This is a genomic window from Rhodovulum iodosum (assembly GCF_041020385.1).
Lineage (GTDB): Bacteria > Pseudomonadota > Alphaproteobacteria > Rhodobacterales > Rhodobacteraceae > Rhodovulum > Rhodovulum iodosum.
Genome location: NZ_JBEHHI010000003.1, coordinates 498,290 through 716,473, shown reverse-complemented (window position 1 = coordinate 716,473; position 218,184 = coordinate 498,290). Strand labels below are relative to the sequence as shown.

General features: G+C 67.6%; 229 protein-coding genes, 3 tRNA genes and 2 pseudogenes (1 of these 234 running past the window's edge). 160 read left to right on the top strand and 74 right to left on the bottom strand.

Annotated elements, in window-relative coordinates:
• The 29 genes from Ga0609869_RS17665 to rplQ form a co-directional block, all read left to right on the top strand.
• Nucleotides 1-127: EF-Tu C-terminal domain-related protein (locus Ga0609869_RS17665; protein ID WP_498073159.1), on the top strand; the 127-nt coding region annotated here is incomplete at its 5' end.
• A 56-nt stretch (nt 128-183) separates the two neighbouring features.
• Nucleotides 184-492: a 30S ribosomal protein S10 gene (rpsJ, locus tag Ga0609869_RS17660; RefSeq protein WP_037209276.1), complete on the top strand. Its 309-nt coding sequence runs from the start codon at nt 184-186 to the stop codon at nt 490-492.
• Nucleotides 493-506: 14 nt separating this feature from the next.
• Complete coding sequence (gene rplC / locus Ga0609869_RS17655; protein ID WP_125403390.1) at nt 507-1,346, top strand: 50S ribosomal protein L3; 840 nt, start codon at nt 507-509, stop codon at nt 1,344-1,346.
• Nucleotides 1,343-1,963 (top strand): 50S ribosomal protein L4, encoded by a 621-nt coding sequence (gene rplD, locus Ga0609869_RS17650; protein WP_125403391.1) that lies wholly within the window; start codon nt 1,343-1,345, stop codon nt 1,961-1,963. Before rplC ends, rplD begins: the two co-directional genes overlap by 4 nt.
• On the top strand, nt 1,960-2,256 hold the full coding sequence (locus tag Ga0609869_RS17645; protein WP_125403392.1) for a 50S ribosomal protein L23: 297 nt from the start codon (nt 1,960-1,962) through the stop codon (nt 2,254-2,256). Before rplD ends, Ga0609869_RS17645 begins: the two co-directional genes overlap by 4 nt.
• A 121-nt stretch (nt 2,257-2,377) precedes the next feature.
• Nucleotides 2,378-3,217, top strand: coding sequence for a 50S ribosomal protein L2 (gene rplB, locus Ga0609869_RS17640; protein WP_125403393.1), 840 nt, complete (start codon nt 2,378-2,380; stop codon nt 3,215-3,217).
• 3 nt (nt 3,218-3,220) lie between these two features.
• On the top strand, nt 3,221-3,499 hold the full coding sequence (gene rpsS / locus Ga0609869_RS17635; protein ID WP_125403394.1) for a 30S ribosomal protein S19: 279 nt from the start codon (nt 3,221-3,223) through the stop codon (nt 3,497-3,499).
• A gap of 5 nt (nt 3,500-3,504) precedes the next feature.
• On the top strand, nt 3,505-3,885 hold the full coding sequence (gene rplV, locus Ga0609869_RS17630) for a 50S ribosomal protein L22 (protein ID WP_125403395.1): 381 nt from the start codon (nt 3,505-3,507) through the stop codon (nt 3,883-3,885).
• The gene (rpsC, locus tag Ga0609869_RS17625; RefSeq protein WP_125403396.1) at nt 3,885-4,595 is read left to right on the top strand and encodes a 30S ribosomal protein S3; all 711 of its coding nucleotides are present in this window, start codon (nt 3,885-3,887) and stop codon (nt 4,593-4,595) included. The genes rplV and rpsC overlap by 1 nt, the downstream gene beginning before the upstream one ends.
• A gap of 12 nt (nt 4,596-4,607) precedes the next feature.
• Nucleotides 4,608-5,021, top strand: coding sequence for a 50S ribosomal protein L16 (gene rplP / locus Ga0609869_RS17620; RefSeq protein WP_125403397.1), 414 nt, complete (start codon nt 4,608-4,610; stop codon nt 5,019-5,021).
• Between the two features lie 290 nt (nt 5,022-5,311).
• On the top strand, nt 5,312-5,512 hold the full coding sequence (gene rpmC / locus Ga0609869_RS17615) for a 50S ribosomal protein L29 (protein ID WP_125403398.1): 201 nt from the start codon (nt 5,312-5,314) through the stop codon (nt 5,510-5,512).
• 15 nt (nt 5,513-5,527) lie between these two features.
• Complete coding sequence (gene rpsQ, locus Ga0609869_RS17610; protein WP_125403399.1) at nt 5,528-5,761, top strand: 30S ribosomal protein S17; 234 nt, start codon at nt 5,528-5,530, stop codon at nt 5,759-5,761.
• A gap of 67 nt (nt 5,762-5,828) precedes the next feature.
• Nucleotides 5,829-6,197: a 50S ribosomal protein L14 gene (gene rplN / locus Ga0609869_RS17605; RefSeq protein ID WP_011567679.1), complete on the top strand. Its 369-nt coding sequence runs from the start codon at nt 5,829-5,831 to the stop codon at nt 6,195-6,197.
• A gap of 1 nt (nt 6,198) precedes the next feature.
• The gene (gene rplX / locus Ga0609869_RS17600) at nt 6,199-6,513 is read left to right on the top strand and encodes a 50S ribosomal protein L24 (protein ID WP_125403400.1); all 315 of its coding nucleotides are present in this window, start codon (nt 6,199-6,201) and stop codon (nt 6,511-6,513) included.
• A complete protein-coding gene (rplE, locus tag Ga0609869_RS17595) occupies nt 6,506-7,069 on the top strand; it encodes a 50S ribosomal protein L5 (RefSeq protein ID WP_125403401.1) in 564 nt (187 codons plus the stop codon). The genes rplX and rplE overlap by 8 nt, the downstream gene beginning before the upstream one ends.
• 20 nt (nt 7,070-7,089) lie before the next feature.
• A complete protein-coding gene (rpsN, locus tag Ga0609869_RS17590; protein WP_125403402.1) occupies nt 7,090-7,395 on the top strand; it encodes a 30S ribosomal protein S14 in 306 nt (101 codons plus the stop codon).
• A 12-nt stretch (nt 7,396-7,407) separates the two neighbouring features.
• Nucleotides 7,408-7,806 (top strand): 30S ribosomal protein S8, encoded by a 399-nt coding sequence (gene rpsH / locus Ga0609869_RS17585; RefSeq protein ID WP_211336772.1) that lies wholly within the window; start codon nt 7,408-7,410, stop codon nt 7,804-7,806.
• A gap of 11 nt (nt 7,807-7,817) precedes the next feature.
• Nucleotides 7,818-8,351 (top strand): 50S ribosomal protein L6, encoded by a 534-nt coding sequence (gene rplF, locus Ga0609869_RS17580; RefSeq protein ID WP_125403403.1) that lies wholly within the window; start codon nt 7,818-7,820, stop codon nt 8,349-8,351.
• Between the two features lie 11 nt (nt 8,352-8,362).
• Nucleotides 8,363-8,722 (top strand): 50S ribosomal protein L18, encoded by a 360-nt coding sequence (rplR, locus tag Ga0609869_RS17575; RefSeq protein ID WP_125403404.1) that lies wholly within the window; start codon nt 8,363-8,365, stop codon nt 8,720-8,722.
• Between the two features lie 11 nt (nt 8,723-8,733).
• Nucleotides 8,734-9,306 (top strand): 30S ribosomal protein S5, encoded by a 573-nt coding sequence (gene rpsE, locus Ga0609869_RS17570; protein ID WP_125403405.1) that lies wholly within the window; start codon nt 8,734-8,736, stop codon nt 9,304-9,306.
• A gap of 12 nt (nt 9,307-9,318) precedes the next feature.
• Nucleotides 9,319-9,507, top strand: a complete 189-nt coding sequence (rpmD, locus tag Ga0609869_RS17565; RefSeq protein WP_125403406.1) for a 50S ribosomal protein L30 — start codon at nt 9,319-9,321, stop codon at nt 9,505-9,507.
• A 123-nt stretch (nt 9,508-9,630) separates the two neighbouring features.
• Complete coding sequence (locus Ga0609869_RS17560) at nt 9,631-10,383, top strand: VPLPA-CTERM sorting domain-containing protein (RefSeq protein ID WP_369022878.1); 753 nt, start codon at nt 9,631-9,633, stop codon at nt 10,381-10,383.
• Nucleotides 10,384-10,598: 215 nt separating this feature from the next.
• Nucleotides 10,599-11,075: a 50S ribosomal protein L15 gene (gene rplO / locus Ga0609869_RS17555; RefSeq protein WP_125403407.1), complete on the top strand. Its 477-nt coding sequence runs from the start codon at nt 10,599-10,601 to the stop codon at nt 11,073-11,075.
• Nucleotides 11,076-11,180: 105 nt separating this feature from the next.
• Complete coding sequence (gene secY, locus Ga0609869_RS17550; protein ID WP_125403408.1) at nt 11,181-12,542, top strand: preprotein translocase subunit SecY; 1,362 nt, start codon at nt 11,181-11,183, stop codon at nt 12,540-12,542.
• A complete protein-coding gene (locus Ga0609869_RS17545) occupies nt 12,539-13,186 on the top strand; it encodes an adenylate kinase (RefSeq protein ID WP_125403409.1) in 648 nt (215 codons plus the stop codon). The genes secY and Ga0609869_RS17545 overlap by 4 nt, the downstream gene beginning before the upstream one ends.
• Nucleotides 13,187-13,370: 184 nt before the next feature.
• Nucleotides 13,371-13,739, top strand: coding sequence for a 30S ribosomal protein S13 (rpsM, locus tag Ga0609869_RS17540; protein WP_125403410.1), 369 nt, complete (start codon nt 13,371-13,373; stop codon nt 13,737-13,739).
• A 15-nt stretch (nt 13,740-13,754) separates the two neighbouring features.
• Entirely contained in the window at nt 13,755-14,144 is a 390-nt protein-coding gene (gene rpsK / locus Ga0609869_RS17535; protein ID WP_028094097.1) for a 30S ribosomal protein S11, read from the top strand.
• Between the two features lie 114 nt (nt 14,145-14,258).
• The gene (locus Ga0609869_RS17530; RefSeq protein WP_125403411.1) at nt 14,259-15,275 is read left to right on the top strand and encodes a DNA-directed RNA polymerase subunit alpha; all 1,017 of its coding nucleotides are present in this window, start codon (nt 14,259-14,261) and stop codon (nt 15,273-15,275) included.
• Nucleotides 15,276-15,401: 126 nt separating this feature from the next.
• A complete protein-coding gene (gene rplQ / locus Ga0609869_RS17525; protein WP_125403412.1) occupies nt 15,402-15,824 on the top strand; it encodes a 50S ribosomal protein L17 in 423 nt (140 codons plus the stop codon).
• Between the two features lie 89 nt (nt 15,825-15,913).
• Here the strand turns inward: rplQ and Ga0609869_RS17520 are convergent, their stop codons facing one another.
• Nucleotides 15,914-16,081, bottom strand: a complete 168-nt coding sequence (locus Ga0609869_RS17520; RefSeq protein WP_170168751.1) for a hypothetical protein — start codon at nt 16,079-16,081, stop codon at nt 15,914-15,916.
• Nucleotides 16,082-16,168: 87 nt separating this feature from the next.
• Between Ga0609869_RS17520 and Ga0609869_RS17515 the strand changes: the two genes are divergently transcribed.
• The 14 genes and pseudogenes from Ga0609869_RS17515 to Ga0609869_RS17450 all read left to right on the top strand — a co-directional run bounded on the left by Ga0609869_RS17515 (nt 16,169) and on the right by Ga0609869_RS17450 (nt 30,013).
• Nucleotides 16,169-16,780 carry an autoinducer binding domain-containing protein gene (locus tag Ga0609869_RS17515; RefSeq protein WP_125403413.1) on the top strand — a complete coding sequence of 204 codons (612 nt, stop codon included), beginning with the start codon at nt 16,169-16,171 and terminating at the stop codon, nt 16,778-16,780.
• 58 nt (nt 16,781-16,838) lie between these two features.
• Nucleotides 16,839-17,429, top strand: coding sequence for an acyl-homoserine-lactone synthase (locus tag Ga0609869_RS17510; RefSeq protein ID WP_125403414.1), 591 nt, complete (start codon nt 16,839-16,841; stop codon nt 17,427-17,429).
• 122 nt (nt 17,430-17,551) lie between these two features.
• The gene (locus tag Ga0609869_RS17505) at nt 17,552-18,934 is read left to right on the top strand and encodes a trypsin-like peptidase domain-containing protein (protein ID WP_125403415.1); all 1,383 of its coding nucleotides are present in this window, start codon (nt 17,552-17,554) and stop codon (nt 18,932-18,934) included.
• A gap of 23 nt (nt 18,935-18,957) precedes the next feature.
• Nucleotides 18,958-20,274 (top strand): replication-associated recombination protein A, encoded by a 1,317-nt coding sequence (locus Ga0609869_RS17500; protein WP_125403416.1) that lies wholly within the window; start codon nt 18,958-18,960, stop codon nt 20,272-20,274.
• Between the two features lie 32 nt (nt 20,275-20,306).
• Nucleotides 20,307-20,687: a fluoride efflux transporter CrcB gene (gene crcB, locus Ga0609869_RS17495; protein WP_125403417.1), complete on the top strand. Its 381-nt coding sequence runs from the start codon at nt 20,307-20,309 to the stop codon at nt 20,685-20,687.
• The gene (locus tag Ga0609869_RS17490; RefSeq protein WP_125403418.1) at nt 20,684-21,727 is read left to right on the top strand and encodes an RluA family pseudouridine synthase; all 1,044 of its coding nucleotides are present in this window, start codon (nt 20,684-20,686) and stop codon (nt 21,725-21,727) included. Before crcB ends, Ga0609869_RS17490 begins: the two co-directional genes overlap by 4 nt.
• Nucleotides 21,724-22,389, top strand: a complete 666-nt coding sequence (locus Ga0609869_RS17485) for an HAD-IA family hydrolase (protein ID WP_125403419.1) — start codon at nt 21,724-21,726, stop codon at nt 22,387-22,389. The genes Ga0609869_RS17490 and Ga0609869_RS17485 overlap by 4 nt, the downstream gene beginning before the upstream one ends.
• A gap of 2 nt (nt 22,390-22,391) precedes the next feature.
• Nucleotides 22,392-23,108 carry an ATP12 family chaperone protein gene (locus Ga0609869_RS17480; RefSeq protein WP_125403420.1) on the top strand — a complete coding sequence of 239 codons (717 nt, stop codon included), beginning with the start codon at nt 22,392-22,394 and terminating at the stop codon, nt 23,106-23,108.
• Nucleotides 23,109-23,336: 228 nt separating this feature from the next.
• The gene (locus tag Ga0609869_RS17475; RefSeq protein ID WP_125403421.1) at nt 23,337-24,356 is read left to right on the top strand and encodes an amino acid ABC transporter substrate-binding protein; all 1,020 of its coding nucleotides are present in this window, start codon (nt 23,337-23,339) and stop codon (nt 24,354-24,356) included.
• A 143-nt stretch (nt 24,357-24,499) separates the two neighbouring features.
• Nucleotides 24,500-25,756, top strand: coding sequence for an amino acid ABC transporter permease (locus tag Ga0609869_RS17470; RefSeq protein WP_125403422.1), 1,257 nt, complete (start codon nt 24,500-24,502; stop codon nt 25,754-25,756).
• 1,207 nt (nt 25,757-26,963) lie between these two features.
• A pseudogene (locus Ga0609869_RS17465) lies at nt 26,964-27,626 on the top strand (amino acid ABC transporter permease); the annotation flags it as partial.
• Nucleotides 27,627-27,639: 13 nt separating this feature from the next.
• Complete coding sequence (locus Ga0609869_RS17460; RefSeq protein ID WP_125403424.1) at nt 27,640-28,431, top strand: amino acid ABC transporter ATP-binding protein; 792 nt, start codon at nt 27,640-27,642, stop codon at nt 28,429-28,431.
• Nucleotides 28,432-28,657: 226 nt separating this feature from the next.
• Nucleotides 28,658-29,341: a dimethylsulfonioproprionate lyase family protein gene (locus Ga0609869_RS17455; protein WP_125403425.1), complete on the top strand. Its 684-nt coding sequence runs from the start codon at nt 28,658-28,660 to the stop codon at nt 29,339-29,341.
• A 300-nt stretch (nt 29,342-29,641) separates the two neighbouring features.
• Nucleotides 29,642-30,013, top strand: a complete 372-nt coding sequence (locus tag Ga0609869_RS17450; protein ID WP_125403426.1) for a 2Fe-2S iron-sulfur cluster-binding protein — start codon at nt 29,642-29,644, stop codon at nt 30,011-30,013.
• 17 nt (nt 30,014-30,030) lie between these two features.
• Here the strand turns inward: Ga0609869_RS17450 and Ga0609869_RS17445 are convergent, their stop codons facing one another.
• Entirely contained in the window at nt 30,031-30,537 is a 507-nt protein-coding gene (locus Ga0609869_RS17445) for a SixA phosphatase family protein (RefSeq protein WP_125403427.1), read from the bottom strand.
• Between the two features lie 87 nt (nt 30,538-30,624).
• Nucleotides 30,625-31,236 (bottom strand): TetR/AcrR family transcriptional regulator, encoded by a 612-nt coding sequence (locus tag Ga0609869_RS17440; protein ID WP_125403428.1) that lies wholly within the window; start codon nt 31,234-31,236, stop codon nt 30,625-30,627.
• A 176-nt stretch (nt 31,237-31,412) separates the two neighbouring features.
• On the opposite strand from Ga0609869_RS17440, the gene mbfA reads away from it, so the two are divergent.
• Nucleotides 31,413-32,390, top strand: coding sequence for an iron exporter MbfA (gene mbfA / locus Ga0609869_RS17435; protein ID WP_125403429.1), 978 nt, complete (start codon nt 31,413-31,415; stop codon nt 32,388-32,390).
• Here the strand turns inward: mbfA and Ga0609869_RS17430 are convergent.
• From Ga0609869_RS17430 to Ga0609869_RS17415, 4 genes are read right to left on the bottom strand one after another with little or no spacing between them, the layout of a single operon-like run.
• Nucleotides 32,387-33,409, bottom strand: coding sequence for a sulfotransferase (locus Ga0609869_RS17430; RefSeq protein ID WP_170168752.1), 1,023 nt, complete (start codon nt 33,407-33,409; stop codon nt 32,387-32,389). The two genes, mbfA and Ga0609869_RS17430, sit on opposite strands and share 4 nt — an antisense overlap.
• Nucleotides 33,402-33,779: a hypothetical protein gene (locus Ga0609869_RS17425; protein ID WP_170168753.1), complete on the bottom strand. Its 378-nt coding sequence runs from the start codon at nt 33,777-33,779 to the stop codon at nt 33,402-33,404. Before Ga0609869_RS17425 ends, Ga0609869_RS17430 begins: the two co-directional genes overlap by 8 nt.
• Nucleotides 33,780-33,782: 3 nt before the next feature.
• Nucleotides 33,783-33,998, bottom strand: a complete 216-nt coding sequence (locus tag Ga0609869_RS17420; RefSeq protein WP_125403431.1) for a hypothetical protein — start codon at nt 33,996-33,998, stop codon at nt 33,783-33,785.
• Complete coding sequence (locus tag Ga0609869_RS17415) at nt 33,983-35,356, bottom strand: arylsulfotransferase family protein (RefSeq protein ID WP_125403432.1); 1,374 nt, start codon at nt 35,354-35,356, stop codon at nt 33,983-33,985. Before Ga0609869_RS17415 ends, Ga0609869_RS17420 begins: the two co-directional genes overlap by 16 nt.
• 172 nt (nt 35,357-35,528) lie before the next feature.
• On the opposite strand from Ga0609869_RS17415, the gene Ga0609869_RS17410 reads away from it, so the two are divergent.
• From Ga0609869_RS17410 to Ga0609869_RS17400, 3 genes are read left to right on the top strand one after another with little or no spacing between them, the layout of a single operon-like run.
• Nucleotides 35,529-36,458 (top strand): AEC family transporter, encoded by a 930-nt coding sequence (locus Ga0609869_RS17410; protein ID WP_125403473.1) that lies wholly within the window; start codon nt 35,529-35,531, stop codon nt 36,456-36,458.
• Nucleotides 36,459-36,516: 58 nt separating this feature from the next.
• Nucleotides 36,517-37,347: an S-formylglutathione hydrolase gene (gene fghA / locus Ga0609869_RS17405; protein WP_125403433.1), complete on the top strand. Its 831-nt coding sequence runs from the start codon at nt 36,517-36,519 to the stop codon at nt 37,345-37,347.
• Nucleotides 37,344-37,793 carry a YaiI/YqxD family protein gene (locus Ga0609869_RS17400; protein WP_125403434.1) on the top strand — a complete coding sequence of 150 codons (450 nt, stop codon included), beginning with the start codon at nt 37,344-37,346 and terminating at the stop codon, nt 37,791-37,793. Before fghA ends, Ga0609869_RS17400 begins: the two co-directional genes overlap by 4 nt.
• On the opposite strand, the gene Ga0609869_RS17395 is transcribed toward Ga0609869_RS17400, so the two are convergent.
• Complete coding sequence (locus tag Ga0609869_RS17395; protein ID WP_125403435.1) at nt 37,774-38,340, bottom strand: hypothetical protein; 567 nt, start codon at nt 38,338-38,340, stop codon at nt 37,774-37,776. The genes Ga0609869_RS17400 and Ga0609869_RS17395 overlap by 20 nt on opposite strands.
• 69 nt (nt 38,341-38,409) lie before the next feature.
• On the opposite strand from Ga0609869_RS17395, the gene Ga0609869_RS17390 reads away from it, so the two are divergent.
• From Ga0609869_RS17390 to zapE, 4 genes are all read left to right on the top strand, one after another.
• Nucleotides 38,410-39,039: an HAD family hydrolase gene (locus Ga0609869_RS17390; protein ID WP_125403436.1), complete on the top strand. Its 630-nt coding sequence runs from the start codon at nt 38,410-38,412 to the stop codon at nt 39,037-39,039.
• Nucleotides 39,029-39,949, top strand: a complete 921-nt coding sequence (locus Ga0609869_RS17385) for an ornithine cyclodeaminase family protein (RefSeq protein ID WP_125403437.1) — start codon at nt 39,029-39,031, stop codon at nt 39,947-39,949. The genes Ga0609869_RS17390 and Ga0609869_RS17385 overlap by 11 nt, the downstream gene beginning before the upstream one ends.
• A complete protein-coding gene (locus Ga0609869_RS17380; RefSeq protein WP_125403438.1) occupies nt 39,946-40,872 on the top strand; it encodes an alpha/beta fold hydrolase in 927 nt (308 codons plus the stop codon). The genes Ga0609869_RS17385 and Ga0609869_RS17380 overlap by 4 nt, the downstream gene beginning before the upstream one ends.
• 75 nt (nt 40,873-40,947) lie before the next feature.
• The gene (gene zapE / locus Ga0609869_RS17375) at nt 40,948-42,030 is read left to right on the top strand and encodes a cell division protein ZapE (RefSeq protein WP_125403439.1); all 1,083 of its coding nucleotides are present in this window, start codon (nt 40,948-40,950) and stop codon (nt 42,028-42,030) included.
• A 73-nt stretch (nt 42,031-42,103) separates the two neighbouring features.
• On the opposite strand, the gene Ga0609869_RS17370 is transcribed toward zapE, so the two are convergent.
• The 4 genes from Ga0609869_RS17370 to Ga0609869_RS17355 form a co-directional block, all read right to left on the bottom strand.
• Complete coding sequence (locus tag Ga0609869_RS17370; RefSeq protein ID WP_125403440.1) at nt 42,104-43,378, bottom strand: bifunctional folylpolyglutamate synthase/dihydrofolate synthase; 1,275 nt, start codon at nt 43,376-43,378, stop codon at nt 42,104-42,106.
• Nucleotides 43,375-44,355, bottom strand: coding sequence for an acetyl-CoA carboxylase, carboxyltransferase subunit beta (gene accD / locus Ga0609869_RS17365; RefSeq protein WP_125403441.1), 981 nt, complete (start codon nt 44,353-44,355; stop codon nt 43,375-43,377). The genes Ga0609869_RS17370 and accD overlap by 4 nt, the downstream gene beginning before the upstream one ends.
• A gap of 74 nt (nt 44,356-44,429) precedes the next feature.
• Nucleotides 44,430-45,308 carry a CPBP family intramembrane glutamic endopeptidase gene (locus Ga0609869_RS17360; protein ID WP_211336774.1) on the bottom strand — a complete coding sequence of 293 codons (879 nt, stop codon included), beginning with the start codon at nt 45,306-45,308 and terminating at the stop codon, nt 44,430-44,432.
• A gap of 67 nt (nt 45,309-45,375) precedes the next feature.
• On the bottom strand, nt 45,376-46,260 hold the full coding sequence (locus Ga0609869_RS17355; RefSeq protein WP_170168754.1) for a CPBP family intramembrane glutamic endopeptidase: 885 nt from the start codon (nt 46,258-46,260) through the stop codon (nt 45,376-45,378).
• A 118-nt stretch (nt 46,261-46,378) separates the two neighbouring features.
• Between Ga0609869_RS17355 and ilvD the strand changes: the two genes are divergently transcribed.
• The 6 genes from ilvD to Ga0609869_RS17325 all read left to right on the top strand — a co-directional run bounded on the left by ilvD (nt 46,379) and on the right by Ga0609869_RS17325 (nt 50,984).
• Nucleotides 46,379-48,112: a dihydroxy-acid dehydratase gene (gene ilvD, locus Ga0609869_RS17350; protein ID WP_125403444.1), complete on the top strand. Its 1,734-nt coding sequence runs from the start codon at nt 46,379-46,381 to the stop codon at nt 48,110-48,112.
• Between the two features lies 1 nt (nt 48,113).
• Nucleotides 48,114-48,767, top strand: coding sequence for a hypothetical protein (locus tag Ga0609869_RS17345; protein ID WP_125403445.1), 654 nt, complete (start codon nt 48,114-48,116; stop codon nt 48,765-48,767).
• Between the two features lie 67 nt (nt 48,768-48,834).
• Entirely contained in the window at nt 48,835-49,608 is a 774-nt protein-coding gene (locus Ga0609869_RS17340) for a DUF6478 family protein (protein WP_125403446.1), read from the top strand.
• Entirely contained in the window at nt 49,605-50,000 is a 396-nt protein-coding gene (locus tag Ga0609869_RS17335; protein WP_245972105.1) for a hypothetical protein, read from the top strand. Before Ga0609869_RS17340 ends, Ga0609869_RS17335 begins: the two co-directional genes overlap by 4 nt.
• A gap of 76 nt (nt 50,001-50,076) precedes the next feature.
• Nucleotides 50,077-50,418 carry a hypothetical protein gene (locus Ga0609869_RS17330; RefSeq protein WP_125403447.1) on the top strand — a complete coding sequence of 114 codons (342 nt, stop codon included), beginning with the start codon at nt 50,077-50,079 and terminating at the stop codon, nt 50,416-50,418.
• A gap of 50 nt (nt 50,419-50,468) precedes the next feature.
• The gene (locus tag Ga0609869_RS17325) at nt 50,469-50,984 is read left to right on the top strand and encodes a copper chaperone PCu(A)C (protein ID WP_125403448.1); all 516 of its coding nucleotides are present in this window, start codon (nt 50,469-50,471) and stop codon (nt 50,982-50,984) included.
• Nucleotides 50,985-51,006: 22 nt separating this feature from the next.
• On the opposite strand, the gene Ga0609869_RS17320 is transcribed toward Ga0609869_RS17325, so the two are convergent.
• Nucleotides 51,007-53,163 (bottom strand): transglycosylase domain-containing protein, encoded by a 2,157-nt coding sequence (locus Ga0609869_RS17320; RefSeq protein ID WP_125403449.1) that lies wholly within the window; start codon nt 53,161-53,163, stop codon nt 51,007-51,009.
• 262 nt (nt 53,164-53,425) lie between these two features.
• Here Ga0609869_RS17320 and Ga0609869_RS17315 point away from each other — a divergent pair, with 262 nt between their 5' ends.
• Both Ga0609869_RS17315 and Ga0609869_RS17310 read left to right on the top strand, forming a co-directional pair.
• Complete coding sequence (locus tag Ga0609869_RS17315; protein WP_125403450.1) at nt 53,426-53,764, top strand: P-II family nitrogen regulator; 339 nt, start codon at nt 53,426-53,428, stop codon at nt 53,762-53,764.
• A gap of 35 nt (nt 53,765-53,799) precedes the next feature.
• Complete coding sequence (locus Ga0609869_RS17310; RefSeq protein WP_125403451.1) at nt 53,800-55,128, top strand: ammonium transporter; 1,329 nt, start codon at nt 53,800-53,802, stop codon at nt 55,126-55,128.
• Nucleotides 55,129-55,209: 81 nt separating this feature from the next.
• Here the strand turns inward: Ga0609869_RS17310 and Ga0609869_RS17305 are convergent, their stop codons facing one another.
• The 3 genes from Ga0609869_RS17305 to smpB form a co-directional block, all read right to left on the bottom strand.
• Entirely contained in the window at nt 55,210-56,394 is a 1,185-nt protein-coding gene (locus Ga0609869_RS17305; protein WP_125403452.1) for an amino acid aminotransferase, read from the bottom strand.
• Nucleotides 56,394-57,251, bottom strand: a complete 858-nt coding sequence (gene sseA, locus Ga0609869_RS17300) for a 3-mercaptopyruvate sulfurtransferase (RefSeq protein ID WP_125403453.1) — start codon at nt 57,249-57,251, stop codon at nt 56,394-56,396. The genes Ga0609869_RS17305 and sseA overlap by 1 nt, the downstream gene beginning before the upstream one ends.
• A gap of 76 nt (nt 57,252-57,327) precedes the next feature.
• A complete protein-coding gene (gene smpB, locus Ga0609869_RS17295; RefSeq protein WP_125403454.1) occupies nt 57,328-57,804 on the bottom strand; it encodes an SsrA-binding protein SmpB in 477 nt (158 codons plus the stop codon).
• A gap of 116 nt (nt 57,805-57,920) precedes the next feature.
• On the opposite strand from smpB, the gene Ga0609869_RS17290 reads away from it, so the two are divergent.
• Nucleotides 57,921-58,352 (top strand): DUF4399 domain-containing protein, encoded by a 432-nt coding sequence (locus tag Ga0609869_RS17290; RefSeq protein WP_125403455.1) that lies wholly within the window; start codon nt 57,921-57,923, stop codon nt 58,350-58,352.
• Nucleotides 58,353-58,358: 6 nt separating this feature from the next.
• Here the strand turns inward: Ga0609869_RS17290 and Ga0609869_RS17285 are convergent, their stop codons facing one another.
• Both Ga0609869_RS17285 and dapA read right to left on the bottom strand, forming a co-directional pair.
• Nucleotides 58,359-58,823: an SAM-dependent methyltransferase gene (locus Ga0609869_RS17285; protein ID WP_245972107.1), complete on the bottom strand. Its 465-nt coding sequence runs from the start codon at nt 58,821-58,823 to the stop codon at nt 58,359-58,361.
• A gap of 14 nt (nt 58,824-58,837) precedes the next feature.
• Complete coding sequence (gene dapA, locus Ga0609869_RS17280) at nt 58,838-59,713, bottom strand: 4-hydroxy-tetrahydrodipicolinate synthase (RefSeq protein ID WP_125403456.1); 876 nt, start codon at nt 59,711-59,713, stop codon at nt 58,838-58,840.
• 162 nt (nt 59,714-59,875) lie between these two features.
• Here dapA and Ga0609869_RS17275 point away from each other — a divergent pair, with 162 nt between their 5' ends.
• Nucleotides 59,876-61,798, top strand: coding sequence for a lytic transglycosylase domain-containing protein (locus tag Ga0609869_RS17275; RefSeq protein WP_125403457.1), 1,923 nt, complete (start codon nt 59,876-59,878; stop codon nt 61,796-61,798).
• Here Ga0609869_RS17275 and Ga0609869_RS17270 read toward each other — a convergent pair whose 3' ends face one another.
• Both Ga0609869_RS17270 and mnmC2 read right to left on the bottom strand, forming a co-directional pair.
• Nucleotides 61,799-62,662 carry a DMT family transporter gene (locus Ga0609869_RS17270; RefSeq protein WP_125403458.1) on the bottom strand — a complete coding sequence of 288 codons (864 nt, stop codon included), beginning with the start codon at nt 62,660-62,662 and terminating at the stop codon, nt 61,799-61,801.
• A complete protein-coding gene (gene mnmC2, locus Ga0609869_RS17265) occupies nt 62,659-63,354 on the bottom strand; it encodes a tRNA (5-methylaminomethyl-2-thiouridine)(34)-methyltransferase MnmC2 (protein WP_125403459.1) in 696 nt (231 codons plus the stop codon). The genes Ga0609869_RS17270 and mnmC2 overlap by 4 nt, the downstream gene beginning before the upstream one ends.
• 30 nt (nt 63,355-63,384) lie before the next feature.
• Between mnmC2 and Ga0609869_RS17260 the strand changes: the two genes are divergently transcribed.
• Nucleotides 63,385-64,434 carry an NAD(P)/FAD-dependent oxidoreductase gene (locus Ga0609869_RS17260; RefSeq protein WP_125403460.1) on the top strand — a complete coding sequence of 350 codons (1,050 nt, stop codon included), beginning with the start codon at nt 63,385-63,387 and terminating at the stop codon, nt 64,432-64,434.
• A gap of 87 nt (nt 64,435-64,521) precedes the next feature.
• Here the strand turns inward: Ga0609869_RS17260 and Ga0609869_RS17255 are convergent, their stop codons facing one another.
• Together Ga0609869_RS17255 and Ga0609869_RS17250 are read right to left on the bottom strand one after the other, a co-directional pair.
• Nucleotides 64,522-65,328 (bottom strand): HTD2 family dehydratase, encoded by an 807-nt coding sequence (locus Ga0609869_RS17255; RefSeq protein ID WP_125403461.1) that lies wholly within the window; start codon nt 65,326-65,328, stop codon nt 64,522-64,524.
• A 38-nt stretch (nt 65,329-65,366) separates the two neighbouring features.
• Complete coding sequence (locus tag Ga0609869_RS17250) at nt 65,367-65,912, bottom strand: NADPH-dependent FMN reductase (RefSeq protein ID WP_125403462.1); 546 nt, start codon at nt 65,910-65,912, stop codon at nt 65,367-65,369.
• A gap of 122 nt (nt 65,913-66,034) precedes the next feature.
• On the opposite strand from Ga0609869_RS17250, the gene Ga0609869_RS17245 reads away from it, so the two are divergent.
• Complete coding sequence (locus Ga0609869_RS17245; protein ID WP_125403463.1) at nt 66,035-67,696, top strand: thiamine pyrophosphate-binding protein; 1,662 nt, start codon at nt 66,035-66,037, stop codon at nt 67,694-67,696.
• A 94-nt stretch (nt 67,697-67,790) separates the two neighbouring features.
• Here the strand turns inward: Ga0609869_RS17245 and Ga0609869_RS17240 are convergent, their stop codons facing one another.
• Nucleotides 67,791-68,228: a lipocalin-like domain-containing protein gene (locus Ga0609869_RS17240; RefSeq protein ID WP_211336776.1), complete on the bottom strand. Its 438-nt coding sequence runs from the start codon at nt 68,226-68,228 to the stop codon at nt 67,791-67,793.
• A 267-nt stretch (nt 68,229-68,495) separates the two neighbouring features.
• Here Ga0609869_RS17240 and Ga0609869_RS17235 point away from each other — a divergent pair, with 267 nt between their 5' ends.
• Entirely contained in the window at nt 68,496-68,807 is a 312-nt protein-coding gene (locus tag Ga0609869_RS17235; protein ID WP_125403464.1) for a hypothetical protein, read from the top strand.
• 265 nt (nt 68,808-69,072) lie between these two features.
• Here Ga0609869_RS17235 and trxB read toward each other — a convergent pair whose 3' ends face one another.
• Nucleotides 69,073-70,044: a thioredoxin-disulfide reductase gene (gene trxB / locus Ga0609869_RS17230; RefSeq protein WP_125403465.1), complete on the bottom strand. Its 972-nt coding sequence runs from the start codon at nt 70,042-70,044 to the stop codon at nt 69,073-69,075.
• Nucleotides 70,045-70,239: 195 nt separating this feature from the next.
• On the opposite strand from trxB, the gene Ga0609869_RS17225 reads away from it, so the two are divergent.
• Nucleotides 70,240-70,740, top strand: coding sequence for an Lrp/AsnC family transcriptional regulator (locus tag Ga0609869_RS17225; protein WP_125403466.1), 501 nt, complete (start codon nt 70,240-70,242; stop codon nt 70,738-70,740).
• Here the strand turns inward: Ga0609869_RS17225 and Ga0609869_RS17220 are convergent.
• The 3 genes from Ga0609869_RS17220 to Ga0609869_RS17210 are packed head-to-tail and all read right to left on the bottom strand — an operon-like array spanning nt 70,737 to nt 72,681.
• Nucleotides 70,737-70,925 (bottom strand): DUF2783 domain-containing protein, encoded by a 189-nt coding sequence (locus Ga0609869_RS17220; protein ID WP_125403467.1) that lies wholly within the window; start codon nt 70,923-70,925, stop codon nt 70,737-70,739. The genes Ga0609869_RS17225 and Ga0609869_RS17220 overlap by 4 nt on opposite strands.
• Nucleotides 70,922-72,472: an FAD-dependent oxidoreductase gene (locus Ga0609869_RS17215; protein ID WP_125403468.1), complete on the bottom strand. Its 1,551-nt coding sequence runs from the start codon at nt 72,470-72,472 to the stop codon at nt 70,922-70,924. Before Ga0609869_RS17215 ends, Ga0609869_RS17220 begins: the two co-directional genes overlap by 4 nt.
• Nucleotides 72,472-72,681 (bottom strand): hypothetical protein, encoded by a 210-nt coding sequence (locus tag Ga0609869_RS17210; RefSeq protein WP_125403469.1) that lies wholly within the window; start codon nt 72,679-72,681, stop codon nt 72,472-72,474. The genes Ga0609869_RS17215 and Ga0609869_RS17210 overlap by 1 nt, the downstream gene beginning before the upstream one ends.
• 199 nt (nt 72,682-72,880) lie before the next feature.
• On the opposite strand from Ga0609869_RS17210, the gene Ga0609869_RS17205 reads away from it, so the two are divergent.
• Together Ga0609869_RS17205 and bktB are read left to right on the top strand one after the other, a co-directional pair.
• Nucleotides 72,881-73,333, top strand: a complete 453-nt coding sequence (locus Ga0609869_RS17205; protein WP_245972109.1) for a MarR family winged helix-turn-helix transcriptional regulator — start codon at nt 72,881-72,883, stop codon at nt 73,331-73,333.
• Between the two features lie 82 nt (nt 73,334-73,415).
• Nucleotides 73,416-74,585 (top strand): beta-ketothiolase BktB, encoded by a 1,170-nt coding sequence (bktB, locus tag Ga0609869_RS17200; protein ID WP_125403470.1) that lies wholly within the window; start codon nt 73,416-73,418, stop codon nt 74,583-74,585.
• Between the two features lie 93 nt (nt 74,586-74,678).
• Here the strand turns inward: bktB and pbpC are convergent, their stop codons facing one another.
• Entirely contained in the window at nt 74,679-76,703 is a 2,025-nt protein-coding gene (pbpC, locus tag Ga0609869_RS17195; protein WP_369022877.1) for a penicillin-binding protein 1C, read from the bottom strand.
• Nucleotides 76,700-82,132: an alpha-2-macroglobulin family protein gene (locus Ga0609869_RS17190; RefSeq protein ID WP_125402987.1), complete on the bottom strand. Its 5,433-nt coding sequence runs from the start codon at nt 82,130-82,132 to the stop codon at nt 76,700-76,702. Before Ga0609869_RS17190 ends, pbpC begins: the two co-directional genes overlap by 4 nt.
• Nucleotides 82,133-82,270: 138 nt before the next feature.
• Here Ga0609869_RS17190 and Ga0609869_RS17185 point away from each other — a divergent pair, with 138 nt between their 5' ends.
• Complete coding sequence (locus tag Ga0609869_RS17185) at nt 82,271-84,799, top strand: hybrid sensor histidine kinase/response regulator (RefSeq protein ID WP_125402988.1); 2,529 nt, start codon at nt 82,271-82,273, stop codon at nt 84,797-84,799.
• 5 nt (nt 84,800-84,804) lie between these two features.
• Here Ga0609869_RS17185 and yaaA read toward each other — a convergent pair whose 3' ends face one another.
• The 3 genes from yaaA to Ga0609869_RS17170 form a co-directional block, all read right to left on the bottom strand.
• Nucleotides 84,805-85,584 carry a peroxide stress protein YaaA gene (gene yaaA / locus Ga0609869_RS17180; protein ID WP_125402989.1) on the bottom strand — a complete coding sequence of 260 codons (780 nt, stop codon included), beginning with the start codon at nt 85,582-85,584 and terminating at the stop codon, nt 84,805-84,807.
• 62 nt (nt 85,585-85,646) lie between these two features.
• Nucleotides 85,647-87,695, bottom strand: coding sequence for a DNA helicase RecQ (recQ, locus tag Ga0609869_RS17175; protein WP_125402990.1), 2,049 nt, complete (start codon nt 87,693-87,695; stop codon nt 85,647-85,649).
• Between the two features lie 78 nt (nt 87,696-87,773).
• Nucleotides 87,774-88,061 carry a YggT family protein gene (locus Ga0609869_RS17170; RefSeq protein ID WP_125402991.1) on the bottom strand — a complete coding sequence of 96 codons (288 nt, stop codon included), beginning with the start codon at nt 88,059-88,061 and terminating at the stop codon, nt 87,774-87,776.
• Nucleotides 88,062-88,195: 134 nt separating this feature from the next.
• Here Ga0609869_RS17170 and Ga0609869_RS17165 point away from each other — a divergent pair, with 134 nt between their 5' ends.
• From Ga0609869_RS17165 to Ga0609869_RS17130, 8 genes are all read left to right on the top strand, one after another.
• The gene (locus Ga0609869_RS17165; RefSeq protein WP_125402992.1) at nt 88,196-88,729 is read left to right on the top strand and encodes an acyl-CoA thioesterase; all 534 of its coding nucleotides are present in this window, start codon (nt 88,196-88,198) and stop codon (nt 88,727-88,729) included.
• A gap of 69 nt (nt 88,730-88,798) precedes the next feature.
• Nucleotides 88,799-90,157 carry an MFS transporter gene (locus Ga0609869_RS17160; RefSeq protein ID WP_125402993.1) on the top strand — a complete coding sequence of 453 codons (1,359 nt, stop codon included), beginning with the start codon at nt 88,799-88,801 and terminating at the stop codon, nt 90,155-90,157.
• Nucleotides 90,139-91,035, top strand: a complete 897-nt coding sequence (mepA, locus tag Ga0609869_RS17155; protein WP_125402994.1) for a penicillin-insensitive murein endopeptidase — start codon at nt 90,139-90,141, stop codon at nt 91,033-91,035. The genes Ga0609869_RS17160 and mepA overlap by 19 nt, the downstream gene beginning before the upstream one ends.
• Nucleotides 91,008-91,913: an esterase-like activity of phytase family protein gene (locus Ga0609869_RS17150; protein ID WP_125402995.1), complete on the top strand. Its 906-nt coding sequence runs from the start codon at nt 91,008-91,010 to the stop codon at nt 91,911-91,913. Before mepA ends, Ga0609869_RS17150 begins: the two co-directional genes overlap by 28 nt.
• A gap of 61 nt (nt 91,914-91,974) precedes the next feature.
• Nucleotides 91,975-92,598, top strand: coding sequence for a queuosine precursor transporter (locus Ga0609869_RS17145; protein ID WP_125402996.1), 624 nt, complete (start codon nt 91,975-91,977; stop codon nt 92,596-92,598).
• Nucleotides 92,599-92,851: 253 nt separating this feature from the next.
• Nucleotides 92,852-93,274: an alternative ribosome rescue aminoacyl-tRNA hydrolase ArfB gene (arfB, locus tag Ga0609869_RS17140; RefSeq protein ID WP_125402997.1), complete on the top strand. Its 423-nt coding sequence runs from the start codon at nt 92,852-92,854 to the stop codon at nt 93,272-93,274.
• Nucleotides 93,271-94,554, top strand: a complete 1,284-nt coding sequence (locus Ga0609869_RS17135; protein WP_125402998.1) for an aspartate aminotransferase family protein — start codon at nt 93,271-93,273, stop codon at nt 94,552-94,554. The genes arfB and Ga0609869_RS17135 overlap by 4 nt, the downstream gene beginning before the upstream one ends.
• Nucleotides 94,551-95,537, top strand: coding sequence for a phosphotransferase enzyme family protein (locus Ga0609869_RS17130; protein ID WP_125402999.1), 987 nt, complete (start codon nt 94,551-94,553; stop codon nt 95,535-95,537). The genes Ga0609869_RS17135 and Ga0609869_RS17130 overlap by 4 nt, the downstream gene beginning before the upstream one ends.
• A gap of 156 nt (nt 95,538-95,693) precedes the next feature.
• Here the strand turns inward: Ga0609869_RS17130 and pncB are convergent, their stop codons facing one another.
• Both pncB and pncA read right to left on the bottom strand, forming a co-directional pair.
• Nucleotides 95,694-96,986 carry a nicotinate phosphoribosyltransferase gene (gene pncB, locus Ga0609869_RS17125; protein WP_125403000.1) on the bottom strand — a complete coding sequence of 431 codons (1,293 nt, stop codon included), beginning with the start codon at nt 96,984-96,986 and terminating at the stop codon, nt 95,694-95,696.
• 1 nt (nt 96,987) lies between these two features.
• The gene (pncA, locus tag Ga0609869_RS17120) at nt 96,988-97,596 is read right to left on the bottom strand and encodes a bifunctional nicotinamidase/pyrazinamidase (protein ID WP_125403001.1); all 609 of its coding nucleotides are present in this window, start codon (nt 97,594-97,596) and stop codon (nt 96,988-96,990) included.
• 104 nt (nt 97,597-97,700) lie between these two features.
• Here pncA and trhO point away from each other — a divergent pair, with 104 nt between their 5' ends.
• From trhO to Ga0609869_RS17100, 4 genes are all read left to right on the top strand, one after another.
• Nucleotides 97,701-98,609: an oxygen-dependent tRNA uridine(34) hydroxylase TrhO gene (gene trhO, locus Ga0609869_RS17115; RefSeq protein ID WP_125403002.1), complete on the top strand. Its 909-nt coding sequence runs from the start codon at nt 97,701-97,703 to the stop codon at nt 98,607-98,609.
• Between the two features lie 118 nt (nt 98,610-98,727).
• Nucleotides 98,728-99,867, top strand: a complete 1,140-nt coding sequence (locus tag Ga0609869_RS17110; protein ID WP_125403003.1) for a capsular polysaccharide export protein, LipB/KpsS family — start codon at nt 98,728-98,730, stop codon at nt 99,865-99,867.
• Nucleotides 99,868-99,939: 72 nt separating this feature from the next.
• Nucleotides 99,940-100,962 carry an aspartate-semialdehyde dehydrogenase gene (locus tag Ga0609869_RS17105; RefSeq protein WP_125403004.1) on the top strand — a complete coding sequence of 341 codons (1,023 nt, stop codon included), beginning with the start codon at nt 99,940-99,942 and terminating at the stop codon, nt 100,960-100,962.
• Between the two features lie 103 nt (nt 100,963-101,065).
• Complete coding sequence (locus Ga0609869_RS17100) at nt 101,066-102,682, top strand: DUF4139 domain-containing protein (protein ID WP_125403005.1); 1,617 nt, start codon at nt 101,066-101,068, stop codon at nt 102,680-102,682.
• Nucleotides 102,683-102,713: 31 nt separating this feature from the next.
• Here the strand turns inward: Ga0609869_RS17100 and Ga0609869_RS17095 are convergent, their stop codons facing one another.
• Both Ga0609869_RS17095 and Ga0609869_RS17090 read right to left on the bottom strand, forming a co-directional pair.
• On the bottom strand, nt 102,714-103,019 hold the full coding sequence (locus Ga0609869_RS17095) for a hypothetical protein (RefSeq protein ID WP_125403006.1): 306 nt from the start codon (nt 103,017-103,019) through the stop codon (nt 102,714-102,716).
• Nucleotides 103,020-103,153: 134 nt separating this feature from the next.
• A complete protein-coding gene (locus Ga0609869_RS17090; RefSeq protein WP_125403007.1) occupies nt 103,154-103,804 on the bottom strand; it encodes a carbonic anhydrase in 651 nt (216 codons plus the stop codon).
• A 146-nt stretch (nt 103,805-103,950) separates the two neighbouring features.
• Between Ga0609869_RS17090 and Ga0609869_RS17085 the strand changes: the two genes are divergently transcribed.
• The 3 genes from Ga0609869_RS17085 (at nt 103,951) to Ga0609869_RS17075 (ending at nt 106,631) form a co-directional block, all read left to right on the top strand.
• On the top strand, nt 103,951-104,331 hold the full coding sequence (locus tag Ga0609869_RS17085; protein WP_125403008.1) for a hypothetical protein: 381 nt from the start codon (nt 103,951-103,953) through the stop codon (nt 104,329-104,331).
• A gap of 69 nt (nt 104,332-104,400) precedes the next feature.
• Nucleotides 104,401-105,786: a leucyl aminopeptidase family protein gene (locus tag Ga0609869_RS17080; RefSeq protein ID WP_125403009.1), complete on the top strand. Its 1,386-nt coding sequence runs from the start codon at nt 104,401-104,403 to the stop codon at nt 105,784-105,786.
• Nucleotides 105,787-105,788: 2 nt separating this feature from the next.
• Entirely contained in the window at nt 105,789-106,631 is an 843-nt protein-coding gene (locus Ga0609869_RS17075) for a C40 family peptidase (protein WP_125403010.1), read from the top strand.
• Here the strand turns inward: Ga0609869_RS17075 and Ga0609869_RS17070 are convergent.
• The gene (locus Ga0609869_RS17070; protein ID WP_125403011.1) at nt 106,621-106,971 is read right to left on the bottom strand and encodes a DUF2794 domain-containing protein; all 351 of its coding nucleotides are present in this window, start codon (nt 106,969-106,971) and stop codon (nt 106,621-106,623) included. The genes Ga0609869_RS17075 and Ga0609869_RS17070 overlap by 11 nt on opposite strands.
• A 245-nt stretch (nt 106,972-107,216) precedes the next feature.
• Nucleotides 107,217-108,851 carry a Y-family DNA polymerase gene (locus Ga0609869_RS17065; protein ID WP_369022880.1) on the bottom strand — a complete coding sequence of 545 codons (1,635 nt, stop codon included), beginning with the start codon at nt 108,849-108,851 and terminating at the stop codon, nt 107,217-107,219.
• 133 nt (nt 108,852-108,984) lie between these two features.
• On the opposite strand from Ga0609869_RS17065, the gene Ga0609869_RS17060 reads away from it, so the two are divergent.
• From Ga0609869_RS17060 to Ga0609869_RS17050, 3 genes are all read left to right on the top strand, one after another.
• Nucleotides 108,985-109,431: a c-type cytochrome gene (locus Ga0609869_RS17060; protein WP_170168764.1), complete on the top strand. Its 447-nt coding sequence runs from the start codon at nt 108,985-108,987 to the stop codon at nt 109,429-109,431.
• A gap of 73 nt (nt 109,432-109,504) precedes the next feature.
• Nucleotides 109,505-110,617 (top strand): S-(hydroxymethyl)glutathione dehydrogenase/class III alcohol dehydrogenase, encoded by a 1,113-nt coding sequence (locus Ga0609869_RS17055; protein WP_125403685.1) that lies wholly within the window; start codon nt 109,505-109,507, stop codon nt 110,615-110,617.
• 75 nt (nt 110,618-110,692) lie between these two features.
• Nucleotides 110,693-111,409, top strand: coding sequence for an NYN domain-containing protein (locus tag Ga0609869_RS17050; protein WP_125403684.1), 717 nt, complete (start codon nt 110,693-110,695; stop codon nt 111,407-111,409).
• Between the two features lie 187 nt (nt 111,410-111,596).
• Here the strand turns inward: Ga0609869_RS17050 and Ga0609869_RS17045 are convergent, their stop codons facing one another.
• A complete protein-coding gene (locus Ga0609869_RS17045; protein ID WP_125403683.1) occupies nt 111,597-111,875 on the bottom strand; it encodes an acylphosphatase in 279 nt (92 codons plus the stop codon).
• Between the two features lie 103 nt (nt 111,876-111,978).
• Here Ga0609869_RS17045 and lepA point away from each other — a divergent pair, with 103 nt between their 5' ends.
• The 4 genes from lepA to Ga0609869_RS17025 all read left to right on the top strand — a co-directional run bounded on the left by lepA (nt 111,979) and on the right by Ga0609869_RS17025 (nt 115,192).
• Nucleotides 111,979-113,781 carry a translation elongation factor 4 gene (gene lepA, locus Ga0609869_RS17040; protein WP_125403682.1) on the top strand — a complete coding sequence of 601 codons (1,803 nt, stop codon included), beginning with the start codon at nt 111,979-111,981 and terminating at the stop codon, nt 113,779-113,781.
• Nucleotides 113,782-114,207: 426 nt separating this feature from the next.
• Nucleotides 114,208-114,462, top strand: a complete 255-nt coding sequence (locus Ga0609869_RS17035; RefSeq protein WP_125403681.1) for a hypothetical protein — start codon at nt 114,208-114,210, stop codon at nt 114,460-114,462.
• A gap of 71 nt (nt 114,463-114,533) precedes the next feature.
• A complete protein-coding gene (locus Ga0609869_RS17030) occupies nt 114,534-114,788 on the top strand; it encodes a hypothetical protein (RefSeq protein WP_125403680.1) in 255 nt (84 codons plus the stop codon).
• Between the two features lie 29 nt (nt 114,789-114,817).
• Complete coding sequence (locus tag Ga0609869_RS17025; protein ID WP_125403679.1) at nt 114,818-115,192, top strand: cupin domain-containing protein; 375 nt, start codon at nt 114,818-114,820, stop codon at nt 115,190-115,192.
• Nucleotides 115,193-115,195: 3 nt separating this feature from the next.
• On the opposite strand, the gene Ga0609869_RS17020 is transcribed toward Ga0609869_RS17025, so the two are convergent.
• Complete coding sequence (locus Ga0609869_RS17020) at nt 115,196-115,471, bottom strand: hypothetical protein (protein WP_125403678.1); 276 nt, start codon at nt 115,469-115,471, stop codon at nt 115,196-115,198.
• Between the two features lie 151 nt (nt 115,472-115,622).
• Here Ga0609869_RS17020 and Ga0609869_RS17015 point away from each other — a divergent pair, with 151 nt between their 5' ends.
• The 3 genes from Ga0609869_RS17015 to Ga0609869_RS17005 all read left to right on the top strand — a co-directional run bounded on the left by Ga0609869_RS17015 (nt 115,623) and on the right by Ga0609869_RS17005 (nt 116,860).
• Nucleotides 115,623-116,054 carry a DsrE family protein gene (locus Ga0609869_RS17015; RefSeq protein ID WP_125403677.1) on the top strand — a complete coding sequence of 144 codons (432 nt, stop codon included), beginning with the start codon at nt 115,623-115,625 and terminating at the stop codon, nt 116,052-116,054.
• 114 nt (nt 116,055-116,168) lie between these two features.
• Entirely contained in the window at nt 116,169-116,315 is a 147-nt protein-coding gene (locus Ga0609869_RS17010) for a CTP synthetase (protein WP_125403676.1), read from the top strand.
• A 56-nt stretch (nt 116,316-116,371) separates the two neighbouring features.
• Nucleotides 116,372-116,860 (top strand): cytochrome b, encoded by a 489-nt coding sequence (locus Ga0609869_RS17005; protein ID WP_125403675.1) that lies wholly within the window; start codon nt 116,372-116,374, stop codon nt 116,858-116,860.
• Nucleotides 116,861-116,926: 66 nt separating this feature from the next.
• On the opposite strand, the gene Ga0609869_RS17000 is transcribed toward Ga0609869_RS17005, so the two are convergent.
• Nucleotides 116,927-117,697: an alpha/beta fold hydrolase gene (locus Ga0609869_RS17000; protein ID WP_125403674.1), complete on the bottom strand. Its 771-nt coding sequence runs from the start codon at nt 117,695-117,697 to the stop codon at nt 116,927-116,929.
• Nucleotides 117,698-117,796: 99 nt separating this feature from the next.
• Here Ga0609869_RS17000 and Ga0609869_RS16995 point away from each other — a divergent pair, with 99 nt between their 5' ends.
• Entirely contained in the window at nt 117,797-118,165 is a 369-nt protein-coding gene (locus Ga0609869_RS16995) for a hypothetical protein (RefSeq protein WP_125403673.1), read from the top strand.
• Between the two features lie 79 nt (nt 118,166-118,244).
• On the opposite strand, the gene glyA is transcribed toward Ga0609869_RS16995, so the two are convergent.
• A complete protein-coding gene (gene glyA / locus Ga0609869_RS16990; protein ID WP_125403672.1) occupies nt 118,245-119,540 on the bottom strand; it encodes a serine hydroxymethyltransferase in 1,296 nt (431 codons plus the stop codon).
• Between the two features lie 173 nt (nt 119,541-119,713).
• Between glyA and Ga0609869_RS16985 the strand changes: the two genes are divergently transcribed.
• Nucleotides 119,714-120,481, top strand: coding sequence for an NAD kinase (locus Ga0609869_RS16985; RefSeq protein WP_125403671.1), 768 nt, complete (start codon nt 119,714-119,716; stop codon nt 120,479-120,481).
• 40 nt (nt 120,482-120,521) lie between these two features.
• On the opposite strand, the gene Ga0609869_RS16980 is transcribed toward Ga0609869_RS16985, so the two are convergent.
• The 3 genes from Ga0609869_RS16980 to prpE all read right to left on the bottom strand — a co-directional run bounded on the left by Ga0609869_RS16980 (nt 120,522) and on the right by prpE (nt 125,510).
• A complete protein-coding gene (locus Ga0609869_RS16980) occupies nt 120,522-121,913 on the bottom strand; it encodes a sigma-54-dependent transcriptional regulator (protein WP_245972128.1) in 1,392 nt (463 codons plus the stop codon).
• Nucleotides 121,910-123,481, bottom strand: coding sequence for a response regulator (locus Ga0609869_RS16975; protein ID WP_170168763.1), 1,572 nt, complete (start codon nt 123,479-123,481; stop codon nt 121,910-121,912). Before Ga0609869_RS16975 ends, Ga0609869_RS16980 begins: the two co-directional genes overlap by 4 nt.
• A 133-nt stretch (nt 123,482-123,614) precedes the next feature.
• Nucleotides 123,615-125,510 carry a propionate-CoA ligase PrpE gene (gene prpE / locus Ga0609869_RS16970; RefSeq protein WP_125403668.1) on the bottom strand — a complete coding sequence of 632 codons (1,896 nt, stop codon included), beginning with the start codon at nt 125,508-125,510 and terminating at the stop codon, nt 123,615-123,617.
• 277 nt (nt 125,511-125,787) lie between these two features.
• On the opposite strand from prpE, the gene Ga0609869_RS16965 reads away from it, so the two are divergent.
• The 6 genes from Ga0609869_RS16965 to Ga0609869_RS16940 all read left to right on the top strand — a co-directional run bounded on the left by Ga0609869_RS16965 (nt 125,788) and on the right by Ga0609869_RS16940 (nt 131,618).
• Nucleotides 125,788-126,177: a cytidine deaminase gene (locus tag Ga0609869_RS16965; protein WP_125403667.1), complete on the top strand. Its 390-nt coding sequence runs from the start codon at nt 125,788-125,790 to the stop codon at nt 126,175-126,177.
• Nucleotides 126,177-127,484, top strand: a complete 1,308-nt coding sequence (locus Ga0609869_RS16960) for a thymidine phosphorylase (protein ID WP_125403666.1) — start codon at nt 126,177-126,179, stop codon at nt 127,482-127,484. The genes Ga0609869_RS16965 and Ga0609869_RS16960 overlap by 1 nt, the downstream gene beginning before the upstream one ends.
• Nucleotides 127,484-128,695, top strand: a complete 1,212-nt coding sequence (locus Ga0609869_RS16955) for a phosphopentomutase (RefSeq protein WP_125403665.1) — start codon at nt 127,484-127,486, stop codon at nt 128,693-128,695. The genes Ga0609869_RS16960 and Ga0609869_RS16955 overlap by 1 nt, the downstream gene beginning before the upstream one ends.
• A complete protein-coding gene (locus Ga0609869_RS16950) occupies nt 128,692-129,684 on the top strand; it encodes an adenosine deaminase (RefSeq protein ID WP_125403664.1) in 993 nt (330 codons plus the stop codon). Before Ga0609869_RS16955 ends, Ga0609869_RS16950 begins: the two co-directional genes overlap by 4 nt.
• Nucleotides 129,677-130,309 carry a uracil phosphoribosyltransferase gene (gene upp, locus Ga0609869_RS16945; RefSeq protein WP_125403663.1) on the top strand — a complete coding sequence of 211 codons (633 nt, stop codon included), beginning with the start codon at nt 129,677-129,679 and terminating at the stop codon, nt 130,307-130,309. The genes Ga0609869_RS16950 and upp overlap by 8 nt, the downstream gene beginning before the upstream one ends.
• Nucleotides 130,310-130,376: 67 nt before the next feature.
• A complete protein-coding gene (locus tag Ga0609869_RS16940; protein WP_170168762.1) occupies nt 130,377-131,618 on the top strand; it encodes an SPOR domain-containing protein in 1,242 nt (413 codons plus the stop codon).
• Between the two features lie 61 nt (nt 131,619-131,679).
• Here the strand turns inward: Ga0609869_RS16940 and Ga0609869_RS16935 are convergent, their stop codons facing one another.
• From Ga0609869_RS16935 to Ga0609869_RS16920, 4 genes are all read right to left on the bottom strand, one after another.
• Entirely contained in the window at nt 131,680-132,696 is a 1,017-nt protein-coding gene (locus tag Ga0609869_RS16935; protein ID WP_125403661.1) for a hypothetical protein, read from the bottom strand.
• A gap of 72 nt (nt 132,697-132,768) precedes the next feature.
• Nucleotides 132,769-134,394, bottom strand: coding sequence for an AMP-binding protein (locus Ga0609869_RS16930; RefSeq protein WP_125403660.1), 1,626 nt, complete (start codon nt 134,392-134,394; stop codon nt 132,769-132,771).
• A gap of 121 nt (nt 134,395-134,515) precedes the next feature.
• Nucleotides 134,516-135,610 carry a methylglyoxal synthase gene (locus tag Ga0609869_RS16925; protein WP_125403659.1) on the bottom strand — a complete coding sequence of 365 codons (1,095 nt, stop codon included), beginning with the start codon at nt 135,608-135,610 and terminating at the stop codon, nt 134,516-134,518.
• Between the two features lie 3 nt (nt 135,611-135,613).
• Entirely contained in the window at nt 135,614-136,432 is an 819-nt protein-coding gene (locus tag Ga0609869_RS16920; protein WP_170168761.1) for a PfkB family carbohydrate kinase, read from the bottom strand.
• A gap of 111 nt (nt 136,433-136,543) precedes the next feature.
• Here Ga0609869_RS16920 and Ga0609869_RS16915 point away from each other — a divergent pair.
• The 5 genes from Ga0609869_RS16915 (at nt 136,544) to Ga0609869_RS16895 (ending at nt 142,263) form a co-directional block, all read left to right on the top strand.
• A tRNA-Gly gene (locus tag Ga0609869_RS16915) sits at nt 136,544-136,617 on the top strand.
• A 135-nt stretch (nt 136,618-136,752) separates the two neighbouring features.
• A complete protein-coding gene (gene selD, locus Ga0609869_RS16910; RefSeq protein ID WP_125403657.1) occupies nt 136,753-137,817 on the top strand; it encodes a selenide, water dikinase SelD in 1,065 nt (354 codons plus the stop codon).
• A gap of 111 nt (nt 137,818-137,928) precedes the next feature.
• The gene (locus tag Ga0609869_RS16905) at nt 137,929-139,722 is read left to right on the top strand and encodes an ABC transporter transmembrane domain-containing protein (protein ID WP_125403656.1); all 1,794 of its coding nucleotides are present in this window, start codon (nt 137,929-137,931) and stop codon (nt 139,720-139,722) included.
• Between the two features lie 73 nt (nt 139,723-139,795).
• Complete coding sequence (gene lysM, locus Ga0609869_RS16900) at nt 139,796-140,224, top strand: peptidoglycan-binding protein LysM (protein WP_125403655.1); 429 nt, start codon at nt 139,796-139,798, stop codon at nt 140,222-140,224.
• 146 nt (nt 140,225-140,370) lie between these two features.
• Complete coding sequence (locus Ga0609869_RS16895) at nt 140,371-142,263, top strand: acyl-CoA synthetase (protein ID WP_125403654.1); 1,893 nt, start codon at nt 140,371-140,373, stop codon at nt 142,261-142,263.
• Nucleotides 142,264-142,526: 263 nt separating this feature from the next.
• Here the strand turns inward: Ga0609869_RS16895 and Ga0609869_RS16890 are convergent, their stop codons facing one another.
• From Ga0609869_RS16890 to Ga0609869_RS16875, 4 genes are all read right to left on the bottom strand, one after another.
• A complete protein-coding gene (locus Ga0609869_RS16890; protein WP_125403653.1) occupies nt 142,527-143,882 on the bottom strand; it encodes a TRAP transporter large permease in 1,356 nt (451 codons plus the stop codon).
• 3 nt (nt 143,883-143,885) lie between these two features.
• Nucleotides 143,886-145,196 (bottom strand): TRAP transporter small permease subunit, encoded by a 1,311-nt coding sequence (locus Ga0609869_RS16885; RefSeq protein WP_125403652.1) that lies wholly within the window; start codon nt 145,194-145,196, stop codon nt 143,886-143,888.
• Nucleotides 145,197-145,295: 99 nt separating this feature from the next.
• On the bottom strand, nt 145,296-146,396 hold the full coding sequence (gene dctP, locus Ga0609869_RS16880; protein ID WP_125403651.1) for a TRAP transporter substrate-binding protein DctP: 1,101 nt from the start codon (nt 146,394-146,396) through the stop codon (nt 145,296-145,298).
• A gap of 209 nt (nt 146,397-146,605) precedes the next feature.
• Nucleotides 146,606-146,680, bottom strand: a tRNA-Thr gene (locus Ga0609869_RS16875).
• Nucleotides 146,681-146,768: 88 nt separating this feature from the next.
• Between Ga0609869_RS16875 and Ga0609869_RS16870 the strand changes: the two genes are divergently transcribed.
• The 3 genes from Ga0609869_RS16870 to Ga0609869_RS16860 are packed head-to-tail and all read left to right on the top strand — an operon-like array spanning nt 146,769 to nt 148,666.
• Complete coding sequence (locus tag Ga0609869_RS16870) at nt 146,769-146,924, top strand: hypothetical protein (protein ID WP_170168760.1); 156 nt, start codon at nt 146,769-146,771, stop codon at nt 146,922-146,924.
• Entirely contained in the window at nt 146,925-148,193 is a 1,269-nt protein-coding gene (gene murA / locus Ga0609869_RS16865) for a UDP-N-acetylglucosamine 1-carboxyvinyltransferase (RefSeq protein WP_125403650.1), read from the top strand.
• Nucleotides 148,190-148,666, top strand: a complete 477-nt coding sequence (locus tag Ga0609869_RS16860) for a DUF2948 family protein (RefSeq protein WP_125403649.1) — start codon at nt 148,190-148,192, stop codon at nt 148,664-148,666. Before murA ends, Ga0609869_RS16860 begins: the two co-directional genes overlap by 4 nt.
• Nucleotides 148,667-148,685: 19 nt before the next feature.
• On the opposite strand, the gene Ga0609869_RS16855 is transcribed toward Ga0609869_RS16860, so the two are convergent.
• The gene (locus Ga0609869_RS16855; RefSeq protein WP_125403648.1) at nt 148,686-149,093 is read right to left on the bottom strand and encodes a c-type cytochrome; all 408 of its coding nucleotides are present in this window, start codon (nt 149,091-149,093) and stop codon (nt 148,686-148,688) included.
• A 205-nt stretch (nt 149,094-149,298) separates the two neighbouring features.
• Between Ga0609869_RS16855 and hisD the strand changes: the two genes are divergently transcribed.
• From hisD to Ga0609869_RS16795, 12 genes are all read left to right on the top strand, one after another.
• Nucleotides 149,299-150,609: a histidinol dehydrogenase gene (hisD, locus tag Ga0609869_RS16850; RefSeq protein ID WP_125403647.1), complete on the top strand. Its 1,311-nt coding sequence runs from the start codon at nt 149,299-149,301 to the stop codon at nt 150,607-150,609.
• Nucleotides 150,606-151,091, top strand: coding sequence for a UPF0262 family protein (locus tag Ga0609869_RS16845; RefSeq protein WP_125403646.1), 486 nt, complete (start codon nt 150,606-150,608; stop codon nt 151,089-151,091). The genes hisD and Ga0609869_RS16845 overlap by 4 nt, the downstream gene beginning before the upstream one ends.
• 1 nt (nt 151,092) lies before the next feature.
• Nucleotides 151,093-151,560: an arsenate-mycothiol transferase ArsC gene (locus tag Ga0609869_RS16840; RefSeq protein WP_125403645.1), complete on the top strand. Its 468-nt coding sequence runs from the start codon at nt 151,093-151,095 to the stop codon at nt 151,558-151,560.
• Entirely contained in the window at nt 151,557-152,144 is a 588-nt protein-coding gene (locus tag Ga0609869_RS16835) for a GNAT family N-acetyltransferase (RefSeq protein WP_125403644.1), read from the top strand. Before Ga0609869_RS16840 ends, Ga0609869_RS16835 begins: the two co-directional genes overlap by 4 nt.
• A complete protein-coding gene (locus Ga0609869_RS16830) occupies nt 152,141-153,034 on the top strand; it encodes a carbon-nitrogen hydrolase family protein (RefSeq protein ID WP_125403643.1) in 894 nt (297 codons plus the stop codon). Before Ga0609869_RS16835 ends, Ga0609869_RS16830 begins: the two co-directional genes overlap by 4 nt.
• Nucleotides 153,035-153,105: 71 nt before the next feature.
• Nucleotides 153,106-153,324, top strand: coding sequence for a translation initiation factor IF-1 (gene infA, locus Ga0609869_RS16825; protein ID WP_037209844.1), 219 nt, complete (start codon nt 153,106-153,108; stop codon nt 153,322-153,324).
• Nucleotides 153,325-153,327: 3 nt separating this feature from the next.
• On the top strand, nt 153,328-153,906 hold the full coding sequence (locus Ga0609869_RS16820) for a Maf family protein (RefSeq protein WP_125403642.1): 579 nt from the start codon (nt 153,328-153,330) through the stop codon (nt 153,904-153,906).
• Complete coding sequence (locus tag Ga0609869_RS16815) at nt 153,903-154,946, top strand: ribonuclease E/G (protein ID WP_125403641.1); 1,044 nt, start codon at nt 153,903-153,905, stop codon at nt 154,944-154,946. The genes Ga0609869_RS16820 and Ga0609869_RS16815 overlap by 4 nt, the downstream gene beginning before the upstream one ends.
• Complete coding sequence (locus tag Ga0609869_RS16810; protein ID WP_125403640.1) at nt 154,943-155,125, top strand: DNA gyrase inhibitor YacG; 183 nt, start codon at nt 154,943-154,945, stop codon at nt 155,123-155,125. Before Ga0609869_RS16815 ends, Ga0609869_RS16810 begins: the two co-directional genes overlap by 4 nt.
• A gap of 118 nt (nt 155,126-155,243) precedes the next feature.
• Nucleotides 155,244-155,318 (top strand) — tRNA-Phe (locus tag Ga0609869_RS16805).
• Nucleotides 155,319-155,379: 61 nt separating this feature from the next.
• Nucleotides 155,380-156,396: a DUF6538 domain-containing protein gene (locus tag Ga0609869_RS16800; protein WP_125403639.1), complete on the top strand. Its 1,017-nt coding sequence runs from the start codon at nt 155,380-155,382 to the stop codon at nt 156,394-156,396.
• Nucleotides 156,397-156,591: 195 nt separating this feature from the next.
• A complete protein-coding gene (locus Ga0609869_RS16795; protein ID WP_170168759.1) occupies nt 156,592-157,854 on the top strand; it encodes a calcium-binding protein in 1,263 nt (420 codons plus the stop codon).
• A gap of 166 nt (nt 157,855-158,020) precedes the next feature.
• On the opposite strand, the gene Ga0609869_RS16790 is transcribed toward Ga0609869_RS16795, so the two are convergent.
• The 3 genes and pseudogenes from Ga0609869_RS16790 to Ga0609869_RS16780 all read right to left on the bottom strand — a co-directional run.
• A complete protein-coding gene (locus Ga0609869_RS16790) occupies nt 158,021-158,692 on the bottom strand; it encodes a response regulator transcription factor (RefSeq protein WP_125403635.1) in 672 nt (223 codons plus the stop codon).
• Nucleotides 158,693-158,789: 97 nt separating this feature from the next.
• Nucleotides 158,790-160,385: a sensor histidine kinase gene (locus Ga0609869_RS16785; protein WP_125403634.1), complete on the bottom strand. Its 1,596-nt coding sequence runs from the start codon at nt 160,383-160,385 to the stop codon at nt 158,790-158,792.
• 571 nt (nt 160,386-160,956) lie between these two features.
• Nucleotides 160,957-161,133, bottom strand: a pseudogene (locus Ga0609869_RS16780) (transposase); the annotation flags it as partial.
• A gap of 363 nt (nt 161,134-161,496) precedes the next feature.
• Between Ga0609869_RS16780 and ppk2 the strand changes: the two are divergent.
• The gene (gene ppk2 / locus Ga0609869_RS16775) at nt 161,497-162,312 is read left to right on the top strand and encodes a polyphosphate kinase 2 (RefSeq protein WP_125403633.1); all 816 of its coding nucleotides are present in this window, start codon (nt 161,497-161,499) and stop codon (nt 162,310-162,312) included.
• A 24-nt stretch (nt 162,313-162,336) separates the two neighbouring features.
• On the opposite strand, the gene Ga0609869_RS16770 is transcribed toward ppk2, so the two are convergent.
• Nucleotides 162,337-162,579 (bottom strand): hypothetical protein, encoded by a 243-nt coding sequence (locus Ga0609869_RS16770; RefSeq protein ID WP_125403632.1) that lies wholly within the window; start codon nt 162,577-162,579, stop codon nt 162,337-162,339.
• Between the two features lie 51 nt (nt 162,580-162,630).
• Nucleotides 162,631-164,481, bottom strand: a complete 1,851-nt coding sequence (locus Ga0609869_RS16765; protein WP_125403631.1) for a Na/Pi cotransporter family protein — start codon at nt 164,479-164,481, stop codon at nt 162,631-162,633.
• A gap of 192 nt (nt 164,482-164,673) precedes the next feature.
• On the opposite strand from Ga0609869_RS16765, the gene Ga0609869_RS16760 reads away from it, so the two are divergent.
• The 6 genes from Ga0609869_RS16760 (at nt 164,674) to Ga0609869_RS16735 (ending at nt 169,895) form a co-directional block, all read left to right on the top strand.
• Nucleotides 164,674-165,477 carry a DeoR/GlpR family DNA-binding transcription regulator gene (locus tag Ga0609869_RS16760; RefSeq protein ID WP_125403630.1) on the top strand — a complete coding sequence of 268 codons (804 nt, stop codon included), beginning with the start codon at nt 164,674-164,676 and terminating at the stop codon, nt 165,475-165,477.
• A gap of 62 nt (nt 165,478-165,539) precedes the next feature.
• Nucleotides 165,540-166,520, top strand: a complete 981-nt coding sequence (phnD, locus tag Ga0609869_RS16755; protein ID WP_125403629.1) for a phosphate/phosphite/phosphonate ABC transporter substrate-binding protein — start codon at nt 165,540-165,542, stop codon at nt 166,518-166,520.
• A 54-nt stretch (nt 166,521-166,574) separates the two neighbouring features.
• The gene (phnC, locus tag Ga0609869_RS16750) at nt 166,575-167,372 is read left to right on the top strand and encodes a phosphonate ABC transporter ATP-binding protein (protein WP_125403628.1); all 798 of its coding nucleotides are present in this window, start codon (nt 166,575-166,577) and stop codon (nt 167,370-167,372) included.
• On the top strand, nt 167,369-168,181 hold the full coding sequence (gene phnE / locus Ga0609869_RS16745; protein WP_125403627.1) for a phosphonate ABC transporter, permease protein PhnE: 813 nt from the start codon (nt 167,369-167,371) through the stop codon (nt 168,179-168,181). The genes phnC and phnE (Ga0609869_RS16745) overlap by 4 nt, the downstream gene beginning before the upstream one ends.
• Nucleotides 168,181-168,996, top strand: coding sequence for a phosphonate ABC transporter, permease protein PhnE (gene phnE / locus Ga0609869_RS16740; RefSeq protein ID WP_125403626.1), 816 nt, complete (start codon nt 168,181-168,183; stop codon nt 168,994-168,996). Before phnE (Ga0609869_RS16745) ends, phnE (Ga0609869_RS16740) begins: the two co-directional genes overlap by 1 nt.
• Nucleotides 168,996-169,895 carry an HAD-IIA family hydrolase gene (locus Ga0609869_RS16735; protein ID WP_125403625.1) on the top strand — a complete coding sequence of 300 codons (900 nt, stop codon included), beginning with the start codon at nt 168,996-168,998 and terminating at the stop codon, nt 169,893-169,895. Before phnE (Ga0609869_RS16740) ends, Ga0609869_RS16735 begins: the two co-directional genes overlap by 1 nt.
• A 10-nt stretch (nt 169,896-169,905) precedes the next feature.
• On the opposite strand, the gene Ga0609869_RS16730 is transcribed toward Ga0609869_RS16735, so the two are convergent.
• The 3 genes from Ga0609869_RS16730 to Ga0609869_RS16720 form a co-directional block, all read right to left on the bottom strand.
• Nucleotides 169,906-171,387 carry an inorganic phosphate transporter gene (locus Ga0609869_RS16730; protein WP_125403624.1) on the bottom strand — a complete coding sequence of 494 codons (1,482 nt, stop codon included), beginning with the start codon at nt 171,385-171,387 and terminating at the stop codon, nt 169,906-169,908.
• Between the two features lie 44 nt (nt 171,388-171,431).
• Nucleotides 171,432-171,899 carry an NUDIX hydrolase gene (locus tag Ga0609869_RS16725; RefSeq protein WP_125403689.1) on the bottom strand — a complete coding sequence of 156 codons (468 nt, stop codon included), beginning with the start codon at nt 171,897-171,899 and terminating at the stop codon, nt 171,432-171,434.
• 587 nt (nt 171,900-172,486) lie between these two features.
• Entirely contained in the window at nt 172,487-172,732 is a 246-nt protein-coding gene (locus tag Ga0609869_RS16720) for a hypothetical protein (protein ID WP_148102853.1), read from the bottom strand.
• A 625-nt stretch (nt 172,733-173,357) separates the two neighbouring features.
• Here Ga0609869_RS16720 and Ga0609869_RS16715 point away from each other — a divergent pair.
• Nucleotides 173,358-174,377 (top strand): threonine aldolase family protein, encoded by a 1,020-nt coding sequence (locus Ga0609869_RS16715; RefSeq protein ID WP_125403622.1) that lies wholly within the window; start codon nt 173,358-173,360, stop codon nt 174,375-174,377.
• 406 nt (nt 174,378-174,783) lie between these two features.
• Here Ga0609869_RS16715 and Ga0609869_RS16710 read toward each other — a convergent pair whose 3' ends face one another.
• Together Ga0609869_RS16710 and Ga0609869_RS16705 are read right to left on the bottom strand one after the other, a co-directional pair.
• The gene (locus Ga0609869_RS16710) at nt 174,784-175,629 is read right to left on the bottom strand and encodes a transglutaminase-like domain-containing protein (RefSeq protein ID WP_125403621.1); all 846 of its coding nucleotides are present in this window, start codon (nt 175,627-175,629) and stop codon (nt 174,784-174,786) included.
• Between the two features lie 274 nt (nt 175,630-175,903).
• Nucleotides 175,904-177,163 (bottom strand): DEAD/DEAH box helicase, encoded by a 1,260-nt coding sequence (locus Ga0609869_RS16705; protein WP_125403620.1) that lies wholly within the window; start codon nt 177,161-177,163, stop codon nt 175,904-175,906.
• A gap of 510 nt (nt 177,164-177,673) precedes the next feature.
• On the opposite strand from Ga0609869_RS16705, the gene Ga0609869_RS16700 reads away from it, so the two are divergent.
• The gene (locus Ga0609869_RS16700; protein ID WP_170168758.1) at nt 177,674-181,684 is read left to right on the top strand and encodes an AMP-binding protein; all 4,011 of its coding nucleotides are present in this window, start codon (nt 177,674-177,676) and stop codon (nt 181,682-181,684) included.
• 87 nt (nt 181,685-181,771) lie between these two features.
• Here the strand turns inward: Ga0609869_RS16700 and Ga0609869_RS16695 are convergent, their stop codons facing one another.
• From Ga0609869_RS16695 to rsxA, 8 genes are read right to left on the bottom strand one after another with little or no spacing between them, the layout of a single operon-like run.
• Nucleotides 181,772-182,791 (bottom strand): FAD-dependent oxidoreductase, encoded by a 1,020-nt coding sequence (locus Ga0609869_RS16695; RefSeq protein WP_245972127.1) that lies wholly within the window; start codon nt 182,789-182,791, stop codon nt 181,772-181,774.
• 40 nt (nt 182,792-182,831) lie between these two features.
• Nucleotides 182,832-183,086, bottom strand: coding sequence for an RnfH family protein (locus tag Ga0609869_RS16690; protein ID WP_125403618.1), 255 nt, complete (start codon nt 183,084-183,086; stop codon nt 182,832-182,834).
• Nucleotides 183,083-183,814: an electron transport complex subunit E gene (locus Ga0609869_RS16685; protein WP_125403617.1), complete on the bottom strand. Its 732-nt coding sequence runs from the start codon at nt 183,812-183,814 to the stop codon at nt 183,083-183,085. The genes Ga0609869_RS16690 and Ga0609869_RS16685 overlap by 4 nt, the downstream gene beginning before the upstream one ends.
• Nucleotides 183,814-184,491, bottom strand: coding sequence for an electron transport complex subunit RsxG (gene rsxG, locus Ga0609869_RS16680; RefSeq protein WP_125403616.1), 678 nt, complete (start codon nt 184,489-184,491; stop codon nt 183,814-183,816). Before rsxG ends, Ga0609869_RS16685 begins: the two co-directional genes overlap by 1 nt.
• Nucleotides 184,488-185,558, bottom strand: coding sequence for an RnfABCDGE type electron transport complex subunit D (locus tag Ga0609869_RS16675; RefSeq protein ID WP_125403615.1), 1,071 nt, complete (start codon nt 185,556-185,558; stop codon nt 184,488-184,490). Before Ga0609869_RS16675 ends, rsxG begins: the two co-directional genes overlap by 4 nt.
• On the bottom strand, nt 185,555-187,093 hold the full coding sequence (rsxC, locus tag Ga0609869_RS16670; protein WP_125403614.1) for an electron transport complex subunit RsxC: 1,539 nt from the start codon (nt 187,091-187,093) through the stop codon (nt 185,555-185,557). The genes Ga0609869_RS16675 and rsxC overlap by 4 nt, the downstream gene beginning before the upstream one ends.
• Complete coding sequence (locus Ga0609869_RS16665; RefSeq protein ID WP_125403613.1) at nt 187,090-187,659, bottom strand: RnfABCDGE type electron transport complex subunit B; 570 nt, start codon at nt 187,657-187,659, stop codon at nt 187,090-187,092. Before Ga0609869_RS16665 ends, rsxC begins: the two co-directional genes overlap by 4 nt.
• A gap of 19 nt (nt 187,660-187,678) precedes the next feature.
• A complete protein-coding gene (gene rsxA / locus Ga0609869_RS16660; RefSeq protein WP_125403612.1) occupies nt 187,679-188,260 on the bottom strand; it encodes an electron transport complex subunit RsxA in 582 nt (193 codons plus the stop codon).
• Between the two features lie 394 nt (nt 188,261-188,654).
• Between rsxA and Ga0609869_RS16655 the strand changes: the two genes are divergently transcribed.
• From Ga0609869_RS16655 to Ga0609869_RS16635, 5 genes are all read left to right on the top strand, one after another.
• Nucleotides 188,655-189,962: an FprA family A-type flavoprotein gene (locus tag Ga0609869_RS16655; RefSeq protein ID WP_438826889.1), complete on the top strand. Its 1,308-nt coding sequence runs from the start codon at nt 188,655-188,657 to the stop codon at nt 189,960-189,962.
• A gap of 18 nt (nt 189,963-189,980) precedes the next feature.
• Nucleotides 189,981-190,268, top strand: a complete 288-nt coding sequence (locus Ga0609869_RS16650) for a 2Fe-2S iron-sulfur cluster-binding protein (RefSeq protein WP_125403611.1) — start codon at nt 189,981-189,983, stop codon at nt 190,266-190,268.
• Between the two features lie 66 nt (nt 190,269-190,334).
• The gene (locus Ga0609869_RS16645) at nt 190,335-190,532 is read left to right on the top strand and encodes a 4Fe-4S binding protein (RefSeq protein ID WP_125403610.1); all 198 of its coding nucleotides are present in this window, start codon (nt 190,335-190,337) and stop codon (nt 190,530-190,532) included.
• 10 nt (nt 190,533-190,542) lie between these two features.
• Complete coding sequence (locus Ga0609869_RS16640) at nt 190,543-191,043, top strand: SoxR reducing system RseC family protein (protein ID WP_125403609.1); 501 nt, start codon at nt 190,543-190,545, stop codon at nt 191,041-191,043.
• Entirely contained in the window at nt 191,040-192,134 is a 1,095-nt protein-coding gene (locus Ga0609869_RS16635; RefSeq protein WP_125403608.1) for an FAD:protein FMN transferase, read from the top strand. Before Ga0609869_RS16640 ends, Ga0609869_RS16635 begins: the two co-directional genes overlap by 4 nt.
• 107 nt (nt 192,135-192,241) lie before the next feature.
• On the opposite strand, the gene Ga0609869_RS16630 is transcribed toward Ga0609869_RS16635, so the two are convergent.
• Together Ga0609869_RS16630 and Ga0609869_RS16625 are read right to left on the bottom strand one after the other, a co-directional pair.
• Complete coding sequence (locus tag Ga0609869_RS16630; RefSeq protein ID WP_125403607.1) at nt 192,242-192,613, bottom strand: 2Fe-2S iron-sulfur cluster-binding protein; 372 nt, start codon at nt 192,611-192,613, stop codon at nt 192,242-192,244.
• Nucleotides 192,614-192,846: 233 nt separating this feature from the next.
• Nucleotides 192,847-193,500: a TetR/AcrR family transcriptional regulator C-terminal domain-containing protein gene (locus Ga0609869_RS16625; RefSeq protein WP_125403606.1), complete on the bottom strand. Its 654-nt coding sequence runs from the start codon at nt 193,498-193,500 to the stop codon at nt 192,847-192,849.
• Nucleotides 193,501-193,644: 144 nt separating this feature from the next.
• On the opposite strand from Ga0609869_RS16625, the gene Ga0609869_RS16620 reads away from it, so the two are divergent.
• From Ga0609869_RS16620 to Ga0609869_RS16500, 25 genes are all read left to right on the top strand, one after another.
• Entirely contained in the window at nt 193,645-194,769 is a 1,125-nt protein-coding gene (locus Ga0609869_RS16620) for an efflux RND transporter periplasmic adaptor subunit (protein WP_125403605.1), read from the top strand.
• A gap of 9 nt (nt 194,770-194,778) precedes the next feature.
• Nucleotides 194,779-197,880: an efflux RND transporter permease subunit gene (locus tag Ga0609869_RS16615; protein WP_125403604.1), complete on the top strand. Its 3,102-nt coding sequence runs from the start codon at nt 194,779-194,781 to the stop codon at nt 197,878-197,880.
• A 205-nt stretch (nt 197,881-198,085) separates the two neighbouring features.
• Complete coding sequence (gene nifA, locus Ga0609869_RS16610; protein WP_438826888.1) at nt 198,086-199,843, top strand: nif-specific transcriptional activator NifA; 1,758 nt, start codon at nt 198,086-198,088, stop codon at nt 199,841-199,843.
• Nucleotides 199,844-200,336: 493 nt separating this feature from the next.
• Complete coding sequence (gene nifB, locus Ga0609869_RS16605) at nt 200,337-201,815, top strand: nitrogenase cofactor biosynthesis protein NifB (RefSeq protein ID WP_125403602.1); 1,479 nt, start codon at nt 200,337-200,339, stop codon at nt 201,813-201,815.
• Nucleotides 201,816-201,847: 32 nt separating this feature from the next.
• Complete coding sequence (locus Ga0609869_RS16600) at nt 201,848-202,042, top strand: 4Fe-4S binding protein (RefSeq protein ID WP_125403601.1); 195 nt, start codon at nt 201,848-201,850, stop codon at nt 202,040-202,042.
• Between the two features lie 6 nt (nt 202,043-202,048).
• Nucleotides 202,049-202,828: a 4Fe4S-binding leucine-rich repeat protein gene (locus Ga0609869_RS16595; protein ID WP_125403600.1), complete on the top strand. Its 780-nt coding sequence runs from the start codon at nt 202,049-202,051 to the stop codon at nt 202,826-202,828.
• Nucleotides 202,815-203,093, top strand: coding sequence for a nitrogen fixation protein NifZ (locus Ga0609869_RS16590; RefSeq protein WP_125403599.1), 279 nt, complete (start codon nt 202,815-202,817; stop codon nt 203,091-203,093). Before Ga0609869_RS16595 ends, Ga0609869_RS16590 begins: the two co-directional genes overlap by 14 nt.
• Nucleotides 203,090-203,299: a putative nitrogen fixation protein NifT gene (nifT, locus tag Ga0609869_RS16585; protein WP_125403598.1), complete on the top strand. Its 210-nt coding sequence runs from the start codon at nt 203,090-203,092 to the stop codon at nt 203,297-203,299. The genes Ga0609869_RS16590 and nifT overlap by 4 nt, the downstream gene beginning before the upstream one ends.
• A 5-nt stretch (nt 203,300-203,304) precedes the next feature.
• On the top strand, nt 203,305-204,138 hold the full coding sequence (locus Ga0609869_RS16580; protein WP_125403597.1) for an SIR2 family NAD-dependent protein deacylase: 834 nt from the start codon (nt 203,305-203,307) through the stop codon (nt 204,136-204,138).
• A gap of 362 nt (nt 204,139-204,500) precedes the next feature.
• Nucleotides 204,501-205,385 carry a nitrogenase iron protein gene (nifH, locus tag Ga0609869_RS16575; protein WP_125403596.1) on the top strand — a complete coding sequence of 295 codons (885 nt, stop codon included), beginning with the start codon at nt 204,501-204,503 and terminating at the stop codon, nt 205,383-205,385.
• A 67-nt stretch (nt 205,386-205,452) separates the two neighbouring features.
• Entirely contained in the window at nt 205,453-206,925 is a 1,473-nt protein-coding gene (gene nifD, locus Ga0609869_RS16570) for a nitrogenase molybdenum-iron protein alpha chain (RefSeq protein WP_125403595.1), read from the top strand.
• A 91-nt stretch (nt 206,926-207,016) separates the two neighbouring features.
• A complete protein-coding gene (gene nifK / locus Ga0609869_RS16565; RefSeq protein WP_125403594.1) occupies nt 207,017-208,555 on the top strand; it encodes a nitrogenase molybdenum-iron protein subunit beta in 1,539 nt (512 codons plus the stop codon).
• A 328-nt stretch (nt 208,556-208,883) separates the two neighbouring features.
• The gene (gene nifE, locus Ga0609869_RS16560; RefSeq protein ID WP_125403593.1) at nt 208,884-210,362 is read left to right on the top strand and encodes a nitrogenase iron-molybdenum cofactor biosynthesis protein NifE; all 1,479 of its coding nucleotides are present in this window, start codon (nt 208,884-208,886) and stop codon (nt 210,360-210,362) included.
• A 1-nt stretch (nt 210,363) separates the two neighbouring features.
• A complete protein-coding gene (gene nifN / locus Ga0609869_RS16555) occupies nt 210,364-211,758 on the top strand; it encodes a nitrogenase iron-molybdenum cofactor biosynthesis protein NifN (protein WP_125403592.1) in 1,395 nt (464 codons plus the stop codon).
• 13 nt (nt 211,759-211,771) lie between these two features.
• Nucleotides 211,772-212,212, top strand: a complete 441-nt coding sequence (gene nifX / locus Ga0609869_RS16550; protein WP_245972124.1) for a nitrogen fixation protein NifX — start codon at nt 211,772-211,774, stop codon at nt 212,210-212,212.
• Nucleotides 212,209-212,682: a NifX-associated nitrogen fixation protein gene (locus Ga0609869_RS16545; RefSeq protein WP_125403590.1), complete on the top strand. Its 474-nt coding sequence runs from the start codon at nt 212,209-212,211 to the stop codon at nt 212,680-212,682. The genes nifX and Ga0609869_RS16545 overlap by 4 nt, the downstream gene beginning before the upstream one ends.
• A gap of 138 nt (nt 212,683-212,820) precedes the next feature.
• Nucleotides 212,821-213,030, top strand: a complete 210-nt coding sequence (locus Ga0609869_RS16540) for a CCE_0567 family metalloprotein (protein WP_125403589.1) — start codon at nt 212,821-212,823, stop codon at nt 213,028-213,030.
• Between the two features lie 3 nt (nt 213,031-213,033).
• The gene (gene fdxB, locus Ga0609869_RS16535) at nt 213,034-213,336 is read left to right on the top strand and encodes a ferredoxin III, nif-specific (RefSeq protein ID WP_125403588.1); all 303 of its coding nucleotides are present in this window, start codon (nt 213,034-213,036) and stop codon (nt 213,334-213,336) included.
• A 351-nt stretch (nt 213,337-213,687) separates the two neighbouring features.
• Nucleotides 213,688-214,011, top strand: a complete 324-nt coding sequence (locus Ga0609869_RS16530; RefSeq protein WP_125403587.1) for a HesB/IscA family protein — start codon at nt 213,688-213,690, stop codon at nt 214,009-214,011.
• Between the two features lie 12 nt (nt 214,012-214,023).
• Nucleotides 214,024-214,725, top strand: a complete 702-nt coding sequence (locus tag Ga0609869_RS16525) for an iron-sulfur cluster assembly scaffold protein (protein WP_125403586.1) — start codon at nt 214,024-214,026, stop codon at nt 214,723-214,725.
• 13 nt (nt 214,726-214,738) lie between these two features.
• Entirely contained in the window at nt 214,739-215,941 is a 1,203-nt protein-coding gene (gene nifV / locus Ga0609869_RS16520) for a homocitrate synthase (protein WP_125403585.1), read from the top strand.
• A complete protein-coding gene (gene nifW, locus Ga0609869_RS16515; RefSeq protein WP_125403584.1) occupies nt 215,938-216,270 on the top strand; it encodes a nitrogenase-stabilizing/protective protein NifW in 333 nt (110 codons plus the stop codon). Before nifV ends, nifW begins: the two co-directional genes overlap by 4 nt.
• Nucleotides 216,267-217,037 (top strand): molybdate ABC transporter substrate-binding protein, encoded by a 771-nt coding sequence (gene modA, locus Ga0609869_RS16510; RefSeq protein ID WP_125403583.1) that lies wholly within the window; start codon nt 216,267-216,269, stop codon nt 217,035-217,037. Before nifW ends, modA begins: the two co-directional genes overlap by 4 nt.
• Nucleotides 217,034-217,747, top strand: a complete 714-nt coding sequence (gene modB, locus Ga0609869_RS16505; RefSeq protein WP_125403582.1) for a molybdate ABC transporter permease subunit — start codon at nt 217,034-217,036, stop codon at nt 217,745-217,747. The genes modA and modB overlap by 4 nt, the downstream gene beginning before the upstream one ends.
• Nucleotides 217,744-218,184, top strand: the 5' portion of a protein-coding gene (locus Ga0609869_RS16500) for an ATP-binding cassette domain-containing protein (RefSeq protein WP_125403581.1). The gene runs 252 nt beyond the window's last position; only the first 441 of its 693 coding nucleotides appear in the window; the start codon lies at nt 217,744-217,746; the stop codon falls past the right edge of the window. The genes modB and Ga0609869_RS16500 overlap by 4 nt, the downstream gene beginning before the upstream one ends.

Here is a 218,184-nt window from a genome sequence, read left to right as displayed (position 1 = left end):
GGGCGACAACGTGTCGTTCACGGTTGAACTGATCGCGCCGATCGCGATGGAAGAGAAGCTGCGCTTCGCCATCCGCGAAGGCGGCCGCACCGTCGGCGCCGGCGTCGTGTCGAAGATCATCGAGTAACGTGAAACGGCCGGGCGGGCCCTGGTGCCCGCCCTTCAGCCTGAAGGGCAAAGAAAATGCAAAGTCAGAATATCCGCATTCGGCTGAAGGCCTTTGACTACCGCGTTCTGGATGCCAGCACGCAGGAGATCGTCAACACGGCCAAGCGGACCGGCGCCCAGGTGCGTGGGCCCATCCCGTTGCCGAACAAGATCGAGAAATTCACGGTTCTTCGCGGCCCCCATGTCGACAAGAAGTCCCGTGACCAATGGGAAATCCGCACGCATAAGCGGCTTCTCGACATCATCGACCCTACGCCGCAGACCGTGGACGCGCTTATGAAGCTCGACCTCGCCGCCGGCGTGGACGTCGAGATCAAGGTTTGAGGAGGGCACCCGAGATGCGCTCTGGAGTGATCGCAAAGAAACTGGGCATGACCCGGTTGTTCATGGAGGACGGCCGGCAGGTGCCGGTGACCGTTCTGCAACTCGACGGCTGCCAGGTCGTGGCCCAGCGGACCAGCGAAAAGGACGGCTACACCGCCGTTCAGCTCGGCTCGGGCAGCGCCCGCGCCAAGCGGGTCAGCGCGCCGATGCGCGGCCATTTCGCCAAGGCGAGCGTGGCCCCGAAAAGCAAGATCGCGGAGTTCCGCGTGGCGCCGGAGAACCTGATCGACGTGGGTGAGGAAATCACCGCCGATCATTACTTCGAAGGCCAGTTCGTGGATGTCAGCGGCACCTCGATCGGCAAGGGCTTTGCCGGCGCGATGAAGCGGCACAACTTCGGCGGCCTGCGGGCCAGCCACGGCGTGTCGATCAGCCACCGCTCGCACGGCTCGACCGGCCAGTGTCAGGACCCTGGACGCGTGTTCAAGGGCAAGAAGATGGCCGGCCACATGGGCGCGGCGCGCGTGACCACGCAAAACCTGCAGGTCATCAAGACCGACGCCGACCGCGGGCTGATCATGGTCAAGGGCGCGGTGCCGGGGTCCAAGGGCGGCTGGGTGACGATCAAGGACGCGGTGAAAAAGCCGACGCCTGAAAACCTGATCTACCCCGCCGCGCTGAAATCGGCCGCCGAAGAGGCCAAGCGCGCCGCCGAGGAGGCCGCCGCCCAGGCCGCCGCCGAGGAGGAAGCCGCCGCGAAGGCCGCCGCCGAGGAACAGGCCGCCGCCGAAGAGGCCGCCCTGAAAGAGGCCGAGGCCGAGATTCAGGCCGAGAAGAAGGACGGTGAGGAATGAAACTCGACGTGATCAAGCTGGACGGCGCCAAGGCCGGCACCGTCGATCTCGGCGACGAGATCTTCGGGCTCGAGCCGCGCGCCGACATCCTGCACCGCGTGGTCCGCTGGCAGCGCAACAAGGCGCAGGCCGGCACCCACAAGGTCAAGACCCGGTCCGAGACCAGCTACTCGACCAAGAAGATCTATCGCCAGAAGGGCACCGGCGGCGCGCGCCACGGTGACCGCAACGCGCCGATCTTCCGCAAGGGCGGCATCTACAAGGGCCCGACCCCGCGCAGCCATGCGCACGAGCTGACCAAGAAGTTCCGCAAGCTGGGCCTGCGCCACGCGCTGAGCGCCAAGGCGAAGGCGGGCGAGCTGGTGGTGCTTGAGGCGGCGGAACTCGCCGAGCCCAAGACCGCGGCGCTGGCCAAGTCGCTGAAGAGCCTTGGCTGGAAGCGGGCGCTGGTGATCGACGGGGCCGAGGTGAACCAAAACTTCGCCATGGCGGCGCGCAACATCGAGGGTATCGATGTGTTGCCGTCGGTGGGGGCCAATGTCTATGACATCCTCAAGCGCGACACGCTCGTGCTGACCAAAGCGGGTGTCGAAGCGCTGGAGGCGCGACTGAAATGAGCGCGAAGCCGGAACATTACGACGTGATCCGCAAGCCGGTGATCACCGAAAAGGCCACGATGGCGTCGGAGGCCAACGCTGTGGTCTTCGAGGTGGCGATGGATGCGAACAAGCCGCAGATCAAGGAGGCGATCGAGGGCCTCTTCGGTGTCAAGGTGAAGGCGGTCAACACCACCATCACCAAGGGCAAGGTCAAGCGGTTCCGCGGCATCCTCGGCCGCCGCGCCGACGTCAAGAAGGCCTACGTCACCCTCGAAGAGGGCAACACTATCGACGTGACCACGGGTCTCTGATAGACGGATCCGACTCTTCGGCCCCGGTTTGTCCCGGGGCCGGACGTTTTTGAGCCGGGGCGTGCAATTGCCCCAGACCGAAACCGGACCTTTGGTCCGAAGCTGACGGAAGACAGAAAGCATGGCACTCAAGTCGTACAAGCCGACGACGCCGGGCCAGCGTGGGCTGGTTCTGATCGACCGTTCGGAGCTTTGGAAAGGTCGTCCGGTCAAGGCCCTCACCGAGGGTCTGACCAAAAAGGGCGGCCGGAACAACACCGGACGGATTACGGCACGCCGCCGTGGCGGGGGGGCGAAGCGCCTCTACCGCATCGTTGATTTCAAGCGGAGCAAGGTCGATATGCCCGCCGTTGTGGCGCGCATCGAATACGACCCGAACCGGACCGCCTTCATCGCGCTGATCCAGTACGAGGACGGCGAGCAGGCCTACATCCTGGCGCCCCAGCGCCTTGGCATTGGCGACAAGGTGGTGGCCTCGGCCAAGGCCGACGTCAAGCCGGGCAACGCGATGCCCTTTACCGGCATGCCGGTCGGCACGATCGTGCACAATATCGAGCTGAAGCCCGGCAAGGGCGGCCAGATCGCACGCGCCGCGGGCACCTATGCCCAGTTTGTCGGCCGTGACGGCGGCTACGCCCAGATCCGCCTCAGCTCGGGCGAGCTCAGGATGGTGCGGCAGGAATGCCTGGCGACGGTTGGCGCGGTGTCGAACCCCGACAACTCGAACCAGAACTTCGGCAAGGCGGGCCGGACGCGCCACATGGGCAAGCGGCCCAGCGTGCGCGGCGTGGTGATGAACCCCATCGACCACCCCCATGGCGGCGGCGAGGGCCGTACCTCGGGCGGCCGTCACCCGGTGACCCCCTGGGGCAAGCCCACCAAGGGCGCCCGTACCCGCAAGAACAAGGGGACGGACAAGTTCATCATCCGCTCCCGCCACGCTCGCAAGAAGGGGCGCTAATATATGGCACGCTCTGTTTGGAAAGGCCCTTTCGTCGACTCCTACGTCCTGAAAAAGGCCGAGAAGGCGCGCGAGTCGGGCCGCAACGAAGTGATCAAGATCTGGTCGCGCCGTTCCACCATCCTGCCCCAGTTCGTGGGGCTGACCTTTGGCGTCTATAACGGTCACAAGCACATCCCTGTGAACGTGTCCGAAGACATGATCGGTCAGAAGTTCGGCGAATACGCGCCCACCCGTAGCTATTACGGGCACGCGGCCGACAAAAAAGCGAAGAAGAGGTAAGCGTCATGGGCAAGGAAAAGAACCCGCGCCGCGTGGCCGAGAACGAGGCCATGGCCAAGATCCGCATGCTGCGCACCTCGCCGCAGAAGCTGAACCTGGTGGCCGCCATGATCCGCGGCAAGAAGGTCGACCGCGCGCTCGCCGATCTGACCTTTTCGAAAAAGCGGATCGCCGACGACGTGAAGAAATGCCTTCAATCGGCCATCGCTAACGCCGAGAACAACCATGATCTCGACGTCGACGAGCTGATCGTCGCCGAGGCCTATGTCGGCAAGAACCTGACGTTGAAGCGCGGTCGCCCGCGGGCGCGCGGCCGGTTCGGCCGGATCGTCAAGCCTTTCTCCGAACTCACCATCAAGGTTCGCCAGGTCGAGGAGCAAGCGTAATGGGTCACAAGGTCAATCCGATCGGCATGCGCCTGCAGGTGAACCGCACCTGGGACAGCCGCTGGTACGCCGATACCAAGGAATACGGCAACCTGCTGCTCGAAGACCTCGCTATCCGCGAGTTCATCCGCGAAGAGTGCAAGCAGGCCGGCGTCAGCCGCATCATCATCGAGCGCCCGCACAAGAAGTGCCGGGTGACGATCCACACCGCGCGTCCGGGCGTGATCATCGGCAAGAAGGGCGCCGATATCGAAACCCTGCGCAAGAAGCTGGCCCAGATGACCGACAGCGAGCTGCACCTCAACATCGTCGAGGTGCGCAAGCCGGAACTCGACGCCCAGCTGGTGGCCGAGAGCATTGCCCAGCAGCTTGAGCGCCGGGTCAGCTTTCGCCGCGCGATGAAGCGGTCGGTGCAGAACGCCATGCGCATGGGCGCGCTCGGCATCCGGGTCAACGTCGCGGGCCGCCTCGGCGGCGCCGAGATCGCACGGACCGAATGGTACCGCGAGGGCCGGGTGCCGCTGCACACGCTGCGCGCCGATATCGACTATGCCCTGGCCGAGGCGCAAACGCCCTACGGCATCATCGGGATCAAGGTCTGGATCTTCAAAGGCGAAATCATGGAGCACGATCCCAGTGCCCGCGACCGTCGCCAGCAGGAGCTCCAGGAAGGCGGCGGCGGGCCCTCGCGTCCGCGCCGCGACCGCTGAGGAGTTTGAGAGATGCTGCAACCCAAGCGCACGAAATTCCGCAAGATGCACAAGGGCCGTATTCACGGCCAGGCAAAAGGCGGGTTCGACCTCAACTTCGGGACGTTCGGCCTGAAGGCCACCCAGCCCGAGCGGATCACCGCACGCCAGATCGAGGCGGCGCGCCGTGCCATGACGCGTCACATGAAACGTCAGGGCCGGGTCTGGATCCGCGTCTTCCCCGACACGCCCGTGTCGTCCAAGCCCACCGAGGTGCGGATGGGTAAGGGCAAGGGGTCGGTCGATTTCTGGGCCGCCAAGATCAAGCCCGGCCGGATCATGTTCGAAATCGACGGCGTGTCCGAACCAGTCGCCCGCGAGGCCCTGCGCCTTGCCGCGATGAAGCTGCCGGTAAAATGCCGGATCGTGCATCGCGAAGACTGGTAAGCGGTCGGTGGGGTGATACCCACCCTGCGAGATCGGCCCCCGTCGAGAGATCGGCGGGGGCCTTTTCGTTTCAGCGCCGGTGCCGGGGGGGGGCTGCGGCGCGACGGCGAAACCCGTGTCCCATATCGGCCGGATGCGCCTTTCCTGCCGGGATCGGCCGCTTGCGGCTTGAAAGGGCTTGCAATACGGGCGGCCGGGGGGTATGCGGGCCGCTCATCCACGGACTCCATCGGAATCAGGGTGACCCTTCAGGGGGGCCTTCCGGTGATGTTGAAAAGGAAGATCGAGCCATGAACGCTCAGGAACTCCGGGACAAGACGCCCGACCAGCTCCGCGAGGAGCTGACGAACCTCAAGAAAGAGGCCTTCAACCTGCGCTTCCAGCAGGCCACCGGCGCGATGGAGAACACGGCGCGGATGCGCCAGGTTCGCCGCAACGCGGCCCGGGTGAAGACCGTGCTGAACGAAAAAGCCCGCGCGGCGGCGGAATAAGGGAGCCAGACCAGAATGCCCAAACGTATCCTGCAAGGCACCGTGACCAGCGACCAGAACAACCAGACCGTCACGGTCTCGGTCGAGCGCCGCTTCAAGCACCCCGTGCTGCAAAAGACGATCCGGAAGTCCAAGAAATACCGGGCCCATGACGAAGCCAACCAGTTCAAGGTCGGCGACATGGTGCGCATTCAGGAATGCGCGCCGAAATCCAAGACGAAACGCTGGGAGGTGATCGCCCAGGTCTGACCTGCGCCGTCACATTCCGGTTTGATCGAAACCCTGGGACGCGTTCCCAAAGGTCGGGAGAAACCACATGATCCAGATGCAGACCAATCTGGATGTCGCTGACAACTCCGGCGCACGCCGGGTGCAGTGCATCAAGGTCCTGGGTGGTTCCAAGCGTAAATACGCCTCCGTCGGCGACATCATCGTCGTCTCGGTGAAGGAAGCCATCCCGCGCGGCCGCGTGAAGAAGGGCGACGTGCGCAAGGCCGTCGTCGTGCGCACCGCCAAAGAGGTCCGGCGCGAAGACGGCACCGCGATCCGTTTCGACCGCAACGCCGCGGTCATCCTCAATAACAACAACGAGCCGATCGGGACCCGTATCTTCGGCCCGGTGGTGCGCGAGTTGCGCGCCAAGAACTTCATGAAGATCATCTCGCTCGCCCCGGAGGTGCTGTAAGATGGCTGCCAAGCTGAAAAAGGGCGACAAGGTCGTCGTGCTGGCCGGCAAGGACAAGGGCCGCGAAGGCACCATCCAGTCGGTCGATCCCAAGGCCGGCAAGGCCGTGGTTGAGGGCGTCAACATGGCCGTCCGTCACCAGAAACCCAGCCAGATGAGCCAGGGCGGACGGACGCCCAAGGCGATGCCGATCCAGCTGTCCAACCTCGCGATCGTCGACCCCAAGGAGGGCGGCCCGACCCGCGTGGGCTTCCGCATGGAAGACGGCAAGAAGGTGCGTTTCGCCAAGAAATCGGGGGAAGTGATCGATGCTTGATTCCGCCAGCTACATCCCGCGCCTGAAGGCGGAGTACCGCAACACCATCCGGCCCGCTCTGAAAGAAGAGTTCGGCTACAAGAACGACATGATGATTCCGCGCCTTGAAAAGGTCGTGCTGAACATCGGCTGCGGCGCCGAGGCCGTGCGCGACTCGAAAAAGGTCAAGTCGGCCGTCGAAGACCTGACCATGCTCGCCGGCCAGAAGGCCGTGGTGACCAAGGCGAAAAAGTCGATCGCCGGTTTCCGCGTCCGCGAGGAAATGCCGCTCGGCGCCAAGGTCACGCTCCGCGGCGACCGGATGTATGAATTCCTCGACCGCCTGATCACCATCGCCATGCCCCGCATCCGCGACTTCCGCGGCGTCGCGGGCAAGTCCTTTGACGGGCGCGGCAACTACGCGATGGGCATCAAGGAGCACATCGTCTTCCCGGAAATCGACTACGACAAGGTCGACGAAGTCTGGGGTATGGATATCGTCATCGGCACCACCGCGAAAACCGACGCGGAAGCGAAGGCGCTGTTGAAGCATTTCAACATGCCGTTCAACAGCTGATCGCGGCAGGGAGAAAGCACATGGCTAAGAAATCGATGATCGAACGCGAGAAGAAGCGCCAGCGCCTGGTCGAGCAATACGCCGCCAAGCGCGCCGCTCTGAAAGAGATCGCGAACAACGAAGACCTGCCGATGGAAGAGCGGTTCAAGGCCCGGCTGAAGCTGGCCAAGCTGCCGCGCAACTCGTCGGCGACCCGGCTGCACAACCGCTGCCAGCTCACCGGGCGTCCGCACGCCTATTACCGCAAGCTCAAAGTCTCGCGGATCATGCTTCGGGAACTCGGCTCCACGGGCCAGATCCCCGGCATGGTCAAGTCGAGCTGGTAAGGAGGGGAAGAGATGTCCGTGAACGATCCTCTCGGCGATATGCTGACCCGTATCCGCAACGCGCAGATGCGCGGCAAGTCGACGGTCCGCACGCCGGCCTCGAAGCTGCGCGCCTGGGTTCTCGACGTGCTGCAGGACGAAGGCTATATCCGCGGCTACGAACCGGCGACCAGCGCGAATGGCATGCCCGAAATCGAGGTCAGCCTGAAGTACTACGAAGGCCAGCCCGTCATCCGCGAGCTGCGCCGTGTCTCCAAGCCCGGCCGGCGCGTCTACATGAGCGTGAAAGAGATCCCGCAGGTCCGCCAGGGCCTCGGTGTTTCGATCGTCTCGACGTCCAAGGGCGTGATGTCCGATGCAGCAGCGCGCTCCGCCAATGTCGGCGGAGAAGTGCTCTGCCAGGTGTTCTAAGGGAGGTCGGAATGTCTCGTATTGGTAAGAAACCGGTCGAGCTGCCGTCGGGTGTGTCCGCATCCGTCTCCGGCCAGACCGTCGAAGTGAAGGGCCCCAAGGGCGCCCGCAGCTTCACCGCCACCGACGACGTGACCCTCACGGTCGAGGATAACGGCGTCACCATCACCCCTCGCGGCAGCTCCAAGCGGGCGCGCCAGCAATGGGGGATGTCGCGCACCATGGTCGCCAACCTCGTGCAGGGCGTGACCGAGGGCTTCAAGAAAGAGCTCGAGATCCAGGGCGTCGGTTACCGTGCCCAGGTGCAGGGCAACACGCTGAAGCTGAACCTCGGCTATTCGCACGAAGTGAATTTCGAGGTGCCCGAGGGCGTCACCGTCACCGCCCCGAAACCGACCGAGGTCGTGATCGAGGGTTCGGATCAGCAGCTCGTCGGCCAGGTCGCGGCCAATATCCGCGAATGGCGCGCGCCGGAGCCCTACAAGGGCAAAGGCATCCGCTACAAGGGCGAGTTCATCTTCCGTAAGGAAGGCAAGAAGAAGTAAGGGCGCGACAGATGGCAAACAGCAAAAGACAACTGTTCCAGAAACGCCGCCTGCGCGTGCGGAACAAGCTTCGCAAGATGAATGCCGGGCGCGTGCGCCTGAGCGTGCATCGCAGCAACAAGAACATCAGCGTGCAGCTGATCGACGATGTGAACGGCGTCACGCTGGCGTCGGCCTCCAGCCTCGAAAAGGATCTGGGTATCGTCGGCAAGAACAACGTCGAGGCCGCCACCAAGGTGGGGACCGCTATCGCCGAACGGGCCAAGAAGGCCGGGGTCGAGGAATGCTACTTCGACCGGGGCGGGTTCCTGTTCCACGGCAAGGTCAAGGCACTCGCCGATGCTGCCCGTGAGGGCGGCCTGAAGTTCTGAGGAGACGAGAGATGGCAAGAGAAGACAATCGCCGGGGCGGCCGCGATCGCGACGAGAACCCGGAATTCGCCGATCGTCTCGTGGCGATCAACCGTGTGTCCAAGACCGTGAAGGGCGGCAAACGCTTCGGCTTTGCCGCGCTCGTCGTCGTGGGCGATCAGAAAGGCCGCGTCGGCTTTGGCAAAGGCAAGGCCAAAGAGGTGCCCGAGGCGATCCGCAAGGCCACCGAGCAGGCCAAGCGCAACCTCATCCGCGTGCCGCTGCGCGAGGGCCGCACCCTGCATCACGATATCGAGGGCCGCCATGGCGCGGGCCGCGTGGTGATGCGCACCGCCCCCCAGGGTACCGGCATCATCGCCGGCGGCCCGATGCGTGCCGTGTTCGAGATGCTGGGCATTCAGGACGTGGTGGCCAAATCCGTCGGCTCGCAGAACCCCTACAACATGATCCGCGCGACGCTGGACGGGCTGACCCGCGAAAGCTCGCCGCGCCACGTGGCGCAGCGCCGGGGCAAGAAGGTGGCCGACATCCTGAAAAAAGATGACGCGCCGGCCGCCGAAACGCCCGCAGCGGCAGAAGCGTAAGGAGACGGGAGAATGGCAAAAACCATCGTCGTCAAGCAGGTGGGCTCGCCCATCCGCCGCCCCGAGGTTCAGCGTCAGACGCTGATCGGGCTGGGCCTGAACAAGATGCACAAGACCCGCGAACTGGAGGACACCCCCAGCATTCGCGGCATGATCGCCAAGATCCCGCATCTGGTCGAGATCGTCGAAGAGCGCGGCTGAGCCGCGCTTTTGGAAGTTTGCGGGGCCCCGGTCGATGCCGGGGCCCTTTTTTTGCGCTTTGGCGAAAGGGGTTTTGCTGTTACTATGCCGCCCTATTTTAATTTCCTTTAAGGGGGTGGAAACATGCGATTTATTACTCCTTTGCTTTGCGCAGGCTTGGCCCTTTCGGCGCTTCCGGCCGCAGCCGTCGAGGTCCAATGGATCGACTGGATAACAGCCTATGACGACGAAGGCGTCTACACCGTCGAAGGCGTGATCACCTCGGGCAGCGAAACCATAGATGTCACTTACACGAATGCGGCGGGCGTCGGCTTCGTTCAGACCGGCACCGGGACGGACTACTTCACCGCAAGCGGCCCTGACTCGCCCTACACCAGTGTCGGGCCGAACGGTGTGGACAACCGGCCGCCAGCCGCGGAAATGATCGCCCTGCGATATGCCGGCGTGCAGACATTGACGTTCTCTCAGACGGTCGAGAACCTTTACTACTCGTTCGTCAGCATGAACGGGAATGGGTACCGGTTCGATCAGGATTTCGAGATCCTCAGCTATACCGGCGGCAATGTGGATGGGCAGGGCACCGACGACGCGGGTTATTGGGGAAGCGGCGGCGTGGTAAAGGTCGATAACGGCGACGGCACATACTCGCTGAACGCCACGGGCGGTGAACCGCACGGGACGATCTTTTTCGACGACACGTTCGACAGCCTGACCTGGGCCAGCCTGACCAACGAGTACTGGAACGGTTTCACCATCGGCGTGCAAGGCACGGACGAACAGGTGGGCGAGGTGCCGCTGCCGGCCGGCGGCGTGCTGTTGCTGAGCGGCCTCGCCGGCGCGGTCTTTGTCGCGCGCCGCAAGCGCGCCAAGACCTAGGGCCGGGACCGCAAACGCCTCGATAAACACATCGGGGCGTTTGGGCTTTTACGCAATGCGCCCGGTGGCTGTTGGTCGGGCGCCAAGTTGCTTGCATGGCCGCGCCTCAGCGCGTATACGCCCCCGGTGGCCCGCCGGGCCACATTCCACAACCAAGAAACGCCGTGGTCGGCCCATATCGCTTCGGGGGCTGCATCCGGCTAAGGAGAAGCGACATGAAACTCAATGAACTGCGCGACAACGACGGCGCGGCGAAAAAGGCCAAGCGGATCGGCCGCGGCCCGGGGTCGGGCAAGGGCAAGACCGCCGGACGCGGCATCAAGGGCCAGAAATCCCGCTCGGGCGTGGCCATCAAGGGCTACGAGGGCGGCCAGATGCCGCTTTACCAGCGCCTGCCCAAGCGCGGCTTCAACCAGCCGGGCCGCAAGCAATTTGCCGTGGTCAACCTCGGGCTCATCCAGAAATTCGTGGATGCCGGCAAGCTGAACGCGAAAAAGCCGATCGACGAAGACGCGCTGGTGGCCTCGGGCCTGGTGCGCCGCAAGCTTGACGGGGTGCGCATCCTCGCCAAGGGCGAGTTCTCGGCGAAAGTTGATCTCGACGTGACCGGGGCCTCCAAGTCCGCGATTGAAGCGGTGGAAAAGGCCGGCGGCTCGCTCAAGACCGCGCCCCAGCCGGCTGCGGCCGAATAAGTGGTTGTTCGCGGCGCCCGCGCCGCTTAAATCACCCATAGTTTTCCCCTGCGCCGCCGAGCCGGAAAACGGTTTCGGCGGCGCTGTCCTGAATAGAGGCTCAGCATGGCATCTGCAGCAGAGCAAATGGCCGCTAACATGAGCTGGGGGGCCTTTGGCAAGGCCACCGAGCTGCGCCAGCGGATCTTCTTCACCCTTGGGCTCCTGATCGTCTACCGCCTGGGCACCTACATCCCCGTGCCCGGCATCGACGGCGTGGCCCTGAAGGAGTTCATGGAGGGCGCGGCGTCCGGTCTCGGCGGCATTCTCTCGATGTTCACCGGCGGCGCACTGGGGCGGATGGGTATCTTCGCCCTGGGCATCATGCCCTACATCTCGGCCTCGATCATCGTACAGCTGCTCACCGCGATGGTGCCGCGGCTCGAACAACTCAAGAAAGAGGGCGAGCAGGGGCGCAAGAAGATCAACCAGTACACCCGCTACGGCACGGTGTTTCTCGCCACGTTCCAGGCCTATGGCCTGGCCGTCAGCCTCGAGGCGGGCGATCTGGCCTCGGACCCGGGATGGTTCTTCCGCGCCTCGACGGTGATCACCATCGTCGGCGGCACCATGTTCCTGATGTGGCTGGGCGAACAGATCACTGCGCGCGGCGTGGGCAACGGGATCTCGCTGATCATCTTCGTGGGCATCATCGCCGAGATTCCGGCGGCGCTGGCGCAGTTCTTCAGCCAGGGCCGGTCGGGGGCGCTGTCGCCGGTGGTCATCATCGGCGTGATGCTGATGGTGGTGCTGGTGATCGCCTTCGTGGTGTTCATGGAACGCGCTCTGCGAAAGATCCACATCCAGTATCCGCGCCGTCAGGTGGGGATGAAGGTCTATGACGGCGGCTCGTCGCACCTGCCGGTCAAGGTCAACCCCGCGGGCGTGATCCCGGCGATCTTCGCGTCGTCGCTCCTGCTGCTGCCAACCACGATCTCGACCTTCTCGGGCAGCCAGACAGGCCCGTTCATGTCGGCGCTCCTGGCCTATTTCGGGCCGGGCCAGCCGCTCTACCTGCTGTTCTTCAGCGCGATGATCATATTCTTCACCTATTTCTACACCTACAACGTCGCCTTCAAGACCGAAGACGTGGCGGAAAACCTGAAAAACCAGAACGGGTTTATCCCCGGCATCCGGCCCGGCAAGCGGACCGAGGAATATCTCGACTACGTCGTGACGCGGTTGCTTGTGCTGGGCTCGGGGTACCTGGCTCTGGTGTGTTTGTTGCCGGAAATCCTGCGCGCGCAGCTGGCAATTCCGTTCTATTTCGGCGGCACCTCGGTGCTGATCGTCGTGTCAGTGACGATGGACACGATCCAACAGGTTCAGTCCCATCTTCTGGCGCACCAGTATGAGGGCCTGATCGAAAAATCGCAGCTGCGGGGCAAACGCCGTGGCGGTACCAAGAAAGGGAAAGCGCGGCGATGAACATCATCCTTCTTGGACCCCCGGGGGCTGGCAAAGGGACCCAGGCCCGCAAGCTGGTCGACGAGCGCGGCATGGTTCAGCTTTCAACCGGCGACATGCTGCGCGAGGCGCGCAGCTCGGGCACCGAGATGGGCAAGCGCGTGGCCGAGGTCATGGATCGCGGCGAACTGGTGACCGACGAGATCGTGATCGGCCTGATCGACGAAAAGCTCGAGGCCGGCGCCGAGGGCGGTTTCATCTTCGACGGCTTTCCCCGGACGCTGGCCCAGGCCGATGCGCTGGCCGAGCTCCTGTCGCGCAAGGGCCAGGGGCTGGATGCGGTGATCGAGATGCGCGTCGACGACGACGCGCTGGTGCAACGCATCACCGCGCGGTCCACCTGCGCGGGCTGCGGCGAGGTCTACAACGACATCACCAAGCCGATCCCGGCCGATGGCAAATGCACCAACTGCGGCGCCACCGAATTCAAGCGCCGGGCCGACGACAACGAGGAAAGCCTGCGCCAGCGGCTGATGGAATATTACAAGAAGACCTCGCCCCTTATCGGCTATTACTACGCCAAGGGACAGCTCTCGGCGATCGACGGTCTGGGCGAAATCGACGAGGTCTCGGCCGCAATCAGCGGTGTTCTTAACAAGGCGTAATGCGCCCCCTTGACGCGGCTGGAAAAACGCCCTAGGCACAGCGTCTCGATCAAGAATCGACTCTTTGTCGCAGGGCCTCGCGCCCAGGCGAAGAGGGCACCGGCCCGAAGGCAGCGCGCTTTCGGGCCTCAGTTGTGAAAAAAGGTTCTGGGGCTACGGAACCGCAACGAAAAGGAAGACCTGCGTGGCACGTATCGCTGGCGTCAACATCCCCACGGGGAAACGCGTCCCCATTGCACTTACCTACATCCATGGCATCGGCCCGTCCTCGGCCGGCTCGATCTGCGAGGCGGTCGGTATCGACACGGCCCGCCGCGTCAACGAGCTTTCCGATGCGGAGGTTCTGGCCATCCGCGAGCATATCGACGCCAACTTCTCCGTCGAGGGCGATCTGCGCCGCGAGGTGCAGATGAACGTCAAGCGCCTGATGGATCTGGGCTGCTACCGCGGCCTGCGCCACCGCCGCAACCTGCCGGTTCGCGGCCAGCGCACCCATACCAACGCCCGCACCCGCAAGGGCCCGGCGAAACCCATCGCCGGCAAGAAGAAGTAAGGGAGGGCAGGTATCATGGCACGCGACAAGACCCGTACCAAGCGCAAGGAACGCAAGAACATCGCCGCCGGTGTGGCGCATGTGAACTCGTCCTTCAACAACACCAAGATCCTGATCTCGGACGTGCAGGGCAACGCGATCTCGTGGTCGTCGGCCGGCACCATGGGCTTCAAGGGGTCGCGCAAATCGACGCCTTACGCCGCCCAGATGGCCGCCGAGGACGCCGGCCGCAAGGCGCAGGAACATGGCGTCAAGACGCTCGAGGTCGAGGTGCAGGGCCCCGGCTCGGGCCGCGAAAGCGCGCTGCGCGCATTGGCCGCTGTCGGTTTCAACATCACCTCGATCCGCGACGTGACCCCGATCGCCCATAACGGCTGCCGCCCGCCGAAACGGCGCCGGGTCTGACCCTGCCAATTTCCAATTCGGGCCGTGCATCGCCGCGGCCCGAATCCGTCATTTTGAACCTCGGGCGTGCGCCGCTTCGGACATGGGCAGCGCGCAGGAATTGAGGAGACACGCATGATCCACAAAAACTGGCAGGAACTGATCAAGCCGACACAGCTTGAGGTCAAGCCCGGCAACGATCCGATGCGTCAGGCCACCGTCATCGCCGAGCCGCTGGAACGCGGCTTTGGCCTGACGTTGGGCAACGCGCTGCGCCGGGTGCTGATGTCCTCGCTGCAGGGCGCGGCGATCACCAGCGTGCAGATCGACAACGTGCTGCACGAGTTTTCCAGCGTGGCCGGCGTCCGCGAGGACGTGACCGACATCGTGCTCAACCTCAAGGGCGTGGCGCTGAAGATGGAGGTCGAGGGGCCCAAGCGGGTGTCGATCTCGGCCAAGGGGCCGGGCGTCGTGACCGCCGGCCAGATCGCCGAAACCGCCGGCATCGAGGTGTTGAACCGCGATCATGTGATCTGCCACCTCGACGAGGGCGCCGATCTGTTCATGGAACTGACGGTCAATATCGGCAAGGGCTACGTGGCCGCCGACAAGAACCGCCCCGAGGATGCGCCCATCGGGCTGATGCCGATCGACGCGATCTACTCGCCGGTCAGGAAGGTTGCCTACGATGTGCAGCCCACCCGCGAGGGCCAGGTGCTGGACTATGACAAACTGACGCTGAAGATCGAGACCGACGGGTCGATCTCCCCCGAGGACGCCGTGGCCTTCGCCGCGCGCATCCTCCAGGATCAACTGTCGATCTTCGTCAACTTCGAAGAGCCCGAAAGCGCCCAGCGCGCCGACGAGGAAGACGGGCTGGAGTTCAACCCGCTTCTGCTCAAGAAGGTGGACGAGCTGGAACTGTCGGTGCGTTCGGCCAACTGCCTCAAGAACGACAACATCGTCTATATCGGCGATTTGATCCAGAAGACCGAGGCCGAGATGCTGCGCACGCCGAACTTCGGCCGCAAGTCGCTGAACGAGATCAAGGAAGTGCTCTCTGGCATGGGGCTGCACCTGGGCATGGATGTCGAGGAATGGCCGCCGGAGAACATCGAGGATCTGGCCAAGAAATTCGAAGACCAGTTCTGAGAATCGGTGGGTGCCAACCCACCACCCCAAGACCCGGGCCATCGCGCCCCAAGGAGAGCGGCTTCACACGCATGAGCCGCCGGACAAAGCAAAACAGCCCGTAGAGGGCAAGAACGGAGAAAGACAATGCGTCACGCTCGCGGCTATCGCCGCCTGAACCGCACCCATGAGCACCGCAAGGCGCTGTTTGCCAACATGGCCGGCGCGCTCATCGAACACGAACAGATCAAGACGACCCTGCCCAAGGCGAAAGAGCTCAAGCGCGTGGTCGACAAGCTGATCACGCTGGGCAAGCGCGGCGATCTGCACGCCCGCCGCCAGGCCGGCGCCCGGCTCAAGCAGGATGCCCATACGGCCAAGCTCTTCGACGTGCTGGGCCCGCGCTATGCCGAGCGGAACGGGGGCTATACCCGGGTTCTCAAGGCGGGGTTCCGCTATGGTGACATGGCGCCCATGGCCATCGTCGAACTGGTCGACCGCGACCCCGAGGCGAAAGGCGCGGCCGACCGTGCCCGCGTCGAGGCCGAAGAGGCTGCCGAGGTCGAATAAGCCGGAGACGGTCACGACACGACCAAGGGCCTGCCGCTGCCGCGGCGGGCCTTTTCGTTTGCTTCGTGGGTTACGGCCGGGGGCGCGGCCTATGGCCGGCGATGACCCTGGTCGAGATCACGCGCGACCTCGGCGATAATCAGTCTGAGCTGCGCGTTGTCCAGCGGAGTCGCGCCAAGAAACTCCAGCATTTCGCTGCGCACGCTTTGCGGAAAGCCCATGACTTGGGTGAAAAGAGAAGGATGGATCTCGCGCACTGCGGGCTCCTGAGGCTACAATCTACAACGACCTTATGCGACGCAATTTAAGGTTGACGGAAATTGGCGCAACTTGTCTAAAAAGTCATGTTCGAAAAGTCTGTGTTCGATCGGGAACTGAGAATGCTGGATGCGATGGCGCCAGAGGGCTACTTCTTGGCGCTGCATTTGCGGTTCACATCGCCTTTGATGTCGTTCACGACGTACGATCAGGCTTGGACGGACCACTATACCGATAACGGGTATGTCCTACGCGATCCGATGACCGCGTGGGGTTTCGCAACCACCGGCTCGACCAGGTGGAGCAACAAACTGATTCCCGACCCCTTTGGAATCTTCAAAGAGGCCGCGGAATTTGGATTGAGGTTCGGCGTAACGATCTCCTGTGGGCCCATCCGCTCCAGGACTATTGCAAGCGTGGCACGAGCAGATCGGGAATTCACGGACGCCGAGATCGCCGAAATCGAGACTTTGGTGAAACGGCTTCATGACATGACCGAGCCGCCGCAAGAGCTTACCCAAGCTCAGATCGAAGCGCTGAAATGCATTGCGGACGGTGACCGGCACGCAGCGGCCGCTGCAAAGCTCGGAATATCGGAAAGTGCTCTAAAGGCCCGTCTGACGTCAGCGCGTCAGCGGCTCATGGCGCGCACCACTGCCGAAGCCATTCAGCGCGCAAAGGATTACAGGCTGCTCTGATCGGCATTCGCCTTCCGCAAGGTTCAACCGTACCAACCCAACCCTGCTGGAGGCACTCATGCTTACCACGACTCTCTCTTTCGAAAACATCCACAACCATGGCGAGCTTTTCGCAAATATGCTTCGCGCCCGCCGTGAGCTTTTCATCGTCCACAACAAATGGGACCTGCCCGAGGCCCTGGGGATGGAGTACGACCAGTACGACACCCCGGCCAGCCGCTGGGTCGTCGTCCATGACGAGCTGGGCAAGGTTCTGGCGGGCAACCGCCTGACTCCCACCACGGCGAAATGCGGCATCTACAGCTACATGATCCGCGACGCCCAGCTTGGGTTGCTGGACACGATCCCCTCGCACCTTCTCTACGAACCGGCGCCGGTGGCGGAAACCGTCTGGGAAAGCTCGCGCCTGTTCGTGTCGCATGACGTGCCGGCGGCGATACGGCGCAGGGTGCATGCGCGGCTGGTCTACGAACTCAGCAAGGCCGCACGGAACCTCGGCGCGACCCAGTGCCTGACGCTTCTGAACGCGAACTGGCCTCGTTGGGCGGCGCGCGTGGGCGTCGACATGACGGCGATGGGCCCGGCGATGGAGATCGACGGGATCATGAACCAGGTCGTGTCGATGAACTTCGCCTCGAACCTGCATTGAGGCTGCCGTGAAACCCGGGCCCTCCGCCTTTGCGGCGGGGGGCCTCACGGCGCGCGACAGGCGTTGAACCGGCGCTTTGCCGGGCGCATATCGGGGGCGAACCGGACGACGGAGGTTTGCCCATGCGCCACGCGCTATCCGTGCTTATCGTTCTCACCCTCGCCGGCGCCGCCTGGTCCGGGCCGCGCGTGCCCGACAGCCGCGCCGAGATATCGCTCAGCTTCGCGCCGGTCGTGCGCGAGGCGGCGCCTGCGGTGGTCAACATCTACGCCCGCCGCGTTGTCGCCGAGCGGGTCAGCCCCTTTGCCAAAGACCCCTTCTTCCGCGACCTGTTCGGCGATCTCGGCCGCGCCGTGCCGAGGGTGCAAAATTCGCTGGGCTCGGGCGTGATCGTGGCGCCCGACGGCGTGGTGGTGTCGAATTACCATGTCGTGGGGCAGGCCACCGACATCCGCGTGGTGCTGAACGACCGGCGCGAGTTCGACGCCGAGGTGCTGTTGGCCGATGAGCAAAGCGATCTGGCGGTTCTGCGCCTTGAGGGTGCCGAGGACCTGCCCGCGCTGCCGTTTCGCGATTCTGACAGCCTTGAGGTGGGCGAGCTGGTGCTGGCCATCGGCAACCCGTTCGGCATCGGCCAGACGGTGAGTTCGGGCATCGTGTCCGGGCTGGCGCGCTCGGGGCTTTCCATCGGCGGTGGGCGGGGTCTGTTCATCCAGACCGACGCGGCGATCAACCCGGGCAACTCGGGGGGCGCGCTGGTCGACATGGCCGGGCGGCTGGTGGGTATCAACACCGCCATTCTTTCGCGGTCGGGCGGGTCCAACGGCATTGGCTTTGCGATACCCGCCGATCTGGTGCGCCGCGTCGTGGCCCAGGCCGAGGCCGGGCGCGACCGTTTTCAGCGGCCCTGGGCGGGCGTTTCGGCCCAGGCGGTGGATGCGGGCCTGGCCGAGGGGTTCGGCATGGGCCGCCCGCAGGGCGTGGTGCTGACCGAGGTGCACCCCGCCAGCCCGTTCCGCGAAGCCGGGCTTGGGGTGGGCGACGTGGTGCTGGAGGCCGGCGGCGCGCCGGTGAACAGCCCGCAGGCGCTGTTCTTCCGGCTCTCGGCCGAGGGCGTCGGCGGCCGCCTCGACATTGCCTTTCTCAGCGATGGCAAGCGGCGCGAGGCCGAGGTGGCGCTGATCGCCCCGCCCGAGACGCCCCCGCGCGCGCCCGTCACGGTGGGGGGCCGCAGCGTGCTGGCCGGGCTGAAGGCAATGAACGTCAACCCGGCGGTCGCCGCCGAATACGGGCTGCCGACCGACGCGGCCGGCGTGCTGGTCGCCGATCCGGGCGGTGTGGGCGCGCGGGTGGGGCTGCGCGCGGGCGACATCGTGCTGGGGATCAACGGCACCGCCATCACGACCACCGACGACCTGGCCCGCGCCGCCGCCGAGGCCACCCGCCGCTGGACCGTCGAGTATATCCGGGGCGGCCGCCGCAGCGTCCTGCGCTTTCGTGTCTGACCGGCTTGGCATAGGCTCGGCGAATGGCTGACCTCTTCGACCAGCTCGACCCCCCGCCCGCCGAGGGACACGCCCCGCGCCCGCTGGCCGACCGGCTGCGGCCCAAGGCGCTGTCGGAGGTGATCGGGCAGGAACACGTGCTGGGCCCCGACGGCCCATTGGGCGTGATGCTGGCCTCGGGCAGCCTGAGCTCGCTGATCTTCTGGGGGCCGCCGGGGGTGGGCAAGACGACCATCGCGCGGCTTCTGGCCGACGAGACCGAGCTTGCCTTCGTTCAGATCAGCGCGATCTTCACCGGGGTGGCCGACCTGAAAAAGGTGTTCGAGGCGGCCCGGATGCGCCGCGCGAACGGGCAGGGCACGCTCTTGTTCGTCGACGAGATCCACCGCTTCAACAAGGCCCAGCAGGACGGGTTCCTGCCGCATATGGAGGACGGCACGATCCTTCTGGTCGGCGCCACCACCGAAAACCCCTCCTTCGAGTTGAACGCGGCCCTTCTCAGCCGGTCGCAGGTGCTGGTGCTCGACCGGCTGGACCTGCCGCACCTGGAACTGCTCGCGCAGCGGGCCGAGCAGGCGCTGGGTCGGGCGCTGCCGCTGACCGGCCCGGCGCGCGAGGCGCTGTTGGAGATGGCCGATGGCGACGGGCGCGCGCTGCTCAATCTGATCGAGCAGGTGGCCGCCTGGACCGGGGCCGATCATATCGGGCCCGAGGACCTGGCCCAGCGGCTGATGAAGCGCGCCGCGCAATACGACAAATCGGGCGATGCTCATTTCAACCTGATCTCGGCCCTGCACAAATCGGTGCGCGGCTCCGACCCCGACGCCGCGCTCTACTGGTTGACCCGGATGCTGGAAGGCGGCGAAGACCCGCGCTATCTGGCCCGCCGCATCACCCGCATGGCGATCGAGGATATCGGGCTGGCCGACCCGCAGGCCCAGACCGTCTGCCTGGATGCCTGGCAGGTGTTCGAACGGCTGGGCAGCCCCGAGGGCGAACTGGCGCTGGCGCAGGCGGTGGTCTACCTCGCCCTCGCGCCGAAATCGAACGCCGGCTACGCGGCCTACAAGAACGCCCGCGCGGCGGCCAAGCGCACCGGGTCGGAGCCGCCGCCCAAGCACATCCTGAACGCGCCCACCGGTCTGATGAAGGATCAGGGCTACGGCGCGGGCTACGAATACGACCACGACGCCGAGGCGGGGTTCTCGGGGCAGGACTATTTCCCCGACGGGATGAAGCGGGGGGTTTACTACGCGCCCGTGGAACGGGGTTTCGAGCGGGAACTGAAACGCCGGCTCGACTATTTCGCCAAGCTGCGCGCCCGGCGCCAGGGCGGTTGACAAGCCCGCCGGCGCGGAGGACAGGAAGGCCCATGACAGGCTGGACAATTGCACAGGTGGCCCTTGGTGGGGCCGTGGGCGCCGTGGGGCGCTATATGACGGGGATCGCGACGATCAATCTGATCGGGCGCGGCTTCCCCTGGGGCACGCTGACGGTCAACATCCTGGGCTCGTTCCTGATGGGTGTGTTGGTGGTGGTGCTGGCGAAAAAGGGCGGCACGCATCTGGCGCCCTTGTTCATGACCGGGGTGCTGGGCGGCTTTACGACCTTCTCGGCCTTTTCGCTGGACGCGATCACGATCTACGAGCGCGGGCAGGCGGGGCTGGCGCTGGCCTATGTGGCGGCCTCGGTGCTGCTGTCGCTCGCGGCCATCTCTGCGGGGCTTTTCGCGGCACGCGCGGTGATGCCATGAGCGGCGTGCAGTCCCTCACGGTGGACGCGGGCGAGGGCGACCAGCGGCTCGACCGGTGGTTTCGCCGGCGCTTTCCCCATATCGGCCAGGGCCGCATCGAAAAGATGTGCCGCAAGGGCGAGATCCGGGTGGACGGCGGCCGGGTGAAACCCGCGACCCGGGTGGAAGAGGGGCAGACGGTGCGCGTGCCGCCCCTGCCCGAGCCCGGCGAGGTGGCCGCCGCGCCGAAACCGGCGGTTTCCCAGGCCGATGCCGAGATGATCCGCGCGGCGGTGATCTACCGCGACGATGACATCCTCGCGCTGAACAAGCCGCCGGGCCTGGCCGCCCAGGGCGGCAGCGGCCAGCGCCGTCATGTGGATGGGCTGTCCGAGGCGCTGCGCTTTGGCGCGGCGGAAAAGCCGCGGCTGGTCCACCGCCTCGACAAGGACACCTCGGGCGTGTTGCTGATGGCGCGCAGCCGGGCCGTGGCCGCGGCGCTGACCGCCGCCTTTCGCGCGCGCGAGACGCGCAAGATCTACTGGGCCGCCGTCGCGGGCTGTCCCAGCCCCGAGATGGGCACGATCCGCTACGGTCTGGTCAAGGCGCCGGGGCACGGTGCGAAAGGCGAGGGGGAAAAGATGCTCTGCCTGCATCCCGACGCGGTCGAGGCCACGCCGGGCGCCAAGCGCGCGACGACCGATTACGCGGTGCTGTCCACGCTGGGCAAGCGGGTGAGCTGGGTCGCGCTGGTGCCGGTGACGGGCCGCACCCACCAGTTGCGCGCGCATATGGCCGAGTTGGGCCACCCGATCATCGGCGACGGAAAATACGGCGGCTCGGGTCAGGAAAACCTGGGCGACGGCTGGGGCGCGGGGCTGGGCGGCGCGATTTCGGGCAAGCTGCACCTTCATGCGCGCTCGATCGCGCTGACCCATCCGGTGAGCGGCGCGCGGCTGACCCTGACCGCGCCGCTGCCCGACCATATGGAAAACACCTGGCAGGTGTTCGACTGGCACGCCGGCGACGTGCCCGCCGACCCGTTCGAGGAGGCCACGTGAGCGACCTGCGGCTGGTCATCTTCGATGTCGATGGCACGCTCGTGGACAGCCAGGGGCATATTGTCGCGGCGATGGAGGCTGGCTTTGCCGCGATCGGCCGCGTCGCGCCGCCGCCGGCAGCGGTGCTGTCGATCGTCGGACTGTCGCTGGAGGTGGGCGTGATGCGCCTTGCCCCCGACCTGACCGGGGCCGAGGCCGCGCGGCTGGTCGGTGCCTATCGGCAGGCGTTTTTCGACCTGCGCGTGGGCAGCGCGGCGTCGCCGCTTTATCCCGGGGCGGCCGAGGCGCTCGAGGTGCTGGCGGCGCGCGACGAGGTGCTGTTGGGCATCGCCACGGGCAAGTCGCGCCGCGGGCTCGACCACGTGCTCGACGCGCACGGGCTGACGGGCCTGTTCGTGACTTTGCAGGTGTCCGACCACCACCCGTCGAAGCCGCACCCGGCGATGGTCGAGGCGGCGCTGAAAGAGACCGGGGCGGCGGCGGGCGACGCGGTGATGATCGGCGACACGGAATTCGACATGGAAATGGGCCGGGCGGCGGGGGTGCGAACGCTGGGGGTAAGCTGGGGCTATCACGGTGCCGAGCGGCTGTCGGCGGCCGAGCGCGTGATCGACCGCTTCGACGCGCTGGTGCCTGCGCTCGACGGGCTGTGGGAGGTGTGACGATGGCGGAATGGGCGCCCAAGCGGTTCTGGAAAGAGGCGGAGGTCAGCCCGGCGGAGGGCGGCCATACCGTGCTTTTGGACGGGCGGCAGGTGAAAACCCCTGCAAAGGCTGCGCTGGTGATGCCGACCGCCGCCATGGCCCGCGCCGTGGCCGGGGAATGGGACACGCAGCAGGACAGGGTGCGCCCCGAGACGATGCCCGTCACCCGAGCCGTGAATTCGGCCATCGACCGGGTGAGACCGCAACAGGACGAGGTCGCCGCGCTGATCGCCGCCTATGGCGATAGCGATCTGATCTGCTATCGGGCCGAGGGGCCCGAGGCGCTGTGCGCGCGCCAGTGCGCGGCCTGGGACCCGCTGGTCGACTGGGCGCGCGATGCGCTGGAGGCGCCGCTGGTCGTCGTGGCGGGCGTGATCTACCGCCCGCAGCCCGCGCCCAGCGTCGCGGCGATGCGTGCGCGCGTCGCCGGGCTGGACGCGTTCGAGCTGACGGCGCTTCACGATCTCGTCAGCCTTTCGGGATCGCTGGTGATCGGGCTGGCGGCCACAGAGGACTGGGCCGACCCCGAGGACCTTTGGGCGCGGTCGAGAATCGACGAGACCTGGCAGCAAGAGCTTTGGGGCGCGGATGAAGAGGCCGTCGAGGCCGCCGAGACCAAAAAAGCGGCTTTTTTGCAGGCCCGACGCTTTTTCGATCTGGCGCGCAATCTGTCTTGACGAAAGGTCAGTTGCACAAAAATTAAGCGCCGCGGCATTTCCGACCGATGCCCTTTCTTGACAACGCCCGGCAGGACAGGTCCCTTGACCTCGGCAGTTTATATCGCCCAAACTTGAGGCGCTGTGGCCATACAGAACCAAGGCCGCGCTAAAAAAGGATCGCTAATCAACCCCTCACAGGGTTGAAAAAAATCGTCCGAAAGGACGGAACATCAGGAAGAGGTAAACATGAAGAATTCCGTAATTCTTGGCGCGCTGACAGCTGCCGGCCTGATCGCCGGTGCGGCCGGTGCCGCAACGCTCGACGACGTCAAGGCCCGCGGCAAGCTGAACTGCGGTATCAACACCGGGCTGGTCGGCTTTGCCGCGCCCGACGCCAACGGCGAATGGTCGGGCTTCGATGTCGCCTATTGCCGTGCGCTTGCTGCGGCCGTTCTCGGCGACCCCAGCGCCATCGAATTCGTGTCGCTGACCGGCAAGACGCGCTTCACGGCGCTTGCCTCCGGCGAAATCGACGTTCTTTCGCGCAACACCACCTGGACGCTGACCCGCGACGTCGACCTCAAGTTCACCTTCCTCGGCGTGAACTACTATGACGGCCAGGGCTTCATGATTCCCAAGGGTCTGGGCGTCGGCTCGGCCAAGGAACTGGACGGCGCGACCGTCTGCATCCAGACCGGCACCACCACCGAACTGAACCTCGCGGACTTCTTCCGCGTCAACAACATCAGCTACGAGCCGGTGCCGATCGAGACCAATGCCGAGGCGCAGCAGCAGTTCCTTGCCGGCGCCTGTGACGTCTACACCACCGACGCGTCCGGTCTTGCCGCAACGCGCGCCACCTTCGAGAACCCGGCAGACTACGTGATCCTGCCCGAGATCATCTCGAAAGAGCCGCTTGGCCCGCTGGTGCGCCATGGCGACGACGAATGGGCCGATATCGGCCGCTGGACGCTGAACACGCTGATCGCCGCCGAGGAATACGGCGTGACCTCGGCCAATGTCGATGAGATGGCCGCCAAGCCGACCAGCAACCCCGAAGTGAACCGTATGCTCGGCACCGAGGGCAACCTCGGCGAGATGCTGGGTCTCGACGGCCAGTGGGCGCTGCGCGCGCTGAAGGCCGGCGGCAACTACGGCGAGATCTTCGAAAAGCATATCGGCGAGAACACTCCGATCGGTCTGGCGCGCGGCCTGAACGCGCAGTGGACCGAAGGCGGGCTGATGTACGCCCCGCCGTTCCGCTGATCAAGACACGCCGAGAAAGGGCGCGGGTATCCCCGCGCCCTTTCGCGCTATTTCAGGCATAAAAACAAGACACCTGGGCCAGCGTGCGCCACTCCGTCACCGCGTCGGCACAAACCGCACCAGGGAAGACAGGGAATGCCCGCATGACCGCACTTACCGACCCGCCGAAGGAGTCGTTTCGGCTGAGCATGCTGATTTACGACACCCGGTACCGGTCGCTGACCATCCAGGTTGTCGCCCTGTTCGTCTTCATGTTGATGGCCGCGTGGCTGATCAACAACACGGCGCAGAACCTTGCCGAGCTGGGCAAACCCATCGATTTCGGGTTCTTCACCGAGCCCGCGGGCTATGACATCAACCAGCGCCTGATCGATTACGATAACCAGGACAGCCATTTGCGGGCCTCTTTCGTGGGGCTTCTCAACACGCTGCTGGTGGCGTTTCTGGGCTGCCTGCTGGCCACCATCGTGGGCGTGCTGGTCGGCGTTTTGCGCCTGTCGAAGAACTGGCTCGTCGCGCGGATCATGACCGTCTATGTCGAGATGTTCCGCAACGTGCCAGTGCTGTTGTGGATCGTGTTCTTCATGGCGATCCTGATCGAGAACCTGCCATCGCCAAGTGACTACCGCGGCGACAACCCCGATGCCAGCATGTACCTGTGGGACTCGGTCGCGCTCACCAACCGGGGCTTTTACATCCCCGAGCCTCTGTTCAGCCGCAGCCTGGGCGATCTGCCGGTCTTCGGCGCGTTCAACATCAGCATAGATCTCCTGGCGCTCGTCGCCGTGCTGGCGGCCGGGATCTGGGGTGCGGGGCGGATCAAGCACCGCGCCGACCGCATCCAGGAGGAAACCGGCGAGCGGCCCACCACCTGGTACCAAAGCCTTGCCGTGGTCGTGCTGCCGGTGGCGGCGGTGCTGGTCTTTCTGGGCTTTCACCTGGGCTACCCGGCGCTCAAGGGCTTCAACTTCCAGGGCGGCGTTCACATGCGGAACTCGCTGATCGCCTTGTGGCTGGCGCTCAGCTTTTACACCGCCGCGTTCATTGCCGAGATCGTGCGCGCCGGCATCCTGGCGATTTCCAAGGGCCAGACCGAGGCCGCCTCGGCGCTGGGCCTCAGGTCGAACCGGATCATGAGCCTGGTGATCCTGCCCCAGGCGCTGCGCGTGATCATCCCGCCGCTGATCTCGCAATACCTGAACCTGACCAAGAACTCGTCGCTGGCCATCGCCGTGGGGTACATGGACATCACCGGCACGCTGGGCGGGATCACGATGAACCAGACCGGGCGCGAGTTGGAATGCGTGCTGCTCTTGATGCTGGTCTACCTGACCATCTCGCTCTGCATTTCGCTGGTGATGAACTGGTACAACACACGCGTCAAACTGGTGGAGCGGTAAGATGAGCGGAACCCATGCCCATTCCGTGGCTTATGTCCGCGACACCATGGTGGACGAGCAGACGCCGCCGGTCACCTCGTTCGGTATCATTGGCTGGCTGCGCGAGAACCTGTTCGCGGGCTGGCTGAACTCGATCCTCACCTTTCTGGCGCTGGCCTTTATCTACATGGTGCTTTCGGCGATCCTGCCGTGGCTCTTCCAATCGAGCTGGACAGCGCAGTCGCTGGACGAATGCCGCCAGCAGATCGACGCGGCCTTCGGGGCCTCTGCCGACGGCGCCTGCTGGGCGGTGATCCGAGAGCGATACCTCCAGCTCATCTTCGGCTTTTACCCGGCCGAGCTATACTGGCGGCCGATCCTGGCTTTCGTGGTGGCCATGGTGGCGCTGGCGCCGATCATGTTCACCGGGTTTCCGCGCAAGATGCTGTGGCTCTCGGCGGCGGCGCCCTTCCTGGTGCCCTGGCTCTTGTGGGGCGGTTCGGTCTGGATGCCGCTGCTGGTGATCGCGGGCTTCGTTCTCGCCTTCGCCGTGCTGCGCTTCGGGACGCCGGTGATCGGCGAGCTTGGCGCTGCGCCGCTGGCCCTGCTGCTCGCCGCGCTCTGGTGGCTTTACGCGGTGGCGCCGATCAACGGGGCGATCGGGTCGATGATCGCCAATATCCGGATGCCCGCGGTTGCCGAGGCATTGAGCGCCGATGCAGATCGCCTGCCCGGCGAGATCGCCGAGCTGGAGGCCCGCGCCGAAGCGCTTCAGCGCGAGTTGGCCGAGGCCGACGCCGCCAAGGAAGAAAAGGTCGAGGCTTACGAGGCGGCCATCGAGGGCGAGGCCGACGCGCCCGAGGGCGCCGCGGCGCTGGGTGCCGAGATCGACCGCGATATCGTGACCATGCGCGCGGCGCGCGACGAGTTGGCCTACCTGCGCAAGATCATCGGGCAGAAATCGGAACGCCTGTCCGAGGCGCGCACCCTGCTGAACGGGATCGAGGCCATGCCCGAGAATCGGGCGCGCCGGCAGGAATTCGGTGCCGAGGTCGAGCGGTTGAGCGATGCCTTGCCGGCGAGCGTCAGCGGCTATGACAGCGTGCAGGCCCTCCCCGGCGGCACGCCAGAGGACGACCGCGCCACGCTGGAGGCCCTGCTGGAGGCAGAGACGAACCTGCGGACGGCCGAAAACGCCATCGCCCTGGTGCATCAAGAGGTCGGCCGTATCGGGCTGGAGCCGGTGGAAAGCCGGCGCTTCGGCGGTTTCATGCTGTCGATCACCATCGGACTGGTGGCGATCACCCTGTCGCTGCCCATCGGGGTGATGCTGGCGCTGGGCCGTCAGTCGGGCCTCTTCATCGTGCGCACGATCTGCGTGGGCTTTATCGAGTTCATCCGCGGCGTGCCGCTGATTACGCTTTTGTTCGTGGCCTCGGTGCTGCTTAATTACTTCCTGCCGCCGGGCACCGATTTCGACATCATCCTGCGCGTCATCATCATGGTCACGCTCTTCGCCTCGGCCTACATGGCCGAGGTGGTGCGCGGCGGTCTGGCGGCGTTGCCCACGGGGCAGTACGAGGCCGCCGACGCGCTGGGCCTCGACTACTGGAAGGCGCAGCGGCTGATCATCATGCCCCAGGCGCTGAAGATCTCGATCCCCGGTATCGTCTCGACCTTTATCGGCGTCTTCAAGGATACCACCCTGGTGTCGATCATCGGGCTGTTCGACCCGATCGGGTTGTCCAACGCGATCCGCGCCGACACCGACTGGAACGGCATCGTGTGGGAGCTTTACGGATTCATCGCGCTGATGTTCTTCATCTTCTGCTTCTCCATGTCCCGTTACTCGATGTTCCTGGAGCAAAAGCTTCAGACCGAGAACCGCTAGAGGAACCCGTCAAATGACCGAGCTTACCGTCGAAAGCGACATCGATCCTTCCAAGATGGAGGTCTCCGACGAGGTCGCCATCGAGATCACCAACATGAACAAGTGGTTCGGGGCCTTTCACGTGCTGCGCGACATCGACCTGACGATCAATCAGGGCGAGCGCATCGTGGTCTGCGGGCCCTCGGGCTCGGGCAAGTCGACGCTGATCCGCTGCATCAACCGGCTGGAAGAGCACCAGGCGGGGCGCATCGTCGTGGATGGGATCGAGCTGACGAGCGACCTCAAGAACATCGACAAGATCCGCTCCGAGGTCGGGATGGTGTTCCAGCACTTCAACCTGTTTCCGCACCTGACCATCCTCGAAAACTGCACGCTGGCGCCGATCTGGGTCCGCAAGGTGCCGCGCAAAGAGGCCGAGGAAACGGCGATGGAGTATCTCACCAAGGTGAAGATCCCCGAGCAGGCCAACAAGTACCCTGGCCAGTTGTCGGGCGGGCAGCAGCAGCGGGTGGCGATCGCGCGGTCGCTGTGCATGAAGCCCAAGATCATGCTCTTCGACGAGCCCACATCGGCGCTCGACCCCGAGATGATCAAGGAGGTGCTGGACACCATGATCGAGCTCGCCAAGGAGGGGATGACGATGATCTGCGTCACCCACGAGATGGGCTTTGCCCGTCAGGTGGCGAACCGGGTGATTTTCATGGACCAGGGCCAGATCGTGGAACAGAACGAGCCCGAAGAGTTCTTCAACAACCCGCAATCGGACCGCACCAAGCTGTTCCTCAGCCAGATCCTCGGGCACTGAGGGCGCGCCGCTCGCCGCGCTGGTTGCGGCCGGCCCGTGCCCCATCGGCGGTCGGGCGGGGCAGCGGTGGCCAGGGCCGGGCGCGAGGGGCGCATATCACGATAGAACGCGAAACGCGGATGCAGTAGCATCGCAACGGGACCGCCGAACGGGTCGCGTTCGGGCTGGTTTCCCCACTGGAGATTCCGCCGTGACGCCATCGCTGACCGAGCCAAAAGGCGCACCCATGGACGAAACCCCGCCACGTCTCTTCGACCGTCCCGACTGGCTGTACCTGTTGCGCGAGTTCGACACGCTCTACCGCCACGGCTCGGCCGGGGGCAGCCGGCTGATACGGAGCCATCGCAAGCGGGTCAGGGACACCTTGTCCCAGATCATGGACGCAAATCCCGAGATTTCCTTGCGCCCGCCGGAGGCCAAGCCGGTAACCGCGCATCTGCCGCGCGCGCTCGACCTGGGCGAACGCGGCTCGGTGGGCGGGATGGCGCGGGCGCTGTCCCGCGTCACGCCGCTGCTGACATGGGAATACGGCTATGAGCGCGTGCCCAAGTCTCTGGCCAGGAAGTATGCCTATTGCGAGGTCCTGGGGCCGCGTGGCCCGGTGCGGTCCGAACGGCTCGTGCTGGGCTACGTGCTTTTCGCACCCAAGACCACCTATCCCCAGCACAGCCACAAGGAGATCGAGGAAAGCTATATCTCGGTCTCTGGCGCCTGGTCCGAAAACGATACCGCGGTCCATGCCCCGGGCTCGCTGATCCTCAACCGTGCCGAGCACGAACATCGGATCACCACCGCCGATCTCGACCCGTGCCTTCTGGCCTATGCCTGGGTCGGGCCGGAGGGGCGGCTTTCCGCGCCGGGGATGAAGCTGAGTTCGACCCGCAGGGCGCGCATGAACCAGGGCATCTGACGCGCGCCACCGCCGGTCGGGCGCGGGCCGCGAAGCTGGCACATGTGCCGCCGGGTGGCTTGGCGCGCTGGCCGGGCCTGCGCCTTGGTCCGCACCGCCGCTTGGGGGCATGTCCCCTGTCGGCCTTGTCGCTTTTCCCTGTCCGTTTCCCGACGCAGCCGCCGAGCGAGGCGCGAAAGCCCTGCTTTCAGGGCGGTGGCATGGTTCTTGCTTTGCTCACGGTGGAAACGCGCGCCCGGTTCGAACCACTCAACGCCGCCCGCGCCGCGCGGGCAGGGCGGCCAGCCAAGGAACAGCGACATGGCAATTGTAACCTTCACCTCTCCGACGATGCACAAGGACAAGGCGGTCTATGCCGTCGCCGGCGATACCAAGACGATCCTGGCGCTGGCCGAGGACTACAACATCCCGATCTCGTTCGAATGCCGCGACGGCAATTGCGGCTCTTGCCTGATCGAGGTCACCTATGACGACCCCGACACGAAAAAGGCGATCATGCTGACCGACAAGGAAAAGAGCACCCTCAAGGAGCTGGGCAAGCTGACCGCGGAAGAGATCGAGAATGCCGAGGTCAACGACATGCCGCCGCGCTATCGACTGGCCTGCCAGTTCATCGCCCGCGACGAGAACGTGACCGTCTCCTTCACCGGAGAGCCCGGCGGCGCGTCCTGAGCGATGCCGCCCCGGCCCTAATCCGTCAGGTCCTTGGGAACGACGAAATCGACCGGCCGGCCGGTGCCGAACTCAACGTCGGCCCAGTCGGCCGCGTCGAATTCGGCCACCAGTGTCGCGCAGGTGGGATAGGTGTCAAAGCGCGGGTGCCTGGGCGGGCGGGACAGCAGACGGGCGGCGAACTCGGCGATGCCGGGGTTGTGCCCGATCATCAGCAGCGGGCTGGCCGCGCAGCCCTGAAGCGCGCGCAGCATCGCCTCGGGCGTGGCGTGGAATAGCTCGGGGTCGCGCCGCATCACCATGCCGTTGCCCAGCTCGGGCGCGAGCAATTCCCATGTCTCGAGCGTGCGGCGCGCGGTCGAGCTGACCACTTCGGCCGGGATATGCCCATGAGCGTGCAGCCAGGCCCCGATGGCGGGCGCCGCGCGCTGGCCGCGCGTGTTGAGCGTCCGGTCGTGATCGTCCTGGGTCGGGTCGTCCCAGCTGGATTTGGCGTGGCGGGTCAGGATCAGGCGCAGGCTCATGATCGTGCGGGCCCTCTTGGTCTCGGTGTTCGGGGCATCTTTGCATGGCTTTGCGGCTAGCCGCCAGCGCCTTGCGGGCGCAGGGCCTCAGGCGCCGTAGCGGGCCATGAAGGTGCTCACCGCGCCTTCGGCCACTCGGACGATCTCATCGGTGCTGAACGCCGTCTGCACCCCGAAGACCCGGCGCAGGTAAAGATCGGCCTTGCACAGCTCGATGAACTGGTCGGTGGCCAGGGCGATATCGTCGATGACAAGCTCGCCCCGCGCGCGGGCAAGGTTCAGGAAATCCGAGATTTCCTGGTGCAGACGGATCGGCCCGGTCTCGTAAAAGGCGGCGCCGAGCTCGGGGAAACGGTCGGCCTCGGCCACGCAGATGCGGAACATGCCCTGCCCGAAATCGGACAGAAAGAACGCGATCATGTGCCGCGCGGCGGCGGCCAGCACCTCGGCGGCGGGCGCGTCGAAGTCGATCACGTCGAGCGCCGCACCCGTCTGGCGCTGGCATTCGCAGCGGAACACCTCGACGAACAGCAGACGCTTGTCGGGAAAGTAGTTGTAGAGCGTCGCCTTTGACACGCCGGCGGCGTGGGCGATGTCGTCGACCTTGGCGCCTTCGAACCCGTCGCGCAGGAAAACCTCGCTGGCGCCTGTCAGCACGGCGGTATACTTGCGGCCCTTCTTGATGCCCTGTGCCGTCACGCGCGGTGCTCTCCGTCTCTGTCGTCACCGAGTTTAGACTCCGCGGTTCAGAAACGGCAAGGTGCCGGGAGCGGCGAAACGCCCACTGGCATCTGTCTGCGCACCGCGCCATGGCTCGGTCTTGCAAGCCACCCATCCCGCGATATCTTTAGAATGATTCTAAATGAGGTCTGCCCATGATTCCCGGTTTCTCCCAGCGTCGGCGCTTTTCAGACCTTACCGAACAGGAAATCCTTGCGCTCGCGATCTCGTCGGAAGAGGACGACGCGCGCATCTACCGCAGCTATGCCGAGGAGTTGCGCGGCGACTATCCCGACTCTGCCAAGATCTTCGAAAACATGGCGACCGAGGAAGACCGCCACCGCAATCGCCTGATCGAGATCCACCGCCGCCGCTTCGGCGACGTTATCCCGCTGATCCGGCGCGAGCATGTGTCGGGCTACTATGCCCGCCGCCCGGTCTGGCTGGTGCAGAACCTCGGGATCGAACGGATCCGCGAAGAAGCCGAGATGATGGAGCGGGACGCGCATGATTTCTACATCAAGGCCGCCAAGCGGACCAGCGATGCCGATACGCGCAAGCTGCTGGGCGATCTCGCGGCGGCAGAGGCCGGGCACACGGCGGCCGCCGAAAACCTGACCGGCACCCATGTGGGCGAGGATGTGGCCGAGGCCGAGGCCCGCACCTCGCACCGCCAATTCGTGCTGACCTGGGTGCAGCCGGGGCTGGCGGGGCTGATGGACGGCTCGGTATCGACGCTGGCGCCGATCTTCGCCACCGCCTTTGCCACCCAGGACACCTCGACGACGTTCCTGGTGGGCCTTGCGGCCTCGATCGGCGCGGGCATCTCGATGGGCTTTACCGAGGCGGCATCGGATGACGGCGAGATCTCGGGCCGGGGGTCGCCGCTCAAGCGCGGCGTCGCCTCGGGGGTGATGACGGCCGTCGGCGGCCTGGGCCACGCGCTGCCCTACCTGATTCCGCATTTCTGGACGGCGACGATCATCGCAATGATCGTGGTGTTCCTCGAACTCTGGGCGATTGCCTGGATCCAGAAGAAATACATGGACACGCCCTTCCTGCGCGCCGCCTTCCAGGTGGTGCTGGGGGGCGCGCTGGTCTTTGCCGCCGGTGTCCTGATCGGGTCGAGCTAGACGGGCGCTGCCCGGGCGCGGTCGCGCAGGCGGGCGTAAAGCGCCTGGGCCCCGGCCTCGCGCGCCGTTTCCGGCAGGGCCGGAGGGGCGGGGGGGGTGCGAAACGCCTCGCCCCCTTCTGCCGGGATGTTCAGCGCCGCGGCGAGGCCCGCCCAGGTGCCGGGGTCGCCGCAGAGGTCTTCGTAGCAGACGAAACGCGCGGTGCGGGGTGCGGTGTCGATCAGCCCGCCATAGACCGCGCACCATTGTGCCAGCCAATAGTCGCGCGCCATAGGATCGGCGGTCGCGGGGGCGGGCGCAGCAAAGGGCCGGTGGTCGGCGCCGAATTCGTGATGCACCAGCCAACCCATGTAGGCGCGCGAAAAGCGGTCGGCCGCGTGACGCTCGACAAAGCGCCGGTGCTGGGACAGCAGTGAGCCGGCATGGGCCCCCGGCGCGCGAAAGGGCACCAGGATCTCGGCCTCGGGAAAGGTCTCGGCCAGCATGGCGAGGCGCAGGATGTTGTTGTTGTTCTTGGCCAGGTACCGCGTGCCGCCGGCGGCCTTGAGGATCGCGCCGACAAAGCCCGCGTATTTTGCGCAAAGGGCGGCGTCGGGCATATGGGGGTGCAGGCGGTCGTGCCCGATATAGGCCGGGCCGTCGAAGACGCGCCAGAACGGCTCTTCCAGGCTTTCGGGGCTGTCGATGCCGACGATCAGGCCGTCGCCATGGGCGCGCTCCTGCGTGTCGAGGGCGCGGTCGCTGCCGCCGCCGAGGCGCTGCCACAGGTTGGGGGCCAGGACGAACGGCATGTCCCGATAGGTGAGCGAGGCGAAGGCACCGCTGGCATGGATGCGCCGCGTCAGGATGGTGGTGCCGGCGCGGGCGAGCCCCGCGACGAAGACGTGCCGCCCGTTGCGCGCCGCGGCGGCGTCGGGGCGCGCCAGCGCCTGGTCGGCGGCGAATGCCGTCTCGGCGATGGCCGGCACGCCCAGAACCATCCGGTGCAGCAGTTTTTCGAGGGGGGTGTAGTCAGACATCCGCCCAGGGCCGGCGCCCGGCGACATGAAGGCAGGCCGCGATGCTGGCGGCCGCAAGGCCAATCGGCGAGGCGGCAAAGGCCGCGAAGCCCGGCAGCACCAGCGCGACCGGCGCACCCAGCGCCAGCGCCGCGCCCACCAGCAGCAAGACCCAGCCTGCAAAGGCGCCGGTGGCCGCCAGCGTGCGCCGGGCATAGCCCAGCATCGCGCGTTCTTTCCAGTGGTCCGAGATGCGGGCCGAGCGCAGCACCGCCAGCGCGCGCCGGTTCGGCGACACGATGGCCCGCGTCGCCGCGCCCAGGGGCAGGCGCATTGCCAGTTCGGCCACCAGCAAGGCCAGCACGGCCAGCGCGGCGATCTCGGTCAGCATCGCCTAGTCCGAGGTCTCGGGCGCGGCGGGCGCCCGGCGGCGCTTGACCAGCCGCTTGAGCGGGAACCACAAAAGCCCGATCAGCGCCATGAAAAACGCGGCGACGACGCCCAGCACCGAGGCGATGACGCCCAGCCCCATGCCGGGGCCGATATAGGCATGGGCCGCGGCCGGCATCAGTGCCAGTGCGGCGACCAGGGGGATCAGTCGGTTAGGCATGTTTCCTCCTTCAGGCTGACTGCGGCCTCGGGGAACCAGAGATATTCGCTGAGAACGAAGACCTCGTCGTCCGAGCCCGGCTTGAGGTTGAAAAATTCCAGCACCTTCGCACCGTCGGCGGCCAGTTCGAAGGCGCGGCCCTGTTGCGGGCTGACGATGGCCAGATCGCCGCGCGCGGTGCGCGTGTGCTTGCCCCGGATCCGGGTGTAAAAGCCGGTCTCGGCGCCGTCGTGCAAAACCTCGCTGCCCGCCTGCGCCGGGTCGAGCGCAAGGATGCGGCTGACGCCGGTGCCCATGGCGTTGTCGAACACGGTGATCGTGCCGTCGGCCTGCCAGTCGGGGTCGTGCTGGCGCAGCATCCCGCCGGTGCGGTACCAGCGGATCTTGAGGCTGTCGGGGTCGAGCACCATCACCGTGTTGAGATTGCGCGCGCTGATCAGCAGGTCGCCGGCCTCGAACCCGGGGAAGGCACCGGCCATGGCCGGCGTCAGCGGCTCGATATCGTTGAAATGCACCGGGTCGTGTTGCCACCGTCCGATGATGCCGGCGGCGTTGGTCTGCACCTCGTTTTCGTCCAGGCGGCCAAGTTCGAACAGGCCGAGGCCGGGGTTGGCGGCCATGATCGCGCCGACGCCGATCTCGCGTAACACCGCGCCGGTGGCGAGGTCGATCTGCACAAGGCCGGTGTCGGGCGCGTCGGGGTCGGGGCCCATCGGGGCAAAGCCGTCGTCGCGCAGCGCCCAGAGGCTGCGGCCCTCCGTGCCAAGCGTGACGGAATGATGATACCGCCCCGGCACCACCCAGACCGGGCGGTTGCAGGCATCGCGCCGTTGCAGCGCCGCGCCGTTGTCGAAGGCGAAGACGAGCGATTCGTCGGGCAGCATGGCAAGACCGTGCAGCAGGATGTTGCTGTCGCCGTTGGGGTCGGCGCCCGGCACGTCCGTTTCGTCCAGCGTCCAGCGGCGGACCACCCTCAGCTCGGGGTCGAGCAGGGCGGCGACATGGGCGGGGTGCCCGTCCACGTGCATCGCACCGGTCAACAGCCGCCAGCCGCGGTCGGCTTTCGACGCCTCGCCCCGCACGATCAGCCCTGACAGCGGCGTGCCGTCGGCCATGCGCACCGGGCGAAACCCCGCCTCGTCGAAATCGGGCCGGGGGACAGACAGGCTCTTGGTCTGGACGGTGCCGGTGATCAGCCCCGCCGCCTCGTTCCAGGCGCGCTCGACGACCCAGGGGAAAGAGGCCACGCGCAGCGCCACCCGGCCCAGCGCGCCGGTGCGGTCGGGCTGCACCAAGCCCTTGAGCGCCGTCCATGAAAACAGCATCAGCACCAGAAAGCCCAGCATCGCCAGGCTCACCCTTGCTGCAAGTCTTGTCGAGCGGTCCGTTTGCATCGCTCCTTGTCCGTCACCGTCGAGATTGCGAGTTATTCTAAGGTCATGCCTTGTCAGAAATTGGGCGGGAAGCCGTTGCTTCTTTGGAAACAGGCGGGCGCGTTTGCATTCCCTCGCCGCCGTGCTAGGCGAAGACATGCTCGCGGTGCTGTTGAAAACCCTTCCGTTCTTCGCCCTGATCGGCCTTGGCTACGGTGCCGGGCGGACGCGGTTTTTCACGCCCGAGGCCACGGCCTACCTGACCAAGTTCGTGTTCTACTTCGCGCTTTCGGCGATGCTGTTCCGGTTTTCCGCCAACCTGTCGCTTGCCGAGGTTTTCGACACGCGGTTCGTTCTGGCCTATCTGGCAGCCACCGGCAGCGTCTATCTGCTGGCCACAGCGGTGTCGTTCCTGCGCGGGCGCGGGGTCGAGGAGGCGGCGGTGGAGTCGCAATGCGCTGTGATCGGCAATGTGGGCTTTCTTGGTGTTCCGATGCTGGTCTTGCTGCTGGGCGAGGCGGCGATCGGGCCGGTGATGATGGTGCTGGCCGCCGATCTGATCGTCTTCGGCAGCCTTATCGTGATCCTGATTACCGGCGGGCGTGACGGGCGGATGTCGCCGGCGATCCTGCGCACGGTCGGGCTGGGGCTGTTGAAGAACCCGATGATCGTGTCGATCGTGCTGGGGCTCTCGTGGGCGGCGCTGGACCTGCCGTTTCCCACCCCGCTGGAAGAGTTCGTAACCCTCCTGGGTGCGGCGGCCACACCCGGTGCGCTGTTCGCCATCGGCGCGTCGCTGGCCACCAAATCGGCGGTGCGGGTGTACGACGCGGCGCTGCTGTCGCTGTTCAAGTTGGTGGTCCATCCGGCGGCGGTCGCGTTCAGCGCCCTCGTGCTGTTCGACGTCGCGCCCTATCCCGCGGGGGTGATGATCGCCGCGGCGTCGCTGCCCGTGGCGGGCAACGTCTTTATCCTGGCGCAGCATTACAATGTGGCGCCGCAGCGCGTCTCGGCGTCGATCCTGATCTCGACCGCGGCCTCGGTGCTGAGCGTCTCGGCGGTGATCGCGTGGGTCTCGGCGCTCTAGCCTTGCGCGGGGCCGGTAAGGCGCGCTAGGCCGGGGCGAACCATCAGGAGGGCCAGCGATGGAAGCGGTTTCGGAAAACAGGTGCTTCGGCGGTGTTCAGGGCGTCTATCGCCACCCGTCCGGCGTGTGCGGCTGCGACATGACCTTCGGTCTGTTCCTGCCCGAAGAGGCCGAGGCCGGGCCGGTGCCTGTCATCTGGTACCTCTCGGGGCTGACCTGCACCCACGAGAACGCCATGGTCAAGGCCGGGGCCCAGCAATGGGCGGCCGAACAGGGGGTGGCGCTGATCTTTCCCGACACCTCGCCGCGGGGCGAGGGCGTGGCCGATGACGAGATGTACAATCTCGGGACCGGCGCGGGCTTTTACGTGAACGCCACCCAAGACCCCTGGGCCGCCAATTACCGGATGTGGGACTACGTGGCCGAAGAGCTGCCGCGCCTGCTGGTCAACGCCTTCGCCATCGACGAGGAACGCCAGTCGATCATGGGCCATTCCATGGGTGGGCACGGGGCGCTGACCATCGCCATGGCCTATCCCGGCCGGTTTTCCAGCGTATCGGCCTTTGCGCCGATCACCCATCCCAGCGAATCCGACTGGGCGAAAAAGCCGATCCATGCCTATCTGGGCGAGGGTCAGGTCGACTGGACCCGTCACGATGCGTGCCTGTCGCTCAGGGCCAACGGCTTCGCCGGGCCGATGCTGATCGACCAGGGCACGTCGGACCAGTTTATTGACGCGCTGATGCCCGAGGCGCTGGCCGCCGCGATCACCGAGACGCGCCACCCCGGCACGGTGCGGATGCAGAAAAGCTATGACCACAGCTATTTCTTCGTCTCCACCTTCATGGAGGATCACGTCGCCTTCCACGCCGAGGCGCTATACGGGTGAGCCGGGTTTTCGTCGATGCCGATGCCTGCCCGGTCAAGGCCGAGGCGCTCAGGGTGGCTGAGCGGCACGGGGCCGAGGTGATGTACGTCGCCAATGGGGGGCTCAGGCCGGTCGAGCATCCGCTGGCGCGGATGGTCTACGTTCCGGAAGGCCCCGACGAGGCCGACAAGTGGATCGCCGAGCGCGCGGGGCCGGGCGACGTGGTGGTGACCGCCGACATTCCGCTCGCCGCGAAATGCGTGGCCGCCGGGGCCGCGGTGCTGAACCACACGGGCGAGCCCTTTACCCAGGCCAATATCGGCCAAAAGCTCGCCACCCGCGACCTGATGGCCGACCTGCGCGCGGCCGACCCGTTCCGCCAGGGCGGCGGGCGGGCGTTTTCCAAGGCCGACCGGGCGCGGTTTCTCGACGCGCTGGAGTGTGCGCTCAGGGCCGCGGCGCGTTAACGGTCGTCCACAGATCGTTCCGGCGGCTTTTCCTGGCGCGACGGACAACGCCCTCGCTTTGCAGATCTTCGAGGATTTTCTCGACCTCGACCGGGTCGGGCCCCTTCAGGTCGCGGGCGATCCCCTCCGGGGTGCGGAAGGCGAAGCGCGACTCTCGGATGGCTTTCACCACCTCTTCGGCGGGGCCTGCCGTCGTTTCGGCGGCCACCGCCGCGGCCGCCGGTTCCGACACCGCCTCTCGGGTTTCCTCGGCGATCTCGTCGGCTTTTTGCGCGATCTGCTTGGCCTCCTGCACCTCTTTGCGCAGTTCGCGCAGCTCGACCTCGGCACCGCCGAACTTGAAGCTCTTCACATAAGGCAGCAGCCAGGGCAGGAAGATCGCCACCACCAGCGACAGGCCCATCGCGTCGATCGTGACCCCTGCGACAAAGAAATGCACATAGGTCATCCCCGCCGCGGTCAGGCTGGCCAGAAGCGCCAGAATGGCGGCGAAGTTCGAGGGCGGGTGGTCCTTCGGTGCATCGGTTCTGGGCGTCTCGGGGGCCATCGGAAAACTCCTGTTTGCAATGCGCCCAAGATATCCTAACCCAAGGACAGGCGGAACAAGGGGTGCGATGTGCCCATCGACGCAGTCATCTTCGATATCGGCCGGGTGCTGATCGACTGGCAGCCCGAGCGGTTCTTCGACCGGGTGATCGGCCCCGAACGGCGCCGGGCGATGTTCCGCACGGTCGACCTTTACACGATGAACGACGGTATCGACCGGGGCGACGATTTCCGCGGCGCGGTCTACGGGTTGGCCGAGGCGCACCCCGAATTCGCCGACGCGATCCGGCTCTGGCACGACCGCTGGGTCGAGATGGCCAGCCCGCATTTCCCGGCCTCGGTGCACCTGCTGCACGCGCTCCGGGCGCGCGGCGTGCCGGTCTTTGCGCTGACCAATTTCGGCGTCGGCAGTTTCGAGGTGGCCCGCGCGGCCTATCCGTTTCTCGACGATTTCGACCGGCGCTATATCTCGGGCTGCCTGAAGGTGATGAAGCCCGAGCCGGAGATCTACCGGATCGTCGAGGAGGATTGCGGCCTCGCCCCCGAGTGCCTGCTTTTCACCGACGACAAACCCGAAAACGTGGCCGCCGCCGCGGCGCGGGGATGGGCGACCCATCTCTTCGACGGCCCCGAGGGCTGGGCGGCGCGGCTGGTGCAAGAGGGCCTGCTGAGCCCGGAGGAGGCCGCCCATGCCGCCTGAGCTGATCGACTATGCAACCGGCGAGCCGCTTTTGGACTGGATCGCGCTGACCGAGGCGCTGGAGGCCGGCCATTCCCTGCCGCGCGCCGAGATCGCCGACAGCTTTCTCTACCGCGGCAGCGATACGATGTTGAACCGCGCCGCCTGGATCGAGGGACTGGGGATCGCGGTCAAGACGGCGACGGTCTTTCCCGGCAACCCGACACATGACAAACCGGCGGTGAATGGCGGGATGTGCCTTTATTCCAATTGCGACGGGCTGCTGGAGGCGATCGTCGATTTCCACCTGGTCACCAAGTGGAAGACCGCGGGCGACAGCCTTTTGGCGGCGCGCAAACTCGCCCGGCCCGACAGCGAGCGTATCCTGATCGTCGGCGCCGGCACCGTGGCCCATTCGCTGTACGAGGCCTATTTCGCGGCCTTCCCCAAGGCCCGTTTCACCGTGTGGAACCGCAGCGCGGCGGGCGCCCAGCGGCTGGCCAGCGCCTTTCCAGATATCGAGGTCGCGCCCGACCTGGAGGCGGCTGTGCGCGCCGCCGATATCGTGACCTCGGCCACCATGGCAACCGCGCCGCTGATCATGGGCGACTGGCTGCGCCCCGGCCAGCATATCGACCTGATCGGCGCGTTCCGCCCCGACATGCGCGAGGCCGACGATGCCGCGCTGAAACGTGCGCGGATATTCGTGGACAGCCGCGCCACGACGCTCGACCATATCGGCGAGCTGAAGATCCCGCTCGAGGCCGGCGCGATCGGGCGCGAGGACGTGGTGGCCGATTATTACGACCTGCCGAGCGGCGATTTCGCCCGGCGCTCGGACGACGAGATCACGCTGTTCAAGAATGGCGGCGGCGCCCATCTCGACCTGATGTCCGGGCGTTACATCCTCGGCGCGTGGCGCGCGCGATGATCTGGGTTGCGGTTCTTCTCGCACTGGTGGCGTTCAGCTACATCGCGTCCGAGCGGATGCGCCGGCCGATGGACGCCCGCGCCCGCGCCCGAGGCGAGGCGCCGGGGCGGTTTGCCAAGCTTTCGCAAGGGATCACCCATTACCGCTGGCAGGGGCCGGTGGCCGGGCCGGTGGCGGTGTGCATCCACGGGCTGACCAGTTCGTCCTATGTCTGGGACGAGGTCGCGCAGAACCTCACCCGCATGGGCTATCGCGTGCTGCGCTACGATCTCTACGGGCGCGGGCTGTCTGACCGGCCCGAGGGCCGGCAGGACCGTGACTTCTTCCTGCAACAGCTGCGCGATCTGCTGGCGCATGAGGGACTGGACGACGACCTGACCCTCGTGGGCTACTCGATGGGCGGGGCCATCGCCACGGCGTTCGCATCGGAAGAGCCCAATCGCGTGGACCGGCTGATGCTGATCGCGCCGGCGGGGCTGGGCCACACGCCTGGGCGGCTGGCCGGCTTCGCCCGCGACGTGCCGGTGCTGGGCGACTGGATGATCCGGGTGGTGGGCGGCTGGCATCAGCGCCGCGCCGCCCGCGTGGCCGGGCGCCAGCCGGGCGTGCCTGCGGACCTGCCCGGGAAACAGGCCGGCGAGACGCGGTTTCGCGGATACATGCCCGCGATCCTGTCCAGCCTGCGGCACATGCTGCCCGCCGATCAGGCCGCCGATCACCGCCGCATCGCCGAGGCTGGTATTCCGGTGCTGGCCGTTTGGGGAGAGGCGGACGAGACGATCCGGCTGGCCGCGCTGGGCCGGCTGGCCGAGATCAACCGCGCCGCCATGCAGGTCAGCCTGCCCGAGGCGTCCCACGCGCTGGTCTATACCCGCGCGGACGACATCCACAGCGCGATGCAGGACTTTCTGCGCGAGATGTAGGGGCGCTTCATGTAACGGTCGCTTCGTGCCGCGCCGTCTTTCCTTCTGCGCCGCAGCGACTTACATAGCCGATCCATGACCGACACGCTGCCCAGCCTCTACGACGCGCGGGTCGATGCGGGCGCGCTGTCCGCAGACCCGGTACAGCGCGCGGCGCTGGAGCCGCTTGAACGCATCCGACAAGCGCTGGAAAACCCGCCGCCCGCGCCGCGCGGCGGGCTCTTTCGCAAGGCGCCCCCGCCCGAGCCGGTGACCGGGCTTTACCTCTGGGGCGGGGTCGGGCGCGGCAAGTCGATGCTGATGGACCTCTTTCACGATCACGTGGCGATCGAGGGCAAGCGGCGGGTGCATTTCCACGCCTTCATGCAGGAGGTGCAGGCGGGGCTGCACGCCGCCCGCGCCCGTGGGGCGGACGATGCGCTGAAGCCGGTGGCGGGCGAGATTTCCGACGGCCTGCGCCTTTTGTGTTTCGACGAGATGCAGATCACCGATATCGCGGACGCGATGATCGTGGGCCGGCTGTTCCAGTTGCTCTTCGAGGCGGGGGTGACGGTGGTGACCACCTCGAACCGCCCGCCGGACGATCTTTACAAGGACGGGCTGCAACGCGTGCGCTTCCTGCCCTTTATCGAACTGATCAAGGAGCGGCTGGAGGTGATGGAACTCGCCTCGCCGACCGATTACCGGCAGAACCGTCTGGCCGGTGCCGAGCTTTACTTCACCCCCGCCGACCGTGCGGCCCGCGCGGCGATGGAGGCGGTCTGGCAGGACTTCACCAACGGCGCCGAGGGCGTGCCGCTGAGGTTCAAGGTACAGGGTCGGATGGTCGAGCTGCCGCAGTTTCACAACGGGGTGGGGCGGGCGACCTTCTGGGATCTCTGTGCGCGGCCTCTGGGCCCGGCGGATTACCTGGCGCTGGCCGACCGGGTAAATGTGCTGATCCTAGAGGACATCCCGAACCTGTCGAGCGAGAACTACAACGAGGCACGCCGCTTCGTGACGCTGATCGACGCGCTTTACGAGGCCAAGGTGCGTCTGGTCGCCTCGGCCGCGGCGTCGCCGGAAATGCTTTACATCGAAGGGGCGGGGTCGTTCGAGTTTGAGCGCACGGCGAGCCGTCTGCGCGAGATGCAGGCGGCGGACTGGGCGCAAGGCTGACCGGCCCGCGGCGGGGCCAGGACCGCTCGACACTTCTTGCCAAAACTCCCGGAAGGCGTCTTTCAGCGGCGGCTTAGTTGTTCTCGCGCAGCACGTGGCCGGCGAGATAGAGCGACCCGCAGATCAGGATGCGCGCGCTGGGCGCGGCGGCGGCGATCTCGGCCACGGCCTGCGCCACGCTGTCGGCGGGCGCTGCGTTCATGCCCACGGAGCGGGCCGCCTCTGCCGTCTCCGCCGCGCTCAGAGTTGCCGACTCGCCGGGGATCGAGACCGCGTGCAGCGCCTCGGCCTGCGCTGCGAGCGGGCGCATGTAGCCGGTTACGTCCTTGGTCTTCAGCATCCCGCAGATCAGGTAGAGCGGCCGGGGCGGCAGGCGGTCCAGCGCCTCGGCCAGTGCCGCGCCGGCGGCGGGGTTGTGCCCGCCGTCGAGCCACAGCTCGGCCCGGCCGGCGGCGGCGGCGAGCGGCCCCTCGCGCAGCCGTTGCAGCCGGGCGGGCCACTCGGCGCTGGTCATCGCGGCCTCGTGCGCGGCCTCGCCCTGGCCCAGCGCGCGCAGCGCGGCCAGCGCGGCGCCGGCATTCATCACCTGGTGGGCGCCGATCAGCCGCGGCAGGGGCAAGTCCAAAAGCCCGCCTTCGTCCTGAAAGATGAGCCGGCCGCGCTCTTCCCAGACATGCCAGTGTTGAGCGTAGACCAGCAGCGGCGCGCCCAGCCGTGCCGCGCGGTCCTCGATCACCTCAAGCGCCGCCTCCTCTTGCGGGCCGACGACGCAGGGCACGCCGCGTTTGAGGATGCCGGCCTTTTCGGCGGCGATCTCTTGCAGGGTCTCGCCGAGGTAATGCTGGTGGTCGACCGAGACCGGCGTGATCACGGTGAGCGCTGGGCGGTCGATCACGTTGGTGGCGTCGAGCCGCCCGCCGAGCCCGACCTCGAGCAGGCAGAAATCGGCGGGCTCGCGCGAAAAGGCCAGCAGGGCCGCGCAGGTCGTGATCTCGAAATAGGTGATCGGCGCATCGCCGTTGGCATCCTCGCATTCGGCCAGCACCGCGGCCAGGGCGGCCTCGGTGATCGGCCCGCCGGCCAGCCGGATGCGTTCGTGAAACCGGGCCAGGTGGGGCGAGGTGTAGCCTTGCACCAGGTGGCCCGCACCCTCCAGCCCCGCGCGGATCATCTCCAGCGTCGAGCCCTTGCCGTTGGTGCCGGCGATATGGATCACAGGGGCGAGGCGCGCCTCTGGATTGCCGAGCGCGCCGAGCAGGCGCCAGACCCGGTCGAGCGTCAGGTCGATGACCTTGGGATGAAGCGCCATCATCCGCTCGAGCAGGACGTCGCTGGAGCGCGTGCTCACGTCTTTTGCGGCTCGTCTTCGGGCGGGGGGGGCGTGGCGCCGTGGGGGGCGGGGGGCTGTACCTCGGGCTGGGGCTCGGGCAATTGTGCAAAGCTTGCCGGCGGGGGCAGGTCGCCCCGCACGGCCGGGGGCAGGCCCATCAGCATGCGGGTGATGGTGATCAGCTCGTCGCGCATCTTGCCGCGGGGCGTCACCAGGTCGAGCATACCGTGTTCGAGCAGGTATTCGGCGCGCTGAAAACCCTCGGGCAGCTTTTCGCGGATCGTCTGTTCGATGACGCGCGGGCCGGCAAAACAGATCAGCGCGCCGGGCTCTGCGATCTGGATGTCGCCGAGCATGGCGTAAGAGGCGGTGACGCCCCCGGTAGTGGGATGGGTCAGCACCACGATATAGGGCAGCCCGGCCTCTTTCAGCATCTGCACGGCCACCGTGCTGCGCGGCATCTGCATCAGGCTGAGGATACCCTCCTGCATCCGCGCCCCGCCGGCGGCGGAGAACAGGATCAGCGGTCGCCTGAGCTCGGTCGCGCGCTGGGCCGCGGCGACGATGGCGTTGCCCACATACATGCCCATGGACCCGCCCATGAAACTGAAATCCTGCGCCGCGGCGACAACGGGTGTGCGCCCGATCTCGCCCTCGGCGACCAGCATCGCCTCTTTCTCGCCGGTGCCCTTTTGCGCGGCGCGCATGCGGTCGGGGTATCGCTTTTGGTCGCGGAACTGCAGCGGGTCGGCGACGGGGTGGGGCACCTCGATCTCGTTGAAGATGCCGCCGTCGAACAGCGTCAGGAACCGGTCGCGCGGGGTGATCCCCATATGATGGCCGCAATTGTTGCAGACATTCAGGCTTTCGGCCATTTCCCGATGAAACAGCATCGTCCCGCAGGACTCGCACTTGGTCCACAGGTTCTCGGGCATTTCACGGCGCGAGAACAGCGAGTTGATCTTGGGCCGGACGTAGTTGGAAATCCAGTTCATGGGCTTGCGCCTTCCGCTCGGTCTGCGGGCTCAGATAAGCCGGGGCGACGGGAATTGCAATCGGGCGCAGGCGCCTAGAGAAGCGCGCGCAACAGCCGCCACATCACGATAATGGTAAGGAATTCCAGCGCCAGGCCGATCGGTGCGACGGTTTGCTCGCTCACGTCGTAGGGGGTGACGAAAAGCGACAGGCCGTTGATCGTGCCCTTGACCGACAGCACCAGCAGCGAGCCGAAATTATTGACGAAGTGCCACCCCATGGCGGCGCCCAGGCTGCCCGTCCGCTCGGTCAGGTCGGCGGCGGCCAGCGCGAAGATCAGGATGCTGATCAGCACGAAGACGTTCGTCATCCCGGCCTCGGGGTTGTAGTGCAGCGCCGAGAAGAGGACCGCGGGCAGCCCCATCCAGACCACGCGGGCGGCGAAACGCGCGGCGAGTTGCTGTTGCAGGTAGCCGCGGAACAGCATTTCCTCGGACGCGATCTGCACGAAGAGCAGCGGCAGCGCGATCGGCAGCAGCATCAGCCAGCGGCCCGGGGCGAGATTGGCCTCCGGACGCTCGATCAGCCAGCCGATCGCAAGAAGCAGCGCGTAGACCGGCACCAGGATTTGGAGCGTGCGGAAAAAGTCGCGCATGGTCTCGCGCCGCGGGCCGAACAGCGTCTCGACCCCGCGGAAATGCATCGCCTGCGTTGCAACGACCACGCCCAGCCCCATGCCGAGGAACGTGGCCAGCAGAAACAGCGTCTGGCCGGGCTCGGTCGGTTTGGTCAGGCTTTGCAACCAGCCGATCACCGCGAGCGGCGCCTGCAGCACCGGGACCAGCCCGATCACCATGAAGATGGTCGCGCCGGTATAGATCAGCAGCATCACCAGCAGCCCGGCGAACAGCCGCCAAAGCTCTGGGTAGACGCGGGCGGGGGCGATGTAGTCTTCGAATTCCGGGGCGCGCATGGGCTCTCGCATCTGTTCGGTAAGTCTCGCGCGGGCAAGCTAGCCCGGCTGCGGCGGATCGTCCATCTCAGACGCGCAGCGCCACCCGGCAGGTCAGCCACGACAGGCCGATGACGGCGAAATCTATGGCGATCAGCGGCTGCATCGCCTCCGAGCTGGCAGAAAAGGCATAGGTATAGAGCGAAAGCCCAGAGGCTGCGCCGGGCAAAGACGTCACCAGCACCGCCAGCACGTTGTTGGCGAAATGCAGCCCGATAGCCGCGCCCAGCGTGCCGGTGCGCGCTGTCAGATCGGCCGCGCAGAGGCTGAACAACCCCGCCCAGAGCGCCAGGTATTTGGCGTTTTCCCCGGCCGTTTCGGGCATGTAGTGACCGACGGCGAACAGCGCGGCGGGCACGCCCATCCAGACAACGCGCCTGTTGAAGCGCGCGGCGAGCTGCTGCTGCAGATAGCCGCGGAACAGCAGTTCTTCGGCCGAGGTTTGCACCAGAAGCGCGGGCAGCGCCAGCGGCAGCAGCGTCAGCCACGTGCCGAACGTGACGTTGCGGTAGACCTCGACATCGGTCGGCAGCAACACCCCGAGACCGGCGTAGAGCACCCCCAACGCCGCGGTGACCTGGGCGAAATCGGCATAGGCGCGAAAGAACGGGCCGGTCAGACCGAATGGCCGACGGTCCTGCAGCAGACGCGCGGCGACGAAGATACCGACGGCGAGAAATCCAAAGGAATAAAGCAGCAGCAGCGTTTCGGTGCTGGTCAGGGTCGATGTGAAGACACCGTGAAACACCGCTGTCGCGGCGGCGTCACCCATTGCCAGGGCGGCCAGCCCGTAGGAGGTGTAGACGAGAGCCTGATAGACAGCGCCGGCCAGCAAGAGGCCCAGCCCCAACCGCCAGAGGTCGGGCCGGGCCCGCGCCGGACGGACGAGTATCTCGTGGTGGTAGTAGCCCATGGCACACCCCTGCTCGTAACGCGACCCTAGACCGCCAGCGGTGCCTCCATCAATCGCTTGTGCGCCCGCGCCGCGCCGACTATTCCGGGAAACACCGAATTTCCTGCCGGAGGTTTCCATGCTCAAGCGCCCGACCGACAAGTCCCGCCTGCCCAGCCGCTACACCACCGAGGGACCGGCCCGCGCGCCGCACCGCTCGTATTATTACGCGATGGGGATTTCCGAAGAAGAGATCCACCAGCCTTTCGTGGGCGTCGCCACCTGCTGGAACGAGGCCGCGCCTTGCAATATCGCGCTGAACCGGCAGGCCCAGGCGGTAAAGATGGGCGTCAAGGAGTCCCACGGCACCCCGCGCGAGTTTACCACCATCACCGTGACCGATGGCATCGCCATGGGCCACGAAGGGATGCGCTCGTCACTGGCCAGCCGCGAGGCCATCGCCGACACGGTCGAGCTGACCATGCGCGGGCATTGCTATGACGCGCTGGTGGGTCTGGCAGGCTGCGATAAGTCGCTGCCGGGCATGATGATGGCCATGGTCCGGCTCAACACGCCGTCGGTCTTCATCTACGGCGGCTCGATCCTGCCGGGCCGGCACGAGGGGCGCGATGTGACCGTTCAGGACGTGTTCGAGGCCGTGGGCCAGAACCAGGCCGGCAACATGTCCGACGCGGCGCTGATCGCGCTGGAAAAGGTGGCCTGCCCCTCGGCCGGCGCCTGCGGCGGACAGTTCACCGCCAACACCATGGCCTGCGTGTCCGAGGCGATCGGCCTGGCGCTGCCCAACTCGTCGGGCGCGCCCGCGCCCTACGAAAGCCGCGACCAGTATTGCGAGGCCTCCGGCCGCGCGGTGATGGAGCTGATCGAGAAAAACATCCGCGCCCGCGACATCGTCACCCGCCAGGCACTGGAAAACGCCGCGCGGGTGGTGGCCTGTTCGGGCGGATCGACCAATGCCGGGCTGCACCTTCCCGCCATCGCCCATGAGGCGGGGATCGACTTCGATCTTTTCGACGTCACCGACATCTTCCGCGACACGCCCTATTTCGTCGACCTCAAGCCGGGCGGGAAATACGTGGCCAAGGACCTGTACGAGGTCGGCGGCGTGCCGGTCATCATGAAGGAGCTGCGCCGCGCAGGGCTGATCCACGAGGATTGCATGACCGTGACCGGGCGCAGCATCGGCGAAGAGATCGACCTCGTCGAGCGCGAGGCCGACGGGCGGGTGATCTACCCGGTCGATGCGCCGATCACCGCCACCGGCGGCGTCGTGGGGCTGAAGGGCAATCTCGCCCCCGAAGGCGCCATCGTGAAGGTCGCCGGCATGGCCGAGGAACACCAGGTCTTCACCGGCCCGGCCCGCGTTTTCGAATGCGAGGAAGACGCCTTTGCCGCGGTCAAGGCGCGCGACTACAACGAGGGCGAGGTGATCGTCATCCGCAACGAGGGCCCCGCGGGCGGCCCCGGCATGCGCGAGATGCTGGCCACCACCGCCGCGCTGTCGGGCCAGGGCATGGGCAAGAAGGTCGCGCTGATCACCGATGGGCGGTTTTCGGGCGCGACCCGGGGCTTTTGCGTGGGCCACGTCGGCCCCGAGGCCGCCCATGGCGGGCCCATCGCCCTGATCGAGACCGGCGACACGATCACGATCGACGCGGTCAATGGCCGCCTGTCGGTGGATCTCTCCGACGAAGAGTTGACCGCGCGCAAGGCCGCCTGGCCGGGCCCGAAAGACACGATCTACGGCTCCGGGGCGCTGTGGAAATACGCCCAGCTCGTGGGCTCTACCCGAAAGGGTGCGGTCACCCATCCTGGCGCCGATGGCGAAAAGCACGTCTACATGGACCTCTGAGATGCGCCGCGCCGCCGTTCCGTTCGCGGCGCTGGCACTGCTTGCGGGATGCATGGAAACGGGCGCCGGTGCGGGGACGGGCGGTTTCGCCTTCAGCCGCGCCGCGCCCCAGCGTATCGCGGTCAGCGACGCGACCGTGGTGGTCGTCGGCCCGCCGGGGTATTGCATCGACAGGCGCGCCAGCAGCGACCGGGCCGAGGGGGCCTTTGTCCTGCTCGCCAATTGCGCGGCGCTGGGCGGCGGCACCGGCGCGGTGCCGCCGGTGCCCGCGATCCTGACCGCGACCGTGGCAAAGGAGGCGGCCCCGGCCCGTCCGGCCGCGCGCGCCGCGCTCTTGCGCCGCTACTTCGCCTCCGAGGCGGGCCGCGCGGCCCTGGCCCGCGATGGCCGGGCCGCAAGCGTGACGATCCTGGAAACCCGCAATGGCGACGGGCTGTTCCTGCTGCATGCCCGCGACACCAGCGCAGGGCGCGACGCGGGGCTGCGCGACGATTACTGGCGCGCGATCTTCGAGGTGAACGGTCGCGTGGTCACGGCCTCGGTGCTGCCGTTCGAGGCCCGGCCGATCAGCGATGCCACCGCTCTGGCGCTTTTGCAGGGTCTTGCCGGGCGCACCCGCGCCGCCAGCGCGGCTGCCGATGGGCAAGACGCCTAAACCTGCGTGAAACGAATTGTTTAATAGGCTAAACTCCGGCACGACGAACGAAAAACCGAGCCAGCGAATGTCCAGACAGGCAGACACCCTGATCGACCGTTTGATGCACCGCCGTGCCCTGCGCCATTGGGAACGCGCGGCGTCAAGGGCCGATGGCGTCGACCTGGGCGATCTGCGCGCGCTGCGCGGCCGCGCCCGCGCGCTGCGTCGGCGCATCGACCGGCTGTTATTCGTGGCCGACGGGCGGCTGACCCTGCCGCCCATCGGATCGAACGCGATTGCCAAGCCGCTGGGCACCGACTGGGCCTACCGGCCCCAGCTCTGGCGCGGGCCGATCGTACCGATCGGCGCCGCCTCGGTGGAGAGCAAGACCAAATTCGGCGACGAGGCGACGGTGTTTCACGATTGCCGGATCTCGGAGTTGACCGTGCGCCAACTGCGCAACACCCGCGCCGAGGATATCGCGCCCTTCGGTCTGCGCCTTGACGTGTTCCGCTTTGACGGCAGCTTTCTGTCGCTGGTGCTGGATCTGCCCCATTCGGCGGTGGAGGGGCTGAAAAAGCGCCATCTGCTGCGGCTTCAAACCGTTGTCGAGATGGAAAAACCCTTGGAAATCTTCGCCCGGCTCAACATCCGCCACGGGCCGAACGTGGAACAGATCGTACGCGAATTGCCGCTGAACGAAGAGGACATCGTGGTGGAGTTCGACCTCGCCTACACAAAGCTCAACGAGAAGCGGGTCGAGCAGATGTGGATCGACCTGATCTTCGAGGGACCGGAAATGAACCAGATCATCCTGCGCGACGTGACCCTGAGCCGCCGGCCGAGGGCGCAGCTGTGAAAGATGTGACCGCCTCCGCCTTGCCGGTTCTCAAGCGCTCGCGGGTGATCTCGGGCACGTGGGAAGGTCTGCTCGACGGCGTCCCCGGCAGCGCCGATCCGCCTGCCATCGACATCGTTCATCTCGAACGGGTCCTGCCCGGGCTCGAGATCGCCGCGCTGAGGGACGACGCCGCCGACTGGCGCGCGACTTTGCCGATCCCGGCAGAGCTGCTGAGCGATGGGGTGCAAACCTTCGTCATCCGCGCCCATGAGGGCGGCGAGACGCTGGGCCATTTCACCATTGTCACCGGCCAGCCGCTGGAAGACGATATCCGCGCCGAGCTTGACCTGCTGCGCGCCGAACTGGACATGCTCAAGCGGGCCTTCCGGCGCCATTGCCGCGACACCTGAGCGAACCGCAGCGGGTTTTGAGACCCGGTGCGCTTTCGGCTTGGCCCGATCTATCCTGTCCGCGTAGAACGGGGCGATGACCGCGTTCCGCCCATTCCTGGCATTCGGGCTTGCCCTCGCCCTGGCGCTGAGTTCGCTCAGCCTCGCCGTGGCGCGCGGGCAGGGGGCGGCGACAGGTGAGATCGTGATCTGCACCGGGTTCGGGCTGCAGACGATCGCGCTGGATGCCGAGGGCAACCCGACGGGCCCGGCGCATGTCTGCCCCGACGGGGTGGCCGCGCTGGTGTCGCTGGCGGTGCTTCCGCCGGCCCTGCCGGCCCGGCCTGCCGCTGCACGGCTGCGCCGGTCGCGGCACCGGCGCTGTACCCGGCGCGGGCGCACCCCCGTTGCGGCAAGGGCCCGCGCGCCGCCGGCCTGATTGCGCCTTTTACCGTTCCAAACACGCAATCAGACAGACGGGAGGACGCAATGTCCCTGAAATCCACCGTTTTCGCGGCGCTGACCGCTGCCGTAACCGCCCTGCCGGCCCTTGCCCAGGGAATCGAGATCGAAGACCCCTATGCCCGCGCCTCGACGATGATGTCGAAATCGGGTGCCGCCTTCATGACGATCAAGAACACCGGCGAGGTTGACGACCGGCTGGTCGCCGCCGCCTCGGACGTGGCCGACAAGGTCGAGCTGCATACCCATATCGAGGACGCGGGCGGCATCATGAAGATGGTCCGGGTCGAAGAGGGCTTTCCCGTGCCCGCCGGCGGCACCCACATGCTGCAACGCGGCGGCGATCACGTGATGTTCCTTGGACTCACCCGGTCGCTGAACCACGGCGACACCGTCGAGGTCACGCTGAGCTTTGAAAAGGCCGGCGACGTGACCGTGACCATTCCGGTCGACCTGGAACGTCAGCCGGGCGGGGCAATGATGAACCAAGGCAACATGCCCATGACGGGCGGCGCAATGGGCCAGGGGATGAACAATAACTGACGCGCCGACCGGGCGGCGGCCGCTAGCGGTTGCCGCCCAAAAGCGTGCCCAGCACATCGCGCAGCACGCGCTCGGCGGCATTGTCGGGCGCTCGCTGCTGCCGCGGGGCGCGGCGGTCCGGCACCGGCCCTTGGGGCTCTTGCGGCACCAGCATCGGCAACGGCCGCGGCGGCAGCCCCTCGTGCACGCGAACCATCGTCTCGTGCCAGATCTCGGCCGGCAGGCCGCCCCCGGTCACGCCCCTCAGCGGCGTGTTGTCGTCATAGCCCATCCAGATGCCCGTCACGTAGTCGGCGGTGAACCCGACGAACCAGGCGTCGCGCGCGGCCGAGGTGGTGCCGGTCTTTCCCGCCGCCTGGCGGCCGGGCAGCTTGGCCCGCTGGCCAGTGCCGGCCTCGACCACGCGGTGCATCATGTAGGTCAGGCTTTGCGCGGCGCGTTCGGAAATCACCCGTTCGCCCATGCCGCCCGACTGGTCCATCAGGGACGTGTTCTCGCCTTGCAGGCGCAGCTCGACCAGGCCGTAGGGCGTGACCGACCGGCCGCCGTTCAGGATGCCCGCATAGGCACCGGTCATTTCGATCAGCGTCGATTCCGAGGCGCCGAGGGCCAGCGCCGGCCCCGCTGCCAGATCGCTTTCGATGCCGAAATCGGACGCCACACGGCGCACGTTCTCCAGCCCCACCGAATCGGCCACCCGGACGGCAGGCACGTTCAGCGAATGCTGCAACGCCTCGGCCAGCGTCACCCGGCCGCGGAACTTGTGGTCGTAATTCTCGGGCGAATAGGGCCCCGAGCCGGGCACGTTCAGGGTGATGGGCTCGTCCACCACGGTGGCGTTGGGGGTGAAGCCGAGGTCGAGCGCGGCGGCGTAGACGAACGGCTTGAACGCCGAGCCGGTCTGCCTCAGCGCCATTGTCGCACGGTTGAAGCCGCCCACGGCGGTGTTGCGCCCGCCCACCATGGCACGCACCGCCCCGTCGGCCGACATCACCAGGATCGCCGCTTCGGCCTTGGACCCGTCCTTGACCTTGGTCTCGAAGATCTCTTTCAGCGCGGCCTCGGCGGCGACCTGCAAATCGGGGTCGAACGTGGTGCGGATGACCACGTCCTCGGTGGTGTCGCGGGTCAGGAAATCGGGACCCGCGCCCATCACCCAGTCGGCGAAATAGCCGCCCGCACGGGCCTCGGCGGCCTCGGACAGCTCTGCCGGTGCGGCGCGGGCGACCGCGGCATCGGTGGCCGCGAGATAGCCCTGCGCCTGCATCAGCCCGATCACCAGGTTGGCCCGGTCGCGGGAGCGTTGCAGGTTGTTGGTGGGGGCGTAGGTGGTCGGCGCCTTCAACAGCCCCGCCAGCATCGCCGCCTCTGCGGTATTCACCTGGTTGGCCGACTTGCCGAAATAGCGTTGCGCGGCGGCCTCGAACCCGCGCGCGCCCGCCCCCAGGTAGGCCCGGTTGAGGTAGATCGTCAGGATCTCGTCCTTGGTATATTCCAGCTCCATCGCCAGGGCGAAGACCGCCTCCTTGGCCTTGCGCCACAGGGTGGTCCGCCGGCAATCGGCCTCGTACTCGGCCTCGGTCTTCCAGAGCTTCGGGTCGTAGCTGACGCCGAGGCACAGCAATTTGGCCGTCTGCTGGGTGATGGTCGAGCCGCCATGCCCCGACAGCGGCCCGCGCCCCTCGCTGAGATTGATGCGAATCGCGCTGGCGATGCCGCGCGGGTCGAGCCCCGGATGGCGGTAGAACCGCTTGTCCTCGGTGGCGATCACTGCGTGTTTTAGCACCGGCGCGACGGTGTCGGCGCTGATCTGCCCGCCGAACTGCTCGCCCCGCCAGGCGAAGACCTCGCCGTACCGGTCGAGCATCGTCACCGACCCGCGGGTGCGCCCGTCCAGCAGGTCGGTCATGGGCGGCAGGGTGGATTGCACGTAAATCACCGCACCGCCGAGCAGAATCGCCGTCACCAGCCCCAGCCGCGACACCAGCCGCCAGACCAGTCGCGCCAGCCAGCGGAAAAGCCGCCCAAAGATGCGCGTCACGAAGTTGCCGCTGCGCCGCGTGCGCTTGCGCGCGGGCGGGCGCCGCTTGGATTTGCGCGTTTTGGGGCGCGCCGACTTTTTCGGATAGCGCCGTTCCGCGACGAGAGGTTTGCGTCCGCCTGATCTGCGCGTTGCCATTGCCCGTGTGCCTGCCTTTTACCTTTTTTCGATACTCTATCGTGCCGTGGCGCGCTTGTGGAGCGGCTAGCCGCCCAAGCGCGGATTTGTCAATAGCGTAAAAAATAAGCAGCGCATGCGAAATGTGCAAAAAATGTGCAATTTGCCCTTGAAATGAGATTTGTCGCACCGGGGGGTTTATTGCCTCACTGGCCCCTTCCGCCCCTTCTTGCCGCTGTGAATTCCCCCGCAGGGCGACCTGCCAAACCGGAAGGGTTCTGACGTGAAACTGATCATTGCTGCAATCAAGCCGTTCAAGCTGGAGGAGGTGAGGGAGGCCCTCACCGCCATCGGCGTGCGCGGCATGATGGTGACCGAGATCAAGGGCTTTGGCTCGCAATCGGGCCACACGGAAATCTATCGCGGTGCCGAGTATGCCGTGAATTTCGTGCCCAAGGTCAAACTGGAAATCGTGGTGCCCGCCGCGATGGCAGACCAGGTGGTTGAAACCATCGCCACGACCGCAAAAACCGACAAGATCGGCGACGGCAAAATTTTCGTCCTCGATGTGAGCCAGGCGGTTCGCGTCCGCACGGGCGAGACCGACGAAGACGCCATCTGAACGCCGCAACGCTCCTGCAGAAAGGACCGACAGTGATGCAAATCAAGAAACTTCTTCCCCTTGCGGTGGCTTTGGCGGCTTTGCCCGCGCTCGGCTTCGCGCAAGAGGTCGACACCACCCCGCCGAACGAAGATATCGGTTATATCTTCACCACCTTCATGTTCCTCGTCACCGGCTTTCTGGTGATGTGGATGGCCGCGGGCTTTACCATGCTCGAGGCTGGCCTGGTGCGCCAGAAGAACACCACAATGCAGTTGATGAAGAACATCTCGCTCTTCTCGATCGCTGCGGTGATGTACTACCTCATCGGCTACAACCTGATGTATCCCGGCGACGGCTGGACGATCACCAACGTGCTGGGCGCCTTCGGTTCCGCGTCGATGGAGCCGGTCGGCCTCGCCGACACCGAAACCGACCTCACCTACGCCTCGGTCGGCTCGGACTTCTACTTCCAGCTCATGTTCTGCGCCACCACGGCCTCGATCGTGTCGGGTACGCTGGCCGAGCGGATCAAGCTGTGGCCGTTCCTGATCTTCGTGGTCGTCCTGACCGGCCTGATCTACCCGATCCAGGCTTCGTGGAAATGGGGCGGCGGCTTCCTTGACGCCAACTACGGCTTCCTCGATTTCGCCGGTTCGACCGTCGTGCACTCGGTGGGTGGCTGGGCCGCTCTGGCCGGTGCGCTGATCCTCGGGCCGCGCCTGGGCAAGTACGGCAAGGCGGGCGCAATCCATCCGATGCCGGGTGCCAACCTGCCGCTGGCCACGCTGGGCACGTTCATCCTGTGGATGGGCTGGTTCGGCTTCAACGGCGGTTCGCAGCTTTACATGGACACCGCAGGTAACGTGGCCGACATCAGCCGCATCTTCGCCAACACCAACACCGCCGCGGCGGGTGGTGCGCTGGCCGCGCTGATCCTGACCAAGGCGCTTTACGGCAAGCCGGACCTCACCATGGTGCTGAACGGCGCGCTGGCGGGCCTCGTGTCGATCACGGCCGAGCCGCTGACCCCGGGTCTGGGCATGGCCACCATTATCGGTGCCATCGGCGGCGTGATCGTGGTCTTCGCGGTTCCGTTCCTCGACAAGCTCAAGATCGACGACGTGGTCGGCGCCATCCCGGTGCACCTGTTCGCCGGCATCTGGGGCACCATCGCGGTTGTGCTGACCAACGGCGACGCGTCGCTCTTCGGCCAGTTGATCTCGATCGTGATCGTGGGCGTGTTCGTCTTCGTGGCCTCGGCCGTGGTCTGGTTCATCCTCAAGGCTGTCATGGGTATCCGCGTCAGCGAAGAGGAAGAGGTCCAGGGCCTCGACATCGGCGAGCTTGGCATGGAAGCCTATCCGGAATTCGCCAAAGGCTGATCCGGATCGACAGAGCAGTGACAGGAAAGGCCCGGGCATCCGCCCGGGCCTTTTCGCATGCGACGGAGAGGCATGGCGCGGCTAAAGGCCGACCTTCAGAAACGCCTCGACCACCCGCGGCACGTCCTGTTCGGACAGCCCGGCGAGGTTGATCCGGCTGTCGCCGATCATGTAGATGCCGTGGGTCTCACGCAGGGTGGCCACCTGATCGGGTGTCGCCCCCAAAAGCGAGAACAGCCCCTTCTGCCCGGCGAGAAAGCCGAACCGGTCAGAGCCCGACTGCGCCGTCAGCGCCTCGGCCAGCGTGCTGCGCAGCCGCGCGATACGGGTGCGCATCGCCTCCAGCTCTGCCGCCCAGTCGGCGCGCAGGTCCGGGTCTGCCAGCACCATGCCCGCCAGCCGCGCGCCGTGATCGGGCGGAAAGGCATAGGTGGTGCGGTTGAGCGCGGCGAGGTTGGCCTCGGCCGTGGCGCGCGCCGCGGGGCTGCCGGTCAGCGCCAGCACCGCGCCCACGCGTTCGCGGTAGAGCCCGAAAGTCTTGGAACAGCTGACCGCGATCAGCATCTCGGGCAGGGTTTCGGCCATTGCGCGCAGGCCGGCGACGTCGGCCTCCGGCCCGTCGCCGAAGCCTTGATAGGCCAGATCCACCAAGAGAGGCGCGCCGCGCCCGGCCAGAAGGGCGCCAAGGCGCTGCCAGGCGGGCGGGGTCAGATCGGCGCCGGTGGGGTTGTGACAGCAGCCATGCACCAGCACAACGTCGCCCGGACCCGCCTGCGCCAGGTCGGCCAGCATCCCGGCCTCGTCGACCGTCTGCGCCGCGGCGTCGTAATAGCGGTAGGGCACCCGTGTCAGCCCCAGCGCGTCGGCAATGGCGGCATGGTTGGGCCACGAGGGGTCGGGCACGAAGACCCGCGCGCCGGGGCTGGCCAGCCGCACCAGCGCCAGCGCGATGTGCAGCGCGCCGGTGCCGCCCGGCGCGGCGGCCATCGCCAGCCGCTCGGGCGCGGCGGCGGCGCCGAGCACGAGGCCGGCCATCGCCTGCAGAAAGGCCGGGTCGCCGGTCAGCGCGGTATAGCTCTTGGTGGTTTGCGTGTCGCAGAGCTGGCGCTCGGCGGCCTTGACGGCGCGCATCACCGGGGTAAGGCCCGCCGCATCTCGATAGACGCCGACGCCGAGGTCGATCTTGTCGGGCCTCGGGTCGTTGCGAAAGGCCTGCATCAGGCCGATGATCTTGTCGGGCGCGCGCGGCTGAAGGCGCTCCAGCATCAGGCCGGTCCGGTGGCGACGGGCAGGTCGTTATACATGCCCCATTCGGTCCAGGCGCCGTCATAGACCGCGTGATTTCGGTGGCCGATGATCTCGAGCGCGAGGTTCAGTATCGCCGCATTCACGCCCGAGCCGCAGGAGGTGATCACGGGTTTTTTCAGGTCCACCCCCGCGGCCTCGATGATTGCGCGCAGCGCCTCGGGCGATTTCATCGTGCCATCGTCGTTCAACAGCGTCGCAAAATGCACGTTTTTCGCGCCCGGGATGTGGCCCGAGCGCAGGTTGGGCCGCGGCTCGGGTTCGTCGCCGACAAAGCGGCCGGGGCTGCGGGCATCGACGATCTCGTAATCGCCCAGCTTCGACGCCGCGGCGACCTGCGTGACGTCCTTTACCAGGTGCGCCTGGCGCTGCACGGTGATGTGACGGTCGCGCAGGATCGGCGGCAGATCCTCGACCGGGCGGCCCTCGGCCTGCCACTTGGGAAAGCCGCCGTCGAGAACCGCGATGTCGGTCTTGCCCATCAGGCGGAAGGTCCACCAAACGCGCGCCGCCGAGAACAGCCCGGCGCCGTCATAAACCACCACCTGGTGCCCGTCGCCCACGCCCATGGCCCGCATCCGGCTGATGAACTTTTCCATCGGGGGCGCCATATGGGGAATGTCCGAGCGCTGGTCGGAAATCTCTTCGATATCGAAAAAGCGCGCGCCGGGGATGTGGGCGGCATCATACTCGTCGCGCCCGTCGCGGCCCATCGGCGGCAGGTACCACGAGCCGTCGAGGATACGCAGGTCGGGGTCTTTCAGATGCGCCGCCAGCCAGTCGGTCGAGACAAGCGTTTTCGGATCGTCGTGAGCCATGGCAAACCTCCGGCGGGCATCGGTGTAATTTTCTTTCCCTTAGAACGGGGCGCGCGTGCTGGCAAGGCCGGGGCCGTCAGCCATGCTCCTTGAGCAGGCGCTGTTTCTGCCGCTGCCAGTCGCGCTTGGCCTCGGTCGCGCGCTTGTCCTGGGTCTTCTTGCCCTTGGCGATGCCGATCTTGAGCTTGGCGATGCCCTTGTGATTGAAATAGAGCACCAGCGGCACCAGCGTATAGCCCTTGCGCTGGGTGTCGGACCACAGCTTCGCCAGTTCGCGGCGCGAGACCAGCAGCTTGCGGCGGCGCCGTTCGTCGTGGCCCCAGGTCTTGGCCTGGTCGTAGGGCGGGACATAGCCGTTGATGAGCCACAGCTCGCCATTCTCGACCGAGGCATAGCTTTCGGCGATATTGGCGCCGTTCGCGCGCAGCGACTTGACCTCCGAGCCCTGCAGCATGATCCCGCATTCGAGGTCTTCCTCGATGGCGTAATCGTAGCGCGCCCGCCGGTTTTCGGCGATCACCTTGTAATTGGGGTCTGACTTCGGTTTGGCCATGGTGCAGCGCATATAGGCGAAAGCGTGACCGGTTGAAAGGCGTGGGCGCAATTGATCCGCGGCGGTCCGGCGCTACCCTCTTGTTCATACGAAACAGACAGGAAGGGAGGTCTGTCATGGGATTTCACAAGGCATTGGTCGTTGCAGCCCTGTTGGCCGGCGGCACGTTTTCGGCGGCTGCGCAGGAACGCACCCCGGCGCCAGAGGGCGCCAGCGCCTATATCATCGCGCCCGAGGACGGTGCCACCGTCGCCTCGCCCGTCACCATCCGCTTCGGGCTTGAGGGCATGGGCGTCGCCCCGGCCGGGGTGGATAGCGACATGACCGGCCATCACCACCTGATCATCGACATTGCCCCCGACGCGGTCGATTACACCCAGGGCGTGCCGGCGGATGACAACCACATCCATTTCGGCGGCGGTCAGACCGAGGTCACGCTGGATATCGCGCCGGGCACGCATGATCTGTGGCTGCTGCTGGGCGACGCAAACCATATTCCGCACGACCCGCCGGTGCGGTCCGAGGTGGTCACGATCACGGTGGAATAGGGCAGTCTAGGGGGCGGGGGGCAGGTCCACCCGTTCCAACCAGGGCTTGATATCCAGCAGCGGCGTGCCGTCGAAACAGTCGATCGCGTCGATCCCCAGCGTCCCGGCGGCGCCGTCCAGCGCGGTGATGCGCACGGTCGCCAGCCCGATGCTGTTGGGCCGGTTCGGGGATCGGAGGGCAAAGGTGCCGCGCGTGCCGTCGATGTGACGCGGGCTTTGCCGCAGCAGGTCGCGCCGCGCCTCGTGCAACCAGTAGAGCAGCACCACCGGCTGGCCGATCTCGAGCCCCAATAGCGCCGGCGCGAAGGCCGGGTCCAGTTCGACCCGGGCGCCGCGGCCGGTTTCCCGCGCCTTGCCGATATTCTTGGGGCACTCGCCCGGCCCCCAGGGCGTGCGGATGCGCCCGACAAAGCGCAGCACCGGCCCCGCGGGCGGGGCCAGCCCCTCGGCGACGATCTCGCCGGGGCGCAAGGGTTTCTCCCCGCTCAGTTCAACAGCCCCGCGTGGCGCATCGCGTCGTCGATCTTGGCCTTGGTGCCCTCCGTCAGAGTGACCAGCGGCGAGCGTACCTCTTCGGTGCATTTGCCCAGCCGCGACATCGCGTATTTGGCCCCGGCCACCCCCGGCTCTAGAAAGATCGCGATATGCAGCGGCATCAGCTTGTCCAGCAGGTCCAGTGCGCGTCCGTAGTCACCGGCCAGCGTCGCCTCCTGGAACTGGGCGCAGAGTCTGGGCGCGACGTTGGCCGTGACCGAGATGCAGCCCTTGCCGCCATGCGCGTTGAATCCCAGCGCTGTCGCATCCTCGCCCGACAGTTGCAGGAAGTCGGGGCCGCAGGCCATCCGCTGCTTGGGCACCCGCGCCAGATCGCCCGTCGCGTCCTTGACCCCGATGATGCGGGGCAGCTTGGCCAGCTCCGCCATGGTCTCGGGGATCATGTCGACGACCGAGCGCGGCGGGATGTTGTAGATGATGATCGGCAGCTTGCAGCAGTCGTGCAGCGCGGTGAAATGCGCGATCATCCCGGCCTGGGTGGGCTTGTTGTAATAGGGCGTGACCACCAGCGCAGCATCGGCCCCCACCTTTTCGGCATGCTGCATGAAGCGGATAGCTTCCTGCGTGTTGTTCGAGCCCGCACCGGCGATCACCGGCACGCGGCCGTCGACGGCCCTGACCACCTCTTCGATCACCGTCTCGTGCTCGGCATGGGTCAGGGTGGGGCTTTCGCCGGTGGTCCCGACGGGCACGAAGCCGTGCGTGCCCTCGTCGAGGTGCCACTCGATCAGCTCTTTGAGCGTGTCGAGATCCACGGCGCCGTGTTTGAACGGCGTCACCAGGGCTGGAAGGGACCCTTTGATCATGACACGCTCCTCTACGTTGTTGGTTTCACGCGACGCGCGCGACTCAGCGCCCGCACAGCGCGCCGGACCCTATAGCGCCCGGTGCCGGTTGCCAAGTTTGTGAGTTGCCCCCCGCCCGCCGCCCGTGAGACAAGATTGCAACCTGCCCAGCCCAGATTGCCGATGCGTCTTTTGCTTGCCCTCCTGCCGGTCCTGACGCTCGCCGTCGTGTCGCCCGCGCCTGCCCAGACGCCGCTTGAGTTGGCGATGCGCGAGGTGCGCGCCGACAACTGGGTCGCGGCGCGCCGGCTGGCCGGCGGCCAGGTTGCCCGCGACATCGTCGAATGGCGATTCTTGCGGGCTGGCGAGGGCAGCTTTGCCGATTACAGCGCCTTCCTCTCCCGCAACGGCGACTGGCCGGGGCTAGACCGCATCCGGGCCCGGGCCGAGGCGGCCATCCCCGCCGATGCGGCGGCCGAAGAGGTGGTCGCGTTCTTCGCCGGGCGCCGGCCGATCACCGGCAATGGCGCGCTGCGGCTGGTGCAGGCCCATGCGGCGCTGGGCCAGGTGGGCGACGCCGAGGCGCTGGCGGTGCTGACCTGGCGGAGCATGCCGTTGAGTTCCGGTGCGCAGGTGGCGCTGCTGTCGCGGTTCCCGCAACTTCTGGCGGCGCATCACACGGCGCGCATCGACGCCATGCTCTGGCAGGGCGAAGAGGCCTCGGCCCGCCGGATGCTGCCGCTGGTGCCTGCGGGCTGGCAGGCGCTGGCCGAGGCGCGGCTGGCGCTCAGGGCCAGGGCGCCCGGCGTGGACGCGCGCATCGCCGCGGTGCCGGGGGCGCTGGCGGACGACGCCGGCCTTGCCTACGAGCGGTTTCTATGGCGCACCCGCAAGGGGCTGCAAGACGACGCGATCGCGCTGCTCGTCGCGCGCAGCGCGACGGCCGAGGGGCTGGGCCAGCCCGAACTCTGGTCCAATTGGCGGCGCATCTATGCGCGCCGGGCGATGCGCGCGGATGACGGCGCGCTGGCCTACCGTCTGGCCGCCCGGCATCACCTGAGCGAGGGCTCGGCCTATGCCGATCTCGAATGGCTGGCGGGCTTTGTCGCGCTGCGCCAGCTCGGGGACGCGGAAACCGCGCTGGGGCATTTCGACAGGTTCGCGGCGGCGGTGGAAACGCCCATCAGCCTCGGCCGTGCGGGCTATTGGCAGGGCCGCGCGCTGGAGGCGTTGGGCCGGGGTGACGAGGCGCAGGCGGCCTATGCCCGTGCGGGCCAGCACCAGACCGCTTTTTACGGCCTGCTCGCCGCCGAACGCGCCGGCCTGCCGCTCGACCCGGCGCTGACCGGGCAAGAGGTCTATCCCGACTGGCGCGAGGCATCCTTTGCCGATTCTTCGGTGCTGGAGGCGGCGGTCTTGTTCCACCGCGCGGGCGAGCGCAATCTCGCCGAATGGTTCCTCACCCACCTGGCCGAGACCGCACGGGCCGATGGCCAGCGGCAACTTGCCGGGCTCGCGCTGTCGCTGGACGATCCGCATATCGCGGTGCGCATCGCCAAGGTGGCCGCGGGGCAGGGCAACGTGATGCCCAGGGCGTATTTCCCGGTCACCGATCTGGCCCGCGCCCGGCACCCGGTGGACACCGAACTGGTGCTGGCCATCGCCCGGCGCGAAAGTGAGTTCGACCCCGTCGTGACCAGCGGCGCCGGCGCGCGCGGGCTGATGCAGCTGATGCCGCGCACCGCCGAGGCGATGGCACGCAAGGTGGGCGCGCCCTATTCCAGCGCCGCGCTCCTGACCGATCCGGAGTACAACGCGCGGCTCGGGGGGGCGTACCTGGCGCAGCTGGTCGAGGAGTTCGGCCCGAACCCGCTTTTGGTCGCGGCGGCCTACAACGCCGGGCCCAGCCGCGCGCGGCGCTGGGTGGAGGACCGCGGCGACCCGCGCATGGCGGGCACCGACGTGGTGGACTGGATCGAGATGATCCCGTTCCGCGAAACCCGCAACTACGTGATGCGCGTGTCGGAATCGCTGCCGGTCTACCGGGCGCGGCTGAGCGGCGAGACCGGGCCGATCCGGTTCACCGACGAGCTTGCCGCGCGCTGATCACGCCCGACGTTCGCGCCAGAGCGTGAACAGCCCCGCAATGATCACCAGCCCGGCGCCCAGCATGACGTTCAGCCTGAGCGTCTCGCCGAACACCAAGAGCCCAAGCGCCGAGGCGAAGACGAGCTGAAGGTAGGCAAAGGGCTGCACCGCGCTGGCCTCGGCCAGTTCGTAGGTCTTGATCAGCAGGAAATGCCCAAAGGCCCCGGTGATGCACAAAAGGCCCATCCAGCCCCAGTCGGCCGCCGTCATCGGCTGCCAGACCCACAGGCCGACGGCGGTCATCGCCACCGCGCCGGTGGTGCCCGTCCAGAAGAAACTTGTCGCGGCGCTGTCGGCGCGGGCGACATAGCGGGTCAGCAGCCCGTAAAGCGCGAACATCAAGGCCGCCGCCAGCGGGATCAGCGCGGCGGGGGCGAAGACGCGAAACCCCGGCTGCAGGATGATCAGCACGCCCACGAACCCCACCGCGATCGCCGCCCAGCGCCGCCAGCCCACCTTTTCGCCCAGTACCGGGCCCGAAAGCGCGGCGATCAGCAAGGGGTAGCAGGCAAAGACCGCGTGGCTTTCCACCAGCCCAAGGGCCACGAACCCCGCCACCATCACGCAGATCTCGGCTGCCAGAAGGAACCCGCGGAACGCCTGCATCAGCGGCTGGCGCGTGGCCGCCGCGGCGCCGATGCCGCCCGCCTTGCGCGCGGCCACGGCGATGACGAAGGCCGCGAAGAACCAGTAGCGGATCATCACCACCATCAGCACGTTGTATTCGCCCGCAAGGTGGCGCGAGATGCCGTCCTGGATGGAGAAGACGAAGGTCGTGGCGACCATCAGCGCGATTCCGAGGCGGGTGTTCTGCTCGGTCATGCCGGCAGGCTCGCCACGGTCATATGGCGCTTGCGGCCAAAGCCTGCGCGACGCTCGACCGCAAAGCCCGCGGCGGCGAGCGCCCGGCGCACGGCGCCGGCGGCGCTATAGGTCGCGGCACTGCCGCCCGGCGCGGTGCGGCGGGCGACCTCGGCCAAAAGCGCGGGCTCCCACAGCTCGGGGTTTTTCGCCGGCGCGAACCCGTCGAGAAACCAGGCATCGGCCCGGCCCGGCCAGCGCGGCAGGGTGGCGCGCGCGTCGCCGACGATCACCTCGGCGATCAGGTCGGGCGATTCCACGCGCCGCGCGCCCGCCCGCCACGCGGTCAGCAGCGGGCCGGCGACGGCGTGCGCCTCGGGAAAGGCGGTCAGCGCCCTGTCGATGTCGGCCGCCGCCATCGGGAAGGCCTCGAAGCTGGTGAAACGCAAGGGGCCCGCCTGGCCGCCTTGCCGCCAGGCGATCAGCGCGGCCAGCATGTTCAGCCCGGTGCCAAAGCCCAGCTCGGCAATGTGAAAGCCGGGGCGAAAGCGGCCGGGCAACCCGTTGCCGCCGAGAAACACATGCCGGGTTTCGGCCAGCCCGTCGGCGATCGAAAAATAGGGATCGTCGAAGCGCGCAGAGACCGGAACGCCGCCTGCGCGCCAGTCCAGCGCAGCGGTCTGGTTCTCGTCGGTTTCGTGGCCTACACCCATGGGCGGCGAGCATGGGAAAGGGCGCACGAAATGGCAATGGCCGACGTGACGGTGATGGGTGCAGGCGTGTTCGGGCTGGCCACGGCCTATGAATGCGCCCGCCGCGGGGCGCGGGTGCGGGTGGTGGAGTGGTACCACGTCGCCGCCGGCGCCAGCGGCACGCCGGTCGGCGCGCTCTCGCCCCACGTGCCCGAGCGGTGGAACCCGAAAAAGGCGTTCCAGCTGGACAGCCTGTTGATGGCGCAGGACTTTTGGGACGGGGTCGAGGCGCAATCGGGAATGTCCACCGGCTATGCGCGGCTGGGCCGCTACCAGCCGATCGCCGATGACGCGGCGCTGGCCCGGGCCGAGGCGAGGGCCGGGGAGGCCGCCGCGCTGTGGCAGCGGCGGGCCGACTGGCGCGTGGTGCCGGCCAAAGCGGCGGGGCCCTTCGCGCCGGCCTCGCCCACGGGGCTGCTGATCCACGACACGCTGAGCGCGCGCATCGCGCCCCGCGCGGCCTGCGCGGCGCTGGCGCGCGCGGTCGAGGCGCTGGGCGGCGCGGTGGCGACCGGCGCAGAGGGGCCGGTCGAGGGCAAGGTGATCTGGGCCACCGGGTATCAGGGGCTGGCCGCGCTTTCGGCCGATCTGGGCCGGGCGTTGGGCAGCGGGGTCAAGGGACAGGCGGCGGTGCTGGCCCACGCGGCGCGCGATGCACCGCAGATCTATGCCGATGGCGTGCTGATCGTTCCCCACGGGGATGGCACGGTCGCCGTAGGCTCGACCACCGAGCGGGAATTCGAGGTGCCCCACAGCACCGACGCCCGGCTCGACGACGTGATCGCGCGGGCGCGGGCGGTCTGCCCGGCGCTGGCGGCGGCAGAGGTGATCGAGCGGTGGGCGGGCGTGCGGCCCCGCGCCAGGAGCATCGCGCCGATGCTGGGGGGCTGGCCCGGACGGCCGGGGCATTTCATCGCCAATGGCGGTTTCAAGATCGGCATCGGCATGGCCCCGAAGGTGGCCGCCGTGATGGCCGACCTGGTGCTGGACGGGCGGGACGGGGCAATACCCGAGGGGTTTCGGGTGGCCGACAACCTCTGAGCCTCGGGCGGCAGGCCCGATGGCGGCGTTGCGACGCCTCCGGCGGGGATATTTCCTGCCAGAAGAAGCGGTGGGTGCGCGCGCGGATCAGGCGGGGGTGGCGTCGGCCTCCATGCAGAGCCGGCCATCGGGGCCGGCGACCCAGAGGCGGTTTTCGCGGCGCGCCAGCGTGGCGGTTTCGGTGTCGATCAGCGGCGCGGTGGCGCGAAAGGCGAAGCCGGCCAGCGGCCCGCGCTCTTCTGCCATTAGCATCAGCAGCTGGGCCAGCAGGGGGCCATGGACGACGAGGCCCGCATAGCCCTCGACATCGCGCGCATAGTCGCGGTCGTAATGGATGCGGTGGCCGTTGAAGGTGAGCGCGGAGTAGCGGAAGAGCAGCGTTGGCGAAAAGCCGACCGCGTGGGTTTGCTCGGCGCCCTCGGGCGCGGGCGGCGGCGCGGGGCTGGGCGCGGCCGGGTCGGGGTCCTGGCGGTAGACGAGGTTCTGGTGCTCGCTCACGCAGAGCCGGCCGCCTTGGACGATGTCGTGGCGCAGGGTGACGAAGGCCAGCGGGCCGGTGCGCCCGGTTTTCTCGGCGATGGTTTCGATGGTGGTGCGGCGTTCGGCGGGTTGGCCGGCGCGCAGCGGCGCGGTGAAGGTCAGCCGCCCGCCGGCCCACATCCGCCGGGGCAGGCCCAGATCGGGGATGAATTCGCCAAGTTTCGGGTGTCCGTCGCGTCCCAGCCGCGCCGGCGGCAGAGCGTCCCAGAAATAGACCTGGTGGAAAAACGGCGGCAGCGGGTCGCCCGCCGCCGGCGCCGGCCCCGGCAAGCCCAGCGTGGCGTGCAGCGCGGCGGCGCGCGCGGGGTCTAGCGGGTCGGTGAGGGTGCGGGTCTGGCCGGTGGCGGGATGCATGGCGCCACGCTAGGCCCCGCCCGCGGCATGGACAAGCCTCAGCCGCGGGCGATCTCGGCCTTGAGCGCGTCCATCAGCCCGGCCAGCGCCTTGGCGTTGATCTCGTTGACCAGCCGCCCCTCGGCGTCGAACTGGTCCTTGGCCCGGCCCACAAGCACTTCGGGGCCCTGCAGGATGCGCGGCTGGAAGGGCACCATGCAGAGCCTGAGCGCGAATTGCGTGCGCTCGCCCCCGGCGCGGCCCCCTGTCGCGGCCATGATCGCCACCGGCTTGGCCTTCCAGGGGTTGCCGTCGGTGCGGCTGACCCAGTCGAGCGCGTTCTTCAGCACGCCGGTGACGGATTTGTTGTATTCGGGGCCCGAGATCACAACCGCGTCGGCGGCGGCGATCTGGTCGGCGAGCGTCTGCACCGCGGGCGGAATGCCCTCGGCCTCTTCGAGGTCTTCGTCGAAGAGGGGAAAGCGCAGGTTGCCCACTTCGAAAACGGCGGGGTCGAAGTGGCGCGCGGCCTCGCGCATCAGTTTGGTGTTGTAAGAGCCCTGTCTCAGCGAGCCCGATATGCCCAGCAGCCTGTGGTGCGGCATCAAATCCTCCTTGTGGCTTTCCTCTCAGCTATGGCGCGACAGGCGATGCGCAAGGCGCCCCTTGCCCAAGGCTCCGGCTTGGCGCAGATTCGACGCGGGGCAGAGCAAAGGGAGACGAGCGAATGGCACGGCATGGCGGGCGTATCCTGGCCGATCAACTGGCGTTGCAGGGGGTGCGGCGGGTGTTTTCGGTTCCGGGCGAAAGCTTTCTGGCGGCGTTGGACGGGTTTATCGACGCGGGCATCGAAAACGTGGTCTGCCGTCACGAGGGTGGCGCCGCGATGATGGCCGAGGCCCATGGCAAGCTGACCGGGACACCGGGGGTCTTGTTCGTCACGCGCGGGCCGGGCGCGTCGAACGCGGCGGCGGGTCTGCACGTGGCACGGCAGGACAGCACGCCGGTGGTGGCTTTCGTGGGCCAGATCGCGCGGGGCCACCGCGACCGCGAGGCGTTTCAGGAGGTCGATTTCCGCGCCTTTTTCGGGCCGCTGGTGAAATGGGCCGCCGAGGTGGACGATACCGCGCGCCTGCCCGAATATATCTCGCACGCCTTTCACGTGGCGCAGTCGGCCCGGCCCGGCCCGGTGGTGCTGGCCCTGCCCGAGGACGTTCTCAGCGCCGTGGCCGAGGCGGCGGACATACCGGCGCCCGCGCCGCTGGCGCCCGCGCCGAGCGAGGCGCAGCTGGCCGCGGTCACCGGTGCGCTTGCCCGGGCCGAGCGGCCTCTGGTTGTGGTGGGCGGGCCGCACTGGTCGCGCAGCGCGGCGGCCAACCTCGCGGGCTTTGCCGAAACCTTCGATCTGCCTGTCGCGGCGACCTTTCGCCGGCAGGATTACATGGATAACCGCCATGGCCATTACGTCGGCGACCTGGGTGTCGGGATGAACCCGAAACTGGGCGCGCGGCTGAAGGCCGCCGACGTTGTGCTGGCGCTGGGCACGCGGCTGGGCGACACCGCGACGAACGGCTATGCGCTGATCGACCCCGGCGATCCGGGCAAGCGCATCGTCCATGTCCACCCCGACCCGGACGAGCTGGGCCGCGTCTATCGCCCCGATCCCGGCATCGCGCTGAGCGCGCCGGCGATGCTGGCCGCGCTGGCTGCCCATCCCGGCCATCCCGGCCCGTGGGACGGCTGGACACATGAAGCGCGGGCGGAATACGAGGCCTGGAGCACCCCGCAGGAAACCCCCGGCGCGGTAAAGCTGGAACAGGTCGTCGCGTGGCTGTCGGGCCATCTGCCGGACGACGCGATCCTGACCAACGGCGCGGGCAATTACGCGGCCTTCCTGCACCGCTATTTCCGCTTCAAGGGGTTCCGCAGCCAGGTGGCGCCGACATCAGGGTCGATGGGTTATGGCTTCCCCGCCGCCATCGCGGCCAAGCTGGAGCATCCCGACCGCCCGGTGATCTGCCTGGCCGGCGACGGCTGTTTCCAGATGACGCTGAACGAGATGTCGACGGCGGTGCAGCACGGGGCGAACGTGGTGGTGATCGTGGCCAATAACGGGCGCTACGGCACGATCCGGATGCACCAGGAAAAGACCTATCCGGGGCGGGTGAGCGGCACCGATCTGGTCAACCCCGATTACGCGATGCTGGCGCGGGCCTATGGCGCGCATGGCGAGACGGTGACAGACCAGGCCGCGTTCGCCCCGGCGCTGGAGAGGGCGCTGGAGGCGGGCCGCCCGGCGGTGATCGAACTGATGCTCGACCCCGAGGCACTGAGCACCGGGCTGACGCTGAGCCAGACGCGGGCGTTGGGCGCCGGAGGAGCGACCTAGCGGGGCGGCCCTTACGCCGCGCGCGCGCTTTGAATGGCGGCGGCTGCCGGTCCGGCGCTCTCGGCGCCATGGCCGGGGCGCCGCCGGGCATCGCTCAGACCTTGGTGAACTCCATCCGGTAGAGGACGTCTTCGCCTGTCAGGGGGTCGACATTCGGAGCGCCGCTGATGAAAAGCCTGTCGCCATCGAGCGTGAAGGGGCGCGAGAGGTCGATCTCCCAGTCCGGGTTCCACGCGGCCTCGACATGGTGGATCACGCGATCCTCTTCCAATGTGTAGGCCGCGACGTAGGCCAGCATCGTGTCGAAGAGCCGGGCCTTTTGCTCGGTCCGCAGCGGCGCGCCCGTTCCTGCCGGGCGCGATCGGCTGAAGACCGTGGCCATCATCCTGCCATCGGCATGGTAGGCGATGTAACCGATCGGCGCCGGGCCGAGGACATCCGATACCGCGCCGGTTTCCACGACCTCGCGCGTCCAGGAGACCATCTTCCAGGAACCGATCAGGGCGGCGTTGCCGGTGTCGCGCGTATCCATCTGACTGCCCGTCCTTCTGCCATGAAACCTGGTTCAGGGTAGCCCGGTTTCGCGCGGCGCGACACGGGGTTTCGGGATCCGGGTGATTGGCCCGCCCGGGCGCCTGCCCGGCTGGCCGGGATGCCTGACCCCTCAAGGTAAGAGACATGAAGACGGTGACCGACAGGCCGCCCGCGCGTGGCGAGGCGGGGAAGCAGTGCAGGGATTAGCGGTCGGGTGGCGGTTTTCCTCAATCTTTCGTTAACCATGTGCTGGCAGTCGGGAGCGATGAGCGGAGTGAAGACACTGGGGGCACGAGCGGCCCTTGCGCTTTGCCTCGGCCTCGGGGCGTGCGACAGCCCCGGGCCGGGATTTGCCCATATCCCGGCCCGGCCGGTCACGGTGGACGGGTCGAGCTTCGCCGTGCGCCAGCGGGGCGAGGACGTGCAGGCGATCCGGCTGAACCGGGAGCGCCGCGCGGGCGTGATGACACGGGGCGTGCAGGCGATGGAGCGGACGACAGGCTGCCGGGTGCGTGCAGGCACGCTGAAGGGCGACCCGGCGCTGATGACGGCGCGGGTGCTGTGCCCCGGCGGGTAGGGCGCTCCATGCGCGCGCGGAGAGCCGGAACGCCAGGGACGCCGGGATTGATCGTAGGGTGGGCTCTCCACGCGCTCGCGGAGAGCCGATGACAGGGCATCGCCGGGCCGGCAACGGCCGGGGGCCCTGCCCCCGGACCCCCGGGATATTTCCGGCCAGAAGAAGCCCCGGGCAGGGGGACGTCCGGAGCGATCGCGCGCGGGGCGGCCGGATTGTCCGGGCGGCCCGCGCCGTTGTCCGGCGCCTGGGGCGGGGTGGTGGCCGTTCAGGTGCCGGTCTTTTGCGGCGCCTCGGCGGCCTCCTGCTCTGCGAGGAAGCGTTCGGCCTCGAGCGCGGCCATGCATCCCATGCCGGCGGAGGTGACGGCCTGCCGGTACTTGTGATCGGTCAGGTCACCCGCGGCGAAGACGCCGGGCACCGAGGTGGCGGTGCTGTCGGGCTGGGTGACGACGTAGCCGCCCATATGGGTGTCGAGCTGGTCGACCACCAGTTCCGAGGCCGGCGCGTGGCCGATGGCGATGAAGACCCCCTTGCAGGGCACCTCGCGCGCCGCGCCGGTCTGGGTGTGCTTGACGCGCACGCCCTCGACCCCGAGGGGGTCCTGGCTGCCCAGCACCTCGTCGAGGACGTGGTCCCACAGGATCTCGACCTTGGGGTGGTTGAAGAGCCGGTGTTGCAGCACCTTTTCGGCGCGCAGCTCGTCGCGGCGGTGGATCAGCGTGACCTTGGAGGCGAAATTTGTCAGGAACAGTGCCTCTTCGACCGCCGCGTTGCCGCCGCCGATCACCACGACCTCCTGCCCGCGGTAGAAGAACCCGTCGCAGGTGGCGCAGGCCGACACGCCGAAGCCCTTGAACTTCTCCTCCGACGGCAGGCCCAGCCATTTCGCCTGGGCGCCGGTGGCCAGGATCACCGCATCGGCGGTGAAGGTCGTGCCGCTGTCGGCCTCGGCGGTGAAGGGCCGGGTGGCGAGGTCAAGCCGGGAAATGTAGTCGGAGATCACCTCGGCGCCCATGGCGCGGGCATGGGCCTCCATGTTTTGCATCAGTTCGGGGCCCTGGATCTCGGTCTCGCCGGGCCAGTTCTCGACCTCGGTGGTGATGGTCAGCTGCCCGCCGGGCTGGATGCCCTGGATCAGCACCGGCTCCAGCATGGCCCGCGCGGCATAGACCGCCGCGGTATAGCCTGCCGGGCCGGACCCGATGATCAGTACCCTGCAATGCCGTGTCTCGCCCATAGCCGACTCTTTCCTGCAAACCCCGTCTGGTCCGGACGATATAATGCGACCGGCGGATATGCGAAAGCCCCGGCGCGGGCCGGGCGGCAGGTCGTTTCCGGAGTGTGCCTTTAAAAATCTTGCGCAACGGTGAAATATTATTGCGCAGGTTTCGGGCTGAGCCTATTATCCGCAAAAATCCTCGGGAGAGCAGAAATGGCCGGCGCGAAACTCGACCAGATCGACCGCAAGATCCTGTCCGAGTTGCAGGCCGACGGGCGTATGACCAACGTGGAACTCGCCCGACGGGTGGGTATTTCGGCGCCCCCCTGCCTGCGCCGGGTGCGCACGCTCGAGGAGGCGGGGTTCATCCGCGGCTACCATGCCGATGTCGACATCCGCGAGCTGGGCTTCGAGGTGCAGGTCTTCGCGATGGTGGGGCTGCAAAGCCAGGCCGAGGCCGACCTGAGCAAATTCGAGGAACGGTGCCGGGCCTGGCCGCTGGTGCGGGAGTGCCACATGCTCAACGGCGAGGTGGATTTCATCCTGAAATGCGTGGCCCCCGACCTGTCGACATTCCAGAACTTTCTGACCGAAAAGCTGACGGCGGCCGAGAACGTGGCCAGCGTCAAGACCTCGCTGGTGATCCGCTGCGCCAAGGACATGCCCGGCGTGCCGTTCGAGGTGCTGGAAGAGCGGCTGGGGCGGTCGGCCTAGCGCTTGCGCGCCAGCGCCAGCGCCTCGCTCAACACCTCGCGATCGCCGATATGATTGGCCAGGATCAGGATGAGCTGGGCGTTCAGCGCGTGGCTCTGTGCCTCGCTCAGCCCGCGATGGGCCGCCAGCAACTCGGCGTAGAACGCGTCATGGTCATCGAGATTGGGGGTGTCGATCAGCTTCATGGCCGGCCCTCCCAGAGCGCGCGGATCGCGGTGGCGATCTTGCGGCGCTCGGGCTCGACCCAACGCGCGGCGATCACCTGATCGGGGCGCACGAGGTAGAGCGCCTGCTCCGCTTCGCCAAGATAGCGCCTTTGCACCTCGTCGTTCAACTCTGCCGCGACGGTTTCGGCCTCCAGCCCCTCGGGGGCCGTGCAGTTGACCGCCAGGAGCTTGACGGTGCCGCCCAGCGTGTCGAGCAGCCAGCGATTGCCCTGGGGCGCGTCCACCGCCACGCTGCCGGGGCGGGTCAGCGCGGGCAGGTGCGGGTCGTCGGGGCCGAGGCCGGGATAGACGCACGGGGTGGACAGCCGCCCCGAATTGACCCAGCCCTGCGCGAACGCGGCCTTGCCGGCGAGCGCCAGAACCTGGTCGCGGAACAGCCGCTCGACCCCCGGTGCGGGCGTCATGAAGCGGGTGGCGCGGGAGGATTGCGCGATGTTCTCGTCGGCGCCGAAGACGCGCTCGCGGTCATAGCTGTCGAGCAGGGTCCGGGGCGCGCGCCCGTGAAGGACCGCGGCCAGTTTCCAGCCCAGGTTGTCGACATCCTGCATCCCGCCATTGCCGCCGCGCGCGCCGAAGGGCGATACCACATGCGCGCTGTCGCCCGCGAAGATCACCCGGTGATGGACGAAGGTCTTCAGCCGGCGGCACTGGAAGCTGTAGATGCTGACCCAGTCCAGCTCGAAATCGGGGCCCACCAGCTTTTCCACGCGGGGGACGACGTTTTCGGGTTTCCTTTCTTCATCCGGGTCGGCGTCCCAGCCCAGTTGCAGGTCGATGCGGTAGATGTTGTCGGCCTGCCGGTGCAACAGCGCGGATTGCCCGTCGTGGAAGGTGGGCTCGAACCAGAACCAGCGTTCCGAGGGGAAATCGGCCTCCATCTCGACATCGGCGATGAGGAAGCGTTCCTCGAACAGCTCGCCCTCGAAATCGAGGCCGAGCATCGCGCGCAGCGTCGAACGCGCGCCGTCGCAGGCCAGCACGTAGTCGGCCTTGAGGCCGTAGCTGCCGTCCGGTGTCTTGACCGTGACATGGGCGGTGTCTTCGCCCTGGTCGAGCGCGGTGACGCGGTTCTTGAAGCGCAGATCGACAAGGGGGTGATCCATCGCCCGATCGACCAGGAACTCTTCGACGTAATATTGCTGGAGGTTCACGAAGGGCGGCATCTTCTGCCCCGGTTCGCGTTCCAGGTCGAAGTGAAATATCTCGTCGTCGCCGTGGCAGATGCGGCCGACGCTCCAGGTCACGCCCTTGGCCAGTACCTTGTCGCCGATGCCCAGCCGGTCGAAGATCTCCAGGCTGCGTTTGGACCAGCAGATCGCGCGAGAGCCCATCGAGACGACGTTGTTGTCGTCGAGGACAACCGAGGCCACCCCGTGATTGGCCAGCTCCAGCGCCATCGCCAGCCCGATCGGCCCGGCACCCACGACGACCACCTTGTGCCGGGGCTCGGGCGCGGTCAGGCCCGGGGGCGCGACATAGGGGTAGGACCGATAGTCGTAGGGCATCAGTCGTCCTCCGTCCGGCCGCGCCGCGACAGCGCGCGCGCGCTCCACACCGCGGTGCCGCCGAAGAACAGGCCCAGAATGGCGAAAACCTCGACGCCCGAGGCCCCGTCGATACCCTTGATCGCGAGCGTACCGAGAACCGCGGCCAGACCCGCAAGGCCGATGCCCAGGCGGAGCCGCAACTCGCCCCTTTCAGGGCCCTTGCTCATGATTGTCTCCCACACCGGTTCTTTATTGTTATCCTTTGTTGGAGCCTAAAATCCCTGAGCGGGGCCTGCGCTGCAACCTGTTTTTTGTCGCTTTTTGTCGCTGCTGCGGAGGCCGGGCGCGGCGCATTTGCCCTATTGACGCACTCGTTGCAGCCGCAACAAGGTTGCCGAAACGGGCGGATGGCAGAAAGGGCCGTAGGTGAATATCGAGCCGACCGATACCTTCTTGCTGGACGAATTCCTCCCCTATCAGCTTTGCGTGGCCGCCAACCAGGTGAGCCGCAGCTTTGCCGAGCGGTTCCGGCGCGATTTTGGCATTTCCATCGCCGAGTGGCGGGTGCTGGCGCATCTGTCGCGGGCCGTTGCGGTCAGCGTGCGCGAGATCCATGCCTGCGTGGACATGGACAAATCCAAGATCTCGCGCGCGGCCGCGCGGCTGGAGCAGGCTGGATATGTCACCAAGCGCGAGAACCCCGGCGACCGCCGCCTGGTCGAGTTGGAACTGACCGCCACGGGCCGGGCGCTGGTGGCCGAGCTGTTGCCGGTCGCGCTGCAGTTCCAGCGCGACCTCTTGCGCCGCCTGGGCGCCAAGGGGCCGGCCGTGCGCGAGGCGATGCGTTCGATGATACGCGAGGCGCCCGGCGCGGGCTGAGCGCACCCTTGCGCTTGCCCGGCGGGTCCGCGACGCCTAAGCCTGCGACAGATCGGAGCGGCTGCACGGGAGGAGAACCATCATGACCGGCATCGTCATACTGGGGGCGGCGCGCACCGCCGTCGGCACGTTCGGGGGCAGCCTGGCGGGTGTGCCGCCGATCGAGCTGGCCGCGGTGGCGGCCCGCGCGGCGCTGGGCCGCGCCGGGATAGAGGGCGCCGACATCGGCCATGTTGCCTTTGGCCATGTCATCAACACCGAGCCGCGCGACATGTATCTCAGCCGCGTCGCCGCCATGGCTTCCGGCATCCCCGAGACCACGCCGGCGATGAACGTCAACCGGCTGTGCGGGTCGGGCGTGCAGGCCATTGTCTCGGCCGCGCAGGCGCTGATGCTGGGCGATGCGGAGCTGGCGCTGGCCGGCGGGGCGGAAAGCATGAGCCGGGCGCCCCATATCCTGCCCGCCGCGCGCTGGGGCCAGAAGATGGGCGATGCGGGCGCCGCCGACATGATGCTGGGCACGCTCAGCTGCCCCTTCGGCACCGGGCATATGGGGGTGACCGCCGAGAACGTGGCCCGCGCCCACGCGATCACCCGCGAGGCGCAGGATGGCTTTGCGCTGGAAAGCCAGCGCCGGGCGGCAGAGGCCATCGCGGCGGGGCGTTTTACCGACGAGATCGTGCCGGTCGAGGTGCAGCGCCGCCGCGAGACCCTGAGTTTCGATACCGACGAGCACCCCAAGCCGACCACGGCCGAGGCGCTGGCGGGCCTGAGACCCGCGTTCGCGCGGGACGGCACGGTGACCGCAGGAAATGCCAGCGGCCTTAACGACGGGGCCGCGGCGCTGGTGCTGGCGCGCGAGGGCGCGGCGGCGGGCGGCACGCCGCTGGCGCGGATTTTGGGCTATGCCCATGCCGGCGTCGCCCCCGAGGTGATGGGCATCGGCCCGGTGCCCGCGGTCGAGGCGCTCTGTGCGAAGACCGGGCTGGATGTCGGGGATTTCGACGTGATCGAAAGCAACGAGGCCTTCGCCGCCCAGGCGCTGGCGGTGAGCGCGGCGCTGGGCCTCGACCCGGCGCGGGTCAACCCCAATGGCGGCGCCATCGCGCTGGGCCACCCGGTGGGGGCGACCGGCGCGATCATCACCGTCAAGGCGCTTTACGAGTTGCGGCGGATCGGCGGACAGCGGGCGCTGGTGACCATGTGCATCGGCGGCGGGCAGGGCATCGCGCTGGCGCTGGAGCGGATGTGACGCCTGTCTGAAGGAGGCCCCTTGCGGGGCCGCACCTGAGGGTTTGCGCGCCTGAGGGCGCGCGGTTGGGGTATTTTCGCCAAGAAGAAGGCGCTAGCGCAGGCGCAGGCTGGCCCGGGCGCTTTGGCCGTCGGCGTCGATCACCGTGAGCGTGACGAAGCCGGGGCCGGGTGGCGGCAGCGTGGCCTCGCGCCGGTAAAGCGCGGTGAGTCGCGGTGCGCCGTCGGTCATCACGGTGAAGGGCGGGCGGCCGTTGCGCAGCTTGATCGTCAGGGGGGCGCCGGCCAGCGCGATGTCGGCGCCGTCGGGCGGGAAGGCGATGGCCGGGGCTTCGGGCGATTGGCCCCGCGGTCCGCCGAAATGGCGCAGCGGCGCGGGCAGCGCGGCATTGGCCAGGATCAGCGTGTCGGGCGGTGCGGGGGGCAGCGGGCTGTGGCCCAGCCTTGCGAAAACCTCGAAGAGGAGCGGGGCGGCGAGATCGGCGCCGAACGCGCCGGGCACCGGTGTGCCGTCGGCCCGGCCGAGCCAGACCGCGGCCACATGGGCCCCGTCGAAGCCCACGGCCCAGGCATCGCGGTGGCCGTAGGAGGTGCCGGTCTTGAAGGCGAGGCGCCCCTGGGGGGCGGTGGCGGGCGCGGGCACGCCGCGCAGGATGTCGCCGACCTGCCAGGCGGCGCGCGGCGACAGGACCGGCTGGGCGGGGGGCGGCGGCGGCCCGCCCGCGCGCCAGTGCAGTGCCACCGGCCGCCCGCCATCGGCGAGTGCCGCGTAGAGGCGGACGAGATCCTCGAGGCTGAGGCCGAGCCCGCCGAGGGCCACGGCAAGCCCGGGCTGCCCGCCGGGCAGCAGCGGGGCGGCACCGGCGCGGCGCAGGCGGGCCATCAGGCGGGCCGGGCCGACGGCGGCGGCCAGCTTCACCGCCGGGATGTTGAGCGAGAGTTGCAGCGCCCGGGCGAGGCGGATGGTGCCATGGAAGCGCCCGTCGAAATTGGTGGGCGCATAGGAGCCGAAGGCGGCCGGGCGGTCCTCGATAAGGGTTTGGGGGTGGGCCAGCCCGTCGTCGAAGGCCAGCCCGTAGACCAGTGGCTTGAGCGTTGAGCCCGGCGAACGGGGGGCGGTGGTCATGTCGACGAAACCCGACCGCGCGGTATCGGTGTAATCGGGGCTGCCGACATGGGCCAGCACGGCGCCTGTCCGGTGATCGGCCACGAGGATGGCGGCCGAAAGGCGCGCGTCGCGGCCCTGAACCGCGCGGCGTGCCAGCGCGGCCATCGACCGTTGCAGCGCGGCATCGACGGTCAGCCGGTGGCGCGCGGTGTGCGGCCTTTCGGCCCGGACGCGGGCGGCGAGATGGGGGGCGAGCGCGGGCATCGGGCGGCGGGCGCCGGGCATCGGCGCGCGGCGGGCTGTGGCGGCGGCGTCGGGGTCGAGAAGGCCGGCCTCGACCATGCGGGCCAGCACGCGGCCGCGCGCGGCGCGGGCGGCGTGGCGGTGGCGGTCGGGGCGGCGGGCCTCGGGGGCCTGGGGCAGGGCGACCAACAGCGCCGCCTCGGCCGGGGTCAGCCGCGCTGGCGGCTTGCCGAACCAGGCATGGGCCCCTGCGCGCACGCCTTCGAGATTGCCGCCCATTGGCACGTGCTGCAGGTAGAGCGCGAGGATACTTGCCTTGTCGAGCCCGCGTTCCAGCGCCAGGGCCACGCGGATCTGGCGCAGCTTGCCCGCCCAGCGGCCGGTGCCGCTGTCTTCCAGAAGGCGGGCGAGCTGCATGGTGATCGTCGAGCCGCCCGAGACCACACGGCCCCGCATCGCGGCCTGCGCCGCGGCGCGGATCAGTGCCAGCGGATCGACGCCGGGGTGGCGCAGGAACCTCTTGTCCTCGTAGGCGATCAGCATCGCGCGGTAGGTCGGGTCGACCGCGTCGGGAGAGGTGGCCAGGCGCCAGCGTCCGTCGGCCACGGTGAAGGCGCGCAGGAGCGTGCCCTCGCGGTCGACGACCTCGACCGAGGTTTCGGCGGCAAGCGGGGGCAGGTCGGTCGACGCGATCCAGCGGTCGAGGGTCCAGAGCGACGCGGCGCCCGCGAGGGCGAGCGCCGCGAGGGCGCGGTACGCGCGTCTCATTCGGTGACCCGCACCTGGCCGGTGCCGGTCCAGGCGCGGTAGGCGGGGCGGTACATGTCCTCGACGCTGGCGGCGGGGTGGCGGTAGTGCCCCGGTATGGTGGCGCGCAGGATGTAGCCCAGGCGGAATGCGTCGTCCGAGCGCCAGTCGACGGCGGCGACGAAGCGATCCTGGCGGAACTCGGCATGTTCGGCGGTGCCGGTGAGGTCAAGCCAGTCGAGCGCGTTGAGATCGCCGCCGCGCAACAGGTTGGGGTTGTCGATCTCGACACCCGCGGGCAGCGGGTCGGTCACGATCAGCCGCGCCTCCGAGGGGCCGAAGGGCGTGACCTCGATCACCGCGACAAGGCGGGTGCCGGCGGCGACGGTGCCGGGGTCGGCGGGCCGACCTTCCAGCGTGTAGTAGCGCCGGGCGATGGCGTAGCCGGTCCCGCCGGCGGGGTCGGCCACCGCGGGCACGCCGGTACGGTTGAGCGTGAGCTGCGCCGCGCGGTCGGTGCCGTTGACGAGGGTGGCGGGGGCATCGCCCGCCGTGAGCGCGCGCACCAGAGGGCCTGACAGCGCCGCGCCGTTCAGGGTGAAGCCCTGGGCGCCCGGCCGGTCGATCAGGGCGTGGGCGGCCAGCAGCGTCCACATCGCCTCTTGCGTCGAGCGCGGGCCCGGCGCGGCGAGGCGGTCGGCCAGCGCAGCGCGGTCGACCGCCTGGCTGCCGGCCTCGGCGACCAGCGTCAAAAGGCCCGCCGCGTCGCGCAGGGGGGTGCCGTAATCGGCGCGCCAGACCGGGCGGGCGGGGGCCTGGGCCCGCGCCAGCAGGGCGGCGGCGCGGGCGAACATCGCGTCGGCCCGGCGCTGTTCGCCATAGGCGGCCAGCGCGGCGCCCAACTGGCCGGCGGCCAGCGGCGTGGCAAACGCGTCGCCCTTGACGTCAGCGTAATAACGCAGATCGCCCATGGCCGCCGCGCCCTCGCGCGCGAGCACCATCAGCGCATAGGCGATGTCTTCGCCGCCCTCGTCGAAATCGGGGGCGTAGGAGATGCGGTTGCGCAGATTGTCGAGCGCGGAGCGGAAGGCGGGCGCGGGCACTTCGATCCCCTGCCCCCTCGCCCGCGACAGGAAATCGGTCACATAGGCGTCGAGCCAGAAATCGCCCGAGGACGCGGCCCACAGGCCGAAGGCACCGTTGGCCGATTGCCGGGTCAGCACGGCGGTTACGGCGTCGGCGATGCTGGCGCGGGTGTCGTCGCGGTCGCCCAGGCCCAGTGCCGCGGCCACTTCGTCGAGATAGAGCAGGGGCAGCGCGGCCGAGGTGATCTGCTCGGTGCAGCCATAGGGGTAGCGGTCGAGCTGGCGCATCAGCCCGGCGGCGTTCAGCCGGGCGAGCGGACCGATGGCCAGCGTCGCCGCCCCGGTGCCGGGAAGGAACTCGGCGAAAAGCTGGTCGTCCAGCGTCAGGCTGTCGCCGACCGCGAGGGTCAGGCGCGAGACGCGGGCGATTTCGGGGTCGTTGACCTGCACCGGCAGCGCGAGGGATTTGACCAGGTGCTTGCCGTCCGGCGTGGTCAGCGCCACGCGGATCTCATGAAGGCCCGGCCCCCCGGCGGTGATGGGGATCGTCAGCGCCGCCTTGCCCTTGTCGGCCAGCGTCAGGCCGGGCGGGATCGCGTCGGCGTCGAGGACCACGCCCTCGGCGCTGACATCGAGGCCCATCCGGCCCGCCGGTCCCTTGGCATGGGCAATCTCCAGGCGCAGCCGGCTTTGGTCGCCGGGGGCGAGGAAGCGGGGCAGGCTGGCGGTCACAACCACGGGGTCGCGCACCAGGATATCGGCCTCGGCCTGGCCCACGCCGGTGGGCGACCAGACCACGGCCATCAGCCGCACGGTGCCGTTGAAGGCGGGCAGGTCGAGGCGGGTGCGGGCATAACCGTCGGGGCCGACGGTGACGGGCCCCTCGAACAGCGCCAGCAGCTCTTCGGTGGGCGGCGGGGCCTGCATCCGCATCTGCGCCGCCCCGTCCCCGCCCGAGCGCACGACGCCCATTGCGCCGGTGGCAGCGTCGATCAGCCGGCCGTAGACGTCGCGCAGGCCCATCCCCAGCTTGCGCTGGCCGAAATAGTGGCCGTCCGGGTCGGGGCTGGCGAAACCGGTGAGGTTGAGGATACCCAGATCGACCGCGGCGATGCTGGCATGGGCGGTTTCGCCCGGCGCGATGCCCTCGACCTTTAGCGCCACGTCGAGGGGCGCGCGGGGCCCGGCCTCGGCGGGCATGTCGAACGCGGCCGACAGGCGGTGCGGGCCCGGGTCGACGCTGGCATGGGCCAACCCCAGCGCGCGGGTGGGCGCCTGGCCCTCGGCGCCCGCCATCGGGCGGATCAGCGTGGCCGCGACATAGGCCCCGGCGCCCCACTCGTCGGTCACCGGCAGCTCGACGGTGGCCTCGCCCTCGGCAAGCTCGACCATGCGCATGTCGATCAGCCGGTTCGACATCACCGTGATCAGCGCCTTGCCCGCGGCGCGCGGCACCAGCCTGAGGCGCGCGGTGTCGCCCGGGGCATAGGCGGCGCGGTCGAGCCCCACCTCCAGCATGTCGGGCGTTTCGCTGGCGTCGGCCGCGGCGAACCAGCCTGCGCGGAAGCCTACCGAACTGGCGGCGAAGGGCCTGCCGCGGTGTTCCACCGAAAGCTCGTACCGACCCCAGCCCACAGGCAGGTCCAGCGAGAGGCGCCCGCCCGCAAGCACTGCCTCGCCATTGGCGATGCGGGTGCGGGTGGTGATCGGCTCCCACCGCCAGCGGCCATCCGTCTGGTACCACTGGTAGCGGGTGTTGACGCGGCTCAGGGCCCACCGCACCGGCAGGGCGCGCAGCGTGCCGTCGGGGCCAAGGCCGATGACATCGAATCCGGCCTCGGCGCCCTCTGGCAGCACGCCGTCAAATCGCGGCTTGATGCCGATCATCGGGCCGCTTGCAGAGACCGCGCGGGTGATCTGCCGTTCCACCGGGCGGCCCGAGCCTTCGGACAGCCGCACGGTGATGTCGGCCTCCAGCGGTCGGCCCAGGGCCTCGGCCTCGGGCAGGCTCAGCGCCAGGCGCGCGGTGCCGTCGCCGTTGGTGCGGCCCTCGGGCAGCACGCTCAGGCGTTGGGAAAATGGCGCATCGTGCGGACCGAAGCGGTAACCGGGCCAGTCGGCCAGGCCATCGGCGGCGCGCAGGCGCACCGTGCCCTCGATGGGCAGATCGCCCGCCGGCGCGCCGAAGAGGTAACGCGCGTCGATCGAGAGGGTGGTGCCGCCCGCCGCGGGCAGCGGTCCCTCGGGCAGGGAGAGGTCGAAATCGATGCGTTCTGGCAGGAAATCCTCGACCAGGAATGTCTCGGCGGCCAGCGCCGGTGCCTCGGGGTCGGCATGGACGGCCAGCCGCCATGTGCCGCGCGGCGCGCTGCCGGCGATGGGCAGGGCGAAGACATGGCCGCCGGCGATATCGTCGGTCGAGACCGCGCGGCTGTATTCCACCCCGTCGGGCCGGGTCAGGATCGCGGTCAGCGGCACACCCGCCACCGCCTCGGCCCGCCCGTCGCGCATCAGCGCGGTGGCGTGTACCACCTCGCCCGCGCGATAGGCGCCGCGGTCGGTGGTCAGGAAGGCGTCGATGGGCGGCGCCGGTTCGCGCCCCTCGACCCCGCGGTCGGACAGGTCGAATTCGGGGCCGCTGAGCGACAGGAAGGCGATGTCGGCCGCGCCGTCCTGCACCGTCACCAGTGCCGGCGCCGCGCCGCCGGTGCCGCGCGTCAGCCCCGGGGCAAAGCGGACATAGCCGTTCGCGTCGGTCGCTGCCGTGCCCAGCACCGCGTTGGCCTGCGACAGCAGCGTGACGGTCACGCCCGCCTTGGCCCCGGCGCTGGCCAGGCTGCGCACGAAGACGTGCAGCCCGTCCACACCCTGCATCGTGGCGAGCCCGAGGTCGGAGAGCACGAACCACTGCGTGGCGGCGGGGGCCTGGTACGGGTCGGCGCCCGGAATGGCCGCCTGCAGCGCATAGATGCCCGGTGGCTGGCCCTTCAGCGCGTCCGCAAGCGGCAGGCGCGTTGTGACGTCGCGGTTGAGCGCCATGCCCACCTCGGCCTCGCCGGTCCACAGCTCTTCGGCCAACTGGCCGGTGAAGCGGTCGTCCTGCCATGGCGAAAGCGGGCGGCCGAAGAAATCGTCCTGGATCGCGCGGATCAGGTTGCGCTCCGACACCCGGCGCAGGCTGAGCGTCAGCCGCTCGGCATTGACCGTGACCACGGGCAGCGCGGCTGGCCCGGCCGATGGAAGGACATAGGCCCGACCGGGAAAGCGCACCGCGGGGCTGCGGTCGCGGACGTAGAGGTCCAGCGTCACCGGCTTGGCCAGCGACTCGCCGCTTTGCGCCGGCAGCCCCTCGCGGAAGGTCAGCCGGTAACGCGCGCCATGCGCGACCCCCTCGACACAAAGCTGGCGGCCGTCGGCGGTTACCGCGAGGCCGGGTTCGGGCACTTGCACGAAGGGTGCGTAATCGACCCCCGCGGGTGCCAAGGGTTCGGAAAAGACCGCGCAGAGGCGCGGGCTTGCCGCGTCGCTTTCCACCTCGTGCTCGACGATGCGAAAGCCGTATTTGGCCACGGCGTCGTCCAGCATCCGCTGCGTGTCGTCGCGGGGCGCGAGCGCCTGGGCCAGCCTGAGCGCCGGGATCATGTCGCGCCCGCGGTCGAGCCGGTCCAGCGCGCGGGCCATTACCGTCAGCGCATTGGCGCGCACCGGCCCGCCGGCGCCGCGCAGGTAGCCATTGGCCGCCGCCGCAAGCGCCCGCGCATCGGCGATGCGGCGGGCGCGACGGGTATCGGCCTGTCGTGCCAGCAACAGCGCGGCATAGTCGACCCAGAGGTCGGCGGCGTCGCCCAGCGTCAGGGCGGCCCCGGTCAAGCCGAGCGCACCCTCCAGGTTGCCCGCAGCGCGCGCGCGGCGGGCGGCCTCGGCCAGTTCCGCCTCGTTGCCGTCGCGGGCATAGTGGCGCAGACCCAGACCCTCGGCCAGATCGCGTGCCTGCGCCAGGTCGGAATCGGCCAGGAAACCCAGATCGGCGGCGCGCTCTGCCGCCCGTGCCAGAACGGCGCTGTCGGTGTCGAGTACCCGTGCCGAGAGCGCACCCTGGTAAGGCGCGGTCCCGTCGACGCCGGTCTTGGGAAAGCAGGCGTTGGAGCGGATGTTGAAGGTGAACGCCCGGCACCGCGGGTCGCTGAGGCAGGCGCGCTGGCAGGCGTTGAGCGTGGAGTCGAAGATCGTGCGGATATCGCCGCCAGGGAAATCGACATCGGGGGAAATCGCGATGCGGCGGTCGGGCACCGGGCCTTGCTGGGCCTGCCCGGCGCCAGCGATCGCCACCAGCGACAGCATCAGCAGCAATAGCACACGGGTCATCGCACGCCTCCCTAGGCCCTTTGAAAGGATGCTGACACAGCGCCCAAGCGATTGGCAACGATTCCCCCCGGGCGCGTTAAGCCGCGATTTACCTTGTCGGGCAAGGATCGGCCCAGCGCCGAAGAGGAAGGCCAAGGGATGGAGCTTGCACGAAAACTGGCCGAGGAGACGCGGGCGCGGCTGGCCGCCGAGCGCCTGCTCGACCAGAAAAGCCGGGAGTTGTTCGAGGCCAACCGCCGCCTGTCGGCACATGCGCAAAGCCTGACGAAAGAAATCAGCCAGACGCGGCGCACCGCCGAGGACCTGCGCGGCAAGAACACCCGGGCGCTGTGCGAGCTGGAACAGGCCAGCGAGGCCGCCTCGCTGGCCGAACGGCGGCTGTGGGACGCGGTCGAGACCGTGCGCGACGGGTTCGCGCTTTTCGATGCCGAGGATCGGCTGATCGCGGCCAACCGGGCCTATCTCTCGATTTTCGACGGGCTCGACGCGGTGCGCGCGGGCGTCGGCTATGACGAAATCCTGCACCTCTCGGCCGAGGAAGGCATCGTCGATACCGGCGCGCTCGGCCGCGCCGGCTGGATCGCCGAGATGCGCGCGCGCTGGCGGGCCGACCCGGTGCCGCCACGGGTGGTGCGGCTCTGGACCGGACAGTACATCAAGCTGATCGACCGGCGCACGCCCGCCGGCGACATGGTTTCGGTGAACCTAGACATCACCGAGATGATGCGTATCTGGTCCGCGGTCGAGGCGATCCCCGACGGCTTCGTGCTTTTCGACCACGAGGACCGGCTGGTGATGTGCAACGAACGCTACCGCGAGATCTATGCCGAGAGCGCGCCCGCGCTTCAGCCCGGTGCCAGTTTCGAGGATATCCTGCGTTACGGGTTGCGGCACGGCCAGTACGGCGATGCCGGCAGCCGCGAAGACGACTGGCTGGCCGATCGGCTGATCCGCCACCAGTCGGCCGACGGGATGATCGAACAGCAGCTCGGCAACGGCCGCTGGGTGCGTATCCTGGAAAAACGCACCCCCGATGGCGGGCTTGCGGGGCTGCGCGTGGACATCACCGAGCAGAAGCGCCAGCAGCAGGCGCTGGAAGAGGCCCGCGTCGCCGCCGAGGCCGCGAACCGGGCGAAATCGGCCTTTCTCGCCAATATGAGCCACGAGTTGCGCACCCCGATGAACGGCGTTGTCGGCATGGCGGAGCTGTTGTGCGACACCGACATGACCGGGGAACAGCGCGTCTATGCCCAAACCATCCGCAGCTCTGCCGAGGCGCTGTTGACCCTGCTCAACGACGTGCTGGACTATTCCAAGATCGAGGCCGAAAAGCTGACGCTCCACGCCGCGCCATTCGACCTGGAACGCATCGTCCACGAGGTGTTCCTGTTGTTGCAGCCCGGCGCCAGGGCCAAGGGGATCGACACCTATATCGACTACGACATGTTCCTGCCGACGCGGTTTCGCGGCGATGCCGGGCGGGTCCGGCAGGTGCTGACCAACCTCGTCGGCAACGCGGTGAAGTTCACCGAGGAGGGCCATGTCCTGGTGCGCGTCGTCGGGCTGGAGGCCGGGCCGCCGGGGCACCGGCAGATCCATATCACCGTCGAGGATACCGGCATCGGCATCGACCCCGAGATGCACGCCCATGTCTTTGGCGAGTTCAACCAGGTGGAAGACCAGCAGAACCGCATGTTCGAGGGCACCGGGCTGGGGCTGTCGATCACCCGGCGGCTGGTCGGGCTGATGGGCGGCGAAATCTGGCTTGAAAGCCGCAAGGGCGAGGGGGCGTGCTTTGGCGTGCGCCTCGTGCTGCCGGTGGCGGAAAGCGCCGCCGAGGCGCGGTTTTGCCGCCCCGAGGCGGTGCGGCGGGTCACGGTGGTCGACGATCACGAGGTCAACCGGACGATACTCGACCGCCAGTTGTCACAGCTTGGCATCAAGGTCACGCTGCACCGCGATGCCGAGGCGGCCCTGGCCGACGAGACGTGGCAGGCGGGCTGCGACCTGGTGATCACCGATTACCAGATGCCCGGACGCGACGGGGTGGCCTTTGCCCGGGCGCTGCGCGAGACGGGGTTTGCGCAGCCGGTCGTGCTGTTGAGCTCGGACCCGTCGGTGCTGGGCGACGCTGCGGCACGAGAGGCGGTGGACGCGATCCTGCAAAAGCCGCTGTTGCGCCGGCGTCTTTACGAGGCGATCGAAAGCCTCGCCGCCGGCGCGCCGCCCGGTGCCGGTCCGGCAAGGGCGATGCGCGTGCTGACTGCCGAGGACAACCGCACCAACCGGCTGGTCTTCGGCAACATGGTCAAGGGGGCGGATATCGAGCTGACCTTTGCCGAAAGCGGCGAAGAGGCCCTCGCCGCATGGCAGGCGACCCGTCCCGATCTGATCTTCATGGACATCTCGATGCCCGGGCTCGACGGCAAGGCGACGACCCGCGCGATTCGCGCCCGCGAGGCGGCCGAGGGGCGCGCGCGCGTGCCCATCGTCGCGCTGACGGCCCACGCGCTAGAGGGCGACGGCGCCGACATCCTGGCCGCGGGTCTGGACGAATACCTGACCAAGCCGTTGCGGCGCGGCGCGCTGGTGCAGGCCATCGCGGCCCATGCCCCGCCCGGCTGCCGCCCGGTGCTGCCCGAACGGGCCGCAGCCGGGCCGGGCTGAACGGCTCAGCCCTCGGGCGCGCTTCGCAGGAAAACGGGCCGGTCGGGCCCGGACAGATCGGGGGCAAAGCGGTAGCCGCCGGTATCGAACTCGGCCAGCGCGGCGGGGTCGGTCAGCCGGCGTTCCATGACGAACCGGGCCATCGCGCCGCGGCCCTTCTTGGCGAAAAAGCTGACGATCCGCGGCGCGCCGCCCACGCGGTCTTCCATGAAGACCGGGGTGACGACGCGAAGCGTCAGCGCCTGGCGGTCGACCGCGCCGAAATATTCCTGGCTCGCGCAGTTGACCAGCGTGCCGGTGCCCGCCTCGGCAGCGGCCTCGTTCAGCGCAAGCGCCAGCCGGTCGCCCCAGTAGTCGTAAAGGCTCTTGCCCCTTTGGGTCGCCAGCCTGCTGCCCATCTCCAGCCGGTAGGGCTGGATCGCGTCGAGCGGGCGCAACAGGCCGTAAAGCCCCGAGAGAATGCGCAGGTGGCCCTGAGCATAGCGCAAATCGTCGGGGTCCAGCGTGCGCGCCTCGAGCCCGGCATAGGTGTCGCCGTCGAAGACCAGCGCGGCGGGCTTGGTTTCCTCGGGGCAGGGATCGGCGGAAAACCCGGCAAAGCGGTCGGCGTTGAGCCGGGCCAGCTTTTCGCTGATCCCCATGAGTTTTTGCAGCGCCGCGACGTCGAGGCCGCGGGCCACGCCAGCCAGATGCGCCGCGTCGGCCTGAAACGCGGGCCGTGTGACATCCAGCCCCTGAACCGCGCGCTCATCCAGGCGTTTCGCGGGCGAGATGACCACGAGCATCGGCAGACCTCCATTGTGAACCGGCAAGCTATCTAGCAGAGCGTCGGGCGGCGTCCAGCCGCTCAGCCCTCGGCCAGCACGTCAAGGAAGGCCGGGCCGAAGCGTTCGGTCTTTTGCGGGCCCATGCCCGGCAGGCGTTCCATCTCGTCAAGGCTGGCCGGGCGCCGTTCGGCGATCCGGCGCAGCGTGGACTGGTTGCAATTGAGGTATTTTCCCGTGCCGTCGGTGCCCCGGCTCAACTGCATCTGCACGTCGACCAGCCGGTCGTAGAGCGCGCCCTCGGGCCGGCCGGCCAGCTTGCGCCTTGCAGGGTGCGGCGTCTCTGACGCGGCGCCGGTGACGATTTCCAGAAAGGCCGCGCCGTAGCGTTCCAGCTTTTTCGCGCCGACGCCGCCGATGCGGGCCATCTCGTCCAGGGTCTGGGGCCGGGTTTCGGCCATCTCGATCAGCGTGCGGTCGTTGAAGATCACGTAGGCGGGCACGCGGGCGGCCTCGGCAAAGGCGCGGCGCCTGGCCTTGAGCGCGGACAGGAGCGGCGCGTCCTCGTCCGAGACCAGCGCCTTGACCGCCGGCCGTGCACGGCCGGCGGCGCGGATCGTGTCGCGGCGCAACTCGATCGCCTCTTCGCCCTTGAGGATCGGCCGCGCCGCGGCGGTCATCCGGAGCGCGCCGTGGCGCTCGGGGTCGGGGCGCACGAGGTCGCGCCCCATCATCTGGCGAAACACCGCCTGCCAGCCCTTGCGGTCGAATTCGCGCCCCACGCCGAAGGTGGGCAACTGGTCATGGCGGCGGGCGCGCACCTTGTCGGTGGTCGTGCCCGTCAGGATGTCGACCAGGTGGCCGGTGCCGAACCACTCGCCCGTGCGCAGGATTGCCGACAGCGCCTTTTGCACCGCCTCGGTGGCGTCGAATACCTCGGGCGGGGTGTCGCAGAGATCGCACTTGCCGCAAGGCTGGGCCGCTTCGCCGAAATAGCCCAAGAGCGTCTGCCGCCGGCACCCCAGCGCCTCGGCCAGGCCCAGCAGGGCGTTGAGGCGGGCGTGGTCGGCCGCGCGCCGCTCGGGCGGGGCGAGGCTTTCGTCGATCTGGGTGCGGCGCAGGCGGATGTCTTCGGGGCCGTACAGCGTCAGCGTCTCGGCGGGCGCCCCGTCGCGGCCGGCGCGGCCGATTTCCTGGTAATAGGCCTCGATCGATTTCGGCAGGTCGGCATGGGCGACCCAGCGGATATCGGGCTTGTCCACTCCCATGCCGAAGGCGACCGTGGCCACCACGATCAGCCCGTCCTCGGTCTGGAAGCGCGCCTCGACATGACGCCGCGCGTCGGGCCCCATCCCGCCGTGATAGGCGCAGGCGGCGTGGCCGTCCTGGGCCAAGGCCTGGGCCAGCGTTTCGGTCTTGGCCCGCGTGCCGCAATAGACGATGCCCGGCTGGCCCTTGCGCGCGGCGGCGAAGTCGAGGATCTGGCGGCGCGGGCCGTCCTTGGGCGCGAAGGCGAGGTGGATATTGGGCCGGTCGAAGCCGCGCAGGAAGATCTCGGGCGGTGCGCCATCGAACAGCCGCGCGACGATCTCGTCCCGCGTTTCGGCATCGGCGGTGGCGGTAAAGGCGGCCAGAGGCACGCCCAGCGCCTGGCGCAACTCGCCGATGCGCAGGTAGTCGGGGCGAAAATCGTGGCCCCACTGGCTGACGCAATGGGCCTCGTCCACGGCGATCAGGCCGACGCCGATCCGGCGCAGCATGTTGGCGGTGCCGGCCGAGGCCAGCCGCTCGGGCGCCATGTAAAGCAATTTCAGGCTTCCTGCGTCGAGCGCGTCGAACACCGCGCGGGTTTCCTCGTCGGTATTGCCCGAGGTCAGCGCGCCCGCGGCCACGCCGGCCTCTTTCAGCCCGCGCACCTGGTCGCGCATCAGCGCGATCAAGGGCGAGATGACCACCGTCACCCCCTCGCGGCAAAGCGCGGGCAACTGAAAGCACAGCGACTTGCCCCCGCCCGTGGGCATGATCGCCAGCGTGTTGCGCCCCTCGGTGACGGCACGCACGATATCTTCCTGGCCGGGACGGAAGGCGGAAAAGCCGAAGACCGAGGACAGCAGGTCAGACGCAGAGGGCATGGGCCTGTGGGATTTGATGAAAACTGCTCGTTTTCATGGACCATCCCACACTAAGAAACGGTGAACAAGCCCTCGAGGTCAGACAAACAGGTATATGTTGTTGGCGATGATGATTCTGATGGCATATATCGCGATCAGAACGACCAGCGGCGCCAGGTCGAAACTGCCGGTTTGGGGCAGAATGCGGCGCACCGGCGCGTAGAGAGGCTCCAGCAGGCGGTTCAGCCCGTCCCAGATCTGGCGGACCAGCGGCTGGTAGAGGTTGAGCACCTGAAAGCTGATCAGCCAGCTCATGATCACCTGCACGATGATGATGAACCACACGATATCTAGGATCAGCAGCAGGATTTGGAGAAGCGACAACATCGGGCAAGACCTTCTTTGGGCGGCGTTCGACGAAGAGGTAAGGGGCTGCGCCGCGCCGCGCAACCGGCTTTGCGCCGCCGGCCCTTGACGGCGCCTGCACGGAAGGGCTGTCTCGGGCGCGGAAGGAGTCGCCGATGTACCCGTTCCTGCGCCTGGCCAACGAATTCCGCGAGCACCGCAATGCCGCGCCGCTGCCGATCACCGGTACCCATGTGTCGCACCATCGCTGCTGGCCGTGGGATCTCGACATCTGGCGCGAGCTCAACAACGGGCGCACGCTGACGTTGCTCGACCTGGGGCGCCTGCCGCTGGCGCGCCGGATGGGTCTGATCGACACGCTGAGGCGCGAAGGGTGGGGGCTGACCATGGCCGGCGTCTCGGTACGCTACCGGCGGCGGGTGCGGGTTTTCGACCGGATCGAGATGAAAAGCCGCCTGCTGGGTTGGGACGAGAGGTTTTTCTACATCGAGCAAGGCATGTGGGTGCGCGGCACCTGCGCCAATCACGCGCTTTACCGGGCGGCGGTCACCGACGAGACCGGCCTTCTCGCGCCCGTCCGCGTTGCCGCGGCGATGGGCGTGGCCGGGTCGCCCGACCTGCCCGGTTGGGTCGCCGCCTGGATCGCCGCCGAGGCCGAACGCCCCTGGCCGCCGATGGACGGGGCGTGACGCCACGGGCCGTTGTGCCCGGTACGTTTCCGGGGTTTTATGCGCCAAAGGCCTTTGGGGGGACAGTGCATGGCAGACCGGGGGGCGCGGCGGCGCATATGGGGCTGGTGGTTCTTCGACTGGGCCAGCCAGCCCTTCAGCACGCTCTTGCTGACCTTCATCTTCGCCCCTTACGTGAAAGACCTGCTTGACGATGGCAGCGCGGCGCAGGCGGCCTGGGGCTACGGTGTCGGCGCGGCCGGCATCCTGATCGCGCTGGCCGCTCCCGTGCTGGGCGCGATCGCCGACAAGAGCGGCGGGCGCATGGGCTGGATCGCGCTGTTTTCGCTGCTTTACGTCGCGGGTTCGTGGGGCCTGTGGTGGGCGGCGCCCGACAATTTCAACATCGTTCTGATCCTGATGTCCTTCGGACTGGGGCTGATGGGGCTGGAATTCGCAACGATCTTCATCAACGCGATGCTGCCCGACCTGGGGCCGCGGGCCGAACTGGGGCGCATCTCGGGCGCCGGCTGGGCCTTCGGCTATCTCGGCGGGCTGGTGGCGCTGATGATCATGCTGGCCTTTTTTGCCGAGGGCGATGGCGGGCGCACGCTGATCGGACTGGTGCCGGCGCTGGGTCTCGACGGCGCGGCGCGCGAGGGCACGCGCTTTGTCGGGCCGTTCACCGCGCTGTGGTACCTGCTCTTCATGATCCCGTTCTTCTTCTGGATGCGCGAGGCGCCGCACCCGCACAGAACGACGCTGAAAGGCGCGGTCCGGACCGTCTGGCCCGAGCTGAAGGCGACGCTGCGCCGGCTGCCGCGCGCGCCCAGCCTGATGGCCTACCTGGCCTCGTCGATGCTCTATCGGGACGCGCTGAACGGGATCTACGTCTTCGGCGGCATCTACGCGGCGGGTGTACTGGGCTGGTCTGTCGTCGATGTGGGCATCTTCGGCATCATCGCCCTGCTGACGGGCGCGGCGTTTTCCTGGGTGGGCGGACAGGCCGACCACCGCTTCGGACCCAAGCCGGTGATCGTGGTCACGGTGATCGCGCTGACGCTGATCGCGGCGGGGGTGATCTTCATCTCGCGCGAGGCCGTGTTCGGCATCGCCGTCGCGCCAGGGTCGAACCTGCCGGACATCGCGTTTTACGTCCTCGGCGCGGCCATCGGCTCGGCCGGGGGGGCGCTGCAGACGGCGAGCCGCACGATGATGGTGCGCCAGGCCGACCCGGCGCGGATGACCGAGGGGTTCGGGCTGTACGCCCTTGCAGGCAAGGCGACAGCGTTCCTCGCGCCGATCTCCATCGGGGTGGTGACCGATGTCACCGGCAGCCAGCAAATGGGCATCGCCCCGCTTGTTGTGCTTTTTCTGTTGGGGCTTTTTCTGCTACTCTTCGTCAAGGCAGACGGCGAACGGGCAGAAACATGGCACGCATTATCCTGACGGTCCTGCTATTGGCGGGGCTTGCCGGCGCGGCGACGGCCGAGCCAAAGGCAAACGAGCTTTTCGGCGCGATGAAAGCAGGCAGTCCGCACCAGCCGGCGGCCTTCGGCAGCTATGCCAAGGGCTGCGCGGCCGGGTTGGTGGAATTGCCCGAGACCGGGCCCACCTGGCAGGCGATGCGGCTGAGCCGCAACCGCAACTGGGGCCATCCCGACACGATCGCCTTTATCCAGCGGCTCAGCCGCGAGGCCACGCGCCACGGCTGGCTGGGGCTTTATGTGGGCGATATCAGCCAGCCCCGCGGCGGGCCGATGACCAGCGGGCACCGCTCGCACCAGATCGGGCTCGACGCCGATATCTGGATGTCGCCGCCCAAGCGGCTGAACCTCAGCCGGGCCGAGCGCGAGAGCTTGTCCGCGATCTCTGTGCGCAGCGCCGACCAGCGACGGGTGAACGGCAATTACACCCGCGCCCATGGCGCGATCTTGAAAGCCGCGGCGCTGGACCCGGCGGTCGACCGCATCTTCGTGACCGCCCCGGTCAAGATCGAGCTGTGCAAGCAGGCCACCCGGTCCGACCGGAAATGGCTGCAGAAGATCCGGCCGCTTTACGGGCACCACTACCATTTCCACGTGCGGCTGAAATGTCCCGCGGGCTCGCCCGGCTGCCGCAAGCAGTCGCCGACGGTGGCCGAGCTGTCGAAGGGCGGCGATGGCTGCGACGAGACGCTGCAATGGTGGGTGACCGATTACCTTGACCCGCCCAAGGCGACCAAACCCGCCAAACCGTCCAAGCCCGCGCCCAAGCGCCGGCACCCGCGCGATTACACCATGGCAGATCTGCCCAGCCAATGCGCGCAAGTGCTCGCGGCGCGCTGATCCTCGTTTTCCTCGGCCTCGCGGCGCTGGCCGGCGTGCCCGCGCCCGAGCTGGCGCACGCTCGCCATGCCGGGTCGGCCTGGGCGAAGGCGCCCGATCTGGGCATCGGCGGGCTTTCGGGGCTGGAGCTTTCGCCAGACGGCGCAAGCTTTGCCGCGATTTCCGACCGGGGCTTTTTCGTCACGGGGCGGCTTTCGCGGCAGGACGGCCGGCTGACCGGGCTGGCCGGGCTGAAGGTCTGGCCGATGCGCGGCCCCGGGGGCGGGGTGCTGACCGGCGCCGATGCCGAGGGATTGGCCCGCGGCGCCGATGGCGCGCTCTACGTCTCTTTCGAGGGCACCGAGGGCGGCGTCATGCGCTTTGAAGGTCCCGATGCGCCCGGCCGCCCTCTGCCGTACCCGGCGGGCTTCGCGCCGCGCCATGACAACCGGGGATTGGAACTGTTGTCGGCGGGTCCGGACGGTACGCTCTTTTCCCTGCCGGAATGGCCCGCGGAGAACGGCCGCTTTCCTGTCTTCCGTTTCATCGACGGCGCCTGGACGCAGCCCTTTTCGATTGCCGCGGAGAGCGGGTTCAGCCCGGTGGGCGGCGATTTCGGGCCCGACGGACACTTCTACCTGCTGGAACGCCAGTTGATCGCGCCGGTGGGCTTTCGCAGCCGGGTACGCCGTTTCGACCGGGGCCCGGGCGATCCGGGCGCCGGCCGCGTGATCCTGGCCACGCCACCAGGCCGGCACGGCAACCTGGAGGGGCTGTCGGTCTGGCGCGACGGGGATGGCCGGATCAGGCTGAGCATGGTGTCGGACGACAATTTCCTGGCGCTGCAACGCGGTCAGATCGTCGAATACGTACTGGACGCAGGCGGCCCAGCCGGGTAAGGAGCCTTGCCCGCACGGTGCGGGCCAAGTCTCCGCCACCTTGTAAAAACGGATCATACCCATGTATCGCACGCTTTTGCCCGGCATCCTTGCCATGGCCGCCATCGTGGTGGCGTCGAATATCCTCGTGCAGTTCCTGTTCGGCCAATGGCTGACCTGGGGCGCCTTCACCTACCCGCTGGCCTTCCTGGTCACCGACGTGATGAACCGCGTCTACGGGCCCGCGCAGGCGCGCAAGGTGGTTTTGGCCGGCTTCGTCGTGGGGATCGCGTGTTCGTTCGTCGGCACCCAGATCCAGGGCGAGTTCGGCCCGCTGGTCACGCTGCGCATCGCGCTGGGCTCTGGTCTGGCCTTTCTCACCGCGCAACTGCTGGACGTGGCGGTGTTCGACCGGCTGCGCGAGGGCCGCTGGTGGCGCGCGCCGCTGACCTCGACCCTGATCGGATCGTCGGTCGATACGGTGCTGTTCTTTACCATCGCGTTTTCGTCATGGCTGGCCGTTCTCGAGCCCGGCAACGACGTGGCCTGGGCCAACGAGGCGCTGCCGCTTCTGGGTGTGGGGCCGGTTGCGCCGCTCTGGATGTCGCTGGCTTTGGCCGATTGGGGTGTCAAACTTGCCCTCGCCTTGGTCGCCCTGGTGCCATTTCGCCTGATTGTTGGTCGGCTGATGGCACGTGTTGCGTGATTTCTTTTGACAGACACAAAATCTGTGTCACTCTCAGATCAACGGAAGCAACTGAAAGGAGGTGGTCCAGTGTCTAGAGCGATGTTGGAGAGAGGTGTCGGAACAGTCAGGGGGGTCACCGCCTGAGGGCAGCCCCAAGGGCGTGAAACCCCTGATTGGGCCCGACTCTAACCGGCCCATCTCCCAGACCTCGGAAGGGTCGCCCGCGTGGCGGCCCTTTCTCGTTTGCCCGCGTGGGTATAGGCTGTGCCCCATGCTACACGTCACCGACCAGATAGAGATCGAGGACTGGGAGATCACCGAGGTGTTCTCGCGCGCCTCCGGTCCGGGCGGGCAGAACGTCAACAAGGTGTCGACCGCGGTCGATCTGCGATTCGAGGCCGATCGGTCGCCCAACCTGCCGGGCGCGGTCAAGGCGCGGCTGAGGCGGCTGGCCGGCCGGCGCTGGACCAAGGACGGCGCGGTGCTGTTGCAGGTCGACGAGACCCGCAGCCAGGCCCGCAACCGCGAGATCGCGCGCGAGCGGCTGGTTGCGCTGATCCAAGAGGCGGCCAAGCGGCCCAAGCGCCGTGTGCCCACCAAACCCACGCTCGGGGCCAAGAAACGCCGGCTCAAGGCCAAGAAGGAACGCGGCGAGGTCAAGGCGATGCGCGGCCGGGTGGAGGGCTGGGAATGACCGGTAAAGCTGCGCTTCTGGCCCGGCGCGAACGGCTGATGGGCCCCAACGTGCCCACCTTTTACGACGACCCGGTGCATATCGTGCGCGGCCACGGCGTATGGCTGTGGGATATCGAGGGCCGCATCTATCTCGACGCCTACAACAACGTGCCCCATGTGGGCCACTGCCACCCCTGGGTGGCCGCCGCCATCGCCGCCGAGGTGGGTACGCTGAACACCCACACCCGCTATCTGCACGAGGCCGTTCTGGATTACATCGAGCGGCTGACGGCGACCATGGGCCACGACCTGAGCCAGGCGATCATGGTCTGCACCGGGTCCGAGGCCAATGACATTGCCCTGCGCGTGGCGCAGGCGGCGACGGGCAAGACCGGGATCATCGCCACCGACAACACCTATCACGGCAACACGTCGGCGGTCAGCCAACTGTCCACCCGGCGTCCGCCGATCGGCGGCTACCCGTCCCATGTGCGTCTGGTTCCGGCGCCCGACAGCCTGCGCCCGCTTGGCGGCAGCCTTGCGGCCCAGCCCGCCGCCTTTGCCGAAAATGTCGCGCGCGCCGTCGACGAATTGCAGGCGGCCGGCCATGGCCTTGCCGGGTTCATGTTCTGCCCGTTTTTCGCCAATGAGGGCTTTCCGGTCACCGCGCCGGGGTTTCTCGACCCCGCGGTCGAGGTGATCCGCCGCGCCGGTGGCCTTTTGCTGGCCGACGAGGTGCAGCCGGGCTTTGGCCGGCTGGGCAGCCATTTCTGGGGGTACGAGTGGCTGGGCGTGGCCCCCGACGTGGTGACGCTGGGCAAACCGATGGCCAACGGTCACCCGGTGGCCGCTCTGGTCACCCGGCCCGATCTGATGGCGGCCTTTCGCACCGCCTTCGGTTATTTCAACACCTTCGGCGGCAACCCTGTCTCGGCCGCGGCGGCACTGGCCACGCTCGAGGCGCTCGAGGCCGACGGGTTGCAGGACAACGCCCGCACCACCGGCGCCTACGCGAAGGAGCGCCTGCGCGCGCTCGACCATCCCTTCCTCGCCGAGGTCCGCGGGCAGGGTCTGTTCTTCGGGGCCGAGTTCGTCACCGACGAGGCGATGACACCTGCCACCGATTTCACCGCGCGCCTCGTCGAGGCGGTGCGCGCCAAGGGCGTGCTTATGGGCCGGATCGGGCGCGCGATGAATATTCTGAAAATCCGCCCGCCGATGCCGTTTTCCCGCGACAACACCGATTTCCTCATCGACCGGCTGGCCGAGGCGCTGGCCGAAACCGAGATAACCCCATGACCCCGCAAGAAGCGCTGGCCGCCGCCCGAGAGGCCGCCACCCATTGGCCCGGCTGCGACGCGCCGGTCCTGATCAGCCACCGCGAGAACGCCGTCTTCGAGGTGGCCCTGCCCGAGGCGCGGCGCGGCGCGCTGCGTGTCCACCGCCGCGGCTACCAGACCGAAGACGCGATCCGGTCCGAACTTTGGTGGCTCGAAGCGCTGGCCGAGGCGGGGCTGGCCGTGCCGCGCCCCGAACGCGCCGCCGATGGCGCGCTTCTCGCCCGCAACGCCGACGGGCGGATCGCCTCGCTGATCGGCTGGGTCGAGGGGCGGCCGGTGGGCGCGGGCGGTGTGCCACTGGAGGGCACGCCCGAGTCGCAGATGCGCCTCTACGCCAGTGTCGGGCACGCCGTGGCCGCGATGCATGTCGCCGCCGACCGGCTGCGGCTGCCGGCCGATTTCCACAGGCCGCACTGGGATATCGAGGGGTTGCTCGGCACGACGCCGTTCTGGGGCCGGTTCTGGGAACACCCCGCAGCCAGCGGCGCGGAGGCGGCGCTGCTGGCCGAGGCGCGCGATTTCGCCCGCGCGCGGCTTTCCGATTACGCCGCCGGAGGCGCCGATCAGGGCCTGATCCACGCCGACCTGCTGCGCGAGAACATCCTCTTCGACGGACACCACGCGCGCCTGATCGATTTCGACGATTGCGGCTTCGGCTTCCGCCTCTACGATCTCGGCACCGCGCTCAGCCAGAATCTCGAGGAACCCGCGCTCGACGCGATCGCGACCGGCCTTGTCGAGGGCTACGCCACGCTGCGCCCGCTGACCCGCGACGACCACGCCATCCTGCCGGTCTTCGTCATGCTCCGCACGCTGGCCTCGGTGGGCTGGACGATCCCGCGCCGCGCCTCCGACGACCCGCAGGTCCGTGCCTATCTCAACCGCGCGCTGCGCACCGCGCATGCCGTGATGGCGGGCCAGCCGCTCTTCCATATCGGCTGAGCCGATCATGCACGGCCCGCGGCGTCGCGCCGGCGGCGGCGTTGTGGAGTTGGGTATTTGGACCAAGAAGAAGCCAGGGGCACGCCTTTGCCCTTCTTCTTGGTCCAAATACCCATGGCGGGCGATCGAAAGGCGCGCAAGGCCGGGCAGGGGCGGTCAGACCACGACCTCCAGCGCCTCCTGCTCGCCCACGCCGAAGACGCGCTTGTAGCGCGCGATCTCGCCGGCGGGGCCCATTGCCTTGTTGGGGTTGTCCGAGAGTTTCACCGTTGGCCGGCCGTTGGCGCTGACCGCCTTGCAGACCAGCGAGAAAGGCGCCAGGCGGTCGTCTGACACAAGGCCGCGGAAATCGTTGGTGAGCAGCGTGCCCCAGCCGAAGCTGATCTTGGCGCGGCCGTCGAATTGCCGGTGCAGGTCGCTGATCTTGTCCGCGTCCAGCCCGTCGGAGAAGATGATCAGCTTCTTGCGCGGGTCCTCGCCGCGAGATTTCCACCAGCGGATCGCCGTTTCGGCGCCGGTCGCCGGGTCGCCGGAATCGATGCGGATGCCGGTCCAGCCGGCCAGCCAGTCGGGCGCGTTTTCCAAGAACCCCTCGGTGCCGTACGTGTCGGGCAGGATGATGCGCAGGTTGCCCTCGTGTTCCTCGTGCCAGTCGGCCAGCACCCTGTAGGGCGCCTTGCGCAGCTCTGCGTCGGTTTCGGCCAGCGCGGCGTAGACCATCGGCAACTCGTGAGCGTTGGTGCCGATCGCCTCGAGGTCGCGGTTCTTGGCGATCAGGCAGTTCGAGGTGCCGACGAATTTTTCGCCCAGCCCTTCGAACATGGCCTGCACGCACCAGTCCTGCCAGAGGAAGGAATGGCGCCGGCGGGTGCCGAAATCAGCGACGCGCAGCCGGTCGAGGTCGCGCAGCCGCTCGATCTTTTCCCACAGCTTGGTCATCGCGCGGGCGTAGAGCACCTGCAGCTCGAACTTGCCCATGGTCTCAAGCACCGCGCGCGAGCGCAGCTCCATCAGCACCGCGAGCGCGGGGATTTCCCACAGCATCACCTCGGGCCAGCGGCCTTCGAAGGTCAGCTCGTACTGGCCGTCGCGCTTTTCCAGGTAATAGGGCGGAAGGCGCAGGTTTTCGAACCATTCCATGAAGTCCGAGCGGAACATCTGCCGCTTGCCGTAAAAGGTGTTGCCCCTGAGCCAGGTGCTTTCGCCGCGGGTCAGACTGAGCGTTCGGATATGGTCGAGCTGCTCGCGCAGCTCGCCCTCGTCGATCAGCTCGGCAAGCGGGATTTCGGTGCTGCGGTTGATCAGCGAAAAGCTGACATGCGTGTCGCGCTTGTTGCGGAACACCGATTGGCACATCAGGAGCTTGTAGAAATCGGTGTCGATCAGCGACCGCACGATCGGGTCGATCTTCCACTTGTGGTTATAGACCCGGGTGGCGATATCCACCATGTCAGGGCTCCAGCACCACGTTCGCGTCCAGCAGCGCGGCGCGGGCGTCCTCGGACGAGCCGTCGAGGTCGATCGCCCGGCAGGCGCCTTCGAGCACGGTCACCGCGTAGCCCAGCTTGGCGGCGTCTAGAGCCGAATACTGCACGCAGAAATCCCAGGCGAGGCCGGCGATGGTGACGTGGTCGACGCCGCGGGCGCTGAGCCAGGTGTCGAGCTCGGTTTCGGTCTCATGGTCGTTCTCGAAGAAGGCCGAATAGCTGTCGATCTCGGGGCGAAAGCCCTTGCGCACCACGAACTGCGCCTTGCCGACCGCGAGGTCGCGGTGAAAGGCGGCGCCGTAGGTGTCCTGCACGCAATGGTCGGGCCAGAGGATCTGGGCGCCATAGGGCATGTCGATCACTTCGTAGGGTTTCTTCCCCTCGTGGTTGGAGGCGAAAGAGGAATGGTTTGCCGGGTGCCAGTCCTGCGTCAGCACAACGACCTGGAACTCGTCCATCAACGCGTTGACCCGCGGCACGATCTCGTCGCCGCCGGGCACGGCCAGCGCGCCGCCGGGGCAGAAATCGTTTTGCACGTCGACGACGATCAGGGCTTCGTTCGCGGGTCGCATGGGCCTGTCCTCCGATGGGTCCTGTTCGTGGGTAAGTGGCCGCCCCCGATCCGTCAATGCCCCGCCCTTGCCGCAGGCGGGCGGGCGGGGCTATGAGGGCGGGCATGGTCACGATAGCCGCGCTTTACCATTTCACACGTCTCGACGATCCCGCCGCGCTGGTCGCGCCGCTGCGCGCCGTCTGTGCGGCGGGCGGCGTCAAGGGCTCGCTGCTGCTGGCCGGCGAGGGGGTCAATGGCACGATCGCGGGGCCGCGCGCGGGGATCGACGCGGTGCTGGCGCATCTGCGGGCCCTGCCGGGCTGTAACGCGCTGGAATGGAAGGAAAGCCATGCCGCCGAGATGCCCTTTGGCCGGATCAAGGTGCGTCTCAAGCGCGAGATCGTCACCATGGGCCAGCCCGATATCGACCCGCGCGCGCGGGTGGGCCACTACGTCGAGCCGCGCGACTGGAACACGCTGATTTCCGCGCCGGATGTCGCGGTGATCGACACGCGCAACGCCTACGAGGTGGCCATCGGCACGTTCGAGGGCGCGATCGACCCCGGCACCGACAGCTTTCGCGCCTTTCCCGCGTGGTGGGAGGCCAATCGCCACCGCTTCCACAACAAGCGAATCGCCATGTTCTGTACCGGCGGCATTCGCTGCGAGAAGTCGACGAATTACCTGCTGGGGCAGGGAATGGCGGAGGTTTACCACCTCAAGGGCGGTATTCTGAAGTACCTCGAAGAGGTGCCCGAGGCCGACAGCCTCTGGCAGGGGGCCTGTTTCGTTTTCGATGGTCGTGTGTCGGTTGGTCACGGGCTGGCCGAGGGGCCGCATCTGCTGTGCCATGGCTGCCGGCGGCCGCTTTCGCCCGAGGACCGCGCGCGGCCGGGGTACGAGGAGGGCGTCTCTTGCCATCGCTGCGCGGCGGACCTGACCGAGGCGCAAAAGGCGCGGTTTCGCGAGCGTCAGCGGCAGGTGCGGCTAGCCGCCGCGCGCGGTCGGCGGCATCTGGGCACGGACGGGTGAGCGCAGGCAACGCACGCCGCGGCCCCGGCCGCGCAGACCGGCGCGGTGTCGCGGGCGGGGCAGGTTGCGGCGGGGCCGGGCGGGCACTAGCGTGGCGCCGGGGAAGACGGAGCCGCCGATGATCGCCTATCTCGCGGGCTGGAAGCCCCAGAAGGACGCGCTGTTTCGCGCGCTCGTCGGCGCGGCGGGCGAGGGCGGGCGGCGGCTGGCCGTGATCGGGCTTTCCCTCGGGCGCTACCCCGAGGCCGCGGCCCGGGCCGAGGCGGCGCTGGCGGTGGCCAAGCGCCAGCCGCGGGGGGCGCTGGGGCGCTGGCTGAAACGGCAGCTTCTGATCCGGCAATACGCCTGGGCGCGGGGCTATTTCGCGCGCCATCCCGACCATGTGGCGGTCTGCTGGAACGGCATGACCGGGTCGCGCCGCGTGTTCATCGAGGGCGCGCAAGATGCCGGCGCGGCGCGGCTTTTCATGGAGCTGGCGCCGTTTCCGGGGCGGATCACGCTCGACCCCGCGGGGGTGAACGCGGCGGCGAGCCTGCCGCGCGAGCCGGGTTTCTACCGCGCCTGGGCGGAAGAAGCGCCCGGCCGGCTGGGCGAGGACTGGCGCGGCCTTGGCGCGGGTCTGGTGGCCCGAGCGGCGCGCCGGCGCGATGTGGGGCAGGGCGACGCGGCGGGGCTGGCGGGTGCCGGCAGCTTTCTCTTCGTACCGCTGCAGGTGCCCAATGACAGCCAGATCACCCGATTCGGCGGCTGGGTGGGCTCGGTCGAGGGGATGATCGCGGCACTGGCCGAGGCGGCACGCGCGCTGCCCGCGGGCTGGCACCTGCGCATCAAGGAACACCCGTCGTCGCGCATCCCGATGGGCGCGGCGCTGGCCGCCGCCCGGGAACGGGCGCAGGGGGCCATCGTCATCGACAACGCAACCGACACCTTCGCCCAGGTCGCGGCCAGCCGGGGCGTGATCACGATCAATTCCTCGGTCGGGCTGCAGGCGTTTTTTCATGACAAGCCCGTGCTGGTGCTGGGCGAGGCGTTTTTCGCCATACCGGGTGTGGCGACCCCGGTCGGCGGCCCCGACGCGCTGGCCGCCGCGCTGGCCGCGCCCGAGGCGCTGGGGTTCGAGCCGGCGCTGCGCGCCGCCTTCATGAGCTATCTCGACCAGGTCTATTACCCGCGGGTCGAGACCGGCCCCGACGGCGCGCCGCGGCTTGACCCCGGCACGGTGGCCCGAAAACTGGCCCAGGCGCGCTCCGCGTGCTGAGGTGGGCCTTTCACGTCGCCGCGCTTTCCGCTATGGCACGGCGGCAAATCCTAGCGATGCAAGGAGACCCTGATGGGCTATAGAGTCGCCGTCGTCGGCGCCACGGGCAATGTGGGCCGTGAAATGCTGAACATCCTCGCCGAGCGGGAATTCCCGGTTGACGAGGTCGCCGCGCTGGCCTCGCGCCGTTCGCTGGGCACCGAATGCAGCTTTGGCGACAAGACGATCAAAACCCAGGATCTCGACACCTTCGATTTCACGGGCTGGGATATCGCGCTTTTCGCCATCGGCTCTGGCCCGACCAAGGAATATGCGCCCAAGGCCGCCAAGACGGGCTGCGTGGTGATCGACAACTCGTCGCTTTATCGCTACGACCGCGACGTGCCGCTGATCGTACCGGAAGTGAACCCGCAGGCGGTCCACGGCTATTCCAAGAAGAACATCATCGCCAACCCCAACTGCTCGACCGCGCAGATGGTGGTGGCGCTCAAGCCGCTGCACGACCGCGCCACGATCAAGCGCGTGGTGGTCTCGACCTACCAGTCGGTCTCGGGCTCGGGCAAAGAGGCGATGGACGAGCTGTGGAACCAGACCAAGGGCATGTACGTGCCCGGCCAGGAGGTCGAGCCCAGCGTCTACCCCAAGCAGATCGCGTTCAACGTGATCCCGCATATCGACGTCTTCCTCGACGATGGCTCGACCAAGGAAGAATGGAAGATGGTCGCCGAGACGAAAAAGATCGTCGACGCCTCGATCAAGCTCACCGCGACCTGCGTGCGGGTGCCGGTTTTCGTCGGTCATGCCGAGGCGATCAATATCGAGTTCGAGGAATTCCTCGACGAGGACGAGGCGCGCGACATCCTGCGCGAAAGCCCCGGCATCATGGTGGTGGATAAGCGCGAGGATGGCGGCTATGTGACGCCGGTCGACTGCGTGGGCGATTTCGCCACCTTCATCAGCCGCATCCGGCAGGATTCGACCATCGAGAACGGGCTGAACCTGTGGTGCGTCTCGGACAACCTGCGCAAGGGCGCGGCGCTGAACGCGGTGCAGATTGCCGAGCTGTTGGGCCGCGAGGTGCTGAAGAAGGGCTGAGGGGCGGCAGGGCCCGCCAGCGGCGCGGGCCCTTCTTTCGCTTGCCAGCGCTCCCGCCCCTGCCGCAGGCTGGCCCTGCCGCGGCTGAACCGGAGCGAATCCCATGCGTGCCCTTGCCCTAGCCCTGTTGCTCGTCCCCTCGGCCCTATGGGCCGAGGACATTGCCCTTTCCAGCGCGGTCAGTGCCGTCACGCTTTACCCCGACGGGGCCACGGTGACGCGCAGCGTTCCGTTTTCCATTCCCGCCGGCCAGCACAGGCTGATGCTGGCCGACCTGCCGCGAACGACGCCGATCGATGCGATCCGTGTGGCCGTGTCGGGGGCGACGATGGGTAGCGTCACCGCCCGCGACGATTTCGTGCCGCCGCGCGACGACGCGCCCGACCCCGCGCTTGAGGCTGCCGAGGCCGAGGTCGAGCGCGCCGAGGCGGCGCTGCGCGAGGCCGCCGCCGGGGTCGAGGCGATCCGGGCAGAGGCCGAGGCCGCCCGCGCCCGGCTGAGCTTTCTTAAGGCCCTGCGCGAGGCGCCCGACCTCGCCGAGGTAGAGGTGGCCGCCCTGCGCGAGATGACCGCGCTGATCGGGGTTGAAACCCTGTCGGCGCTGCGTTCTCAGCAAGAGGCCGAGCGCCGCGCCGCCGATGCCCAGCGTGCGCTGAAACCTCTGGAAGAGGCGTTGGCCCGTGCCCGGCAGGCCCGCGACGCGCTGGTGCCCGAGGACGAGGCGCGGGCGATGGTGGGCGTCGAGGTGTCCGCGCCGGCTGCGGCCGAGGGGGTGGTGACCATCGAATATCCCGTCGGGGCGGCGCAGTGGCGGCCGGTCTACGATCTGCGGCTCGACCGCACCGCGGGGCAACTGACCATCGAGCGCGGCGCGCTCGTCGCCCAGTGGACCGGCGAGAACTGGGTCGGCGCGACGCTCAGCCTGTCCACCGTGCGCCCCAGCGGCCAGGTGGCCCCGGCCGAGCTGTGGCCCGATCGGCGGCGCATCGGCGACCCGGCAGAGCGCTATGCGGTCGGGGCCGGGGCGCCCATGGCCGATGCCGAGATGGCCCTGTCCGAGCCCGCGCCGGCGCCGCCGATCGTGGCCACGGCCGAGTATGACGGGCTTTCGGTGCGCTACGCCTATCCCGACCCGGTCGATATCGCCTCGGGCGCCGATAATGTACGGCTGGCGCTCGGCACGCTTTCGACCGCGGCCGAGATCAGCGCCCGTGCCGTGCCGATGCTGGACGCCACCGCCTATCTGATGGCCGAGATCACCAACGACACGGGCGAGTTGATCCTGCCGGGCGCCGAGGCTGCCTTTTACCTCGATGGCCGGTATATAGGTGTGCAAAGCCTCGAGCTGATCCCGGCCGGCGGAACGGCCGCGCTGGCCTTCGGCCCCATCGAGGGGCTGCGGCTGACCCGCACCGTCGAGGACCGCGAAGAGGGCGACCGGGGCGTGATCCGCAAATCGAACGAAGAGACCGAGGCGGTGCGCATAGAGGTGGAAAACCTCACCGGCGAGACCTGGCCGCTGCGGGTGATCGACCGCGTGCCCTTTTCCGAACAGGAAGACCTGGAAATCACCTGGAAGGCCGACCCAGCGCCCGCCGAGACCGATATCGACGGCAAGCGCGGGGTGATGGCCTGGCGCGTCGAACTGGCTCCGGGCGAGACGCGCGAGATCGCGCTGTCGCACCGCATCGTCTGGCCCGACGGCAAGGTGCTGCGCTAGCGGCCGCTCCCGTCGCCGGCGTGCCGGCGCGTCAGGATGTGCCGTGGCCCGCGGCCCGGGCCGAAACCTCTTGCAGCCCGTGGACGAGGAAGATGCCCATCACGCCGTGATAGACGATCAATCCTCCGAGCACGTGAAGCATGTTGATCCAGCCCCACTCATAGGCGGTGGCGGCGGTGACGCCCAGCGCCGCGATCGCCGACGCCGCGAGGGCCAGCAGCATGGCGCGGCCATTCGGCCCAAGCCTGCGGGCGACGATCGCGCGGCGCTCGACCTCGGCCGCGCCCATCAGCACGGCCAGCGAGAGCAACAGGTAAAGTGCGAGGAACTGAAACAACGTCCACCTCCTTTTCGGTTATGACCGGCGCCGATTTCCGGCGCTGCGAAAACCGTTAACCGCGGCGCGCCGGTTGCGCAATGAGACGCAATGCCCGAGCCGCGGGGCACGCCGCCGCCGCGGCCCGGCCTTGCTCAGACCAGGACGAACCGGTCCGTGTGCTGATCGTAATATTCCAGCGTGCCTTCGCCAAGGTCGTTCCAGATCGCGTGCAGCGTCAGGTCCTCCGCCTCGACCGCCGCGCGCACGAAGGGAAAGCTCATCAGGTTTTCCAGCGATACCAGAAGGCCGTCTTTCTCCATCGCGCGCAGCCGCTCGGCCTCGTCCTCGATGCCGGACTGGCGTTCGTAGCTGGGGCGCAGGATGTCCATCCAGCGGCCGATGAAGCTGGTCTTTTCCTCAAGGTCGGGCGCCTTGCCCGCGCACATGTCATGGCAGCCGCGGATGCCCCCGCACTGGGAATGCCCCATGACCAGGATATGCGCGACCTTCAGATGCTTGACCGCGTATTCCACCGCGGCCGAGGTGCCGTGGTGGTCGCCGTCGGGTGCGTAGGGCGGCACGACATTGGCGATGTTGCGATGGATGAAGAGCTCGCCCTCCTCCGCCGAGAAGACCGAGATCACGTTTACCCGGCTGTCGCAGCAGGCCACGACCATGGCGCGCGGTCTCTGGCCCTCTTCGGCCAGGCGGCGGTGCCAGGTTCTGTTTTCGGCATAGCTGGTTGCGCGCCACCCGTGATAGCGCTGGGCGAGGTATCCGGGCAGGGGGCGGGCCTGCGGCATGGGCGTCTCCTTTCGATCTCAATCGGCTGTCTAGGACCTATCCACACACTTTTCGAGCGGTTTTATGCGCACCGGCGAACCATTTCTTCAGCATCGCCGCGCAGGATCGCCGCCGGCGGTGGGGGCCGGTCGGTCAGGGGGTGCGCGTGGCGCAGCTTGTCGCCTTGCGGCCAAGAGAGCCGCTCAAGCTCGATCCCGAGCGGATCGCGGGGATGTATCTGGCGCTGGGCGAGGCGCGCGCCGGGCAGATGATCGCTGCGCTGCTGCCGCTGCTGGGGCAGGATCTGGGCGCCCTGCGCGCGGCGGCGGACCGGGGTGACCGCGCAGGGCTGGCGCGCCACGCGCGGCGCGTCGCGCGGCTGGCCGGGGCGGTCGGGCTGACCGGGGTGTCGCTGGCCGCCGGGGGCGTGGCCGGTGCGGCAGAGATGGCTGACGACACCGCGATCTGCGCGACAGTGCAGCGGCTGGACCGCGTGGCGGCGCGCAGCCTCGCGCTGGTGCGCCATCTGGACGAGGGGGCCGGCTGATCGCGCCTTGCGGGCCGGGCGGAACCCGTTACCTTGACCGGGCCGTTCGCAACCAACCCGGAGCGCCTGATGACCCTCGGCTTTGCCGCCCCCGACCTGCCCGCCACCCCGCTTTTCGTGATCGAGGAGGCCGAGCTGGAGGATTGGCGCGCCGGGCTGCCCGCAACGCAAGCCGCCTGGCTGGCGGAAACCGGATTTAGCGCGCGGCTGGGCGAGGCGCAGCCGATGCCGGGGCCGGGCGGTGCCGTGGCGGGGGTGGCGCTGGGCTATGGCAGCGCCGCGGCGCGGACCCGGGGCCGGTTTCACCTCGCGGCTGCGGCGGCGCGGCTGCCCGGGGGCGCGTACCGTCTGGCCGAGTGGCCCGAGGGCATGGCGCTGGAGGAAGAGGCGCTGGGCTGGTTGCTGGCCGGCTACCGGTTCGACCGCTACCGCAAACCCGACCCGCGCGACCCGGCACGGTTGCAGCCGCCCGAGGGCTTCGATGCCGCGCGGATCGAGGCGATTGCGTCGGGCGAGGCGCTGACGCGCGACCTGATCAACACCCCCGCCGCCGATATGGGCCCCGCGGCGCTGGAGGACGCGTTCTTTGCACTGGCGGGCCGCTTCGGGGCCGAGGCCAGCGCGGTGCGCGGCGACGACCTGCTGGCGCAGAACTTTCCCCTGATCCACGCGGTTGGCCGGGCCGGGCCCCAGCCGCCGCGCCTGCTGGAGATGCGTTGGGGCAGCGCCGGGCCCCGGCTGACGCTGGTGGGCAAGGGCGTGTGTTTCGATACGGGCGGTCTCAACCTCAAGCCCGGCAGTTCGATGGGGCTGATGAAAAAGGACATGGGCGGGTCGGCCACCGTGCTGGGGCTGGCACAGACAATCATGGCGCTGGGCCTGCCTTTGCGCCTGAGGGTGCTGGTGCCGGCGGTGGAAAACAGCGTGTCCTCGACCTCGTTCCGGCCGCAGGACATCCTGACCGCGCGCAACGGGCTGACCGTGGAGGTCAACAACACCGATGCCGAGGGCCGGTTGGTCCTGGCCGACGCGCTGGCGCTGGCCGCCGAGGAAGACAGCGACCTGACCGTGTCGATGGCCACGCTGACCGGCGCGGCGCGGGTGGCCGTCGGGCCCGACATCGCGCCCTTCTACACCGATGCCGACGCGGCCGCCGCGGCGTTGGCCGAAGCCGGCGCGCGGGTGGCGGACCCGGTGTGGCGGATGCCCTTTCACGCGCCTTACGAGGCGATGATCGAGCCGGGGATCGCTGATCTGGACAACGCGCCGGCGGGCGGTTTTGCCGGCTCGATCACCGCGGCGCTGTTCTTGCGGCGCTTCGCCGGGGCGGCGCGCTACATCCATTTCGATATCTACGGCTGGCAGCCCAAAGATGCGCCGGCGCGGCCCAAGGGCGGCGTCGGGCAGGGTGCGCGCGCATTGCTCGACGCGCTGCCGGGGCTTTTGGGGCTCTGAGCATGGATCGGCGTCTGACACCCGCCAACGGCCGGGTCGCCGCGGCGCATCTGCGTGGGCAGGTAGAGGCCGCGCGCTTTGTCCAGCCCGCGCCGCGCCGGATCGCCCGCCCGCTGGCCGACCTGATGCGCGCGCCCGGCGGGGCGCGCGAGCGTCAGCTGGTTTACGGCGAGGGGTTCGAGTTGCTGGAAGAGCATGACGGCTGGGCCTTCGGATACGCCGCGCGGGACGGGTTCGTCGGCTATATCGAGGCCGGGGCGCTGGGGCCCGAGGGGGCGCCCACCCACTCGGTCTCGGCCCTGGCGACCCACGCCTATCCGGCGCCCGACATCAAGAGCGTCGATATCTGTGCGCTGAGTTACGGCAGCCGGCTGCGGGTGGTGGCGCAGGGCGAACGGTTCGTCGAGACCGCCGAGGGCTGGTTCGTGCCCCGCGCGCATCTGCGCCCGCTCGATGCGCCTGAGGACGACCCGGTCGCGCTGGCCGAGCGGTTTCTGGGTGTGCCCTATCTCTGGGCCGGCAACTCGGCCTGGGGGATCGACTGTTCGGGGCTGGTGCAGGTGGCGTGGCTGGCCTGCGGGCGGCCCTGCCCGGGCGACAGCGATTTACAGGAGGCCGCGCTCGGCGCGGCGCTGGCGCCGGGCACGCGTCCGCGGCGGGGCGATCTGCTGTTCTGGAAGGGCCATGTGTCGCTGGCGGTCGACGAGACGCGGATGATCCATGCCAATGCCTATCACATGGCCGTGGCCTACGAGGATATCGCGGCGGCCATCGCCCGGATCGAGGCCCAGGGCGAGGGGCCGCCGACGGCGCACAAGCGGGTCTCGCCGGCGTCTAGTCGGTGACCGGGCGGATCAGTTTCTTTTCCAGCACGCGCAGCACGGTCTTGAGGTCGTGCCCGCGTTTCAGAATGCGGCCGTCCATGCCGATCACCGTGTACATGCCCTGCCGCTGGCGCAGCTTGGGGCGTTTCTCGACGCGGTAGAGCGGGTGCTCGGCGGTGCGGCGGAAGATCGAGAAGACGGCGGCCTCGCGCAGGCAGGAAATGCCGTAGTCGCGCCATTCCCCGGCGGCGACCATGCGCCCGTAGACCGTGAGGATCGCGCCCAGTTCGGCACGGTCGAAACTGACCTGCTCGGGCAGGTGGGCGGGGCCGGGAAAGGGCGTGGGCGGCAACGCGGTCATTGCCGAAAGGTGCCGCCCTTGGCCGGGCAAATCAAGCCTTGCCCGGCTTTTGCCCGGAAATCACCCCGGGATTTTCCCGCGCCGACCGCGAATGTGCCAGTTTTGCCAGCGACAACGGGGCATAGCGAAGACGCTACTCCGGTGCTGCGGACTAACAGCCCCCACCCAGCCGCGGCATCGGAGCCTTCGCTTGTCTCTGCCCCGGGCGCGTCCTGCGTCACGGGGCATTTTCTTGGCGTCCCGTCTCAGGCGAACTGCCCCTGGCAGAACCAGCCCGACGACATCTCGGCCCCGTGGGCGTAGTAAAGCCACAGCCGCGGCCCCTCTTCGGTGTCCACCCGCCAATAGTCGCGCACGCCCGAGCGCCAGGCCGGGTCGTCGAGCCACCATTCCGGCGCGATGCGTTCGGGGCCCGCGGCGCCGAGGCTGTGAAAGCGGCGCCCGCGCCAGCGGAAGGCGGTCGGCGGCGCGGGGCGGTCGGGGGCGGCCACCGGTTCCGGCGGGCAGAGCAGAAGCGGCCGGTGCAGATGGCGGTCGGGCCAGTGCTCGCACGGGGCCGACCACGCGGCGGCAAGCACCTGATAGCCTTTCTCGGGCACGTGGCTTTCGGCCGGGTAGAGCCGCAGGATCGCGTCCATCCCCACCCGCGCGCCCAGCCGCCCGATCAGGTCGTCGAGCCCGCTATCGCCGGCCTGCCGCGCCGCGGCGGACTCGGCCGCGGCCGCATGGCCGGCGTGCTGGCGGGGGTGCAGCGGCTCGGTCTGCATCGCCTCGACGCGCAGCCGGTCGATGCCCGGACCCGGGTCGATCTCGCCAAGCTTCATAGCAAGAAGCGGCCGGATCGGGTCGGGGGTGTCGGCGGGGCGTGCCAGGCCCACCTCGACGCGTTCCACCCCGCGGTCGGCGCGCCAGGCCTGAAGCTGCACCCGCCGCGCGCCGCGCCCCTTGTCGCGCAGCCGGGCGCAGAGCACCGGGAGCAGACGGTCGAGCCCGGCCAGCATGTCCGTCTCCAGCCCGATCGGTTCGGGCAGGCTGAGGCGCACGGCGAAATGCAGGGGCGCGGCGGCGGGCGAGATGGGTTCCGGCGTGGCCCCGAGCGCCTGGTCCAGCCGTTCGACCACCGCCCGGCCGAAGCGCCGGGCCAGCGGCGCGCGGGGCATGCCCAGAATATCTTCGACCCTGTGCAGGCCGAGCCGCGCGAGCCCCGCCACCGTCTCGCCCGGCAGGCGCAGGGCGGCGAGCGGCAGGGGCGCGAGGGCCTGCCGGGTCTGGCCCGGGGCCGCGATCCGGCCCGCGGGCCCGGTGGCGGGCCGCGGCGGTGCGCCCCGGCGGCGGGCGGCGCGGGCGCGGGTCGCGCGGGCCTCTTGCGCGATGGCGTCGCCGCTGCGGTGGGGGGCGGCCCGCCGCCCGGCATAGCGCGCCAGCGCCCAGGCCGCGCCGCGGGTATCGGCCAGCCCCGCCCGCACGCTCAGCCCCAGGCCTGCGCAGTCCTCCTGGACCTGCGCCATCAGCGCCTCTTCGCCCCCGAACAGATGCGCGCAGCCCGTGATGTCGATCACCAGCGCATCGGGCGGCTCTTCGGCGACCCAGGGCGAGAACTTGGCCGCCCAGCGCCTGAGGCCGGTCAGAAAGGCGGCCTCGGCGGCGGGGTCGGCCATGCGGGTGACGAGCGCCGGGCAGATCGCGCAGGCATCCCTGAACCGCTGGCCGGGGTAAAGCCCCGCCGCCTCGGCCTCGGCCGAGAGTGCGGCGATCACCTCGGCGCCGTTTTCCTCGGCCAGCACCGCCAGCGGCCCGGGCGGCAGTCCGCGCGCCGCGCGCTGAAGACGCTCGGCGGCGAGGCGGGGAAACCACAGCGACAGGATACGGCGGGCGGGCATGGCGGCCTGTATGTTCACTATATGTTCCATATAGCAGGCCGCTGCGGCGCGAGTCGAGGCGCTGACGACGATGTGACCCCTGTCCGAGGCCCATCCGGTCTACCCTGCCCGCACCCAACAGGAGGACATGCCAATGACCATGACCCGTATCTTCCCCGCCGCGCTGATCGCGGCCGCCGCGCTGGCCGCACCCCTGGCCCAGGCTGCCGACGCCACCGACCCGACGGTCAAGGCGCGCCAGGAGGCGATGGACAAGATCGGCAAGAACATGAAGATCATCAGCGAGATGGCAAAGGGCGAGCGCGGCTTCGACCCCGACGTGGCCAGCGCCGCCAGCGCCGCCATCGCCGAGCAAGCCACCGAGGTGCCGGCGCTTTTCGAGATGCAGGCCGACGACCCCGAATCGACCGCCAAACCCGCCATCTGGGAGGATTTCGACGATTTCACCGCCAAGGCCGAGACGCTCCAGACCCGGGCCGAGGCGGCGGATGTCGGCACGCCCGACGCATTGAGGGCCTCGCTGATGGATCTCGGCAGCGCGTGCAAGTCGTGCCACGACGACTATCGCACGAAGGATTGACGCCCGCGTCCCGACCGTTGCACGGTCCCGGTCTTTGCCCCATTCTCGCCCCAGTGAACAGGGAGGAGAGCGCATGAGAACCCGTGCAGCCGTGGCCTGGCAGGCCGGCAAGCCGCTGGAGGTGACCGAGGTCGATCTCGACGGCCCCCGCGAGGGCGAGGTGCTGGTCGAGATCAAGGCCACCGGCATCTGCCATACCGATGAATTCACCCTCTCGGGCGCCGACCCCGAGGGGCTGTTTCCCGCGATCCTGGGGCATGAGGGCGCGGGCGTGGTGGTCGATACCGGCCCGGGCGTCACAAGCGTGAAAAAGGGCGACCACGTCATCCCGCTCTACACGCCCGAATGCCGGGAATGCGAATACTGCCTGAACCCCAAGACCAACCTCTGCCAGTCGATCCGCTCGACGCAGGGGCAGGGGGTGATGCCCGACGGCACCTCGCGGTTTACCACGCTCGATGGCGATCCGATCCTGCATTACATGGGCACGTCGACCTTTTCCAACTACACGGTCCTGCCCGAGATCGCGCTGGCGAAGATCCGGCCCGACGCGCCCTTCGACAAGGTCTGCTACATCGGCTGCGGCGTGACCACCGGCGTTGGCGCGGTGATCAATACCGCCAAGGCCGAACCGGGCTGCCGCGCCGTGGTCTTCGGTCTCGGCGGCATCGGTCTCAATGTCATCCAGGGGCTCAGGCTGATCGGGGCCGACCAGATCGTCGGCGTCGACCTCAACCCCGGCAAACGCGAAATTGCCGAACGGTTCGGCATGACCGATTTCGTGAACCCCTCCGAGGTGGAGGGCGATTTGGTGCCCTACCTGGTAGAGCTTACCAAGGGCGGCGCCGATTACACCTTCGACGCCACCGGCAATGTGGGCGTGATGCGCGCGGCGCTGGAATGCGCCCACAAGGGCTGGGGCGAGAGCATCATCATCGGCGTGGCCCCCGCCGGGGCCGAGATCGCCACCCGCCCCTTCCAGCTGGTGACCGGGCGCACCTGGAAAGGCACCGCCTTCGGCGGCGCGCGCGGCCGAACCGACGTGCCCAAGATCGTCGACTGGTATATGCAGGGCAAGATCGAGATCGACCCGATGATTACCCACACCCTGACGCTGGACGAGATCAACAAGGGGTTCGATCTGATGCATGCGGGCGAAAGCATCCGTGCGGTGGTGGTTTACTAACCCGCCCCGCTGCCCCATGTGAGGACCAGAGCCGGGCGCGCCCTCTTGGCGCGCCCCAAGAACGAGAAAGCAGAGATGCCCGACAAGAAACCGCCCCTCCTCGCCGTCCTGATCGACGCCGACAACATTCCCGCCCGCTATGCCGAGCCGATCCTGAAAGAGATCACCTCTTTCGGTGAGCCAGCACTCAGACGCGTTTATGGCGACTGGTCATCGACCCGGCTCAACCCCTGGGCCGGAAAAGTGATGGAGCTGGGCCTCGTCGCCCACCAGGAAACCGCCAATACCAAGGGCAAGAATGCCTCTGACATCGGTCTCGTCATCGACGCGATGGACATCTTGCATTCGGGCCGGTTCGACGGCTTCGTGCTGGTCTCGTCCGACAGCGATTTCACCCGGCTGGCCAGCCGCATCCGCGAGCAAGGGCTCGACGTGATCGGCATCGGCGAGGCCAAGGCGCCGGTCAGCCTGCGCAACGTCTGCAACCGGTTCGTGCTGATCGAGAACCTGGTGGAAGAGACGTCCACGCCGCAAAAAGGCGATCCCGTGCCGACCGCGACCAAGCGCCCGCCAAAGGAGGCGGCGGAACTGATCATCCGCGCGATGGACAAGATCAGCCAGGAGGACGAGTGGTACACGCTGGGCCAGATCGGCCAGTACATCACCGCCGACAACCCCGATTTCGACACCCGCAGCTATGGCAAGCGCAAGCTCTCGGACCTCGTGCAAGAGCTCAAGCGGTTCGAAACCCGCCGGGTGTCAAACCAGTTGCAGATCAGGCGGCTGGATTAGGGTGATCGGGGCGGCCGGCGGCGTGGCGATCAACCACTTTGCCGGGCCCGGAAAACGCCCTCGCCGCAAGCGAACCGCCCGCCAGGGCCAGGGCGCGGTGCGCGCGACATTCCCGCCCCGGATATACCAGCGACGGGCGCTGCCTTGAGGGCAGAGACGGACGGCGCGGCCAAATCCTGTGTGACCGTCAAAAGGCCACCCGGAAGCCGGGGCCGGCGTCATCGGGCGCGGGTTCGGAGACGACGTGTTCGACCCGCGCACCGGGCGGCCCGCTGTTCAGGGCGTCGACCAGCCGCTGCACCCGGTCCCGCGGGCCCGCGATCAGGGCCGTCACGGCGCCGTCCGTTTCGTTGCGCACCCAGCCGTCCAGCCCGAGCGCCTGCGCCTCGCGCTCGGTCCAGGCACGAAAGCCCACGCCCTGCACCCGTCCGGTAACCTTGACGCGGACCGCTATCCGCTCGCTCATCCGTGTCTCCTTTCCCTTTATGCCCCGCCGTGGCGCCGCCGCGGCAGGCAAACCGCGCAAGCCCCATTGACCGGCCACCGAAAGCGCCTCATATCGCTGTGCCATGACCGAGCTCAAATATATCCGCAATTTCTCCATCGTGGCCCATATCGACCACGGGAAGTCCACCCTCGCCGACCGGCTGATCCAGCTCACCGGGACCGTGGCCGAGCGCGACATGAAGGAGCAATTGCTCGACGCGATGGATATCGAGCGCGAGCGGGGCATCACCATCAAGGCCAACACCGTGCGGATCGACTATCCCGCCAAGGACGGCCACACCTATGTGCTGAACCTGATCGACACGCCGGGCCACGTGGATTTCGCCTACGAGGTCAGCCGCTCGATGCGCGCCGTCGAGGGCTCGCTGCTGGTGGTCGACGCCACGCAAGGGGTCGAGGCGCAGACGCTGGCCAACGTCTACACCGCCATCGACGCCGATCACGAGATCGTACCGGTGCTGAACAAGATCGACCTTCCGGCCGCCGAGCCGGAGCGCGTGGCCGAGCAGATCGAGGACGTGATCGGCATCGACGCCTCCGACGCGCTCCAGATCTCGGCCAAGACCGGGCTCGGCATTCCCGACGTGCTGGAGGCCATCGTCAAACGCCTGCCGCCGCCGCATGAGGGCGACCGCGGCAAGCCGCTCAAGGCGATGCTGGTGGACAGCTATTACGACCCCTATCTCGGCGTCGTCGTGCTGGTGCGTATCATCGACGGGGTGATGAAAAAGGGCGACCGGATCAAGATGATGAAAACCGGGGGCACCTACCCGGTGGACCGGATCGGCGTCTTCCGCCCCGCCATGCAGGAGATCAAGGAACTGGGGCCGGGCGAGATCGGGTTCCTGACCGCCTCGATCAAGCAGGTGCGCGACACCCGCGTGGGCGACACGATCACCACCGAGAAAAAGGGCTGCGAGACGCCGCTGCCGGGCTTCAAGCCCAGCCAGCCGGTGGTGTTCTGCGGGCTCTTCCCCGTCGACACCAACGATTTCGAAGACCTGCGCGACGCCATCGAGAAACTGGCGCTGAACGACGCGAGCTTCACCTACGAAATGGAAACCTCCGCCGCGCTGGGCTTCGGCTTTCGCTGCGGGTTCCTGGGGCTTTTGCATCTCGAGGTCGTCCGCGACCGGCTGGAACGCGAATACGGGATCGACCTGATCACCACCGCGCCGTCGGTGATCTACAACGTCTACATGCGCGACGGCACGATGGTCGAGCTGCACAACCCCGCCGACATGCCCGACCTGACCCATGTCGACCATATCGAAGAGCCGCGCATCAAGGCCACGATCCTGGTGCCCGACGAATACCTGGGCGACGTGCTGAAACTCTGCCAGGACCGGCGCGGCGAACAGCTGGACCTGACCTATGCGGGCTCACGCGCCATGGTGGTCTACGACCTGCCGCTGAACGAGGTGGTGTTCGATTTTTACGACCGCCTGAAATCGGTGACCAAGGGCTATGCCAGCTTCGACTACCAGATGATCGGCTACCGGCAGGATTACCTCGTCAAGATGCAGATCCTGGTGAATGACGAACCGGTGGACGCGCTCTCGACCATGGTGCACCGCGACCGGGCGGAAATGCGGGGCCGGGCGATGTGCGAGAAGCTCAAGGAACTGATCCCCCGCCACATGTTCAAGATCCCGATCCAGGCGGCCATCGGCGGCCGGGTGATCGCGCGGGAAACGCTGGCGGCACTGAGGAAGGACGTGACCGCCAAGTGCTATGGCGGGGATGCCACGCGGAAGAAGAAGCTGCTGGAAAAGCAGAAGGCGGGTAAGAAGAAGATGCGCCAGTTCGGGAAGGTGGAGATCCCGCAGGCGGCGTTCATCAATGCGTTGAAGATGGATGGGTGAGGGGCGACCCCGGCTTTGGCCGGGGTGAAATCGCTCCGGTGGAGCGATTTCAGCGCCGAACGCCCGAGGCCGCTGCCGAGGGCAGGGAACATGTAAGAGCACCGAAGCAGATGGGCGGGCGAAGGCCGCCCATCTGCTTGGCTTTTCCGCGCGAGTCTACTTTCGCCGGGGTTCACCTCTAGTGTCACCCCGCCCGGGTTTGGGCACTCTTTCCACGGTAGTTGTTCTGGGGCGGCGCTCCGCCTCTTTAACCGGAATGAACTTTCCAGCAAGCGTAGGGTGGGTGCAACCCACCATGCATCGTGATATCGCCCATGGTGGGTTGCCACCCACCCTACGGGGCTCACGCCCTCGTTATGACCCCCGACCGATCCGCGACAGACTGACGCACGTATCTCTCCCGCAACACCAGAAAGGGAGGCTTCCATGGACCGTCTCAGCATCATGCTGACCCCCGTCACCGGGGCTGTGATCACCGGGTTCCTCGTTATCGTCATGTTCTCGCTGGGCTTCTACAGCTGGATCGCCGTCGCCATCGGCGCCGGCATCGGCTGCGTGCTGGCCTGGCCCGCGGCCTACATCGTCTCGCGCCGGATCAAGGAGAACGACAGCGCCTGGGCCCGCCGCGCCCCCGACGACCAGCGCCGCGCGGCCCTGCGCGCGGGCCTGCCCGAGGTCTGATCGCCCGCGCCCGCGCCGGACACGGAACATCGGCCTTCTTCGCGCGTTTTAGTGCTGAAAGGAGGCTTATCATGGACCGTTTGAGCCTGGTCCTTACCCTTGCTGTCGGGGCGCTCGTCACCGGCGGCTTCGTTATCGCCGTTCTGGCGATGGGCTATTACAACTGGGCCGCCATCGGCGGGGCCGCCGCTGCGGGTTTCCTGCTGTCCTGGCCGGGGGCCTACATGGTCTCGCGCCGGATCAAGCGGCGCGACCCGGAATGGGACCACCGCCGCGCCGAGCGCGCCAAGGGCCCGATCCCGCGCCCCGGCGCGCCCGAAGTGTGACGCATTTTCCAGCCGAAAGGAGGCTTGGCATGACCGAGACACGCAAGACCACCCTGCCGATCGTGACGATGGCCAAGGACAACACCGAGTTCCGCGACGTGATCTACACCGGCGACAAGACCCAGCTGGTGCTGATGGCGATCCCGCCCGGGGGCGAGATCGGCGGCGAGGTGCATGAAGGGCACGACCAGATCCTCGTCTTCGTCCAGGGCGAGGGGCGCGCCAAGATCGGCGAGACCGAGACGCCGGTGAAAGAGGGCGACCTCAGCTTCGTGCCCTCGGGCTGTTACCACAACTTCGTCAACACCGGCGACGGGCCGCTGAAGCTCTACACCACCTACAGCCCGCCCGAACACGCGCCGGGCACCGAGCACGCCACCAAGGCCGAGGCCGACGGGGCCTGAGGGCTATTCGGCCCCGCGCACCGCCTCGGGGTGATCTGCGATGAAATGGTGCAGCACCGCGTAAAGCTCGCGCGCCTTCGGCACGTCGTCGGCGTGCAGCGCATCGCGGATGTCGTCGCAGATCATCGCCTGCACCTTTTGCGGCCCGTGATGGATGTGCATCATGTAATCGCCCAGCGCCGAGGCGTTGAGATCGGGCAAATGTTCATGGGCCGCGATGGCCGCGATTTCCTCGCGGGTCAGGCTGGTCATGTCTTCGATATCGTCAATGCTGATCATGGCGCCGGTCTCCTTTGCCGGGACCAGCATAGCATGGGGCGCTCCGGAACCGCTTGACCGGGGTCAAACCGCGGCATCTCGACATATGATGTAATTCAGATATATATTATATAAGCGCTTCACTCAACCATTCCTCGCAAAGGAGCGCGACATGAACACCCTCAAGGCCCTCGCCCTCGCCGCCCTTCTCGCCGCGGGTCCCGCCGCGGCGCAACAGGCCGACCGGCTGGTGAACGTGGTCACCGCCGAGAACCCCCAGACCCAGTTGATGAGCATGGTGCTGACCCTGCAGGCGCTGCAGCAGGGCGCCAATGTGCGCGTCATGCTCTGTGGCCCGGCCGCCGACATTGCCCTGAAAGAGGCCCCCGAGAGCGCCACCGCCGGCCAGCCGCCCAAGGACATGAGCCCCCAGGGCGCGCTGATGGCCGCCATCAAGGCCGGCGCCAAGGCCGAGGTCTGCGCGATCTACCTGCCGGGCAAGGGCGCAACCCCCGAGGCGCTGATCGAGGGCGTCACCGTGGCAGAGCCCCCGGCGATGGCCAAGGCGCTTATGCATCGCAGCACGCGGGTCTGGAGCTTCTGATCCGGTCTTGCGCCATGTCAAGGACGGCGCGGGGAAAACGTGCCTAGCGTCCGCGCGGTTTTCGGTATCTCACCGGGGTGCGTCACGTTCCGCCTTGCGACTTTGCTGTTCTCGATGATCTCATCCACGCTGATGGGGGTGGGCGTCGTCGCCGTCCTCGTCGCCGGCTACGGGACGCTGGTGCCGATCCTCGCCGCCGCCGCCGTGGGGTTCGTACTGGCAGTGCCGGTCACCTGGCAGGTGACCCGCGCCCTCTACTGACCGCCGGTCCCATCGGGGCCGGCCCCAACTGACGCGCAAAATTTCGGAGGAGATCCATGGCGGTCAATGGTTATTCGCGGATGCAGATCCGCCTGCACTGGGCAGTCGTCGCGCTGGTGGCGCTGCAGTTCGTGTTCAATTACGGTATCGGGTCGGCCTTTCGAGAGGGGTTGGAGGCCGGCAGCACCAGCCTGACCCCGCTGGCCGGGTTTCACATCGTGACCGGGCTCGCGATTGCGGTGCTGGTGGTTTGGCGCATCGTGCTGCGCCTCACCCGGGGCGTGCCGGCGCCCGACCCCTCGCATTCGGAGATGCAGGTGAAGGTGGCCCGGGCCATGTACGGGCTGTTTTACGCGCTGCTGATCCTGTTGCCGATCTCGGGCATGATCGCCTGGTCGCAGACCTCGGCCGCCTTCGGGACGGTCCACGAGGTGCTGAAAACGGTGATGCTGCTGTTGATCGTGCTGCACGTGCTGGCCGCCCTGGCCGGGCAGTTCGTCAAGAAGGACGGCACGATGACCAAGATGGTGACGCCGGCCGACTGAGCCGACAAAGGCCGCGCGCCGCCGCATGCCGCCGCGCCGCGCGCCCTTGCGCCGGTGCGGCCCATGTCACGCAAGTTCGAGAAATGCGCGCACCGCGGCCTCGAACTCGCGCGGCTTTTCGGCGTGCAGCCAATGGCCCGCGCCCGGCAGCTTGGCAAAGCGCGCCGCGGGGAAGAGCGCCTTGATCGTCTCGCGGTGTTCGGGGCGCACATAGTCCGATGCGGCGCCCGAGAGGAAAAGCGCGGGGCCGCCGAAATGGCCGGAAAGATCGTCGGGCCAGCCGATGATGCGCGCCATCTCGGCCTCGAGCGTGTCGAGGTTCAGCCGCCAACGGGGTGGCTTGGATTTCAGGTCCAGCGATTGCAGCAGGAAGGCGCGGATGCCGGGGTCGTCCACCTCGGCGGCCAGCGCGGCGTCGGCCTCGCCCCGGCGCGACACGGCCGACAGGTCGAGCCCGCGCATCGCATGGATCAGGTGCGCCTGCGTGTGCCCGTAAGCCACCGGCGCGATGTCGGCGACGATCAGGCGGCCGATCGCCTGCGGTTGGCGCAACGCCAGCACCATCGCCGCCTTTCCCCCCATCGAATGGCCCAGAATGTCGGCCCGCCCGCCATGGGCGTCGATCACGCCGGCCAGGTCGTCAGCCATGGCGGCATAGCTCTGGCTGTCGGCGCGGGGGCTGTCGCCGTGATTGCGCATGTCGACGGCGACGACCGGGCGGGTGTCGGACAGCCGCTTGGCGATGACGCCCCAGTTGCGGGCCGAGCCGAAGAGGCCATGGGCGATGACCAGCGGCGGGGCCGCGCCCGGCTGGCCGTGGAGGATCGTGTTGAGCATGGTCAGTTCATATCCCGCGCCGCCGCGCGGGGCCAGCCATGTTGAAGCGCGCGGACCAGGCGCCCTATGATGAGGGCGCGCAGGACACGGGGGGGCGCAATGGCAGAGAGCCTGGAAGAGATGGCCGAGGCGGTCAGCGCGCGGCTAGGGCAAAAGCTGGGCGCGCGCGGTGCCGGGCTGGAGGCGCGGCTGCGCCATGCCGGGCGGCGTCTGCCGCGGTCTCGGCGGCGCGACGGTGCGGCGCTTGCCGAGGCGCTGAAACGGGCCGATCACCCCAGGCTGTCGCGCCAGGTGGACATGGCGCGCTTGCGGCAGGCGCGCAACAGGCTGGTTGCATATCTCGACGGCATCGACATGGCGGACCGGCGCAAGGGGGCGGCGCTGGGCGTGCTGGCCGGGCTTGCCGTCAACCTGCTGCTGCTCGGCGCGGCGCTGGCGGGCTTTCTGGCGTGGCGCGGGGGCGTCTGACGGGTGGACGGCCCCACCCGCGCCAGGAATTGGTGCGCAGGCATTTTGGCCCCCGCCGCGGCGGGGGCCGGTGCGCCGCCTAAAGCGCGGGGTAGATCGGGAAGCGGGCGCAGAGGCCCAGCACCTCGGCCTTGACCTTGTCTTCAACAGCGGCGTTGCCGGTGTCGCCATTGGCGGCCAGCCCGTCGACCACCTCGGTGATCCAGCGCCCGATCTGGCCGAACTCCGGTTCGCCGAAGCCACGGGTGGTGCCGGCGGGGCTGCCCAGGCGGATGCCGCTGGTGACCGTCGGCTTTTCGGTGTCGAAGGGGATGCCGTTCTTGTTGCAGGTGATATGGGCCCGGCCCAGCGCCTTTTCGGTGGCGTTGCCCTTGACCCCCTTGGGCCGCAGGTCGACCAGCAGGACGTGGCTGTCGGTGCCGCCTGTCACGAGGCTGAGCCCGCCATCGACCAGCGCCGCGCCCAGCGCCTTTGCGTTGGCGATCACCTGCTCCTGGTAGGCCTTGAAGGCGGGATCGAGCGCCTCGCCGAAGGCCACGGCCTTGGCGGCGATCACGTGCATCAGCGGCCCGCCCTGGATGCCGGGGAAGATGGCCGAGTTGAACTTTTTCGCCAGCGCCTCGTCTTCGGTCAGGATCATGCCGCCGCGGGGGCCGCGCAGCGTCTTGTGCGTGGTGGTGGTGGCGACATGGGCATGGGGGAAGGGCGAGGGGTAGAGCCCTGCGGCCACCAGCCCGGCGAAATGGGCCATGTCGACCATGAGATAGGCGCCCACCATGTCGGCGATCTCGCGGAAGCGCGGGAAGTCGAGGATGCGCGGGATGGCCGAGCCACCGGCGATGATCATCTTCGGCTGGTGTTCCTTGGCCAGCCGCTCGATCTGGTCGTAGTCGACCTCCAGGTCGCTCTCGCGCACGCCGTATTGCACCGCGTTGAACCATTTGCCCGACTGGTTGGGCTTGGCTCCGTGGGTCAGGTGGCCGCCCGCATCGAGGCTCATCCCCAGGATCGTGTCGCCGGGTTGCAGGAGCGCGGTGAAGACGCCCTGGTTGGCCTGGCTGCCCGAGTTGGGCTGGACATTGGCAAAACCAACGCCGAACAGCTTGCACGCCCGCTCGATGGCCAGCGTCTCGGCGATGTCGACGAACTGGCAGCCGCCATAGTAGCGCTTGCCGGGATAGCCCTCGGCATATTTGTTGGTCATCACCGATCCCTGCGCCGCCATCACGGCGCGGCTGACGATGTTCTCGCTGGCGATCAGTTCGATCTCGTCGCGCTGGCGGCCGAGTTCAAGGCCGATGGCCTTGGCGATCTCTGGGTCGCGGGTCGCAAGATCTTCGGTGAAAAAGCCTTGGTCACGGGGCTCGACATTCATGGGGCATCTCCTTGAAGGCGGCACGGGCCGGATAGCCGGGGTTTATCGGAACTGGGCGCCGGGCAAAAGCCTCTTGTCGGGCCGGCGATGTCATGGCCGCGGCAGCGGGCGGGCCTTGTGTTTCGACCCGCGCCGGGCAAAGACTGGCGCGAGGGGCAAGGGGACGCATAGCCATGGCCGGGATCGCAAGGATCGCCTTTTTGGCCAGCCGGTCGGAGATCGCCGCCGCCGCGCTGGACCATCTCGCCGGCCGCTACGGCCAGGTGCCGCCCGAGGAGGCCGAGGTCATCGTATCGCTGGGCGGCGACGGGTTCATGCTGCAAACGCTGCACGGCACCCAGCATCTCGAGACGCCCGTTTACGGGATGAATTGCGGCACCATCGGCTTTTTGATGAACGAGTATCACGAGGACGGGCTGATCGAGCGGCTGGAGGCCGCCGAAGAGGCCATCATCAACCCGCTGATGATGCGCGCCATCCGCCCCGATGGCACACCCTACGAGGCACTGGCGATCAACGAGGTCAGCCTGCTGCGCGCCGGCCCGCAGGCGGCCAAGCTGCGCATCTCGGTCGATGGCCGGGTGCGGTTGGAAGAGCTGGTCTGCGACGGCGCGCTGGTGTCCACCCCGGCGGGGTCTACCGCCTACAACTATTCGGCCCACGGGCCGATCCTGCCCATCGGGTCCGACGTGCTGGCGCTGACCGCGGTGGCCGCGTTCCGGCCGCGGCGCTGGCGCGGGGCGCTCCTGCCCAAGACCGCGACCGTGCGCCTCGACGTGCTGGAGCCGGAAAAGCGCCCGGTCATGGCCGAGGGCGACAGCCGCGGCGCGGGCGTGGTGACCAGCGTCGAGGTGACGAGCGAGCCGACCATCGCCCACCGCATCCTGTTCGACCCGGGCCACGGGCTGGAAGAACGGCTGATCCGCGAACAGTTCGTCTGAGGCGCACCCGCGTCACGGCCACCGCCGCCAGCAGGCGAGATCAACTCGCGCAGTCGGTTTTCGACCAGCTGTCGCGCTTGCGGTAGATCGTCGAGGGCGAGACGTCGAGTTCGCGCGCGGCCTGCGGGATCGAGCCACCATGTCGGTCGATCGCCGCCTGGATCACCAGCCGCTCGATCTCGGCCAGGGTCTTGCCGGCAAAGCCGTCGGCCTGGTTCGGCAGGGGCGCCGGGGGCAGGGGCGTGCCGGCCGCCGCGAGACCTTCGCGGGCGTGGTGCAACTCGATCGGCAGCATGTCCAGCGTCACCTGGTGGCCGTCATTCAGAACCACCGCGTTGCGCAGCACGTTGAGCAGTTGCCGTACATTGCCCGGCCAGGGCAGCCGGCGAAACAGCGCCTTGACCTCGTCGGAGAGATCGGTGAACGACCGGCCCTCCTCGGCCGAGAGCCGGGCAAGTTCGGTCTCGGCGATCTCGACCACGTCCTCGCCGCGCTCGCGCAGCGGCGGCAGGTGGATCGGCACCACGTGCAGGCGGTAGTAGAGATCCTCGCGAAACCGGCCTTGGCGGACTTCTTCCAGCGGGTCGCGGTTGGTCGCGCAGACGATGCGCACGTTGACCTTGCGCGGATGCGCCGCGCCCACGGGCTGGATGGTCGAGGTCTGCAGAAACCGCAACAGCTTGGTCTGAAGGCCGAGATCCATCTCGCAGATCTCGTCGAGAAAGAGCGTGCCGCCATCGGCCACCGCCGCCGCGCCGGGCTTGTCGGCGAGCGCGCCGGTAAAGGCGCCCTTGAGATGCCCGAAGACCTCGGACTCCAGCAGGTCGGCCGGGATCGCCCCGCAATTGAGCGGCACGAAAGGCCCGAAGGCGCGGCCCGAGGCGGTGTGGACCGCCTGCGCGCAGAGCTCCTTGCCGGTGCCGCTTTCGCCGGTGATGAAGACCGTGGCCATCGACCGCCCGACCGAGGTGATGCGGTCGTAGACCGCGCGCATCTTGTCGGACCGGCCGAGGAACCCCTCTGGCGGCGGCGCGGCATAGACTGGCCGGCCGGCCGGGCGGTTCGCGCGGGTCTCGGCCAGCGCGGTGTCGATCGCATGAAGGAAACGCTGCTCGTTGAACGGCTTGAGAAGAAACTCGTAGGCGCCCGCGCGCATCGCCTCGACCGCGCGGTTGATCGAGCCGTTGGCGGTGACCACGATGACCCGGGTCGCCGGCCTGAGCTTCAGCAGGTCCTCCAGCAGGTCCTGGCCGGGGCGGTCGGGCAGCATCAGGTCGAGCAGCACGACCTCGGGTTGCAGTCGGCGGAACCGGGCGAGCCCCTCTTGCGCCGTCGAGGCGCTGATCACCTCGTGTCCGGCATTGCGCAGCACCGCCTCGTAGACGAGTTGCAGCGAGGGGGTGTCCTCGATGAGAAGAAGTGGCGGGCTCACGTCGCGGGCTCTCGGTACCGGCGCTCGTATTCCTCGGCCAGCGCGGCGGTCAGCCGGCCCACCCGGTCGGCCAGCGCGGGCCCGAGCGAGGCGATGCGGCGGTCGTCCCTGCGCTGGGCGGCGGCGTTGAGGGCCTCGGCGCCCGATTGCACCGCTTCGGCGCCCACCGCGCCGGCCAGCGAGATCAGCACGTGGGTGCGTGCGCGCAACTGTGCCAGGTCGGCGCGGAGGATGCCCTCGCGCAGCCCGGCCTCGACCGCGCCGAGGTCGTCCTGCAACCGCTCCAGCAGCTCGCGCCCTGCCGCCGGGCCCGAGATCGCCAGCAGCCGGTCGAGATGCAACTGGTCAAAGCCGACCTGGGGCGGCGCGGGATCGGCCTCGGGGCGCTGGGTGCGCTTTTCCAGCACACGGGCAATGGCCTCTGCAAAGGATTCCAGGCTCATGATCGGCTTGGCGAGGATGCCATCGGCGCCGGCGGCGTAGATCTCCTGGCGGTTGGCGCTCAGCACGAAGGCGGTGATGGCAAGGATCGGCGTGTCGGCCGAGGCGCCGCCGCGCGCGCGCAGCGCCTGCATCACGTCGATGCCGGAAAGCTGGGGCATCTCGATATCGATAAGCCCGAGGTCGAACCCGCCCTGGTCGAGCGCATCGAGCGCCGCGCGCCCGTCCTCGGCCAGCGCGTACTCTGCCCCCAGCCGGTCGAGCATCTGGCCGATCAGCAACTGGCTGGTCGGGCTGTCCTCGGCTACCAGCACCCGCTGGCCGGTCAGGTCGGGCAGCTCGCGCGCCGCGGCGGGGGCGGTGACGCCGGGCGCCCAGGCCGCCCGCGGCAGGCTGAGCGAGACCAGCGCGCCGCCGGAATGGTTGGCCACCTGCATCTGCGCGCCGATCCCCGCGGCGAGGTCGCGCACGATATGCAGCCCCAGCCCCGAGCCAGGCTTGGCCCCGTTCTCGGGGCGGCCCTGATACTCGAAAAGCCGCGCCAGCGCCTCGTCGGAAAAGCCCGGGCCGCTGTCGCGGACCCCGAGAACCAGGCTTTCGCAGGGGCCCATGTCCGCGGTCATGCAAATGCTGCCGGCGCCGGCATGCTTGATCGCGTTGCCGAGAAGGTTGGACAAAATCCGCTCCAGCGCCGTCAGGTCGGTGCCGATGGTGGCCGGCAGGTCCTCGGACCAATCGAAGGTAAAGCTCAGGCCCTTTTCGCGGGCATGGGCCGTCCAGCGGTTGGCGATATCGCACAGGAAAGGGACCAGCGGGAATGTCGGGCGATCGCCCCGGAGCGCCGGCGCATCGCCGGTGCAAAAGGCCAACGTCTCGTCGGTCAGGCGCGAGAGTTGCGCAGCGGCGCTGCGTACCCGTTCGAGTTGCAGGCGCGAGGCATCGTCCAGCGGGCCGAGATCGGCCAGCGACAACCCGCCCAGAATGTCGGTGACCGCGGCGCGCATGTCGTGGCCCAGCAGTTGGGCCCGCTTGCGCTGGGTTTCGGCGTCGTGAAGGGCGGCGGCGCCGAAAACCGGCGCCTTGGCGGCCGGTTCGGCGGGGCCCTCTGAAGTAGCGGACGGCGGCATGGAAATACTCGCGCAGGTTGCACTGCGCATTAGTACCTTGACCGCAAGGTCCGAACCAACATGTCTAAAAAGATAGGTGAGCCGAACTGTCGCATACGGGGCGGCCTGGGCCGCCCCGCCGATGCCGGCGGCCTCAGGCCGCCTTGGGGAAGCCGAGCGCCTTGAGTGCGTCGGCGATCTCGTCGAGGATCGCCGGGTCGTCGATCGTGGCGGGCATCTTGAACTCTTCCCCGTCGGCGATCTTGACCATGGTGGCGCGCAGGATCTTGCCCGACCGCGTCTTGGGCAGGCGGTCCACCACGCAGGCCAGTTTGAACGCCGCCACCGGGCCGATCTGGTCGCGCACCATCGTGATGCATTCCTTGACGATCTCGCCATGGTTGCGGTTCACGCCCTTGGTCAGGCACAGAAAGCCCATGGGCAACTGGCCCTTCAGATCGTCGTTCACGCCGATCACCGCGCATTCGGCGACATCTGGGTGGGCGGCCAGTACCTCTTCCATCGCGCCGGTCGACAGGCGGTGGCCGGCCACGTTGATGACGTCGTCGGTGCGCGCCATGATGTAGAGGTAGCCGTCCTCGTCCTTGTAGCCGGCATCGCCGGTTTCGTAGTAGCCGGGGAAGTGGTTCAGGTAGGACTTGTGGAACCGCTCTTCGGCGTTCCAGAGCGTCGGCAGCGTGCCGGGGGGCAGCGGCAGCTTGATGGCGATGGCGCCCAGCGTGTTGGCGCCGACCTCGTGCCCGCCTTCGTCCAGGATATGCACGTCGTAGCCCGGCATCGGTACCGAGGGGGAGCCGATCTTGACCGGCAGCTTTTCGATTCCCAGAGGGTTGCCCGCGATCGCCCAACCGGTTTCGGTCTGCCACCAGTGGTCGATCACCGGGACGCCCAGCATCCGCTGCGCCCACTTGATGGTGTCGGGATCGGCGCGTTCGCCGGCCAGGTAGAGCGCCTTGAGCCCCGTCAGGTCGTACTTGTTGACGAATTCGCCGTTCGGATCCTCGCGCTTGATCGCGCGGAAGGCGGTGGGCGCGGTGAAAAAGCTCTTGACCTTGTGCTCGGAGATGACGCGCCAGAACGTACCCGCATCGGGCGTGCCGATCGGCTTGCCCTCGAACACGACGGTGGTGTTGCCGTGGATCAGCGGCGCATAGCAGATATAGCTGTGGCCCACGACCCAGCCCACGTCGGACGCGGCCCAGAACACGTCGCCCGGATCGACGTTGTAGATGTTTTTCATCGACCAGTTCAGCGCCACCAGGTGCCCGGCGGTCGGGCGCACGACGCCCTTGGGCTGGCCGGTGGTGCCGGAGGTATACAGGATATAGGCCGGGTGATTGCCCTCGACCGGCACGCATTCGGCGGGTTGCACGCCGAACTGGAAGCCGTGCCAGTTGTAGTCGCGGCCTTCTTCCAGATGCGCGACCTCGTATTCGCGCTGGAAGATCACGCAGAAATCGGGCTGGTGGGTGGACTGTTCCAGCGCACCGTCCAGAAGCGGCTTGTAGTGGACGATCCGGCCCGGTTCGATCCCGCAGGAGGCGGCGATGATGCATTTCGGCTTGGCGTCGTCGATGCGGACGGCCAGCTCGTGCGCGGCAAAGCCGCCGAACACGACCGAGTGGATCGCGCCCAGACGCGCGCAGGCCAGCATCGCCTCCAGCGCCTCGGGAATCATCGGCATGTAGATGATGACCCGGTCGCCTTTCTCCACGCCCTTGGCGCGCAGCGCGCCGGCAAGCTGGGCCACACGATTGCGCAGCATCACGTAGGAAATGGATTTCCGGGTGCCTGTGACGGGGCTGTCATAGATGATGGCGGGCTGATCGCCGCGACCGGCCTCGACATGCCGGTCCACCGCGTTCCAGCAGGTGTTCACCATCCCGTCCGAGAACCACTCGTAATGCGGGGCGTTCTCGTCGAACAGCGCCTTGGAGGGTTTCTCGACCCAGTCGATCGCCTCGGCGGCCTGCATCCAGAAACCTTCGGGGTCTTTCTGCCAACCCTCATACACCTCGGCATAGCTCATCTGGGTATCCTCCGATTTGATTGGGTAATTCTGTTACGCAGACAGAAGGTGCGGCGCAAGATACAAACCGGGACGTTTTGGCCCATGGGGGCGCTAACATCGGGCAATTGGGGCTCGCGCCGCGACGCGCCCGCCGCCGAACCGATGCCGATCCTCTCCCGGCTGCCGGTCTTGCCGTGTCTGCCTCGCGGGTCCGTGACCCCGATCCGATACCACCTTGCATCCCGCCGGGCGCGGCCCCAAGCTTGGCCGGAAAACCGATGGAAAGGCACGCCACATGCTTGTCGAGGCTGCGCGCAAGGTGCGTGAAAACGCCCACGCCCCCTATTCGAACTTCAAGGTCGGCGCCGCGATCCGCAGTGCCGACGGGGCCGTCCACCTGGGTTGCAATGTCGAGAACATCGCCTCGCCCGAGGGCACCTGCGCCGAGGCCGGTGCGATTGCCGCGATGATTGCCGCGGGCCAGACCGAGATCGCCGAGGTGGCGGTCATCGCCGGCGGGCCGGCGCCCGTCACCCCGTGCGGCGGCTGCCGGCAGAAGCTGGCAGAATTCGCCGCGCCGGATGTGCGCGTCACCATGGCCACGCTGTCGGGCGAGACGCTGGTGATGAACGTGGCCGAGCTTTTGCCCGGGGCGTTTTCCGCCGCCCATATGAGCGGGCGTTGATGGACGCGCGCGGCATCGTCGCCCGGGTCCGCGATGGCGAGACCCTCGGCGAGGACGAATTGCGGTGGTTCGCCGGCGGTCTGGCCGATGGTACCGTGACCGATGCCCAGGCCGGGGCGTTTGCAATGGCGGTGCTGCTGAACGGGTTCGACACGTCCGAAAGGGTTGGCCTGACCCGCGCGATGCGCGACAGCGGCAAGGTGCTGAACTGGCACCTGCCCGGCCCGGTGCTGGACAAGCATTCCACGGGCGGCGTCGGCGATTGCGTCAGCCTGGTGCTGGCCCCGGCTCTGGCGGCCTGCGGGGCGTTCGTGCCGATGATCTCGGGGCGCGGCCTGGGCCATACCGGCGGCACGCTGGACAAGCTGGAATCGATCCCCGGCTACCGCGGCGAGGTCGGCATCGCGCAGCTCAAGTCGATCACCGCCCAGATCGGCTGTGCCATCGTCGGCGCCTCGGCCGATATCGCGCCCGCCGACAAGCGGCTTTACGCAGTGCGCGACGTCAGCGGCACGGTCGAAAGCATCGACCTGATCACCGCGTCGATCCTGTCAAAGAAACTGGCGGCGGGGCTCGAGGCATTGGTGCTGGACGTCAAGGTGGGCTCTGGCGCCTTCATGAAGACCATGGATGACGCCGAGGCGCTGGCCGAAGCGCTGGTTTCCACCGCGCAGGGCGCGGGCTGCATGACCACGGCGCTGATCACCGACATGAACCAGCCGCTGGTTGCAAGCTGCGGCAACGCGCTGGAAGTGATCGAGGTGATGGAGACGCTGACCGGCACCGGCGTCACCCCGGCCCTGTGGGACATCACCTGCGCGCTGGGTGGCGAGGCGCTGGCGCTGGGCGGGCTGGCGGCCGATGCCGGCGACGGGGCGGGGCGCATCGCCAGGGCGCTGGAATCGGGCGACGCCGCCGCGCGGTTCGCCGAGATGGTGGCCGAGCTGGGCGGGCCGCTGGATTTCGTCGAACGCTGGCCCGACCGGCTGCCCTCGGCCAAGGTGGTCTACGAGGTGCCCGCGCGCGATGCGGGCATCGTGCAGGCGATCGACGGCGAGGCGCTGGGCCTTGCCGTGGTGGCGCTGGGCGGCGGGCGCCGGCGCGAGGGCGACAAGATCAACCCAAGCGTGGGCCTGTCGGAAATCGCAGGGCTGGGCGAGGGGGTGAACCCCGACCTGCCGCTGGCGCTGATCCACGCGGCCAGCGTCGAGGAGGCCGAGGCCGTCGAGGCGCAGGTGCGCGCGGCGTTCACCATCGGCGAGACCCAGCCCGAAATCCCGCCGCTGGTGCAGCGGAGGCTGCGCTGATGCCCCGCGCATTTCTGGTGGTGATGGATTCGGTGGGTTGCGGCGGCGCTCCCGATGCCGGCCGCTTTTTCAATGACGGCACGCCTGACACGGGCGCCAACACGCTGGCGCATATCGCGCAGGCCTGTGCCGAGGGTCGCGCCGATGATGGGCGCGCGGGGCCGCTGGCGCTGCCCAATCTCGATGCGCTGGGGCTGGGGGCGGCGGTCCGGCTGGCCTCGGGCGCGGCGGTGCCCGGGCTAGACGCGGCGGCGCGGGGGCTGTGGGGCGCGGCGACCGAGGTTTCGCCGGGCAAGGATACGCCCTCGGGCCATTGGGAACTGGCGGGCGTGCCGGTGCCCTGGGACTGGACCTTTTTTCCCGAGACGGTGCCGGCCTTTCCCGAGGATCTGCTGGCCGAGGTGCGCCGCCTGGCCGGCACCGATGGCACGTTGGGCAATTGCCATGCCTCGGGCACCGAGATCGTGGCCCGGCTGGCGGAGGAACACCTTCGCACCGGCTGGCCGATCCTCTACACCTCGGCCGACAGCGTGGTGCAGATCGCCGCCCATGAAGAGGCGTTCGGGCTGGAGCGGCTCTTGCAGCTTTGCAAAGACATTGCGCCCATGGTCCATGCCATGAAGGTGGGCCGGGTCATCGCGCGGCCCTTCGTGGGGTCGCCCGATACCGGCTTTGCCCGCACCAAGAACCGTCACGACTACGCCATCGCGCCGCCTGCGCCTACGCTTTGCGACGCGGTGCAGGGGGCGGGGCGCCGCGTGCAGGCCATCGGCAAGATCGGCGACATCTTCTCGATGCGGGGCATCGACGAGCTGCGCAAGGGCACCGATGCCGAGCTGATGGACCACTGGGCCGACCTGATGGACGAGGCCCCTGACGGCAGCCTGACCTTCGCCAATTTCGTCGAGTTCGACAGCCTTTACGGCCACCGGCGCGACGTTGCGGGCTATGCCCGTGCGCTGGAATGGTTTGACAGTGCGTTGCCGCGGATTTTCGGCAAGATGCGCAAAACGGATCTGATGCTGCTGACCGCCGACCACGGCAACGACCCCACCTGGGCAGGCACCGATCACACGCGCGAGCGGGTGCCGGTGCTGGGCGCAGGCGTGGGCCAGCGCGAGATCGGGCTGGTGGCCTTTGCCGATGTCGCCGCCTCGGTCGCGGCGCATCTGGACGTGCCCGCGCCCGGGGAAGGGAGGCGCTTTCTGTGAGCCTGCGCGCGCTTCCCAAGGTCGAGTTGCACCTGCATCTGGAAGGCGCCGCGCCGCCCGCGCTGATCCGCGACATGGCGCGGGCGCGTCATGTCGATCTGTCGGGCATCTTCGACGCCGCGGGCGGCTACCGCTACCGCGATTTCACCGCGTTCCTGCGCGTCTACGAAGCGGCAACGGCGGTGCTGCAAACGCCCGAGGACTATGCCCGCCTGACACGGGCCGTGCTGGAGGCCGCCGCGTCCGAAGGCGTGGTCTACCTCGAAACCTTCGTCTCGCCCGATTTCTGCGGCGGGCGTGACCTCTTGGCCTGGCGCGAGTACCTCGACGCCATCTCAGAGGCCGCCGCGGCGTCCGAGCGCGACAGCGGCATCGTCATGCGCGCAATCGTCACCTGCATCCGTCATTTCGGGCCGGACAAGGCACGGCAGGCTGCCCTTTGCGCCGCCGAGACGGCCGGCGCGTTCCTGGTCGGGTTTGGCATCGCCGGGGCCGAGACCGCGGGGCGCCCCGGCGATTTCGCCTATGCCTTCGACATGGCGCGCGAGGCAGGGCTGGGGCTGACCGCCCATGCGGGCGAATGGGCCGGGCCGGTCTCGGTGCGCGAGGCGCTCGACGATCTGCGGGTTTCGCGCATCGGCCACGGCGTGCGCGCCGTCGAGGACCCGGCGCTGGTCGACCGGCTGGCCGAGGCGGGCACGGTGCTGGAGGTCTGCCCAGGGTCCAACATCGCGCTCGGCCTCTATCCCGACTGGCGCGCCCACCCCATCGACCGGCTGCGCGCGGCGGGGGTGAAGGTGACCGTCTCGACCGACGACCCGCCCTTTTTCCACACCACGATGACCGGCGAATACGACCGCCTGGCCGATGCCTTCGGTTGGGAGGCGGCCGATTTTGCCGATATCAACCGGATTGCGATGGCCGCCGCTTTCTGCGACGAGGCCACGAAAGACGCGATCGCAAAACGCCTGGAGACCGCCGATGTATAAGCACCTGACCGTCGTCAAGCACCCGCTGGTGCAGCACAAGCTGACACTGATGCGCCAGAAGGACACCTCGACCGCCGTATTCCGACAGCTCTTGCGCGAAATCAGCCAGCTCCTGGCCTACGAGATCACCCGCGAGCTGGAGATGACCACGCGCCGCATCGAGACGCCGCTCTGCGAGATGGATGCGCCGGTGCTGGCGGGAAAGAAGCTGGCGCTGGTGTCGATCCTGCGGGCGGGCAACGGGCTGCTGGACGGGGTGCTTGAGTTGATCCCGTCGGCGCGGGTGGGGTTTGTCGGGCTCTACCGCGACGAGGAGACGCTGCAGCCGGTGCAATACTATTTCAAGGTGCCCGACGGTCTGGAGGGGCGCGTCGTGATCGTGGTCGACCCGATGCTGGCCACCGGAAATTCGTCTGCGGCGGCGGTCGACCTGCTGAAACAGGCCGGCGCCAACAACATCCGATTCCTGTGCCTGCTGGCCGCGCCCGAGGGCGTCGCGCGGATGGAAGAGGCCCACCCGGACGTTCCGATTATCACAGCGGCTGTGGATGAATGCCTGAATGACCATGGATATATTGTTCCAGGGCTAGGGGATGCGGGCGACCGCATGTTCGGCACTAAATAAGCGATTTGCAGCTTTACTCCTAGTAGGTGTTAGGGCATCATACCCCCATATTTTGTTGGGGGACAGAATGCTCATCGTTAAGTTTGCGGTCGCTGCCACGGCCGCATGGCTGGTAATGGCCCCGATGGGCGCAGCCGAGACCCTGCGCCAGAATGACGGGCCCGCCGAATTTCCGCCGCCCGATTTCCAGGGCCGGCAATATATCGACAGCGAGGGCTGCGTTTATCTGCGTGCGGGGTATGCCGGGCAGGTGACCTGGGTGCCGCGGGTCAGCCGCGGCCGCAAGGTGCTGTGCGGTTTCAAACCGACATTTGCCAAGGCCCAACCTGCCCCGACGCCGGCCCCGGCCACCACGGCGCCGCGCCGGGCCAAGGCCCCGGGCGCGCCGCTGCCCACCGTCGCGCAGACGGCCGCCCCGCCGAAGGTCGATGCCGCGCGCCCGTCTCGCGCCGCCGCCAAGCCTGCGCCCGAGACCACGCGCAAGGTCGCCAACACGCCGCCGCCCAGTCCGCGCCCCTACCGCGCCACCCAGGGCGACCCTTCGACCGTCTGCCCCAACGCCGGCGCGTTCAGCCGCCGCTACATCAACGACGGCACACGCTACCCGGTGCGCTGCGGCCCGCAGGCGGCCGCCCCCAGCGCCGCCGCGCCCGTGCCCGCGCCCAAAGTGCAGGCTCGCCCCAAGGGTCAGGCCCGCGCCCAGCAAGCGGCCACCGCCCCCCGCACTGCCGCTGCAGCCAAGCCCGCGCCGCGGGTCGCGGTGCAGCGCCCCGCGCAGGTGGCGATCCCGAAAGGCTATAAGCCGCTGTGGACCGACGACCGGCTCAACCCCAACCGCGGACGCGGCACCGCTGCTGGCAAGGCGGCTATGGATCTGGTCTGGACCCAGACCGTGCCGCGCCGCCTGATCGACACGTCCACCGGCCGCGACGTGACCGGCCGCTACGCCCATCTCGAATACCCCTATACGGACTACGCCCAGCAAAAGGCCCATCTCGCCACCAAGGGCCGCGCCGCGCCCGAACCGGCCGGCACGCGGGTTTCGACCAAGGGCCGCTCGCCCGCCTCGGCCCGCCCGGCCAGCCACCGCTACGTGCAGGTGGGCGCCTTTGGCGACCCCGCCAACGCGCGCGCCGCGATCGCGCGGCTACAGGCGATGGGCCTGCCGGTCAGCGCCGGCACGGCGCACTCCAAGGGCAAGGCGCTCAAGGTGATCTATGCGGGGCCGTTCCAGCGGCAGGACCGCCTGGTTTCCGCCCATGCCAAGCTGCGCCGGTCGGGTTATCCCGGCGCGATACTTCGAAGATAAGTAAGAAGACCTATGAGCAGGCAGTGAAGGGGCGCCCCGCGGCAACCGCAGCGGGGCGTCTTCATCTTGCGCAGGTGCCTTGCAGCCTTACCCAGTCGCTGTCGGACAGCACCGGCGGCGCGGTACGGCCGCGCATCGGGTCGGCCTCGATCAGCCCCAGCACGGTTTCGCCCGACACGTCGCGGGCAAAGGCATAGGGGGTCGAGGGCAGCTCGGCCGCGGCGAAGGCGGCCAGCAGCCGCGCGTCGGGCAGCGGTGCCTGAGGCGCGGTCAACAGCCGCTCGGCATGGTCGGCCAGGGTCGTTTCGGGCAGGGCGCCGCTGGTCAACAAGCGCAGCGTGGCCATGACGCCCGCCTCGCGCAGCAGCCGCGCCAGCGGGTCTTCCTGGTCCGCGCGGGCCGCCGCGACAACGATGAAGCCTGCCAGCACATTCGCGTCCTCGTAATCCTCGACCAGCGCGCGGTTGAGCGCGATCAGCCCGCCCGGCAGTGCCACGGCCCGCGCCGTGCCGCCGGGCAGCACCGCAAGGCGCAGACCCCCGCCGGGCGCCAGACGCGCCGCGAGACGCCGGAGCGCCGTGCTGTCGCGCGAGGTCGCGCAGGGCTGCCCGGCCACCCGGCCCATCCGGCGCAGTACCTCGCCGCCGATCTCGGCCCGCACCCCGGCGGGCACCACCGAGACGGTTTGGCGGACCAGCGCGCCGGGCAGCCAGAACGCAGCAAGCGCGGCCACCCCGGCGAGGCTTGCCGTCAGCAGCAACCCGCGGAGCCGCCCGCGGCGGGGCCGGCCGCGCGCGACCGCCGCGCGTACCTTTTCGACCGCCTCGATCATGGTTTCGTCGTCGATTTCAAGCGTCTCGACGGCATCTTCGCCAGGGCTGTAGAGCGCCGGCCGCGTGCCGGGGTTCAATCGCTCGACGGCGGCCAGCGACCAATGGGCCAGCGCGGTTTCCCTCAGATCCGAGATGACCAGCGAATTGTCCCCGAAAGTGACGATCACGTCACGGCGCTGGGCCTCGGGCGCCTCGCGCCAGAGCCCGGGGCTTTCCAGCCGCTGGTATTGAGTGAGCGCCGTCATGGGCGGCTTACCGATCTGCCCGATACTTGTACCAAGAAGCGACAATAGAGCAGGCCGCGCAGGGCGACAACGTCACATCTCCTTGGCGATCTTGCGCAGCTCGAACTTCTGGATCTTGCCGGTCGAGGTCTTGGGAAGCTCTTGAAAGACCACGTGCTTGGGCGTCTTGAACCCGGCCAGCCGCTCGCGCGCGAAGGCGATCAACTCGTCCGACCCGACCTTGTGGCCGTCCTTCAACTCGACGAAGGCGCAGGGCACTTCGCCCCATTTCTCGTCCGGCTTGGCCACCACCGCGCAGAGCAGCACGTCGGGGTGATGCATCAGCGCGCCCTCGACCTCGACCGAGCTGACATTCTCGCCCCCCGAAATGATGATGTCCTTCGCCCGGTCGGCGATCTGGAGGTAGGTGTCGGGATGCTGCACCGCGAGGTCGCCCGAGTGGAAATAGCCGCCCTTGAACGACTCGCGCGTGGCGCGCGGGTTTTTCAGGTAGCCCTTCATCACCCCGTTGCCGCGGAACACGATCTCGCCCTGGGTGGCGCCGTCCATCGGCACCGGGGCATTCTTGTCGTCGTGGACCTGCACCGGCTCCATGAAGGGCATGGCCACGCCCTGCCGGGCCTTCTGCGCGGCGCGCGACTCGCCTTCGAGCGGGTCCCATTTCGCGCGCCAGGTGCATTCGGTGGCCGGCCCGTAGGTTTCGGTCAACCCGTAGACTTGGGTGATGTTGAAGCCCATCGGCTCGATCTTGGCCAGCGTTGCGGGGGCGGGCGGGGCGCCCGCGGTGAAGACCTCGACGACATGGTCGAAGGGGCGCTTTTCCTCGTCGCGCGCGTTGACGATCATGTTCAGCACGATCGGGGCGCCGCCGAAATGCGTGACGCCCTCGTCGGCGATCGCGTTGAAAATTGCGCGGGCGCTGATGTCGCGGCAACAGATGACGGTGCCGCCGACCGAGGGCATCATCCAGGTGTGACACCAGCCGTTGCAGTGGAACAGCGGCACGATGGTGAGGTAGTTGGGATAAAGCGTCATGCGCCAGCTCAGCACCTGGCCCATGGCGTTGAGGTAGGCGCCCCGGTGGTGGTAGACGACGCCCTTGGGCCGCCCCGTGGTGCCCGAGGTATAGTTGAGCGAGATGCTTTCCCACTCGTCCTTGGGCATGATCCAGTCGAACTCGGGGTCGGCCTGGGCCAGGATGTCCTCGTATTCCGGGTAGTCGCCGAAATCGTGCACGCCCGCGGCATCGTCGGCGACCTCGATGATCGTGGGCGGCTCGCCCTCCATGTCTTCGATGGCCGACACGGCAAGCGGGATGAATTGCGGATCGCACAGCAGCACCCGTGCGCCGCCATGGTCGAGGATGTAGCTGACGGTGTTGGCGTCCAGCCGGATGTTGATCGCGTTCAGCACCGCGCCGCAGGCGGGCACGCCGAAATGCGCCTCGGCATGGGCGGGCACGTTGGGCAGGAGGGTGGCCACCACGTCGCCGGGCTGGACCCCCATCGCCGCCAGCGCCGAGGCCAGCCGCGTGACGCGGTCATGATACTGGGCATAGGTGTAGCGACGCTGGCCGTAGACCAGCGCGTCGTGGTCAGGGTAGATCTGCGCCGCGCGGCGCAAGAAGGACAGCGGCGTAAGCGGCACGTAGTTCGCCGCGCATTTCTCCAGACCCGTTTCATCGGCCAGCCAGCCCATTGATACTCCTCCCGGTGATTTCATTGTTTTGGCGAAGTGTGGCGGGATGGGGCGGATTTGAAAAGGGGGCGCGCATCCCGGCGGGCGGCGGTCTGTCCGACCGGCCCCGGAGCGCCGCCCGTTACGATGCCGTGTTGCCGGCCAGCGCCGCCCCGGACAGCAGCGCGGTGGCCACCATGTCGGCCGCCGAGGCGCTGAGCGCGATAGGCGTGTCGTGCAGCATGGCCAGCCGGGTCAGGGCCTGAAGGTCGACATCGCCGCCATGGGGCACGGTGGGGTCGGCGAAAAAGATCACCGCGTCCAGTTCGCCCGTGGCGATCAGCGCGCCGAGCTGCTGGTCGCCGCCGCGCGCGCCCCGTTGCAGCCGCCGCACGAAAAGCGCCGGCGCGGCCTCGGCGATCATCCGCCCCGTGCCTCCGGTACAGATCAGCCGGTGGCCCTCCAGCGCGGCGGCATGGCGCGTCACCCAGGCGCGCAGGTGCGCCTTGCGCGTGTCATGCGCCACCAGCGCCAGCCGCCGCGGCACGGTAGACCGGGCTCGCGCGCGACCGGTGATGTCGAGTATCGCGCGGACCTGGCCTGCAAACCCCGCGCTTTCGGCGGGGAACGCGCCCGACAGCGCGGCGGTGCCCACGGTGAATCCCGCCGCGCCGGCCTCGGCCGCGGCGATGACGCGGGCCTCGCTGTCGATGCTGCCGGCCATGATCACCGGCTTGCCCACCGCGCCGCACACGTCGCGCATCAGCCCGGCCACATCGCCCGCGTAGCGATAGGCCAGCAAATCGAGCCCGTGGACATGTTCCAGATCGGCCAGCGCCCTTGCCGAGTCCACGATCGCCCCGGCGGGCCCCTCCAGCACGCTGGGATGGCCGGTAATGCGGCCCGGGAAGGGGTAATAGCGGATCGGGTGGTGGCGGATGACCTCGGTCACCTCGCGCGCGCGGGTGCCGCCGAGCATGCAATCGACATCGATCTCGACCGCGGCACGGGCCGAGGCCAGTTCGCTTTCCGCGTCGAGGCTGACGACCTCGAGATACGACCGGCCCCCGGCCGACCGGATCGCGGCGGCCAGCGCCTTGAGCTCGGGCAGAGGCAGGCCCACGTCCTTGAAACCGATATGGCGCACGCCGCCCTCCAGGGCCTCGTCGAGCCGGGCGCGCGCGTCGGGGATGGTGCGGTCGTTCGCGGTCAGCATGAGGATGAAATCGAACGCCATGGTTCAGGTCTCCGCTTGCGGGGGGAAGGGGCAGGGGGGCGCCGTGGTCCAGACCGGGGCGGCCTCGGCGATCTTGAGATGCGGCGCGCCGAGGCTGGCGACGATCAGCGCGTCGAGATGCCCGAGCGCGCGCTCGACCGGCAGGCCGGCGGCGATCAGCGCCGAAAAGACGTCGCCCACCCCGTGGGGCACATCCGCGCGCAGCGGGGTGCGCAACGCCCGGATGCCGGTGCCGGTGAGCGCAAGGATGCCGGTTTCGGCGGGGCCGAACGGGGGCGAGGTGACGAACACCTCGGCGCCTGTCCGCGCCACCATGGCCGATGCCGCCGCCTGCGCCTCGGCCATGGTGGCGGCATCGGCCCCGGTCAGCCAGCCCAGTTCGAAGCGGTTGGGCGTCAGCACATCGGCCAGCGGCACCAGCCTGTCCCGGATCGCCGCCGCGGCGGCATGGGGGATGTAAAGACCCTTTGGCAGATCGCCGAGGATGGGGTCGACGACCACGCGCGGTGGGCGCGCCGCGCGCCGCAGCCGGCCGATCGTCTCTGCCGCCAGGTCCACATGCCCGGCGGTCGGCAGATAGCCGACGAGGCAGGCGTCGAGCCCAGAGAGCCAGCCGTTCGCCTCCAGCGCGTCCAGCATCGCCCCGATCTCGTCCGGCGGCATCGGGTGCGCGGCCACATGGGGCCAGCCGGGATGGTTCGACAAGAGCGTGGTGGGCAGTTGCGTCGTCGCGTGCCCCAGCGCCTGCAGCGCGGGCCCGGCGGCGGACAGTCCCACATGGCCGTGGGCCACCCAGCTCGACAGGATCAGGACGCGGACCATCTGTGTCGTCTCTCCGGTCGGTCGGTGGGTGGGGGCGGTGGCGCGGACGGGTGCTGCGGACAACATGCGGCTTGACCCGAATTGGCCCGTGACTTACTCCCTTGGGGCGCTGCGGGTATAGCTTAATGGTAAAGCCCCTGCCTTCCAAGCAGGTGATGTCGGTTCGATTCCGTCTACCCGCTCCACCGTCTCTTTTCTCACCGCAGATGGCCGGCGCATCGCGGGCGCGCAGCAGGGCCCCGGCGTGCGCTACGCCGCATTGACAGGGCGCGGGCGCGCCCCTAGCCGTCGCGCGCCACATCCCAACGCCAGAGCCCCGCATGACACTTACCATCACCGCCGAAGAACCGCGCCTGACGGCCCTGTCCCACGGGGGCGGCTGCGGCTGCAAGATCGCGCCGGGCGTGCTGTCGGCGCTGCTCAAGCAGACCGTGGCGCTTCCGGTGCCCGAGGCGTTGTTGGTGGGTGCGGCCACATCGGACGACGCGGCGGTGTACCGGCTGAACGACGAGCAGGCGTTGGTGGCCACGACCGATTTCTTCATGCCCATCGTGGACGACCCTTACGATTTCGGCCGCATCGCGGCGACCAACGCGATCAGCGACGTCTACGCCATGGGCGCGCAGCCGATCATGGCGCTGGCCCTCGTGGGCATGCCGCTGGCCGCGCTGTCGCATCAGACCATAGGGCGCATTCTTGAAGGCGGGGCCGCGGCCTGCCAGGCGGCGGGGATTCCCATAGCGGGCGGCCATTCCATCGACTCGGTCGAGCCGATCTACGGGCTGGTGGCGCTCGGCTTGGTGCATCCCGACCGGGTGCGCGCCAATACCGGCGCGCGGCCGGGCGACGCGCTGATCCTGGGCAAGCCGCTAGGCACCGGGGTCATGGCGGCCGCGCTGAAAAAGGGGGCGCTCAGCCCCGAGGGCTATGCCGAGATGTTGGCCACCACCACGCGGCTGAACACGCCGGGGCCCGACCTGGCGGCGCTGGAGGGCGTGCATGCGATCACCGACGTGACCGGGTTCGGCCTGGCCGGGCACGCGCTTGAAATGGCCCGCGGGGCGGGGGCCGAGCTGCGCATCGACTGGGCGCAAGTCCCGGTGATGGCGGGCGTGCGCGATCTGCTGTCCGCGGGCTTTGCCACCGGGGCCTCGCACAACAACTGGCAGAGCTACGGCGCCGAGGTCGGCCTGCCCGGCGGGTTCGCCGAGACCGAGCGCGCCCTCTTGACCGATCCGCAGACCAGCGGCGGCCTGCTGGTCGGCTGTTCGCCTGCGGCACGCGATGCCGTGCTGGCGGTCTTTGCCGATCACGGCTTTCCGCAGGCCGCCGTCATTGGCGAGGTTGGCGGCGCCGGGCCGCAGCCGCGCGTCGTGATCGACTGACGCCGGCGCCGGCCGTCCTTCTGAGCGCGGACCGTCTTGTGACCGGCCCGCGGCTTGTTGTCTCGGGGGTTCGGCCCTAAAACGTCATTCAAAGACAGGGAGGACGGCCTTATGCCGCCGACGAAACAGGCCGATGAAGAGCGCGCGAAATCGAAACGCATCGGGGCGCTGCGGGCGCTCTGGCCCTTCGTGGCGCCGTATCGCAAGCTCTTGTCCCTCGCACTGGCCGCGCTGGTGCTGACCGCCTGCGTTTCGCTGATCCTGCCGCTGGCGGTGCGCCGGGTGGTCGACGGCTTCGAATCCGAAAACGCCGCGCTTTTGGACAGCTATTTCGCCGCCGCGCTGGGCATCGCGGGGCTGCTCGCGCTGGGCACGGCGCTGCGCTACTACCTGGTGACGCGGCTGGGCGAGCGGGTGGTGGCCGATATCCGCACCGCCGTCTTCGACCGGATGATCGGGATGAGTCCCGCCTTCTACGAAAAGGTGATGACCGGCGAGGTGCTGAGCCGGATCACCACCGACACCACGCTGATCCTGTCGGTGATCGGCTCGTCGGTTTCGGTGGCGCTCAGGAACGCGCTGATCTTCCTGGGCGGGCTGGTGCTGATGCTGGCGACCTCGGCCAAGTTGACGAGCATGGTCTTGCTGCTGGTGCCGGCGGTGATCGTGCCCATCGTCATCCTGGGGCGCAGGCTGAGAAAGCTGAGCCGGGAAAACCAGGACTGGATCGCGGCCTCGTCGGGCAACGCGTCCGAGGCCTTGTTGTCGGTGCAGACGGTTCAGGCCTTTACCCACGAGGCGCCCAGCCGCCGCCACTTTCACGACGTGACCGAGAAGAGCTTTGTCGCGGCGCGCAAGCGGATCGGCACGCGGGCGGTGATGACGGTGATCGTCATCTTCCTTGTCTTCGCCGGCATCGTCGGCGTCTTGTGGATCGGCGCGCGCGACGTGCGGGCCGATGCGATGACCGTGGGCGAGCTGGTGCAGTTCGTCATCTATTCGGTGATGGTCGCCGGGGCCGTCGGCGCGATGACCGAGATCTGGGGCGAGTTGCAGCGCGCCGCGGGCGCAACCGAGCGGCTGGTCGAACTGCTGCATTCACAGGACAGCGTCACCGACCCCGCCGACCCGCGGCCCATGCCAGAGGCCGTCAAGGGCGATATCCGGTTCGAAGAGGTCACTTTCCGCTACCCCTCGCGCCCCGGGCAAACCGCGCTGGACGGGGTGAGCCTGCATATCCAGCCGGGCGAGACCGTGGCGCTGGTCGGTCCCTCGGGCGCGGGCAAGACCACGATCATCCAGTTGCTTCAGCGGTTTTACGACCCGTCCTCGGGGCGCATCCTGCTGGACGGGGTCGACCTGCGCGAGACCACGCGGGCGACCTTCCGCCGCCATATCGCGCTGGTTCCGCAGGACCCGGTGATCTTTGCCGACACCGCGCGCGAGAACATCCGCTTTGGCCGGCCCGAGGCCACCGATGCCGAGGTCGAGGCCGCGGCCAGGGCGGCAGCTGCGCATGATTTTCTGACCGAGTTGCCCGAGGGCTATGACAGCTATGTGGGTGAGCGCGGCATCATGCTGTCGGGCGGCCAGAAACAGCGTATCGCAATCGCACGGGCGATCTTGCGCGACGCGCCGGTCCTGCTGCTGGATGAGGCCACCTCGGCGCTGGACGCGGAATCCGAGCGCGCAGTGCAGCATGCCGTCGACGAGCTGTCGGCCGACCGCACCACGCTGATCGTCGCCCACCGGCTGGCCACCGTGAAAAAGGCCGACCGCATTCTCGTCTTCGACGAGGGCCGCATCGTGGCAGAGGGCACCCATGACGCGCTGGTCGCCGAAGGCGGGCTCTACGCGCGTCTTGCCCGGCTGCAATTTACCGACGGATTCGGTCACGCCGCCTGAAAGCGCCATTAATTCTTTCGCCAAATCGCGCTAGTCTGACGTCATCGCAGCATTTGACGGGAGTCTTACGACAATGGGCCTTTGGAAATTCATGAAGAACGCCGGCAAGAAACTGAGCGGCCGTGCCGAGGCGGCCGAGGCGCCGAGCGAGGAAGAGCTGAAAAAGGAAATCTCCGACCTCGGGCTCGATGCCGAGGGCCTGGACATTAAGGTCGAGGGGGACAAGGTCAAGGTGACCGGCACGCCGAAAAGCCAGGAGGCCAAGGAAAAGGTCATCCTCGCCGTGGGCAATGTCGACGGCGTGGCAGAGGTCGAGGACGAGGTTTCGGGCGACGAGCCGGTGTTTCATACCGTCGAGAAGGGCGACTCGCTCTGGGCCATCGCTGAAAAGACCCTGGGCAGTGGCGCGCGCTATACCGAGATCTTCGAGGCCAACAAGCCGATGCTGACCGACCCCGACAAGATCTATCCCGGCCAGGTGCTGCGCATCCCGCAGGCGTGACCGGCCGCAGCGGCGACTTGCAGGGGTGCGCTGTCGGGATGACGGCGCGCCCTTTCTGCGGCCCGGCCTTGCGGTGATCCACAAATCCTCCCATCCTTGGCGTCAGAAGGACAAGCGCCTGCCAAGGGCGAGAGGGAGAACCGGACATGTCGTACAGGTCGCTTGCCGAGCGAAACGCCGTCGAGGCCGAGGCGCCCTGGTCCGAGCGCGGCCTGCCGGTGTCGCTTTACGGGCTGCTGTCGGATACCGCCCGGCGCTGTCCCGACCGGCCCGCCCTGTCTTTTCAACTGACCTCGGGGCCTGGCGCGCCGGCCGAAACGCTGAGCTGGGCCCAGATGCTTGCGCGGGTCACCCAGACGGCCAACCTGTTTCGCCGCCTCGGCGTGGCCGAGGGGGACGTGGTGGCCTATGTGCTGCCCAACTGTAGCGAAACCGCGGTCACGCTGATCGCGGGCGCGGTGGCGGGCGTCGTCAACCCGATCAACCCGCTGCTGGAGGCAGAGCAGATCGGAGCGATCCTGCGCGAGACGCGCGCCAAGGTCGTGGTCACGCTGAAGGCCTTTCCCAAGACCGACATCGCGGCAAAGGTCGCCGAGGCGGTCAAGCACGCGCCCGGCGTCGATACCGTGCTGGAGGTCGACCTGGCGCGCTATCTCGGCGTGCCGAAACGCTGGGCGGTTCCGCTCTTGCGGCCGAAAACCCCGTCCGGCCATCACGCCGACCTGTTGGATTTCGCCCGCGAAGCCGCGCGCGAGCGCGCCGATGTTCTGGCCTTTGCGGATACCGGGCAGGACCGGGTCGCGGCGCTGTTTCATACCGGCGGCACCACCGGCATGCCCAAGGTGGCGCGGCACAAGCTGTCGGGGATGATCTATAACGGTTGGCTGGGCAAGCGGCTGCTGTTCACGCCCACCGACACGCTGCTGTGCCCGCTGCCGCTGTTTCATGTCTTTGCGGCCTATCCGGTGCTGATGTCGACGATCGCCTCGGGCGCGCATGTGGTCTTTCCAACGCCCGCGGGGTTTCGCGGCGAGGGGGTGTTCGACAATTTCTGGAAGCTGATCGAGCGCTGGCGGGTGAGCTATGTCATCACCGTGCCGACGGCGGTGGCCGCGCTGATGCAGCGCAAGGTCGATGCCGACATCTCGACCCTGCGCTATGCCTTTTCCGGCTCGGCGCCGCTGCCCGTCGAGCTTTACCGACGGTTCGAAGAGGCCACGGGGGTGACCATCTGCGAGGGTTACGGGCTGACCGAGGCCACCTGCCTCGTGGCGATCAACCCGCCCGAGGGGGAAAAGAAGATAGGCTCGGTGGGTCTGCCTTTCCCCTATACCGACATTCGCATCCTGCACTGCACCCCCGAGGGCGGTGTCGACCGCGAATGCGAGACCGACGAGGTGGGCGAGATCTGCGTGGCCAGCCCCGGCGTCTACGAGGGATCGACCTATACCGAGGACGCCAAGAACCTCGGCCTTTTCGCCGAGGGGCGGTACCTGCGCACCGGCGACCTGGGCCGGCGCGACGCGGACGGGTACCTGTTCATCACCGGCCGGGCCAAGGACCTGATCATCCGCGGCGGGCACAATATCGACCCCGCCGAGATCGAGGAGGCGCTTGCGGGCCATCACGACGTGGCCTTCGTCGGCGCGATCGGCCAACCCGACCGCGCGGCGGGCGAGTTGCCCTGCGCCTATGTCGAACTGGTCGAGGGCGGCACCGCGACCGCCGACGAACTGCGCGATTACTGCAAGGTGCATATCCACGAGCGCGCGGCAATGCCGAAACATGTCGAGATACTGGCCGAGTTGCCGAAAACCGCGGTCGGCAAGGTGTTCAAGCCGGATCTGCGCAAGCGCGCCATCTCGCGGGTCTACGGCCAGGCATTGGCCGAGGCGGGGCATGCGGTGCGCGTGGCCGAGGTGGTGGAAGACCGCCGCCGCGGCCTGCTCGCCCGGCTGGAGCGGACGGGCGCGGTGGACGAAGCGGCGGTGGCGCACCTGCTGGGCAACTACACCCGGCCATGGGAATGGATCGACTGAACGGGGCTTGAAAAGCCGCCGTGGCGCTGAGCGGAGACCGTGTCGGCCTTTGGTTTCGCCTTGCATTGCAAGGCGACCGGCCGGGGGCTTTGCCCCCGGACCCCCAGGATATTTTCGGCCAGAAGAAATTTGGGGACCGGGAAAGAGCAGGGTGGTGCGATGCCCCGGGATGACCGGTATGTCCGCATCGCAAGATGCCCTGACCGGCGGGCGCACGCTGCGGGCGGGGCGGGCCGGGCCGTGCGCCAGGCCCGCCCCCTACCCTAGCCGTAGACGAGGTTTGGCAGCCAGGTGATCACCTGCGGGTAGAGCATGCAGACCGCAAGCCCGACCACCTGAAGGAACAGGAAGGGCAGGGCGGCCTTGAAGATGTCCGTCATCGGGATCTCTGGCGGCGCCACGCCGCGCAGGTAGAACAGCGCATAGCCGAAGGGCGGCGAGAGAAAGCTCATCTGCATGTTCACCAGGTAAAGCACCCCGAACCACAGCACCAGATCGCCCGGGTCGCTGAGCCCGAAGGCCTGCGCGCCCAGCGCCTTGATGATCGGCACGAAGATCGGCACGCAGAGCAAGAGGATGCCGACCCAATCGAGGAACATGCCGAGGATGACCAGAAGGATCTGCATCAGGATCAGGATCCCCCAGGGCCCCATGCCGGTGGCCGCCAGGCTGTCCTGCACGAATTGCTGCCCGCCCTCCAGCACGTAGAGCCCGACGAAGATCGTCGCGCCGAACATGATCCAGATGACCATCGCGCTGGCCTTGAGCGTGGTGACGCAGGCCTCGCGGATCGTGGGCCAGTCGAGCTTGCGGTGGATGGCGGCCACGATGAAGGCGCCGAAGGTGCCGATGCCCGCGGCCTCCACCGGCGTGGCGACGCCGGTGAAGATGACGCCCAGCACGACGACGATCAGTGCGATGGGGGCGGACATGTTGCCCAGCAGGCGCACCTTTTCGGCGGTGCTGACCCGCTCGTCCACCGGGATCGGGGGGCCGAGCCGGGGGTCGATATAGCTGCGCAGCACCACGTAAAGGATGTAGAGCCCCGACAGCATCAGCCCCGGGATCACCGCGCCGATGAACAGCTCGCCCACCGACTGTTCGGCCACCACCGCGTAGATGATCGCCAGGATCGAGGGCGGGATCAGGATGCCCAGCGTGCCGCCGGCCATGATGCTGCCCATGGCGATCTTGGGCTCGTAGCCGCGTTTCAACATCGCCGGCAGCGCGATGATGCCCATCGTCACAACCGCCGCGCCGATCACGCCGACCATCGCCGCGAGGATCGTCGAGGCGATGATCGTGGCCGCCGCGAGGCCGCCCTTTACGCCCCCCAGCACCTTGTAGATCACGTCGAACATGTCGTTGATGATGCCGGCCCTTTCCAGCATCGCCGCCATGAAGATGAACAACGGGATCGCCGAGAGCTGGTAATTGGTCATCAGCGGAAAGATGCGGCTTGGCACGATGTTCAGCGCCTGCGCATCGCCCAGGATGAACAGGAACACGCAGGCCAGGCCGCCGGTGACGAAGGCAAGCGGCAGGCCGGCCATCAAGAGCGCCAGCAGGCTGCCGAACATGATGAGCGTGAGCCACTCGATTCCGATCTCAATTCCCATGGCTCACGCCCCCTGCCGGATTGCCCGGATGTCCTTGCCGACCTTCGAGACGCCTTGCAGCACCAGCAGAAGGCCGCCGATCACCATCACCCATTTCATCGGCCAGAGCGGCACCTCCCATTCGTTGAAGCTGATCTCGCCCCAGCGGATGCTCGGGTCGGTCCATTGCGCGGTGCTGAAATCGGCGAACATCTGCCACAGCGTGATCTCACCCCGCGCCCAGTCGGACACCAGCGAGTTGCCCGAGGGCACCGCGATGGCGTCCATCGCGAAGATATACGACGTGACCAGCAGCGTGCCCGCGAAGATGAAGAAGAAGATCGAGGTAACGAGGTCTGCCCAGGCTTTGCGGGGCCGGCTGAGCGGGGCGTAGAACACATCGACCCGCACATGGCTTTCGGTGAGCATCGCGTAGGAGCCGGCAATCAGGTATTGCATGCCGAACATCAGGTACATCGCCTCGTGCGCCCAGTTGGTCGGGCTGTTGAAGACGTAGCGCGCGATGACCTCGTAATAATAGACCAGAACCGCGATCACCGCCCAGTAGCTGACGAATTCGCCGCAGAAAAGCGACAGCCGGTCGATCCAGTTCTCGGCATATTCGCGGTCGTGCTTGGGGCCCTCTTCCTCTTCGACGGCCTGCAACGCCAGCTCGGCCTCGCTGGGCCCTTCGTCGTGCAGCCTGGCATTGGCGCGGCGCACCATGAAGGGCAGCATCACCGCGTCGATGGCCAGCAGCGCCAGGATGGCATAAAGCGCGTAGCCGGCCATGTTGGACCAGCTTTGCCGGATCTGGGCCGCGGCATCGCGCTTGGGGCCGATCTCGGCCACCACGGTGCGCGACTCGGCCACCCGTTCCTCGCCCCTGGTAATGGCCTCCTGCGCGCGCTCCAGCCGCCTTTCGGCGCTTCGTTCCGCGAACGAGCCCTCCTCGGCCTCGGCAAGCGCGGCCTCAAGGCCGGCCATGTTGGCGCGCGCCTCGGCGATGCGGGGTTCCTCGCGGGCGATGGTGCTTTCGGCCACGCGCATCTGGTTTGCGAAATCCGAGAGCGTCGAGCGCGCGTCCTGCTCTTGCCCGTTGGCGTAAAGCACGAAGACGAAGATGGGGATGTAGATCAGCCCCAGAAGGCTCTTCAGATAAAAGCGGTGCAATCCGATGATCCCGCCGGTGACGAGGATCGTGTAGCCGAGAAGGGTGGAATAGCGTGGCCGCTCTGGCCTGGGGCGGCGCGACAGCACCATGGCCACGATCGGAAAGGCGATCAGGCCGACCCAGTAAAGCCAGTGCGGCAGCGTGAAGCTGAGGCCAGGCATCTTTCGTTCCGTGCGTTCGAGGACGTTTCAAAGCGCCGCCCGGCGCGAAGGTGCGCCGGGCGGGCCGGTTTCAGTGACGCGTCAAGGCACGCCGGCGGATCAGAGGTCGAGCGTCTGGCCCTCGAGCTGCTCGGGGCTGACATAGCCCAGCGAACCCGAGGTCATGTAGTCGAGCTGGATCTTGAACAGCCGCGCCGCGTTCTTGTCGCGATTGGCGTACCTGTACCAGATCGGCACGGCGACCTCGGTCATCAGTTCCACGTCGTCCTGTGTGAGGCGCGTGACCTCGGTCCCGTCGGCCTCGAACTTGGCCCAGGCTTCCTGGTCGGCGGCCTGGATCGCGGCGTGGTGCATGTCGGAATAGACATGCGTTTCCATCTCGACGAACTGGCGCATCTCGGGGCTCAGTGCGTCCCACGCGGCCTGGCTGACGGTGATGTCCATCAGGTCGACCGGCTGATAAAGCGACATGAAGCCCGGAGGGCCCATCGAGATGTAGCTGGTCACCTGGCTGAAGCCGAGCGCGTAGTTCACCGCCGGGCCCACGTAGTCGGCCACGTCGATTGTGCCCTTTTCCAGCGCCGGGAAGATCTCGGAGCCCGGAAGAACGGTGGTTTCCGCCCCGATCTCGGTGAAGACTTCGGCCACCATGCCGCCCGGCAGGCGCATCTTGCGGCCGCGGAAATCGTCGATCGAGCGGATCGGCACCTTGGAGTGAATGATGTTGGGCCCGTGATGGACGGGGCCCACATAGACCATACCTTGTTGCGCGAAGAGCTCGCGTGCGATCTCAAGGCCACCGAGGCCGTAGAAGAACACGTCCCACTCATGCGGGTTTCTCAGGCCCAGCGGGTAGCTGGTCAGGAAGGTGGCCGCGGGCACGATGCCCTGCGCGTAGATGGTGAAGGGGTTGATCGCGTCAAGAACGCCGTTCTTCACCGCGTCGTAGAGCTGGAAATCGCCGACGACGTCATTGGCGCCGAAGGGCTGGAAGGCCAGCTCGCCACCGGTCTTTTCGGCGATGGTCCCGCACCAGTCCTTGAAGATCTGAAGGCCGGCGCCGCCGGGCCAGGATGTCTGGATCTTCCAGGTGGTGCCGTGGGCTGCCGCGCTGGCGACATGCGGCGCGGCAAGTGTGGCCGCACCAGCGCCGGCGAGGGCGCGCAACGCTGTACGGCGCGACGTGATGTGTCGTGTCATAGGTATCCTCCCGTGTTTATCAAAGGGATGTCGATCTTCCGCCGACCCCTTTCGATAGTCGCTGTGTAGCATAACGAGAGCAATTGGTAATTATTTTTTGCCATTTTCGAGTTTGGCGAGAGTGGCGCGCGCGACCGCAACCTTGACGGAGGCAATGGGCGACCGTAACGGTGCGAAATGTCTCGTAGCGGGAAGCGGTTGGGGGGAAATGGTGCCGCAGGGGAGGATTGAACTCCCGACCTCACCCTTACCAAGGGTGCGCTCTACCACTGAGCTACTGCGGCCCCGTTTGTGGCGGGCTGATTAGACCCAATCGCCCCCTGACGCAAGCGCAAACTGGACGCTATTTCGGCGCTGCGCTAGAGAGGCAGCATGGATAAGAAACCTCCCGACAACGACGCGCAGAAAGCGGCCGAGAGCCGCGAAGATCGGCTGAAAAAGGCGCTGAAGGAAAACCTGGCCCGGCGCAAGCGGCAGGCCCGGGCGCGCACGGGTGCGGGCGGTCAGCGCGGCGAAAGGGCAGGCTGAATGGACCAGATCATCATCCGCGGCGGTGCGGAGCTGCACGGGGAAATCCCCATCGCGGGCGCCAAGAACGCCTGTCTGGCGTTGATGCCGGCCACGCTTTTGTCGGACGAGCCGCTGACTTTGACCAACGCGCCGCGCTTGTCGGACATCCGCACCATGAGCGCGCTGCTGCAATCGCTGGGGGCCGAAGTGTCGAGCCTGCAGCGGGGCAAGGTGCTGGCGCTGTCGTCGCACGACCTGACCAGCCACACCGCCGAGTATGACATCGTGCGCAAGATGCGCGCCTCGATCCTTGTGCTGGGGCCGCTGCTTGCGCGCTCTGGCCACGCGGTCGTTTCGCTGCCCGGCGGATGCGCCATCGGGGCGCGGCCGGTCGACCTGCATCTCAAGGCGCTCGAGGCGATGGGCGCGGTGCTGGATCTGCGCGAAGGCTACGTGCATGCCTCGGCGCCGCGCGGCCTGATCGGCGCGGTGGTGAATTTCCCGTTCGTCTCGGTCGGGGCCACCGAGAACGCCCTGATGGCGGCGACGCTGGCCAAGGGCACAACGGTGCTGAAAAACGCTGCGCGCGAGCCGGAAATCGTCGACCTCGCGGAATGCCTGCGCCAGATGGGTGCGGCGATCGAGGGCGAGGGTACGGACACGATCACCATCGAGGGCGTCGACCGGCTGGGGGGGGCGACACACAACGTGGTCGCCGACCGGATCGAGCTGGGCACCTACATGCTGGCCCCCGCGATCACGGGCGGTTCGGTCACGTGTCTGGGCGGGCGGCTCGACCTTGTGACGGCCTTTGCCGAAAAGCTGGACGCGGCGGGCATTTCCGTCGAACAGACGGCGGCCGGGGTCAAGGTCGCGCGCCGCAACGGCCGGGTCCGGGCGGTCGATGTGGTGACCGAGCCATTTCCGGGCTTTCCGACCGACCTGCAGGCGCAGATGATGGCGCTGCTGGCCACGGCCGAGGGGGTGAGCGTGCTGGAAGAGCGGATCTTCGAAAACCGCTTCATGCACGCGCCCGAACTGATCCGGATGGGCGCGCAGATCGACGTGCAGGGCGGCACCGCGACGGTAACCGGGGTGCCGCGGCTGAAGGGCGCGCCGGTGATGGCGACCGACCTTCGCGCCAGCGTGTCGCTGATCCTGGCCGGGCTCGCCGCCGAGGGCGAAACGCTGGTCAACCGCGTCTATCACCTCGACCGCGGCTATGAGAAGGTCGAACAAAAGCTCGGCGGTTGCGGGGCCCATATCGAACGGGTGGCGAATCAATGACCGACGATGCGCGTTTCGAGGACGGCGCCGAGCGGCCACTGGCGCTGCGGGCGCAAACGGCCGAAGACCTGCAGGTGATTTCGGCGCTGACGCAGGACGCGGTGCTGCCGGTGCCCGAGATGACATGGCAACCGCGGGCGCGGCGCTTTGCACTGTTGCTCAACCGGTTCCGCTGGGAAGACCGCGCCGCGGCAGACGCGCGCGGGCGCGGTTACGAACGGGTGCGCGCGCTTATGGTCTTTGACGATGTGCTGAAGGTGGCAAGCCAGGGGTTCGACCGAAACGACGGTGATCTGGTCTTGTCGCTGCTGTCGGTCGATTTCCAGCCGGGGGAAGACGGGGCCGGGCGAGTCGTCATCACACTTGCCGGGGATGGCGCGATCGCGCTGACCGTCGAATGCCTTGAGGCTACGCTGCGCGACGTGACCAAGCCGTATGCCGCCCCGTCGGGCAAGGCGCCGCGGCATGACTGACCGCGGCGCCCCGGCGGCGTTATTGCTGTAGCGACTCAACGAAATAGGCGATCGACAGCACCCGGCCGCGCACCATCAGTTCGGCGGCGTATTCGCCGATCTCTGCGGTGGCCTCGGCCTTGAAGCGGTCGCCCCAGACCGGCATCGGGTAGCCATGCCCGCGGATGCCCGTGCGCCCGTCGATGACCTGGATGACCGACAGCATCGGGAAGGCGCCGTCATTGGCTGCCGAGAGCTGGGTCAGGTTCGGCATGGGAACGGTCATCAACTCGGCCAGCGGCCCGTCTCCGACGCCGTTCGCACCGTGGCAGGCGGCGCAGGCATTCATGTATTCGGCCTTGCCCGGATCGTCCTGGGCGGTCGCCGCACCGGCCAGAAGCGGCAGCGCCGCCAACGCCGCAGCAATGGGTTTGCTGTGTACACGCATCTCGTTGTTCTCCCTTACTTTGGTGCCGCGCTATCGTCGATAGGCGGCATGATGACCTTGGGTCATCTCGAAATGGTCCCGCCGAAACGTTGGATTTGCAATGATATTGATCAAAGACGTGGCCGTTTGCAGGGCCATGCCGCGAGGTCCTTCACCCTCGCGCCGAATGGGACTAGACAGGGCGCGAGTTGCACCGAGGGATGACATGCCGGTTTTTCTGGACAGCACCGACAGCGGGTTCGCGGCAGCCTTCGCCGCACTGTTGACGGCCAAGCGTGAAGACAGTGTTGACGTTGACGACGCGGTGGCCGCGATCATCGCAGATGTCCGCGCCCGAGGCGACGCCGCCCTGATCGACCTGACCGAGAAATTCGACCGGCTGCGGCTGACACCCGAAACGCTGGCCTTCTCCGCCGAGGAGATCGAGGCCGAGTGCGCCAAGGTGCCCGTCGCCGAACGCGATGCACTGGAACTGGCCGCCGAGCGCATCCGCGCCTACCATGTGCGCCAGATGCCCGAGGACGCGCAGTGGACCGACCCGGAGGGCGCGATGCTGGGCTGGCGCTGGACACCGGTCTCGGCGGCGGGGCTCTACGTGCCCGGCGGCCTGGCCTCTTACCCGTCGTCGGTGCTGATGAACGCGATTCCGGCGCAGGTGGCCGGGGTGGAGCGGCTGGTGATCTGCGCGCCCACGCCCGACGGCAGGGCCAACCCGCTGGTGCTGCTCGCCGCCCGGCTGTCCGGCGTCGAGACGGTGTATCGTCTTGGCGGGGCGCAGGCCATCGCGGCGCTGGCCTACGGCACCGAAACGGTGCGGCCGGTCGACAAGATCACCGGCCCCGGCAATGCCTTCGTGGCCGCGGCCAAGCGGCGGGTGTTCGGCCGGGTGGGCATCGACATGATCGCCGGTCCGTCCGAGATCTTGGTGATTGCCGATGCCGACAACGACCCCGACTGGGTGGCCATCGACCTGCTGTCGCAGGCCGAGCATGACGAAAGCGCCCAGTCGATCCTGATCACCGACGATGCGGGGTTCGGCCGGGCCGTGGCCGCCGCGGTGGAAAAGCGGCTGGAGACGCTGGAGCGACGCGCCATCGCGGGCGCGAGCTGGCGCGACTACGGCGCGGTCGTCACGGTGCGCGACCTCGCCGAGGCGGCGGAGTTGTCGAACCGCGTCGCACCCGAGCATCTGGAGCTGTGCGTGGCCGACCCCGAGGCGCTGGCCGCCAGGATCACCCATGCCGGCGCGATCTTTCTGGGCCAATGGACGCCCGAGGCCATCGGCGATTACATCGGCGGGCCCAACCACGTGCTGCCCACCGCGCGCTCGGCCCGGTTCTCTTCGGGGCTCAGCGTGATGGATTTCGTCAAGCGCACGACGCTGGCCAAGATGACTCCGGCCGCGCTCAGGGCCATCGGGCCTGCCGCGGAAACGCTCGCCATCTCGGAAAGCCTCGAGGCGCACGGGCTGTCGGTGCGCGCGCGACTGGACAAGATGAACGAGGTGCCGGAATGAGCGGCGCCCGCCTGATCCATATCGAGCTCGACGATACGGGCCTGCCGCCGCCCACGCCGCAGATCGATCAAGAGCGCAAGGTCGCGCTGTTCGACCTGATGGAGGACAATTCCTTTGCCCTGCCGGGGCGCGATGGGCGCGCCGCGCCGGACGGGCCCTACCGGTTGAGCCTGTCGATCCGCGACAAGCGCCTGGTCTTCGACCTGAGCACCGAGGCGGGCGAACCGGCGGCGGAGTTCCACCTGTCGCTGTCGCCGTTCCGGCAGGTGGTCAAGGATTACTGGCAAATCTGCGAAAGCTACTTCGACGCGGTGAAAAAGCTGCCCCCAAGCCAGATCGAGGCGATCGACATGGCCCGCCGCGGCATCCACAACGAGGGTGCCAGGGTGTTGCAGGAACGGCTGGAGGGAAAGGCCGAGATCGACATCGACACTGCGCGGCGGCTGTTTACCCTGGTCTGCGTGCTGCATTTCGGGGGCTGAGGTGGCCGGCGCGCTCCCGTCCTCGGTCTTGTTCTGCTGCGACCACAACTCCGTCCGCTCGCCCATGGCCGAGGGCCTGATGAAGAAGTACTACGGCCATGAGGTCTACGTGCAGTCGGTCGGCGTGCGCAACGACCGCGAGATCGACGGGTTTTCCATCGCGGTCTGCGCCGAGATGGACATCCCGCTGGAACGTCACCGGACGCGGTCCTTCGACGAGATGGAGGATTGGGGCGACGACCTGTCGGGCTTCGACCTGATCGTGGCGATGTCGCCCGCCAGCCTGCGCCGGGCGCAGGAACTGACCCGCTATTATCATCTCGAGGTGGAATACTGGCCGGTGCTCGACCCATCGGGGCTGGGCGAGACCCGAGAGGACAAGCTGGCCGCCTATCGCCAGGCGCGCGACCAGATCGCCCGGCGGTTGATCGACCGCTTCGGCCCGCCGCGGCGGGGCGAGGAGGCATGAGCCTGCGCTTTCACACCCTGACCGGCGCCGGTCTGGAGGCGGCGCTCGACGACCTCGCCGCCCTGCGGATCGCGGTGTTCCGCGAATGGCCCTACCTTTACGACGGCGATCTCGCCTATGAGCGGCACTATATGGCCAGCTACCGGGACAACCCGCGCGCCATCCTGGTGGGGGCGTTCGACCGGGACCGGCTGGTGGGGGCCGCCACCGGCACGCCGATGCAGGACCACGCCGATGATTTCGCCGCCGCCTTCGCGGGCACTGGGCATGACCTGTCGGACATATTCTATTGTGCCGAAAGCGTGCTCTTGCCCGGCTATCGCGGGCAGGGGGCGGGGCACGCCTTTTTCGACGCGCGCGAGGCCCATGCCCGCGCGCTGGGCCACCGGTTCAGTGCCTTTTGCGGGGTGATCCGGCCCGACGACCACCCCTTGCGGCCCGCCGATTACCGACCGCTGGATGTATTCTGGCGCAAGCGCGGGTACGCGCCCTTGCCGGGCGTGGTTGCGCAATTCACCTGGAAAGACCTCGACCAGCCCGAGGCCGCGCGCCACCCGCTGCAATTCTGGATGCGCCGCCTATGAGACTCGCCGCCGCCGCCTGGCCGGTCGACTGGCACGACGACTGGGCCGGTTACGAGGCCAAGCTGACCGCCTGGGTGACCGAGGCCGCGGGGGAAGGGGCCGACCTTCTGGTCTTCCCCGAATACGGCGCGATGGAGCTGGCCTCGCTGGCGGGCGCCGCCGTGGCGGGCCAGCTGGAGGGGTCGCTCCGGGCGGTCTCGGACCTCGTCGAGCGGACAGATGCGCTGAACGCGCGTCTCGCCATTGCCCACGAGGTGCACATCCTCGGGGCCAGCGCGCCGGTCTGGGCCGGGGAGCGGCCTGTCAACCGGGCGCGGCTGTTCACGCCCGACGGCGCGACCGCCGCCCAGGACAAGCAGATCATGACGCGCTTCGAGCGCGAGGACTGGAACGTGGTACCGGGCGGGCCGCTTCGCCTTTTCGATACCGCGCTTGGCCGGATCGGCGTTCTGATCTGTTATGACGCAGAGTTCCCGCTGCTCGCCCGCGCGCTGATCGAGGCGGGTGCCGATATCCTGCTGGTGCCCTCCTGCACCGACACGCTGGCGGGGTATTGGCGGGTGCGCATCGCCGCCATGGCCCGCGCGCTGGAAGGGCAATGCGTGGTCGTGCAGGCGCCCACCGTGGGCGCCGCCCCATGGTGCCCGGCGATCGATGAAAATGTCGGCGCCGCAGCCATTTACGGGCCGCCGGACCTGGGGTTTCCCGAAACCGGGGTGCTGGCCGAGGGGCCGCTGAACGCCCCCGGATGGGTCTATGCCCAGGCCGACCGCGTCGCCATCGCCCGCGTCCGCGCCGGGGGCGCGGTGCGCAACCTGGCCCACTGGGCCGAGCAGCCGCCGCGCGCCATCCCGCCCAATACGGCAGACCTGCGCGCATTTAAGCCTTGAAAATCAGGTAAATCGGGCGCATGTAAAGCGCTGTCCGCAAGACTGGCGGGCACCACAAATATGGAGTGACCATGGCCAAGGAAGAAATGCTCGAATTTCCCGGCGTCGTGAAGGAACTCCTGCCGAACGCGACATTCCGGGTCGAGCTTGAAAACGGCCATGAGATCATTGCGCATACGGCAGGAAAGATGCGGAAAAACCGTATCCGGGTTCTGGCCGGCGACCGGGTTCAGGTTGAGATGACCCCCTACGATCTGACCAAGGGTCGGATCAACTACCGCTTCAAGTAAGCGTTGCGGCTGATCCTGGGCTCAGCCAGCCCGCGCCGGAAAGAGCTGCTGGCGCAGATCGGGGTCGTGCCCGATGGCACCCGCCCCGCCGATATCGACGAAACCCCGGAAAAGGGCGAGTTGCCGCGCCCGTATTGCGCGCGCATGGCCACCGAAAAGGCCCGCGCGGTAAACGCCGCCGAGGACGAACTGGTGCTTTGCGCCGACACCACCGTGGCGCTGGGCCGGCGCATCCTCGGCAAGCCTGCCGACGCGGGCGAGGCGGCCCAGTTCCTGCTGGCGCTCTCGGGGCGGCGGCACAAGGTGATCACCGCCGTGGCCCTGCGCCTGGGCGACAGGCTGTGGGAGCGCGACGTGGTGACGGCGGTAAAACTCAAGCGTCTTTCCGACGACGAGATCAGCGCCTACCTGCGCTCGGGCGAGTGGCAGGGCAAGGCGGGCGGCTACGGCATCCAGGGGATGGCCGGGGCCTTCGTACCTTGGATCAACGGCTCGTTTTCCGCCGTCGTGGGCCTGCCTTTGGCCGAAACCGCGGCGCTGCTGACGGGGGCGGGCTATCCGCTTTACGGGGGCCAGCGATGAAGGGGCGTAGCGTCCTGCTGGACGAGATCGCGGGCCGCAAGGCCGCCGCACTGATGGTCGACGGGCGGCTAGAGGATCTGCTGATCGACCCGCCCGAGGGTACGCACGCCCCCGGCGCGATCTTTCGCGCCGTGGTCGACCGTCAGGTCAAGGGGCAGGGCGGCGTGTTTCTACGCTTGCCCGAGGGCCGGGCCTTTCTGCGCCAGGCCAAGGGGCTGGCGCCGGGGCAGGGGCTGTTTGTGCAGGTTACCGGCTATGCCGAGCCGGGCAAGGCCGTGCCGGTCACGCCGCGCCTGCTGTTCAAGAGCCGCTACGCCATCGTTACCCCCGACGCGCCGGGCCTCAACGTCTCGCGCGCGATCCGCGACGAGGACGAACGCGACCGTCTGCTCGCCATCGCCCACGCGGCGATGCAGGGGGCGGACAGCCGGTTCGGCCTGATCCTGCGCTCGGCCACGGCCGGGGTGACCCAAGACGCGATCGCCGATGACATCGCCGTGATGCGGGGCCTCGCGCAGGACATCCTGTCCGAGCCCGCCGAGGGGCCGCCGGACCTCTTCCTCGACGCGCCCGACGCCCATAGCCGGGCCTGGCGCGACTGGGCCGACCCCGACCCCGACGAGGTGATCGACCGCCCCGGATGCTTCGCCCAGGCCGGCGTGCCAGAGGCGATCGACGCGCTTGCCGGCCCCGAGGCGCTGCCCGGCGGCGGCACGATCTGGGTCGAGCCCACCCGCGCGCTTGTCGCCGTCGACGTCAATACAGGCCCCGACACCTCGCCTGCCGCCGGGCTGAAGGCCAACATCGCCGCCGCGCGGGCGCTGCCGCGGCTGTTGCGCCTTATGGGCCTCGGCGGACAGGTTGTTGTCGATTTCGCGCCCATGCCCAAGAAAGACCGGGTGCGCGTCGAACAGGCTGTAGGCGCGGCCCTCCGCGCCGACGCGGTAGATACCACCCTTGTCGGCTGGACGCCGCTGGGCCACCTTGAACTCACCCGCAAACGCGAACGTCTGCCCCTTGCCGAGACCCTGCTGCGATGAAATGCCCGATCTGCAAAAAACCGACCGATCCCGCCTGCCGCCCGTTCTGCTCACGCCGCTGCGCCGATCTGGACCTGGGAAAATGGCTGTCGGGTCACTACGCGATCCCCGGTGAGCCGGCCGAACCCGAAGACCTGGCCGCCGAGGAGGAAACGCTGGAAAGGCCGCGCCGTCACTGAGGATGCCCACACCCCGTCCCCAAGCGCCAAAAATTGCCCATCGCGCCCCCAGACCCTCTGGACAGCACCGACCCGCTCGCCTAAACACACGCCACCTGAAGCCATAGGCTTCACCCGTGCCCGGGTAGCTCAGGGGTAGAGCAGTGGATTGAAAATCCTCGTGTCGGTGGTTCGATTCCGCCCCCGGGCACCACTCGCCTCGCCAACATATTGATACGCCTCAGTTTCTTGAGGAAACTGCGCGGGCGTAGGACATGGCATATGACATTACGGTCCCTTTCTCGTTTACCAAAAACGGCATCTACTACTTCGAGCGACGGGTCCCTCGGGACGTTCAGCGGCACTACGATACCCGGAAGATCACCTATTCGCTGAGGACGCGGTCGGTGAAGGTGGCGGCGCCGAGGGCCAGACGTGCCGCAGTTCAACTGGACGACTTCTGGTACCATCTTCGGGTCAAAGACGCGGAGTTGCCCGGGAAGCATCGACTGAGGTTGGCCAGTGGCGGCGAAGCGAGCCAAGCCCCGGAGTCCGTCAGCGATACGGTGAAGCTCTCTGAAGCGGTCGCGATCTACCTGCGCCTGAAGGGGCAGGGACGTCCCGTCATCTTCCACAGGGCCGCCGAGCGGTCTTGCGGCTACGTGATCGACGTATGCGGCGACAAGGACCTGCGGGCCCACTCTAAGGCAGATGCGAACGGCTTCAGGGTCGCATTGGTCAAGCGCGGGCTCACGGGCAGCAGCATCGCGCGTATCTTTGGGCCGGTCCGGTCCATCGTCAACTTCGCCGCCAGCGAGCTTGGCGTCACGATGACCAACCCCTTTGGAAGCGTCTATTTCGACCGCCGGGCGGGGGTGAAGCATCGCGTCCCTCTTCCCACTGATGCACTCCGAGCCGTCCAGAGGGAGTGCAAGCGTCTCGACGATGATCTTCGGTGGGTTGTTGCGTTGGTGTCGGATACGGGGATGCGCCTCGCCGAGGCGGCTGGTCTCCTTCGCGAGGACATCGTCCTGGACGGCGAGTGCCCTGAAGGTTTTTTGATGCGGGCCGCCACCTCCCGGCCGCCCACGTCGCGCCGCGGCCCGCATCGAAAAACCTTCAGGAAACCGGAAGTTCGCTGCAAGATCGATGAACGTCCGCTACGAGTTGCACCGAGGAAACCAGGTCCCGGTTCCGGACGTTCATCTGTTTTTCATGTGTTTGTAACTCTCCCGAAAAGCCATGGGCCGTGTGGTCCGGTACCTTGGTGCGGAGTAAAGCCTGACTGGTAGAGAAACCTTTACCGAAACCTTGGAGTGCACCGCGCCTCCAGATCGTATGGTGCAGACCGCCACGACGTGCTGCGTGCGGGCAGATCGCAACTCATGACGCAGCTATGACGCGCGTCATGTGAGGCGCAACGCAACCCGGCTTCGCGCACGCGGTGTCGCGCATCAAATTGACTTCATTTTCCATGGAGAATAGCAATGACCGACCTTACATCCTCCCTGCTGACGAGCATCGACGAGCTGAGTGTCGATTTCGAATTCCTTGACGAGGACGATCGCGCCCGCTTGCACACCGCAACGCCTGACGAAGATGAGGCCGAAGCGGATGGAGCATTGCCCGAACAGTTCGCGCTTCTCGAAGGCGAGGATGACGACGAGGCTGATGACGACGACTCCTCGGATGATGACCAGGATAGCGGCGACGATGACCATGGTGACGACGACGACGATAGTGACGACGACGGAACCGATGACGACGATGATGACGACGACGGAACCGATGACGACGATGATGACGACGGAACCGACGACGACGACGATGATGGAGATGACGACGAAGATGATGACGACACCCGTCACGACGACGGAACTGATGACGACGATGATGATGACGACGGAACCGACGACGATGACGATGATGGAGATGACGACGACACGGACGACGATGACGACGACGGAACTGATGACGACGATGGAACTGATGACGACGATGACGATGATGGAGATGACGACGGAACCGACGACGACGATTCACTGACGGGCACCGACGATGCCGACGAGGTCTATGCCTATGGGGGCGACGACCGGATCTTCGGTGAGGGCGGCGACGACACGATCTATGGCGGCGACGGACGCGATACCATCAACGGTGGCGACGGCGATGACACGATCTATGGCGGCGATACCGAGGACGACCTCCGCGACGAGATCTATGGTGGCGACGGCGACGACATCATCGATGCGGGCCATGGCAACGACCTGGTCTTCGGCATGGGCGGCCGCGACACCATCGCTGGCGGCGCCGGGGCCGACGAGTTGCGTGGCCAGGACGACGACGACGTGATCACCGGGTCTGGGCTTTCAGACCTCGTGTTCGGTGGCGACGGCGACGATTTCGTGAACGGCGGCTTCGGGTTCGACCGGGTGAACGGCGGCACGGGCGCGGACAGCTTCTACCACCTGGGTATCGCCGATCATGGCTCGGACTGGGTTCAGGACTATGCCGCGGCCGAAGGCGACGTGCTGCTCTTCGGTGGCGACGGAGCCTCGGCGGGTGATTTCAACCTGCAGTTCACCCATAGTGCCGGGACCGGCGGCGATCGCTCTGGGGACGATGACATCGAGGAAGCTTTCGTGGTCTATCGGCCGGCCGGTGTGGTGCTGTGGGCGCTGGTCGACGGCGGGGACGAGGACGAGATCAATATCTCGATCGGTGGCGAGGTCTTCGACCTCTTGTCCTAGGCGCAGAGGCGGCCAGGCACTGATGCGTCCGCGAGCCGGGGCGCTGAAGCCCTGGCCGCCGATCCGCCGATGTCTTTCCGCGTCGGTCCCCGCACAATTAGACCCCCCGCGCATAAAACCGCGGGGAACTCTTTTCCAAATAGATCAGGCTGCGCGCCCTCTGCGTTCAGCTCATCCGGTAGCCGACGTTGCGCAAGGTCACGATGTGTTGGCCTTCCGGCCCAAGCTTTCGCCGGATTCGCCCGACATAGACATCGACCACATTCGTCAGAGGGTCGGCGTTCACGCCCCAGACCGCGTTGAGAATTCGCTCGCGCGACAGCACGCGGTCTCGGTTGGTCATGAACAGGACCAGCAAATCGCGTTCCGTCTTGGAAAGCTCGATCTCTCGGCCCGCCAGCGTGACGACCATCGAGGCGCGGTCGAAGGCGATGTCGCCGACACTCAGTTGTCCGTCCTCCGCCTCGCCGTTATAGCCGGTCGCCCGCCGGTGCAGCGCCTCGATGCGGGCGACCAGTTCGTCGAAATCGAACGGCTTGGCCAGGTAATCGTCCGCCCCCATCCTAAGCCCCTGCACCTTTTCCTCGGGCGCATCGAGCGCAGTCAGCATAAGGATCGGCATGTTGACGTTGCGGGCGCGCAGCTTGCGGCAGACTTCCTGCCCCTGGATGCCCGGAAGCATCAGGTCGAGAAGGATCAGGTCGTAGGCATTGGATTGCGCGCGTTCCAGCCCGGTTTCGCCGTCCGGGGCATGATCCACCGTCCAGCCCTCGGCCCCCAGGCCGCGCCGCACGAAGTCGGCTACGCGGGTTTCATCCTCGATGAACAGAATATTCATGCCAGCATTCGGAACAGAGCATCGGCGGCGACCATGCCGCAGGGCGGGATCAAATTTCCGGGTTTAGATAAGCCGGCGGCGGTTTCACGCAAGCGGTTCACGCCGTCCGGCGCGATAATCCGCCGTTGGCACCCGGATCGACCAGCCTGACCTTGGGGCCCGCGGGCAGTTCGATCACGACGCGGAGGCCCCCGGCCGCTCCGTCTTGCAGGGCGATCTGCCCGCCATGGGCCTCGACGATGGCCTTGACGATGGGCAAGCCGAGGCCGCTGCCCTCATGGGGCTGGCCCGATGCGTTGGAGCCGCGGAAGAACCGCTCGAAGGCCTGGGCCTTGTCCTGCTCGCTCATGCCCGGGCCGTCATCCTCGACGACCAGCCGCGCTATACCGTTCTCTAGCGCAAGCGATGCAGTGATCGTCGGCCCGCCATAGCGGTGCGCGTTATGAAACACGGCCAGGATCGACTGGCGCAGCCTGATCCGGTCGACCACCACACGCAGGGGCGTTTCAGGAAGTGACAGCGAGACGGTTCGCGGGAAGATCTCGACCGCGTCGCGCAGCACCACGCTGAAGTCGCTCTCGCGCTTGTCCAACCGCAATTGCCCTGCCTCGTGGCGCGCGACCGTCAGCATGTCGTCGACAATCTGGTTGGTGTGCCGGGCGGCATCGCGGATGCGCGCCAGCGTGTCAGAGGTTTCGGTCGGCAGGGCACGCGCCGTGCGTAGCGCGACTTCCGCCTCGCCGAGGATGATCGACAGTGGCGTGCGCAGCTCGTGGCTGATATCGGCCATCAACCGCTTTCGAGTCGCATTTCCGGTTTCAAGCTGGGTCACCAGCCCGTGCAACTCCCGCGTCCTGGCTGCGACTTGCGACTCCAGCTCGCGCCTGCGTTCCTCGCGGCTGACGTCGCGCTGGGCAAGGCCTTGCGCCATGTCGCCCAGCACATGGCCAAGCTCCCGAAACTCGCGCCCGCCGTCCAGCGCCATCGGTGCCTCGTAATCGCCCTGCCGCAACGCCGACAGCTTTCCGGGCAGGGCGGTCAGCGGCCGCCGGATCTGGCTGTTGAAGGACAACGCCGCGAGGGCCATCAACCCGATTGACAGGGCAACAAAGCCTAGGACCACCGCGCGGTTGGTGCGGCGGAAGGCAGCAGCTTCGGTCACGACCTCCTCGACTTCGGACAACTCCTCAGCGAGCGCGGTATCTATCCGCCGAGTCAGCGTGATGTCGATCTCGCGGTCGAGCAGGGCCGCGAGGCGCTCGATCTGCACCGAGGTATCCAGCCGCTCGCCGGAGGCGGAAAAGGAGTCCAGCGCGGTGGTCACCCGCTGCACATCGGCCTCGATAAGATTTAGCGTATCCAGCTCTGCGAATTCCTCTTCGCCGACCAGCTGGATTTCGCGGGCAATGGTTGTGCGAATGTCGGCCAGGTTTTGCGCGATCCTCTGCATCAGCTCGCGCTCCCCCGCACCGCCGTCCCGGTCGCCGATCAGCAGGGCGTCGCCATGTTGTTTGAACAGCCGGAAGATGTTCGCCTCAAGTTCCAGGTGCAGCCGGTGAGAGTCCTGCGCGAGACGCGTGCGAGTGTCCCACCAGCGCGATTTCTCGATGCTGTAAAGCGTCAGCCCCGCCAACCCCAGCATAAGCGCCACGACGAGAGCCGAAATCAGGCTGAATAGCGTGGTCGTATTCATGGCAGCTCCCCGGGCGATCGGTCAGACAAGTTCAATCCGGTGGCGGAACCTGTTTCCACGGCACTCCGGCGCGCAGCAGGAGAAGATGAACTAGTCCGCCGGGGTCGTGCCAGACGCTGCGAATAATGGACCATGACCCAGGCATGCGCGAGATCGGCCCATGGCCGGTTTTTCACCTCCGGCGCCCTGCCCGGTTTCAGAACACGGTTTCTGAGGTCGACACGCGACCGGTCGCGAAAGATCGGATATCTCATTCAATGCCCTGTCAGCTGGCAAGGATGGCCATGAGCTGCCCCGCCCAGCTCATCAATCTATCACGTCACGATGAAAGAGAGCCGCCCCTTTTCATGAACGCCGGATGAAAGCCGGTCGAGTCACGAACCGCCGTTTGCGCCGTGCATCATATGAATGGACGAACTGGAGCGGCCTCTCGGCGGGATACCATCAATACCGAATGGAGGGTCTATGCGCGGCGCGGGGCTGCGGACTTTCGCCGCGACGGCGGCCAACGGCCGGTAAGGCTTGAAAGCCATTGTTGGTGAGCTGCGCCACATGGGTTTGTTTCACTCCCGTACCCGTTCCGCCACGTCGTGCGTTCGCCGTTGCGTTCGTGCCGTCCGGCGCCGATCAGGCCTTCCACGTCGTTCTCCATGATCAGCTGGAGCACGGCCTCGGCGATGCTGCGCAGGAAGTCGCCCTGGTCGTGCTTGGCCAGAAGCTCGGACAGGTCCATGTTGGTCTTGGTCATCGGGGTCTTCGTAAGGTCCATGGTTGAAGTCGTCAAAATCCACCTCGACCATACACCTCGATGGCCACCCGGGCTCACACCGTCGAAGGTGACGAAATTACACCAGTTCCTCAAACGCTAACTCGAAATGCCCGACGACGGGAGCAACCCGAGCCGGCACAGCTTTGCATGCCCTGGATTGCAGGATGCCTGACGCGCGGACATGCCTGGTGACCTATTACCCGCGTTCCAGGCCGCATCGCGTATCGGACTGGCGCGGCCTGTCCGGCAAGGGGCGCTGTGTCGCTGCACCGGATGGGGGTTTTGCGAACCTGCCGTGAGGGCTTAGGATGTCGCGAAACGGCCTGATCCCTGGAAACACCAATGTTCGAAAATTCGGCGAAGGCATCGAATAAGGTTCGCAAAAAGGTATACGCAGCCGAACTCGCCCGACTGCATGTGGAACTCGTCAAGCTGCAGGAATGGGTGAGGGCCAGCGGCCACAAGGTCGCCATCCTCTTCGAGGGGCGCGATGCCGCCGGCAAGGGCGGCACGATCAAGCGGATCACCGCACCGCTCAACCCGCGGGTCTGCCGTGTCGTCGCTCTGCCTGCGCCGACCGACCGGGAAAAGACCCAGTGGTATTATCAACGCTACGTCGCGCACCTGCCCGCGGCCGGTGAGATCGTCCTGTTCGACCGGTCCTGGTACAACCGCGCCGGCGTCGAGCGCGTGATGGGTTTTTGCTCGGACGAGGAATACCGGGAATTCCTGCGAAGCTGCCCCGAATTCGAGCGCATGCTGATGCGCTCAGGCGTCCAGCTCGTCAAGTACTGGTTCTCGGTTAGCCAGCAAGAGCAGGATCGCCGCCTGCGTGCCCGGCTCGACGACCCCACAAAGAAATGGAAGCTCAGTCCGATGGACCTGGAAGGGCGCAATCGCTGGGTCGAGTACTCGCAGGCGAAGGACGCGATGTTCGCCCATACCGACACCGAGGACTCGCCTTGGTATGTCGTCGATTCCGAGGTCAAGCGACATGCCCGGCTGAACTGCATCAGCCACCTGCTGTCGCTGATCCCATACAGCGCCGTCGCGCAGGAGCCTGTCGCCCTGAAGCCAAGGCCGCCGGAGCGACACGTTGAGCGCGCCCCGATCGAAGAACAGGAATTCGTACCGGAAATTCATCGCAAGCTGATGTGACGGCCGCCCTTGCGCGGGTCGTGTTCAGTCCAACTCGTCCAGCAACCACCGCGCGCGGGCGATCTGTTCCCGCGCGATGCCGAGCTTGCCCGTCAGGCGTTCGCGTTCCCCCGGGTCGGTCTCAGCGTCAAACCTGGCCTTGAGATCGACCTGTTTTTTCTCAAGCTTCGCCAGCACCTTTTGCACGTGGTCCGGCTTGATCTCGCTGGTCTGGCCCTTTTCAAGCCGTTGCTTATAGTCGGCCACCTTTGCGGCGAGCTTCTTCAACCCCATCGGTAATTTTCCAATCCGGCCGTCCATCCGGCCATGATAGCCTCGTCACATGACAGTTCTGTTGCGGTCCGGTGTGCCCCCGGCATGCTGGCCCGCAGCGGAGTCTCGTGCGGCATCCTGTAAGTCCTCCTCGTCGAACCCGATCAACTGTTCGACCTCGGCCACGGCCCTGTCCCGCTCCACGTAATAGGCGCGGGCCGCCGCGACGAGGCCACGCATCGCCCCGTAGGCATATCCTGAATCGTTGAGAAACGAGGTCGCCGCGGCCGGGCTGATATGGCCCTTGCGGATCAGGTCTTCGACCCGGCGCGCGGACGAACGCGAGTCGTCTTCGAGCTGCGCCCGCTCCTGATCCAGCCACAGCACGCTGCGCTCCTCTTCCGTGGCGAGGTCGAACTTTCGGATTTCCACGATGACGCGGGCGATTTCGGTGCGCAGCCCGTCATAGAGATCGGTCACCTTGCCCTGCGGATGCGTGGTGTAGCGAAGCACGTTCTTGCGCAGGTGCTTGACCGATTTCACCGCCGTGACGATCCCTGTTGCCACGTCCCGCAGCGCGTAGATGCGATCGGCAATCTCGGGCGCCAGGCGCTTGCCGCCGACCCGCGTGGTGAAATCGACGATGGCCGCGTGAAGCGTCTTGATCTTGCGCTCGTAGCGCTCGTCGATATCCAGCTCGATAATGGCGCGGCTCTGCCGGACCGCCTGGGCGATGTTATCGGCCTCGAATACCTCGCTCCGATGCAGGTTCAGGCCGTGAAAGATCAGTTCGGTCGCGTTGTCATAGAGGTGTAGCACCTCCTTGCGCAGGGCGCTTTCCAACGTTTCGGGAAACTGGTCGATCGCCTCGTTCAGATAGCGTGGCTGGCTCACGTCCGGCACGGGCTCGCCGATCCGCCGTTCGAGAAAGACCACCAGCCGCCCCAGCACCGGCAGCATCAACAACACGCCGAGCACGTTGAATATGGTGTGGAACACCGCCAACTTGAGCGCGTAGTCGCTGGCCGCGATACCGACAAGCGCGCTGATCCAGTCGACCGCCTCGCGCAGCGGCACGATCAGGGCCAGCGCCACCGCCGCTGTCGTAAGGTTGAAGATCAGATGCGCCAGCGCCAGCCGCTTGCCCTGGAAATTGGCGCCGAGCGAGCCGATGATCGCGGTGACGGTGGTGCCGATATTCGCCCCGATGGCCAGCGCAAGCGCGTTATCGTAGGTCAGCTGGCCCGCGGCGAGGGCCGTGATGACCAGCACCATGGTGGCATGGCTGGATTGCATGATGACCGTCGCAACCATGCCGAAGGCTGAGTAGACCAGCAGGCCCACGAGCCCGGGCAAGGCGAACCGCGTCAGGTCGATCTGGTCGCGGAACGCCTCGAACCCCTCTTTCATGTGGTGAATTCCGAGAAACAGGAACCCCAACCCGCCGAGGGCATAGCCGGCGCCGCGCCACAGCTTCTGTTTCTGGAAGACCATCACGATGCCGACCGCGATCATCGGCATGGCGTAAGAGGCGATATCGACCTTCAGCCCCAGCCCCGCCACCAGCCAGGCGCCCGTGGTCGTGCCGATATTGGCGCCAAAGATGATGCCCACGCCGCCGACCAGCGAGATCAGCCCGGCGCTGAGGAACGAGATGGTGATGACCGAGACGAGCGAGCTGGATTGCAAAAGCGTCGTCGAGACGATCCCGAAGGACAGTGCGCGCCCGGTCGACCGGGTGGCCGCCGTCAGCAGCCGTTCCAGCCGGCCGCCGCCGAACAGCTTGAAGCCGTCCTCCAGCATCAGCATCCCGAAAAGGAAGATCGCCACGCCCGCGGCGATTTCCTGCACGTCCGGGCTGAACCAGAAGGCGAAAAGAAGTGTCCCGATCGCGACCGGAAGGTAGTATTTTCTCATCGCACCGTTCTTGCCCCGTAAGAGCCATGCCTGGGGCTGCCCTTGGGCGCATAGCGCGCCGTTTCCGTAAAAGCCCGTCATGAAAGCTTCACAAGGGGGCGTGTGAATTGGCAACAAATTTCTTGCATTTTGTGGGATTTCCCTCGTTCCATGGACGGGGGGCGCTGCCCCCACGCGGCGCGGGGAGAGAACATGCAGCTGTCGGCGCATCGGGGCGAGACAACACGCCCGCGGCTGGCCAAGGCCGAGCGGCGTGAGCAGATCCTGCTTGAACTCCGCCTGCGGCCCCATGTCGGAATCGCAGAGCTTGCCGCGCGCTTCGGCGTGTCATCCGAGACCATCCGGCGCGATTTCGAGGAACTCAGCCAGCACGGGCTGTTGTGCCGGTCCCATGGCGGGGCCTCGGCTGCGCCACAGGGGCGCTATCCCGATTTCGACGAGCGCAATCAAAACCGGCTCGAAGAGCGGGAAAGGATCGGCCGCCGCGCGGCCGAGCTGGTGCAGCCGGGCGACGTGGTGATGATCGATTCCGGGTCCACGACGCTGCAGGCCGCCCGTTTCATCGCCCATCGTGATGTAAGCTGCACGGTCATCACCAACAGCCTGCCGGTGACGATGGCGCTGGGCCAGAGCGCCGCGGTTCGGGTCATCGTGGCACCGGGCGATTACGACCCCGCCGAGGCCGCCGTGACCGGGACCGAAACCGTCGACTTCCTGAAACGTCATCGCGCCGGGCGCTGCATGATCGGCGCCACCGCGCTGGCCGTGGACGGGGTGTTCGAAACGGTGCGCGGCTTTGCGGCCGTCAAGCGGGCGATGCTGTCGGTCAGCCGCGAAAGCCATCTGCTGGTCGACAGCGCCAAGTTCGACCGGCACGGCATGGCCCGCGTCGCCGCCCCCGAAGAGATCGGGTCGGTCGTGACCGACCGCGCCCCGGCGGGCGCGCTGAGCGCCATTCTGCAACGGCGGGGGGTGGCGATCACCAGAGCAACGTAATCAGACAGTTACAAGAAGTGCCGGGGGCAACCCGGCCTGATCCAATCAAGGGAGACGAGACAATGACCAGACTGACCACGCTTTTGACCACGGTCGCCGCTGCGGCGGCTCTGGGCGCCTTCGGAATGGCCGCCCAGGCGCAGGAGGATTGCCCCAGGGGCGACCTCGACGACCGCTTCTGCGACCGCGACGGCGACCTGATCGCCGACATCCCCGAGGAGTCCGACCAGTGGCTCGACCCCGATACGCTGGTTTTCGCCTATACCCCCGTCGAGGACCCGGCCGTCTACAAGACCGCCTGGGCCGATTTCCTGACCCACCTGGAAGCGGAGACCGGCAAGGAGGTGATGTTCTTCCCCGTCCAGTCGAACGCCGCCCAGATCGAGGCGATGCGCTCGGGCCGGCTGCACATCTCCGGCTTCAACACCGGCTCTAACCCGCTGGCGGTCAATTGCGCCGGTTTCCGTCCGTTCACCATCATGGCCGCGCCCGACGGCAGCTTCGGCTACGAGATGGAAATCATCACCTATCCCGACTCGGGCATCGAGAGCATCGAGGATATCAAGGGCGGCAAGCTGGCCTTCACGTCGCCCACCTCGAATTCGGGTTTCAAGGCGCCCTCGGCGATCCTGAAGGCCGATTACGACATGATCCCCGACCGCGATTTCGAGCCGGTCTTCTCGGGCAAGCACGACAACTCGATCCTGGGCGTCGCCAACAAGGACTACCCGGCTGCGGCTGTGGCCAACTCCGTGATGGGCCGCATGATCGAGCGTGACGTCGTCGCCGAGGACCAGATCGTCTCGATCTACAAGTCGCAGACCTTTCCGACGACAGGCTACGGCGTGGTCTACAACCTGACACCGGAGTTGCAGGAAAAGATCCAGAACGCCTTCTTCAACTTCGAATGGGAAGGATCGAGCCTGCTGGAAGAGTTCGAGAAGAACGGCGAAGGCCAGTTCATTCCGATCACCTATCAGGAATACTGGGAGGTGATCCGCAAGATCGACGCGGCCAACGACGTCAGCTACGCGTGCGAATGACGCGACCGGGGGCGGTGTGATCGCCGCCCCCAACGAACCTACGGGGAGGCGGGAATGCTGAGGCTGGAGGGTCTGACAAAGACCTACAAGACGGGCGACCAGGCGCTGAAGGATATCGATCTCGAAGTGCCGAAAGGCCAGGTCATGGCGCTGATCGGGCCGTCCGGGGCGGGCAAGTCAACGCTGATCCGCTGTATCAACCGGCTGGTGGAACCGACATCGGGCAAGGTGCTGCTGGACGGCACCGATATCGCGCGTCTGCCGTCGGGGCCCCTGCGCCGGGCCCGGCGCGAGATGGGCATGATCTTTCAGGAATATGCGCTTGTCGAACGTTTGACGGTGATGGAGAACGTGCTGTCCGGCCGGCTGGGATATGTCGGCTTCTGGCGCAGCTTCACAAGGCGTTACCAGCAGGCGGACGTGGACGAGGCGTTTCGCCTGCTCGACCGTGTGGGCCTGCTGGCCATGGCCGACAAGCGCGCCGACGAGCTTTCGGGCGGGCAGCGCCAGCGGGTGGGGATCTGCCGCGCGCTGATCCAGAACCCCAAGCTTTTGTTGGTGGACGAACCTACCGCCAGCCTCGACCCCAAGACCAGCCGCCAGATCATGCGGCTGATCTGCGAATTGTGCGCCGAACGCGGGCTGGCCGCGATCATCAACATCCATGACGTGGCGCTGGCGCAGAGGTTCGTCTCCCGCGTCGTCGGTCTGCGCCTGGGCGAGATCGCGTTCGACGGTGCGCCGGATGGCCTGACGCCCGAGGTGCTGACCTCGATCTACGGCGAGGAAGACTGGGAGGCCACGATCGAGAAAGTCGACGACCCCGAAGAAGATATCGAGGCCGCGGAATGAGCAACGAGCTGCACGACCTGCTGGGCAAAGGCTGGAAAAAGCAGCCCTTCATCAAGCGGGCCTGGCTGCGCTGGTCGATCTACGCGGGCTTCGTCGCCTACCTTGTCGCGGCTTTCGCCACGATCGAGGTGAACTGGGCCCGGGTCTATGAGGGGCTGGACCGAGGGGCGGCCTTCGTCATGGCCTTCACCCGGCCCGACTTCGTCAGCCGCGCGGGCGATATCTGGACCGGCATGGCCGAAAGCATCGTGATGACGGTCGCCGCATCGGTCGTGGGCATTGCAATTTCCATTCCCATCGGGCTGGGGGCCGCGCGCAATATAGCGCCCTTGCCGGTCTACCTGATCTGCCGGGGTATCGTGGCCATCAGCCGCGCGCTTCAGGAAATCATCGTGGCGATCCTTCTGGTCGCGATCTTCGGCTTTGGCCCGCTGGCGGGTTTCCTGACGCTCAGCTTTGCGACCATCGGCTTTCTGTCCAAGCTCTTGGCGGAGGATATCGAAAGCATGGACCGTGCGCAGGCCGAGGCGATCCGCGCCTCGGGCGCGCGCTGGATGCAATGGATCAATTACGGTGTCCAGCCGCAGGTAATGCCGCGGCTGATCGGGCTTTCGATGTACCGGCTCGACATCAATTTCCGTGAAAGCGCGATCCTGGGGCTGGTGGGCGCGGGCGGTATCGGGGCGACGCTCAACACCGCCTTCGACCGCTACGAATACGACACCGCCGCCGCGATCCTCATCCTGATCATCGTGATCGTGATGGCATTGGAATATCTGTCGGGCGTCATCCGGGCGAGGGTGCAGTAATGCCGGTTCTCGAAAAGGGCGATACCCAGATCTGGCGCCGCCGCACCCAGGGCCAGGCGCTGACCCATTGGGCGGCGTGGCTGATCGGCACCGCTGTCTTCGTCTATTGCTGGCAACAGATTTCCGAGGCGACGACATGGTTCTTCGTTTGGGACGCCCCGCGCATCGCCGGCGATATCTGGACACGGGCCACGCCGCCGCGCTGGGAATACATCGCCCAGTTGGGCCGACCGATCTGGGACACGCTGAACATCGCCACGCTGGGCACGCTGATGGCGCTGGTCATGGCGGTGCCGGTGGCCTTTCTGGCGGCGCGCAACACCACGCCGTCAAAGCTGTTCATCCGGCCCGTCGCGCTCTTGATCATCGTCTCCACCCGCTCGATCAACTCGCTGATATGGGCGCTCTTGCTGATTGCGATCATCGGGCCGGGCGTCTTCGCCGGGGTCATCGCCATCGCGATCCGGTCCATCGGGTTCTGCGCCAAGCTGCTCTACGAGGCGATCGAGGAGATCGACCATGCCCAGGTCGAGGCGATTACCGCCACCGGGGCCAGCCGCTGGCAGGTCATGGCCTACGGGATCGTGCCGCAGATCCTGCCCGCCTTCGCCGGGATCGCGGTGTTCCGCTGGGACATCAACATCCGCGAATCGACCGTTCTGGGGCTGGTGGGCGCGGGCGGCATCGGGCTTCAGCTTCAGTCCTCGCTGAACGTTCTGGCCTGGCCGCAGGTCAGCCTGATCCTGCTGGTGATCCTCGCCTTCGTGGTGCTCAGCGAGTGGGTGTCGGCAAAGGTGCGCGGGGCGATCATCTGATGATGCTGACATCGCAGCAGGCGTTCGACGCCTACGAGGCGGCGCGCGCCCGCCTGCCCGTGCCGGTGGCCTCGGGCGGGCCGCGGCAATCGGAAACCCTGGTCGAGATCGCCGACGATTACGACGTGTTCCTGCTGGATGCGTTCGGGGTGCTGAACATCGGTGAATCCGCCATCCCCGGGGCGCCGGAACGCGTGGCGGACCTGCAGGCCGCCGGCAAGCGGGTGATGGTGGTGTCGAACGCCGCCGGCTATCCCCATGCATCGCTGATGGCGAAATACGCCCGCCTTGGCTACGACTTCGCCCCCGAGGACGTGATCACCAGCCGCAAGACGCTGCTGGCCGCGGTGCGGGCCGCGCCCGCCCGCCACTGGGGCCTGATGGCCACCGAGTCCCTTGGCCGGGCCGATCTGGAAGGGCTCGACCTGACCTATCTTGCCGAAGACACTGCCCCCTACGCCGAGGCCGAGGCGTTCCTGCTGCTGGGCTCTGCCGCCTGGACCGAAGAACGCCACGCCCTGCTGGAGCACGCGCTCAAGGACCGTCCGCGCGAGGTCTGGGTCGGCAACCCCGATATCGTCGCCCCGCGCGAGCAGGGCTTTTCCGTGGAGCCGGGCCATTTCGCGCACCGCTTGGCCGAGGCCACGGGCGTCGCGCCCCGGTTCTTCGGCAAGCCGTTCGGGAATATCTACGACCTGGCCTTTGCCCGGATCCGCGACGTGCCGCGCGACCGGGTGCTCATGGTTGGCGACAGCCTGCATACCGATATCCTCGGCGCGCAGACCGCCGGCGTCGCCTCGGCGCTGATCACCGGCTACGGCTTTTTCGCCGGCGCGGATGTGAATGCGGCCATCGAGCGGGCCGGTATCGCGCCCGATCATCTGGTCCAGCGCCCCTGAGGCCCCAGCGTCACCCCATCAGGCCGCGCAGGATCAGGAACATCCCGCCAGACAGCAACGCGGCGGCGGGCACGGTGATGACCCAGGCCGCGACGATGGTCATGAAATGCGACCGCCGGACAAGCTTGCGTCGCCGGCGTTCCTCGGCCGCGAGGCGCTTGGCCGGCGGTCGGTTCAGCTTGATCTTGCTCACCCGGCGCTCGGCGTGCCATTCGCGGAAGAATCCGACGCCGAAGACACCCCCCACCGCGATGTGGGTTGAACTGACCGGCAGGCCCAGCCACGAGGCCACGATCACCGTGATCGCCGCGGCCAGCGCCACGCAATAGGCGCGCATCGGGTTCAGCTTGGTGATCTGGCTGCCGACCATGCGGATCAGCTTGGGCCCGAACAGCATCAGCCCGAACGAGATGCCGAACGCGCCGATGATCATCACCCACGCCGGAATCGCGACCTTGCCGGCGAAGGTTCCGAATTCCTGCGCATGGACGATGGCGGCCAGCGGCCCCACCGCGTTGGCCACGTCATTGGCCCCGTGGGCGAAGGACAACAGCGCCGCCGAGATCACCAGCGGCACGCCGAACAGGATTTTCAGCGACTTGTTGCGGTTCTCCATGCCCTGCGCCTGCCGCCGGATCAGCGGAATCGCGATCAGGTAGCAGATCAGCCCAACGGCAAGCCCGATCATCAGGGCGGCGGGCAGGTCGATCTCGATGACCCGCTTCAGCCCCTTCAATGCCAGATAGGCCGAAAAGGCCGCCGCCATCACCCCGATCAGGACCGGCACCCAGGTTCGGGCGGCCGCGATCTTGTCGTCGCGATAGATGATGCGCCACTTGATGAAGGCCAGAACGGTCGCCGCGATGATCCCGCCCAGAAGCGGCGATACCACCCAGCTGGCCGCGATGGCGCCCATCGTCGGCCAGTTCACCGCCGAAAGTCCCGCCGCCGCGACCCCGGCGCCCAATACGCCGCCCACGACGGAATGGGTGGTTGAGACCGGTGCGCTGAACCAGGTCGCGATATTCACCCAGATCGCCGCCGACAACAGCGCCGACATCATCGCCCAGGTGAAGACACGGGCGTTTTCCACGCTGACCGGGTCGATGATCTCCTTGGAAATCGTCGAGACCACGTCGCCGCCGGCGATCAGCGCGCCGGCGCTTTCGCACACCGCGGCCACCACGATCGCGCCGGTCATCGACAGCGCCTTGGCCCCTACGGCGGGCCCCATGTTGTTGGCCACATCGTTGGCGCCGATGTTCAGCGCCATGTAGGCGCCGAAGGCCGCCGCCGCCACGATGAAGAGCGCGCCCTGCGCCTGGCCGGTGATCACCGCCGCCGCCAGCGCTGCGATCACGATGAAGGCCAGCGAGATGCCCACGCCCGTCAACGGACGCGACATGTGCATCGTGGCGTATTCGACCCGCGAGAGCCGGTTGAGATCCTTGTCCAGCGTGCGCCACTGGTAGTTCTTCGAACTGTCGGTCACGCGCCTATCCGAGCTTTCGGGCCATTTACGTCGGCGAGCGGATATCAGGTCCGGAGGTCGGGCGGAAGGTTTTCGAGCAGCTCTTTCAGGTCAGGCTCTGCCACGGCGGCCGCGGCCTCTTGCGGGCTCATCCACTGGCGCGTTCTCACCGACATTTCTGGGAAGGTTTCGTCGAGGTTGTCCACTTCGATCGCATAGACATCGACCTCGGTGACGACCGGCACGCCGCCCTTCAGGCGTTTGTCGTATCGGTAGTGCCCGATCTTGCGGGGGGCCGCCCCTTTCGAGCGGACGCCGGCCTCCTCCCAGGCTTCTTCGCAGGCGGAGCCCTTGGCGTCGAAGCCGGGTTTCAGCCATCCCTTCGGCAGGATCCAACGACCCGTATCGCGCGACGTGATCATCAAAATCTCGGGGTCCCGGTCGCCCTTGCGAAAACACAGAGCCGCGACCTGAAACCGCGCCGGTCGGCGCAGCAACGGCGAGAGCGTGTTATTCCACAAGGTTTTCAGCATCCGATCCCTCAAGTCATAAGGCAGGGCCATTGGTTAGCAGTATTCGCAAACAGATGCGAGCCGCTGTGGGCCTGCAGCATGGAAGAGCAGCGACAAACGCCACGGCCCAAAGCTGCATCTGCTAAAAGGGGCATTGGCCTATCGGCGTGCCGAACCCCCTGACGGTCAAATCCGGCGGGTTTCGGGGGGCCGTTTTTTCGGTCTCGCCGGTTCTCGTTCACGGGGTCGGGCGTCTTTTTTCTGCTGGTCCCATGGAGGCCAGGGCACCGTCCCTGTTTCCCATGCCGTGGCTCGTCTGCACGACCGGTGGGTATCCGGCGAATTCCGCTTGGGGCCGTCATTGCCCCAGGTCAGGTGATGCCGGTACGTGGCGCCATGCGCGGCCTATGGGGATGGCGGCAAGATGAATCGACCGGAATAAGGGCCGCCATGCGGCGCGGCGAGATCTCGGTCAGCCGCTCGTCGTCCACCGATCTCGGATGGCTTCGCTGCTGCACTGAAAAAAGGGTCGGAACAAATTAAATGGGGCCGGGCGGTGTCCGCCCAGCCCCAGGTTGGGGGTTATTATGATCGGCCGAAGGCGACCGTTACTCGGCGGGGATCACCTTGGCCGAGCCTTGCGCCCTGCGGCGACGGCTTTCGGCAAGCTGTTCCTCGGTCTGGCGCTTGTTGATGTAGGCGAACGCAACGACAAAGCCGATGGTGCCGAGCATGAGGGGGCCGATGATATCCATTTCCAGTTCCCATTCGTTGTGTTTGGTTATGACAGGGATACGCCGCGAAGCACTATGCAGATCAATGCTCGCCTGAAAAAATACGAAAAAATTCTGCATACGATTGCATGCTTTGCGATAAGGAGTTGATTGGTAAAGAGGAATGCCCGCCCGTCTGGGTGTCATCAAACGAATGTGAGATTGGGCGTCGACCGCGGCACGAACGCTTGCCAGCCGGGACAAGGACGGATGAAGCGTAAATCATGGGCAAGCTTGTGCTTGCGGCCGTCGAGCCGGTGCCTGCGTCGACAGCATCGCCGTGCGGTCATTGCAGATCCTGCCCGGTTCGGCGTGGATTAGCCCGCTCCGTCAGGGCGATATACTTAATGGCGATTGAGAAAAGCCCTGTCCTCAGACAGGCGCGCCCAATTCCAAGTCCAAAGGAAACAGATTACTTCGCAGCGCAGGCAGGAGCCGCAATCCCCGCGCGGGCGGCGGGTCGAATTCGATATTGGTTTCGCCACCACCGGCTGCACGGCTGCGAAAGCCGTTTGTCCATGGCCCGGGCCAGCCCCGGAGCGGTTTTGCTACAAGGTCAAGCTGCGCTTTCTTTCCGAGATGAAAGCCTTTGTTCACTTGGGACTTGGCGTCGATTGCAGGCGTGAACGGCAAGCGACAGAGCGCGTCGACATATCGATTTGCCGGCCTACCTCCGTTGGGCCGAAATGAATGATGTACATGGCTCATGCACGACTTCTATTCCGATACCCAAACCCGCCCGACCCGCGCGATGCGCGCAGCCGCACTGGACGTGCCGCTTGGGGACGAGCGGCATGACGCGGACCCGGCGACGCTGGAGCTGTGCGAGCGGGTCGCCGAGATGCTCGGCATGGAGGCAGCTTTGTTCCTGCCCTCGGGCACGATGTGCAACGAGATCGCCATCGCGGTCCACACCCGCCCCGGCGACGAGGTGATCTGCACCCGCGAAAGCCACATCATCTTCGCCGAAAGCGGCGGGCCCGCGGCCTTGTCTGGCGTCATGATGCACCCGCTGGACGGCGAGCGGGGGATGCTGACGCCGGGGCAGGTGGCCGCCGCTATTCGCCCCCGCTCTGCCCATGCGCCGCGCAGCCGTCTGCTGGTGGCCGAGCAGACCGCAAACCTGGCCGGCGGGGCGGTCTGGCCGCAGGACCAACTGAACGCCGTGGCGCAGACGGCGAAAGAGGCCGGGCTGGCGACCCATCTCGATGGCGCCCGGATTCTGAACGCGCAGGTGGCGACGGGCATTCCGGCCGCCGAATATGCGCGCGGCTTCGACAGCGCCTGGATCGCGTTCACCAAGGGGCTGGGCTGTCCCGTCGGCGCGGTACTTGCCGGGTCGCGCGATTTCGTGGCCGAGGCGTGGCTTCTGAAGCGGCGCTGGGGCGGCGCGATGCGTCAGACCGGCGTTCTGACCGCGATGTGCCTCTACGCGCTCGACCATCACGTCGCGCGGCTGGCCGAAGACCACGCCCTTGCGCAGTCCATTGCAGAACGGCTGGCGCAGTTGCCCGTAATCGCGCGCCTTCTCCCGGTGGAAACCAATATCGTGATCGCCGATCTGGCCGAAGAGGCCCCGACCGCGCGCGATGTGGCGCGGCACCTGGCGGAAAGGAACGTCACGGCCACTGTTGTGGGGCAGCGGCGACTCCGCATCGTGACGCATCTGGACGTCGGCCCGGCCGATGCTGACGCGCTGATCGCGGCGATCGGTGATATCGGTTAGGGACCGCTACAGGTTTCCGAATACTCCGCGATCGGAGGTTGCAGCAATGCTCTCTGAGACGCGCCCATCCGGCCGGAACTCGGTGTTCCTGGCGTATGGCGTGGGGGTGAGACGGACTTTTCTGCCGCAACCGGAACCCGACCGGCTTTTGTGATGTCACGCGTCCTTCGAGGCAAGTGCGTTTGCCACCACGAAACGTCCCCCCCCCTGACGCGGCTGTGTCGATCTCGGCATCGCGCTTATCTGCAAAGAGTGCGGACCGCTGCCTGGCCGTGTCCCGCTGACACGCGCTTCAAGCCGATTCATTCCAGATCCGTTGGGAGGGCCGCCCGGCGACCCTGCAAGCGGCAGGCCTTGGCGCGCATGCAAGGCGCGCTGGCGTCTGCGCGGCCTCTGTCCGTAGGGGTCAGGCCGGCCCTGGCGGCCCGGTGGGCGCGTCGGGCGTGTCCTCGATCTTGTCGATCCAGACTTCGAAATTCGTCAACTCGTGCAGGCCGAAGCTGTGGGTCAGCGGCACGTCGGCGGCATCGCGGCCCTGCGCGATGAGAACGCGGCCGAAGCGGATATCGTTGTTGCGCGGATCGAACACCCACCACTTGCCGCCGAGATAGACCTCCATCCAGGCGGCAAAATCCATCGGCGGGTAGGGGGGCGGCTGGTTGATGTCGCTGACATAGCCCGTGCAATACCGTGCCGGGATATTCAGGCTACGGCACAGCGCGACGGCCAAATGCGTGAAGTCGCGGCACACACCGACGCCCTCGTTCAGGGTTTCGACGGCTGTCCGGGTCGGGCGCGAGTGTTCATAGCCGAAGCGGACGTGGTTGTGCACGAAGTCGCAGACCGCCTGCACCCGCGGCCAGCCCAGCGGCTGGTGATTGAACTGGTTCCAGGCGAAATCGGCCAGAACGTCGGTTTCGCAGTAGCGGCTCGGCAACAGATAGGTCAGCGCGTCGCTTGGCAATTGCTCGACCGGGTGCTGTTGGGCCGACAGGTCGACAGGGTCGGAAAGCCCGCTGTCGCGGATCACGCCGTCGGTCGAGACCGTCATCACGCCGGCGGGTGCGACCAGCCTGTTGCACCAGTTGCCAAAGCCGTCGCGGTACGCCTCGATCGGGACTGCGGGGTCCGTCACCAACAGGTCGGGCCGCTCAAGATCGCTCGCACGCGAATAATGCACGTTGAGCAAGAGGATCATCGGGGTGCGGGCCGGCAGTTGAAAGGAAAGCCGGCAGCCTAGTCGCATACGCATTATCGTGCTCCCGAAGGTTGCTGTGGCGGGCTGAAGGGAAGATGCATCATGGCTCGCGCCCGGTGGTCAGCATCGTGTCGCGTCAATCGCTCCTGCTCACCGTAATCCTAGCTTTTCGGCCCATTTCGTAAAGCCGCCCTGCCGATGACAGGACTGCCGCGCGGAACCGGCCGGCCGCGATGTCGAGCGCGGGAGCGGCGCCGCCGGCCGTGGTTGCCGGGAACGCCGCCCATTCAAGCCCGATTTGTTCGACGCGCGCCGGTGACGCGCCCGATCAGGCCGCGCGGCGGCGGCGCGGACGCCGGCGCTTGGGCCCGGCGGGTTTCTCGCCACGGGACTGTGCGCCCGGTTTCGCGCCGCGGCGGCGGGGTTGACCGGCGCCCCGGCCGGGTGCGCCGGTCAGCGCCGGCTTGGTGCCGCTGGCCACCGGGATCTCGACCTTCATCAGTTTTTCGATCTGGTGCAGCAGGTCGGCCTCTTCCGGCGTGCAGAGCGCGATGGCCTCGCCCTCGCGCCCGGCCCGCGCGGTGCGGCCGATGCGGTGGACGTAATTGTCGGGCACCTCGGGCAGGTCGTAGTTGACGACATAGGCCACGCCGGGAATGTCGATGCCGCGGGCCGCCACATCGGTGGCGACCAGCGTGGTGACAGTGCCGTCGCGGAACGCCTTGATGGCGCGGTCGCGCTGGCCCTGGCTCTTGTTGCCGTGGATCGAGGCCGCGTTATGGCCGTCGGCCACCAGCCCCTTCATCAGCTTTTCCGCGCCATGCTTGGTGCGGGCGAAGACCAGCGTCAGCGCGTCCAGGTCGCGCGACAGGATTTCCCGCAGCCGGGCCGGTTTCTGGGGTTTGTCGACGAAATGCACCGACTGAGAGATCTTGTCGGCCGCCTTGCCCGGGGGCGAGACCTGCACCTTGCGCGGGTCGGTCAGATAGGCGCGGCTCAACTCTTCCATCTGTTTCGACATGGTGGCCGAGAACAGCATGGTCTGGCGCGGCGTGCCCAGCCGCGGCGCGATCTTGCGCAGCGCGTGGATGAAGCCGAGGTCGAGCATCTGGTCGGCCTCGTCCAGCACCAGGTGCCGGACCGCGCCCAGGTCCACCGCGCCGCGATCCATCAGGTCGATCAGGCGGCCCGGGGTGGCCACCAGTATGTCGGTGCCCCGGCCCAGGGTGGTGATCTGCCGGTTGATGGATTGCCCGCCCACCACGGTGGCGACACGGATGCGCGTGCCCTCGGTCAGGGCGCGCAGGCTCTCGGCGATCTGGTTCGTCAACTCGCGCGTGGGGGCCAGGATGAGGGCCTTGGCGGTCTTGGGTGCAGGCTTGCCGGGCTGTGCCATCAGGTGGTCGATCAGCGGCAGGCCAAAGGCGAGGGTCTTGCCGGTACCGGTCTGGGCCAGGCCCATGACGTCATGCCCCGCCATCGCAAGCGGGATCGCCTGGTTCTGGATCGGGGTGGGTTCGGTAAAGCCGGCACGTTTCAGCGCGTCGTTCAGGGCCGGCGCAAGGCCGAGCATGTCGAAATCGAACAAGGAGTATCCTTTTCAGGCCGCGGGGCACGCAATTGGCCAGCGCGGCGATATTGCATGGCCGCGCATGACAGCGCGACGCACGAGGGTACGGCGCGGCCTCTAGACAGGCGGGCGTGTCCCGCGCCGTCCGGCCGTCGCATCAGGAACCCTGCGTGATGGGGAACTGGAAATCTGCTGTGCGCTGTTGGCCCCTCGGGGCACGGCATGCTCACGCGGCTGCTCAGCGTCCCTGTGCAAATGGGCTATTGCCGGCACTCTGTCAAGCGCCATGGCGAGACCGGGCGCGGCGTGCATCGCGTCGGGCTGCGGAAACGAAGTGTTCATCGAACGCTCCGCGTGCGCTGTGTTTCCAAGATGATGGACGCGCGGATAAGTGATAAATGCTATTTATGTATTGGGATCGGCAGCCATGCCCCCCGGCCCCGCACATATTGTTCATCCTACACGGCCGGCTTTACACAGATGCGCCATGTTTTTCGCCCTAACGGCCTGCCAGCCTCGGCATCTCCCGTGCCGCGGCCCGCGACAGCGAACCAGACGCGCTATGTGACGGCCGAGCTGGCCGGCGTGGGCTCTTACATGATTTCCATGGGCCACCGCGTCGAGGGGACGCTCGATGCCGAGCGTCTGCGCCGGGCCTTTGCCGAGGTTGTAGGCCGGCACGATGCGTTGCGCACCGGCTTTGCCGTGCAGGGGGCGGCGGTTCATGCGCTGGTCTTCCCCGAGCCGCACTTTTCCTATCACCACACGACACTCGCCGATGCCGGGCCCGAGGCGTTTCGCGCCTGGGCCCTTGCGCGCGTCTTTGACGGTGTCCGGCCCGGCGACCCGTCTACGCTGGTGCGGCTGCTCGCGGCCGAGGGGCCTGGCTACTGGCGGTTTGCCGTCGCGCTCCACCACGCGAACTCGGACGGGTTTTCGCGCGGCGTGGTCAACAAGGAGCTGCTGAAGCTCTACGCAGGCGAAACCCTGCCCGCGCCCGGTTCGTATTTCACCTTTGTCGACGGAAAGCAGGCCGCACCGGTCGATGACAGCGCGCTGGCCGCGTTCACCGCCGCCTTGCCGGGCCCCGCACGCATCCCCGCCGACGGCAGGGCCGGGGCCGGGGACGATGCGCTGGGCCTGTTCGTCGAGCGCGAGATCGACGGCGTTTCGCCGGGGATACGCGCCACCGCCAAGGCGACGGGCGCCACCAAGTTCGGGGTTTTGAGTGCCGTCTACGCCCTGGGCCTGCATGCCTTTACCGGAGAGACCCGGCTGTCGAGCTTTTTTCAAAGCGAAGGCCGGCGGGCAGTCGGCGCGCCGAACTCGGTGGTGGGCCCTTTCTCGAATACGCTGCCGCTGGATCTGAGCGTCGAGCCCGACCTGGCCTTCGGCGACTTCGCCCGCTTGATGACCGAGCGCGTGCACGCCACGCTGAGCCACGAAACCGCCCCGGTGCTGGACCATGTTATCGGCGCGCGCAAGGCCCCCAACGTGTCGCTGAACATGTTCCCGCCGGCGGCGCGCATCAGGGCCGGAACGTTGCAGGTCGGCCCCCGGGAATTTCTGGACCGGCGCACCGAATACGACCTCAACCTGGTCTGGACCGAAGATGGCGGTGTGCTGCGGGGGCGGGGGTTTTACGACGCGCGGCAGCTCTCGGCCGAGCGGGTCGCGCTGTTTCTCGATCTGCAGGCCCGGCTGATCGCGGCGGTGCTGGACGACCCCGAACGCCCCTGTCGGCAGATCGTCGAGGCCGCGCGCGCCGGACGCGCGGCGCGCCTGCCCGCGGCGGCGGCAGGGGCACCGCCGGACGGCTGCATCCATGACGCCTTTTTCGCACGGGCCGCCGCCGACCCGGATGCGCCCGCGATCATCACCTCGAATGGGACCACAAGCTACGGCGCCCTGCGCGCGCAGGCGCTGCGCATCGCAGCGGCGCTGGCCGGGGCCGGCGTCGCCGCCGAAAAGCCCGTCGCCATCCTGACCGGCCGCGGCCCCGAGATGGTGGCCGCGATGCTGGGCGTGTCGGCGGCTGGGGCCTCGTTCGCCGTGATCGACGCAAGCTATCCGGCGGAGCGTGTCGCCGCGATGCTGGAGGTATTGGGCGCGCGCCGCGTCATCTGCGCCGATGGCGGCTTGGCCGCGGGCCTGCCGGAGCACCTGGAGGTCCTGTCGCCCGCTGACGCCCAAGACGCCCAGCGGCCGCACGGGGTGGCGCGGGCGCAGGCCTATCACCTGTTCACATCGGGCACGACCGGCAGGCCGAAACGCATCACCCATCCCGACGCGACCCTGATGCGGTTTGTCGCCTGGCAGGCCGGCCGGATGACCGGGCCGACGCCGCCGCGCACGATGATGGTCGCCGGGTTGTCGCATGACCCGGTGATGCGCGATATCTTTCTTCCGCTGTCCACAGGCGGCGCGGTGGCGATCCCCGATAGCGCGGAAATGGCCGATCCCGCCGCGTTGCGGCGGCTGTTGCGGCAGGCCCGGGCCGACATCGTGCACCTGACGCCGGCCAGCGGGCGGCTGCTGACCCTTGGCGCGGGCGCGGGCGAGACCTTCGGGCATGTCCGGGTGGTGGTGTGGGGCGGCGATGTGCTGTCGCCCGGCACCGTGACCGCGTGGCGCCGCCGCGCGCCGGCGGCGCGCCAGTTCAACCTCTACGGCACATCCGAAACGCCGCAGGCCGCGCTGATCCACGAGGTTGCCGGCGCCGACCTGGCCGGGCAACGCGTTCCCGTGGGCGCCCCGGTGCCCTGGACCGGCGTCCGCCTCGAGGACGGGCACGGCACCCCGGTGGGCCCGGGCGAACTCGGCGAGATCGTGATCGAACTGGCCGACCCTGTCCTTGGCGCACATGACGGGCCGCATGGCGCGGCGGGGCGCCCGGCACAGGTACACCGCACTGGCGATCTGGGCGTTCTGATGCCCCGGACGGGCGTGCATTTCATCGGGCGCCGCGACGGCCAGGTAAAGCTCAACTCGATCCGGATCGAGCTGTCGGAGGTCGCCGCCCAGGCGGAATGGGTGCCCGGCGTGCACCAGGCCGAGGCGCTCTTGTCGGAGGGAGAGGGCGCCGAGCTGTGCCTGTTCGCCGTCGCGGGACAGGCAGAGGTGACCGATGCGTCGCTGCGCGCCGCGCTGCACCGCGCGCTGCCCGGCTCCATGGTGCCGGGCCGGGTGCACCTGCTAGACCGTTTGCCCGTCACACCCAACGGCAAGATCGACAAAGCCGCGCTTATGGCGCATGACGCAGCCGCGCGCGCGGCGCCGCGTGAAACCAGAAGCCCGCTGTCGGGTCACACCGAAACGGCGATTGCCGCCATTCTGTCCCAGAACTCGGGACTGAATGTCGATGACAGCACCGTCTGCCTTGCCGATCTCGGCGCCGATAGCCTGTCGGTGATCGAAACGCGCATCGCGCTGGAAAAGCTGGGGCTCGACCTGCCCGATGGCTGGGAATGGATGAGCGTCGCCGCGCTGGCTGGCCATGCCGGGGCGCGCATCCCGACCCCGCGCAGCTTGCCGGGCTGGGTGCGGCCGATCCGGCTCGACAGTTTTATTGCGCTGCGCACGCTGGCGATCGCCTATATCGTGGCCCACCATTCCGGCATTCACAAGTTCGGCGGGGGGTCGGTGATGCTGATCGCCCTGGCGGGTTTTGCCTTCGGGCGGCTTCAGTTGCCCGCGATCCTGCGCGACGACCGGACGGGCCGTTTGTGGGCGCTCCTGGTCAAGCTGCTGGTGCCGCTCGTCCCGAGCGCGCTGCTGATCTTTGCGGTGCATAGCTATGTCGGCAACTCGCCGCACCCCTCGGCGGTGCTGTTTTACGAAAACCTGTCACCGTTCATCGACACAGTGCTCTTGCAGAAGGTCAATACCCACCACCACATCACCCTGCTTTGGTTTCTGCACGCCTATCTCCAGTTGTTCCTGGTCATCGCCGTGCTGCTGACCTTTGCCCGGCTGCGCACGGCCGCCGCCGCCGACCCCTGGCGCGCGACGCTGATCTTCGCCCTGGCGGCCGAGGGCGTGGCGGTGGGCACGGTTCTGGCAGCGGGGGCGTATGACGGCGATCTGGGACATGTTGCGGCCATGCTGCGCGGCTCGCCCACCACGCTGATGCCAGTGCTGGCGATTGGCGTGCTTGTCGCACTGTCCGATACCTCAGGGCGCAGGGTGGTGGCCGCGGCGCTTGCGTTGGTCCATTTCGCGCTTGGGGCGATCGGGCCTCTGGGCGGGGACGAGGGGCTTTGGCTGCTGGCGCTGGCCGCGACGATCCTGGTGCCCTATCTCAGCGTGCCCGCGGCCGGGTCCATCGTGCTGATCGCGATCTCGGCCCATGCGCTGATGATCTATCTCACCCACCGGGCCGTCAGCTTTGGCCTGACGGCCGCCTTCGGCGAGAGGCCGCCTTCGGTGGTCGTTCTGATCGTCGCGCTGGGCACGGGCGTGGCGCTGGGGATCGGGCTGCGGCCGGTACTGAGAAGGCTGGGCGTGAACCGGCTGGCGGAACGGCGGCTGTCGATCTGATGCGCGACAACCGGGTGATGCCGCGCCCGGCATGCGCGGACGCATGGCGGGCGCATCGGGGCTGCCGCGATGCAGAGCGGACGGCGCTCAGGCGAAATCGCCCGCCGCAGCGGCCTTTGCCGATAGCAGGGCCCCGGCGACGGTCCGCCTGGCGGCCTTGCGCGCGTCCCCGAGGATGACGGCCTCGCGGCGTTGCGTGGACCGGCCCTGCGCATCGGTCGGGCACCAGCCGGTGGCATCGACCAACCCGGCGGTACGCGCGATCCGGCCCGCCTCCTGGAGGGTCACGAAGTTCACGACATCGGCGCGCAGCAGGCCTGCATCGGTTTCCAGCGTCCCGCGCGGGACATCCACGCCCAGCACGGTGCCGCCGGCCGAGGCGCGGCGCCAGTCGGTGTCGGTGCGCAACCCCAGCTCGGCCCGCCGCCGTTCGAAGCGGTCGGCCAGATCGGTCCCCGCGGTGCCATCGAGAACCGTCAGCCGGCCCCGTGGGCGCGTCCGGTCGAGAAGGGTGGCCATTTGAACGGCGCGGTCGAGGGCCGCCTCCGGGTGGCTCGGCACGGCCGGTAGGCGCAGCACGACATGCCCGGCCTCGGGCAGGGCGGCCAGTTGGGCCTTGAGCCGGCGCGCTTCGCGGGCGCTGCCCCAGGCCGCGGGCCAGAGATGGCGCGCCACCTCGCCGAAGCCCGCGATGGGCTCTGCAACAGCGGCGGTTCCCGGCGCCAGAAGCAGCCTGTCAAAGGCCATGGACCGGCCGCTGAAAAGGTCGAGGCGCGCGGCGGTCCAGTCGAGATCGACGACATCGTCCAGCACCACGTCGACCCCGGCACGACGCAGCGCGCCGAGATCGGGGCCGGCCGCGGGCCGGTCGAACGCGGCCGCCTCGGCGCGGCCCAGCCGCCCCGGGTCGCGCTCGACCAGCAGCACTTGGGTGTCGGGGCGGGTCTGGCGCAGCGCCAGCGCGGCCGCGGCACCCGCGGGGCCGCCGCCGACCACGACAACCCGGCTGCGCGCCCGCAGAGCGGTGGCGGCCACCCCGCCGGCGCCGGCCGCGGCGGCCCCGGCGACGAGGTATTCGACGAAGCGTCGGCGGTTGAGTGTCTGCATTATCCAATCTCCATGGCGTTGGACCGGCTGTCGCGCGGGATCACTTCTTTTCCAGCAACTCGGCATCGGGGTGGATCGGGCGGTAGATCTCGACCCGGTCGCCCTCCTTCACGGGTTTGTCCAGTTTGGCGAGCGATCCGAAGATGCCGACCTTGTTGGTGTCGAGGTCGATCTCGGGGAATTGTTCCAAGAGCCCCGAACGTTCGATCACCTCGCGCACGGTGGCGCCCTCGGGGACGTCGATGTTCTTCCAGACCTGTGCGGTGGCCTTGGCGAAGGCGGCGCTGACGATCATGGCTGTTCTCCGGCTTGCACGTCGCGGTTCAGCACGCCCGCGGCGGTGAACACCTTTTCCGGCGCGCGGGTGTCTGCCTGTTCCGTCTGGTTGCGGCTGCGGCTGTCGACCACGGCCTTGAGCGCCAGCAAGAAGCCGAGCACGAGGAACCCGCCGGGCGGCAGGATCAGCAGGAGGAACCCCTGGTAATCGGGGATCACCGTGATTTCGAGAAAGCCGAACCGGCTGCCCAGCAGAAGCGAGGCGTTGGCAAAGAGCGTGCCCGAGCCGACGATTTCGCGCACCGCGCCCAGCAAGACCAGCGCAACGGTAAAGCCCAGCCCCATCATCAGCCCGTCGAAGGCCGAGGCCAGCGGGCGCTGGCGCGAGGCGAACGCCTCGGCGCGGCCCAGGATTGCGCAATTGGTGACGATCAGCGGAATGAAGAGGCCCAGAACCTTGTGCAGATCGTGCAACCAGGCGTTCAGCGCCATGTCGACCACCGTCACAAGGCAGGCAATCAGCAGCACGAAGACCGGGATGCGGATCTCGGGCGTGATGATCTTGCGCAAGACCGACACGGCCAGCCCCGAGCCGACCATGACCGCCGTCGACGCCATGCCCATGCCCAGCCCGTTGGTCGCGGTGCCGGTCACGGCCAACAGCGGGCAGAGCGCCAGCAACTGGCCGAAGACCACGTTGTTGTCCCACAGCCCGTTGCGGGCGATCGTGCCGTAGTTGATGGACATCAGCTGGCCTCGTTTTCAGCGGTGCGGGTCAGAAGCGATGCGCGGTGGCGCTCAAACAGCGCAAGCCCGCGATGGACCGTGCCGACCACGGCACGCGGGGTGATCGTCGCGCCCGAAAACTGGTCGAAGATGCCGCCGTCTTTCTCGACCTTCCAGCCCTCGGGGGTGGGGTCGGTCAGCGAACGGCCCGAAAAGCCGTCGATCCAATCGCCCTTGGCGATCTCGATCTTGTCGCCGAGGCCCGGGGTCTCGGTGTGCGACAGCACCCGCACGCCCAGCAGCGTGCCGTCGGGCGCGACACCGATCAGCACCCGGATCGCGCCGGAATAGCCAAAGCCCGTCAGGACGAAGGCAACGCCCGTGATCTCCTGGTTCAGGGTTGCAACATAGACGGGCACGCCGCCCTCGATCTGGTCGTTGACGGTCTGCATCTCGGCGACAAGATCGTTGTCGTGGATGGCGGCCGGGATCACCTGGGCGAGCGACGCGAGCAAATCCTCGGTCGCGCGCTCGGCGATCGGCCCGCGCGTAACCTCGTCCGAGGCCGACAGGATCAGCGCCGTGACAAGCGAAAAACCGGCCAGAAGCAGGCCCTGCCACACCGGAGACCGGCGAAAGGCCTCAAGGCGAGAGACCTCTAATTCCGGCTGTGGCGCGGAAGTGGGCGTGTCGGTCATGACTCGTCTCCCAACTCGAGCGGCTTGCCGGAGCGGGTGCGCCCGAAGATGCGCGGCCGGGCGTATTCGTCGATCAGCGGCGTGCAGGCGTTCATCAGCAGGACGGCAAAGGCCACGCCCTCGGGGAAGGCGCCCCAGCTGCGGATGACGAAGATCAGCGTGCCGATCCCGATGCCGTAGATCATCTTGCCGGTGCCCGTCACCGGCGAGGTGACATAGTCGGTCGCGATGAAGAAGGCGCAGAACACCAAAGAGCCCGAGACCATATGATACTGCGGCGGGGGAAACTGTCCGGGCGCGATCAGCCAGGCTGCGCCCGACAGCACGAAGACCGAGCCCAGCACGCTGAGCGGGATGACCACCGTGATGATCCGCAGCAGGATCAGGCACAGGCCCCCGGCCAGCAGCAACAGCGCGCTGGTCTCGCCCATCGAACCGGACACGAAGCCGTAGAGCTGATCCTGAACGCCGCCCAGCTCGGCGAGGATGCGGTCCATCGGCTGACCGGCGTCGAGCTGGCTTTTCACCTGGCTCAGCACCGAGGCGCTGCTGACGACGTCGAACTCGGGGCTGCCCATGAAGGTGATGCCGAGCGATTGCAGAAAGGTCGGGCCGGTGTCGCCGCGCAGGGGCTGGACCCAGGTCGTCATCTGGACGGGCAGGGCCACCAGCAGCATCGCGCGGGCCACCATGGCGGGGTTGAACAGGTTCTGCCCCAGCCCGCCGAAGACATGCTTGCCGATCACAATGGCGATGCCCGCGCCGGTGACGCCCACCCACCAGGGTGCCCAGGGCGGCAGCGACAGCGCCACGATCCACCCGGTCAACACGGCCGAGCCGTCCGTTGCAAACCGCAGGATCGGCTTGCCCGCGATGGCGAGGCTCAGAACCTCGAAGAGCAGCGCCGCCGCGATTGTCACGATGAACAGGCAGATCGCGGGCCAGCCGAAGTGATAGAGGCCGAAGGCCGTCGCCGGGCTGAGACAGGCCATCACCGCGATCATCGTGCGCGAGACGTTGAACCTGGAATGGGTGTGCGGCGCGCTGGCCAGCATCGGCGCGATCATTTCACCGTCTCCCCGTTCTTCGGCGTCTCGGCGGCGGCGGCTTCGGCCTCGCGTTTCTTCTTTGCCGCCATCTCGGCCTTGCGCTTGGCCATGGCCTCGCGCTTGGCTGCCGCAATGGCCTCCTGGCGTTCCTGCCGCGCCTCGGCGAGCCGCTTGGCCTGTTCCTGCTGGTGCTTGCGGCTTTCCTGTTCGGCCAGCTTTCCCTTGGCGAAGTGGATGGTCTGCACCAGCGGTTTGTTGGACGGGCAGGTGAAGGAACAGCAGCCGCAGGTGATGCAATCGAGCAGCCCGACCCGCGCGGCGCCTTCCAGATCGCCGGCCTTGATCCGGGTGTTCAGCTCGAACGGGGTGAGGCCCATGGGGCAGACCTGCACGCAGAGGCCGCAGCGGATGCAGGGCATGACCTCGCGGTCCCGCGTTTCGGACGCGGCCAGCGCGAGGATGCCGTTGGTCCCCTTGATGATCGGCACGCGGGGGTTCTGGATCGGCTGGCCCATCATCGGCCCGCCGAGCAACAGCCGCTCGGGCTCTTGCGCCAGGCCGCCGCAATGGGCCAGCAGCTCTGCCACGGGGGTGCCGATCAGCGCACGGACGTTGGCGGGCCGCGTGATGCCGCGCCCCGAGATCGTGACCACGCGCGAGATCGAGGGCTCGCCATAGCGCACCGCCAGGTGCACGGCATGGGCGGTGGCGGCATTATGCACCACGACGCCCAGTTCAGCGGTCAGCGCGCGCGCGGGTGTTTCCTTGCCGGTCAGGGTCTTGACCAGATGCTTTTCCGATCCCATCGGGTACTGGGTGGGCACCTGCTTGATCTTGAGCGCATATCCCAGAACGCGGTGGTAGCGTTCCATCGCGGCGGTCGCCTGGGGCTTGTTCGCCTCGATGGCGACAATCACCTGTTTGACGCCGAGCGCCCGCGCCATGATGCCGATGCCGTCGGCGATCTCTTCGGCGCGTTCCCGCATCAGGCGGTCGTCGCAGGTCAGGTAGGGTTCGCATTCGGCGCCGTTGATGATCAGCGTGTGCAGGTCGTATCTGGCGCGCAGGTTCAGCTTGACGGCGGCCGGAAAGGTCGCGCCGCCCATGCCGACGATCCCGGCCTTGGCGACCTGCGCGGCGATCTCGTCGGGGTCGGCGGATTCGGGGCGCATCCGGGGCAGGCGGTCGCCCCACCTGTCGTCGCCGTCCGGGCGGATGGTGATCGTCGGCACGGGCAGGCCAGAGGGGTGCGGCGCGGTAAAATGGCCCACCGCCAGGACGCGCCCAGAGGTCGGCGCATGGATGTTGGCCGACACCGGCCCCCGTGCCTTGCCGATCAACTGCCCCTTGAGCACCATGTCGTCGCGCGCCACCAGCGGTTCGGCCTCGACGCCGATATGCTGTTGCAGCGGAACGCGGAGCACCGTGGGCACCGGCATGTCCTCGATGGCGCATTCCGAGGTCAGGAACTTGCGGGTCTCGGGGTGGATGCCGCCCTTGAAGGAAAACAGCCGTGCCGGATCGAAACGCCCGGCAAGCGGAAAGATGGTCATGCCGATATCCTCATTTCGCCGTCGCCGGGCACCAGATCGGGTTTTTCCCAGTACCAGTTGCGCAGCGTCCTTGGCTTGGTGCGGTGGATGATCGCCTCGGTCGGGCAGACCTCGATGCAGGCGTCGCAGCCGATACAGGCATCGGTGACCACGGTATGGATCTGCTTGTTCGCGCCGACGATGGCGTCGGTCGGGCACCGCTTGAAGCATTTGGTGCAGCCGGTGCAGTGATCCTCGAAGATGAAGGCGACCATCTGCTCGGCCTCTTCCATCCCGTCCAGATCGGCAGCGCCGTTGGCGTCGGCGCCCGTGATCTCGGCCAGTTCCAGGGCCAGCTCGCGCCCGCCGGGCGGGCACAACGTGACCGGGGCAGCGCCCTCGGCCAGTGCCTCGGCGCCGGCCCGGCAGCCGGGATAGCCGCATTGGCCGCAATTCGTGCCCGGCAGAACGCCCTCGATCTCATCCACCACGGGGGGTGTTTCGACATGGAACTTCCGCGCGGCCAGACCGAGCAGGAGGCCCAGCCCCAGCCCCAGGGCAGTCATCGAGGTGACGGCGTAGAGCATGTCTGCCTTTTCCTTTCAGTCAGTTCGGAACCAGCCCTGCAAAGCCCAGAAAGGCCATGGACAGGAGCCCGGCAGAGATGAAGGCGATCGGCGGACCGGCAAACGGCGCCGGCACTGAAAGCTGCGCCAGCTTTTCCCGCATACCCGCAAAGATCGCGAGAACGCCCGTGAACCCCAGCGCCGAGCCGAACCCGTAGAGCAGGCTCTGGACGAAGTCGTGCCCCTCCTGGATGTTCAGCAGCGCGACGCCCAGCACGGCGCAGTTTGTCGTGATCAGCGGCAGATAGATTCCGAGCGCGCGATAGAGGCCTGGAGACACCTTGCGCAGCACGACTTCGGTGAACTGCACGATGGCCGCGATCACCAGGATGAAGCTGAGAATGCGCAGAAAGCCCAGATCGAGGGGCACGAGGATCAGTGTCTCGATCACCCAGCTCGCCGCGGCGGCGAGCGTCAGAACGAAGGTCGTCGCCAGGCCCATGCCGATGGCCGCGTCGATCTTGCGCGACACACCCATGAACGGGCAGAGCCCGAGGAACTTGACCAGCACCACGTTGTTCACGAGCGCCGTGCCGAGCAGGATCATGAAGAACTCTGGCATGTTCGGGCTCCTTCGCTTGGCTGTCGCGTGCGACGGCCCTTTTCGGGGTCGAGAGAGTGTTCGCCACAATCGAAGCAAGAACCGTGCCAATGGCCGCGCGCGGGGATGCGCTCACCCGAAAAGGCCCCTTGACGCGCGTGACTTGACTGAACTTGTGGCCGTGCCCGCGGGGGGCGTGTCGCGGCGCCGACGGTCGTGCGGCGATGTTGTAAAGCCGACATTGTCAAACAGCCGTGTCGCACAGTTGGGCCAAACATGCGCCGGCTGCCCGGCCCGCCATCCCGAAAAACCGCCGCCCCGCGTGCCCCAGCGGCGGGGGATCACAGGGTTCACGCGCTTGGCACGCTCCTTGCTTTACATCCGGTGACACCGACCCAACCCGGAGTGCCCCCAAGTGACGTCAGATGCCCCCGCCATCCCCACGGCCGACGCAGCGCGTCCCTTGCTGCAAAGACCGAAAGAGGTTGCGGACCGTGTTACATGGATCGGCGCGCTGGACCCGGCCTTGCGCAACTTCGACATCATCCTGAAGACGGCCAACGGCACGACCTACAATTCCTACGTCGTGCGCGGCAGCGCGGGCGTTGCCGTCATCGACACGGTCAAGCAGGAGTTCACCGAAGAATTCTTCGCCAAGCTCGAAGAGGTGGTGCCCTATGACGAGATCACCACGCTCGTGCTCAACCATCTCGAGCCCGACCACACCGGGGCCGTGCCCGAGTTCCTGCGCCGCGCGCCGCATGTCCACATCTACGTCTCGCCGCGGGGGTTGCAGGTGCTGCGGGCACTGCTCAAGGACGAGTTCGAGCGGTACGAGGTCACGACGGTCGAGACCGGCGACACCGTTTCGCTGGGCGACCGGACGCTGAGATTCCTGACCACGCCCTATGTGCACTGGCCCGATACGCAATGCACCTACCTGGAAGAGCAGAACCTGCTCTTTACCTGCGACTTGCTGGGCTGCCACTATTGCGACGCGCGGCTCTTCAACGACAAGGTCGGCGATTTCCGGTTTTCCTTCGAATACTATTTCGACCACATCATGCGCCCCTTCAAACGCTACGTGACCGAGGCGCTGGACCTGATCGAACCGCTTGAGATCGACATGATCGCGCCCGGCCACGGGCCGGTACTGCGCGCGCACCCGCGCGAATACATCACCCATTACCGCCGGCTCATCACCAAGCGGCTCGCCAGCGAGACCGGGGCCGAGAAAACGCTGCTGGTCTTTTACGTGTCGGCCTATGGCGCGACGGCCCAGATGGCCGAGGCCATCACCGAGGGCGCGGCCGAAAGCGACGATGTGCGCGTGTCGCTCTTCGACATTCAGGGGGGCGACGTCACCCCCTTCATCGACCTGATCGAAGAGGCCGACGGGCTGGCCATCGGCACGCCGACGATCAACGGCGACGCGGTGCGCACGGTATGGGATCTGCTCTCCAGCCTCGTCGACATCGAGACCAAGGGCAAGCTGGGCGCCGCCTTCGGATCCTACGGCTGGACGGGCGAGGCCGTCGGCATGGTCGAGGCGCGGATGCAAGGTCTGAAGATGCGGGTGCCCGAGCAGGGGCTGAGGATCAAGATGCACCCGACCGGCGACGAGCTTGAAGATTGCCGCGATTTCGGCCGGCGGCTCGCCGCGCATCTCGCCGGCCGTCCGGTGGAACGCGAAATCGACATGAGCGCGCTCTTGGGGCGCTGAGCACGAATAGGAGGCCCCATGGCCAAGGCGAAACTGACCTTCACCGATGTCGCGTTGACAGTGAACGTGCCGGCGGGAACGCGGATCATCGAGATCTCGGAAAAGATCGGCTCGGGCATCACCTATGGCTGCCGCGAGGGCGAATGCGGCACCTGCATCACCCGTATCATCGAGGGGCAGGACAACCTCTCTGAACCCTCCGCGCTGGAAACGCGCGTGCTGAAAGACAACCTCGCCGGCCGAAACGACCGGCTGGCCTGCCAGTGCCAGGTGCTGGGCGGCACGGTGAAGGTAAAGCCGGGCTGAGCCCCAAGAAGAAAACGCGAACGTATCTCATCAGACCCAAATACCACCCAAGGAAAGGACCAACCCATGGCCATGAAGATCGACAGCATGCTCTGCACCGCCTGCGGCGACTGCGAATCCGTCTGCCCCACCGGGGCGATCATCCCCCACAAGGGCATCTTCATGATCCAGGCCGACAAGTGCACCGAGTGCGAGCCCGATCACGACATGCCGCAATGCCTGAACGCCTGCATGGAAGACGGCTGCATTGCCCCGGTCGATTAAGACCAGGTCGATGCCGGACGCGCCGCTTGCCCGCCAGCCCGGCCCGGGCATCCACGATACGCGCACCCTGCGCCAGACGCTCCGGGTTGCGGCGGTCGAGGGCGGCCTCGTCCGGCTGGAGGCGAACCGGTTGTCGGGCTGCGCGCACTGCGCGGCCCGTGCCGGCTGCGGCGCGCGCGCGCTGGCAGAGCTTGCTGGCGCCGGCCCGCTCGAGATCGGCCTGCCGCGCACCGCTGACGTCGCGCCGGGCGACGAGGTCGTCGTCTCGATGTCCGGCGGCGCCTTTCTGGGGGCCGCGGGGCTGGCCTATCTGCTACCGCCGGCGGCCTTGGTTCTCGCCGCCGGGGTCTTCTCGGCGCTCGGACTGTCCGATCTTTGGGTCGCGCTCGCGTGCCTGCCGGTGCTGGTGCTGTCGTTCCTGCCGGTTCATCGGGCCGACCGCCGCGGTCGGATCGCCGCGGCGCTCAGTATCGACGAGGTGATCCCGGCGCCGGAGCGGGCCCAAACATGACACGGCCCCGGCCGAAGCTGATCGCGCTCGGCCTGGTCCTTTTTTGCGCGCTTCTGCTGGTTGCCGTCCGGGCGGCGCGGGTCGAGCAGGTTCACCGCGAAACGCTGTATGTCTTCGGCACATTGGTCGAGATCGAAATCCGCGGAGAGCGCCGCGACACGGCCCGCGCCGCGACAACGTCGGTCGGCCGGCTGTTGCAGAGCTTGCACCACGACTGGCACGCTTGGCGCCCCGGTGCGCTGGGCGATCTGAACGCGGCGATCGCTGCTGGCGATGCGGGAAATGTGGACGACCGGCTGGCCGGCGTTCTGCGCACGGGCCGGCGCCTGGCCTGTCAAAGCGGCGGGCTTTTCGACCCTGCCATCGGCGGGCTGATAGGGCTCTGGGGGTTTCACGCCGACACCCCGCCAGAGGGCGCGCCGCCGGCACGGGCCGAGATCGAGGCGCTGTTGGCCGCCCGGCCGCGGATGACCGATCTGCAGATCGAGGGCACGCGGGTCCGCTCGGCAAATCCGGCCGTGCAGCTCGACCTCGGCGGGTTTGCCAAGGGCGCCGCGCTCGACCTTGCCGCGGCCGATCTTCGCGCGCGCGGCATCGAGAACGCGGTGCTGAACGCTGGTGGCGATGTCAATGTTCTAGGCACCCATGGCGACCGGCCCTGGCGTGTGGCGATCCGCGATCCCTTCGTCTGGGGGGCGGTCGGCGCGGTGTCGCTGAGGCCCGGCGAGGTGCTCTACACCTCCGGCAACTACGAACGCTATTTCGAGCATGACGGCGAACGGTTCGCCCATATCATCGACCCGCGCACGGGATATCCCGTGCGCGAGATCGTCTCGGTTTCGGTGCTCGACACCGATGGCGCCCGCGCCGACGCGGCGGCCACGGCGCTGAGCGTGGCCGGGCGCGCCGGCTGGCCCCGCGTCGCGGCGGCGATGGGCGTGTCGGCGGTGCTGATGATCACCGATAGCGGCGCGCTCTTGGCAACGCCCGCGATGGCCGACAGGCTCGACCCCGCCGGAGAGGCGTTCCCAGAGCCGGTCGAGATCGTGCCGCTGCCGGCCCGGGCGGCGGCACCCGCCTGCACAGGGTAATCGGCGCGCCAATCCGGGCGCGACCCCCTGCTTCTTCTTGGCTCAAATACCCACCCGGTCCGGCCGCTCTGCGGCCGGACCCGAATTTTCAACGAAAATTCATTGGCTCAGTCGGATCCGCCGGGCGTGCCGGTAAAGCTGATCGTCACGTTCTCGTCGCGGGCGATGAACTGGCAGGCCAGTCGATAGCGCGGCGGCATGTCGTTGACCTCGGCATTCTCGATCTCTTCCGCGGTGATCTTGCCCAGCTCCTTGAGCGTCATTTTTTCCTTGTCGGTCAGCATGATCGCCTTTTTCGTTTCGGGGTCGTCATAGCTGACCTCGATCAGGCAGGATCCGCAATTGCCGTCGCGGCATTCGAACGGGATCGGGATCCTGTTTTCCTCGGCCAGCGCCAGCGCCGTCTTGGTGTCGCCCGCGATGGCGTAGACCGCCTTGTCCTTGTGCATCAGCGGGGAAGAAAAGGTCACAATAGCCATGTCGTATGTTCCTTGTCTGGCCGCCCGTGCCCAGGGGCGCGGGCGGCGTTTTCATGGTTCGAACCGGTCACGCGTGTCCGTCCAAGGGGAGGCAAGAAACGTGCCACGTCCCGAAGGGCCGGGCTTTGGCGGTCTTTCGGGACATCGCCGGACATTCCCCGGACAATTGTCGGAAAGCCGACAGCGCCGATTTTCCACCCTGTGCCGCGCGGGCCAGGTGTCCGCGCCGCCCTCTAGACCTCGCGCGCGGCCGAGATTCCGTGCAGGAACACCGCGATCGCCGTCCGCAGCCGCGCCGCTGCCGTATCGGCACCGGGGGTCCGGCGTTCCGGCGCGATCAGCTTTTCCAAAAGCCCGTTATAGGCCATGTCGTGCAGCAGCACCGCGGCGAAGTCGGGATCGTCAATCGTCACTTCGCCCCGCGCCGCCGCGCGTTCCAGTTCGTCACGGATCAGCCGGTGCGCGGCGAGCGGGCCTTCTTCGAGAAAGGCCGCGGCCAACTCGGGGTGGTGCGGCGCCTCGGCGATCACCGCGCGGATGATCTCTATCGGCAGGGACGAGGCCATGAAGGCGGGATCGGGCAGCAAGAGCCGGAATAGCCGCTCGGCGAGCGGAAGGTCCTGCGCGCCGGGCCCGGGCGGGCGCATCACCGAGGAACGCAGCCGCCGCATGCAGGCGACCAGCAGCGCGTCACGCCCGGAAAACGCGCCGTAAAGGGTGCGTTTCGACATCCCCGCCTCGGCGGCGAATGCGGCCATCGTGGCTCCGCGCAGCCCGTCGCGGGCCAGCACCCGCTCGGCTGCATCCAGGATCGCGGCCACACGCTCTTCGGGCGGCATCTGGGGCTTGCGCCCGCGTCTGGCCATCCGTCCCTCGTCTCGTGTCACGATCTTGTGCCCTCCTGCACAGTCCGCACGCGGCAAGGCCCTTGCGCTGCGCAAGCAAAGGCAATACGGAAACCATGCGGTTTCCTATATGATCGCGTCGTACGACTCAATGTCTTTGTCTTCCCTCCCGAACGGAGCCCGGCCATGGTCCTCTCCCATCTTCCAGCCCGCTTTTCGGCTGTCGTCCTGCTCGTCTGCCTCGCATCTGCCTCTGCGGCGCAGCAGGGCCGGCCGCCGACCGCGGTCACCGTGGTGACGATGGAGCGGCAGGACGTCACGCTGACCGCCACGCTGCCTGGCCGCGTGGTGGCCTCGGGCGTGGCCGAGGTGCGCCCGCAGGTGTCCGGCATCATCATTGCGCGGCTCTTTGACGAGGGCGCCGAGGTCGAGCTGGGCGATGCGCTTTACCGGATCGACCCGGCCAGCTACGAGGCCCAGGTTGCCGCGGCGCGCGCCGCCGTGGCCCAGGCCCAGGCCTCGCTGAGTTCGGCGGTGAAGGATTACGAGCGCGCGATCGAGTTGCTCGACCGAGATGTCGGCAGCGCCCAGAGCGTGGACGATGCGGTCGCCGGGCGCGACATCGCCGATGCCGCGCTGCAGGTGGCCGAGGCCGATCTGCAGGCCGCCGAGATCGACCTCGACCGCACCACCGTGCGCGCGCCGCTGTCGGGCATCGTGGGCCGGTCGCTGACCACCCAGGGCGCGTTGGTCACCGCCGGCCAGTCCGAGCAGCTGGCGGTGATCCGCAAGATCGACCCGGTTTTTGTCGACGTCACCGCCTCGGCCGCGGAGATCGTGAAATGGCGCCGCGGCCACACGCTGGACGCTCTGGGCGAGGCCGACCGCACCGTGACGCTGATATTGGCCGACGGCGCGGGGTACGAACATACCGGAACGCTGACCGCGGCCGAACCCTACGTCGATGAACAGACGGGCGTGGTGACGCTGCGCATCGATTTCCCGAACCCTGACCAGTTTCTTTTGCCGGGCATGTACGTCCAGGTCGAGATGCCCACGGGCGTGGCCAGCGACGTGGTGCTGGTGCCGCAGGAGGGCGTCAGCCGCAACCGTCGCGGCGAACCCACCGCGCTGATCGTGAATGCCGAGAACACGGTCGAGTCCCGCGTGCTGACCGTGCTCAAGGACCGGGGCAACGAGTGGATCGTCAGCGAGGGTCTGGGCGAGGGCGACAGGGTGATCGTGGCGGGGCTTCAGAAGGTCGCGGAGGGCGCGACCGTTGCGCCCGAAGAGCGCGCCGCTGCAGAGTAGGACCGGAGCATGGCCAAGTTTTTCATCGATCGCCCCATCTTTGCCTGGGTGATCTCGATCATCCTGATGGGCATCGGCGCGTTGTCGATCATCAGCCTTCCGGTTGCGCAATACCCGCAGATCGCGCCGCCCTCGGTCACCGTGTCGGCGGCCTATCCCGGCGCATCGGCCCAGACCGTGGCCAACACCGTGACCCAGATCATCGAGCAGCAGATGACCGGGCTCGACGGGCTGCGCTATATCAAGTCGTCCTCAACCTCGGCCGGCAGCGCCTCGGTCGAGCTGACATTCGAGACCGGCACCGACCCCGACATCGCCCAGGTGCAGGTACAGAACAAGCTGAGCCAGGCCACCGCGCTATTGCCCGAGACGGTGCAGCGCCAGGGCGTCACGGTCCAGAAATCCTCGTCCGGCTTCCTGATGGTGATCGGGCTGATCTCGACCGACGGCGCGCTCGAACAGGTCGACCTCTCCGACTACATGGTCACCAACATGGTCGAGGAGTTCAGCCGGATCGAGGGCGTCGGCAACGTCCGCGTGTTCGGGGCGCAATACGCGATGCGCATCTGGCTCGACCCGGCCAAGCTGGCCGCCTACGAGCTGGCCCCGTCCGATGTGGTCACTGCGGTGTCGTCGGAAAACGCGCAGATCTCTGCGGGTGCCTTTGGCGCGCGGCCCGCGCCCGAGGGCCAGATGCTGAACGCCACGATCACGGCGCAGTCGCTGCTGTCGACCCCCGAGGATTTCGAGCAGATCGTGCTCAGGGCCGAGACGGATGGCGGGTTGGTGCTGCTGAAAGACGTGGCGCGGGTCGAGATCGGCGCCGAGAACTATGCCACCATCGGCCGGTTCAGCCGCCAGCCCGCGGCGGGTATGGCGATCCAGCTGGCGCCGGGGGCCAATGCGCTGGACACCGCGCGCCTGGTCAAGGAGCGGGTCGAGGAGTTCGCCAGCTTCTTCCCCGAGAACGTCGAATACGTCGTTCCCTACGACACCACGCCCTTCATCGAGATATCGATCAAGGAAGTGGTCAAGACGCTGTTCGAGGCGATCGCGCTGGTGTTTCTGGTGATGCTGCTGTTTTTGCAGAACCTGCGCGCCACGCTGATCCCGACGCTGGCGGTGCCGGTTGTCCTGCTGGGCACGTTCGGCGTGCTGGCGGCCTTTGGCTTTTCCATCAACACGCTGACCATGCTGGCCATGGTGCTGGCCATCGGCCTGTTGGTGGACGATGCCATCGTCGTGGTCGAAAACGTGGAACGCATCATGGAGGAAGAGGGGCTTTCCCCGCGCGAGGCCACGCGCAAGTCGATGGGACAGATCACCGGCGCGCTGATCGGCATTGCGCTGGTGCTGTCGGCGGTGTTCGTGCCGATGGCGTTCTTCGGCGGCTCGACGGGCGTGATCTACCAGCAATTCTCGATCACCATCGTCTCGGCCATGGCGCTGTCGGTGGTGGTGGCGCTGACGCTGACGCCGGCGCTCTGCGCCTCGATCCTGCGCAGCAAGGATGCGCAGCACACCCGGCGGGGGCCGTTCGGCTGGTTCAATATCGGCTTTGAGAAGCTTTTGGGCGGCTATGCGGGCAGCGTGGGATACATCATCCGGCGGCCGCTGCGTATAGGGGTGATCTACCTGATGATGGGCGTCGCCATGGCCTGGCTGTTCGTCAAGACGCCGACCGGGTTTTTGCCTGAAGAAGACCAGGGCATTCTCTTCACCCTGATCCAGGCCCCCACCGGGGCGACCGCCGAACGCACGCTCGAGGTGGTCAAGCAGGTCGAGGACCATTTCCTCGACACCGAATCCGAGAACGTGAACTCGATGTTCGGCGTGGTCGGCTTCAGTTTCGCGGGGCAGGGGCAGAACATGGGTCTGGCCTTTGTCCAGCTCAAGGACTGGAGCGAGCGCCAGCGCCCCGACCAGAGCGTCCAGGCCATCGCCGGGCGCGCGTTCGGCGCGTTTTCCCAGGTGCGCGACGCGATGGTGTTTCCCATCGTGCCGCCCTCGGTGATCGAGCTGGGCAATGTCAGCGGGTTCGACCTGTTTCTCCAGGCGCGCGGCGGGCAAAGCCACGAAGAGCTTTTGCAGGCGCGCAACATGCTGCTGGGCATGGCCTCGCAAAGCGACAAGATCGGTTCGATCCGGCCCAGCGGGCTGGAGGATGCCGCGCAGTTCAACCTGGATATCGACTGGCGCAAGGCCGGTGCGATGGGCCTGACCGCCAGCGACGTGGGCAACCTCCTGTCCACGGCCTGGGCGGGCACCTACGTGAACGATTTCATCGACCAGGGCCGGATCAAGCGGGTCTACGTGCAGGGCGATGCAGAGTATCGCGCGACGCCCGAGGATATCGAGCAATGGCGCGTGCGCAACGCCAGCGGCGGGCTGGTGCCCTTTTCCAACTTTGTCGAGGCCGGCTGGACCTTCGGACCCCAGGGCCTGAACCGCTATAACGGCGTGCCGGCGATGCAGTTGCAGGGCAGCCCCGCGCCGGATGTGACGACCGGCGAGGCGATGTTGGAGATGGAGCGGCTGGCCGGCCAGCTGCCGCCCGGCTTCAACCTTGCCTGGACGGGCCTGTCGCTGGAAGAGCGCGAGTCGGGCAGCCAGGCGCCGTTGCTCTACGCGCTGTCTCTGGCGGCGATTTTCCTTTGCCTCGCAGCGCTTTACGAAAGCTGGGCAATCCCCTTCGCAGTGATGCTGGCGATGCCCATCGGTGTACTGGGCGCGCTGGTCGGGGCCTGGCTGGGCGGTTTCGAGAACGGGGTATTCTTCCAGGTCGGCCTGCTGACCGTGATCGGCCTGACAGGCAAGAACGCGATCCTGATCGTGGAATTCGCCCGCGACCGGCAAGAAGGCGGCGAGGACCTCTTCACCGCCGCGAAAGAGGCCGCGCGCCAGCGCTTCCGCCCGATCATCATGACCTCGATGGCGTTTTCGCTGGGGGTTGTGCCGCTGGTCCTGTCCTCGGGCGCGGGGTCGGGCGGTCGTACGGCGATCGGATCGGGCGTGTTGGGCGGTACGATCTCGGCCACGGTGCTGGGCGTGCTTTTCGTACCGCTTTTCTACGTGCTGATCCGCCGCCGGACGCGGCCCGGCAGGGGCTGACAGTTCCACACGAATCGCTGTGCGCGGACCGCGTACCGCGCACAGCCTGCCAGTTTTTGCGGCGCTGCAGCAAAAACCGGCTGTCAATCGTGCGTTGTGGCCGCGTCGGCCCATTTGGAACCGGTCAAAAGAGTCGCGACCCGGTGAACACGCTGGACAGCGGCGCGGACTGTTACAAACCTCTACGTGAAGATGAGAGGAAATCATGAGCGTTTCTGCTGGGGGTCTGCGTGACCAGACCGGCCAAACGCAAGGGGAAATGTGTGATCGCTTTCCCCTTGATACCGTTTGCGAGGCCGCGAAAATTCTGACCGGGGCGAGCGACCCGATCGCCGTCATGCCGTCCGTGCTCAACGTGCTGTCCTCATTCATGGGGCTGCAGATGGGCGCGCTGGCGCTGCTCGACGACAAGGGAGGGGCCGAGGGCGGACGCCTGGCGGTAAACCCGTTCGTGATAGCGGCCACCACGCGGGGCGGCGTGGGGACGCCGGGTGCCTCGGGCGCCCTGCCGGTGGCCGCAACGCGGCAGGTGTTCCGCACCGGGGTGGCGCTGGTTTCGTGCGATGCGGTCGAGGAACTGGGGCCCGAGGCAGTGCCGGCGGGCGCGCCGCACAATCGCTTTGCCCTGATCGAGGTGCCGATTCGCGAACAGGTGCATTCGCCCTATGTCATCGGCGTGCTGGGCGCCTGGCGCGACCTCGACGAGGATTGCGCGACCAATCTCGACGAGGACCTCCGGGTGCTGACCATGGTCGCCTCGATCCTCGAACAGTCGATCAAGTTCCGCCGTCTCGTCGCGCGCGACCGCGAGCGGCTGATGGAAGAGGCGCGCCTTGCCCTGCGGGCCGCGACCGACAAGGCAGCCGCGCCGGCCACCGTGCCGCCCAAGCCGATCGAAGGCATCATCGGCGACAGCCCCGCGATCAAGGCGGTGATCGCCCAGATCCGCAAGGTGGCCGCGACCCAGACGCCGGTGCTGTTGCGCGGCGAAAGCGGCACCGGCAAGGAACTGTTCGCCAAGGCCGTTCACGCGCTGTCGGATCGCCACGACAAGCCCTTCGTCAAGGTCAACTGCGCCGCGCTGAGCCAGAGCCTGCTGGAATCAGAGCTTTTCGGCCACGAGAAGGGGTCGTTCACCGGTGCTGTCGCGCAGAAGAAGGGCCGCTTCGAACTGGCCGACAAGGGCACGCTGTTTCTTGACGAGATCGGCGAGATAGGGCCGGAATTCCAGGCCAAGCTGCTGCGCATCCTGCAGGAAGGCGAGTACGAGCGCGTCGGCGGTGCGAAGACTTTGAAGGTCGACGTGCGGCTGGTGACGGCCACCAACAAGGACCTTGAGACCGCCGTCGCCCGCGGCGATTTCCGCGCCGACCTCTATTTCCGGATCTGCGTCGTGCCCATCGTGCTGCCCCCGCTGCGCGACCGGCTGGAGGATGTGCCGCGATTGGCGCAGGCCTTCCTCGACCGGTTCAACGCACAGAACGGGATGGAAAAGTCCATGGCACCGGACGCGGTGCAGACGCTGGCGCGCTGCCAGTTCCCCGGCAATGTGCGCGAATTGGAAAACTGCATTCACCGCGTTGCGTCGCTGTCCTCGGGCACCGAGATCACCGCGCAGGAACTGGCCTGCCAGCAGGGCACCTGTCTGTCGGCCGAGCTGTGGCGGATGCAGTCGGGCGAGGGCTCGCCGATCGGTGGGCTGGCGGCGATCCGCCCGCCGCTGCCGGTCATCGACAGCGCCCGCGGCCAGCGCCCCGTCGTGCCGATGGTGCCGATGCCGGCGCCGATGCCCGTGCAGCCGGCGCCGGCTGCCGCCGCGCCGCTTGACGAACGCGCACGGCTGGTCGACGCGATGGAACGCTCGGGCTGGGTGCAGGCCAAGGCCGCGCGCCTGCTTGGCCTGACCCCGCGCCAGGTGGGCTATGCGCTGAAAAAGCACGGGATCGAAGTACGCAAGTTCTAGCCGACCGCGCCTGGGTCCACGGCCGGGCACAGGGTCTGGCCCGATGACCACGGGGCATCGCACCAGGTGGCGGGGCAGTCGGGCGCCTGCCGGTCGCGCCCCGACTGGTGCGGACAGCGATACATGCCCCGGCGAAGGGCGGGCCCGCCAGTATCCGGGCGGCGCACCGTTCGCGGCATGCGGGTCTCATATGGGGTGAGCATGGCATCTCCTCCTTGGTTTCGATCCGAACCGGCGTTTGGCCGGCATGTCTGACACCATGGCACATGTCCCCTCACACCTTCCTGACGCACCCGGTCAGCCAGATGTCAGGCCCGCGGACGAGACCGGGCACGGTTTGTCGTCTTTGCGACGCTCTGTCGGGGCCCTGACAGCCGTTTCGCCGCCCATGCTCCCAATAACTCCCAACCGACGCCGGGAACGGCGCTTTTCGGTGCTTGGCACGCTTCCTGCTTATCGCTCCGGTGATGCCCTCTGCCCAAGGAGACTGCCCATGTCCGCGCCCCTGATCCCGATTTCCGGCCTGTCGGTCTCGAACCGGCAAGAGATGGGCGAGACACTGGAGAAGGGGGGGTGCAGCGCGTCCTCCTGCGGCTCGTCCGCCGGGCCCGCGGATATGGACCCCAAGACCTGGGCCAAGGTGAAGGACCACCCCTGCTATTCGGAAGAGGCGCATCACTATTTCGCCCGGATGCATGTCGCCGTGGCGCCGGCCTGCAACATCCAGTGCAATTACTGCAATCGCAAATACGACTGCGCCAACGAAAGCCGCCCCGGCGTGGTGTCGGAACGGCTGACGCCGGAGCAGGCCGCGCGCAAGGTTCTGGCGGTGGCCGCCGAGGTGCCGCAGCTTTCGGTGCTGGGTATCGCGGGGCCGGGCGACGCCGCCTATGACTGGCGCCGCACCAAGGCCACCTTCGACCTGGTGTCCGAGCAGCTGCCCGACATCAAGCTGTGCCTGTCCTCGAACGGTCTCGCGCTGCCCGACCATATCGACGAGATCGTCGAGATGAACATCGACCACGTGACGATCACCATCAGCGCGATCTACCCCGAGATCGGGGCAAGGATTTACCCCTGGATCTTTTACCAGGGCAAGCGCCGCACGGGGCTGGAGGCCGCCACCATCCTGCGCGACCGTCAGTTGCAGGCGCTGGAGATGCTGACCGAGCGCGATGTGCTGGTAAAGGTGAACTCGGTGCTGATCCCGGGGATCAATGACGACCACATGGTCGAGGTCAACAAGGCGGTGAAAGAGCGCGGCGCCTTCCTGCACAACATCATGCCGCTGATCTCTGACCCTGCGCACGGCACCCATTTCGGCCTGACGGGCCAACGCGGCCCCACCGCGGCGGAGCTGAAGAAGGTGCAGGACGACTGCGGCGACGGCGCCAACCTGATGCGCCATTGCCGCCAGTGCCGGGCCGACGCGGTGGGCCTGCTGGGCGAGGACCGGGGCCAGGAATTCACCCTCGACAAGCTGCCCGAGGTGATCGAGGACGCGCCGGAGGCGCGCGACGCCTATCGTGCCTGGGTCGCCGAAGAGCGCCAGGACCGCGCCGCCGCCGCCGGCACCGCCGAAGAGGCCGCCGCTCACGCGGTCGATGCCCCCACACTCTTTGCCGTCTGCACCCGCGGTTCCGGCCGGATCAACCTGCATTTCGGCAAGGCGGTCGAATTCCAGATGTACGAGGCCGATGCCGAGGGCATCCGCTTCGTCGGCCACCGCCGGGCGGATAATTACTGCCTCGGCGGCTATGGCGACGAGGACCGGATGGAAGAGATCATCCGCGTGCTTGAGGACGTGCCTTACGTGCTTTGCGCCAAGATCGGCGGCGGGCCGCGCAAGCGCCTCGCCGATGCGGGGATCGAGGCGATCGACAGCCTGGGCGAAGAGTATATCGAGACGGCGATCGCCGCAGTTCTGCAACAGAAAAACGCACGGACGGATCGGGCCGCAAAAAGCGCCTGACTGCACGCGGACGGGAAACCAAGGAGCTATCCATGGCCTACAAGATCGTGACCGCCCAATGCACCGTGTGCGGCGCCTGTGAATTCGAATGCCCGAACGCGGCGATCAAGTTCAAGAACGAGACCTACATCATCGACCCGGACATGTGCACCGAATGCGAGGGCAAGTTCGACAACCCGCAATGCGCCGAGATTTGCCCGGTGCCGGCCACCTGCATTCCGGCCTGACGTGATATGCCCGGCGGCCCCGACCCGGTTGACTGGCAGGGAAAGGCGCTCGACTGCGCGGCCTGCCGGTTTTCCGACCTTCTGGGGCAGCGGCAATGCGGTCCCGGCTGGTCCTGCGCCTTCGACCGCTACGCGCCGCGGATCGCGCGGTTTTTCATGATGAACCCCGACGCCGCCGATGCCTGCCTGGACGACCCCTATTGCGAAACCCGCGCGAATGCGGCGCGGGTGGCCAACCTGTTCCGCCAGCGCCCGCTTCTGGACGATCCCGATCCGGCGGTGCGCAGCGTCGCCGTGCTGCGCCTGCCCGCGGGCCAGGCCCGCGCCGCGCTGGGAGACCCCGACCGCGAGGTGCGCGTGGCGCTGGCCTGGCGCATGCCCTTTGCCGACCTGGCGCCGCTTCTGTCGGACGCGGACCCATATGTGCGGCTGGTCGCGGCAGGGCGCGCCGACCCCGGTGTGCTGCCGATCCTGATGGGCGACCCCGACCCCGAGATCCGCCATGTGGTGGCCGGGCGTATCGCGCCGCGCTGGCTGCCCCACCTGGCCGCCGACCCCGAGCCGCGGGTGCGCCAGGCCGCGGCCGCGCGGATCGACGAACGCCACCTGCCTGCGCTGGCCGAGGATGCCGACCTGCGCGTGCGGCACGCGGTGGCCGAACGCGCCGATGCCACGCTGGCGCGGCGCCTGGCCGACGACCCCGACCCCCCCGTGCGCGAGGCCGCCGCCGAGCGGCTGGCCGCGCTTTCCGCCGAAGCCGAAAGGGAAACCGATGTCGACCGATGACCGAGAGATCGAAATCTACGGCCCCCCCGCCTTCGAGCCCGGCGAAAAGGTGCGCTGCAAGAAACACATCCGCAACGACGGTACCGTGCCGGGCTGCGATATCGGCGAGTTCGTCGTGCGCAAGGGCGAAGAAGGCTACGTGCGCGACATCGGAACGTTCCTGCAACAATTCTACATTTACGCGGTCGAGTTCGTGGACAGCCGCTCCATCGTCGGCATGCGCCGCGACGAGCTCGACAGCCTCGACAAGGAGAGTACGACATGAAGATCATGGTCCGCGAAACGCCCAAGGGCACGGAGGTCTACGTCCCCAAGAAAGACCTCGAAGAACTGGTGGTCGAACAGGAAAAAGAGGGCCTCTGGGGCGGCTGGGCCAAGCTGTCGAACGGCTGGACCTTCCAGATGCCCGCCTTTGACGAGGCACCGAAAATGCCGATCACGGTGGACGCGCGCCGCCTGTCGACGGAATGAGCGCGATGGCGACCGCGGAGCGGCTTTCCGCGCTGCTGGACGAGGTCGCCCAGGGCGGCCGCGTGCCCTACCTGGGCGCGGGCGTTGCGGCGCTGGGCGGGGGCGGCCAGCCCGCCTCTCCGCCCGAGCTCTGCGCCGCGATCGAGGCCAGGGTGCGCGCGCCCAAACGCGCGCGCGGCAACATGTGGTCAGTGGCGCAATTCGTCGAAAGCCGCCGCTTCCGCAAGACCCTGGAGTCCATCGTCCTCGATGCCTTTGCCGGCGACCCCGCGCCGGGCCCGCTGCATCGCTGGCTCGCCCGCGTCCGCCCGCCCATGGTCGTCGATGCGTGGTACGACAGCGGTCTGATCGAGGCGTTCCGCGCCGAGGATCAGCCCGGCTGGGGCCTCGTGCAGGGCGTCAGCCGCAACGGGGAGTGGCACGAGATATGGACCTGCGCCTATGACGCGGACCTGACGCTCGTCGGCGAAACGCCCGATCCCGCCTGGGACGTGCTGCTCTACAAGCCGCACGGCGTGATCCGCGAGGGCCATTCCTTCCTGATCTCCGACAGCGATTATGTCGAGGTTCTGACCGAGATCGACATCCAGTCCCCCATACCGGAAGAGGTGCAGGCCCGCCGCACCGGCCGGCCCTTCCTGTTTCTGGGTTGCCGGTTCGACGACCAGATGCTGCGCCTCTTCGCCCGCCAGATCGCCAAGCGGTCGTCGACGGGCCACGCGGCGGTCATCGAAGGCGAGCTGACGCGCATGGAGCGCCGTTTCCTCGACGAGCTCGGCATCGAGCGGCTGGATTTGCCGCTGTCGGCGGTCGCCGAGGCCCTGGCCGCCCCGGCCTGAGCGGCGCTTTTCGAAGTGAGCGCGCTGGCGCGCGCGTGCCTTTGCGTTGCGGCCCCCATCCGGGGGCCGCGTCTTTTTCGGGTATTTGGACCAAGAAGAAATGCACAGGGGCTTCTTCTTGGTCCAAATACCCCAAGGCGCAGCGGCGGGGCCTGCGCGACATCGGGTTTGGGGAGGCTTTGTCGGGTCTTTGTCGGGTTCGACACACGGGCGGCGATATGCTGGAATTCCGGCAAGGCGCAGAAAATAAATAAGAAAAAGTTTTATCCCGCCTTGGCACGCTTCCTGCTTGTCATGATGGCGAGAGCGGCCGCGACGCCTTCTCGCGACACCGGACACATCTAGCTGCAAAGGAAGACCCAATGAGCGCGCTGAGACAGATCGCTTTTTATGGCAAGGGCGGGATCGGCAAATCGACCACGTCCCAGAACACCCTGGCCGCGCTGGTCGAGATGGATCAGAAGATCCTGATCGTCGGCTGCGACCCCAAGGCGGACTCCACCCGCCTGATCCTGAACACCAAGATGCAGGACACCGTGCTTCACCTGGCCGCCGAGATGGGCTCGGTCGAGGATCTCGAACTCGAGGACGTGCTGAAAGTGGGCTACAAGGGCATCAAGTGCACCGAGTCCGGCGGCCCCGAGCCGGGGGTTGGCTGTGCCGGCCGCGGCGTGATCACCGCGATCAACTTCCTGGAAGAGAACGGTGCCTATGACGATGTCGATTACGTCTCTTACGACGTGCTGGGCGACGTTGTGTGCGGCGGCTTCGCGATGCCGATCCGCGAGAACAAGGCGCAGGAAATCTACATCGTGATGTCGGGCGAGATGATGGCGCTTTACGCCGCCAACAACATCTCGAAGGGCATCTTGAAATACGCCAACTCGGGCGGCGTGCGCCTGGGTGGCCTGATCTGCAACGAGCGCCAGACCGACCGCGAACTGGACCTGGCCGAAGAGCTGGCCAAGAAGCTGGGCACCAAGCTGATCCACTTCGTGCCGCGCGACAACACCGTGCAGCACGCCGAGCTGCGCCGCCAGACGGTGATCCAGTACTCGCCCGAGTGCAATCAGGCCAAGGAATACCGTCAGCTCGCCGAGAAGATCCATGCCAATTCCGGCAAGGGTGTCGTGCCCACCCCGGTGACGATGGAAGAGTTGGAAGAGATGCTCCTGGATTTCGGCATCATGCAGTCCGAGGAAGACCGTCTCGCCGCGATCGCAGCGGAAGAAACGAAGTCGGCGTAAGCCACCGTCCCGCACGGGCCGGCGCAGCGCCGCCGGCCCGTCCCCTCCCGCTCAAGGAGCCTCTGAGATGGCAAAAGATTTGGAAGACAGCGTGGCCGAGCACGAGAAGATGATCGAAGAGGTCCTCTCGGCCTATCCGAAGAAGGCGCAGAAGAAGCGCGCCAAGCACCTTTCCACGGCCGGCGCGGTCGAAGAAGGCGAAACCGAAATCGTGTCGAAATGCGACACGGTGAAATCCAACGTCAAGTCGGTCCCCGGCGTGATGACCATCCGCGGCTGCGCCTATGCAGGCAGCAAGGGCGTGGTCTGGGGCCCGATCAAGGACCTGGTCCATATCAGCCACGGCCCCGTCGGCTGCGGTCACTATTCCTGGTCCCAGCGGCGCAACTACGCCACCGGCACCACCGGTGTGGACAACTTCGTGACCTTCCAGTTCACGACCGATTTCCAGGAAAAGGACATCGTCTTCGGCGGCGACAAGAAGCTTGAGAAGTCGATCGACGAGATCAACGAGCTGTTCCCGCTGGCCAATGGTGTGACGGTCCAGTCGGAATGCCCGATCGGCCTGATCGGCGACGACATCGAGGCCGTGGCCCGCAAGAAGAAGAAGGACATCGGCAAGACCATCGTTCCGGTCCGTTGCGAGGGCTTCCGCGGCGTTTCGCAGTCGCTGGGCCACCACATCGCCAACGACGCCGTCCGTGACTGGGTGCTCGAGGGCGAGGGCTCGGAATACGAGGCGACCGACTACGACGTCAACATCATCGGCGACTACAACATCGGCGGCGACGCCTGGTCGAGCCGGATTCTGCTGGAAGAGATCGGTCTGAACGTGGTCGGTTCCTGGTCGGGCGATGCGACGCTGGCCGAGATGGAAAACGCGCCCAAGGCCAAGCTCAACCTCATCCATTGCTACCGGTCGATGAACTACATCTGCCGCCACATGGAAGAGAAGCACGGCGTCCCGTGGATGGAGTACAACTTCTTCGGACCCAGCCAGATCGCCGCCAGCCTGCGCGCCATCGCCGCCAAGTTCGACAAGTCCGTTCAGGACAAGGCCGAAGCGGTCATCGCCAAGTACCAGCCGCTGGTCGACGAGGTGCTGGCCAAGTACAAGCCGCGCCTCGAGGGCAAAAAGGTCATGCTGTACGTGGGTGGCCTGCGCCCCCGTCACGTCGTGACCGCCTATCACGACCTGGGCATGGAAATCGCCGGCACGGGCTACGAGTTCGCCCATGGCGACGACTACAAGCGCACCGGCGAGTACATCAAGGAAGGCACGCTGATCTACGATGACGTGACCGGCTACGAGCTGGAGAAGTTCATCGAGCAGATGCGCCCCGACCTGGTCGGCTCGGGCATCAAGGAGAAGTACCCGGTGCAGAAGATGGGCATTCCCTTCCGCCAGATGCACAGCTGGGACTATTCGGGCCCGTATCACGGCTATGACGGCTTCGCCATCTTCGCCCGCGACATGGATCTTGCGATCAACAACCCCGTTTGGGCCATGTTCGACGCGCCCTGGAAGAAATCGGCCTGACGGCCCCGGCGGGGGCCTTGGGCCCCCGCATCCCCTTAACCCTTTCGGCCGCGTCCCGGAATGCGGACGGGCCTGAAGAAGGACCTGTGACATGCCCCAATCGGCAGACAAAGTGCTGGATCACTCCAAGCTGTTCCACGAGCCCGAATACAAGGAAATGCTCGAAAACAAGCGGGCCAAATATGAAAACGCGACGCCCGCGCCCCAGGTGACCGAGATCCTCGACTGGACCAAGTCCTGGGATTACCGCGAAAAGAACCTGGCCCGCGAGGCGCTGGTCATCAACCCCGCCAAGGCCTGCCAGCCGCTGGGCGCGGTCTTCGCCGCCGCCGGCTATGAGGGGACGATGAGCTTCGTTCACGGCTCGCAGGGCTGCGTGGCCTATTACCGCTCGCACCTGTCGCGCCACTTCAAGGAACCGGCCTCGGCGGTGTCGTCCTCGATGACCGAGGATGCGGCGGTGTTCGGCGGTCTGGTGAACATGGTCGACGGTCTGGCCAACACCTATGCGCTGTACCAGCCCAAGATGATCGCGGTCTCGACCACCTGCATGGCCGAGGTGATCGGCGACGACCTGAACTCCTTCATCATCCAGGCGAAGGAAAAGGAAAGCGTACCGGCCGATTTCGACGTGCCCTTCGCGCATACCCCTGCCTTCGTCGGCAGCCATGTCGACGGCTACGACAACATGCAGAAGGGCATCATCAGCCACTTCTGGAAGGATGCCGAGCGCAAGGAAACCGACAGCATCAACATTATCCCCGGTTTCGACGGGTTCGCCGTGGGCAACATCCGCGAATTGAACCGGATCCTGGGCGAGATGGGCGTGACCTACACCATCCTGTCGGACGTGTCGGATGTCTACGACACCCCGTCGGACGGCGATTTCCGCATGTATGACGGCGGCACCAAGCTCGACGACGTCAAGGCGGCGGTGAATGCCAAGGTCACCGTCTCTATGCAGGAATACTGCACCAAGCGGACGCTTGAGGTCTGCGAGAAAGCCGGCCAGGCCACTGAGGTCTTCCACTACCCGATGGGCGTGCAGGGCACCGACGAATTCCTGATGAAGATGTCCGAGCTGTCGGGCAAGGCGATCCCCGACAGCCTGACCAAGGAGCGCGGCCGCCTGGTCGACGCGATGGCCGACAGCCAGTCCTACCTGCATGGCAAGACCTACGCGATCTACGGCGATCCGGACTTCGTCTATTCGATGGCCAGGTTCGTCATGGAGACCGGCGGCGAGCCGACCCACTGCCTGGCCACCAATGGCGGCAAGGAGTGGAAGGCGAAGATGGAGGCGCTGCTGGCGTCCTCGCCCTTCGGCGCGAAAGCCCAGGTCTGGGCCGGCAAGGACCTCTGGCACCTGCGCTCGATCCTGGCGACCGAGCCCACGGACATGCTGATCGGCAACAGCTACGGCAAGTACCTCGAGCGTGACCTCGGCATTCCGCTGATCCGCCTGACCTTCCCGATCTTCGACCGCCACCACCATCACCGCTTCCCCACCTGGGGCTATCAGGGCGGCCTGAACGTGCTGGTCAAGATCCTCGACACGGTGCTCGACAAGCTCGACGCCGAAACGGGCACCCTGGGCGAGACCGACATCTCGTTCGATCTCACCCGCTAAGGGTCCGGCGGCCCCGGTTTTCCTTTCCTCTCGCTGTGATCGGGGTCGCCGCATTTCCGTGATCCGGCCGGTGCCAAGGCACCGGCCGTTTCTTTTTGAGCTGCGCCTATGCCGTGGCCCGCCTTCTTGCCGGGGCGCAGCTTGGCCCGCGGGGCCCCTTGCGGGGCGTGTCGCAGACCCGACAAACACGCCAAATGCGGGCAACTTGGCCGGCGTGCCCGTCTGGCGCCTTGTGCCCAACCCCATGAAATCGCGCCGCTTCCGGCGGGTCGGCCAGTGCTTGGCACGCAGCGTGCTTCGTCTTTCCGTAGCAACGCGGAGCCTGCCCATGTCCGACGCCCTGAAAGACACTGTTCAACAGGCATTCAACGAGCCGGCCTGCGCGACCAACCGCGCGAAATCGGCCGACGACCGCAAGAAGGGCTGCGCCAAACCGCTGACCCCGGGTGCCGCCGCGGGCGGTTGTGCCTTCGACGGCGCCAAGATCACGCTGCAGCCCATCGTCGATGTCGCCCACCTGGTGCACGCGCCGCTGGCCTGCGAGGGCAACGCCTGGGACAACCGCGGGTCGGCCTCTTCCGGTCCGATGATCTACAAGACCGGCTTTACCACCGACCTGACCGAGCTCGACATCGTCATGGGCCATGGCGAGAAAAAGCTCTACCGCGCGATCCGCGAGATCGTGGAAAAGCACCGGCCCCCCGCCGTTTTCGTCTACGCCACCTGCGTGACCTCGATGATCGGCGACGATATCGAGGCGGTCTGCAAGGCCGCGACCGAGGCGTTCGGCACGCCTGCCATCCCGGTCGATGTGCCGGGTTTCGCGGGGTCGAAAAACCTCGGCTGCAAGCTGGGCGGCGAGATGATGTTCCGCCACGTGATCGGCACGCAGGAACCCGAGCGCACCACCGAATACGACATCAACATCATCGGCGATTACAACCTGTCGGGCGAGCTTTGGCAGGTGAAGCCATTGCTCGACAAGCTCGGTATCCGCATCCTGGGCTCTCTGTCGGCCGATGCGCGTTACAAGCAGGTGGCGCAGATGCACCGGGCGCGCGTCACCATGCTGGTCTGCGCCCACGCCCTGATCGGGCTGGCACGCCAGTTGGAAGAGACCTACGGCATCCCGTTCTTCGAGGGGTCGTTCTACGGCATCTCGGACACGTCCGACGCGCTACGCCAGATGTGCCGTATGCTGGTCGAACGCGGTGCCGATGCCGCGCTGCTCGATCGCTGCGAGGCGCTGATCGCCGAGGAAGAGGCCAAGGTCCGAGCCGAGCTGGAGCCCTACCGCGCCAAGGTCGCGGGCAAGCGCGTGCTGCTCTACACCGGCGGACACAAAAGCTGGTCGGTCGTCTCGGCGTTGCAGGAACTGGGGATGGAGGTGGTCGGCACCTCGGTGCGCAAGGCCACCGAGAACGACAAGGCCCGCGTCGCCGAGATCATGGGGACCGAGACCCACATGTTCGAGAACATGGCGCCAAAAGAGATGTACAAGACCCTGCGCGCCTCAGGGGCCGACATCCTGATGTCGGGCGCCCGCAGCCAGTTCGTCGCGCTCAAGGCCCGCGTGCCCTGGGTCGACGTCAACCAGGAAAAGCACGAGCCCTACGCCGGCTACATGGGCATGGTCGATCTGGTCCGCGCTATCGACCGCTCGGTCAACAACCCGATGTGGGCGGATGTGCGCCGCCCCGCGCCATGGGACGAGGCCCGCCGCGCCGGCGGCCCCCGGCCCATGCTGCGCGACCGATGCCCTGTCTCGGGCTTCGCCAACGACCCCACCGATTTCGAGGATTGCTGAGATGGCCCGCCTGACCCGCCCACGCCGCGCCGCATCGACCAACCCGCTGAAGTCTAGCGCGCCCCTGGGCGCAGCCATGGCCTATCTCGGGATCGAGAAATCGGTGCCGCTGTTTCACGGCGCCCAGGGCTGCACGGCCTTTGCCATGGTCCACATGGTGCGCCATTTCAAGGAATCGATCCCGCTGCAGACCACGGCGATGAACGAGGTGTCCACCATCCTCGGCGGCGCCGAGCAGATCGAAGAGGCGCTGGTCAACCTCAAGAAAAAGGCCAACCCCCGCTTTATCGGCATCGCGTCGACCGCGCTGACCGAGACACGGGGCGAGGATGTGCCCGCCGAGCTGGCCGAGATCATGAAGCGGCGCAAGGAACTGGCCGATCTCAAGGTCGTTTACGCCTCGACCCCCGATTTCGAAGGCGCGATGGAAGACGGCTGGGCCAAGGCGGTGACCGCCATCATCGACGCGCTGGTGCCCGAGATCGACCCGGTCTGGCGCGATGCCGATCTCAGGCAGGTCAACATCCTGCCCGCCGCATACCTGACCCCGGCCGAAATCGAAGAGATCGTCCGCCTCGTCCGGGCCTTCGGGCTGCGGCCGATCGTGCTGCCCGATCTGTCGTCCTCGCTCGACGGGCATCTGGCCGATGACTGGTCGGGCCATTCGCTGGGCGGCACACCGCTGGATGCGATCCCGGCCATGGCGAAATCGGCGGTCACCTTCGCCATCGGCGAAAGCATGGCCGATGCGGCCCACCTGCTGGGCGCACGCGGCCATATGCCGGTGCAGGTCTTCACCTCGCTGACCGGGCTCAAGGCGGTCGACGCCTTCGTGGATGCGCTGATCGGCGTGGCCGGCATCGCCGACGCACCGCCGGCGGTCAAATGCGACCGGGCCCGCCTGCAGGATGCGATGCTCGACGCCCATTTCCAGATCGGCGGGCTGCGCTACGCCATCGCCGCCGACCCCGACCTTGCCTATGCGCTGAGTTCCGCCCTGGCCGGACTGGGGGCCGAGGCGGTGTGCTGCGTGACCACGTCGAACCACAACCCGATCGTCGATCTTATCCCGGCCGAAGAGGCCATCCTCGGCGATCTCGGCGATCTGGAAGAGGGCGCGCGCGCGGCCGGCGCCACGCTCTTGATTTCGCACGCCCATGGCCGGCACGCCGCCGCCGCGCTGCACCTGCCCCTGGTCCGCGCGGGCTTTCCCGTCAACGACCGGCTTGGCGCCCAGGATATCTGCCGCGTGGGCTATCGCGGAACGCGCGCCTTCCTTTTCGAGGTCGCCAACGCCGTGCTGGCCCATCCCCACCACCCGCGGCCGGAGGATTTCGGCGCCGCCCCCATCGAGAGGGAGTTCGAGCATGACCGCCCGCAGACTGCGCCTCATTGAGCCGGAGAAAGACATGACCAGCGAAACCCCTCTGAAAATCGCGATCGCCACCAACGACATGGAAAACCTCGACGCCCATTTCGGCTCGGCCAAGAAATTCGCCGTCTACGAGGTGACGACCGAGACGGCCCGCATGGTCGAGGTGCTGGAATTCGGCGATGTGACCGACCAGGAAGGCCAGCATAATTCGGTCGACGACCGGATCACGCCCAAGGTCGAGGCGCTGACGGGCTGCGCGCTTCTGTTCGTGCTGGCGATCGGCGGGCCCTCGGCCGCCAAGGTGGTGCGCGCCGGCATCCATCCGATCAAGCGCAAGGAGCCCGAGCCGATCGCCGACGTGCTGGCCCAGACCCAGGAGATGCTGGCGGGCTCGCCTCCGCCGTTCCTGCGCAAGGTGCTGGGCCGTCCGAAAACCGATTTCGCGTCCGACTACGCCGAGGAGGGGCTGGAATGACCGCCTCGCCCGAGACGGCGCCCCGCGGCGGCGAGATGCCTGCCAGCGAGTTCCTCAAACAACTCGTCGCCGTGATCCGTGCCGAGGACAGTTACGGCAGCTGGGAGGGCAAACCCGACGCCGAGCTTCTGGAAGAGTTCATCGTCACCCCCGAGGAACGCCGCGAGATGCCGATCATCGGCGACCCCGACCCCGACCTGTTGTGGCGGGTCGAGAAATTCTACGACGCGGTCGCGCTGCTGTTGGAAAAGCGCACAGGCGCCATGGCCGCGCAGATGTCCAAGATCCATCACGAGGGCTTCGGGCGTATCGTGCTTCTGTCCGGCCGGCTGATCGTGCTCTCCAGGCATGTGCGCGACATCCACCGCTTCGGCTATACCAGCTACGCCAAGCTCGCCGAGGCCGGTGAAAAGGCGACGCAGGACGCCGCCGACATGGTCGCCCGCTTCCCCGAGGCGGCCCAGGCCTGAGGCGATGATCCGTATCCGTCCGCTTGCCAGCCCGCCCGAACCCGCGCCGCCCATCGTGCTGAAACGCGCGCCGGGGCGCACCCCGTTCTCCCGCTGGCTCCGTTTCAGCGCCGCGAAACCCGAACCGAGGACCACGTCATGAGCCTGGAAGACCTTGAAATGCGCGTCAAGAAACTGTCGATGCGCTCGACCAACGCCAAGATGAACCTGCACGACCTCGCCGAGGAACTGCCCACCGACTGGGAAAGGATACCCGAGGTCGCCGCCGAGACATTCGAGGTGTTCAAGGAATTGAGCGCCGCGCGCAAGGAATTGAAAGCGGCGAAGAAAGCCGCAGAGGAGGCCTGAACCATGCCCATCACTGCCCTGACCCGCGGCGGCGCCGAGTACACGCCCGAGTTCCTCGTCGAGATCGACATCGAGAAATGCATCGGCTGCGGTCGCTGCTACAAGGTCTGCGCCCGCGACGTGCTGACGTTGAAAGGTGTGACCGACGAGGACGCGATCGTCGATGTCGATGATGAAGAGTACGAGGACGACATCGAGCGCAAGGTGATGGTCGTCGCCGACGGCGACGATTGCATCGGCTGCGGCGCCTGTGCCCGCGTCTGCCCCTCGGGTTGTCAGACCCACGCCCCGGCCGAGGCCGCCTGAGGCCGGCCGCCATTGCGCGGCGCGCGGTGCCATCGCGCGACATGGCCCTTCTTCTGGCCGCAAATATCCCCGCCGGAGGCGCGCGCCCGCGTCAGCGGACGCGCCCGGCCCAACGCCGGCCAAGCGGGCCTTGGCCCGCGCGGGCCCGGGGGCGGGAGCACCCGGGGCTGGCCGCGCGCAGCGGTTTCGCCGGTGCCGCGGCGTCTGTCGCGAATCCGCCAATCGCCCGCGGGACAAATGCGACAACCGGTGCCGACCTCTCGTTAAGCTTTTGAAAAATCGGCCTCCGGAAACTTGGCACGCTTCTTGCTTTGCTCTTTGCAGGACATACGCCAGCGACAGGAGAGCCCGATGATCCAAATCACTCAATCCGCACGAGACGCGATGGCCAGCGCTATCGAGGGGGCCGGACAGCCCGTCGCGGGCCTGCGCGTGATGGTCCAGTCCGGGGGCTGCGCCGGGCTGCAATACGCCATGGCGCTGGAGCTGACCCGCGAGGCGGACGACGCGGTGGTCGAGGCCGAGGGCGGCGTCACCGTGCTGATCGACCCCGACAGCCAGACCTACCTGGTCGGCACCACGATCGATTTCGTTTCCGGGCTCGAGGGCTCTGGCTTCGTCTTCGAAAACCCCAATGCCAGCGGCGGCTGCGGCTGCGGCAAATCCTTCTGCTGACAGGTGGCCCCGATGCTCGACTATTCCCCGACGCTGACCGACCACTTCCTGAATCCGCGCAACCGCGGCCCGCTGGACGACGCCAACGCGCTGGGCGAGGCGGGTGCGGTGCGCACCGGCGACGCGCTTCGGCTGATGCTCAAGGTCGAGGGCGGTGCGATCGCCGCGGCGGGATTCGAGACAACGGGCGGCGGCCCCGAGGTCGCCGCGGCCTCGGCGCTGACCGAATTGCTGATCGGCAAGACCGTCGCCGAGGCGCGTGAGATCACCCCCGACTACCTCGAAACCGTGCTGGGCGGGCTGCCCGAGGACGACCGCTCGGCCGCCGAGGTCGCCACCGCGGCGCTGGCCGCCGCGCTCAGGGATCATGCGCAGCCCCCCGCCTTTCGCGCCGCGCGCGGCGACCGCACGGCGCAGCCGCTGGCGATCGCGCCGCTGAAACCTTCGGCGCCGGCCAAGGCGGCGGCCAAATCGCTGACGGCCGACGAAGAGATCGCGGCGGTCAACGCGGTGCTGGACGAGATGCGCCCGCGCTTTCGCGCCGATGGCGGCGATGTCGAGCTGCATGACATCGCGGGCCCGCGCGTCCGCGTCCATCTCCGGGGCACCTGCACGGATTGTCAGCTGGCCGGGCTGACCCTTGGCGGTCTGCAAAAACGGGTGGCCGAGGCCCTGGGCCGCGCGGTCTTCGTCGTTCCCGCCCCGTCGCGCTGAGAGGACCCCGCCGATGACCGCCCCCATCGCCCCCGACGATTTCCACCAAGCGCCCGCGCCGCTGATCTGCGACACGACGCTGCGCGATGGCGAGCAGGCCCCCGGAGTTGCCTTCTCGTCCGAGGAAAAGGCCGAGATCGCCGCCGCGCTGGATGCGGCCGGCGTGGCCGAGATCGAGCTGGGCGTCCCGGCGATGGGCATGGCCGAGGTCGTGGCGATGCGCGCGGCGGGCGCGCGGCTGACGCGGGCCCGCGGCGTCGCCTGGTGCCGGCTGCGCGAAGGCGATCTGGAAATGGCCGCGCTGACCGGCCTCGGCCGGCTGCACCTGACCGTCCCCGCCTCCGACCGTCATCTCGAAGGCAAGCTCGGCAAGAGCCGCGCCTGGGCGCTGGCCGAGCTTTCGCGCCTCGTGACGCTGGCCAGCGCGGCCGGTTTCGCCGTGTCCGTCGGTGCCGAGGATGCCTCGCGCGCCGATCCGCGCTTTCTGTCCGAGATCGCCCGTGCCGCCGCGCGCGCGGGTGCGATCCGCCTGCGCCTGGCCGATACGCTGGGCCTGATGGACCCCTTTGCCGCGCATGATCTCGTGGCCGGGCTGGCCGGCGGGCCGCTGCCGCTGGAGTTTCACGCGCATGACGACCTCGGGCTGGCCACGGCCAACACGCTGGCCGCCGCGCGCGCCGGGGCCACCCATCTGTCGGTCACGGTCAACGGGCTGGGCGAGCGCGCGGGCAACGCCGCGCTGGAACAGGTCGCCGCGGCGCTGGCGGTGCAGGCCCGCCCGACCGCCGTGGCCCTCGACCGGCTGTGCGATCTTTCGGCGCTGGTCGCCGGCGCGGCGGGCCGCCCGGTTTCGCCGACGCGCCCCATCGTCGGCAGCAACGTCTTCAGCCACGAATCCGGCATCCACGTGGACGGGCTGATGAAGGATCCGGCCACCTACGAGGCGCCCGTGCTCAGCCCCGCCCGGTTCGGGCGCGACCGGCGGATCGTGGTGGGCAAGCATTCGGGGCTGGCCGCGCTTTCGGGCGCCCTGGCCGAGGCGGGGCTGCCCTCGGACCCGGCGACCTCGCGCGCGGTGCTGCCGCTCTTGCGCGATTGGGCCACGCGCGAAAAGCGCACGGCGACCGCCGCCGATCTCGTGATGCTGACCGCCCGCGCCGAGGCGGTGTCGCGCCCGTCCGACCCGCTCGAACCCCAAGAAAGGATCCTGCCATGACCAGCCAAGCGCCGAAAAACGTGCTCGAACAGATGTACGCGCTGTCCTCTGCCGAGGACATCTTTACCTTCCTGCTCCTGCCCTACGACCAGGACGTCCTGAACCGTGCACGGCTGCATGTCATGAAACGGATGGGCGACTACCTGGCCAAGGTGAACCTCGACGAGCTTGACGATGACGGCGTCTTTCTCGAGGCGCGCAAGGCACTGAAGCGCGCCCATGCCGATTTCGAGAGGTCCACGCCGCGCCAGCAGAAGGCGCTCAAGATCTACACGCAATCGCGCGGCAACATGGTGCCTCTCGAAGGGCTCCGTCCGGTTTCCCGATGACCGGCAAGGCCGGCCGATCCCGCCGTCCCGCCATCGGCCCCCACGTCGCGGCGCTCGCGCTTTTGTTGACGGGCGCGGCGGCATGGGCCGATCCGCTGGTCTTCGCCGCGGCCTCGACGGGGCGGGCGATGGATGCGGTCATCGCAGCCTACGGCGCGGGGGTGACGACCTCTTACGCCGCCTCCGGCACGCTGGCCCGGCAGATCGAGCAAGGCGCGCCGGCCGACATGTTCCTGTCGGCCAATCCGAAATGGATGGCCCACCTGGTCGGGGCCGGGTTGATCCCCAAGGCGGACGTGACGCCGATCCTGTCCAACCGGCTGGTGCTGATCGCCCCTGCGGGCACCGGGCCGGTGGCACCCGACGACTTGGCCGCGCGGCTGGACGGCGAGCGCTTCGTGATGGCCGACCCCGTTTCCGCGCCGGTGGGCCGCTACGGTCAGTCCGCGATGGAGGAGATGGGCCTCTGGGCGACCGTCGCCCCGGCGCTGGCGCCCACGCGCAACACGGTGGCCACCGTCGCAGCGGTCGCCAGCGGCGAGGCTGCGCTGGGCCTTGTATACGCCTCCGACGCGATGGACGTGGAGGGGGTCGAGGTGGTTTTTGACATCCCCAAGGCGGCGCAACCCGAAATCCTGTACCTGATCGCGCCGACGGGACAGGGTGACGACGCCGAAGGCGCGGCCGCGTTCCTGGCGTTCCTGCAATCGCCCGCAGCGGCGGCGATCTTTGCCGATCACGGCTTTAGCGTGCCCGACGCGGAATGAACGCGCTGACCGGCATACTGGGCCTCAGCCCGTTCGAGGCCGAGGCGCTGGCGCTGTCGCTGAGGGCATCGACCGCGGCGGTGTTGTGGTCGCTGATCCCCGGCATCGCGCTGGGATGGCTGCTGGCGCGGCGCGAATTTCCCGGACGCGCGCTGCTGAATGCGTTCGTCCATTTGCCGCTGGTCCTGCCGCCGGTGGTGCTGGGCTATCTGCTGCTCGTGCTCTTCGGTCGAAACGGTGCGCTGGGCGGCCCGCTGCATGACATCTTCGGCATTCGTCTCGCGTTCTCGCAGGCCGGCGTGGTGCTGGCTTGTGCCGTGGTCTCATTCCCGCTCATGGTCCGCGCGATCCGGCAATCGGCGGAGGCGGCCGATGCGCGGCTTGAAGCTGCGGCGCGGTCGCTGGGCGCGTCGGAGACCAGGGTGTTTTTCACAATAACCCTGCCGCTGATGACGCCGGGCATCCTGGCGGGCATGACGCTGGCCTTTGCCCGCGCGGTGGGCGAATTCGGCGCAACGATCACCTTTGCCGCCAACATTCCCGGCCAGACCCAGACGCTTCCGCTGGCGCTGTTCACCGTCACCCAATCGCCGGGGGGCGAGGCGGCGGCGGTGCGGCTGTGCCTGTTGTCGCTGTTGCTGGCGGGCGGGGCGCTCTTGGCGTCGGAATGGATCGCCAAGCGGCTGAGCTGGCAGGAGGCGCGGGCATGATCGAGGTGGCCCTCGTCAAACGTCAGGGCGATTTCCTGCTGGAGGTCGATTTTTGCGCCCCCGCCGACGGCGTGCTGGGCCTTGTCGGGCCGTCGGGCGCGGGCAAGTCGACGCTGTTTTCCTGCCTTGCGGGCCATACCCGGCCCGACGCCGGGCGCATAGCGGTGCAGGGCCGGGTGCTGTACGACAGCGCCGCGGGCATCAACCTGCCGCCCGCGCGCCGCGGCATCGGGGTGATCTTTCAGGATGGGTTGCTGTTTCCCCATCTTTCGGTGCGGCGCAACCTGCGCTACGGCGCGCCCCGGCCCGACCCGGCGCTTGAGGCGCAACTGGTCGAGGTTCTGGCGCTCGGCCCGCTTTTGTCGCGCCGCCCCGGCGCGCTGTCGGGGGGCGAGCGGCAGCGGGTGGCGATCGGCCGGGCGCTGATGGCGCGGCCC

Coding starts and splice junctions, on each gene's coding strand:
- rpsJ (WP_037209276.1), top strand. CDS start 184: ATGCAAAGTCAGAATATCCGCATTCGGCTGAAGGCCTTTGACTACCGC.
- rplC (WP_125403390.1), top strand. CDS start 507: ATGCGCTCTGGAGTGATCGCAAAGAAACTGGGCATGACCCGGTTGTTC.
- rplD (WP_125403391.1), top strand. CDS start 1,343: ATGAAACTCGACGTGATCAAGCTGGACGGCGCCAAGGCCGGCACCGTC.
- Ga0609869_RS17645 (WP_125403392.1), top strand. CDS start 1,960: ATGAGCGCGAAGCCGGAACATTACGACGTGATCCGCAAGCCGGTGATC.
- rplB (WP_125403393.1), top strand. CDS start 2,378: ATGGCACTCAAGTCGTACAAGCCGACGACGCCGGGCCAGCGTGGGCTG.
- rpsS (WP_125403394.1), top strand. CDS start 3,221: ATGGCACGCTCTGTTTGGAAAGGCCCTTTCGTCGACTCCTACGTCCTG.
- rplV (WP_125403395.1), top strand. CDS start 3,505: ATGGGCAAGGAAAAGAACCCGCGCCGCGTGGCCGAGAACGAGGCCATG.
- rpsC (WP_125403396.1), top strand. CDS start 3,885: ATGGGTCACAAGGTCAATCCGATCGGCATGCGCCTGCAGGTGAACCGC.
- rplP (WP_125403397.1), top strand. CDS start 4,608: ATGCTGCAACCCAAGCGCACGAAATTCCGCAAGATGCACAAGGGCCGT.
- rpmC (WP_125403398.1), top strand. CDS start 5,312: ATGAACGCTCAGGAACTCCGGGACAAGACGCCCGACCAGCTCCGCGAG.
- rpsQ (WP_125403399.1), top strand. CDS start 5,528: ATGCCCAAACGTATCCTGCAAGGCACCGTGACCAGCGACCAGAACAAC.
- rplN (WP_011567679.1), top strand. CDS start 5,829: ATGATCCAGATGCAGACCAATCTGGATGTCGCTGACAACTCCGGCGCA.
- rplX (WP_125403400.1), top strand. CDS start 6,199: ATGGCTGCCAAGCTGAAAAAGGGCGACAAGGTCGTCGTGCTGGCCGGC.
- rplE (WP_125403401.1), top strand. CDS start 6,506: ATGCTTGATTCCGCCAGCTACATCCCGCGCCTGAAGGCGGAGTACCGC.
- rpsN (WP_125403402.1), top strand. CDS start 7,090: ATGGCTAAGAAATCGATGATCGAACGCGAGAAGAAGCGCCAGCGCCTG.
- rpsH (WP_211336772.1), top strand. CDS start 7,408: ATGTCCGTGAACGATCCTCTCGGCGATATGCTGACCCGTATCCGCAAC.
- rplF (WP_125403403.1), top strand. CDS start 7,818: ATGTCTCGTATTGGTAAGAAACCGGTCGAGCTGCCGTCGGGTGTGTCC.
- rplR (WP_125403404.1), top strand. CDS start 8,363: ATGGCAAACAGCAAAAGACAACTGTTCCAGAAACGCCGCCTGCGCGTG.
- rpsE (WP_125403405.1), top strand. CDS start 8,734: ATGGCAAGAGAAGACAATCGCCGGGGCGGCCGCGATCGCGACGAGAAC.
- rpmD (WP_125403406.1), top strand. CDS start 9,319: ATGGCAAAAACCATCGTCGTCAAGCAGGTGGGCTCGCCCATCCGCCGC.
- Ga0609869_RS17560 (WP_369022878.1), top strand. CDS start 9,631: ATGCGATTTATTACTCCTTTGCTTTGCGCAGGCTTGGCCCTTTCGGCG.
- rplO (WP_125403407.1), top strand. CDS start 10,599: ATGAAACTCAATGAACTGCGCGACAACGACGGCGCGGCGAAAAAGGCC.
- secY (WP_125403408.1), top strand. CDS start 11,181: ATGGCATCTGCAGCAGAGCAAATGGCCGCTAACATGAGCTGGGGGGCC.
- Ga0609869_RS17545 (WP_125403409.1), top strand. CDS start 12,539: ATGAACATCATCCTTCTTGGACCCCCGGGGGCTGGCAAAGGGACCCAG.
- rpsK (WP_028094097.1), top strand. CDS start 13,755: ATGGCACGCGACAAGACCCGTACCAAGCGCAAGGAACGCAAGAACATC.
- Ga0609869_RS17530 (WP_125403411.1), top strand. CDS start 14,259: ATGATCCACAAAAACTGGCAGGAACTGATCAAGCCGACACAGCTTGAG.
- rplQ (WP_125403412.1), top strand. CDS start 15,402: ATGCGTCACGCTCGCGGCTATCGCCGCCTGAACCGCACCCATGAGCAC.
- Ga0609869_RS17515 (WP_125403413.1), top strand. CDS start 16,169: ATGTTCGAAAAGTCTGTGTTCGATCGGGAACTGAGAATGCTGGATGCG.
- Ga0609869_RS17510 (WP_125403414.1), top strand. CDS start 16,839: ATGCTTACCACGACTCTCTCTTTCGAAAACATCCACAACCATGGCGAG.
- Ga0609869_RS17505 (WP_125403415.1), top strand. CDS start 17,552: ATGCGCCACGCGCTATCCGTGCTTATCGTTCTCACCCTCGCCGGCGCC.
- Ga0609869_RS17500 (WP_125403416.1), top strand. CDS start 18,958: ATGGCTGACCTCTTCGACCAGCTCGACCCCCCGCCCGCCGAGGGACAC.
- crcB (WP_125403417.1), top strand. CDS start 20,307: ATGACAGGCTGGACAATTGCACAGGTGGCCCTTGGTGGGGCCGTGGGC.
- Ga0609869_RS17490 (WP_125403418.1), top strand. CDS start 20,684: ATGAGCGGCGTGCAGTCCCTCACGGTGGACGCGGGCGAGGGCGACCAG.
- Ga0609869_RS17480 (WP_125403420.1), top strand. CDS start 22,392: ATGGCGGAATGGGCGCCCAAGCGGTTCTGGAAAGAGGCGGAGGTCAGC.
- Ga0609869_RS17475 (WP_125403421.1), top strand. CDS start 23,337: ATGAAGAATTCCGTAATTCTTGGCGCGCTGACAGCTGCCGGCCTGATC.
- Ga0609869_RS17470 (WP_125403422.1), top strand. CDS start 24,500: ATGACCGCACTTACCGACCCGCCGAAGGAGTCGTTTCGGCTGAGCATG.
- Ga0609869_RS17460 (WP_125403424.1), top strand. CDS start 27,640: ATGACCGAGCTTACCGTCGAAAGCGACATCGATCCTTCCAAGATGGAG.
- Ga0609869_RS17455 (WP_125403425.1), top strand. CDS start 28,658: ATGGACGAAACCCCGCCACGTCTCTTCGACCGTCCCGACTGGCTGTAC.
- Ga0609869_RS17450 (WP_125403426.1), top strand. CDS start 29,642: ATGGCAATTGTAACCTTCACCTCTCCGACGATGCACAAGGACAAGGCG.
- Ga0609869_RS17445 (WP_125403427.1), bottom strand. CDS start 30,537: ATGAGCCTGCGCCTGATCCTGACCCGCCACGCCAAATCCAGCTGGGAC.
- mbfA (WP_125403429.1), top strand. CDS start 31,413: ATGATTCCCGGTTTCTCCCAGCGTCGGCGCTTTTCAGACCTTACCGAA.
- Ga0609869_RS17430 (WP_170168752.1), bottom strand. CDS start 33,409: ATGTCTGACTACACCCCCCTCGAAAAACTGCTGCACCGGATGGTTCTG.
- Ga0609869_RS17425 (WP_170168753.1), bottom strand. CDS start 33,779: ATGCTGACCGAGATCGCCGCGCTGGCCGTGCTGGCCTTGCTGGTGGCC.
- Ga0609869_RS17420 (WP_125403431.1), bottom strand. CDS start 33,998: ATGCCTAACCGACTGATCCCCCTGGTCGCCGCACTGGCACTGATGCCG.
- Ga0609869_RS17410 (WP_125403473.1), top strand. CDS start 35,529: ATGCTCGCGGTGCTGTTGAAAACCCTTCCGTTCTTCGCCCTGATCGGC.
- fghA (WP_125403433.1), top strand. CDS start 36,517: ATGGAAGCGGTTTCGGAAAACAGGTGCTTCGGCGGTGTTCAGGGCGTC.
- Ga0609869_RS17395 (WP_125403435.1), bottom strand. CDS start 38,340: ATGGCCCCCGAGACGCCCAGAACCGATGCACCGAAGGACCACCCGCCC.
- Ga0609869_RS17385 (WP_125403437.1), top strand. CDS start 39,029: ATGCCGCCTGAGCTGATCGACTATGCAACCGGCGAGCCGCTTTTGGAC.
- Ga0609869_RS17380 (WP_125403438.1), top strand. CDS start 39,946: ATGATCTGGGTTGCGGTTCTTCTCGCACTGGTGGCGTTCAGCTACATC.
- zapE (WP_125403439.1), top strand. CDS start 40,948: ATGACCGACACGCTGCCCAGCCTCTACGACGCGCGGGTCGATGCGGGC.
- accD (WP_125403441.1), bottom strand. CDS start 44,355: ATGAACTGGATTTCCAACTACGTCCGGCCCAAGATCAACTCGCTGTTC.
- Ga0609869_RS17360 (WP_211336774.1), bottom strand. CDS start 45,308: ATGCGCGCCCCGGAATTCGAAGACTACATCGCCCCCGCCCGCGTCTAC.
- Ga0609869_RS17355 (WP_170168754.1), bottom strand. CDS start 46,260: ATGGGCTACTACCACCACGAGATACTCGTCCGTCCGGCGCGGGCCCGG.
- ilvD (WP_125403444.1), top strand. CDS start 46,379: ATGCTCAAGCGCCCGACCGACAAGTCCCGCCTGCCCAGCCGCTACACC.
- Ga0609869_RS17345 (WP_125403445.1), top strand. CDS start 48,114: ATGCGCCGCGCCGCCGTTCCGTTCGCGGCGCTGGCACTGCTTGCGGGA.
- Ga0609869_RS17340 (WP_125403446.1), top strand. CDS start 48,835: ATGTCCAGACAGGCAGACACCCTGATCGACCGTTTGATGCACCGCCGT.
- Ga0609869_RS17330 (WP_125403447.1), top strand. CDS start 50,077: ATGACCGCGTTCCGCCCATTCCTGGCATTCGGGCTTGCCCTCGCCCTG.
- Ga0609869_RS17325 (WP_125403448.1), top strand. CDS start 50,469: ATGTCCCTGAAATCCACCGTTTTCGCGGCGCTGACCGCTGCCGTAACC.
- Ga0609869_RS17320 (WP_125403449.1), bottom strand. CDS start 53,163: ATGGCAACGCGCAGATCAGGCGGACGCAAACCTCTCGTCGCGGAACGG.
- Ga0609869_RS17310 (WP_125403451.1), top strand. CDS start 53,800: ATGCAAATCAAGAAACTTCTTCCCCTTGCGGTGGCTTTGGCGGCTTTG.
- Ga0609869_RS17305 (WP_125403452.1), bottom strand. CDS start 56,394: ATGCTGGAGCGCCTTCAGCCGCGCGCGCCCGACAAGATCATCGGCCTG.
- sseA (WP_125403453.1), bottom strand. CDS start 57,251: ATGGCTCACGACGATCCGAAAACGCTTGTCTCGACCGACTGGCTGGCG.
- smpB (WP_125403454.1), bottom strand. CDS start 57,804: ATGGCCAAACCGAAGTCAGACCCCAATTACAAGGTGATCGCCGAAAAC.
- Ga0609869_RS17290 (WP_125403455.1), top strand. CDS start 57,921: ATGGGATTTCACAAGGCATTGGTCGTTGCAGCCCTGTTGGCCGGCGGC.
- dapA (WP_125403456.1), bottom strand. CDS start 59,713: ATGATCAAAGGGTCCCTTCCAGCCCTGGTGACGCCGTTCAAACACGGC.
- Ga0609869_RS17275 (WP_125403457.1), top strand. CDS start 59,876: ATGCGTCTTTTGCTTGCCCTCCTGCCGGTCCTGACGCTCGCCGTCGTG.
- Ga0609869_RS17270 (WP_125403458.1), bottom strand. CDS start 62,662: ATGACCGAGCAGAACACCCGCCTCGGAATCGCGCTGATGGTCGCCACG.
- mnmC2 (WP_125403459.1), bottom strand. CDS start 63,354: ATGGGTGTAGGCCACGAAACCGACGAGAACCAGACCGCTGCGCTGGAC.
- Ga0609869_RS17260 (WP_125403460.1), top strand. CDS start 63,385: ATGGCAATGGCCGACGTGACGGTGATGGGTGCAGGCGTGTTCGGGCTG.
- Ga0609869_RS17255 (WP_125403461.1), bottom strand. CDS start 65,328: ATGCATCCCGCCACCGGCCAGACCCGCACCCTCACCGACCCGCTAGAC.
- Ga0609869_RS17250 (WP_125403462.1), bottom strand. CDS start 65,912: ATGCCGCACCACAGGCTGCTGGGCATATCGGGCTCGCTGAGACAGGGC.
- Ga0609869_RS17245 (WP_125403463.1), top strand. CDS start 66,035: ATGGCACGGCATGGCGGGCGTATCCTGGCCGATCAACTGGCGTTGCAG.
- Ga0609869_RS17240 (WP_211336776.1), bottom strand. CDS start 68,228: ATGGATACGCGCGACACCGGCAACGCCGCCCTGATCGGTTCCTGGAAG.
- Ga0609869_RS17235 (WP_125403464.1), top strand. CDS start 68,496: ATGAGCGGAGTGAAGACACTGGGGGCACGAGCGGCCCTTGCGCTTTGC.
- trxB (WP_125403465.1), bottom strand. CDS start 70,044: ATGGGCGAGACACGGCATTGCAGGGTACTGATCATCGGGTCCGGCCCG.
- Ga0609869_RS17225 (WP_125403466.1), top strand. CDS start 70,240: ATGGCCGGCGCGAAACTCGACCAGATCGACCGCAAGATCCTGTCCGAG.
- Ga0609869_RS17220 (WP_125403467.1), bottom strand. CDS start 70,925: ATGAAGCTGATCGACACCCCCAATCTCGATGACCATGACGCGTTCTAC.
- Ga0609869_RS17215 (WP_125403468.1), bottom strand. CDS start 72,472: ATGCCCTACGACTATCGGTCCTACCCCTATGTCGCGCCCCCGGGCCTG.
- Ga0609869_RS17210 (WP_125403469.1), bottom strand. CDS start 72,681: ATGAGCAAGGGCCCTGAAAGGGGCGAGTTGCGGCTCCGCCTGGGCATC.
- bktB (WP_125403470.1), top strand. CDS start 73,416: ATGACCGGCATCGTCATACTGGGGGCGGCGCGCACCGCCGTCGGCACG.
- pbpC (WP_369022877.1), bottom strand. CDS start 76,703: ATGAGACGCGCGTACCGCGCCCTCGCGGCGCTCGCCCTCGCGGGCGCC.
- Ga0609869_RS17190 (WP_125402987.1), bottom strand. CDS start 82,132: ATGACCCGTGTGCTATTGCTGCTGATGCTGTCGCTGGTGGCGATCGCT.
- Ga0609869_RS17185 (WP_125402988.1), top strand. CDS start 82,271: ATGGAGCTTGCACGAAAACTGGCCGAGGAGACGCGGGCGCGGCTGGCC.
- yaaA (WP_125402989.1), bottom strand. CDS start 85,584: ATGCTCGTGGTCATCTCGCCCGCGAAACGCCTGGATGAGCGCGCGGTT.
- recQ (WP_125402990.1), bottom strand. CDS start 87,695: ATGCCCTCTGCGTCTGACCTGCTGTCCTCGGTCTTCGGCTTTTCCGCC.
- Ga0609869_RS17170 (WP_125402991.1), bottom strand. CDS start 88,061: ATGTTGTCGCTTCTCCAAATCCTGCTGCTGATCCTAGATATCGTGTGG.
- Ga0609869_RS17165 (WP_125402992.1), top strand. CDS start 88,196: ATGTACCCGTTCCTGCGCCTGGCCAACGAATTCCGCGAGCACCGCAAT.
- Ga0609869_RS17160 (WP_125402993.1), top strand. CDS start 88,799: ATGGCAGACCGGGGGGCGCGGCGGCGCATATGGGGCTGGTGGTTCTTC.
- mepA (WP_125402994.1), top strand. CDS start 90,139: ATGGCACGCATTATCCTGACGGTCCTGCTATTGGCGGGGCTTGCCGGC.
- Ga0609869_RS17150 (WP_125402995.1), top strand. CDS start 91,008: ATGCGCGCAAGTGCTCGCGGCGCGCTGATCCTCGTTTTCCTCGGCCTC.
- Ga0609869_RS17145 (WP_125402996.1), top strand. CDS start 91,975: ATGTATCGCACGCTTTTGCCCGGCATCCTTGCCATGGCCGCCATCGTG.
- arfB (WP_125402997.1), top strand. CDS start 92,852: ATGCTACACGTCACCGACCAGATAGAGATCGAGGACTGGGAGATCACC.
- Ga0609869_RS17135 (WP_125402998.1), top strand. CDS start 93,271: ATGACCGGTAAAGCTGCGCTTCTGGCCCGGCGCGAACGGCTGATGGGC.
- Ga0609869_RS17130 (WP_125402999.1), top strand. CDS start 94,551: ATGACCCCGCAAGAAGCGCTGGCCGCCGCCCGAGAGGCCGCCACCCAT.
- pncB (WP_125403000.1), bottom strand. CDS start 96,986: ATGGTGGATATCGCCACCCGGGTCTATAACCACAAGTGGAAGATCGAC.
- pncA (WP_125403001.1), bottom strand. CDS start 97,596: ATGCGACCCGCGAACGAAGCCCTGATCGTCGTCGACGTGCAAAACGAT.
- trhO (WP_125403002.1), top strand. CDS start 97,701: ATGGTCACGATAGCCGCGCTTTACCATTTCACACGTCTCGACGATCCC.
- Ga0609869_RS17110 (WP_125403003.1), top strand. CDS start 98,728: ATGATCGCCTATCTCGCGGGCTGGAAGCCCCAGAAGGACGCGCTGTTT.
- Ga0609869_RS17105 (WP_125403004.1), top strand. CDS start 99,940: ATGGGCTATAGAGTCGCCGTCGTCGGCGCCACGGGCAATGTGGGCCGT.
- Ga0609869_RS17100 (WP_125403005.1), top strand. CDS start 101,066: ATGCGTGCCCTTGCCCTAGCCCTGTTGCTCGTCCCCTCGGCCCTATGG.
- Ga0609869_RS17090 (WP_125403007.1), bottom strand. CDS start 103,804: ATGCCGCAGGCCCGCCCCCTGCCCGGATACCTCGCCCAGCGCTATCAC.
- Ga0609869_RS17080 (WP_125403009.1), top strand. CDS start 104,401: ATGACCCTCGGCTTTGCCGCCCCCGACCTGCCCGCCACCCCGCTTTTC.
- Ga0609869_RS17075 (WP_125403010.1), top strand. CDS start 105,789: ATGGATCGGCGTCTGACACCCGCCAACGGCCGGGTCGCCGCGGCGCAT.
- Ga0609869_RS17070 (WP_125403011.1), bottom strand. CDS start 106,971: ATGACCGCGTTGCCGCCCACGCCCTTTCCCGGCCCCGCCCACCTGCCC.
- Ga0609869_RS17065 (WP_369022880.1), bottom strand. CDS start 108,851: ATGCCCGCCCGCCGTATCCTGTCGCTGTGGTTTCCCCGCCTCGCCGCC.
- Ga0609869_RS17060 (WP_170168764.1), top strand. CDS start 108,985: ATGACCATGACCCGTATCTTCCCCGCCGCGCTGATCGCGGCCGCCGCG.
- Ga0609869_RS17055 (WP_125403685.1), top strand. CDS start 109,505: ATGAGAACCCGTGCAGCCGTGGCCTGGCAGGCCGGCAAGCCGCTGGAG.
- Ga0609869_RS17050 (WP_125403684.1), top strand. CDS start 110,693: ATGCCCGACAAGAAACCGCCCCTCCTCGCCGTCCTGATCGACGCCGAC.
- Ga0609869_RS17045 (WP_125403683.1), bottom strand. CDS start 111,875: ATGAGCGAGCGGATAGCGGTCCGCGTCAAGGTTACCGGACGGGTGCAG.
- lepA (WP_125403682.1), top strand. CDS start 111,979: ATGACCGAGCTCAAATATATCCGCAATTTCTCCATCGTGGCCCATATC.
- Ga0609869_RS17035 (WP_125403681.1), top strand. CDS start 114,208: ATGGACCGTCTCAGCATCATGCTGACCCCCGTCACCGGGGCTGTGATC.
- Ga0609869_RS17030 (WP_125403680.1), top strand. CDS start 114,534: ATGGACCGTTTGAGCCTGGTCCTTACCCTTGCTGTCGGGGCGCTCGTC.
- Ga0609869_RS17025 (WP_125403679.1), top strand. CDS start 114,818: ATGACCGAGACACGCAAGACCACCCTGCCGATCGTGACGATGGCCAAG.
- Ga0609869_RS17020 (WP_125403678.1), bottom strand. CDS start 115,471: ATGATCAGCATTGACGATATCGAAGACATGACCAGCCTGACCCGCGAG.
- Ga0609869_RS17015 (WP_125403677.1), top strand. CDS start 115,623: ATGAACACCCTCAAGGCCCTCGCCCTCGCCGCCCTTCTCGCCGCGGGT.
- Ga0609869_RS17010 (WP_125403676.1), top strand. CDS start 116,169: ATGATCTCATCCACGCTGATGGGGGTGGGCGTCGTCGCCGTCCTCGTC.
- Ga0609869_RS17005 (WP_125403675.1), top strand. CDS start 116,372: ATGGCGGTCAATGGTTATTCGCGGATGCAGATCCGCCTGCACTGGGCA.
- Ga0609869_RS17000 (WP_125403674.1), bottom strand. CDS start 117,697: ATGCTCAACACGATCCTCCACGGCCAGCCGGGCGCGGCCCCGCCGCTG.
- Ga0609869_RS16995 (WP_125403673.1), top strand. CDS start 117,797: ATGGCAGAGAGCCTGGAAGAGATGGCCGAGGCGGTCAGCGCGCGGCTA.
- glyA (WP_125403672.1), bottom strand. CDS start 119,540: ATGAATGTCGAGCCCCGTGACCAAGGCTTTTTCACCGAAGATCTTGCG.
- Ga0609869_RS16985 (WP_125403671.1), top strand. CDS start 119,714: ATGGCCGGGATCGCAAGGATCGCCTTTTTGGCCAGCCGGTCGGAGATC.
- Ga0609869_RS16975 (WP_170168763.1), bottom strand. CDS start 123,481: ATGCCGCCGTCCGCTACTTCAGAGGGCCCCGCCGAACCGGCCGCCAAG.
- prpE (WP_125403668.1), bottom strand. CDS start 125,510: ATGAGCTATGCCGAGGTGTATGAGGGTTGGCAGAAAGACCCCGAAGGT.
- Ga0609869_RS16965 (WP_125403667.1), top strand. CDS start 125,788: ATGCTTGTCGAGGCTGCGCGCAAGGTGCGTGAAAACGCCCACGCCCCC.
- Ga0609869_RS16960 (WP_125403666.1), top strand. CDS start 126,177: ATGGACGCGCGCGGCATCGTCGCCCGGGTCCGCGATGGCGAGACCCTC.
- Ga0609869_RS16955 (WP_125403665.1), top strand. CDS start 127,484: ATGCCCCGCGCATTTCTGGTGGTGATGGATTCGGTGGGTTGCGGCGGC.
- upp (WP_125403663.1), top strand. CDS start 129,677: ATGTATAAGCACCTGACCGTCGTCAAGCACCCGCTGGTGCAGCACAAG.
- Ga0609869_RS16940 (WP_170168762.1), top strand. CDS start 130,377: ATGCTCATCGTTAAGTTTGCGGTCGCTGCCACGGCCGCATGGCTGGTA.
- Ga0609869_RS16935 (WP_125403661.1), bottom strand. CDS start 132,696: ATGACGGCGCTCACTCAATACCAGCGGCTGGAAAGCCCCGGGCTCTGG.
- Ga0609869_RS16930 (WP_125403660.1), bottom strand. CDS start 134,394: ATGGGCTGGCTGGCCGATGAAACGGGTCTGGAGAAATGCGCGGCGAAC.
- Ga0609869_RS16925 (WP_125403659.1), bottom strand. CDS start 135,610: ATGGCGTTCGATTTCATCCTCATGCTGACCGCGAACGACCGCACCATC.
- Ga0609869_RS16920 (WP_170168761.1), bottom strand. CDS start 136,432: ATGGTCCGCGTCCTGATCCTGTCGAGCTGGGTGGCCCACGGCCATGTG.
- selD (WP_125403657.1), top strand. CDS start 136,753: ATGACACTTACCATCACCGCCGAAGAACCGCGCCTGACGGCCCTGTCC.
- Ga0609869_RS16905 (WP_125403656.1), top strand. CDS start 137,929: ATGCCGCCGACGAAACAGGCCGATGAAGAGCGCGCGAAATCGAAACGC.
- lysM (WP_125403655.1), top strand. CDS start 139,796: ATGGGCCTTTGGAAATTCATGAAGAACGCCGGCAAGAAACTGAGCGGC.
- Ga0609869_RS16895 (WP_125403654.1), top strand. CDS start 140,371: ATGTCGTACAGGTCGCTTGCCGAGCGAAACGCCGTCGAGGCCGAGGCG.
- Ga0609869_RS16890 (WP_125403653.1), bottom strand. CDS start 143,882: ATGGGAATTGAGATCGGAATCGAGTGGCTCACGCTCATCATGTTCGGC.
- Ga0609869_RS16885 (WP_125403652.1), bottom strand. CDS start 145,196: ATGCCTGGCCTCAGCTTCACGCTGCCGCACTGGCTTTACTGGGTCGGC.
- dctP (WP_125403651.1), bottom strand. CDS start 146,396: ATGACACGACACATCACGTCGCGCCGTACAGCGTTGCGCGCCCTCGCC.
- Ga0609869_RS16870 (WP_170168760.1), top strand. CDS start 146,769: ATGGATAAGAAACCTCCCGACAACGACGCGCAGAAAGCGGCCGAGAGC.
- murA (WP_125403650.1), top strand. CDS start 146,925: ATGGACCAGATCATCATCCGCGGCGGTGCGGAGCTGCACGGGGAAATC.
- Ga0609869_RS16860 (WP_125403649.1), top strand. CDS start 148,190: ATGACCGACGATGCGCGTTTCGAGGACGGCGCCGAGCGGCCACTGGCG.
- Ga0609869_RS16855 (WP_125403648.1), bottom strand. CDS start 149,093: ATGCGTGTACACAGCAAACCCATTGCTGCGGCGTTGGCGGCGCTGCCG.
- hisD (WP_125403647.1), top strand. CDS start 149,299: ATGCCGGTTTTTCTGGACAGCACCGACAGCGGGTTCGCGGCAGCCTTC.
- Ga0609869_RS16845 (WP_125403646.1), top strand. CDS start 150,606: ATGAGCGGCGCCCGCCTGATCCATATCGAGCTCGACGATACGGGCCTG.
- Ga0609869_RS16835 (WP_125403644.1), top strand. CDS start 151,557: ATGAGCCTGCGCTTTCACACCCTGACCGGCGCCGGTCTGGAGGCGGCG.
- Ga0609869_RS16830 (WP_125403643.1), top strand. CDS start 152,141: ATGAGACTCGCCGCCGCCGCCTGGCCGGTCGACTGGCACGACGACTGG.
- infA (WP_037209844.1), top strand. CDS start 153,106: ATGGCCAAGGAAGAAATGCTCGAATTTCCCGGCGTCGTGAAGGAACTC.
- Ga0609869_RS16815 (WP_125403641.1), top strand. CDS start 153,903: ATGAAGGGGCGTAGCGTCCTGCTGGACGAGATCGCGGGCCGCAAGGCC.
- Ga0609869_RS16810 (WP_125403640.1), top strand. CDS start 154,943: ATGAAATGCCCGATCTGCAAAAAACCGACCGATCCCGCCTGCCGCCCG.
- Ga0609869_RS16800 (WP_125403639.1), top strand. CDS start 155,380: ATGGCATATGACATTACGGTCCCTTTCTCGTTTACCAAAAACGGCATC.
- Ga0609869_RS16795 (WP_170168759.1), top strand. CDS start 156,592: ATGACCGACCTTACATCCTCCCTGCTGACGAGCATCGACGAGCTGAGT.
- Ga0609869_RS16790 (WP_125403635.1), bottom strand. CDS start 158,692: ATGAATATTCTGTTCATCGAGGATGAAACCCGCGTAGCCGACTTCGTG.
- Ga0609869_RS16785 (WP_125403634.1), bottom strand. CDS start 160,385: ATGAATACGACCACGCTATTCAGCCTGATTTCGGCTCTCGTCGTGGCG.
- ppk2 (WP_125403633.1), top strand. CDS start 161,497: ATGTTCGAAAATTCGGCGAAGGCATCGAATAAGGTTCGCAAAAAGGTA.
- Ga0609869_RS16765 (WP_125403631.1), bottom strand. CDS start 164,481: ATGAGAAAATACTACCTTCCGGTCGCGATCGGGACACTTCTTTTCGCC.
- Ga0609869_RS16760 (WP_125403630.1), top strand. CDS start 164,674: ATGCAGCTGTCGGCGCATCGGGGCGAGACAACACGCCCGCGGCTGGCC.
- phnD (WP_125403629.1), top strand. CDS start 165,540: ATGACCAGACTGACCACGCTTTTGACCACGGTCGCCGCTGCGGCGGCT.
- phnC (WP_125403628.1), top strand. CDS start 166,575: ATGCTGAGGCTGGAGGGTCTGACAAAGACCTACAAGACGGGCGACCAG.
- phnE (WP_125403627.1), top strand. CDS start 167,369: ATGAGCAACGAGCTGCACGACCTGCTGGGCAAAGGCTGGAAAAAGCAG.
- phnE (WP_125403626.1), top strand. CDS start 168,181: ATGCCGGTTCTCGAAAAGGGCGATACCCAGATCTGGCGCCGCCGCACC.
- Ga0609869_RS16735 (WP_125403625.1), top strand. CDS start 168,996: ATGATGCTGACATCGCAGCAGGCGTTCGACGCCTACGAGGCGGCGCGC.
- Ga0609869_RS16725 (WP_125403689.1), bottom strand. CDS start 171,899: ATGCTGAAAACCTTGTGGAATAACACGCTCTCGCCGTTGCTGCGCCGA.
- Ga0609869_RS16720 (WP_148102853.1), bottom strand. CDS start 172,732: ATGCAGAATTTTTTCGTATTTTTTCAGGCGAGCATTGATCTGCATAGT.
- Ga0609869_RS16715 (WP_125403622.1), top strand. CDS start 173,358: ATGCACGACTTCTATTCCGATACCCAAACCCGCCCGACCCGCGCGATG.
- Ga0609869_RS16710 (WP_125403621.1), bottom strand. CDS start 175,629: ATGCGTATGCGACTAGGCTGCCGGCTTTCCTTTCAACTGCCGGCCCGC.
- Ga0609869_RS16695 (WP_245972127.1), bottom strand. CDS start 182,791: ATGCAGACACTCAACCGCCGACGCTTCGTCGAATACCTCGTCGCCGGG.
- Ga0609869_RS16690 (WP_125403618.1), bottom strand. CDS start 183,086: ATGATCGTCAGCGCCGCCTTCGCCAAGGCCACCGCACAGGTCTGGAAG.
- Ga0609869_RS16685 (WP_125403617.1), bottom strand. CDS start 183,814: ATGTCCATCAACTACGGCACGATCGCCCGCAACGGGCTGTGGGACAAC.
- rsxG (WP_125403616.1), bottom strand. CDS start 184,491: ATGACCGACACGCCCACTTCCGCGCCACAGCCGGAATTAGAGGTCTCT.
- Ga0609869_RS16675 (WP_125403615.1), bottom strand. CDS start 185,558: ATGATCGCGCCGATGCTGGCCAGCGCGCCGCACACCCATTCCAGGTTC.
- rsxC (WP_125403614.1), bottom strand. CDS start 187,093: ATGACCATCTTTCCGCTTGCCGGGCGTTTCGATCCGGCACGGCTGTTT.
- Ga0609869_RS16665 (WP_125403613.1), bottom strand. CDS start 187,659: ATGCTCTACGCCGTCACCTCGATGACTGCCCTGGGGCTGGGGCTGGGC.
- rsxA (WP_125403612.1), bottom strand. CDS start 188,260: ATGCCAGAGTTCTTCATGATCCTGCTCGGCACGGCGCTCGTGAACAAC.
- Ga0609869_RS16650 (WP_125403611.1), top strand. CDS start 189,981: ATGGCCAAGGCGAAACTGACCTTCACCGATGTCGCGTTGACAGTGAAC.
- Ga0609869_RS16645 (WP_125403610.1), top strand. CDS start 190,335: ATGGCCATGAAGATCGACAGCATGCTCTGCACCGCCTGCGGCGACTGC.
- Ga0609869_RS16640 (WP_125403609.1), top strand. CDS start 190,543: ATGCCGGACGCGCCGCTTGCCCGCCAGCCCGGCCCGGGCATCCACGAT.
- Ga0609869_RS16635 (WP_125403608.1), top strand. CDS start 191,040: ATGACACGGCCCCGGCCGAAGCTGATCGCGCTCGGCCTGGTCCTTTTT.
- Ga0609869_RS16630 (WP_125403607.1), bottom strand. CDS start 192,613: ATGGCTATTGTGACCTTTTCTTCCCCGCTGATGCACAAGGACAAGGCG.
- Ga0609869_RS16620 (WP_125403605.1), top strand. CDS start 193,645: ATGGTCCTCTCCCATCTTCCAGCCCGCTTTTCGGCTGTCGTCCTGCTC.
- Ga0609869_RS16615 (WP_125403604.1), top strand. CDS start 194,779: ATGGCCAAGTTTTTCATCGATCGCCCCATCTTTGCCTGGGTGATCTCG.
- nifA (WP_438826888.1), top strand. CDS start 198,086: ATGAGCGTTTCTGCTGGGGGTCTGCGTGACCAGACCGGCCAAACGCAA.
- nifB (WP_125403602.1), top strand. CDS start 200,337: ATGTCCGCGCCCCTGATCCCGATTTCCGGCCTGTCGGTCTCGAACCGG.
- Ga0609869_RS16600 (WP_125403601.1), top strand. CDS start 201,848: ATGGCCTACAAGATCGTGACCGCCCAATGCACCGTGTGCGGCGCCTGT.
- Ga0609869_RS16595 (WP_125403600.1), top strand. CDS start 202,049: ATGCCCGGCGGCCCCGACCCGGTTGACTGGCAGGGAAAGGCGCTCGAC.
- Ga0609869_RS16590 (WP_125403599.1), top strand. CDS start 202,815: ATGTCGACCGATGACCGAGAGATCGAAATCTACGGCCCCCCCGCCTTC.
- nifT (WP_125403598.1), top strand. CDS start 203,090: ATGAAGATCATGGTCCGCGAAACGCCCAAGGGCACGGAGGTCTACGTC.
- Ga0609869_RS16580 (WP_125403597.1), top strand. CDS start 203,305: ATGGCGACCGCGGAGCGGCTTTCCGCGCTGCTGGACGAGGTCGCCCAG.
- nifH (WP_125403596.1), top strand. CDS start 204,501: ATGAGCGCGCTGAGACAGATCGCTTTTTATGGCAAGGGCGGGATCGGC.
- nifD (WP_125403595.1), top strand. CDS start 205,453: ATGGCAAAAGATTTGGAAGACAGCGTGGCCGAGCACGAGAAGATGATC.
- nifK (WP_125403594.1), top strand. CDS start 207,017: ATGCCCCAATCGGCAGACAAAGTGCTGGATCACTCCAAGCTGTTCCAC.
- nifE (WP_125403593.1), top strand. CDS start 208,884: ATGTCCGACGCCCTGAAAGACACTGTTCAACAGGCATTCAACGAGCCG.
- nifN (WP_125403592.1), top strand. CDS start 210,364: ATGGCCCGCCTGACCCGCCCACGCCGCGCCGCATCGACCAACCCGCTG.
- nifX (WP_245972124.1), top strand. CDS start 211,772: ATGACCAGCGAAACCCCTCTGAAAATCGCGATCGCCACCAACGACATG.
- Ga0609869_RS16545 (WP_125403590.1), top strand. CDS start 212,209: ATGACCGCCTCGCCCGAGACGGCGCCCCGCGGCGGCGAGATGCCTGCC.
- Ga0609869_RS16540 (WP_125403589.1), top strand. CDS start 212,821: ATGAGCCTGGAAGACCTTGAAATGCGCGTCAAGAAACTGTCGATGCGC.
- fdxB (WP_125403588.1), top strand. CDS start 213,034: ATGCCCATCACTGCCCTGACCCGCGGCGGCGCCGAGTACACGCCCGAG.
- Ga0609869_RS16530 (WP_125403587.1), top strand. CDS start 213,688: ATGATCCAAATCACTCAATCCGCACGAGACGCGATGGCCAGCGCTATC.
- Ga0609869_RS16525 (WP_125403586.1), top strand. CDS start 214,024: ATGCTCGACTATTCCCCGACGCTGACCGACCACTTCCTGAATCCGCGC.
- nifV (WP_125403585.1), top strand. CDS start 214,739: ATGACCGCCCCCATCGCCCCCGACGATTTCCACCAAGCGCCCGCGCCG.
- nifW (WP_125403584.1), top strand. CDS start 215,938: ATGACCAGCCAAGCGCCGAAAAACGTGCTCGAACAGATGTACGCGCTG.
- modA (WP_125403583.1), top strand. CDS start 216,267: ATGACCGGCAAGGCCGGCCGATCCCGCCGTCCCGCCATCGGCCCCCAC.
- modB (WP_125403582.1), top strand. CDS start 217,034: ATGAACGCGCTGACCGGCATACTGGGCCTCAGCCCGTTCGAGGCCGAG.